This is a genomic window from Streptomyces sp. NBC_00122 (assembly GCF_045160845.1).
Taxonomy (GTDB): Bacteria; Actinomycetota; Actinomycetes; order Streptomycetales; family Streptomycetaceae; genus Streptomyces.
The window spans coordinates 6,995,373-7,219,939 of the sequence record NZ_CP108191.1; the positions used below are offsets into that span (position 1 = coordinate 6,995,373).

General features: G+C 70.8%; 217 protein-coding genes, 1 tRNA gene, 14 pseudogenes and 1 riboswitch (1 of these 233 only partly in view). Of the genes and pseudogenes, 122 read left to right on the forward strand and 110 right to left on the reverse strand.

Annotated features, from left to right (window positions below; translation table 11 throughout):
- Positions 1-445, forward strand: partial view of a MurR/RpiR family transcriptional regulator gene (locus OG737_RS31890; RefSeq protein ID WP_405676715.1) — the 3' portion only. Its footprint begins 74 nt before the window's first position; 445 of the gene's 519 nt are visible here — the last part of the coding sequence; the start codon falls outside the window, past its left edge; the stop codon is at positions 443-445.
- 70 nt (positions 446-515) lie between these two features.
- Here the strand turns inward: OG737_RS31890 and OG737_RS31895 are convergent, their stop codons facing one another.
- Complete coding sequence (locus OG737_RS31895) at positions 516-1,451, reverse strand: LysR family transcriptional regulator (protein ID WP_328929672.1); 936 nt, start codon at positions 1,449-1,451, stop codon at positions 516-518.
- A 138-nt stretch (positions 1,452-1,589) separates the two neighbouring features.
- Here OG737_RS31895 and OG737_RS31900 point away from each other — a divergent pair, with 138 nt between their 5' ends.
- On the forward strand, positions 1,590-2,888 hold the full coding sequence (locus OG737_RS31900; RefSeq protein ID WP_328929673.1) for an MFS transporter: 1,299 nt from the start codon (positions 1,590-1,592) through the stop codon (positions 2,886-2,888).
- On the opposite strand, the gene OG737_RS31905 is transcribed toward OG737_RS31900, so the two are convergent.
- The 3 genes from OG737_RS31905 to OG737_RS31915 form a co-directional block, all read right to left on the reverse strand.
- A complete protein-coding gene (locus OG737_RS31905) occupies positions 2,842-3,396 on the reverse strand; it encodes a YbaK/EbsC family protein (protein ID WP_328929674.1) in 555 nt (184 codons plus the stop codon). The two genes, OG737_RS31900 and OG737_RS31905, sit on opposite strands and share 47 nt — an antisense overlap.
- 63 nt (positions 3,397-3,459) lie before the next feature.
- Positions 3,460-4,872: an alpha/beta fold hydrolase gene (locus OG737_RS31910; protein ID WP_328929675.1), complete on the reverse strand. Its 1,413-nt coding sequence runs from the start codon at positions 4,870-4,872 to the stop codon at positions 3,460-3,462.
- Between the two features lie 416 nt (positions 4,873-5,288).
- Positions 5,289-6,140 (reverse strand): GNAT family N-acetyltransferase, encoded by an 852-nt coding sequence (locus OG737_RS31915; protein ID WP_328929676.1) that lies wholly within the window; start codon positions 6,138-6,140, stop codon positions 5,289-5,291.
- Between the two features lie 171 nt (positions 6,141-6,311).
- Between OG737_RS31915 and OG737_RS31920 the strand changes: the two genes are divergently transcribed.
- Positions 6,312-6,905 (forward strand): GNAT family protein, encoded by a 594-nt coding sequence (locus OG737_RS31920; protein WP_328929677.1) that lies wholly within the window; start codon positions 6,312-6,314, stop codon positions 6,903-6,905.
- 281 nt (positions 6,906-7,186) lie between these two features.
- Positions 7,187-8,242 (forward strand): CorA family divalent cation transporter, encoded by a 1,056-nt coding sequence (locus tag OG737_RS31925; RefSeq protein ID WP_328929678.1) that lies wholly within the window; start codon positions 7,187-7,189, stop codon positions 8,240-8,242.
- Between the two features lie 30 nt (positions 8,243-8,272).
- Here OG737_RS31925 and OG737_RS31930 read toward each other — a convergent pair whose 3' ends face one another.
- The 4 genes and pseudogenes from OG737_RS31930 to OG737_RS31945 form a co-directional block, all read right to left on the reverse strand.
- On the reverse strand, positions 8,273-9,475 hold the full coding sequence (locus OG737_RS31930) for an FAD-dependent monooxygenase (protein WP_328929679.1): 1,203 nt from the start codon (positions 9,473-9,475) through the stop codon (positions 8,273-8,275).
- Between the two features lie 140 nt (positions 9,476-9,615).
- The gene (locus tag OG737_RS31935) at positions 9,616-10,047 is read right to left on the reverse strand and encodes a VOC family protein (protein WP_328929680.1); all 432 of its coding nucleotides are present in this window, start codon (positions 10,045-10,047) and stop codon (positions 9,616-9,618) included.
- A 722-nt stretch (positions 10,048-10,769) separates the two neighbouring features.
- A pseudogene (locus tag OG737_RS31940) lies at positions 10,770-11,018 on the reverse strand (glycosyltransferase); the annotation flags it as partial.
- Positions 11,015-11,230, reverse strand: a complete 216-nt coding sequence (locus tag OG737_RS31945; protein ID WP_405922287.1) for a glycosyltransferase — start codon at positions 11,228-11,230, stop codon at positions 11,015-11,017. The gene OG737_RS31945 and the pseudogene OG737_RS31940, both read right to left, overlap by 4 nt.
- A gap of 315 nt (positions 11,231-11,545) precedes the next feature.
- Here OG737_RS31945 and OG737_RS31950 point away from each other — a divergent pair, with 315 nt between their 5' ends.
- The gene (locus OG737_RS31950; RefSeq protein WP_405922288.1) at positions 11,546-11,983 is read left to right on the forward strand and encodes a hypothetical protein; all 438 of its coding nucleotides are present in this window, start codon (positions 11,546-11,548) and stop codon (positions 11,981-11,983) included.
- Between the two features lie 179 nt (positions 11,984-12,162).
- Here OG737_RS31950 and OG737_RS31955 read toward each other — a convergent pair whose 3' ends face one another.
- Both OG737_RS31955 and OG737_RS31960 read right to left on the reverse strand, forming a co-directional pair.
- Positions 12,163-12,930 carry a CAP domain-containing protein gene (locus OG737_RS31955; protein ID WP_405922289.1) on the reverse strand — a complete coding sequence of 256 codons (768 nt, stop codon included), beginning with the start codon at positions 12,928-12,930 and terminating at the stop codon, positions 12,163-12,165.
- A gap of 541 nt (positions 12,931-13,471) precedes the next feature.
- Positions 13,472-14,533 (reverse strand): Lrp/AsnC family transcriptional regulator, encoded by a 1,062-nt coding sequence (locus OG737_RS31960; protein ID WP_405922290.1) that lies wholly within the window; start codon positions 14,531-14,533, stop codon positions 13,472-13,474.
- Positions 14,534-14,637: 104 nt separating this feature from the next.
- Between OG737_RS31960 and OG737_RS31965 the strand changes: the two genes are divergently transcribed.
- A complete protein-coding gene (locus OG737_RS31965; protein ID WP_328930539.1) occupies positions 14,638-15,027 on the forward strand; it encodes a VOC family protein in 390 nt (129 codons plus the stop codon).
- Positions 15,028-15,056: 29 nt separating this feature from the next.
- Positions 15,057-15,530, forward strand: a complete 474-nt coding sequence (locus tag OG737_RS31970) for a DoxX family membrane protein (protein ID WP_328929686.1) — start codon at positions 15,057-15,059, stop codon at positions 15,528-15,530.
- 74 nt (positions 15,531-15,604) lie between these two features.
- On the opposite strand, the gene polX is transcribed toward OG737_RS31970, so the two are convergent.
- Complete coding sequence (polX, locus tag OG737_RS31975) at positions 15,605-17,320, reverse strand: DNA polymerase/3'-5' exonuclease PolX (protein ID WP_328929687.1); 1,716 nt, start codon at positions 17,318-17,320, stop codon at positions 15,605-15,607.
- A 118-nt stretch (positions 17,321-17,438) separates the two neighbouring features.
- Here polX and OG737_RS31980 point away from each other — a divergent pair, with 118 nt between their 5' ends.
- A complete protein-coding gene (locus OG737_RS31980) occupies positions 17,439-17,798 on the forward strand; it encodes a hypothetical protein (protein ID WP_405676702.1) in 360 nt (119 codons plus the stop codon).
- A 62-nt stretch (positions 17,799-17,860) separates the two neighbouring features.
- Positions 17,861-17,937, forward strand: a tRNA-Met gene (locus tag OG737_RS31985).
- A gap of 127 nt (positions 17,938-18,064) precedes the next feature.
- Here the strand turns inward: OG737_RS31985 and OG737_RS31990 are convergent.
- Positions 18,065-18,340, reverse strand: coding sequence for a hypothetical protein (locus tag OG737_RS31990; RefSeq protein ID WP_328929689.1), 276 nt, complete (start codon positions 18,338-18,340; stop codon positions 18,065-18,067).
- 537 nt (positions 18,341-18,877) lie between these two features.
- Positions 18,878-19,180 (reverse strand): antibiotic biosynthesis monooxygenase, encoded by a 303-nt coding sequence (locus tag OG737_RS31995; protein ID WP_328929690.1) that lies wholly within the window; start codon positions 19,178-19,180, stop codon positions 18,878-18,880.
- 377 nt (positions 19,181-19,557) lie between these two features.
- Between OG737_RS31995 and OG737_RS32000 the strand changes: the two genes are divergently transcribed.
- Positions 19,558-20,190, forward strand: coding sequence for a hypothetical protein (locus OG737_RS32000; protein ID WP_405676700.1), 633 nt, complete (start codon positions 19,558-19,560; stop codon positions 20,188-20,190).
- A 16-nt stretch (positions 20,191-20,206) separates the two neighbouring features.
- Here OG737_RS32000 and OG737_RS32005 read toward each other — a convergent pair whose 3' ends face one another.
- Positions 20,207-21,115, reverse strand: a complete 909-nt coding sequence (locus OG737_RS32005) for a LysR family transcriptional regulator (protein ID WP_405676698.1) — start codon at positions 21,113-21,115, stop codon at positions 20,207-20,209.
- A 49-nt stretch (positions 21,116-21,164) separates the two neighbouring features.
- On the opposite strand from OG737_RS32005, the gene OG737_RS32010 reads away from it, so the two are divergent.
- Positions 21,165-22,046 (forward strand): NAD(P)-dependent oxidoreductase, encoded by an 882-nt coding sequence (locus OG737_RS32010; protein ID WP_328929693.1) that lies wholly within the window; start codon positions 21,165-21,167, stop codon positions 22,044-22,046.
- Here the strand turns inward: OG737_RS32010 and OG737_RS32015 are convergent.
- A complete protein-coding gene (locus tag OG737_RS32015) occupies positions 21,972-22,358 on the reverse strand; it encodes a hypothetical protein (protein ID WP_405922291.1) in 387 nt (128 codons plus the stop codon). The genes OG737_RS32010 and OG737_RS32015 overlap by 75 nt on opposite strands.
- Before the next feature lie 132 nt (positions 22,359-22,490).
- Complete coding sequence (locus tag OG737_RS32020) at positions 22,491-23,282, reverse strand: SDR family NAD(P)-dependent oxidoreductase (RefSeq protein WP_405922292.1); 792 nt, start codon at positions 23,280-23,282, stop codon at positions 22,491-22,493.
- 141 nt (positions 23,283-23,423) lie between these two features.
- Here OG737_RS32020 and OG737_RS32025 point away from each other — a divergent pair, with 141 nt between their 5' ends.
- Positions 23,424-23,996 carry a TetR family transcriptional regulator gene (locus OG737_RS32025; protein WP_328929696.1) on the forward strand — a complete coding sequence of 191 codons (573 nt, stop codon included), beginning with the start codon at positions 23,424-23,426 and terminating at the stop codon, positions 23,994-23,996.
- Between the two features lie 213 nt (positions 23,997-24,209).
- Entirely contained in the window at positions 24,210-24,785 is a 576-nt protein-coding gene (locus tag OG737_RS32030) for a hypothetical protein (RefSeq protein ID WP_405922293.1), read from the forward strand.
- A 58-nt stretch (positions 24,786-24,843) separates the two neighbouring features.
- Here the strand turns inward: OG737_RS32030 and OG737_RS32035 are convergent, their stop codons facing one another.
- Entirely contained in the window at positions 24,844-25,035 is a 192-nt protein-coding gene (locus OG737_RS32035; protein WP_405922294.1) for a hypothetical protein, read from the reverse strand.
- A 105-nt stretch (positions 25,036-25,140) separates the two neighbouring features.
- Here OG737_RS32035 and OG737_RS32040 point away from each other — a divergent pair, with 105 nt between their 5' ends.
- The 3 genes from OG737_RS32040 to OG737_RS32050 all read left to right on the forward strand — a co-directional run bounded on the left by OG737_RS32040 (position 25,141) and on the right by OG737_RS32050 (position 27,357).
- Positions 25,141-26,091: a DUF4344 domain-containing metallopeptidase gene (locus tag OG737_RS32040; RefSeq protein WP_405922295.1), complete on the forward strand. Its 951-nt coding sequence runs from the start codon at positions 25,141-25,143 to the stop codon at positions 26,089-26,091.
- A gap of 218 nt (positions 26,092-26,309) precedes the next feature.
- Complete coding sequence (locus tag OG737_RS32045; RefSeq protein WP_405922296.1) at positions 26,310-26,861, forward strand: potassium channel family protein; 552 nt, start codon at positions 26,310-26,312, stop codon at positions 26,859-26,861.
- Between the two features lie 52 nt (positions 26,862-26,913).
- Positions 26,914-27,357, forward strand: coding sequence for a DUF1398 family protein (locus OG737_RS32050; RefSeq protein WP_328929700.1), 444 nt, complete (start codon positions 26,914-26,916; stop codon positions 27,355-27,357).
- Between the two features lie 307 nt (positions 27,358-27,664).
- Here the strand turns inward: OG737_RS32050 and OG737_RS32055 are convergent, their stop codons facing one another.
- The 3 genes and pseudogenes from OG737_RS32055 to OG737_RS32065 form a co-directional block, all read right to left on the reverse strand.
- Positions 27,665-28,396 carry a hypothetical protein gene (locus tag OG737_RS32055; protein WP_405922297.1) on the reverse strand — a complete coding sequence of 244 codons (732 nt, stop codon included), beginning with the start codon at positions 28,394-28,396 and terminating at the stop codon, positions 27,665-27,667.
- A 147-nt stretch (positions 28,397-28,543) separates the two neighbouring features.
- Positions 28,544-29,345: pseudogene (locus OG737_RS32060) on the reverse strand (M20/M25/M40 family metallo-hydrolase); the annotation flags it as partial.
- Positions 29,346-29,456: 111 nt separating this feature from the next.
- Positions 29,457-30,053: a hypothetical protein gene (locus tag OG737_RS32065; RefSeq protein WP_405676685.1), complete on the reverse strand. Its 597-nt coding sequence runs from the start codon at positions 30,051-30,053 to the stop codon at positions 29,457-29,459.
- A gap of 336 nt (positions 30,054-30,389) precedes the next feature.
- On the opposite strand from OG737_RS32065, the gene OG737_RS32070 reads away from it, so the two are divergent.
- The gene (locus OG737_RS32070) at positions 30,390-31,742 is read left to right on the forward strand and encodes an erythromycin esterase family protein (protein WP_405676683.1); all 1,353 of its coding nucleotides are present in this window, start codon (positions 30,390-30,392) and stop codon (positions 31,740-31,742) included.
- Positions 31,743-31,796: 54 nt separating this feature from the next.
- Here OG737_RS32070 and OG737_RS32075 read toward each other — a convergent pair whose 3' ends face one another.
- Complete coding sequence (locus OG737_RS32075; RefSeq protein ID WP_405676681.1) at positions 31,797-32,489, reverse strand: AAA family ATPase; 693 nt, start codon at positions 32,487-32,489, stop codon at positions 31,797-31,799.
- Positions 32,490-32,704: 215 nt separating this feature from the next.
- On the opposite strand from OG737_RS32075, the gene OG737_RS32080 reads away from it, so the two are divergent.
- The 3 genes from OG737_RS32080 (at position 32,705) to OG737_RS32090 (ending at position 38,177) form a co-directional block, all read left to right on the forward strand.
- Entirely contained in the window at positions 32,705-36,436 is a 3,732-nt protein-coding gene (locus OG737_RS32080) for a S8 family peptidase (RefSeq protein ID WP_405676679.1), read from the forward strand.
- 137 nt (positions 36,437-36,573) lie between these two features.
- On the forward strand, positions 36,574-37,566 hold the full coding sequence (locus OG737_RS32085) for a helix-turn-helix domain-containing protein (protein WP_328929706.1): 993 nt from the start codon (positions 36,574-36,576) through the stop codon (positions 37,564-37,566).
- Between the two features lie 122 nt (positions 37,567-37,688).
- Positions 37,689-38,177, forward strand: coding sequence for a carboxymuconolactone decarboxylase family protein (locus OG737_RS32090; RefSeq protein WP_328929707.1), 489 nt, complete (start codon positions 37,689-37,691; stop codon positions 38,175-38,177).
- Between the two features lie 74 nt (positions 38,178-38,251).
- Here the strand turns inward: OG737_RS32090 and OG737_RS32095 are convergent, their stop codons facing one another.
- The 5 genes from OG737_RS32095 to OG737_RS32115 form a co-directional block, all read right to left on the reverse strand.
- Positions 38,252-38,461, reverse strand: coding sequence for a hypothetical protein (locus OG737_RS32095; protein WP_405676676.1), 210 nt, complete (start codon positions 38,459-38,461; stop codon positions 38,252-38,254).
- Positions 38,461-38,871 (reverse strand): hypothetical protein, encoded by a 411-nt coding sequence (locus tag OG737_RS32100; RefSeq protein ID WP_328929709.1) that lies wholly within the window; start codon positions 38,869-38,871, stop codon positions 38,461-38,463. Before OG737_RS32100 ends, OG737_RS32095 begins: the two co-directional genes overlap by 1 nt.
- Before the next feature lie 198 nt (positions 38,872-39,069).
- Positions 39,070-40,515 (reverse strand): sensor histidine kinase, encoded by a 1,446-nt coding sequence (locus tag OG737_RS32105; RefSeq protein WP_405676674.1) that lies wholly within the window; start codon positions 40,513-40,515, stop codon positions 39,070-39,072.
- Positions 40,512-41,222 (reverse strand): response regulator transcription factor, encoded by a 711-nt coding sequence (locus tag OG737_RS32110; protein WP_328929710.1) that lies wholly within the window; start codon positions 41,220-41,222, stop codon positions 40,512-40,514. Before OG737_RS32110 ends, OG737_RS32105 begins: the two co-directional genes overlap by 4 nt.
- Positions 41,223-41,401: 179 nt before the next feature.
- On the reverse strand, positions 41,402-42,025 hold the full coding sequence (locus OG737_RS32115; RefSeq protein ID WP_328929711.1) for a TetR family transcriptional regulator: 624 nt from the start codon (positions 42,023-42,025) through the stop codon (positions 41,402-41,404).
- A gap of 212 nt (positions 42,026-42,237) precedes the next feature.
- Between OG737_RS32115 and OG737_RS32120 the strand changes: the two genes are divergently transcribed.
- The 3 genes from OG737_RS32120 (at position 42,238) to OG737_RS32130 (ending at position 44,064) form a co-directional block, all read left to right on the forward strand.
- Entirely contained in the window at positions 42,238-43,371 is a 1,134-nt protein-coding gene (locus OG737_RS32120; protein ID WP_405922298.1) for an FAD-dependent oxidoreductase, read from the forward strand.
- A gap of 64 nt (positions 43,372-43,435) precedes the next feature.
- Positions 43,436-43,681 (forward strand): antitoxin MazE7, encoded by a 246-nt coding sequence (locus OG737_RS32125; protein WP_405676668.1) that lies wholly within the window; start codon positions 43,436-43,438, stop codon positions 43,679-43,681.
- A gap of 2 nt (positions 43,682-43,683) precedes the next feature.
- Positions 43,684-44,064: a toxin Doc gene (locus OG737_RS32130; protein ID WP_405922299.1), complete on the forward strand. Its 381-nt coding sequence runs from the start codon at positions 43,684-43,686 to the stop codon at positions 44,062-44,064.
- A gap of 55 nt (positions 44,065-44,119) precedes the next feature.
- Here OG737_RS32130 and OG737_RS32135 read toward each other — a convergent pair whose 3' ends face one another.
- Both OG737_RS32135 and OG737_RS32140 read right to left on the reverse strand, forming a co-directional pair.
- On the reverse strand, positions 44,120-44,644 hold the full coding sequence (locus OG737_RS32135) for a hypothetical protein (RefSeq protein WP_328929715.1): 525 nt from the start codon (positions 44,642-44,644) through the stop codon (positions 44,120-44,122).
- A 274-nt stretch (positions 44,645-44,918) separates the two neighbouring features.
- Positions 44,919-45,248: pseudogene (locus OG737_RS32140) on the reverse strand (DUF2809 domain-containing protein); the annotation flags it as partial.
- A 476-nt stretch (positions 45,249-45,724) separates the two neighbouring features.
- On the opposite strand from OG737_RS32140, the gene OG737_RS32145 reads away from it, so the two are divergent.
- The 4 genes and pseudogenes from OG737_RS32145 to OG737_RS32160 all read left to right on the forward strand — a co-directional run.
- Positions 45,725-46,273, forward strand: coding sequence for a hypothetical protein (locus OG737_RS32145; RefSeq protein ID WP_405676662.1), 549 nt, complete (start codon positions 45,725-45,727; stop codon positions 46,271-46,273).
- A gap of 241 nt (positions 46,274-46,514) precedes the next feature.
- Complete coding sequence (locus OG737_RS32150) at positions 46,515-47,216, forward strand: hypothetical protein (protein ID WP_405922300.1); 702 nt, start codon at positions 46,515-46,517, stop codon at positions 47,214-47,216.
- Between the two features lie 268 nt (positions 47,217-47,484).
- On the forward strand, positions 47,485-48,129 hold the full coding sequence (locus OG737_RS32155) for a DNA alkylation repair protein (protein WP_328930541.1): 645 nt from the start codon (positions 47,485-47,487) through the stop codon (positions 48,127-48,129).
- A gap of 21 nt (positions 48,130-48,150) precedes the next feature.
- Positions 48,151-48,356: pseudogene (locus tag OG737_RS32160) on the forward strand (hypothetical protein); the annotation flags it as partial.
- A gap of 672 nt (positions 48,357-49,028) precedes the next feature.
- On the opposite strand, the gene OG737_RS32165 reads toward OG737_RS32160, so the two are convergent.
- Positions 49,029-49,571, reverse strand: coding sequence for a GNAT family N-acetyltransferase (locus OG737_RS32165; protein ID WP_328929718.1), 543 nt, complete (start codon positions 49,569-49,571; stop codon positions 49,029-49,031).
- 251 nt (positions 49,572-49,822) lie between these two features.
- On the opposite strand from OG737_RS32165, the gene OG737_RS32170 reads away from it, so the two are divergent.
- Together OG737_RS32170 and OG737_RS32175 are read left to right on the forward strand one after the other, a co-directional pair.
- The gene (locus OG737_RS32170; RefSeq protein WP_405922301.1) at positions 49,823-50,983 is read left to right on the forward strand and encodes an alpha/beta hydrolase; all 1,161 of its coding nucleotides are present in this window, start codon (positions 49,823-49,825) and stop codon (positions 50,981-50,983) included.
- A gap of 142 nt (positions 50,984-51,125) precedes the next feature.
- Positions 51,126-52,193, forward strand: a complete 1,068-nt coding sequence (locus tag OG737_RS32175; RefSeq protein WP_405922302.1) for a serine hydrolase domain-containing protein — start codon at positions 51,126-51,128, stop codon at positions 52,191-52,193.
- Positions 52,194-52,287: 94 nt separating this feature from the next.
- On the opposite strand, the gene OG737_RS32180 is transcribed toward OG737_RS32175, so the two are convergent.
- Positions 52,288-53,433, reverse strand: coding sequence for an RNA polymerase sigma factor (locus OG737_RS32180; protein WP_405922464.1), 1,146 nt, complete (start codon positions 53,431-53,433; stop codon positions 52,288-52,290).
- A gap of 8 nt (positions 53,434-53,441) precedes the next feature.
- Positions 53,442-53,849: a YciI family protein gene (locus tag OG737_RS32185; RefSeq protein ID WP_328929721.1), complete on the reverse strand. Its 408-nt coding sequence runs from the start codon at positions 53,847-53,849 to the stop codon at positions 53,442-53,444.
- A gap of 782 nt (positions 53,850-54,631) precedes the next feature.
- Here OG737_RS32185 and OG737_RS32190 point away from each other — a divergent pair.
- Together OG737_RS32190 and OG737_RS32195 are read left to right on the forward strand one after the other, a co-directional pair.
- Positions 54,632-55,846 carry a glycosyltransferase gene (locus OG737_RS32190; RefSeq protein WP_328929722.1) on the forward strand — a complete coding sequence of 405 codons (1,215 nt, stop codon included), beginning with the start codon at positions 54,632-54,634 and terminating at the stop codon, positions 55,844-55,846.
- A 94-nt stretch (positions 55,847-55,940) separates the two neighbouring features.
- A complete protein-coding gene (locus tag OG737_RS32195) occupies positions 55,941-56,837 on the forward strand; it encodes a patatin-like phospholipase family protein (protein WP_405922303.1) in 897 nt (298 codons plus the stop codon).
- A 176-nt stretch (positions 56,838-57,013) separates the two neighbouring features.
- Here OG737_RS32195 and OG737_RS32200 read toward each other — a convergent pair whose 3' ends face one another.
- A complete protein-coding gene (locus OG737_RS32200; protein WP_405922304.1) occupies positions 57,014-58,267 on the reverse strand; it encodes a DUF6923 family protein in 1,254 nt (417 codons plus the stop codon).
- Between the two features lie 303 nt (positions 58,268-58,570).
- Between OG737_RS32200 and OG737_RS32205 the strand changes: the two genes are divergently transcribed.
- Positions 58,571-58,897 (forward strand): hypothetical protein, encoded by a 327-nt coding sequence (locus OG737_RS32205; RefSeq protein ID WP_405922305.1) that lies wholly within the window; start codon positions 58,571-58,573, stop codon positions 58,895-58,897.
- Positions 58,898-58,959: 62 nt separating this feature from the next.
- Positions 58,960-59,745, forward strand: a complete 786-nt coding sequence (locus OG737_RS32210; protein ID WP_405922306.1) for a maleylpyruvate isomerase family mycothiol-dependent enzyme — start codon at positions 58,960-58,962, stop codon at positions 59,743-59,745.
- 55 nt (positions 59,746-59,800) lie between these two features.
- Here OG737_RS32210 and OG737_RS32215 read toward each other — a convergent pair whose 3' ends face one another.
- Positions 59,801-61,003, reverse strand: a complete 1,203-nt coding sequence (locus OG737_RS32215; protein ID WP_405922307.1) for a histidine phosphatase family protein — start codon at positions 61,001-61,003, stop codon at positions 59,801-59,803.
- Between the two features lie 336 nt (positions 61,004-61,339).
- On the opposite strand from OG737_RS32215, the gene OG737_RS32220 reads away from it, so the two are divergent.
- The 3 genes from OG737_RS32220 to OG737_RS32230 are packed head-to-tail and all read left to right on the forward strand — an operon-like array spanning position 61,340 to position 66,253.
- Entirely contained in the window at positions 61,340-62,104 is a 765-nt protein-coding gene (locus OG737_RS32220; RefSeq protein WP_328929728.1) for an SDR family oxidoreductase, read from the forward strand.
- A gap of 25 nt (positions 62,105-62,129) precedes the next feature.
- Entirely contained in the window at positions 62,130-65,021 is a 2,892-nt protein-coding gene (locus tag OG737_RS32225) for a BTAD domain-containing putative transcriptional regulator (RefSeq protein WP_405922308.1), read from the forward strand.
- A 35-nt stretch (positions 65,022-65,056) separates the two neighbouring features.
- On the forward strand, positions 65,057-66,253 hold the full coding sequence (locus OG737_RS32230) for an FAD-dependent monooxygenase (RefSeq protein WP_405922309.1): 1,197 nt from the start codon (positions 65,057-65,059) through the stop codon (positions 66,251-66,253).
- 19 nt (positions 66,254-66,272) lie between these two features.
- Here OG737_RS32230 and OG737_RS32235 read toward each other — a convergent pair whose 3' ends face one another.
- Positions 66,273-66,590 carry a helix-turn-helix domain-containing protein gene (locus tag OG737_RS32235; RefSeq protein WP_328929731.1) on the reverse strand — a complete coding sequence of 106 codons (318 nt, stop codon included), beginning with the start codon at positions 66,588-66,590 and terminating at the stop codon, positions 66,273-66,275.
- Between the two features lie 100 nt (positions 66,591-66,690).
- On the opposite strand from OG737_RS32235, the gene OG737_RS32240 reads away from it, so the two are divergent.
- Positions 66,691-67,020, forward strand: coding sequence for a putative quinol monooxygenase (locus tag OG737_RS32240; protein WP_328929732.1), 330 nt, complete (start codon positions 66,691-66,693; stop codon positions 67,018-67,020).
- 29 nt (positions 67,021-67,049) lie between these two features.
- Here the strand turns inward: OG737_RS32240 and puuE are convergent, their stop codons facing one another.
- From puuE to OG737_RS32255, 3 genes are all read right to left on the reverse strand, one after another.
- Complete coding sequence (puuE, locus tag OG737_RS32245) at positions 67,050-67,958, reverse strand: allantoinase PuuE (RefSeq protein WP_328929733.1); 909 nt, start codon at positions 67,956-67,958, stop codon at positions 67,050-67,052.
- Positions 67,959-68,092: 134 nt separating this feature from the next.
- On the reverse strand, positions 68,093-68,629 hold the full coding sequence (locus tag OG737_RS32250; RefSeq protein ID WP_328929734.1) for an NUDIX hydrolase family protein: 537 nt from the start codon (positions 68,627-68,629) through the stop codon (positions 68,093-68,095).
- A gap of 237 nt (positions 68,630-68,866) precedes the next feature.
- Positions 68,867-69,283 (reverse strand): hypothetical protein, encoded by a 417-nt coding sequence (locus OG737_RS32255; RefSeq protein ID WP_405676652.1) that lies wholly within the window; start codon positions 69,281-69,283, stop codon positions 68,867-68,869.
- Positions 69,284-69,299: 16 nt separating this feature from the next.
- On the opposite strand from OG737_RS32255, the gene OG737_RS32260 reads away from it, so the two are divergent.
- From OG737_RS32260 to OG737_RS32300, 9 genes are all read left to right on the forward strand, one after another.
- Positions 69,300-71,732 (forward strand): LuxR C-terminal-related transcriptional regulator, encoded by a 2,433-nt coding sequence (locus tag OG737_RS32260; protein WP_405676650.1) that lies wholly within the window; start codon positions 69,300-69,302, stop codon positions 71,730-71,732.
- A 363-nt stretch (positions 71,733-72,095) separates the two neighbouring features.
- Positions 72,096-72,539, forward strand: coding sequence for a transglycosylase SLT domain-containing protein (locus OG737_RS32265; RefSeq protein ID WP_405676627.1), 444 nt, complete (start codon positions 72,096-72,098; stop codon positions 72,537-72,539).
- A 272-nt stretch (positions 72,540-72,811) separates the two neighbouring features.
- A complete protein-coding gene (locus OG737_RS32270) occupies positions 72,812-73,201 on the forward strand; it encodes a hypothetical protein (protein ID WP_328929738.1) in 390 nt (129 codons plus the stop codon).
- A 223-nt stretch (positions 73,202-73,424) separates the two neighbouring features.
- Positions 73,425-73,730, forward strand: coding sequence for a metalloregulator ArsR/SmtB family transcription factor (locus OG737_RS32275; RefSeq protein WP_328929739.1), 306 nt, complete (start codon positions 73,425-73,427; stop codon positions 73,728-73,730).
- Positions 73,727-74,119 (forward strand): VOC family protein, encoded by a 393-nt coding sequence (locus OG737_RS32280; RefSeq protein WP_328929740.1) that lies wholly within the window; start codon positions 73,727-73,729, stop codon positions 74,117-74,119. The genes OG737_RS32275 and OG737_RS32280 overlap by 4 nt, the downstream gene beginning before the upstream one ends.
- A gap of 57 nt (positions 74,120-74,176) precedes the next feature.
- Positions 74,177-74,491, forward strand: a complete 315-nt coding sequence (locus OG737_RS32285; RefSeq protein WP_328929741.1) for a hypothetical protein — start codon at positions 74,177-74,179, stop codon at positions 74,489-74,491.
- Between the two features lie 339 nt (positions 74,492-74,830).
- The gene (locus OG737_RS32290; RefSeq protein WP_328929742.1) at positions 74,831-75,496 is read left to right on the forward strand and encodes a ribosome-inactivating family protein; all 666 of its coding nucleotides are present in this window, start codon (positions 74,831-74,833) and stop codon (positions 75,494-75,496) included.
- A 129-nt stretch (positions 75,497-75,625) separates the two neighbouring features.
- Positions 75,626-76,450 (forward strand): hypothetical protein, encoded by an 825-nt coding sequence (locus OG737_RS32295; protein WP_328929743.1) that lies wholly within the window; start codon positions 75,626-75,628, stop codon positions 76,448-76,450.
- Positions 76,447-77,190 (forward strand): class F sortase, encoded by a 744-nt coding sequence (locus OG737_RS32300; protein WP_328929744.1) that lies wholly within the window; start codon positions 76,447-76,449, stop codon positions 77,188-77,190. Before OG737_RS32295 ends, OG737_RS32300 begins: the two co-directional genes overlap by 4 nt.
- 78 nt (positions 77,191-77,268) lie before the next feature.
- On the opposite strand, the gene OG737_RS32305 is transcribed toward OG737_RS32300, so the two are convergent.
- The 3 genes from OG737_RS32305 to OG737_RS32315 form a co-directional block, all read right to left on the reverse strand.
- Positions 77,269-78,495 (reverse strand): cytochrome P450, encoded by a 1,227-nt coding sequence (locus tag OG737_RS32305; protein ID WP_405922310.1) that lies wholly within the window; start codon positions 78,493-78,495, stop codon positions 77,269-77,271.
- Between the two features lie 134 nt (positions 78,496-78,629).
- Positions 78,630-79,571, reverse strand: a complete 942-nt coding sequence (locus tag OG737_RS32310) for a DMT family transporter (RefSeq protein WP_328929746.1) — start codon at positions 79,569-79,571, stop codon at positions 78,630-78,632.
- Positions 79,572-79,695: 124 nt separating this feature from the next.
- Positions 79,696-80,430 carry a metalloregulator ArsR/SmtB family transcription factor gene (locus OG737_RS32315; RefSeq protein ID WP_328929747.1) on the reverse strand — a complete coding sequence of 245 codons (735 nt, stop codon included), beginning with the start codon at positions 80,428-80,430 and terminating at the stop codon, positions 79,696-79,698.
- A gap of 291 nt (positions 80,431-80,721) precedes the next feature.
- Between OG737_RS32315 and OG737_RS32320 the strand changes: the two genes are divergently transcribed.
- Both OG737_RS32320 and OG737_RS32325 read left to right on the forward strand, forming a co-directional pair.
- Complete coding sequence (locus OG737_RS32320; RefSeq protein ID WP_328929748.1) at positions 80,722-81,438, forward strand: transcriptional regulator; 717 nt, start codon at positions 80,722-80,724, stop codon at positions 81,436-81,438.
- Between the two features lie 32 nt (positions 81,439-81,470).
- Positions 81,471-82,037 (forward strand): DUF3291 domain-containing protein, encoded by a 567-nt coding sequence (locus OG737_RS32325; protein WP_328929749.1) that lies wholly within the window; start codon positions 81,471-81,473, stop codon positions 82,035-82,037.
- Positions 82,038-82,128: 91 nt separating this feature from the next.
- Here the strand turns inward: OG737_RS32325 and OG737_RS32330 are convergent, their stop codons facing one another.
- Positions 82,129-82,572: a hypothetical protein gene (locus OG737_RS32330; protein WP_405922311.1), complete on the reverse strand. Its 444-nt coding sequence runs from the start codon at positions 82,570-82,572 to the stop codon at positions 82,129-82,131.
- Between the two features lie 285 nt (positions 82,573-82,857).
- On the opposite strand from OG737_RS32330, the pseudogene OG737_RS32335 reads away from it, so the two are divergent.
- Positions 82,858-83,235 (forward strand): annotated as a pseudogene (locus OG737_RS32335) (amidohydrolase family protein); the annotation flags it as partial.
- Positions 83,236-83,249: 14 nt separating this feature from the next.
- On the opposite strand, the gene OG737_RS32340 reads toward OG737_RS32335, so the two are convergent.
- The gene (locus OG737_RS32340) at positions 83,250-83,432 is read right to left on the reverse strand and encodes a hypothetical protein (RefSeq protein ID WP_328929751.1); all 183 of its coding nucleotides are present in this window, start codon (positions 83,430-83,432) and stop codon (positions 83,250-83,252) included.
- 62 nt (positions 83,433-83,494) lie between these two features.
- On the opposite strand from OG737_RS32340, the gene OG737_RS32345 reads away from it, so the two are divergent.
- The gene (locus OG737_RS32345) at positions 83,495-83,626 is read left to right on the forward strand and encodes a hypothetical protein (RefSeq protein WP_328929752.1); all 132 of its coding nucleotides are present in this window, start codon (positions 83,495-83,497) and stop codon (positions 83,624-83,626) included.
- A gap of 62 nt (positions 83,627-83,688) precedes the next feature.
- Here OG737_RS32345 and OG737_RS32350 read toward each other — a convergent pair whose 3' ends face one another.
- A complete protein-coding gene (locus OG737_RS32350) occupies positions 83,689-84,102 on the reverse strand; it encodes a VOC family protein (RefSeq protein ID WP_405922312.1) in 414 nt (137 codons plus the stop codon).
- A gap of 634 nt (positions 84,103-84,736) precedes the next feature.
- Positions 84,737-85,855: a nucleotide disphospho-sugar-binding domain-containing protein gene (locus tag OG737_RS32355; RefSeq protein WP_328929754.1), complete on the reverse strand. Its 1,119-nt coding sequence runs from the start codon at positions 85,853-85,855 to the stop codon at positions 84,737-84,739.
- Between the two features lie 394 nt (positions 85,856-86,249).
- Positions 86,250-86,311, forward strand: a riboswitch (guanidine-III (ykkC-III) riboswitch).
- Between the two features lie 73 nt (positions 86,312-86,384).
- Here OG737_RS32355 and OG737_RS32360 point away from each other — a divergent pair.
- Together OG737_RS32360 and OG737_RS32365 are read left to right on the forward strand one after the other, a co-directional pair.
- Positions 86,385-86,786 (forward strand): annotated as a pseudogene (locus OG737_RS32360) (Ohr family peroxiredoxin); the annotation flags it as partial.
- A gap of 37 nt (positions 86,787-86,823) precedes the next feature.
- Positions 86,824-87,279, forward strand: a complete 456-nt coding sequence (locus OG737_RS32365) for a hypothetical protein (protein ID WP_328929756.1) — start codon at positions 86,824-86,826, stop codon at positions 87,277-87,279.
- A 122-nt stretch (positions 87,280-87,401) separates the two neighbouring features.
- Here the strand turns inward: OG737_RS32365 and lepB are convergent, their stop codons facing one another.
- Both lepB and OG737_RS32375 read right to left on the reverse strand, forming a co-directional pair.
- Complete coding sequence (gene lepB, locus OG737_RS32370; protein WP_405922313.1) at positions 87,402-88,067, reverse strand: signal peptidase I; 666 nt, start codon at positions 88,065-88,067, stop codon at positions 87,402-87,404.
- Between the two features lie 82 nt (positions 88,068-88,149).
- Entirely contained in the window at positions 88,150-89,196 is a 1,047-nt protein-coding gene (locus OG737_RS32375; protein WP_328929758.1) for a glycosyl hydrolase, read from the reverse strand.
- A 520-nt stretch (positions 89,197-89,716) separates the two neighbouring features.
- Between OG737_RS32375 and OG737_RS32380 the strand changes: the two genes are divergently transcribed.
- On the forward strand, positions 89,717-90,829 hold the full coding sequence (locus OG737_RS32380) for an ABC transporter substrate-binding protein (protein WP_328929759.1): 1,113 nt from the start codon (positions 89,717-89,719) through the stop codon (positions 90,827-90,829).
- 77 nt (positions 90,830-90,906) lie between these two features.
- Here OG737_RS32380 and OG737_RS32385 read toward each other — a convergent pair whose 3' ends face one another.
- The 3 genes from OG737_RS32385 to OG737_RS32395 form a co-directional block, all read right to left on the reverse strand.
- Positions 90,907-91,488 (reverse strand): hypothetical protein, encoded by a 582-nt coding sequence (locus OG737_RS32385; RefSeq protein WP_328929760.1) that lies wholly within the window; start codon positions 91,486-91,488, stop codon positions 90,907-90,909.
- A gap of 219 nt (positions 91,489-91,707) precedes the next feature.
- Entirely contained in the window at positions 91,708-92,091 is a 384-nt protein-coding gene (locus OG737_RS32390) for a hypothetical protein (RefSeq protein WP_328929761.1), read from the reverse strand.
- 338 nt (positions 92,092-92,429) lie between these two features.
- Complete coding sequence (locus OG737_RS32395; protein ID WP_328929762.1) at positions 92,430-92,705, reverse strand: SH3 domain-containing protein; 276 nt, start codon at positions 92,703-92,705, stop codon at positions 92,430-92,432.
- Positions 92,706-93,054: 349 nt separating this feature from the next.
- Here OG737_RS32395 and OG737_RS32400 point away from each other — a divergent pair, with 349 nt between their 5' ends.
- Entirely contained in the window at positions 93,055-93,321 is a 267-nt protein-coding gene (locus tag OG737_RS32400; RefSeq protein WP_328929763.1) for a hypothetical protein, read from the forward strand.
- A 214-nt stretch (positions 93,322-93,535) separates the two neighbouring features.
- On the opposite strand, the gene OG737_RS32405 is transcribed toward OG737_RS32400, so the two are convergent.
- Positions 93,536-93,808 (reverse strand): hypothetical protein, encoded by a 273-nt coding sequence (locus tag OG737_RS32405; RefSeq protein ID WP_328929764.1) that lies wholly within the window; start codon positions 93,806-93,808, stop codon positions 93,536-93,538.
- Positions 93,809-94,134: 326 nt separating this feature from the next.
- On the opposite strand from OG737_RS32405, the gene OG737_RS32410 reads away from it, so the two are divergent.
- Positions 94,135-95,022 carry a DUF4436 family protein gene (locus tag OG737_RS32410; RefSeq protein WP_328929765.1) on the forward strand — a complete coding sequence of 296 codons (888 nt, stop codon included), beginning with the start codon at positions 94,135-94,137 and terminating at the stop codon, positions 95,020-95,022.
- Between the two features lie 29 nt (positions 95,023-95,051).
- Here OG737_RS32410 and OG737_RS32415 read toward each other — a convergent pair whose 3' ends face one another.
- Together OG737_RS32415 and OG737_RS32420 are read right to left on the reverse strand one after the other, a co-directional pair.
- Positions 95,052-95,525 (reverse strand): hypothetical protein, encoded by a 474-nt coding sequence (locus OG737_RS32415; RefSeq protein ID WP_405922314.1) that lies wholly within the window; start codon positions 95,523-95,525, stop codon positions 95,052-95,054.
- Between the two features lie 365 nt (positions 95,526-95,890).
- Positions 95,891-97,135, reverse strand: coding sequence for an ROK family transcriptional regulator (locus OG737_RS32420; protein ID WP_328929768.1), 1,245 nt, complete (start codon positions 97,133-97,135; stop codon positions 95,891-95,893).
- Between the two features lie 214 nt (positions 97,136-97,349).
- Here OG737_RS32420 and mmsA point away from each other — a divergent pair, with 214 nt between their 5' ends.
- The 6 genes from mmsA (at position 97,350) to OG737_RS32450 (ending at position 104,818) form a co-directional block, all read left to right on the forward strand.
- Entirely contained in the window at positions 97,350-98,897 is a 1,548-nt protein-coding gene (gene mmsA / locus OG737_RS32425) for a multiple monosaccharide ABC transporter ATP-binding protein (RefSeq protein WP_328929769.1), read from the forward strand.
- Entirely contained in the window at positions 98,894-100,180 is a 1,287-nt protein-coding gene (gene mmsB, locus OG737_RS32430; RefSeq protein WP_405922315.1) for a multiple monosaccharide ABC transporter permease, read from the forward strand. The genes mmsA and mmsB overlap by 4 nt, the downstream gene beginning before the upstream one ends.
- 80 nt (positions 100,181-100,260) lie before the next feature.
- A complete protein-coding gene (locus tag OG737_RS32435) occupies positions 100,261-101,370 on the forward strand; it encodes a sugar-binding protein (protein ID WP_328929771.1) in 1,110 nt (369 codons plus the stop codon).
- A gap of 138 nt (positions 101,371-101,508) precedes the next feature.
- Complete coding sequence (locus OG737_RS32440) at positions 101,509-102,489, forward strand: ROK family protein (protein WP_328929772.1); 981 nt, start codon at positions 101,509-101,511, stop codon at positions 102,487-102,489.
- Between the two features lie 20 nt (positions 102,490-102,509).
- Positions 102,510-103,730, forward strand: coding sequence for a mannose-6-phosphate isomerase, class I (gene manA, locus OG737_RS32445; protein ID WP_328929773.1), 1,221 nt, complete (start codon positions 102,510-102,512; stop codon positions 103,728-103,730).
- Positions 103,727-104,818, forward strand: coding sequence for a substrate-binding domain-containing protein (locus OG737_RS32450; protein WP_328929774.1), 1,092 nt, complete (start codon positions 103,727-103,729; stop codon positions 104,816-104,818). Before manA ends, OG737_RS32450 begins: the two co-directional genes overlap by 4 nt.
- An 81-nt stretch (positions 104,819-104,899) precedes the next feature.
- Here the strand turns inward: OG737_RS32450 and OG737_RS32455 are convergent, their stop codons facing one another.
- Both OG737_RS32455 and OG737_RS32460 read right to left on the reverse strand, forming a co-directional pair.
- Positions 104,900-106,468, reverse strand: coding sequence for an alpha/beta fold hydrolase (locus tag OG737_RS32455; protein WP_328929775.1), 1,569 nt, complete (start codon positions 106,466-106,468; stop codon positions 104,900-104,902).
- 151 nt (positions 106,469-106,619) lie between these two features.
- Positions 106,620-107,273 carry a TetR/AcrR family transcriptional regulator gene (locus OG737_RS32460; protein ID WP_328929776.1) on the reverse strand — a complete coding sequence of 218 codons (654 nt, stop codon included), beginning with the start codon at positions 107,271-107,273 and terminating at the stop codon, positions 106,620-106,622.
- Positions 107,274-107,384: 111 nt separating this feature from the next.
- Between OG737_RS32460 and abc-f the strand changes: the two genes are divergently transcribed.
- Positions 107,385-109,031, forward strand: a complete 1,647-nt coding sequence (abc-f, locus tag OG737_RS32465) for a ribosomal protection-like ABC-F family protein (protein WP_405922316.1) — start codon at positions 107,385-107,387, stop codon at positions 109,029-109,031.
- A gap of 31 nt (positions 109,032-109,062) precedes the next feature.
- A complete protein-coding gene (locus tag OG737_RS32470) occupies positions 109,063-109,983 on the forward strand; it encodes a virginiamycin B lyase (RefSeq protein ID WP_405922317.1) in 921 nt (306 codons plus the stop codon).
- Between the two features lie 167 nt (positions 109,984-110,150).
- Here OG737_RS32470 and OG737_RS32475 read toward each other — a convergent pair whose 3' ends face one another.
- Both OG737_RS32475 and OG737_RS32480 read right to left on the reverse strand, forming a co-directional pair.
- Complete coding sequence (locus tag OG737_RS32475) at positions 110,151-110,750, reverse strand: maleylpyruvate isomerase N-terminal domain-containing protein (protein WP_405922318.1); 600 nt, start codon at positions 110,748-110,750, stop codon at positions 110,151-110,153.
- A gap of 43 nt (positions 110,751-110,793) precedes the next feature.
- On the reverse strand, positions 110,794-111,462 hold the full coding sequence (locus tag OG737_RS32480; RefSeq protein WP_405922319.1) for a WHG domain-containing protein: 669 nt from the start codon (positions 111,460-111,462) through the stop codon (positions 110,794-110,796).
- A 67-nt stretch (positions 111,463-111,529) separates the two neighbouring features.
- Between OG737_RS32480 and OG737_RS32485 the strand changes: the two genes are divergently transcribed.
- Entirely contained in the window at positions 111,530-112,864 is a 1,335-nt protein-coding gene (locus tag OG737_RS32485) for an alpha/beta hydrolase (protein WP_405922320.1), read from the forward strand.
- A 73-nt stretch (positions 112,865-112,937) separates the two neighbouring features.
- On the opposite strand, the gene OG737_RS32490 is transcribed toward OG737_RS32485, so the two are convergent.
- Entirely contained in the window at positions 112,938-113,372 is a 435-nt protein-coding gene (locus OG737_RS32490; RefSeq protein ID WP_405922321.1) for a hypothetical protein, read from the reverse strand.
- 140 nt (positions 113,373-113,512) lie between these two features.
- Positions 113,513-114,037: a PadR family transcriptional regulator gene (locus OG737_RS32495; RefSeq protein WP_405922322.1), complete on the reverse strand. Its 525-nt coding sequence runs from the start codon at positions 114,035-114,037 to the stop codon at positions 113,513-113,515.
- Between the two features lie 110 nt (positions 114,038-114,147).
- Between OG737_RS32495 and OG737_RS32500 the strand changes: the two genes are divergently transcribed.
- The 3 genes from OG737_RS32500 (at position 114,148) to OG737_RS32510 (ending at position 117,072) form a co-directional block, all read left to right on the forward strand.
- Positions 114,148-115,539 carry an MATE family efflux transporter gene (locus OG737_RS32500; RefSeq protein ID WP_328929783.1) on the forward strand — a complete coding sequence of 464 codons (1,392 nt, stop codon included), beginning with the start codon at positions 114,148-114,150 and terminating at the stop codon, positions 115,537-115,539.
- Between the two features lie 262 nt (positions 115,540-115,801).
- Positions 115,802-116,167 (forward strand): hypothetical protein, encoded by a 366-nt coding sequence (locus tag OG737_RS32505; RefSeq protein WP_405922323.1) that lies wholly within the window; start codon positions 115,802-115,804, stop codon positions 116,165-116,167.
- Positions 116,168-116,667: 500 nt separating this feature from the next.
- A complete protein-coding gene (locus OG737_RS32510) occupies positions 116,668-117,072 on the forward strand; it encodes a transglycosylase SLT domain-containing protein (RefSeq protein WP_328923745.1) in 405 nt (134 codons plus the stop codon).
- Positions 117,073-117,268: 196 nt separating this feature from the next.
- Here the strand turns inward: OG737_RS32510 and OG737_RS32515 are convergent.
- A pseudogene (locus tag OG737_RS32515) lies at positions 117,269-117,744 on the reverse strand (transcriptional regulator); the annotation flags it as partial.
- A gap of 119 nt (positions 117,745-117,863) precedes the next feature.
- On the opposite strand from OG737_RS32515, the gene OG737_RS32520 reads away from it, so the two are divergent.
- Positions 117,864-118,244, forward strand: coding sequence for a hypothetical protein (locus OG737_RS32520; protein ID WP_328930544.1), 381 nt, complete (start codon positions 117,864-117,866; stop codon positions 118,242-118,244).
- A 61-nt stretch (positions 118,245-118,305) separates the two neighbouring features.
- Here the strand turns inward: OG737_RS32520 and OG737_RS32525 are convergent, their stop codons facing one another.
- Together OG737_RS32525 and OG737_RS32530 are read right to left on the reverse strand one after the other, a co-directional pair.
- The gene (locus OG737_RS32525) at positions 118,306-120,486 is read right to left on the reverse strand and encodes a SpoIIE family protein phosphatase (protein WP_405922324.1); all 2,181 of its coding nucleotides are present in this window, start codon (positions 120,484-120,486) and stop codon (positions 118,306-118,308) included.
- Between the two features lie 203 nt (positions 120,487-120,689).
- Positions 120,690-121,427, reverse strand: coding sequence for an SDR family oxidoreductase (locus OG737_RS32530; protein WP_328930545.1), 738 nt, complete (start codon positions 121,425-121,427; stop codon positions 120,690-120,692).
- Positions 121,428-121,520: 93 nt separating this feature from the next.
- On the opposite strand from OG737_RS32530, the gene OG737_RS32535 reads away from it, so the two are divergent.
- On the forward strand, positions 121,521-122,372 hold the full coding sequence (locus OG737_RS32535) for a LysR family transcriptional regulator (protein WP_405676623.1): 852 nt from the start codon (positions 121,521-121,523) through the stop codon (positions 122,370-122,372).
- Positions 122,373-122,503: 131 nt separating this feature from the next.
- Positions 122,504-123,226: a GNAT family N-acetyltransferase gene (locus OG737_RS32540; RefSeq protein ID WP_405676621.1), complete on the forward strand. Its 723-nt coding sequence runs from the start codon at positions 122,504-122,506 to the stop codon at positions 123,224-123,226.
- A 118-nt stretch (positions 123,227-123,344) separates the two neighbouring features.
- Here OG737_RS32540 and OG737_RS32545 read toward each other — a convergent pair whose 3' ends face one another.
- Positions 123,345-123,956: a CAP domain-containing protein gene (locus tag OG737_RS32545; RefSeq protein ID WP_328929788.1), complete on the reverse strand. Its 612-nt coding sequence runs from the start codon at positions 123,954-123,956 to the stop codon at positions 123,345-123,347.
- A gap of 327 nt (positions 123,957-124,283) precedes the next feature.
- On the opposite strand from OG737_RS32545, the gene OG737_RS32550 reads away from it, so the two are divergent.
- Complete coding sequence (locus OG737_RS32550) at positions 124,284-124,712, forward strand: hypothetical protein (RefSeq protein ID WP_405676619.1); 429 nt, start codon at positions 124,284-124,286, stop codon at positions 124,710-124,712.
- A 255-nt stretch (positions 124,713-124,967) separates the two neighbouring features.
- Here the strand turns inward: OG737_RS32550 and OG737_RS32555 are convergent, their stop codons facing one another.
- Positions 124,968-125,573 (reverse strand): hypothetical protein, encoded by a 606-nt coding sequence (locus OG737_RS32555; protein ID WP_328929790.1) that lies wholly within the window; start codon positions 125,571-125,573, stop codon positions 124,968-124,970.
- A gap of 358 nt (positions 125,574-125,931) precedes the next feature.
- Between OG737_RS32555 and OG737_RS32560 the strand changes: the two genes are divergently transcribed.
- On the forward strand, positions 125,932-126,522 hold the full coding sequence (locus OG737_RS32560; protein ID WP_405676617.1) for a DUF3887 domain-containing protein: 591 nt from the start codon (positions 125,932-125,934) through the stop codon (positions 126,520-126,522).
- Between the two features lie 40 nt (positions 126,523-126,562).
- On the opposite strand, the gene OG737_RS32565 is transcribed toward OG737_RS32560, so the two are convergent.
- Positions 126,563-126,874 carry a hypothetical protein gene (locus OG737_RS32565; RefSeq protein ID WP_328929791.1) on the reverse strand — a complete coding sequence of 104 codons (312 nt, stop codon included), beginning with the start codon at positions 126,872-126,874 and terminating at the stop codon, positions 126,563-126,565.
- A gap of 394 nt (positions 126,875-127,268) precedes the next feature.
- Here OG737_RS32565 and OG737_RS32570 point away from each other — a divergent pair, with 394 nt between their 5' ends.
- Positions 127,269-129,101, forward strand: a complete 1,833-nt coding sequence (locus OG737_RS32570; protein WP_328929792.1) for a glycoside hydrolase family 15 protein — start codon at positions 127,269-127,271, stop codon at positions 129,099-129,101.
- 55 nt (positions 129,102-129,156) lie between these two features.
- On the opposite strand, the gene OG737_RS32575 is transcribed toward OG737_RS32570, so the two are convergent.
- Positions 129,157-130,623: a membrane-associated oxidoreductase gene (locus OG737_RS32575; protein ID WP_328929793.1), complete on the reverse strand. Its 1,467-nt coding sequence runs from the start codon at positions 130,621-130,623 to the stop codon at positions 129,157-129,159.
- A gap of 103 nt (positions 130,624-130,726) precedes the next feature.
- Positions 130,727-131,020: an Atu4866 domain-containing protein gene (locus OG737_RS32580; protein WP_328929794.1), complete on the reverse strand. Its 294-nt coding sequence runs from the start codon at positions 131,018-131,020 to the stop codon at positions 130,727-130,729.
- 127 nt (positions 131,021-131,147) lie between these two features.
- On the opposite strand from OG737_RS32580, the gene OG737_RS32585 reads away from it, so the two are divergent.
- Positions 131,148-131,990: a helix-turn-helix transcriptional regulator gene (locus tag OG737_RS32585; RefSeq protein WP_328929795.1), complete on the forward strand. Its 843-nt coding sequence runs from the start codon at positions 131,148-131,150 to the stop codon at positions 131,988-131,990.
- Between the two features lie 331 nt (positions 131,991-132,321).
- Positions 132,322-132,945: a 2'-5' RNA ligase family protein gene (locus OG737_RS32590; protein WP_405676613.1), complete on the forward strand. Its 624-nt coding sequence runs from the start codon at positions 132,322-132,324 to the stop codon at positions 132,943-132,945.
- 105 nt (positions 132,946-133,050) lie between these two features.
- Here the strand turns inward: OG737_RS32590 and OG737_RS32595 are convergent, their stop codons facing one another.
- On the reverse strand, positions 133,051-134,445 hold the full coding sequence (locus OG737_RS32595; protein WP_328929797.1) for an amidohydrolase family protein: 1,395 nt from the start codon (positions 134,443-134,445) through the stop codon (positions 133,051-133,053).
- 492 nt (positions 134,446-134,937) lie between these two features.
- On the opposite strand from OG737_RS32595, the gene OG737_RS32600 reads away from it, so the two are divergent.
- The 4 genes from OG737_RS32600 (at position 134,938) to OG737_RS32615 (ending at position 140,412) form a co-directional block, all read left to right on the forward strand.
- Positions 134,938-137,847, forward strand: coding sequence for an AAA family ATPase (locus tag OG737_RS32600; RefSeq protein WP_405922325.1), 2,910 nt, complete (start codon positions 134,938-134,940; stop codon positions 137,845-137,847).
- Between the two features lie 168 nt (positions 137,848-138,015).
- Positions 138,016-138,606 carry an RICIN domain-containing protein gene (locus tag OG737_RS32605; RefSeq protein WP_405676609.1) on the forward strand — a complete coding sequence of 197 codons (591 nt, stop codon included), beginning with the start codon at positions 138,016-138,018 and terminating at the stop codon, positions 138,604-138,606.
- A gap of 247 nt (positions 138,607-138,853) precedes the next feature.
- Entirely contained in the window at positions 138,854-139,498 is a 645-nt protein-coding gene (locus OG737_RS32610; protein WP_328929800.1) for a dihydrofolate reductase family protein, read from the forward strand.
- A 179-nt stretch (positions 139,499-139,677) separates the two neighbouring features.
- Positions 139,678-140,412, forward strand: a complete 735-nt coding sequence (locus tag OG737_RS32615; RefSeq protein WP_405676607.1) for a prealbumin-like fold domain-containing protein — start codon at positions 139,678-139,680, stop codon at positions 140,410-140,412.
- 121 nt (positions 140,413-140,533) lie between these two features.
- Here OG737_RS32615 and OG737_RS32620 read toward each other — a convergent pair whose 3' ends face one another.
- From OG737_RS32620 to OG737_RS32630, 3 genes are all read right to left on the reverse strand, one after another.
- On the reverse strand, positions 140,534-141,040 hold the full coding sequence (locus OG737_RS32620) for a DUF4232 domain-containing protein (RefSeq protein ID WP_405676605.1): 507 nt from the start codon (positions 141,038-141,040) through the stop codon (positions 140,534-140,536).
- A 169-nt stretch (positions 141,041-141,209) separates the two neighbouring features.
- Positions 141,210-141,893 carry a hypothetical protein gene (locus OG737_RS32625; protein WP_405676603.1) on the reverse strand — a complete coding sequence of 228 codons (684 nt, stop codon included), beginning with the start codon at positions 141,891-141,893 and terminating at the stop codon, positions 141,210-141,212.
- A 144-nt stretch (positions 141,894-142,037) separates the two neighbouring features.
- On the reverse strand, positions 142,038-142,640 hold the full coding sequence (locus OG737_RS32630; RefSeq protein ID WP_328929804.1) for a TetR/AcrR family transcriptional regulator: 603 nt from the start codon (positions 142,638-142,640) through the stop codon (positions 142,038-142,040).
- A 90-nt stretch (positions 142,641-142,730) separates the two neighbouring features.
- On the opposite strand from OG737_RS32630, the gene OG737_RS32635 reads away from it, so the two are divergent.
- The gene (locus OG737_RS32635) at positions 142,731-143,951 is read left to right on the forward strand and encodes an alpha/beta hydrolase family protein (protein WP_405922326.1); all 1,221 of its coding nucleotides are present in this window, start codon (positions 142,731-142,733) and stop codon (positions 143,949-143,951) included.
- A gap of 78 nt (positions 143,952-144,029) precedes the next feature.
- Positions 144,030-144,422: a nuclear transport factor 2 family protein gene (locus OG737_RS32640; protein WP_328929806.1), complete on the forward strand. Its 393-nt coding sequence runs from the start codon at positions 144,030-144,032 to the stop codon at positions 144,420-144,422.
- Positions 144,423-144,505: 83 nt separating this feature from the next.
- On the opposite strand, the gene OG737_RS32645 is transcribed toward OG737_RS32640, so the two are convergent.
- On the reverse strand, positions 144,506-144,778 hold the full coding sequence (locus OG737_RS32645) for a hypothetical protein (protein WP_405922327.1): 273 nt from the start codon (positions 144,776-144,778) through the stop codon (positions 144,506-144,508).
- 107 nt (positions 144,779-144,885) lie between these two features.
- Between OG737_RS32645 and OG737_RS32650 the strand changes: the two genes are divergently transcribed.
- Positions 144,886-145,287 carry a DUF2255 family protein gene (locus OG737_RS32650; RefSeq protein WP_405676597.1) on the forward strand — a complete coding sequence of 134 codons (402 nt, stop codon included), beginning with the start codon at positions 144,886-144,888 and terminating at the stop codon, positions 145,285-145,287.
- Here the strand turns inward: OG737_RS32650 and OG737_RS32655 are convergent.
- Entirely contained in the window at positions 145,249-147,927 is a 2,679-nt protein-coding gene (locus OG737_RS32655) for an AAA family ATPase (RefSeq protein ID WP_405676595.1), read from the reverse strand. The genes OG737_RS32650 and OG737_RS32655 overlap by 39 nt on opposite strands.
- A gap of 135 nt (positions 147,928-148,062) precedes the next feature.
- Here OG737_RS32655 and OG737_RS32660 point away from each other — a divergent pair, with 135 nt between their 5' ends.
- Together OG737_RS32660 and OG737_RS32665 are read left to right on the forward strand one after the other, a co-directional pair.
- The gene (locus tag OG737_RS32660) at positions 148,063-149,352 is read left to right on the forward strand and encodes an MFS transporter (protein WP_328929810.1); all 1,290 of its coding nucleotides are present in this window, start codon (positions 148,063-148,065) and stop codon (positions 149,350-149,352) included.
- A 2-nt stretch (positions 149,353-149,354) separates the two neighbouring features.
- Positions 149,355-150,692 (forward strand): carotenoid oxygenase family protein, encoded by a 1,338-nt coding sequence (locus OG737_RS32665; protein WP_405676593.1) that lies wholly within the window; start codon positions 149,355-149,357, stop codon positions 150,690-150,692.
- A 90-nt stretch (positions 150,693-150,782) separates the two neighbouring features.
- On the opposite strand, the gene OG737_RS32670 is transcribed toward OG737_RS32665, so the two are convergent.
- From OG737_RS32670 to OG737_RS32680, 3 genes and pseudogenes are all read right to left on the reverse strand, one after another.
- The gene (locus OG737_RS32670; protein ID WP_405676591.1) at positions 150,783-151,376 is read right to left on the reverse strand and encodes a hypothetical protein; all 594 of its coding nucleotides are present in this window, start codon (positions 151,374-151,376) and stop codon (positions 150,783-150,785) included.
- A 23-nt stretch (positions 151,377-151,399) separates the two neighbouring features.
- A pseudogene (locus tag OG737_RS32675) lies at positions 151,400-151,538 on the reverse strand (ATP-binding protein); the annotation flags it as partial.
- A 187-nt stretch (positions 151,539-151,725) separates the two neighbouring features.
- A complete protein-coding gene (locus OG737_RS32680; RefSeq protein ID WP_405676589.1) occupies positions 151,726-154,038 on the reverse strand; it encodes a collagenase in 2,313 nt (770 codons plus the stop codon).
- A gap of 354 nt (positions 154,039-154,392) precedes the next feature.
- Here OG737_RS32680 and OG737_RS32685 point away from each other — a divergent pair, with 354 nt between their 5' ends.
- The 12 genes from OG737_RS32685 (at position 154,393) to OG737_RS32740 (ending at position 165,835) form a co-directional block, all read left to right on the forward strand.
- Complete coding sequence (locus tag OG737_RS32685; RefSeq protein ID WP_405676587.1) at positions 154,393-155,529, forward strand: zinc-binding dehydrogenase; 1,137 nt, start codon at positions 154,393-154,395, stop codon at positions 155,527-155,529.
- Positions 155,526-156,470: an ROK family protein gene (locus OG737_RS32690; protein WP_405676585.1), complete on the forward strand. Its 945-nt coding sequence runs from the start codon at positions 155,526-155,528 to the stop codon at positions 156,468-156,470. Before OG737_RS32685 ends, OG737_RS32690 begins: the two co-directional genes overlap by 4 nt.
- A gap of 31 nt (positions 156,471-156,501) precedes the next feature.
- Positions 156,502-157,503, forward strand: a complete 1,002-nt coding sequence (locus OG737_RS32695) for a phosphotransferase family protein (protein WP_405676583.1) — start codon at positions 156,502-156,504, stop codon at positions 157,501-157,503.
- A gap of 226 nt (positions 157,504-157,729) precedes the next feature.
- Positions 157,730-158,257 carry a hypothetical protein gene (locus OG737_RS32700; RefSeq protein WP_328929818.1) on the forward strand — a complete coding sequence of 176 codons (528 nt, stop codon included), beginning with the start codon at positions 157,730-157,732 and terminating at the stop codon, positions 158,255-158,257.
- 103 nt (positions 158,258-158,360) lie between these two features.
- Complete coding sequence (locus OG737_RS32705; RefSeq protein WP_328929819.1) at positions 158,361-159,695, forward strand: aspartate aminotransferase family protein; 1,335 nt, start codon at positions 158,361-158,363, stop codon at positions 159,693-159,695.
- Entirely contained in the window at positions 159,692-160,648 is a 957-nt protein-coding gene (locus tag OG737_RS32710) for an inositol monophosphatase family protein (RefSeq protein ID WP_405676580.1), read from the forward strand. Before OG737_RS32705 ends, OG737_RS32710 begins: the two co-directional genes overlap by 4 nt.
- 5 nt (positions 160,649-160,653) lie before the next feature.
- A complete protein-coding gene (locus tag OG737_RS32715) occupies positions 160,654-161,568 on the forward strand; it encodes a diiron oxygenase (RefSeq protein ID WP_328929821.1) in 915 nt (304 codons plus the stop codon).
- Positions 161,555-162,430 carry a hypothetical protein gene (locus OG737_RS32720; protein WP_405676578.1) on the forward strand — a complete coding sequence of 292 codons (876 nt, stop codon included), beginning with the start codon at positions 161,555-161,557 and terminating at the stop codon, positions 162,428-162,430. The genes OG737_RS32715 and OG737_RS32720 overlap by 14 nt, the downstream gene beginning before the upstream one ends.
- A complete protein-coding gene (locus tag OG737_RS32725) occupies positions 162,427-163,470 on the forward strand; it encodes an NAD(P)H-dependent flavin oxidoreductase (RefSeq protein ID WP_405676576.1) in 1,044 nt (347 codons plus the stop codon). The genes OG737_RS32720 and OG737_RS32725 overlap by 4 nt, the downstream gene beginning before the upstream one ends.
- Positions 163,471-163,472: 2 nt before the next feature.
- A complete protein-coding gene (locus OG737_RS32730; RefSeq protein WP_328929824.1) occupies positions 163,473-163,706 on the forward strand; it encodes an acyl carrier protein in 234 nt (77 codons plus the stop codon).
- Positions 163,707-163,713: 7 nt separating this feature from the next.
- Positions 163,714-164,280 (forward strand): MOSC domain-containing protein, encoded by a 567-nt coding sequence (locus OG737_RS32735; RefSeq protein ID WP_405676573.1) that lies wholly within the window; start codon positions 163,714-163,716, stop codon positions 164,278-164,280.
- 187 nt (positions 164,281-164,467) lie between these two features.
- Positions 164,468-165,835, forward strand: a complete 1,368-nt coding sequence (locus OG737_RS32740) for a hypothetical protein (protein WP_405922328.1) — start codon at positions 164,468-164,470, stop codon at positions 165,833-165,835.
- A 198-nt stretch (positions 165,836-166,033) separates the two neighbouring features.
- Here the strand turns inward: OG737_RS32740 and zapE are convergent.
- A pseudogene (gene zapE, locus OG737_RS32745) lies at positions 166,034-166,390 on the reverse strand (AFG1/ZapE family ATPase); the annotation flags it as partial.
- Positions 166,391-166,497: 107 nt separating this feature from the next.
- Positions 166,498-166,863, reverse strand: a pseudogene (locus tag OG737_RS32750) (PEP-utilizing enzyme); the annotation flags it as partial.
- 40 nt (positions 166,864-166,903) lie between these two features.
- Between OG737_RS32750 and OG737_RS32755 the strand changes: the two are divergent.
- A pseudogene (locus OG737_RS32755) lies at positions 166,904-167,353 on the forward strand (acetylxylan esterase); the annotation flags it as partial.
- Between the two features lie 71 nt (positions 167,354-167,424).
- Positions 167,425-168,906: a N,N-dimethylformamidase beta subunit family domain-containing protein gene (locus OG737_RS32760; RefSeq protein WP_405922329.1), complete on the forward strand. Its 1,482-nt coding sequence runs from the start codon at positions 167,425-167,427 to the stop codon at positions 168,904-168,906.
- A gap of 361 nt (positions 168,907-169,267) precedes the next feature.
- Here OG737_RS32760 and OG737_RS32765 read toward each other — a convergent pair whose 3' ends face one another.
- A complete protein-coding gene (locus OG737_RS32765; RefSeq protein WP_328929828.1) occupies positions 169,268-169,885 on the reverse strand; it encodes a TOPRIM nucleotidyl transferase/hydrolase domain-containing protein in 618 nt (205 codons plus the stop codon).
- 740 nt (positions 169,886-170,625) lie between these two features.
- Positions 170,626-171,852, reverse strand: coding sequence for a serine hydrolase domain-containing protein (locus OG737_RS32770; protein ID WP_405676564.1), 1,227 nt, complete (start codon positions 171,850-171,852; stop codon positions 170,626-170,628).
- A gap of 131 nt (positions 171,853-171,983) precedes the next feature.
- Between OG737_RS32770 and OG737_RS32775 the strand changes: the two genes are divergently transcribed.
- Together OG737_RS32775 and OG737_RS32780 are read left to right on the forward strand one after the other, a co-directional pair.
- Positions 171,984-172,208: a hypothetical protein gene (locus OG737_RS32775; protein ID WP_405676562.1), complete on the forward strand. Its 225-nt coding sequence runs from the start codon at positions 171,984-171,986 to the stop codon at positions 172,206-172,208.
- 136 nt (positions 172,209-172,344) lie between these two features.
- Entirely contained in the window at positions 172,345-173,121 is a 777-nt protein-coding gene (locus OG737_RS32780; protein ID WP_328929831.1) for a MerR family transcriptional regulator, read from the forward strand.
- 228 nt (positions 173,122-173,349) lie between these two features.
- Here the strand turns inward: OG737_RS32780 and OG737_RS32785 are convergent, their stop codons facing one another.
- The 11 genes from OG737_RS32785 to OG737_RS32835 form a co-directional block, all read right to left on the reverse strand.
- Complete coding sequence (locus OG737_RS32785) at positions 173,350-173,694, reverse strand: hypothetical protein (protein WP_405676560.1); 345 nt, start codon at positions 173,692-173,694, stop codon at positions 173,350-173,352.
- Between the two features lie 79 nt (positions 173,695-173,773).
- Positions 173,774-174,361 carry a rhodanese-like domain-containing protein gene (locus OG737_RS32790; RefSeq protein ID WP_405676558.1) on the reverse strand — a complete coding sequence of 196 codons (588 nt, stop codon included), beginning with the start codon at positions 174,359-174,361 and terminating at the stop codon, positions 173,774-173,776.
- Between the two features lie 70 nt (positions 174,362-174,431).
- Complete coding sequence (locus OG737_RS32795; protein ID WP_405676556.1) at positions 174,432-175,358, reverse strand: formylglycine-generating enzyme family protein; 927 nt, start codon at positions 175,356-175,358, stop codon at positions 174,432-174,434.
- Positions 175,359-175,432: 74 nt separating this feature from the next.
- On the reverse strand, positions 175,433-176,836 hold the full coding sequence (locus OG737_RS32800; protein WP_405676554.1) for a sulfatase: 1,404 nt from the start codon (positions 176,834-176,836) through the stop codon (positions 175,433-175,435).
- Between the two features lie 163 nt (positions 176,837-176,999).
- Positions 177,000-177,092: a putative leader peptide gene (locus OG737_RS32805; protein WP_328929836.1), complete on the reverse strand. Its 93-nt coding sequence runs from the start codon at positions 177,090-177,092 to the stop codon at positions 177,000-177,002.
- Positions 177,093-177,225: 133 nt separating this feature from the next.
- Entirely contained in the window at positions 177,226-178,110 is an 885-nt protein-coding gene (locus tag OG737_RS32810; RefSeq protein WP_405676551.1) for an ABC transporter permease, read from the reverse strand.
- On the reverse strand, positions 178,097-178,891 hold the full coding sequence (locus OG737_RS32815; RefSeq protein WP_328928294.1) for an ABC transporter ATP-binding protein: 795 nt from the start codon (positions 178,889-178,891) through the stop codon (positions 178,097-178,099). Before OG737_RS32815 ends, OG737_RS32810 begins: the two co-directional genes overlap by 14 nt.
- Positions 178,892-178,925: 34 nt before the next feature.
- Positions 178,926-180,038: an aliphatic sulfonate ABC transporter substrate-binding protein gene (locus tag OG737_RS32820; protein ID WP_405676549.1), complete on the reverse strand. Its 1,113-nt coding sequence runs from the start codon at positions 180,036-180,038 to the stop codon at positions 178,926-178,928.
- 257 nt (positions 180,039-180,295) lie between these two features.
- Complete coding sequence (locus OG737_RS32825; protein WP_405922330.1) at positions 180,296-180,604, reverse strand: putative leader peptide; 309 nt, start codon at positions 180,602-180,604, stop codon at positions 180,296-180,298.
- Positions 180,531-180,989 (reverse strand): Rrf2 family transcriptional regulator, encoded by a 459-nt coding sequence (locus OG737_RS32830; RefSeq protein ID WP_328929839.1) that lies wholly within the window; start codon positions 180,987-180,989, stop codon positions 180,531-180,533. Before OG737_RS32830 ends, OG737_RS32825 begins: the two co-directional genes overlap by 74 nt.
- Before the next feature lie 128 nt (positions 180,990-181,117).
- Complete coding sequence (locus tag OG737_RS32835; protein WP_405676546.1) at positions 181,118-182,320, reverse strand: acyl-CoA dehydrogenase; 1,203 nt, start codon at positions 182,318-182,320, stop codon at positions 181,118-181,120.
- 767 nt (positions 182,321-183,087) lie between these two features.
- Here OG737_RS32835 and OG737_RS32840 point away from each other — a divergent pair.
- On the forward strand, positions 183,088-183,636 hold the full coding sequence (locus OG737_RS32840) for a winged helix-turn-helix domain-containing protein (protein ID WP_328929841.1): 549 nt from the start codon (positions 183,088-183,090) through the stop codon (positions 183,634-183,636).
- A gap of 47 nt (positions 183,637-183,683) precedes the next feature.
- Here the strand turns inward: OG737_RS32840 and OG737_RS32845 are convergent, their stop codons facing one another.
- On the reverse strand, positions 183,684-184,253 hold the full coding sequence (locus OG737_RS32845; protein ID WP_405922331.1) for a helix-turn-helix domain-containing protein: 570 nt from the start codon (positions 184,251-184,253) through the stop codon (positions 183,684-183,686).
- Between the two features lie 139 nt (positions 184,254-184,392).
- Here OG737_RS32845 and OG737_RS32850 point away from each other — a divergent pair, with 139 nt between their 5' ends.
- The 13 genes and pseudogenes from OG737_RS32850 (at position 184,393) to OG737_RS32910 (ending at position 199,170) form a co-directional block, all read left to right on the forward strand.
- On the forward strand, positions 184,393-185,172 hold the full coding sequence (locus OG737_RS32850; protein ID WP_405922332.1) for an ABC transporter permease: 780 nt from the start codon (positions 184,393-184,395) through the stop codon (positions 185,170-185,172).
- A complete protein-coding gene (locus OG737_RS32855; protein ID WP_405922333.1) occupies positions 185,169-185,885 on the forward strand; it encodes an ABC transporter ATP-binding protein in 717 nt (238 codons plus the stop codon). Before OG737_RS32850 ends, OG737_RS32855 begins: the two co-directional genes overlap by 4 nt.
- 54 nt (positions 185,886-185,939) lie before the next feature.
- Positions 185,940-186,926, forward strand: a complete 987-nt coding sequence (locus tag OG737_RS32860) for an ABC transporter substrate-binding protein (protein ID WP_405922334.1) — start codon at positions 185,940-185,942, stop codon at positions 186,924-186,926.
- Between the two features lie 26 nt (positions 186,927-186,952).
- Positions 186,953-188,062, forward strand: coding sequence for an aryl-sulfate sulfotransferase (locus OG737_RS32865; RefSeq protein ID WP_405922335.1), 1,110 nt, complete (start codon positions 186,953-186,955; stop codon positions 188,060-188,062).
- A gap of 159 nt (positions 188,063-188,221) precedes the next feature.
- Complete coding sequence (locus tag OG737_RS32870; RefSeq protein ID WP_405676534.1) at positions 188,222-189,226, forward strand: amino acid ABC transporter permease; 1,005 nt, start codon at positions 188,222-188,224, stop codon at positions 189,224-189,226.
- On the forward strand, positions 189,223-189,999 hold the full coding sequence (locus OG737_RS32875; RefSeq protein ID WP_405676532.1) for an amino acid ABC transporter ATP-binding protein: 777 nt from the start codon (positions 189,223-189,225) through the stop codon (positions 189,997-189,999). Before OG737_RS32870 ends, OG737_RS32875 begins: the two co-directional genes overlap by 4 nt.
- 54 nt (positions 190,000-190,053) lie before the next feature.
- On the forward strand, positions 190,054-191,070 hold the full coding sequence (locus OG737_RS32880; protein WP_405922336.1) for an ABC transporter substrate-binding protein: 1,017 nt from the start codon (positions 190,054-190,056) through the stop codon (positions 191,068-191,070).
- A 43-nt stretch (positions 191,071-191,113) separates the two neighbouring features.
- A pseudogene (locus OG737_RS32885) lies at positions 191,114-191,916 on the forward strand (GNAT family N-acetyltransferase).
- Between the two features lie 149 nt (positions 191,917-192,065).
- The gene (locus OG737_RS32890; protein WP_405922337.1) at positions 192,066-193,289 is read left to right on the forward strand and encodes an LLM class flavin-dependent oxidoreductase; all 1,224 of its coding nucleotides are present in this window, start codon (positions 192,066-192,068) and stop codon (positions 193,287-193,289) included.
- A 23-nt stretch (positions 193,290-193,312) separates the two neighbouring features.
- Positions 193,313-194,695 carry an NtaA/DmoA family FMN-dependent monooxygenase gene (locus OG737_RS32895; RefSeq protein ID WP_405922338.1) on the forward strand — a complete coding sequence of 461 codons (1,383 nt, stop codon included), beginning with the start codon at positions 193,313-193,315 and terminating at the stop codon, positions 194,693-194,695.
- Entirely contained in the window at positions 194,692-195,738 is a 1,047-nt protein-coding gene (locus OG737_RS32900) for an LLM class flavin-dependent oxidoreductase (protein WP_405676528.1), read from the forward strand. Before OG737_RS32895 ends, OG737_RS32900 begins: the two co-directional genes overlap by 4 nt.
- A 10-nt stretch (positions 195,739-195,748) precedes the next feature.
- Positions 195,749-196,891, forward strand: a complete 1,143-nt coding sequence (locus tag OG737_RS32905; protein WP_405676525.1) for an LLM class flavin-dependent oxidoreductase — start codon at positions 195,749-195,751, stop codon at positions 196,889-196,891.
- Positions 196,892-196,965: 74 nt separating this feature from the next.
- Positions 196,966-199,170 (forward strand): sulfatase-like hydrolase/transferase, encoded by a 2,205-nt coding sequence (locus OG737_RS32910; RefSeq protein ID WP_405922339.1) that lies wholly within the window; start codon positions 196,966-196,968, stop codon positions 199,168-199,170.
- 12 nt (positions 199,171-199,182) lie between these two features.
- Here the strand turns inward: OG737_RS32910 and OG737_RS32915 are convergent, their stop codons facing one another.
- From OG737_RS32915 to OG737_RS32945, 7 genes are all read right to left on the reverse strand, one after another.
- A complete protein-coding gene (locus tag OG737_RS32915; protein WP_328929856.1) occupies positions 199,183-199,761 on the reverse strand; it encodes a PspA-associated protein PspAB in 579 nt (192 codons plus the stop codon).
- A gap of 17 nt (positions 199,762-199,778) precedes the next feature.
- Positions 199,779-200,693: a zinc metalloprotease HtpX gene (htpX, locus tag OG737_RS32920; protein WP_328929857.1), complete on the reverse strand. Its 915-nt coding sequence runs from the start codon at positions 200,691-200,693 to the stop codon at positions 199,779-199,781.
- A 5-nt stretch (positions 200,694-200,698) separates the two neighbouring features.
- Entirely contained in the window at positions 200,699-200,977 is a 279-nt protein-coding gene (locus tag OG737_RS32925; protein ID WP_328929858.1) for a PspA-associated protein PspAA, read from the reverse strand.
- The gene (locus OG737_RS32930; protein WP_328929859.1) at positions 200,974-201,750 is read right to left on the reverse strand and encodes a PspA/IM30 family protein; all 777 of its coding nucleotides are present in this window, start codon (positions 201,748-201,750) and stop codon (positions 200,974-200,976) included. The genes OG737_RS32925 and OG737_RS32930 overlap by 4 nt, the downstream gene beginning before the upstream one ends.
- Positions 201,751-202,095: 345 nt before the next feature.
- Positions 202,096-202,947 (reverse strand): sulfurtransferase, encoded by an 852-nt coding sequence (locus tag OG737_RS32935; RefSeq protein ID WP_328930547.1) that lies wholly within the window; start codon positions 202,945-202,947, stop codon positions 202,096-202,098.
- Positions 202,948-202,979: 32 nt separating this feature from the next.
- The gene (locus tag OG737_RS32940; protein WP_405922340.1) at positions 202,980-203,843 is read right to left on the reverse strand and encodes an MBL fold metallo-hydrolase; all 864 of its coding nucleotides are present in this window, start codon (positions 203,841-203,843) and stop codon (positions 202,980-202,982) included.
- Positions 203,840-204,955 (reverse strand): sulfite oxidase, encoded by a 1,116-nt coding sequence (locus OG737_RS32945; RefSeq protein ID WP_405922341.1) that lies wholly within the window; start codon positions 204,953-204,955, stop codon positions 203,840-203,842. Before OG737_RS32945 ends, OG737_RS32940 begins: the two co-directional genes overlap by 4 nt.
- A 406-nt stretch (positions 204,956-205,361) precedes the next feature.
- Between OG737_RS32945 and OG737_RS32950 the strand changes: the two genes are divergently transcribed.
- Positions 205,362-206,366 (forward strand): BtrH N-terminal domain-containing protein, encoded by a 1,005-nt coding sequence (locus tag OG737_RS32950; RefSeq protein WP_328929861.1) that lies wholly within the window; start codon positions 205,362-205,364, stop codon positions 206,364-206,366.
- Positions 206,367-206,653: 287 nt separating this feature from the next.
- Here OG737_RS32950 and OG737_RS32955 read toward each other — a convergent pair whose 3' ends face one another.
- The gene (locus tag OG737_RS32955) at positions 206,654-207,127 is read right to left on the reverse strand and encodes a hypothetical protein (protein WP_328929862.1); all 474 of its coding nucleotides are present in this window, start codon (positions 207,125-207,127) and stop codon (positions 206,654-206,656) included.
- 5 nt (positions 207,128-207,132) lie between these two features.
- On the reverse strand, positions 207,133-207,618 hold the full coding sequence (locus OG737_RS32960; protein ID WP_328929863.1) for a cupredoxin domain-containing protein: 486 nt from the start codon (positions 207,616-207,618) through the stop codon (positions 207,133-207,135).
- A 210-nt stretch (positions 207,619-207,828) separates the two neighbouring features.
- On the opposite strand from OG737_RS32960, the gene OG737_RS32965 reads away from it, so the two are divergent.
- The 3 genes from OG737_RS32965 to OG737_RS32975 are packed head-to-tail and all read left to right on the forward strand — an operon-like array spanning position 207,829 to position 210,204.
- The gene (locus OG737_RS32965; RefSeq protein WP_405922342.1) at positions 207,829-208,440 is read left to right on the forward strand and encodes an RNA polymerase sigma factor; all 612 of its coding nucleotides are present in this window, start codon (positions 207,829-207,831) and stop codon (positions 208,438-208,440) included.
- Positions 208,437-209,150 carry a zf-HC2 domain-containing protein gene (locus OG737_RS32970; protein WP_405922343.1) on the forward strand — a complete coding sequence of 238 codons (714 nt, stop codon included), beginning with the start codon at positions 208,437-208,439 and terminating at the stop codon, positions 209,148-209,150. The genes OG737_RS32965 and OG737_RS32970 overlap by 4 nt, the downstream gene beginning before the upstream one ends.
- A 22-nt stretch (positions 209,151-209,172) precedes the next feature.
- Entirely contained in the window at positions 209,173-210,204 is a 1,032-nt protein-coding gene (locus tag OG737_RS32975) for a DUF3048 domain-containing protein (RefSeq protein WP_328929866.1), read from the forward strand.
- On the opposite strand, the pseudogene OG737_RS32980 reads toward OG737_RS32975, so the two are convergent.
- Positions 210,191-210,444: pseudogene (locus OG737_RS32980) on the reverse strand (oxidoreductase); the annotation flags it as partial. The gene OG737_RS32975 and the pseudogene OG737_RS32980 overlap by 14 nt on opposite strands.
- Before the next feature lie 510 nt (positions 210,445-210,954).
- Here OG737_RS32980 and OG737_RS32985 point away from each other — a divergent pair.
- Both OG737_RS32985 and OG737_RS32990 read left to right on the forward strand, forming a co-directional pair.
- Complete coding sequence (locus OG737_RS32985; protein WP_405676518.1) at positions 210,955-212,934, forward strand: M28 family metallopeptidase; 1,980 nt, start codon at positions 210,955-210,957, stop codon at positions 212,932-212,934.
- Between the two features lie 24 nt (positions 212,935-212,958).
- Complete coding sequence (locus tag OG737_RS32990) at positions 212,959-213,177, forward strand: hypothetical protein (protein WP_405676516.1); 219 nt, start codon at positions 212,959-212,961, stop codon at positions 213,175-213,177.
- Positions 213,178-213,181: 4 nt separating this feature from the next.
- On the opposite strand, the gene OG737_RS32995 is transcribed toward OG737_RS32990, so the two are convergent.
- Positions 213,182-214,321 carry a hypothetical protein gene (locus OG737_RS32995; protein ID WP_328929869.1) on the reverse strand — a complete coding sequence of 380 codons (1,140 nt, stop codon included), beginning with the start codon at positions 214,319-214,321 and terminating at the stop codon, positions 213,182-213,184.
- Between the two features lie 331 nt (positions 214,322-214,652).
- Between OG737_RS32995 and OG737_RS33000 the strand changes: the two genes are divergently transcribed.
- The gene (locus OG737_RS33000) at positions 214,653-215,588 is read left to right on the forward strand and encodes a CHAT domain-containing protein (protein ID WP_405922344.1); all 936 of its coding nucleotides are present in this window, start codon (positions 214,653-214,655) and stop codon (positions 215,586-215,588) included.
- A gap of 112 nt (positions 215,589-215,700) precedes the next feature.
- Positions 215,701-216,738, forward strand: a complete 1,038-nt coding sequence (locus OG737_RS33005; RefSeq protein ID WP_328929871.1) for a PP2C family protein-serine/threonine phosphatase — start codon at positions 215,701-215,703, stop codon at positions 216,736-216,738.
- A gap of 102 nt (positions 216,739-216,840) precedes the next feature.
- On the opposite strand, the gene OG737_RS33010 is transcribed toward OG737_RS33005, so the two are convergent.
- The 8 genes and pseudogenes from OG737_RS33010 to OG737_RS33045 all read right to left on the reverse strand — a co-directional run bounded on the left by OG737_RS33010 (position 216,841) and on the right by OG737_RS33045 (position 224,418).
- The gene (locus OG737_RS33010; RefSeq protein ID WP_405676511.1) at positions 216,841-217,761 is read right to left on the reverse strand and encodes an endonuclease/exonuclease/phosphatase family protein; all 921 of its coding nucleotides are present in this window, start codon (positions 217,759-217,761) and stop codon (positions 216,841-216,843) included.
- A gap of 227 nt (positions 217,762-217,988) precedes the next feature.
- The gene (locus OG737_RS33015) at positions 217,989-218,591 is read right to left on the reverse strand and encodes a GNAT family N-acetyltransferase (protein ID WP_328929873.1); all 603 of its coding nucleotides are present in this window, start codon (positions 218,589-218,591) and stop codon (positions 217,989-217,991) included.
- Positions 218,592-219,002: 411 nt separating this feature from the next.
- Positions 219,003-220,001 (reverse strand): annotated as a pseudogene (gene galE / locus OG737_RS33020) (UDP-glucose 4-epimerase GalE).
- A gap of 399 nt (positions 220,002-220,400) precedes the next feature.
- Entirely contained in the window at positions 220,401-221,609 is a 1,209-nt protein-coding gene (locus OG737_RS33025) for an aromatic ring-hydroxylating dioxygenase subunit alpha (RefSeq protein WP_405922345.1), read from the reverse strand.
- Positions 221,606-222,301, reverse strand: a complete 696-nt coding sequence (locus tag OG737_RS33030; protein ID WP_328929876.1) for a VC0807 family protein — start codon at positions 222,299-222,301, stop codon at positions 221,606-221,608. The genes OG737_RS33025 and OG737_RS33030 overlap by 4 nt, the downstream gene beginning before the upstream one ends.
- Before the next feature lie 482 nt (positions 222,302-222,783).
- Entirely contained in the window at positions 222,784-223,284 is a 501-nt protein-coding gene (locus OG737_RS33035; protein ID WP_405922346.1) for an alpha/beta fold hydrolase, read from the reverse strand.
- Between the two features lie 2 nt (positions 223,285-223,286).
- The gene (locus OG737_RS33040; protein WP_328929878.1) at positions 223,287-223,466 is read right to left on the reverse strand and encodes an alpha/beta fold hydrolase; all 180 of its coding nucleotides are present in this window, start codon (positions 223,464-223,466) and stop codon (positions 223,287-223,289) included.
- A gap of 358 nt (positions 223,467-223,824) precedes the next feature.
- Positions 223,825-224,418, reverse strand: coding sequence for an isochorismatase family protein (locus OG737_RS33045; RefSeq protein ID WP_328929879.1), 594 nt, complete (start codon positions 224,416-224,418; stop codon positions 223,825-223,827).
- Between the last annotated feature and the right edge of the window lie 149 nt (positions 224,419-224,567).

Here is a 224,567-nt window from a genome sequence, read left to right on the forward strand (position 1 = left end):
GCTCAGCGAACTGGCGGCCGACTACCTGGTCCGTCAGCTGGCGGCCCTTCGGCCAGGCGTGGCCCGCGTTCCGGACACCCCGGCGGCCCGAGCCCGGGTGCTCGTCGATCTGGGCCCATCGGACCTGATCGTGGCCTACGACTTCCGCCGCTACGCGGACAGCACGGCCAGGTTCGTCCACGCGGCCCGCTCACGTGGTGCCCGGCTGATCCTCGTCACCGATGCCTGGGAGTCCCCACTCGCCGAACAGGCCGAGGTCCTGGTCCGGTTGCCCCGCGAGGCGGCCGGCCCCATCGCGCCGCTCACCCACGAAGTCGCCGTCACGGAACTCATCCTCGTCGCGGCGGCCGCGCTCATGGCCGACTCGGCTCGACGACTTGAAGCACTGGATGAACTCACTGCGGAACTGACACCGGAGCCGCGGGGCAGCAGCACGGGCTCCTGAGTCGAAGGTGCCGTCTGCGCGTCATTTCCCGGCAGTTACCCGGGTGTGAGCCTTCCGGGCACGAACCTGCTCACCGCTGTGTCCACGTGGGTGCCCACGTCTCGCCGTCGGGGCGGTGGCCGGGCTGTGCGGAGCCGAGATAGCTGCGGAGCGCGGCGAGCGCGGGGTGGGGGTTGTCGCGGCGCCAGATCAGTGAGTGCGGGTAGACGGGCGTCGGGTCGGTCACCGGGATGCGGCGCAGGCCGTGGCCGGCGGGCCAGACGAGTCGGGTCTGTTCACCCATGAAGGTGGCCAGGGCCGGAGTGTCGGCGATGGTGTCGAGGAGTGCGTCGGAGCCGAAGTTGGGGCCGGTCGCCTCGATGGTGAGGCCGAACTCGTCGACGAGGTCGTCGTAGTAGGCGGCCCACTCGGTACCGGGGACGATCCCGGGCATCCAGATCCGGTGCCCGGCGAGCTGGGCGACGGTCACCGACCGGGCGCCCGCCAGCGCGTGGGCGGGGCCGGTGAGGAGCTGGAGCGGCTCGTCGAGCACCCGGACGGACTCGATGTCCTCCGGAAGGGGCCGGCCGGGCACGGCGACGGCGCGGAAGGACGCGTCGATGGCACCGGACAGGACGGCGGCGACGGCCGTCTCGATGTCGAACAGCATCACCACGTCGAGGTCGATCTCGGGGTGGGCGCGGTGGAAGCCGCGCATCAGGCCCGACGGCGCGACGCGCGAGGCGATGACGTCGACGCGCAGCGGACGGCGGCCGGGGCGTACGGACGCGACCGCGCGCTCGGCGACGCGCAGCAGCTCGCGCGCGTGGGGCAGGAACGCCTGCCCGTCGATGGTGAGCTCGGCGCCGCGCGCGGTGCGCGTGAACAGCCGCACGCCGAGGCCGCGCTCCAGCGCGGCGATGCGCTTGGAGACGGCCTGCTGGGTGACCGCCAGCTCGGCGGCGGCCTCCTGGAACTGCCCCGCGTCGGCGGCGGCGACGAAGGTCCGGACGGTGTCGAGGTCCATGCCGATCCACCCTAGAGCACAACGCTTGGTTGTGGATCGCTGGCAGATTGGTTGTTTGACCTGCTGTTGTGCTGGTGGCTTTGCTCCTACCTGTCAACGTCGGTTTGTTCAGGTGGGACATCAAGGGGTGGGCTGAGCATGGTGGACAGGAGACCGCCCGGCCGGCAGTTCGGGTGGCTGTGGGCGGCCTACGCGGTCAGCACGTTCGGCACGTGGCTCGCGTTCGACGCGTTCTCCCTGATCGCGATCCTCGTGCTGGACGCGGGGCCGGCCCAGGTGTCGCTGCTGGCCGCAACGGGGCTGGCGGTCGGGGCGGCGGTCGCGGTGCCACTCGGCCCGTGGGTGGAGTTCCGCCGCAAGCGGCCGGTGATGGTCGCGATGGACCTGACCCGGTTCGTGACGCTGATGAGCGTCCCCGCCGCCTACGCGCTGGGTCTGCTCGGCTTCGTCCAGCTCCTCGTCGTGTCCGTCGTCGTCGGTGCGGCCGGCATCGCGTTCAGCGCGGCCAGTGGCGCGTACCTGAAGGCGCTCGTGCGGCCGGAGGACCTGCTCGTCGCGAACGGCCGGTTCGAGTCCACGACCTGGACCGCAACCGTGCTCGGACCACCGGTCGGCACGGCCGCGATCGGGCTGTTCGGCCCGGTGATGACCGTATTTGCCGATGCGGTCAGCTATCTGCTCTCAGCCGCGGGGATCCGGGCGATCAGCGGCAGCGAGACGCGCCCCGTGCGCACCGGTGCGCACGGGGCGCGTCTCCGGCCCGGCGACCTGCTCGAAGGGTGGCGGTACATCCTGACCCACCCGACCCTGCGCCCCCTGTTCTTCAACACGGTCCTGGTCAACGGCCTGATCCTGGCAACCTCGCCGCTGCTCGCCGTCCTCATGCTCGGCGACCTCGGGTTCGCCCCCTGGCAGTACGGCCTCGCGTTCGGCCTGCCCTGTGTCGGCGGCATCATCGGCTCGCGGCTGGCCCGCCGACTCGTCGCACGGTTCGGACGGCACAAGGTCATGCTCACCGCCGGGACACTGCGCGCGTGCTGGCCGCTCGGGCTGGCCTTCATCCGGCCCGGCGTGGGCGGACTCGTGCTCGTCGTGGCCGTCGAGCTCGGACTGATCACCTGCATGGGCGTGTTCAATCCGGTGTTCGCGACCTACCGGCTCGAACAGACGACTACGGACCGGATCGCCCGCACCCTGTCCGCGTGGTCGGTCACCAGCAAGGCAACTGTCGCCGCCATGACCGGGCTGTGGGGCCTGCTGGCCGGCACCACCGGCCTCCGCACCGCGATCGCCATCGCCGGCCTTCTCATCCTGACCACCCCCTTCCTGCTTCCCCGGCACGACAGCCCGAGTACGGCAGTTCCCGCCCTGCGGAGCGCCGGCCGGCGCGTCAGAGGGCGAGGCCTTCGATCAGTTCGACGCCGGGGATCTCCGTGAGCAGCTTCCCGGGCGCGATGAGCTTCCCGCGGCGGCGCCCGCTGCCGATCAGTACGTACGGCATGTCACGGACTGCCGCGTCCACGAGCAGCGGCCAGTCGTCGGGCAGCCCCAGCGGGGTGATGCCGCCGTACTCCATGCCCGTCAGCTCCACGGCCGCCTCGATCGGGGCGAAGGATGCCTTGCGCGCCCCCAGGTGACGCCGGACGGCGCCGTTCACGTCGACCCGGCCCGCGGAGGGCACGAGGCAGGCCGCGAGGGTGGTCTGGCCACCGCGCTTGGCGGCCACCACCACGCAGTTCGCGGACTGATCCATCAGCTCCTGCCCGAAGTGCGCCACGAAGGCGGCGGTGTCGGCGATGGCCGGGTCGGTGTCGACGTAGAGGATCTGCCCGGCGGGTACGTCTCCCCGCCAGCCGGCGACCGCTCGCGCCACGGGTGGGGTGAGCTCGGCGAGACAGTCGGGGGCGGGTACGGCGTTGTCGAATGGCCCGATGGGAGCGCGCATGCCCGCACGCTAACACCGTCGGCGGAGCCGTCCGCACGCCCTCGTTGCCATCAGGCCTCCCGGTCACTTCGGGACGATCGTGAACGGCTTCGGCTTGACGTCGGCCGCGCAGCTGGTGTCGGGCGCGGTGGGACGGGCGAGGAACGAGGCCAGCACGCGTTGCGCGCACGGCGACTGGGGAACGACGAAGTGACCGGTCCCGGGGATCTGCACGACGGTCGAGCGGGACAGGTCACGCGCCGTACGGGTCCCCCAACTCGCCCCGGTCTTCCCGTCGAAGGTCCCCGAGACGATGAGCGTCGGCACCGAGCTGACGGCCGCCACCCGTTGGGTGGCGGTCCGGTCGGGAACGTTCCAGACACGGCACACCTCGTGCTGGAAGGGGAGCTGCGGTGCCTGTGCGAGGACCGTGTCCGGCCAGCCGGGGAAGGCCATGCGGCCGGCCTCCAACAGGTCGGACTTCCCGTGCCCCGGCACCCATTCGCTGCATGCCACCGACTCCGTCAGGCCGAACGCGGTCTCGCCGACGACGGGGTTCGCCCCGGCGGCGCGTGCCCGCGCGAAGCGCTCCGGATGTCCGCGGGCGAGCTCGTCGAGGGCCGCCGGGACGTCGGCGGCCGGGACGGCGTTGCCGACCAGCAGGTTCACCAGCGCCCCGCCGTCGAGGACGACCTTCACCGGCTTCCCGCCACGCGGTGGAGCGGCGTTGATCGTCAGGGGCCGCGCCTCCAGTCGGCGCACCTGCTCCGTGAGCGTACGGGCGACTTCGGGATAGCGGCTCTTGCAGCCGGGCTGTGCCTGGCACGCCCGCAGGATGGTGCCGATGCCTTCCCGGGCGCTGATCCACGTCCACGGCAGGCTCACGTTCTGCGGTGGCGTGACCGAGTCGAGTGCCATCGAACGGATTCCCTGAGGGTGCTGACGCAGGTAGGTGAGGGCGAGGTCGGTGCCGTAGGAGTACGCATAGACGTTCCACCCGCCGATACCGAGCGCGGTGCGCAGGTCGGCGAAGTCCGCGGCGTTCTCGGCGGTGTTGTAGGCGCTCAGGTCGGTGCCGTCGGCCGTGAGGCGGTCCCGGCACTCCTTCGTCGCGCGCAGCAGGATCCGCTGCGCGGACGGATCGTCGTAGCGGAGGCCGACAGCCTGCGCGGAGGACCGGTCGATCTCCGGGCAGGCGAGGTTCGGCTGTGAGTGGAGGTTCCCGCGCTGGGCCATGATGATCAGCTCGCGGTCGTGGTTCAGACCGGCGTCGACGAGCAAGGGGATGTCGCCGAACGCGTCGCCTCCGGGACCGCCTGCCATGAACACGACCGGGTCCTCGGCCGGTTTCGCCGACGTGCCGGGAATGGCCGCGACGGCCAGCCGGATGGTGCGTCCGGCTGGGCGAGCGCGGTTCTCGGGGACCTCCAGGAAGCCGCACCGTGCGTCGTCCAGTGCGGCGACCGGCTCGGACGTCTTGGGGCAGGGACCGGGCACGAACCGCGCCGCGGAGGTCGCGTCGCTCCGCGCCGCGGCTCCGCGGGCATCCTGTGCCGCTGCGTTGCTCGGTACCGGGCCGACCCCTGCCAGGAGGACCAAGGCAGCTGCTGCTGCGGCCCTGTTGATTCCGGAGAACGTGCCGACGGACCGCCGCCCGGGGTCCCCCGACTGCGCTGCGGATGACCGGCCGTCGTCCGGGCTTCGGCCCTTCGGGCTGATGCTGTGGTGTGCCATGTGATCGCGTCCCTCTGCCGGCATCCACGGCTGCCCGACCGGCCGGGCTGTATTTCGGGCGGATCGCACTTACTGGACGATACCGGGAGCCTCGAACGCGCGCACACGGGCAGACGGAACGCCTGGTGGGGGCGGGTGCAGTGCGGGGCCGGGCGGTCCCGCACTGCAGAGAGCCGGAGCTAGAGCTCGATCGAGCGGAACTCGTCCAGCACGGCGAAGCCGGTGCTGTCGTACAGGCTCATCGCGACCTCGTTGCCGCCGAAGACGTTGAACATCATCGCCTCGTCGCCGCCCTGCCGGGTGGCCCACTCGCCGACGGCCATCGCGGCGCGGCCGTAGCCCTTGCCGCGGTGCTCCTCGTACACCTCCAGCGAGAAGCCGAAGGTCGCGCCCGGCAGGAAGCCGTGGTTCACCCAGCCGGTGCCGACCACCCCGCCGTCGGCCTCCAGCGCGTAGAACGCGTGCCCCGGGGTCAGGTATCCCTGCGGGAGGTAGCGCGCGAAGTCCCGGTCGGACTTCTCCTTGGCCTGCTCCGGGGTCAGGGCTCCGGCCCGGACGATGTCCGCGACGTACGCGGCCTCCTCACCGGCATACCAGCCCGGGTACTCATCCTCGGTGAGCCGGCGAACCGTCAGGCCCGGCGGCAGCTCGGGCCGCTCGGCCGCGGCACGCATCCGGATCTGTCCCCGTACCGGGTAGTCGGCGAACGCTCCCGCTGCGCCGCTGAGCCGGACCTCCACCCGCTGGGCGCCGTGCTCGGCGCACCACCGCTCGGCCCACTCGCGCCCCTGGGGAACCGTCAGGTCGTGGATCCGGCCCACGGTCGCCCCGTTGTCCTCCGCCACCTCGACCGCGATCCACCCGGTGCCGTCCGTGGCCACCGTCCAGTCGTCGATTCCCTTCAGCGCCCGCTCCAGCAGGGCCTGGGCCAGTGGTTCCGAGCACCCCGCAGCCCGGTACCCGGCCAGTACCCGCTCCTCGAACCCACCTCGCCAGGCACCGTGGCCGGACACGATCTGTATCTCGTTCATCCGCCCACCCTAGGCAGCGGCACCGACAGAGCCGCCCGATTTACGACGGTCAACGCTCCCTGCACTCGGCATGATGTGCCCGATCCCGGCTTCAGCTGGGTCCTTGGCCGTCGACGGGCGAACGCTTCAATTCGCTGGTTCTCCCGCTCCGTCGGCCCGTAGCATCCGCCCGTGACTGAGAACGAGTTGGAAGACGCGGCCGTGGCATCGGACCGAGTGACGTGCTGGCGCGGACGGACGGTCAGCCTCGCACCACTCGACGCCGAAGACGCCGATCTGGTCCACGGCTGGAGGTCCGACCCGGTCGCTGCCCATGAGATCGGCTTCTGGCCGCGCTCCCTGTCCTCGCTCCGCGAGCGCATGGAGCGAGACAGGGATGATCACGAGCGGGACGACTTCATGGTCCTGCTGCCCGACGGTACGCCGATCGGCCACACCGCCCTGATCAACCAGGACATCGTCGACGGTACGGCAGAGGTCTTCCTGGTGATGGATCCGCAGTACCGGGGGAAGAGTCACGGCACCGACGCCGTGGACGCCCTGACCGACCTCGCCTTCGGTGAACTGCCCATGCAGCGCCTCCAGGCCGTCACCCACACCAGCAACACAGCCGCGCTCAACGTCCTGGGCAAGGCGGGATTCGTCCACGAGGGAGTGCGCCGCTCAGCCTGCCTGCACCGGGGGCGCCGCCACGACGTCGCCGTCCTGTCCCTGCTCCGTGCCGAGTGGGAGGCATTGGAACGCCCGAAGTCCTGGGACCTCTGACCGGCGCCGTCGGCGGTGGATGACGGCGTGCCCGCTCGTACGAGGACGGCCGGACGACGGATGTCGCCTCCATCCTGCCGAAGCGGCGTGACTCTCCGGTGGTCTGTCGAGGCCGACGGTGACGCCGTCCCGCTCTCGGTGGGCCGGAGGGGGACGGCTCCGGCACGCGAGGACATTCCGTATGAGTCGGAGGAGCATCTATTGATGTGAGGCCTGTACGGCGCGCTACGCCGCCGGTGGGCAAGAGTGGCGCACCCCGGCCGACCGTGAGGAGGATGGCCATGATCGTCGACTGCGCACACTACCGGGACGGGCGTCGGCAGCACGAGGGCGCGATGCCCCTGGAGCAGGCCGCCGCCCAGTGCAGGCAGGGCGGATTCGTGTGGCTGGGCATCTTCGAACCGGGGCCGGAGGAGCTGGCCCGGGTCCGGGAAATCTTCGGGCTGCACGAGCTCGCCGTCGAGGACGCCCGTACCTTCCACCTGCGGCCGAAGGCCGAGCAGTACGAGGACGGCACCGAACTGATCATCCTGCGCACGGCACGTTACGACGACGAGCGCGAGGAGATCGACACCGGCGAGATCAGCATCTTCCTCGCCGAGCACTTCGTGATCACCGTCCGCCAGGGCATCGCGAGCGAGCTGCACGGTGCCCGAAGCCGACTCGAAGGTCGCCCCGAACTGCTCAAGACCGGCAGTGCCGCCACGCTGTGGGCGATCCTCGACCAGGTCGTCGACAGCTACGCCCCAGTCGTCGGGGAACTCGAACGCGACATCGAGCAGATCGAGGCCACGGTGTTCTCCGGGGCGATCGCCCCGACCGAACGGATCTACTTCCTGCGCCGTGAGGCCACGGACTTCTACCGTGCCGTACACCCGCTGCTCGCCGTGCTCGCCCGGCGGCTGCAGTCCGGCAAGTCACCGCCCGCGCTCCTGCCGTACTTCCGAGACGTGCACGACCACCTGCTGCTGGTCAATGAGGAGGTCGCTGCCCAACGCGACCTTCTGACCACCGTCCTGGAAGCGAACATCGCGGTGATCTCCGTCGAGCAGAACAAGATCAACCTTCGGCAGAGCGCCACGATGGAGAGACTCACGATCCTCGCGAGCGTGTTCCTCCCGCTGTCCTTCGTGGTCGGCTTCTTCGGGCAGAACTTCGCGTGGCTCATCAGCCACATCAGCAGCTTCACGGCGTTCCTCACGCTCACCGTCGTCGGACTGCTGCTGCCGTGCCTGATGCTCTACGTCTGGCTGCGCCGACGGCGCAGCCACCCGACACCGCCGATGCCGGAAGTGGGTGACGCCGTCCCGAGAGCCCCGGCAGCCTTCACGAGGTGACGACGACACCCCGACCTCAGCGGGTCCCGGCTACCCGGGGAGCCGGAAGCCGTTGAAGAGGTCGTCCATGCCGCGCAGGGCAAGGCGGGCGGGTGTGGCGCGGACCGCGAGGTCGCGCGCCGCCACCGCGAGCGGGTTGCGGAGGGCGCCCAGGCGGCCGACCCGGCGGGCACGGACGCGCACGGCGTCGGTGCGGTCGCGGCGGGCGGCGGTGTACGCGTCGAGGGCGGCCGGCACGAGGTCTGTGCTGTCCCCGTCGCCCCCGTCGCTTCCTCCGCCGTCTCCGGCGGGGAGCAGGTGGGCGAGGATCACCGCGTCCTCGATGGCCTGGCAGCCGCCCTGGCCGAGGTTGGGGGCCATGGCGTGGGCGGCATCGCCGAGCCAGGCGATCCGGCCGTGGTGCAGGCGTGGGAGCGGGGCAGCCAGGTCGTAGAGGTCGTTCCGGAGCACATCGGCGAGGTCGAGGCGGCCGACACGGTCCAGCAGGGCCGGAATCGGGTCGTGCCACGAGCCGAAGCGGCGTAGGAGTTCGGCGCGAGGGTCGGCCGACCGGGTGCCGGCCGGGACCATCGCGGTGGCGTAGAGGTACAACCGGCCGTCGGAGAGCGGTGTCACGCCGAACCGGTCGCCCCGCCCCCAGGTCTCACTCATGGCCGGTATCCGCAGGTCCGGGGCATCCACGATGGTCCGCCAGGCCGTCTCGCCGATGTAGTGCAGGCCGGGGTGGGCGGGGAAGTACGCGCGGCGCAGCGGGCTGTGGATGCCGTCGGCGGCGACGACCAGATCGGCGGGAAGGTCCGGGCCGGCCGTCGTACGGACGGTCGGGCGGCCCGCGGCGTCGTCGACGGCGGTCACCTCGGTGCCGTAGCGAAGGGCCTCCGGCGGAAGGGAGGCGGCCAGAGCGGCGGTGAGCGCCGGGCGTGGGACGGCGATCGGGGCCATGCCGTAGCGGGCCGCCATGTCCGCGGTGTCGGTCCGGGTGAGCCACTGGCCGTTGGAGCGCCGTACGCCCATCGTTGTGGGCACGGCGCTGCCTGCGGCGCGGGCGGCGTCGACGCCTATGGCGTCGAGTGCGCGCAGGGCGTTGGGGGCGAGGCCGATGCCGGCGCCGGTGATCGGGGGTTCGGAGGCGCGCTCGCAGACGGTGACGTGCCAGCCGCGCCGGTGCAGTGCGATGGCGGCCGTGAGGCCGCCGATTCCGGCCCCGACCACCACCGCGTGACGTTGTGTCATGAAACGCCTCTCCGTCCGGTTCGGGCCGTCCCTACAGCTGACGCGCCCTCACTCCACAACTGTAGAGATGGCCCCCTGTGTCCGGCCCCGCACCCCCTCGGCGACCGGTTCACAAAGGGAGCGGCGGGCGTCGCTGTCCGCTAGCGGCCGAAGTCGGGCAGGATCAGGGAGCCGTCCTCGGCCAGGGTGAAGCCGGGGTTGTGGGCGATCTCCCAGGCGTGGCCGTCGGGGTCGGTGAAGACACCCGAGTAGAAACCGATCGCGTTGACGGCGGCGGGCCGGGTGACGGTGCCGCCGGCCCGGGCGGCGGCGTCGAGGAGGGCGTCGACCTCGGCGTCCGTACGCACGTTGTGAGCCAGGGCGATGCCGCCGAAGCCGGTCGCCGGGGCGTCGGCGAGACCGCAGTCGGCAGCCAGTTTCCGGCGGTCCCAGAGAACCAGGGCCAGACCGCCCGCCTGGTGGAAGACCGTCTCTTCGACTTCGGTGCCGCGCCAGTCCAGCGCCGAGTAGAAGCCCTTGGCGCGGGTGAGGTCCGCGACGCCCAGGGTGACCAAACTGATCCGCTGTTCCATCCTGCCACCGTAAGGGCCGGGTACGTCAGCGGGCCCCGCAGCCCGGCCGGAGGAGCACCTCCAGATGCAGCTCCCCGAGGCGTTCGCCAGAGTGATCGTGAAGCTGGGCACCGTACCGGAGGTCGTCGGCAAGCCCGCAGCCGTCGGGACCCTGCCGTCGGCTGTGGTCCGGGAGACGAGCGCGGAGCTGGAGATGAGCGAATTCCCATGTCCGTGCGCTCCTGTATCGAAAGCGAGGCCGGGTCGGCGAGCGCTGCTGGTGACAAGCGGTGATCGGCATGGTGGCTGATGCCTGACGCCGCAACCCTCGCCGGCTGCGGCGTGCTCTGGGCGAAATGGCTGATGTGGCAGGCGACGGGCCGCTGGGACGCGTACGAGACGCCGGGCGGGGTGCTGCCCGTGGCGTAGACGGTGAGGGTCCAGGCGAGGAACGCGAGGCAGACGAGGATGCTGAGGGCGCCGACTGCCGTGGCCAGGCGCAGTGGGGCTGCCGAGAAGCTGGTGATGCTGTCCAACGCCAAGAGGGTCATTTTGTGCAGCGGGTATTTGGTGGTGCCGGCCACTCGCTCTCCGCGCTCGTACGTGACCTGGCCGGAGGGGAAGCCGAGCGAAGGGATGAGCAGACGATAGATCTGCTGCTGGTCGGGAAGGGTCTTCAGGGTTTCCACGACAGGGCGGGACAGCAGGCGGAAGTCGCCGGCCTTGGCGGGGACGAAGGAGCCGGCCAGACGGCGCATGAGCCAGTAGTACGCGGCGGCTGTCAGGCGTTTGAATCCGGTGTCGGCGGAGCGGTCGACACGGACGGCGTAGACGATGTCCAGACCGTCTGCCCGGGCCAGGGCGAGCATTTCGGGGATGACGTCCGGCGGATCCTGGAGGTCCGCGTCGATGCTGATCACGTAGGCGCCGCGGGCGCGGCGCAATCCGGCGGTAAGGGCGGCTTGGTGGCCGCTGTTTCGCCGGAGGGTCACGATGCGCAGCTGGGGCCAGACGGTGCGCAGATCTTCCAGCAGGCGGGGGGCTTGTCGGTCGAGCCGTCATCGACGGCGAGGACCTCGTACGGTTCGCCGGACCCGTCCAGGACCGGCCGGAGCCGGGCCGTCAGAACAGGCAGGACCTCTTCCTCGTTGAAGATGGGAACCACGATCGACAGAGCGATCGATCTCCTGTGTGCGTCATACACAGCACTCATGATGTGGGAAGCGTCTGAAGCCGGCATTTTGGGAGACCGGCGGGAATCGCCCGCATCGAGGCCGCGAAGGCCGGCGGGACCTTCCTTGCCGGGTCCTCCGCCGGCGCTGCGGCAGCTTATACCAAGATCGGTTCTGGACGTCCAGTCACGTGTTCGAGTGGCGTGACGCACGTCCCCCGGCAGGGTTTATTTGAAGTACGCCCTTACCGGGGAATCCCCGGAGGAAATGAGGTCGAAATATCATCCCGGCCCGTTTCCCCGGGGCGGTACAGAACCCCTCTTTTTTATACCGAATGGAGAATTCCCATGTTCGAGCTCTTCTCGACCCGTCGTGTCGTTCTGGCCGGAGCTTCCCTGGCGCTGGTGGGTGGCGGTATCGCCCTTCCGGCGACCGCGATGGCCGCCCCGGCCGCCGCCCCGCAGCAGGCCGTCACCCTCGCGCATAGCGACGACAGCGCCGACGGCATCGGTACAGGCGGCGACGCCAACGCCGAGAACACCACGGTCGGCGGTGAGGCCACCGGCGGCGCCGCGAACTCCGGTGTCGGCAACTGCAAGGGCAAGTGCGAAATCACCACTGGTAACGCCACAGGCGGCAACGCCAGCGCCGACGCCACCAACCTCGGCGACGCCACGGCCGTCGGCGGTGACGGCACCGGCAAGGGCGGCACCGTGAACAAGGTCAACAAGCAGGTCATCAAGAACCAGCTCAAGCAGGACCTGAAGCAGAAGCTCGGTAAGTGACGACACCGACAGCCCCGCGGCCCCCGGGATTCCGTCCCGGCGAGCCGCCCGTACAGCAGATGCCGGAGAGGCCCACAGCCTCTCCGGTATCTGCTGTACGGGGCCCCGTCATCCGTGAACCGGCGTCCCCTCCGTGTCGCTGCCGGCGCCCGGGTCTCACTCGGGCCGGGTCGTCGATGTCAGCGGGCCGCGCCGAAGTCCTGGGTCCAGTAGGAGTTCGGCTGTGCGAGGCCGACGCCGATCTCCTTGAACGCGCAGTTGAGGATGTTCTCCCTGTGCCCAGGGCTGTTCATCCAGCCGATCATGACCTGCTCGGGCGTGCTGTAGCCGTACGCGACGTTCTCGCCGTAGGTCATCCAGGCGTAGCCGGCGCGGGTGATGCGCGCGCCCGGGTCCGAGCCGTCGGATCCGGTGTGCGACATGTTGGAGTGCGCGGCCATGTCCTTGCTGTGGTTCAGCGCGGCAGCCGTCAGCTTGTCATTGACGGTGAGGGCCGAGCACCCGGCCTTGGCGCGCTCCTTGTTCACGAGGGCCACCACCTCGGCGGCAGGGCCGGAGGGCGCGGCGGTCGGGGGGCTCGGGGGCTTCGAGGTGACCGGAGGCTTCGGCCGGGCCGGGGCCGGGGCCGGCTTGGCGGACTGTGTCTCCCGGGGCGGCTGGGTCGCCGCGGTGGAGGGCTGCGCCGTCTGCGGATCCTGCGTCGGCTGCCCGGTCGGCTCGGGCGTCCCGGTCGGGGTGGCCACGGGTGCCGCCTGGTTCTGGATCGACGCGACGGGCGAAGGTGCGCTGGGCGAGGCGGGTGCGCTCTGCCTCTCGGAGGCCCTCGTCGTACCCGTCTCCTGGGTGTCCCAGCATGCGATCGCGGCGGTGGGTATGCCCACGATGCCCAGGGTGACGGCGGCGATCGATATCTTCTTGTATTGCTTCCTCTTGCGGTGCTTCTGCATACGGGCCTCACTTGGTTTCTGCGAAGCGTCCTGCGCCTGAGCTGTCTGAACGCCGGGCGGGCCGCCATTCTTAAAAGCCCTGGAACGGGCTGGCAAGTCTCGCCGCCGGCACACGCGGCGGCGCCGTGCGGCGGACTTGAAATGGGCGGACAGTCGTGCTCGACGTGCGCTCGGCGGCCTGCGTGAAGCAGGTGACGGCCATCAGAAACACCTGTGACGTGGCAAGTTGGAGCGGGTCGTCCCATAACCTGAGGTGCTCATTACGGTGGACAGGGGGAATGTCGACCCCGGTTGGACAAATCTCGACATGTCGGTGAGCCCGTGGTGGACGTAATGGTTCCGTGACCCTTCAAGCCGCTGTGATGCATGTCACTGTTTCGCGTGGAACCGGAGGTGCAGCCGAAGGGCGCGCGCTGCACCCCGGGCCAAGGGGTGCAGCCCGGCCCGGCGCTGCCCGCGACCGGGTGGCGTAGCGGCCCCGCGGCCAGGGTCCTGCAGCCTTCGTCGGGGATGCCCGAGGCGTCCGTTAGGGGTCGGCCGGTCAGCGCCGCTGTTCCCGTCCCGGACCGTACCGTCCCGCACCGCGCCGTTCCGGCCGTTCCGCCATCGCCGGCACGAGGAGCGGGCCCGCCCGTTTTGCGCGGCGCTGGACCAGCGCGGTCTCCATCCGGCCGATGCCCGGCAGCGCGGCCAACTCGTCGGCCAGGTAGTCGTAGAGGGCATCGGTGTCACGGCACTGCACCATGGCGAAGACCGCCGCCCGGCCCGTGGTGACGGCGGCGAAGGCGACCGCGTCGTGCCGTGACAGCGCCTGCGTCACCTCGACCAGCGAGGCCGGCGCCACCTCCAGCCACAGCAGCGCCTCCAGGGGGAAGCCGAAGTGGGACGGGTCCACGTTCACCTCGAAGTGGAGCACCCCGGCGGCCCGCAGTCCGGCGACGCGGCGGCGCACGGTCGAGGCCGACCAGCCGGTGACGGCGGCCAGCCGTGCCACGTCCGCCCGGCCGTCCCGGGCCAGTTCGCCGGCGAGCCGTGCCTCCGCCTCGCCCCAGCCGGACGCTTCATCGGGCGCTTCCCCGTCGCCCGGTGGCTCCGGCGCGGGACCGAGCAGAGCCGCCTGCTCGAACGCCTCCAGCGCGCTCGTCCGCCCTGCCCAGCCGCCGACACCGGCAACCTGGCGCAGCACGCAGCCTGCCTCTACATCCCGTACCCCCGGGGTTCGCAGCAGATGGTCGAAGAGCGCGCGCCCGCTGTCCGTACCCGAGGCCGGAGTGCGGACCATGCAGGTCAGCCGCGTTCCGCCGACGAGCGGAGCGATCCACGAGGTGTCGTCCCGCTGCGCGAGGGCGGCGGTGAGCGCGTCGGCGGCGTCAGGTGTGCAGTCGATGCGGACGAACCAGTCGAGCATGCCGATCCGCCGGCTGTCGACGAGCCCGACGACTCGGACCACGAGGGCCGACCGCAGCCGGTGGTAGCGGCGTGCGACGGTGCGCTCCGCGACCCCGAGCACGGTGGCGATCCTGCTGAACGAGACGCGTCCGTCGATCTGCAGAGCATGGATCAAACGGCGGTCCAGCGCGTCGAGCGTGACGGATTGCGTCATGACATCGCACCGATGCGTCTGATTGCGTCCATTGCGGCGACTGTACAGCGCCCACGGGAGTACCGGACAGGACGCTGGGGATGACCGAACGAGAGAGGCAGATCATGTTGACCGTCCTTCCCATCAGGTACGTGGCCGACGTCGAGGCGTCCCGGGACTTCTACGCCGGGCTGGGGCTCACTGTCCGGCAGGAGCCCGGTGCGGCCGTCTGGGTCCGGCTGACCGCAGCCGCGGGCGCCGTCGGCGTCCATGCCGCCGCCGTCTCGCAGGGGCGGCCGCCCGGCGCCACCGAACTGGGCTTTGCGACGGATGAGCCGCTGGAGGAGGTCGCGCAGCGGCTCCGACGGAGCGGCTACCCGTACGAGCTCGTCGAGGAGAACTTCGGCCGCAGCATCCGGGTCACCGACCCGGACGGGGTCGTCGTGCAGATCCAGCAGATCGACCCGGACACCGTCCGTAGGTCGGCCGAGGCTATGACCGGCGACCACGCCTGACCCGGGCGTCACGCAAGGGAGGTCCTGACGTGGAACCGCTCATCACACTCGTCACCGTCGCAGGCCTGCTGCTGCTCGCCGGGGCGCTCGGCGCCGTCCGGTTCCGGCGGCCGACCGCCGCCCTGAGGGGCGGCCTGGCGGCCATGTTCGCGCTCACCGGGGCCGCGCATTTCGTCGGGATGCGCGAGGAGATGGTCGCCATGGTGCCACCGGCCCTGCCGGCCCCCGAGCTGCTCGTCACGCTGACCGGCCTCGCCGAACTCGCCTGCGCGCTGGGGCTGCTGTGGTCGCGGACCGCCCGGGCCTCGGCCGCCGTACTCACCGCACTGCTGGTCGCGATGTTCCCCGCGAACGTCTACGCCTCCGGCGGCGACGTGCCCTGGTGGGACCGGCTCGGCCCCCGGACGGCCATGCAGGCCCTCTTCCTCGCGGCCACCGTGACCGTGCTGGTCCGCCACGGCCGGGCGGTCGCGGGGACCGGGCCCGAGCCCCCGCGGGGGTGAGCGCCGGCTCCGCGCTGTCGACCGACGGCGCGGGCGACTCACCGAGAGGGGGTCGGCGCCGACCGGTTCCCCGCTCAGGGGCGCAGGAACCGGCGCAGCCGGGCCAGCGGCCACGCGTTGATGACGTCGTCCTTCGTCAGCCAGCCCCGCTGGGCGGTGCCCACCCCGTAGCGCACGTACGGCAGGTGGGTGGGGGAGTGCGCGTCGGAGTCCACCGCGAAACGCACCCCGAAGCGCTTGGCCCGCAGGATGTCCTCGTCGCACAGATCGAGCCGCTCCGGGTGCGAGTTGACCTCCAGGGCGGTGCCGGTCCGCGCGCAGGCCCGGAACACCTCGTCGAAGTCGGCCTCGATGCCCGGCCTGCGGCCGATCCGGCGCGTGGTGGGGTGCCCGATGACCTGCACGTACGGGTTCTCGCAGGCCCGCACCAGGCGACGGGTCTGCGCGCGCGGGTCCAGCCCGAAATGCGAATGCACCGAGGCCACGCACAGGTCGAACCCGGCCAGGAACGCATCGGGCCAGTCCAGCTCCCCGTCGGGCCCGATGTTGAGCTCCGTGCCGTGCAGCAACCGCATCCCGTGGTGCGCCCCTTCCAGCGCGCGCACCTGCTCCCGCTGGGCGAGGACCTTCTCGTCGGTCATTCGCTGCATGAAGAGGTTCGGGGCGTGGTCGGTGACGGCGTAGTACGCGTATCCACGCGCGGCCGCGGCCGCCACCATCTCCTCGAGCGGTGCCAGCCCGTCGGTGAGGTCGGTGTGCGTGTGCAGGTCACCCCGCAGGTCGCCCTCCTCCAGTACTACGGGCAGCTCGTCGCGCAGCCCGGCCGCGACCTCCCCGCGGTCCTCGCGCAGCGTCGGCGCGATCCACGGCAGGCCGAGCCGGGCGTAGATCTCCTCCTCCGTCCCGGAGGCCAGCCGTTCACCGCTGTCGGCGTCGAAGAGCCCGTACTCGGAGAGCTTGAGCCCGTGCCGTACGGCCAGCTCCCGGGTGCGTACGTTGTGCGCCTTCGACCCTGTGAAGTACTGCATGCCCGCTCCCCAGGACTCGGGCGGCAGCACCCGCAGGTCCACCTGGAGTCCGCTCGTCGTGCGGACGGAGGTCTTCTTCGCGCCGTGCGCCAGGACCTCCGCCGTACCGGGCAGCCGCACGAGGGCTTCCATCACCGGGACGGGCCGCTCCGACGCCACCAGCACGTCGATGTCGCCGATGGTTTCGCGCATCCGCCGCAGCGACCCGGCGTACGCGCACCGTACGACGCCCGGCACCGACGAGAGCTCACCGGTGATCTGCTCGGCGATCTCGGTCGCGGCGCCGATGAGGATGCGGCTGCCCGCCTTCTGCATCAGCGAGATGCCGGCGAGTATGTTCTCCTCGCTCTTCTCCCCGAAGCCCCGCAGGTCGCGCAGCCGCTCCGCGTGGATCGCGTCGAGCAGCTGGTCCACCGTGGAAACCCCGAGCCGCTCGTGGAGCAGCATGGCGCGCTTCGGGCCGAGCCCCGGGATCCGGGTCAGCTCCCGCACCCCCGCCGGGACGGCCGCCCTGACCTCGTCGATGGCCGGGACGCGGCCGGTGCGAAGGTAGTCCAGTACCTTCTCGGCGATCGACGCGCCGACGTTCGGGATCTCCTTGAGCCCCTTCGCGTCGAGTTTCGCGACATCCAGTGGACTGCCCCCGATGGAACGGGCGGCCTTCTCGTAGGCGCGCGCCTTGAAGGCGTCCCCGCCGCTGATCGCGATCAGGTCGGCGTACTCCTGGAGCAACGCCTCGACCTTGTCGTTGACCCGGGTCATGTCTCCAGGGTCCCTCCGGCCGCGGAGAGCCGCACGCAACCATGGCCCTGAGCGGCCTGCAAGCCTGGGCCGCTCGGGATCCCGGCGATGACCACGGTCGGTGCGCGACCATGGGGACATGAGGATCGAGCTTCTCGTCGTCCCGGACTGCCCTCACACGGAGCCTGCGGTCGACCTGCTGCGGCAGGCCCTCGATGAGGTCGGACCGTATGGCGCTCCGGTGGTCACGCGAGTGATCCCTGGTCAAGCCGAGGCCGAGCGGTCCGGTTTCACAGGCTCACCGACCTTCCTGATCGACGGCCTTGACCCGTTCACCGAGCCCGGCCGTCCGCCAGGGATGTCGTGCCGGCTGTACCGGACACCGGCCGGGCTCTCTGGCCTGCCCACTCTCGACCAATTGCGGCAGGCACTGACGAGCGCCCTTGCGGCGGGCGGTCCCCGCACCCGGGGCGGCACCGAGCCGCCGACCGGAGGCTGAGGCGCAACGCAGCGCAGCCCGGAGGTCCGCCTCCGCGCGCCGCAGCGTCCTACGGTGGAGGTCGCCGGGCGGAGCGGGGCGGCAGCTCGCTGGGCTCATATCCCAGAGGTTGCGGGTTCACATCCCGCCCCGGCCACCAGAAGGACGGGCCCGCCGCATACGTGCGGCGGGCCCGTCCGCGTTCTGCCTCCGGGCGGCCCGCCACCAGGCGGCCGCGGCCGGACCGATGGCCCCGACGCCAACCGTCCCCGGAGCCCTCGTGGTTGCTACTTCGGAGCCACCCGACAGGCCTGGTCCGCGACGTCCTTGGAGATGCCGGCCTCGTCGAGGCTGGCGGTGCAGCTGGTCTGGTTACCGATCTGACCCTCGTAGCACGCCTGCCGGACGTCGTTCGTGACCTGCGAGTTGTGTTGCGCGACGTATTGCTCGCACTGCTGGGAGTTCGCGTGGGCGGCTGTGGCGGCCGGGGCGGCGAGGGCGATGCCGCCGACGGCGAGGGCCAGGCCGGCGAGGATGCTGGGGACACGAGCCGACGGACGCATGCGGATGCACCTGCTCTCTCGGTCGGTCACGCGATCCGCGAGTGCGCCGGACCACGGGCGGGGGCGGCGCGGAGCAGGCAGTCCGAGAGGCGACCGGCTCGACGCATCCGCCACCCTCGCCCTTCCGACGCTAGAGCACGGCACCGGTGCACGCACTTCAGGCCGGCCGGGGCCATCCGGAAGGGCGCCCGGACTCCCGCACGCTGGACCACGTACCTCCCGTATGCCGGAAACGGTCGAACGTTCCGGTCCGTGCCCGTCCGCCGGGCACGATCGGACTTTCTGCATCACCTGGCACCTGCGGACTGCCTCATAGTGCGGACAGTGGCCGAATCGGCACTGACGGTGGTGTGTTCCCCCTCCGTGTCCGCGAGCTCGGGCCGGCTCGGGGCACGGGGCCGGGGGAGCGTCAGCCGTGTCTGGCCGGACACGGCGATGCGGCCACCAGTCGCGTGTCCGGTTCGATGACGACCTGCACGTTCGCCGAGAACCGGCGGGGCCGGGCTGGTTGCCCGACACGACGCTCTGCAGCGCCCTTCAGAGGCCGGTCGGCTCCGCGAGCATGTCGTCGACGATGTGCAGCCGCGTTTCCGGGAGGCGCTCCGCGATCGCCTCGGTCATCATCGCCGCTCCCTGCGGATCCGGCATCGCGCACTGTTCGCGGGCTTCCGCATCGGGCCACCGTGCGTAGGCCACCCACGTGCCGTCGTCCGCCTGATGCAGGCGGGAGCCGTAACTGCCGCACTGGGAGTGGATCGCCGCCGTCACCCGGTGCCAACCATCGACGAACAGTTGCTCCTTGCCCTCCTGGAGGCGCCATCGATAGATCACTGCGAACATTCCGGGATCCCCCTCGTCTCGGCACTGCTCGTCAGACGATAGGCGATCGCCTCAAGTGGCGTGATCTTCAGGCCACTTGCGGCGGGGCCGAGCCGATCGTCGTCGTCGGCAAGCGGAGCCGGATGTTCGCCACCGCGTACTGCACGGGCCGGGGCTACCGCATCGACGTGCCGGGCAGCGCCCGCATCCTGATCGCCGGGAACCGTCGGCGCCTACCGCCGGCGCCGAACCGTCGGCCCGACAGGCAACCGGACGGCCAAACGGAACCGGAACCCCTCCCGCCGGACCGCCGCCCCCGGTGATCATGAAGGTCGGCACGTGAGGGAGAATCCGGATGGCCGGACAGGCCGGCCCGACGACGAACAGGAGCAGATCCGTTGACCGACGAGGGGCGCGAACAGGCCCAGGAGTTCCTGCAACCGGGGGAGCGGCTCATGGCCTGGTGCTCCTTCGAACTCGGTCCGGGAGTGCCGGCTCCTCCCGAGTCTCTGCTCGCCCCGCCGGAGCCGTCTGCGCTCCAGCGGCGGATCGAGGAGAGGCTGCCCGGGCCGCTGAGGCAGCTGGCCAAGTCCCGCGTGCTCGACCCCCGCAGGTCGAGGCCGGCTGCCGCGGCGGGCGCGATCGACCGGATGCCGGACGCGGTGGACAACCTCGGCACCCGGTTGATGCACGGCAAGAGCATGGAGGGCGGCTGGCAGAGTGCGGCCGGGCACTTCGTCATCGGCCGGGCCAACGCGCGCGGCTCGGTCGCGGGGGTACTGGCCGTCACGGACAGGCGCTGGTTCGGCCTGAGCGACGTCTCACAGCTGTGGCAGATGACACCGGTGATGAAGCAGTGCTGGGAAGCGCCCCGATCGGCCGTCTCCGCCGTGCGCGCCAACCCGACGGGCGTGCTCCAGAAGGGGCGCATGGACATCGAGTTCACGGACGGCTCCTGGGTCGCCCTCGTCGCCTCGGTACCCCGAAACGCCGCGGGTTTCGTCGAGGCCGCTGCCCGCTACCCGCGCTAGGCGGTCCGCACCCGGCTCAGGATGCCAGCCCGTGCGCGGCCTCCTTCAGGAGGGCCAGGAAGGCCAGGGCCGCGGGGGAGGGGACGCCCCCGCGCGCGGTGGCCGCGTAGACCTGGCGGCGCGGGGTGTCGTCCGGGTGCAGAGGGACGAGCGCGAGGTCGGGTCGCGCGGAGGAGGCGGCGAGCGCCGGGATCAGGGTGACGCCGAGCCCGGCCGCGACGAAGCCCTGCTTGGCGATCCAGTCGGCTGCGACGAAGCCCGTCCGCGGGTGGAAACCCCCCTCCAGTGCGGAGCGCATCAGCGTGTCCTCGGGGCGGGTGCCGCCCGCGATCCACTCCTCGTCGGCCAGTTCGGCCAGCCTCACGTCGGCGCGCCCGGCGAGCCGGTGGCCGCGCGGCAGGGCCACGTACATCCGCTCGTCGAGCAGGTGGTGGGGGGTGCAGCCCTGCGGGGGCCGCCCGGAGGTGTCGGCGACGACGGCGAGGTCGAGGTCCCCGGCGGCGAGGAGGGCCAGGTGCTTGGCGGAGGGGCCCTCGGTGCGGGTGACGGCGACGGCGGGGTGGCGGGTCCGGAAAGCCGCGAGCGCGCGAGGCAGCAGCGCGGCGTCGGCGGTGGAGAAGGCACCGATCCGCAGCCGCCCGGCGCCGACGGTGCGCAGGGCGTCGAGTTCGGCTCGGGCGGTACGCAGCCGTTCGCCGACGGCCTCGGCGTGCGGGAGCAGGATCCGGCCGGCCTCGGTGAGGCGGACCCCACGCGGAAGGCGGTCGAAAAGCGGGGTGCCCCACTCGTCCTCCAGGACCTGTATCTGCCGGGAGACCGCGGACTGGGTGTAGCCGAGGGAGCGGGCGGCGGCGGTGAAGGAGGCCAGGCGGGCCACGCGGAGGAAGACCTCGTACAACTCATGCGGTGTGGGCATGGCAGCCATGCTAGACATTCGCTTGTCGCATGCCAGGGGGCGGGCCTAGCGTCGTCGCATGGACACGGCGAAGAAGATCGCATTCCTCGGCCTCGGCCACATGGGTGCACCTATGGCCCGTCACCTGCTCGCCCAGGGGCACGCATTGACGGTGTGGAACCGGACGCCGGACAAGGCGGAAGCACTGGCGGCGGCCGGTGCGACGGTCGCCGCCACACCCGCCGGTGCGGTCCGCGACGCGGACCTCGTCGTCACGATGCTGGCCGATCAGGCGGCCCTGCGGGCCGTCTCCGACGCCCTCCTGTCGGACTCGGCGGCCCTGCGGCCCGGCGTCCACTGGATCGATACCTCGACGGTCGGGCCGGACACGGTGAGGGCGCTCGCGGCGCGGCTGCCGGAGGGCGTGACGCTGACCGACGCGCCGGTGATGGGAAGCGTGGACCGGGCCGCCACGGGAAAGCTGTGGGTGCTGGCGGGCGGCGACCCGCTGCCCGGCCCGGTCCGCGAGCTGCTGAACACCCTCGGCGAGGTCACCGTGTGCGGCCCTGCGGGCTCCGGCGCCGCCCTCAAGCTGGTGCTGATCAACGCGGTGGTCGGCGGAGTCGGACTGGTGGCGGAGGCCCTGAGGCTGGGCCAGGTCCTGGGCCTGCCGCAGGAGCTGGTCCGCGCCGAACTGGCCCGCGGACCGCTGGCCGGCGCGGTGGCCCGTACGTACGCCGACGCCTCCCACTTCCCGGTGGCCTTGGCCGCGAAGGACGTGGCCCTGGCCACCGGCCACGCCCCGCTCCCGATCCTGGAGGCGGTGCACGCCACGCTCACCGCCCGACCGGACCTCGCGGACCAGGACCTCTCCCACATCAGGCCCTCAGCGGCCTCGGACGTGACACGGTGCTCGAAGGTGCAGCGCCAGGGTGGCGAGGTAGTCCGTGACTCGGCGTAGTGCCGCGGTTCGTAGGCCCCGTCCAGGACCATGGCGCGGGACGGTGCCGACGTAGCTGCCGAAGGAACGGCCGTAGAAGGTGAGCGCCTCCTCGCCGGGGGCCTGCCGGAGCAGGTCGATGTCCTTGGCGTTCGAGCCGGTGCCGATGAACGGCACGAGGTCTGTCGACCGTTGCTGACAGGCGGTGGCGAAGTCGAGGCCCTGCCGGATGGCGCCCCGCAGGGCTCCCGGGCCGGGTACGCCGCGTGCGGCGTCGGCGGCGGCGGAGTACTCCTTGTCGTTCCAGCACTGCACCTGACCGCTGCGCGCCACGCCGCGCATGTCGTACCCGACGACGTCGAAGGCGTCACGGAGGGAGGCAGGGAGCGCGGCGTAGCTGTTACGGGCGACGGGCGAAACCAGCGCGAGCGGTGGTCCCGACCGGGGGTGCGGGACCGCCGCCCCCTAACGGCGTGAGCGCTGGGACTCGACGATCTGTCGCACGGAGCCGTCGACGTCCGCCCGAGCCTGGACCCGCTCGGCGAATCCGGGGAACTGCCCGGCGATGGCACTCAGCAGCCGCAGCTCCAGCGGCGCCACGTTGACCTCGCACCGGTCGCGGCGGACGGCTCGTACGACGCCGTCGGCGACTTGGCCGGGCGTGACGGTCCTGATGCCGTTCGGCGTGGCGGCACCGGTGGCCGCGAACATCCCGGCGTCGCGGACGAAGCCGGGCTGGACCAGGGACACCCCCACCCCCGTGCCCCTGAGTTCCTGGCGCAGGGCGAGGGCGAATCCGCGCAGCCCGAACTTCGTCGCGTTGTACAGGGAGGTCGACTTGGTCGCCGCCTTGCCGGAAATGGAACCGACCAGCACGATGTGGCCGCGGCCGCGGGCGACCATGTGCGCCGCGAGCAGTCGGGAGAGAAAGACGGGTGCCCGCAGGTTGACGTCGAGGGCGCGGTCGAGCTGCTCCTCGGTGTAGTCCAGGAGGTCGCCGCTGGCGGGCAGGGCTGCGTTCGCGACGAGGATGTCGGCCTCGGCGCAGGTCTCGGCGAGGCGGACGACGTCGGCCCGGGCGGCCAGATCGGCGACCACGGCGCGGGCGCCGCACGCGTCCGCGGTGACCTTGAGGGCTTCCTCCCGCCGCCCGGTGACGGTGAGGCGGGCTCCCTCCGCGGTCAGGCGCGCGGCCAGGGCGGAACCGATACCTCCGGTAGCCCCGGTGAGCACAACGGTTGATCCGGATATGTCCACTACGACTCCCCTGTGGCGTCCCTCTACTGTTCGTTCGAACGAACAGTAGAGATCGCTCCGCCCCCTGTCCACACCTCCGTTGCCCCCAACTCCCCAGCCCTGCCTGGGCGACCACGTAGGACGATGGGGCAGAATATCGACATGCCCCATGCTTCCGACACCCGCCAGAGCATCATCGACGCCGTACTGCGGATCATCGGGCAGGACGGCATCGCCGCCGTCACCAACCGGCGGATCGCCAAGGAGGCCGGAGTCTCCCTCGGCTCCGTCACCTACCACTTCGCCACCCAGCACGAGCTGCTGCGCGAGAGCCTGCTGCACTTCGTGGCGGAGGAGACCCGGCACTTCACGGAGCTCGCCGACGCGTGCACCGACGAGCGCTTCGACATCGGGCAGGCGGCCGAGGTGGTGGCGCAGGTCGCGGGCGGCAACGCCTTCGACAGCCGCCACATCGCGCCCTTCGAGCTCTACGTCCAGGCCGGCCGCGACGAACGGCTGCGTGCCGCCGCGGCCGAGTGCTTCGCCGCGTACGACCTGCTGGCCACCCGGATCCTGACCCACCTCGGCGTGCCGGACCCCGAACGCCTGGCCGGCGTGGCCGTCGCCCTGGTTTTCGGGCAGCAGCTGCGTCGGCTGGCGACCGGCGCCCCGGCCGAGGACCTCGTCGACACCCTGCTGATCCTCACGAAGTTCACCCCGACGCAGACGCCGTAGGCTTCGCGGGGTGGCGGGCCGTACGGCGCCCGGCCGTCACCTCCCGGCGCCATCTTGTACCGACCGGTAATTCCAGCCAATTGTTGCCATGCCCCTGACAGGCTCCTGACACTTCAGGGCGGCTGTGGGACGCTCCCGGCACGCACTCCGCACCCCCTGAGAGGCCCAGCGCCTCGCCCACCCCCACCAGTACGTGGCATGGAGGAGCGAATCATGAGGCACATCGCGCCCATCACGCACGGAATTCACGCGGGGCACAGCACCCGCAGGACCCGCAGCACCCGCGTCACACGCATCGTCGGGATCGCGACGCTGGTCGTCGCCGCGGCCTTCACCGGTACCGGCACCGCCCTCGCGCAGGGCTCCGGCGCCTCGGCCGCCGAACAGAAGGTCGACGGCGTGATGGTGGTCGCCGGCAACAGCTGCAGCTGGACCAACGCGAGTACCAGCGCCGCTGCCCCGGACGCCCTCACCGTCGACCGCACCACGATCAACGCCCCCGGCGGCAACCTGGCCTGTGGTGGCGGCATAGCCGCCACCCTCAACAACAACCCCGCCTTCACCTTCGACGACGCCGCCGGGACGGCGCGGACGGATCTGATCGACATCACCGGCAGGCAGAGCTTCATCTCCTGCCGCTACAAGGCGACGAACATCGTGTGGGACCGCGACGGCGTGAGCCGGAAGTACATCAACCGGGCCTTCACCGCCGCCAAGACCTCGGGCAGCTTCCTGTGTCCGGGCTCGGTCACCACCCCGGCCGGGGACGGGTCCATGCTGTTCCACTGAGCCGGCCGCCCCTCACGACGGCCGCCTCCCGGGCCGGTTCCGGCGGCACGCGCCCCCGTCAGCGACTCCCGAAATCTGGGTGATGCGCAGGGTGCAGGGTGAGCCGGAGTTTCCCGTACCAGGAGGCGGCCGACGCGGTGCAGCGGTGCACGTCGCCCCAGGCGCCGTGATGCACGAGCGCGACCGGCCTGAAGTAGCGGGGAGGAATCACCAAAAAAGGGTTCTTGTAGACAAAGGGCTCGTCGATCATAATCCGCGTGTCAGGTTCGAGTTCCGCTCCGGCATCGGGAAACGGCTCCGGCGGCCGCCGGTGCAACCGCCCGCCGCAACGCCTTGACCGAGGAAAGGAGCCGGGGTGCTGAGTAGTAGTGGGTACTCGGCCAAGCGGAAGGCGGCTTTCGCGGTGGCGCTGTTCCTTGCCGGCTTCGCCGTCGTCTCGTGCGGCGGCGACGCGGTCGGCGCGAGTGGCGAGGTCACGGTCGTCTACGAGGACGACGCGATCAAGCCGAAGAACCGGCATGCCGTAGAGGTGATCCGGAAGTCCGGCGTGCTCGAGCAGGCCGCCGACTGGGTGAACAAGTCGGTCGACCTCCCGCACGACATGGTCGTGAAAGTCACCGACAAGGTCCCACCGGGTGTCACGGATGCGGTCACCCAGCCCGACGGCAGGACGATCTACGTGCCTCCGGCGTTCCTGACCCAGATCGAAGAGACCCTCAGTGGCGTGGTCAAGACCGTCAAACGGCCCGCCCTGTTGCCCGAGGCCAAGTTCAACGTTGACGACCTGACCGCGCTGTCGACCCAGTTCATCTTCGGCCACGAGCTGGGCCATGCTCTGCAGCGCCAGCTTCAGCTCGCGAACCTCGGCCTCGAGGAGGACGCCGCAGACGGGTTCGCGTCGTTCTACACCATCAACGAGGTAGGGCCGGGCCCGACGCTGGCGACCGCGATCCTTTTCGACGAGCTCGCCCGCGCGGAGGGCAAGCTGACGCTGGAGGGGTTCGCGAGCGATCACCCCGTCACCCAGCAAAGGGTCTTCAACTACCTTTGCTACCTCGAGGGAAGCGACCCGAAGAAGTTCTACGGGCCCCTGGTCGATGCGGGATACCTGCCGAAGTCCCGCGCCCCACTGTGTCCGCAGGCCTGGGCGATGCTGGACTACGGCTGGTGGACCCAACTCCAGCCGCATTTCACCGAGGCGTTCAAGGCGCAGGGCGACACGTCGCAGGAGAACGCGCACGACCAACTGATCGCGGAGACGGAAGCCCTGGGGAAGCAGATCGACAAGCTCCGCAGCGAGCAATGAGCATCCCGGGTCATCTGTCACGGCCTGTTATGGACTGCATGGCCCATATGGCCGAGTTGGGCCCCGGCATGTCCGGTTGCGCCGCGCGGCCCGGCCGGACCGGGAAGGCACGACCCACGCGTGGGGCCATGCCGGTGATTTCCTGGTGCGCCTGCCGCGCAGCGCCCGTTTCACCGGAGAGGTTGGGGTCAGGGCATGCGCTGAGTCGGGGTGGAGTCGTGAACGGGAATGTGGGTGGTCACCGTCGGCAAGTACTGCTTGCCTCCGTGCGTTCGCTGATGACGGCGACGCTCCTTGTGGCCGCCTACTACCTGCTGCCCATGGACTCGGCCTTCACGGTCACGACCGTCATCGTGCTCGTCGGTGGCGTCGTGGCCGTGGCCGTGCTCCTGTCCTGGCAGATCTACACGATCACACTGTCTCCGCGGCCCGGGTTGAAGGCCATGGAGGCCATGGCGGTCACCGCGCCGCTCTTCGTCCTGCTGTACGCCACGGCATGCTTCCTGTTGGAGCACAGCGCGTCGGGCAGCTTCAGTGAACCTCTGTCGCGCACGGACGCGTTGTACTTCGCGATGACCGTGTTCAGTACGGTCGGATTCGGGGACATTACTGCGCGCAGCGAGTCGGCCCGCCTGCTGACAACGGGGCAGATCACGCTGAATCTGCTGCTGCTCAGTGTGGCGGCCCGACTCCTGGCCAGCGCAGTTCAGCGGGGCCGGCAACGCCAAGGTCTGTCTGCGGGCCCGGGCGAGAGCGACAGCACGTCCTGATCGACGGCAGCCCGCAGCCGGTTCACCCGGGTGGAGTCTGCCCGTCGGCCTCATGGCGGTGCACCTGATCGATGAGGCGGCGCAGCAGGGCGCGCGCTGCGGCGATCTCGTCGCCGGGGATGCCGGTGGTCAGCGCGCGGTGGGCATCTGTGGCCCGGGCCGTGAGGCCGAGGCCCTGCGCCGGGCCGGAGTCACCCGCTGCCGGATGGCCGTGCCGTCGAACGCCATGCTCTACCTCACCGACGCAGGACCCGTCGCCGTCCAGGGCGAACCGCTGGCCACCGGCATGCTCGACGTCATGCCGTTCGACCGCCAGGCACTCGTCACAGCGCTGCGTGCCGACCAGGCCGGCCAGACCACCTTCGCCGAGTTCGTCCAGGGCTGCTGGAACGCCGGCATCGTCTGGTACGACGTCGACCTCAACGCGCGGAACTGCACCTACTACGGCGCCCACGGCGAGAGCTACGTCGAGACCTACCCTGCCGTCGAAATCTGACGATCCGGTTTTCGTCGCGGTCCGTCCGCCGTACGCCGAGGCTCAGCGTGGCCTGGCCTGGCCTGGCCTGGCCTGGCCTGGCCTGGCTTGGCCCGGCCGCGGCGCAGGCCGGTCGAATGCGTCGGCGGTGCCTTCGAAGTGCACGTAGGCCGGCCCGAGTGCGGCCGGTTCGATCAGTAACGCCGTGCAGAACTCGGGGCCACCCGCCCCCTCCATGAGGCCCGGCCGGGCCATCCACGGGGCAGGTGGCCGCGGACAGGGCCGGAGCAGGCGGGGGTTGGGTGGCCTACGGAGTGGGGGTGACGGGTCAGGCCACTACCGCTTCCCTCTCGTCCGTCGTGTCGGTGGCCGGAGCCGCCGTGGACAGCTGCTCGCCCACCGCGGGCTGGACGGGCGCGGAGTACATGACCGAGCCCTGCTTGTGTTCCTTTTCGATGAGGTTCTTCCTGGCCAGTGCTTCGAGGGCGTTACGGACGACCTGGCCGGATGCGGGCCGACCGGGGTGTGCCTGGGCCAGTTCGGTGGTGACCTCGCTGACCATGCGGGGTTCGGCGGCGCTGACGAGGAGGGCCAGGACGAGTTCGCGCAGCGGGGGCTCCGCCGTCTTGCCCGTCTTCGCCTCGGTGGTCTTCTTCGCGGTGGCTGCGGTGGCTGCGGTGGCTGCGGTGGTCTTGGCCTTCGCGCTGGATGCGACCCCCGAGGTCTTCCTGGGCTGTGCTGCCTTCCTTCCTGCTGCGCGGCCGGTGGCCTTCCTCGCCTTCCGGGGCGGGGGAACGGTCGCGGTGTCATGTGCGGGGGACTGGCCGGGCTGCGGCGCCACCTGGCCGCCGGAGGCCACAGCCCCGTCCGCGGCCGGGGGCAGTGAACCCTGCATGCCGTGAAGCCAGCTTTCGTCGGCCTTCAACTGCTTCAGGCGTTCTTCGAGTTCCGTGATCTGCGCGGAGACCTGATCCTGTTCCTTGCGGTTGGTCTCGAGATCTGCGGCGAACCGCTGCGCGTACACGTTGTGGATGGGCGTGGTGTCCGGGTCGTTGGCCACTTGCGGCTCACTCTCCTCATACCTCACGGTGTTGCTGCCGGATGTTACCCACCAACACCCGCCCGTAGTTCCCTCCTGGCGAGATCCGCTGTATTCCACCGGCGCGGCGAAGAGCAATGCTCAGGGCATCAACCCGCCTGGGCAGCGTCAGCCGCCCTTCTGCGCGTTCTGGATCGTGTTCACGAGGCCGGCGACGAGATGTGCTCGCTCGGCCATGGCGTCAATCACCAGGTACTCGTGGTCGGCGTGCGCACCGCCGCCGACTGCTCCCAGGCCGTCGAGTGTCGGCACGCCGAGAGCGGCCGTGAAGTTGCCGTCGCTTCCGCCACCGACTGCCTTTCCTTCGAAATCGGGAAGCAGCCGCCGCGCCACCGCGAAGAGTTCGGCCGAGGCGGACTCGGGCATCGGGGGCCGGCTGATGGCTCCTCGGACCGAAATCTGCGCCCCGTCGAGGTGCGGGGATAGAGACGCGAATGCCGATTCGATGCGGTCCTTCTCGTCGGACGTCGCGACACGGACGTCGACGAGAACCGTCGCCCCGGCGGGCACGACGGTGTCCATGGTGCCCGCCGACGCGACGGTAGGGATGACGGTCGTGCCGAGGTCGGGTCGCCCGAGCGCCGCGATGTCCAACACCTGGTGGGAGGCCTCGATCAGGGCGTTGACGCCGGCTTCGGGCTCAAGGCCCGCGTGCCACGAGACCACCGAGCATGTCGTAGACCCCGGGGCCGGTGGCGTGCCCGTCCTCGACCGTGAACGGGCGGCGTTCGAGGGTGCCGAGCGAAAACGCCGTGTCGTGGTGTCCGAGGATCAGTACCTTGGGGTCGCCACCGGCGGACCAGTGGACGTGCGGCCCAGTATCGCTCTCGATGAAGACGGCCTGCCCGCCCAGGCGGTCCTCGATAACACCGGCGACAGACTTGGCCGATGCCGTCAAGGCATCGATGTCAGTAGGCGAGGCCAGGTAACCGAAACGGAGCGCCCCTGGTTGTGCCGGAGCGGAAGGCGGGACTGCTGGTCAGAGCCCCCAGTGGCCGCTGCCGGCCGCCCGGATGGCCGCTCAGCCCACCTTCCAGACGACCTCGGGCGCGGTGCCGGTCTCGTTGCTCGGGGAGCTGGTGTCGCGCTCGCCCTGGAAGCCGACGAACAGGGGCTGCACGTTTTCCGGAACCAGGTAGATCTCGCAGGTGGTGACGGACTTGCCTTCGGCCAGCTTCAGGTCATTGTCGGAAGCCTCCTGGCATGGCTCGAACTTGGCTCCCCAGGAGGGGGCGAAGGAGTACGCGCGCTGCGGGTCGGTGCCGTGCAGCAGCAGCTTGTGGTTGAAGCTGACGACGCCGTCCTGCGCACCACCCTTGTGGGTGTAGGTGGTCGTGACGTAGTAGGGCGTCTTGCCGTCCAGCAGCCCGACGCCGAGCTTGTCCACCGCGGCCTTGTCGCCCTTGACGACCGAGGCCGGGGTGACGCTCAGCTGGGTCTTCGCGTTGTCCGGGAAGTGCGTCTCGGACACGTCCGCCGACGTCTTCAGGGCGAGGGGCTCGGCGAACGTCCCCTTCGCCGCGGCGGCCGGGGCGCTGTTCTCCGGCCCGCAGGCGGTGAGCGCGAAGGCGGCCAGCGCTATCGGCGCGGCAGTTCGGAGCAGGCGGTTGGTCGGCATGATGTGAATCCCCCGAGGTTCTTGATGTCCGGTCCGCGCCCCTGCGCCGACCGGTACGGCGACCCTATCCCGCCGGATGATCATGGTTTGCCACGTCCCCGTCACAGTCCTGTTGCAGCGGCGCCGACCCGGTAACTCGTCCCGAGGCCAGGGCTATTGGCAGCAATCGGGACGCTCCTGGGTGCTCGGAGATGGTTGGCTCCCGGTGGCCGGCCACCGTGTGGGGCAGGGGGATATCCCCCGGTCAAGTCGGAGGCGGACCGCAGCGCGACCCGCGCACACCCCGGGTCATGATCGTTTCACCCCAGTGGAACACCGAACCGAGGAGTGATCAGCATGACCGCGCACAAGCGGGTGATCGGCCGACGTGGGCTGCTCGCCGCGACGGCCGGCATCGTGGCCACCGTCCTGCTGGCCCCGGCAGCCTCTGCCACACCCGCCACCACGGCGACGGACGGCCGACAGGCCGACGCGCTCCGCGCGCTGGAGCGCGCCGCCCACCCGCTGCGGTCGACGGAACCCGGCGGCAACACCGGCGACCTGCGGGCCCTGGGAGCCATGGTCGGCGACGCCAAGGTGGTCGGACTGGGAGAGGCCACCCACGGTTCGCACGAGTTCTTCGCCATGAAGCAACGCGTATTCCGCCACCTCGTCGAGGACGAGGGCTTCACCACCTTCGCCCTGGAGATGAGCTGGACGGCCGGCCTGCGGATCGATGAGTACCTCCAGGGCGGCGCCGGCGACGCCCGGCAGATCGCCAAGGAGACGTTGACCGGATCCCCCTGGGAACGCGAGGAGTTCGTCAGCCTCATCGACTGGATGCGGCGGTACAACGACCGTCACCCCGGCCGGAAGGTCCACTTCATGGGCAACGACGTGGGAGCGCCCAAGCTCGGCGACGCCGTCTTCGACCGGGTCACCTCCCACGTCCGGGCGAGCCACCCCCAGGACCTCGCGCGCCTCGAAGAGCTGTATGCGGGCCTGCGCCCCCTCGACGATGTCTTCGCCTATCTGCGCAAGCCCCTCGCGGAACGACGCCACAACGCCACCACCGCCCAGCAGGCACTCGACCTGGTCACCGCGAACAAGGGCACCGGCGGTGACGCCTACGAATGGGCCGAACAGCACGCCCGCAACATCGCCCAGACCTTCGCCTTCACCTCCCTCGACCTGGCCGATCCGCAGTCGGTGTCCGCCGCGGAGCTCCTTCGCGACCAGGCCATGGCCGACAACACCGCCTGGTGGCACCGCCGCACCGGCGACAAGATGCTGCTGTCGGCGCACAACGGCCACGTCGGCTACCTGTCCACCGACCCCGTGATGTACCCCACCACGCAAGGCGTCTTCCTGCGCAACGCCCTCGGCCGCGACTACGCAGCCATCGGATTCACCTTTGCCCAGGGGTCATTCCTCACGGCGACCACCTTCGGCGGGGCCTGGGACAAGGTCACCGTCCCCGCGGCCGCCCCCGACATGCACGAGTACACCCTCGACCTGGTCCGCCACCGCGACTACTACCTCGACCTGCGCACGCTGCCGGTCGCGGGCCGCAACTGGCTGAACACCCCCCGCCCCGTCTACAACGCCGGTTCGTCCTTCAAGAACGACCCGCTCCCCACCCTCGCAATCGGCCAGGCCTACGACATCCTCATCCACCTGAACCAGGTGCACGAAGCCGCCAAACTCTGACCACCCGCGCCTGGGCCCCGCCCGCCACCTGGGTTCCCGGCCGGGGTGATGCCATCAGTCCTGGGGGAGGCCGAACCGTACCGACGTGACACGGTCTCGGAGGCCGCGGTCGAGGAGAACCAGGGAGCGGATGCCCGTACGGGCGGTGAGGCCGTCGTCCTCGATGTGCGAGAGCAGTTCGGCAAGGCCCCGCCGGTGGGTTTCGAAGGCCAGACGCGAAGCCAGCCGACGGCGGGCGTGTTGGCCGGACAGTGCCTCCTGGGGGCCGACATCGAGCACCACCATGTGCAGGGGGCGTCCGGCTCGGCGGGCCGTGTGCGCAAGCCATCGACGCATCCATGCCCGGCCGCCGCAGTCGTGGATGAGCAGGGGCCGACCGCGCCGGATCTCGGAACGCGTCCACTGCATGTGTCTCAGCCGCGCCCACGGCCGGTAGACCGCGTAGGGAAGCCACACGGGCATCCACGCCTCGTACGCGGTGCGGGTGGCGCGGGGATCCACGACGGTGGCGGCCGGGGACCAGGCACGCAGGAGCGTGCTCTTCCCGCTGCCGGGAAGGCCGGCGACGATGACCGCTGCGTGGGACGGATAGGACAGCTCGATGTCCTGGTCGCTCCGCCCCCGCAGATCGACGATTCCCCGTGGCGCGATGCGGCGGCGGGCGCCTTGCATGTCGACCTGGTCCGTGACGGCCCCAGTGCCCTGCGGCCGTTCCGTTCCGTACTCGGTGCTGAGGGGTGCGCTCACAACTGTTGGGCCGTCCGGATCTGAAGGGGTGGGAGGATCAGGAGGCTACGTGAGCCACCGCGCGCGACGGCAGGCGGGTGCCGCCTGCCGCGTTCGCCGCCCGCCGTCGGACGCCACGGTGTCCGGCGGTTCACGGCTGACAAATGCTTGCCATGGCGAGGACTTGCCGCCCCCTGGCCTTCACGTCGGCGCTACTCGGCCGATAGACCCATGGCATGTCCTCCTCCTCTCAGTCCTCCGCCTTCCGGCGCAGGCGCTGGCAGCTGCTCTCGGCCGCTACCGCGGTGCCGCTGCTGGCGTCGGGGCTCGCAGTTCTGCAAGCGCCCGCACAAGCCGCTCCGAGCAAGCCCACCGCTACCGCCAAGCCCTCGGCGACCCACAAGGTCACCCTGGTCACCGGCGACGTCGTCACGGTCACCACGACGGCCGACGGCAAGCAGATCGCCGACGTCGACCGGCCGGACAGTGCCGTCGGCGGTGTGAAGATCCAGCAGATCAAGGGCGACCTGTTCGTCGTCCCGGACGAGGCCGTGCCGTTGCTGGGCACGGACAGACTGGACCGACGGCTGTTCAACGTCACCGACCTGATCGAGATGGGCTACGACGACGCGAAGTCGGCCGCGGTCCCGCTGATCGCGACGTACACCCAGCCGAGGTCCGGCGCGGCGGTCGAGCCGACAGCTCCCCAGGGCAGCCGGCTGACCCGCAAGCTCAAGGACATCCACGGCGCCGTGCTCAGCACCGAGAAGAAGCAGGCCCGTACCTTCTGGAGTTCCGTCGCGCCGCAGGGCAGCGCGACGTTGGGCGCCGGTGTGGCGAAGCTGTGGCTCGACGGTCGGGTGAAGGCCAACCTGAAGGAGAGCGTGCCGTTGATCGGCGCCACCGAGGCATGGGCGGCCGGCTACACCGGCAAGGGCGTCAAGGTCGCGGTGCTCGACACCGGCATCGACGTCAACCACCCCGACTTCGCCGGCCTGATCGACGGCACGGCCAGCTTCGTACCGGATGAGGCCGTCACCGACGTCAACGGACACGGTACCCACGTGGCCGGCACGATCGTCGGCTCCGGCGCAGCCTCCGGAGGCGACAACAAGGGCGTCGCCCCCGGCGCCGACCTGTTCGTCGGCAAGGTGCTCGGCGGCGCGGAGGGCTACGGCCAGGACTCCTGGGTCATGGCCGGCATGCAGTGGGCCGCCGAGTCCGGTGCGGACGTCGTCAACATGAGTCTCGGCGACTCCTACCCGACGGACGGCAGCGACCCGATGTCGCAGACGGTCGACGCGCTGTCCGCGCGGTACGGCACGCTGTTCGTCATAGCCGCCGGCAACGCGGGCCCGGAGAGCATCTCCGCTCCGGGCGCGGCCGCCTCGGCGCTGACCGTGGCCGCCACGGACAAGCAGGACCGGCTCGCCGGTTTCTCCAGCACCGGTCCGCTGGCGCACTCCGGCGGCATGAAGCCGGACATCGCCGCTCCCGGCGTGGACATCACCGCGCCCCGCTCGTCGCAGATGACCGGCGGTGGAGAGGGCTCCTACCGCACCCTCAGCGGCACCTCGATGGCCACCCCGCACGTGGCAGGCGCTGCGGCGATCCTGGCCCAGCAGCACCCGGACTGGACCGGCGCGCAGCTCAAGGAACACCTGATGAGCACTGCGAAGGGTCTGGACGGCGGGTACTCGCCCTACGAGGTCGGTACCGGCCGTCTCGACGTGGCCGCCGCCGTGCACACCACCATCCGCGGTACCGGATCGCTCTTCTTCGGCAACCACACGTGGCCGCACGAGCCGAGCGACGCCGCCGTCACGAAGAACCTGACCTTCACCAACCCCGGCCCCGCCGCCGTCACGCTGAACCTGGCGCTGACCGGCGGCGGCCCGTTCACGCTGGGAGCCACCACGGTGAGCGTCCCGGCGGGCGGCACCGCCGCCGTCCCCGTGACCGGTGACCCCCGAACCGCCCCGGCAGGCCGGCACGCCGACTACGTGACAGCCACCGACGCGGCCACCGGACAGCCGGTGACCCGCACCTCCGTGGCGCTCCTCAAGGAGGAGGAGCGCTACGACCTGAACATCAAGCTGGTCGGCAGGGACGGCAAGCCCGCCGCCGGCTGGGTCGGAATCAACCTCGCCGGCGACGTCTCACCGTGGTCGGTCTACGTCGACGGATCGACCACCATGCGCATGGCGCCGGGCACGTACACCGTCGCGGGGTACCTCGACGTGGCCGGCGAGAAGGCGGACCGCTCGGGTCTGGCCGTGCTGGTCGACCCGGAGACCGTACTCAAGGACGGCTCCGCCGACGTGGTGCTGGACGCGAGCCGCGCACACCTGCTGCAGACCGAGGCGCCGGAGCGCACCGAGGACCGCCAGCGCAAGGTCGACTTCAACGTCCACTACAAGGGCCGCGACCCGTACACGGACTACCGCGGCGCGTACGTGCTGCCGCCGACGTACGACGACGTCTACGTCGCACCCACGGAGCCGATGGAGCAGGGCGAGTTCATGCTGACCACCCGTTGGCGCAAGGGTGAGCCGCAGCTCGGCCTGAGCACCTCGGACGGTCGGCTCCAGCTCGACACGCTGGTGCAGGCGGGCAGCTCCCTGGGCACGGCCACGGACAGGCTGGACGCCGTCTACGCGGGCAACGGCGCGGCGGCCGCGTACAAGAAGGTCAAGGCCAAGGGCAGGGCGGTCGTCATCGAACGCAGCGACGAGGTTCCGCCGCAGGAGCGCACCGAGGCCGCGGTCGCGGCCGGTGCGAAGGCGCTGATCGTGGTCAATGACGGGGTCGGAGCCCTGATGGAGTACGTCGGAGAGTCGGCCATCCCGGTCGCCACCGTGCACCGCGACGCCGGCAAGGCCCTTGTCGCGATGGCCAGAGCCGCCACCCACAAGCTGACCGTCAAGCAGACCCGGTACACGCCGTTCGTCTACGACCTCACCCGGGACTACCCCGGTCAGGTGCCGGACCGGGCTCTGGTCTACAAGCCGGCCAAGGGTGACCTCGCCCGGATCGACGCCCGCTACTACTCCGCCGCGGGAGGCCGGTCCGCGGAAGGCTACCGGTCCGACTTCACGCTCAGCCCGTCCTTCAACCTTCCCGAGCGCGAATGGCACCCGGGCACCCGCACCGAGTGGGTGACTCCGGGCCAGGTCTGGCGGGAGTTCCACACGCAGGGCGTCGACGGAGTCCTGCCGTGGTCGATGGTGTCGGGCGACAACACGTACGCCAAGGGCAGCGCCACCCGGCTGGACTGGTTCGCCCCGGCGACCAGGCCCGGCCAGAGCGAGTCCTTCGGCGTGTACAACTCCCGCTGGCAGAACCACATGACCTGGAACGTGCAGGCGTGGGCCTCGGCCAGCGACACCATGCGGCTGGGCGGCTACCTGCCGTGGGGTGAGACTCCGTCCCACCTGCAGGTGTTCCAGGGTGACAGGCTGATCCACGACAACCCGGTCGGCGGAGACATGCAGTGGCAGGAGGTACCGGCGGGCAACCTGCCCTACCGCGCCGTCCTCGACGTGGAGCGGCCCGGTGACGTCTTCCGGCTGTCGACGCGCACCCACACCGCGTGGACCTTCATGTCCGACACAGTCGACTCGGACTCCTTCGAGCCGTTCTCGGTGCTCAACCTGGACTACAAGCTCGAGTCGGACCTGCACGGCGACCTCAAGGCCGGTGCGAGGCAGCAGATCGCGCTCAAGCCGGTGTCCATGGACCTCGGCACCGTGCCGGGCACCGTCACCACGGTGGCGCTGGACGTCTCCTACGACGACGGCGCCACCTGGCAGAAGGTGACCCTGGCCAAGGGCACCGACGGCTCCTGGACGGGCTCGTTCACGACGGCCGCGAAGCCCGGCGGCTTCGTCTCCGTGCGCGCGAGCGCCGAGACGGACAGCGGCTTCAGCGTCAAGAACGAGATCATCCGGGCGTACGGACTGCGATGAACCGCAGCGTCGGGCCCCGGGGAGGCGACTCCCCGGGGCCTTTCCCGTCATACGTGCTCCCAGCAGGCACTATTCAGGGTCTCCCGCCATGGCGCATACTCTCCCCGCCGCGGCAAGGGAAGGAGGATCGGTCGCCGATGCTGGATGTGCTGGGCCTCGAACCCGATGACGAGCGCGTCTACCGGGCGCTGCTCGGACGGCCGCACTCCACAGCGACCCTGCTCGCGGACGTGCTCGCCCTGCCGCAGGCCCACGTCGACAAGACGTTGTCCCGCCTGGTCGGGTGGGGCCTCGTGACCAGGTCGGCGGACGAACAGTTCACCGCCGCACCGCCGGCCGTGGCCCTCGGCGCTCTCATCACCCAGCGCCGGGACGGGCTGCGCATGGCGGAGCAGGCACTGGTGACCTTCGCCGAGGAACACCGGGCGGCGATGACCGGGAGCAGCATCAGCGATCTGATCGAGGTCGTCACGGGTGTCGACGCCATCCGTCATCGCTTCCTCCAGGTGCAGCAGGCGGCCCGCACACAGGTCCGAAGCTTCATCACCGCACCGTTCGTCGCCCTGGCGCCCGACGAGAACACGGCCGAGCCCGTGGCCATCGGCCGCGGTGTGCAATTCCGGGCGGTACTGGACCGGGCCGTGCTGGGAGAGCCGGGCATCATCGACGATGCGATCGATTCGCTGCGCAAGGGCGTGCAACTGCGTGTCGCCGACCAGCTGCCGATGAAACTCGTACTGGCCGACGCCGACCTCGGCCTCGTCCCGCTCGCGGTCACTCCGGACGGCGAGCCCGGCGCCGTGCTGCTGCACCGCAGCGGCCTGCTGGACGCGCTGGACGCGCTGTTCGAGACGGTATGGCGAACCGCCCACCCGCTCGAACTGGCGGGCCTCGGCGGAGGGGCCGAACCTGCCGTCGAGCTCGGTACGAACGGCCCGACCGACCTCGACCGGAGGATCCTCGCGCTCCTCCTGGCCGGCCTGACCGACCTTTCGGCCGCGACACAACTCGGTCTGTCACCACGGACGCTGCACCGGCGCCTGCGCCACCTCATGGACCTGGCCGGGGTCCGAACCCGTATGCAGCTCGGCGGTTACGCCGTCCGGCACGGCTGGACGGAGCCGCACTGACGGTCCTGCGCCGTTCCCGGAGAGCGCCGGAGGAAATTCTTCCCGGTTCCTGTCACATCTTCGTGAGCCCATCCGTCAGTGCTGTGAAGACGCCGATCTGGCCGATGTGAAGGAGTGCAGTCATGACGAACCCCTCGATCTCCCGGATGTCCGACCCGGGCGAGTTCGTGCCCGAGTTGAGGGACATCAGTGCCGCCCTGTTCCGGGCCACGGGCAACCGTTCGGTGCCGCGTACCACGATGAGCCTCGTCCACCTGCGTGCGGGGCAGATCGTCGGCAACACCTATCTGACCATTCTGAACACGGGCTTCCTGCGCAAGGCGGGGGAGTCCGAGGAGCGCATCACCGCTGTCTCTTCCTGGCAGGACGCCCCGTACTTCACCGGTGCCGAGCGTGCCGCGCTCGCCCTGGTGGAGGCCACCCTCCAGCCCGCCCCGCGCGGCGAGGAGCGGGTCTCGGACGCGCTGTACGCCGAGGTGGCGAAGCACTATGACGAGAAGGCGCTGGCCACCCTCACCATCGCGATCGGCCAGATCAACTTCTTCATCGCCCTGGCCGTCATCGGCAAGCCGCAGCCGGTCAGCTCCCTCGCGGACCAGCAGTGGGACTGACCTGAGCCGCTGACGCGCACGCGGCGACGGCCCGCCCCGGCATGCCGGGGCGGGCCGTCGGGACAACGGGCCGGTCAGTTGTTCTGCGAGGCGTCCGCGTCCGCCTGCGAGGCCGCGTTGTCAGCGGCGTCCAGCTTCGCCTGCATCTCCGCGGCCTGGCCGTCGGCGCCCGCCGACTGCTCCGCCTTGGGGTGGGCGTCCGCGCCGCCCCCACATCCGGTCAGCAGCAGGACCGCTCCCGCGGCCACGGCGGCGAGCACGGTGGCGCTGCGGCGGGTGGACATCACTTGGACCCCTGCGCGGAGCACCAGGTGGAGACGGCCTTCAGGTCCGTCTGGCGCTGCTGCAGGGTCGGCACCAGGTTCTTGCGGAAGGCCAGGCGGTCATTGAGGTACGCGTGGATCTCGGTGTGGCCGGCGCTCTTGGCTTCGGCGACGCGCTGCTCGAGCCGGGCGACCGAGCCCGCGACGGTGGCGTCGCCGTTCAGCCGGGTGAGGGCGGTGCTGATCCTGGTCTCGGTCTTCGGCAGGCGCTTGCAGATCGCCTTCGCGCCGTCGCCCTTCGGCGCTGACTTGGCCGGTGCGGTGGTGGGGCTCGGCGAAGAGCTGTCGGCCTGCGCGGGGCCGGCGGACAGCAGTGCGCCGGCCAGGGCGACGGCGCCGATCGCAGCGGCGGTCCTGCGGTTGCGGAACATGGTGGTATCCCCTTCGGTGCGACGGGCCGGTGCGTCGGCGTACCGGCCGGACAGGACGCTAGGGAGCGATTTTGTGGATTCCTTGTGACCGTGGGACCCGCCGCACCCCGCCCCGCCGCCCGGCCGCCGCACTCCGCCGCCCGGTCGCCGCACCCCCGCCGCCCGGCCGCCGGTCCCGATCCCGGCTCCGGGCCCCGCTCAGTCGCCCCGGGAGATCCAGTCGCGCCGTGCGGGCAGGCGCAGCGTCGGCTCGTCCGCCGAGGCCAGCGGCAGGCGCACCTCGAAACGCGCACCCGCCCCGCCGGGGGCGTCGCCGAGCGTGACCGTGCCCCGGTGCAGTGCCGCCTGCTGGGCCACCAGCGTGAGCCCGAGGCCGGAGCCCGGGCTGCCGGCCCGGTGGTGGAACCGCCGGAAGACGGCCGCGCGTTCGGCGGGCGGCACGCCGGGCCCCTCGTCGTCCACGGTGAGCACCGCGAAAGCGCCCTGCGTGCGCAGCCGGACCGCGATCCGAGGCGGCGCTCCCGGCAGGTGGCCGTGCACCACGGCATTGCGCAGCAGATTGGCGAGCATGATCTTCAGCCCGGAGTCCCAGCCGAACACCCGCAGTTCCGCCGGCAGCTCCACGTCCAGCTCCGCCTCGCCGTGCCGGCGCGCCGCCTCCCCGACGGCCGCGTCCACCAGCTCGCAGAGGTCGAGCGGCGCGAACGCGGACACCTCCACCAGGTCACCGAGCCCGAGCATCCGCAGCGCCGTCAGCAGTTCGAGCAGCCGGGCGTGGTCGCTGCGCAGGTCCCGCACCACCTCGGCCCTTTCAGCGGGGGAGAGGTCGGGGTGGGCGGCGAGTACGTCCAGGTCGGTCTGCATGCTCATCAGCGGCGTACGCAGCTCGTGCGAGGCGGCGGAGGAGAAGGAGCGGGCGGTGTCCAGCGCCTGCGCGGTCCGGGCGGCCTGCTCGTCGTAGCGGGCGAGGAGCTGGCCGATCGCCGCGGACAGTTCGTCCACCTCGGCGATGTTCACCGGCGTGCCGACGAAGGCCGCGGCCCCGGCTGCCGGGTCGAGTTCGGCGGCCCGGCGGCTCAGCCGCCGCACGGAAGCGGTGGCGCGCCCCGCCAGCCCGTACGCGAGGAGCCCGGAGACCGGGGCGGCCAGCAGGGCCACCAGCAGCACCCGGCGCCGCACGGCGGCGAGCTGCGGGTCGGTGGCCGAGGCCGGGGTGTGGATCCACAGGTTCCCGGGCGCGGGGCCGGTCACGGGCACGCTCAGCACCCGCCAGGCATGGCCCTTCACGTGGACCGTGACCGGGCCGTCCGGGGTCCGTTCGGGCAGCTGCGTCCCTTCGGCCGGCTGCGGCCCGCCCTGCAGGACGGTCGCCCCGTCCGCGCTCTGTACGCGGATCCCGGCGTCGAGGACGTCGCCGAGCACCTTGCGCTGCTGGTTCTGCTCCGCTTTCGGCCGGCCGTTGCGGTCGGCGGTGAGCAGGGCCCTTACGTCGGGCAGGACGGCCGAGGCCCGGTCGTTCAGCCGTACGTCCTGCTGCTGGCGCAGGTCGCGGCCGACGAGCCCGAGCACCAGCAGGCCCGCGGCCAGCACCAGCAGGGGCGTGACCACCGTGACCGAGAGCGCGATCCGGGTGGCGAGCTTCACGCAGCGCTCCCGTCGGGCACGCGCAGTACGAAGCCGACCCCGCGCACCGTGTGGATCAGCCGGGGGCGCCCGCCCTCCTCCAGCTTGCGGCGCAGGTAGCTGACGAAGGTGTCGACGGCGTCGGTGCGCACCTCGAAGTCATAGCCCCACACCCGGTCCAGCAGCTGGTCCCGGGTCAGGACGATGCCCGCGTTGCGCACCAGCGTGGCCAGCAGCTCGAACTCCCGCCGGGTGAGATGGACCTCCGTCCCGCCGTGGCGCACCTGGCGGGTCGCCTGATCCACCTCCAGCGGTCCGGCGCGCAGCACGTCCTGCGCGCTGCGCGCCGGGCTGCGCCGCAGCAGGGCGTGCAGGCGCAGCACCAGCTCCTCCAGCGCGAAGGGTTTCACGAGGTAGTCGTCTGCGCCGGCCTGGAGCCCGGCGACCCTGTCGGCCACTTCGTCCAGGGCCGACAGCATCAGGACGGGGGTCTCGTCCCCGCGTTCCCGCAGGCGCCGGCACACTTCCGTACCCGTCAGCCCCGGCATGGACACGTCCAGGACGAGAACGTCGGGTATGCGTGCGGCGAGCGCGGCGAGAGCGCCGGGTCCGTCCTCGGCGAGGACCACGGTGAAACCGCTCAGCCGCAGCCCGCGCTCCAGCGAGCGCCGGATGGCGGCGTCGTCGTCCGCGACCAGCACCACTGCCGTGGTCGTGCTGCCTCCCACACTGCCCTCCTCGTGGCCCCGGTCCCGGCCGGACGCCCTGAACCGCGCCCGACCCTCTCACAACGGCGGGCCCGGGAGTATGCCGGGCCCTGGCGGCGTACTTCCCGCGGGCCGGGCACCTGGCGCTCCGGCGGCCGGAGTGCAGCAGGTGGGCGAGCTGCCCGGGGCCGGCCACTACCTCATCGACCGGCCTGGGTGAGTGCGCTCCAGCCGTGCTCCAGCAGGTCGAAGGCGCGGGTGATGGCCCCCCGGCGGTCGTCGTGGGAGTGCACCGCGCGGGGGGCTTCGAGGGCGAAGTGCGCGAAGGCGGTGCAGGCGGGATCGTCCGGGGCGAGGCCGCTCTCCTCGGCGATGACCTGGGCGAGTGCGGCGGTGTGGCGCAGCCACATGCTCTGGACGTAGTCGCGCAGGGCGGGGGTGCTGTTCACCAGGTTGGTGAAGGCGGTGAAACCGGCGTCGTCGTCGACGGAGGCCAGCCGGGTGCGCAGGGCGTGTTCCCGCAGGGCCGCGGGGACGGACTGGTCCTCGGGCCGCTCGCGGACGGCCGCGAGGAGGCGGGCTTCCTGGTCGGCGTCCTCGTCGAAGACGAGGGCTTCCTTGACCGGGAAGTGCTTGAAGAGCGTGGTGGTGGACACGTCGGCGGCGTCGGCGATCTCGCGGATGCCGACGTTGTCGTATCCGCGCTCCAAGAACAGGCGCAGGGCCGCGTCGGCGATGGCCTGACGGGTGGCGGCCTTCTTCCGCTCACGGCGTCCTTGCGGAGCCGCCGAGTGGACCGAGGCGTCGGTCGTGGTGTCGGGCATGCCCCAACCCTATCGCCATGGTTGCCCAGATTCAAAAGTGCAGTCGTTGCACTTATTCATCCGGTGTGCTTTTCTGAAATGGCGGCCCTGAGGCGCTGCGGTCCCTTCGTCATCCCTTTCCCTCTGCCCCGAGAAGGGTGATCAGGCATGCCCGCGCACGGATTTCTCCCCTCAGCCGCACCACCGCTGTGCGACATGAACGGAGCCTCACCTTGAAGACCAATCCCGCACCCCGCATCGCCATCATCGGAGCCGGGCCCGGCGGCCTGACCTGCGCCCGTATCCTCCAGCAGTACGGCATCACCGCCACCGTCCACGACCGTGACGCCGGCCCCGACGCCCGTGACCAGGGCGGAACCCTCGACCTGCACGCCGACAACGGCCAGATCGCCCTACGCGAAGCAGGCCTGCTCGACGAGTTCTTCCGGCTGGCACGCCCCGAGGGGCAGGAGATGCGCCAGATGGACTCGACCGGAGCCATGCTCTTCCACCACGTCCCGGACAAGGCCGAGCGGTTCAAGCCGGAGATCGACCGCAGCCAGCTGCGCGACCTGCTGCTCAACTCCCTCAACCCGGGTACCCTGCGCTGGGGCCACGCCCTGCAGGCGATCAGCGGCCCGACCGATGGTCCCCGGCGACTGCACTTCGCCGACGGCGCCACCATCGAAGCCGACCTCGTCATCGGCGCCGACGGCGCCTGGTCCAAGGTCCGCCGCGCCCTCTCCCCGGCCGCCCCCCGGTACAGCGGCGTGAGCTTCCTGGAAGCCCGGTTCCACGACGTCGACCGCCGGCACCCCGACATCGCCGCACTCGTCGGACAGGGCGGCGCGGCCGCAGCTGACGGGGAGCGCGGCCTGTTCGCCCAGCGCAACAGCGGCGACCGCATCCGCGTCTACGCCATCCAGCGCGTCCCGGCCGACTGGATCACCGCGAGCGGCCTCACGCTCCACGACACCGACGGCATCCGTGCCCTCCTCCTGGACCGCTACCGCGACTGGTCACCCCGCCTGCGCCGGCTGATCGCCGACAACGACGGCCTCTACGTCGACCGCCCGATCTACGCCCTGCCCGTCCCGCACACCTGGGAGCGCAACCCCAGGGTGACGCTGCTCGGCGACGCCGCCCACCTCATGCCCCCGCTCGGCGTCGGCGTGAACCTGGCCATGCTGGATGCCTGCGAGCTCGCCCTCGCCATCGCCCACCGGGACACCGTCGAAGACGCGATCCACGCCTATGAGAAGACGATGCTGCCCCGCTCGGCGGAGATGGCACGGCTTCTCGACGGTGGAGCCGAGCAGCTGTTGTCCACCGAGCTGCCCGACTTCGCCCACGACGACAGCCACTGAGGTCCCGATCGGCGGATTCCCGAAAGGTATTCGTGAAGGTATTCATGAGTGCATACTCGGAGGCATGGCAGATACGACTGTGAAGATCGACTCGGAGACCCGGGACCGGTTCGCCGCGGTGGCCCGGGCCCGGGGCAAGAGCGTGCGCGCCTATCTGGCGGAGCTGGCCATCGAAGAAGAGAACCAGCTCGCCCTGGGCAGGGCGACCGCCGCGTTCCGTGAGGTCGTCGCCCAGCCGGGTATCGCGGAGGCCTTCGACCGTGAGTTCGGCGGGCTGCCGACGTCTGCGAGCACGAACCGGGCGGCCTGACCTTGGAGCTGCACATCGACATCCGGTGGCTCCTGGACCGCCAGGAGGAACTGCTCGGCAAAGAGCTGGGGGTCCTGGACTACTCGGGTCTGGTCGCCGCGGTCGCCCGCCACCGCGTCAACACCTCGGCGCTGGCGACCGGCGAACCCGATGCGTACTGGCGGGCAGCGGCGCTGCTGGAACAGATCGTCCTGCTGCGCCCACTGCCCGCCAGGAACGAGTACTTCGGCTACGGCGTAGCCGTGGCCTACATCAAGGCCTCCGGCAAGGACGTGGACACGGCGTTCGAGCCGTGGCGCGACCTGATCACCGACATCCGCGCCCTGCGCCTGACCGTCTATGACGTGGCCGACCGGCTGCGCTCGATGCGCCCGCGTTCCTGATCGGGGTCGTGTGCCGCAGGCCGCCCCAGCCGGCCGTCATGCCGTCGTGGCCGGGTCACCAGCTGGGTCCGAGTGGTGGAGATGATGTCAGGGCGAGTGCGGCGACCCGCAGCTGTGGTGCCCAGGTCCGCTGGTCGAACCCCAACGTGTACTCGATGCAGCACTCGCATTGCGGGATCAGCGACACGAAGGATCGCTCCTCCTCGGTTTCGACCTCCGTCTCCCACCAGTCGCCCGCAGCCAGTTCGGCGAGAGCGATTTCCCCGTCAATGAACTTCGCCGCCAGCCGGCGCAGAGCGTGGCGCCGCGCCAGGACGGGATCGGGCAACTCCATTCCTGACTCGGCGAGAGCCTCCTCGAACGCCTCGTGGATATCGCGGGCATCCGCGTTGCGCGGCAGACCGGCGAGCTCGCACAGCACCGGGGTGTCCAGCCCGGCGGCGAGCGCCTCAGCGGCGATCATCGGCAGGTCTTCCGGGTAGATCTCATCCGCCTGATAGCGCCAGGCCGCCTCACGCAGGGACATGCCGCCGCTCTGCGTCGCGGTTTCCCGTTCCGGTGTCGTTCCTGCCTCTCCCATGACCCGTACGATGCCAGCACCGTTCGCAAGGAGAATGCCCGGGGTGCGGCCCCGCTCGGAATCTGCCCCGTGTGTTCGCCTCGAACCGGAATGCATCTCGCAGGGCGGTGATGTCAGGTCAGCTGAGGTTCTGGTGCTGTTCGTCGTGCGGTGCGCGGGCCGGATCGGCTGTGCCTCGCCGACGGGCGGAGGTGGCACTCGGCGTAGGGTGCCCGGTCGCGTGTCGGCTGGAGGACCCGCTTCCTCGGCCATGTCGGGTCGTGACCGTGGCGTGGATGAGCCATCCGGCGGCCGCGCCGACTGCGTACCAGAACAGGTCGGGTGGGTTGAAGGTGGAACCGAGTACGAGGCGGGCGACGGTACTGCGCTGGGCGAGCTCCGCCGGGACTCCGCTGACCTGGAAGAACTCGATCACCCAGCTCATGGTCAGTGCACTTGCGGCGGCTCTCAGGGGTGTCACCCGTGGCGCGGCGACAACGACAAGAGCGAGGAGCAGTGCGGTGTACAGCGCGTCTCCGCCGTACTTGGCCACGCTCCCCGCCGCCACGGCCCTGAGACCCAGCCCCACGCCGACGATCACCGCAGCGGCACCCGCTGCCGCCAGACGGGTCCGTACCGGATCGGCGGCTGCGGCACGGTCAGAGGTTCCGGGTATCAGGGCCACGGGGTCATACTGCCGGACTCCCGCCGCTCGCCCCGCCCACGCCTGCCGATTCCGGGCGTGGCATCGCCTCTACACGCGGCAGCCATCCCGGAAAGTCCGCTTTCAACCCGAAACGCGTAAAGGGTGGATGGCGCGCGTCGCAGTCCATCCGCAGTGGGGCGTATGGGCCCGGGATTGTTTCGACGGCCTGGGTGTGGCGCCATGTCGTTGACACTTGCCGAACGGCGTGCGAAAAAGAGCTACAGGGCGTGTTCGGCCACTGTCGCCTCGTCTGAGGTGCGGTTCTCCTCGTGACCGGCCGTCCAGCGCGTGCCCGCGCCGGCGCTTGGCCGCGTGAAATTCACTGTCGCCACACGTGAGACTGTCGAACAGTAGGCACATCACCGCACACGCGAACGGACAACTCTCCTTTGACCATGATTCCCGGATCCCGTGTTCCGGGGCGGACCTGGACGGTCCGTCTGACCGGCCACGGCGACCACACCGTCTCCGTCACCTGCAGCACCGAGGCGTGCCGCATGCCGCCCCGGTCCAAGGACACAGCCGCCATGCGGCGGTTCGCAGCCGAGCACGCCCGCGCACACGCCCGGCTCGCCACTGTCCGCCCCCACGCCGCGTGCGCCTGCCGCGCCGCCGAATGCGGATTCCACGAGGACACGAGAGCCTCCTGCACCGGTGCTCCGCTGCTGGTCCTCATCCACAACCCGGCCATCGGCCAGGTCTGGACCCTCGCCGAGATCTGCCAGGCCTGCGCACCCCTCATCTCCCACACCGCCGTCCTCGGTCGCGCCGAGCGGCCGACGGCTCCTCGTACCGCTGAGGCATCGGGTCCCGCTTCGCAGGTCCCCGCTTCACCGGTCCCGGCGCGTGCGGCCGTGGCCGGCGGCTTTTCGTCCCCCGAGGCCGCTCCCGAAGCTGTCTCCCGGCGCCGCCCGCACCGCGGCGGCCCCAGGCGTGCCCGCTGAAAGCCTCCACATGCCCGGGCGCCCCGGCCCGAACCGCCCTTTGACCGACAGAGTAATAAGGCTGTGACCTGCGGCTATTCAGTTGACCCGCGTTGATCACTAGGGTTCGGTCGTGCCGAACAACAATGAGATACCCGCGGGTCGGAGCGGCCCGGACGACGATGAGTGGAATGACTTCGTCCGGCGTTTCGAAGCGGAAGGATCCGGTCTGCAGTCCGCGCCACGGCCACGGCCCCGGCGGGTGCGGCCGCTGAACCTGGGGCTGGCGCTGGTGGCGGCGGGCGCGGCCTTCGCCGTGCTGAAGTACACCGGAGTGTCAGCCGACGACAGCACCGCCGCGCCTGCTCCGGCCGCGTCCGTGCCCGCCAGGGCTACCTCCGCCGCGCCGTCGACCGCGCCGTCGCGGGGCACGGTGGCCGCGGCCGGCGGCACGCGGCCGATGGCGCCGCTCGCCGAACTCTTCCCGGCCGAGGTCAAGGGTGCCTCCGGCGCCGCCTTCACCCGGCTGGGCTCGACCGTGATGGAGTCCTGCACGGAGCCGGACGGGGTCGGACCCCGGCTGGCTGCCATGATCGAGGACAGCGCGGGCTGCGTCGGCGAGCAGATCGCCCTCTACGAGGATGACCGGAACAACCAGTTCAACGTGGCCGTCTTCACGATGAAGGACCCGCAGGACACGGTGAGGCTGGTGACCGAGCTGGCGATGGCCTTCAACGACTACCAGGTCGCTGTGCAGGCCCCGCCTGCCGGATCCGGCCTGCCGCGTCTGCCCGCGGACAGCGGGTTGGTGCAGGCTTTCACGGGCCACGGCCGGGTCATGGTGGTCGCCATGGGCCAGTGGTCCGATGGCCGGACCGCCGACTTCCAGCAGCTCGTGGACCGCATGAAACCGCTCCAGGACGCGGTCTCCCAGAAGGTCGGCGCCCACGAGGGCAGGGGCTGAGCAGTTCCAGGGGGCATGGCCGGGTGATGAGTTGGAGCCGCACCACCACGAGTGAGTGGACATCGCGCTGGAACGTATGTGGTGCGGCCCCGATCTCCCGGACGAACTGGCGGTACGCGGCTGAGCCAATGCGTGGAGACGCGGGATTTCGTATCGGCGGCTGCCGTCGAACCGGCGTGTGCGGCGGGAGGCTGACGCCCGTCGTAGGCTGAATCCCGCACGTGATGGACAGGAGGCTGAGGTGGCCGAGACGACGGTGGCCGAGGTGATGGCCGAGCTCGCCGAACTCGAGGACCCGAAGGCACGCGAGGTGAACGAGAAGCACGGTGACGATCACGGTGTGAACCTCGGCAAGCTGCGCGCCCTCGCGAAGCGGCTGAAGACGCAGCAGGAACTCGCGTGCCGGCTCTGGGAGACGGACGACACCGCGGCGAGACTCCTGGCGATCCTGATCTGCCGCCCCAAGGCGTTCGAGCGTGACGAGTTGGACTCCATGGTGCGCGAGGCACGCACGCCCAAGGTGCACGACTGGCTCGTGAACTACGTGGTGAAGAAGAGCCCGCACTCCGAAGAGCTGCGCGTGGCCTGGTCCGCGGATCCGGATCCAGTGGTCGCAGGCGCCGGCTGGGCGCTGACCACCGAACGCGTGACGAAGAAGCCCGAGGGCCTCGACCTCGCGGGGCTGCTCGACGTCATCGAGGCGGAGATGAAAGACGCCCCGGACCGCCTGCAGTGGGCGATGAACCACTGCCTGGCTCAGATCGGCATCGAGCACGCCGAGTTCCGCGCCCGTGCGATCGAGATCGGTGAGCGCCTGGAGGTGCTCAAGGACTACCCGACCTCCCCGGGCTGCACGTCTCCCTACGCGCCCATCTGGATCACCGAGATGGTGCGCCGACAGCACGATCGCTGAGTTTGTGGGCAGGTCCGGGGCGTGCGGTTCGAGCTTGGTGAACCGGTTCGCGGTTTTCGCTGGGGACAAGACAGCGTCAGCTTCGCGGGCTGGTACTGCGCCGATACCTCGGGCGGCCACGTCGGTTACGAGTCGTGGCTTGAGCGGGACCGGCTGAATCTGCTGGACCGGGATCCGGTGTTGTGGGGATCGCTTCGCAGCCGTTCTGGCTGCATTGGCATGACGGCAGGGGTAGCGGCGGAGCGGGCCTGCCCGGCGGCGGGGTGGGAGTTCAGTTGGTAATTGGCGCTCCTGCGTGAAGTGCTACGGCATGTTCTTCTACGGCTTCCAAGACAGCGGCCGCTGTCCCGTCGGCGGCGCCCACAGCCGCCAGGCCAGGGCTGACTACGACTTCGTCCTCCCGCACTTCTAGACCCGTCTTCCGCGCATGCCCCGTCCGGTTGGATCCAGGCATGTGCGGTGTCTGGTTGTCGGTTCTCCGGACGAGTTCTGGGAGCTGTTTCGGTGCGTAGTGGTGGCGTCAGCGTCAGTTGGATCCGTACCAGCCCGTCTCCTTCCTGGAGGAGTACGGAGGTGTCCGCATCGGAGTCGGGCAGGACACTGTGGGTCTCGAACCGCGGCCTGAATCCGTCAGCTTCGTGCATCAGGACCTCGTGTACGAACGGAGGTGAGGCGAACGGCAGGGGGAAAGCGACGGGGGCCGCGTTGCGGCGGGAGGATTCAAGCCCGCTACGGACTGTTTGGTCCAAGACGTGCGAACCCGCTGCATCACTCTTTCCACGATGCTGATCCTCCGGCACCACGGGGACCCGCCGCTACTTTCTTTCCGCTCTCCAGGCGGTGCTGGGTCTGGCGGTCCCGTGGCTGCGCGTACGGCGCAGATGGTCACTCTCCCGTCGTCAGAGCGGAGCCAGGATCATCAGGACTTCGTCGCGATCGTCTCCGGGGGCGAGGCGAAGGGCGCCCGGCCAGCGGCCGATTTCCTTCCAGCCGAGGCGTCGGTAGAAGTCCTCCAGCCCCACGCCGCCGCGTGCGGCCAAGCGGAGTTGCTCCAGCCCCATCTCGTCTCGGGCGATCTCACGAACGTGATGCATGAGCGCAGCCCCGATGCCCCGGCCGCGCAGGCCGGTCCGCGTTTGGACATGGTGGAGCGTTCCCCAGTGCGCGATGAGCTCGAAGGGGTCACGCCGAACATTCAGCCACCCGACGAGGTGGCCGTCGATCGATGCGACCACGAGGCGACTCGTCTCGGGAGCAAGGCCCGAGACGAGGGAGTCGACCGCAGGGGTGGCCTGGCTCGCGTCGATGGGAGGGAAGGGGAATCCCGCTGCCCCGCCGGCATTGGTGATCTCGATCCAGCATTCGATGAGTGCTTGCCTCAGCTCCGGAGTGACGTGACCTGGGGCTGTGACCTGTCGTAGGTCGAGGGGTCCGCTGTTCATACGGGAGATCGTTGCACCCGGCACTGACACTTCCGGGTCCCGGCCTGGGCCAAACGCGCTGCGGCGGACCAGGACGGTGTGTGCGCGTCCCGGACGGCCTGGGATGCGGCGGATACGCCGCGAATGCCTTGGGTCCCCGCTCGCGTTGCCCGTGATACCCCATCCGTGGTACCACAGTTGGGGTACCACGGATGGGGTGCCGCTGCCGCGGGCGTGAGGCCGTGGCGGCTGTGATGCGGAGGAGGAGCCCTGTGCCTCTCGGCTACCTGTGGACCGTGGTGTTCGTTGCCGCGGGAACGCTGTTCGCCCTCGCCCCGGTGCGCCGGCCGCGGCCGCTCACCGACCTGAGCTTCCGCATCGGCCTGGTGATCGGCGAGCTGCCGTTCGTCGCCCTGGCCTGGCTCCTGCTCTGGACAGCGGTGGCCTTCGCCCAGGGAGACGTTGACGGGCCCGGCAGCTGGGCGGCTGTCGCGCTGGCCGTGATCACCGCGGCAGGGCTCGTGCTCGTCGTACGGCGCGGGTTGCGGGCTCGGACCGAGGTCGAGCGTGCCTTGGCCGAGGGCTTGGGCATCGACTGGCGGGCCGCGATCGCCCCCGACGCGACTGTCGGGCTACGCGGTCACAGGACGCTGGCCCGCATCCTGTTCCGGCCGTTCGCCGGCCGCCCGCGCGCCGTGGTTCGGGTGGCGGACCTGCGGTACGGTCCCGGCGGCCGGCGTCACCAACTGGACGTCTACCACCACCGCGCGCGGCCGTCGGGTGCCCCCGTCCTGATCCACCTGCACGGCGGCAGTTACCGCGGGGGCCGCAAGAGCACCCAGTCCCTGCCGCTGCTGCACCGGCTCGCGAGCCGCGGCTGGGTGTGCGTCAGCGCCAACTACCGCCTACGGCCGGAGGTCCGGCACCCCGAGCACCTGATCGACGCCAAGCGCGTGATCGCCTGGGTTCGCGAGCACGGCCACGCTTACGGAGCCGACCCCGCGACACTCTTCATGGCGGGCAGTTCGGCCGGTGGCCACATGGCGGCGCTGGCCGCCCTCACCCCCGGCGACCCGGCTCTCCAGCCGGGCTTCGAGACCGCCGACACCTCGGTCACCGCGGTGATCGGACTGAACGGCTACTACGGCCCCTACTACGGCCAGGGACCGGAGTCCTCGCCTTCGGCGCACATCACCGCGGACGCGCCGCCCTTCTTCCTGGTGCACGGCGATCGGGACACCATGGTGCACGTCGACATCGCCCGACGCTTCGTCGCAGACCTGCGGGAAGCCTCCGTCGGCACCGTGGTGTACGCGGAACTCCCCGGCGCCCAGCACGCCTTCGACCTCTTCCACTCGCTGCGCTTCGAGGCGGTCGTGGATGGGGTCGAGGCCTTCGCGGGCTGGGTGATCTCACGCGAGTGGGCGCCCTGACCCCCGGCGACCCGGGCACCTCGGCTGCGCGTACCCGCCGAAGGGCGGAACCTGCCGCCCTCCCTCCCTGTTCCGCCGCGCCGTTCGAATGCGCAGGGTGGAGTGGCAGTTAGCGTGGGCGATCCGCCGGAAGGGAGCCCGCATGGATCTTCAGAAGGCGGTCGACGCGCTCGTCGCGTCCGGCGCCGAGAGCGGGCTCCAGGTCGCCGCGTACCTGCACGGCGAGCCGCTCGCCGAGGCGTACGCGGGCGTGCCAGGGCCCGGGACGCTGATCCACAGCTTCTCCACCGGCAAGGGCTGCACGGCGACCCTGGTGCACGTGCTCGCGGAGCGCGGTCTGATCGACTACGACACCCCGGTCGCGCGCTACTGGCCGGAGTTCGGGGCGCACGGAAAGACGGGGATCACCGTCCGCCACGCCCTGACCCACACCGCCGGGATCCCCCAGCTCCCGCGCTCGCTCACCGTCACCGAGCTGTGCGACTGGGACACCATGTGCGGGATCGTTGCCGGGGCGCGTCCTCTGTGGGAGCCGGGCTCCGGCAGCGGCTACCACGGCTGGACCTTCGGGTGGATCCTCGGGGAGACCATCCGCCGTGTCACAGGCCTGACCCCCGGGCGAGCACTGCGCCAGTACATCGCCGAGCCCCTCGGGATCGCCGACGAGGTGTACTTCGGCCTCCCGGAGTCCGAACTGCCCCGCGTCGCACCGCTGGTGGAGGGCGGCTGGGAGGTGCATCTGGCCCGCCTCCCGCTGGGCGCGCCCTTCACCCGGCTCGTGGCACCGAACCGGGGAGTGTGGACCACCGCCGCCCTCGCCAACCGCCCCGCCTACCTGCGGGCCGACCTCCTCGCCTGCGGGACCATGACCGCCCGGGCCGCCGCCCGCATGTACGCGGCGCTGCTGGGCGAGGTCGACGGGGTCCGGTTGCTGTCGCCGGAGCGGCTGGCGCAAGCCGCGGCGATCGCGGTGGATGGCAAGGACCGGATGCTGGTCAGGCACCACATGAAGGGGCTCGGCTACTTCCTGGGGATGCCGGCGATGGCCGGCCTGCCGACCTCCTTCGGCCACCACGGCAGCGGCGGCAGCATCGCGTTCGCCGACCGCGAGCGCGGCCTGTCCTTCGCCCTCACCCGCACCCGCCTGGTCGACCCCGCGAACGCCACGGCCACAGTCCTGGCCGACGACCTTCGCGCGGCCATCGGCTGAAGGGTGCCCCCGAGCCCGAGCCCGAGCGGCGCGGCGCGGCGCGCAGCAGGGAACAGCGGCGGAGCATCGGCGGGGAGAATCCGAGCGGGACCCGTCAGGGACGCCGGCGGGCGTTGAGCCGGGCGGCCTGGCGCGTCAGGTGGTCGCGCTCGGCGAGGTTGGGCGCCTGTCGGGCAGCCTCCGCATAGAGCCGCGCCGCCGTCGCCAGGTCGCCGTCGCGTTCGTGGAGGTATGCGGCCACCGCGGCGTGGCGGGGCAGTGAGTCGTCCAGCTCCGCGAGCGCCGCCAGGCCCGCGCGCGGTCCGTCGGCCTCGCCGACGGCCACCGCGCGGTTGAGCCGGACGACCGGGCTGTCGGTCAGGCGCGCGAGCTCGTCGTACCACTCGACGATCTGCACCCAGTCGGTCTCCTCGGCGGTGGGCGCGTCGGCGTGGAGTGCCGCGATGGCGGCCTGGGCCTGGAACTCGCCCAGCCGGTCGCGGGCGAGGGCGGTCCGCAGGATGTCGACACCCCCGGTGATCGATTCGGTGTCCCACCGGGTGCGGTCCTGCTCGGCGAGCGGCACCAGGCTGCCGTCGGGCGCGATCCGGGTGGCGCGCCGGGCGTTGTGGAGCAGCATGAGGGCGAGCAGCCCCGACACCTCGGGGTGGTCGATCGCGGTCGCGAGCTGCCGGGTGAGCCGGATGGCCTCGGCGGCGAGGTCGACGTCGCCGGAGTAGCCCTCGTTGAAGACCAGGTAGAGGACGCGCAGCACGGTGGCGACGTCGCCGGGCCGGTCGAACCGCACGCCGGAGACGGTGCGCTTGGCCCGGCTGATGCGCTGCGCCATGGTCGTCTCGGGCACCAGGTAGGCCTGGGCGATCTGGCGGGTGGTCAGCCCGCCGACGGCGCGCAGCGTGAGCGCCACGGCGGACGACGGTGTCAGCGACGGGTGGGCGCACAGGAAGTAGAGCTGGAGCGTGTCGTCCACTGCGGGCGCGAGCCCGGGCGCCGGCTCCTCGTCGACGAGATCCTCCCGGCGGCGGCGCGCCGTGTCCGCCCGGCTCGCGTCGAGGAACCGGCGCCAGGCCACGGTCACCAGCCAGCCCTTCGGGTCCCGCGGCGGATCGGCGGGCCAGACGCGGACCGCCTCGACCAGCGCGTCCTGTACGGCGTCCTCGGCCGCCGCGAAGTCGGCTCCGCGGCGGACGAGGATCCCGAGCACGCTCGGCGTGAGGCTCCGGAGCAGGGCCTCGTTCATCGGAGAGGTCACTCCGTGATGGTGGGCGGCTCGGCGAGGAAGGGGCGCAACTCGAGCCACTCGTGGATCGGCTTCCCGCCCGCCCCGGGGGCGGCCGACAGCTCCCCGGCCAGCTCGACGGCGCGCTCGTAGCCGTCGACGTCGATCACCATCCAGCCGGCGATGAGGTCCTTCGTCTCGGCGAACGGGCCGTCGGTGACCGGCGGGCGGCCCTCACCGTCGTACCGGACCCAGCGCCCCTCAGGAGCGAGCGCCTGGCCGTCGACGAACTCGCCGGTCCCCTCGAGCCGTGCCGCGAAGTCGTTCATGTACTGCACGTGCGCCGAGATCTCCTCAGGCGTCCACTGGTCCATGGGCACGTCGTTGACCGGAGCCGGGGCGCCGCGGTAGTGCTTGAGCAGCAAGTACTTGGCCATGGTGGTTCTCCTCGGTGCTGGTGCGACCCATTGTGGTCGCGTTCACTGCTGGGACGGAGCCAGCCACGGTTTCTCGACATGGTCGGCCGCATCTTTTTTGGCGCTCGTCGACGATCCTGGGGGAGCCGTCTCGCGGGCCGGGGCATCTGCCCGGATGTCCCTTCGGGGGAGCAGTGGGACGTATCAGTGACATACAACTTGCTTACCGTCGCGGCCGTCAGCCCCGAGACCATGGCCATCGCCATCGCCATCGCCATTGCCGGCAGCCTCGGTGTCGCGGTCGGTGATGTGGACGTGGCCGATTCTGACGGCGCCCCCGGCCTCCGTAACCCGACCTCTATCGAGAACGGCTGGAAGCCCGCGACGAACTCGCCGCCATCGGTGCCCGCCTGCCAGGCAACGTCACCGAGCTGCTCGACGGAGCACTGGAGGAATTGGACAGGCGGTTCGCCGCAGCAACAGGGGAAGACCCGTCGGGGAGCCTGCGCAGGGAACTGACCGGCGCGCCCGCGGATACGACCCCAGCCGGCTGGTGGTGGCATCGCCGCCCGGATCCCACACCCACAGCGGACACGGCTCCGGCCCGGGCACGCAGCGACGGGCCGTCGTCGCTGCGCGAGGAGGTTGTCAGTCCACAGAGGACGACAAAAACAAAAGGCAAGGAGCTCCAACTCCTCGCCACTATCAACCTATAGCGCACAGGGGGGCTTGCGGCAAGACCCGGGTCGTACCGCAGAATCGTCGGCCCAGAGCCGGAATCTGCAGAAATGGGGAGATGTGCAGTGCGTGTGCTGTTGTCGACGTGGGGGTCGCGCGGGGACGTCGAACCGCTGGCGGGACTGGCCGTGGCGTTGCGGGAGTTCGGTGCGGATGCGCTGGTGTGCGCGCCGCCGGACGAGGAGTTCGCGGAGCTGCTGGCGCGGGTCGGCGTGCCGCTGGTGCCGCTCGGCCCGACGGTGCGCTCGGTGGTCGCCGGTACGAAGCCGCCGACTGCGGAAGACGCGTTCCGGCTCGCTCCCGAGCTGGTCGCCGCGCGGTTCAACACGCTCACCGGGGCGGCGGAAGGGTGTGACGCGGTGCTGGCGACCGGCCTGATGCCGGCTGGCGCACGGGACGTGGCCGAGAAGCTGGGCATCCCCTACGTGTTCGCGTGCTTCCACATCTTCGGACTGCCGTCGCGGCACTTCCGTCCGGGGGCACGACCGGGCATGCAGTCCCCGCAGGACGAGACCGACAACCGCGTGCTGTGGGAGCAGGACGCCCAGAGGGTGAACGCGTTGTACGGCGAGGCGCTGGGCAGTCATCGGGCGGCGATCGGCCTGCCGCCGGTGGACAGCGTCCGCGACCACGTCTTCACCGGCCGGCCGTGGCTGGCGGCCGACGCGAGGCTGTGCCCGTCGCAGGGCATGACCGACCTCGACATCGTGCAGACCGGGGCGTGGATCCTGCCCGACGGCCGTCCGCTCCCGGAGGGGCTGGAGGCGTTCCTGGGCGCGGGCGCACCACCGGTGTACGTGGGTTTCGGCAGCATGGCCGCACATGCCCCGAAGGGCATCGCCCGGGTGGCCATCGAAGCGAGCCGCGCGCAAGGCCGCCGCGTACTCCTCGCCCGCGGCTGGGCGGACCTGGCCCCGATCGACGACGCCGACGACTGCTTCGTCGTCGGCGAGGTCAACCAGCAGGAACTGTTCCGCCGGGTGGCCGCCGTGGTGCACCACGGCGGCGCGGGCACCACGACGACGGCGGCCCGGGCCGGCGCGCCTCAGCTGGTCGTCCCCCGGATCGCGGACCAGCCCTACTGGGCCGCCCGGGTGGCCGAGCTGGGCATCGGTGCGGCGCACGAAGGCCCGACGCCGACCTTCGAGTCCCTGTCCGCCGCGCTCACCACGGCCCTGGCCCCCGAGACCCGAGTACGGGCGAGGGGCGTGGCCGGCATGATCCGCGCCGACGGCGCGACGGTGGCCGCGAAACTGCTGCTCGACGCAGTCAGCCGGTAAAGGCGGTGTCCCCGCCGCCTGCTTGACCTGAAGTCGGGTTGAGGTCCTACCGTCGACGACGTTGATCACCGTCTGATGACAGGGGGACGAGCTCGTGCATCTCGGTACTGGAGCCACTTTCGGCCGGGCACTCGTACTGGGCCCAGGAGGCCTGGTCGGTACGGCATGGATGGCCGGGCTGGCCGCCGGACTGCGCCGCGGTGGGGTGGATCTCGGCGAAGCCGACCTGACCATCGGCACGTCGGCCGGTGCGATTGTCGGCGCGCTGCTGGCCACCGGTCAGGACCTCGACCGGCTTGCCGCCCCGGCGCGCCGGCCGGGTCCGGCGGCGCCACGGCGTGAGGTGGATGCCGCCGTGATGGGTTCCGTGTTCGCCGTGCTCGGTGAAGAGGGGCTGGATCCCGGGGAGGCCCGGCGCCGGGTCGGCCGGATCGCGCTCGACCACGCCGGTTCCGACGACGAACGGGCGCTGCTCGCGGCGCGGGGCGCCCTGATCGGCTCGACCACCTGGCCGGACCGGCAGCTGATGCTCACCGCGGTGGACGCGGCCACGGGTGAGCCCGTTGTGTGGGACCGCACGAGCGGCGTGCCGCTGGTGCACGCGGTGGCCGCGAGCAGCGCCTTTCCCGGGGCCGAGCCGCCTGTCGCCGTCCAGGGGCGGCGGTACATGGACGGCGCCCTGCGCGCGGGGACGAACGCGGATCTCGCGGCCGGTGCCCACACGTTGGTCGTCGTAGAGCCGTTGGCACACGTATTTCCCCGGGAGCAGCTTGAGCAGCAGCTGGCAGCCGTCGGGGCGCGGGCTGTTGTGACCGTCGGTCCGGATCCGGATGCGGTGCGGGCTTTCGGTTCCGACCTGCAGGACAGGGCGAACTGGGAACCGGCGTACCGGGCGGGTCTTGGCCAAGCGACCGCCACCGTCGAACGGCTGCGCCCCGTGTGGAAGGCCGAAGCGGAAGCCGCCGCTGAAGCCCACTGGCCAACCCGCTGATCAGCAGCGGCACGTGCAGCAGGTGGCACTGCGCACCTACGTACTGCTGCCTCGGAGGTACGACGACCGGAAGGTCCTGCCGCCGGGGTGGCAGGCGAGGCGGATGGTGCGGTCTGGCCGTCGGCTACGACTGGACCGCCACCATCTTCATCCGGTCAGCGAGGTGAACCGAAAGCCTAGGCGTCGTCCTTCGGCGTGATGCGGGTGGCCGTCGTGTCCTTGTTGTTCTCCTTGTTTGGGTCCGCGTCGTCGCCGAACACCCTGGCGGTGTTCTTCACGGTGGTGGGCTTCGAGACGTTGGCCGCGGTGCCGGTCACCTCGACCTCCACACGGTCGCCCTTCGGCAGCGGACCACCCGTGCAGGAGAGGATGCCGTCGGTGATCTCGCACCCTTCGGTCGGCGTGGTGGGCGTCAGGATCTTCGCGGGGATGTCGTCGATCAGCGACCAGCCGGAGGAGTCGTGCTTCCCCAGGTTCTTCACGGTGATGCGGTAGCTGACTTCGCTGCCCGCCTCGACGCTCTTGGGGCCGTGCTTGTGCACAGCCAGGTCGGCGGACGAGTCGAGGAAGCAGGAGGTGGCGTCGAGGTTCGTCGCCGGGGTCGTGGTCTGCGTCGACAGCACGGTGAACCAGGGGTTGGAACCGGTCGCATTCTTCACGTGGACTCGGATGAGCTGTCCGGAATTGCGGAAGAATCCGAGGTCGCCGTTGCCGTACGTGAAGACGCCGCCGAAGTCCTCGCCGCCCGGAAGAACACCCGGGAAGAAGTCCACGCTCTCATTGGCGATGTCGATCCGCGTGATGGCACCGTCGTCGGTTGAGCCCCACAGGAATCCGTCACGGAACGCGATGTCGAAGACGTCGAGTTCCGGGTCGGCCAGCTCCGGGACATCGATGACACCCGTGACGGAGCGGGAGGTGACGTCGATCCGGTAGATCTGGCCCGTGTTGTCGGCCAGGACGTAGTAGTTGCCCTCGTCGTCGAACGTTCCCGAGATGTAGAGGGCGGGCGGCAGGCCGGCAATGGCACCGAGGTTGGTGAAGTCTCCATTGCGGTCGAAGCGGACCAGGTCGTTGTTCGCGTTGCCGAACGTGGTCCCGTAGAGGTACCGATCGTGCGGGTTCACGCCGATGGCGTTGTAGAGGAACGGTGTCGGGTCGCCCAGCGGCGTGAACTGGACGGTTCCGGGCCCTCTGTCGGCGGTGTAGAGCTGGTCCGGGTCACCGAACGAGACGTAGACCTGTCCGTCGCACGCAACGCCGTCTCGATCGGGACGCTGCTGCGCGACAGCCGCCGCAGGAGCCGGGACGGCACCGGCCGGTGACGCCGGCAGGCTGGAAGCGAGCCCGGCGACGATCCCCACTGCGCCCAGCGCGGAAAGCGTACGCAGCCGCCGCTTTCCGCCGTTCGCGTTTGTTCCTCGAATCACGAAGATGCACCTTTCGCTGCTCATGGCAGACAGGGCCCCAAGACGGAGGACCCGTGTGTGCCGGATGTGACGGACATAGACCAGCACAAGGGATGTCGGGTCGGATATCGTGGCTCCGGCTTCGGTAATGATTTCGCTCGAATGCGCCATGACAATGCGTGGGCGAAATCTTTCAGATCATCAGAACGTCGGCCCAGCGGCGCCGTTGACCGACGCGCAGGGTGGAATCGTGCCGCGCGGTGATCCGTTTGAGAGGACCTGGCCGGCTCCGGACCGTGATGACCCCGGCTGGGGTTGCCGGTGGTGCGGCGTCCGCTGTCGGGGTACACGGTCTCGTCCCTGGTCGACGGCATGGCCGTGGTCGACGTCGGCCGGCTGGCGGTGGAGCCGGCACCCGCTGACGACCGCGGTATGTGGGTGGCGCTCGCGGCAGCTGCCTACGCCCTCCCCGGCGCGGCCGGTGCGGTACTGCTCAACCGCCTCCTGCGCGGACTCCGTCGAGCTCGGCTCGCCACTTGGGACGCGCTGCTGCGCGCCCGCGCGCTCGGCGTGATCCCGCTCGCCCAATCGCCCGGGAAGTTGACATCCTCGGCGCTCGCGAATTACCTTCGCCATTACTTAAGGATGTAAACCATCTATTTGCTTAAGTATTCTCGCCGCCTGGGGCAGACCATCAGAGGAAGGGCACCGACATGAACCCCGCCCAGCACGGAGCTGCCGTCGCAGCCGAGACCGCCGCATTCGTCGCCACGGTCACGGCAGCCGACCTCACCACCCCGGTGCCGACCTGCCCCGGCTGGACTCTCGGGGACCTCACGCAGCACGTCGGCAGCGTGCACCGGTGGTTCACCGAGCTGCTTCGCCGGGGCATCCAGCAACCGCCGACCAGCCGTGAGGTCGACCTGCGCCTGCCGGAGCACCCCGGAGGGCTCCCGGACTGGCTTTCCGCGAGCGCAGCGCAGGCCGCCGAGGTGTTCGCCGGCACCGACCTGGACGCGCCCATGTGGGCCTGGGGAGTCGACCAGCACGCCCGGTTCTGGGTCCGGCGCATGCTCTTCGAGACCCTCGTCCACCGGGTCGACGCCCAACTCGCACTCGGGGTCTCACCGCACGTCGACCGCGTACTGGCGGTCGACGGCATCGACGAGTTCCTCACCAACCTGCCGTTCGCATCCTCCTTCGCGCCGCTGACCGCCCAACTGCGCGCCCCTGACCGGACCATTCGCTTCACTTGCACCGACGGCGACAGTGACGGCGACGGCGTGGTTGACGGCGACTGGAAGGTCGGCTTGCGCCCCGACGGCTTCGGCCTGCTGGCTGACGGCGCCGAAGCCCGCGCGGCGGACGCCACGGTCCGGGGAACGCCCGCCGACCTCCTGCTGCTCCTCTACGGCCGCCTGGACCACCGGAGCGACGCCTTCCACCTGCTCGGCGACCAGGACCTGCTCGACCACTGGTTCGCGCACTCGGCCTTCTAGGCTCGGACCACCGCGACGCGGGACCAGTCCGCACCGGCCACCACCACACCGTCAGTCAGCCAGGCCCGCGCAGGTGCGCCGTGTCGTTGAGGACAGCGAGGATCCAGCGGGTATCGCCGAAATCGTCGCGACGCAGTTCGAAGCGGGTGAGACCGGCGTGGGTGGCGCCGAAGCCCATGACCGGGCTCCGGCTGACAGGGATCCCGAGGAGGAGACGGCAGACCGCGTGGAGGGTTTCGCCGTGCGCGGCCAGGAGGACGTGCCCGCCGTCGTGGCGTTCGAGGAGACCGGCCAGGTGGCGGGTGACTCGGGTCAGATAGCTGTTCCAGGGTTCGGCGTCCGGGGCGCACGGCCGGTTCGGGTGGGCGTACGGGGCTCCCCGGAACGAGGCTTCGACCTCACGCCAGAGCATCCCGTCCGCCTGGCCGTGCCGGGGGCCGTCGAGGCCGGGATCGGTGAGGAGGGGCAGGCCGAGGCCGTCCGCCAGGAGGCGGCCGCTCTCCTGGAGGCGTCGGCGGGGCCCCGCGTACACGGCGCCGACAGGGTTCCCGGCGTCCTGCTCGGCGGCGAGCCGGGCGGCCAGTCGTTCGATCTGGAAGCGCCCGGCATCGGTGAGTCCGGTGCAGGTCTTCGGGCCGCCGACGCGCCCGGCGGTGTTGCACCGGGCCTCGCCGTGCCGGGCGATGACCAGCCGGGTGGTGACGGTCACGGTGCGGCTCAGAGCACTGCGGCCAGTCTGTCGGCCGTACGCAGGGCGACCGCGGCCGCCGTTGAACTTCAGCGTCGGCTGCAGCGGTTCGACTTCCGTGGCACCGGCGGTGTCCTCCAGATGCTGCCAGATGCGGCGGGCAAGGGCATGGCGGTACGCCAGGGCCCGCTTGGAGTGGTCGTCGATCTTGTGCGCGATCTTGGGCCGCGGTACGTCGAGACCGTCGCGCTGGTCGGAGAGCGTGACCCGGTTGGCGGGGTCGGGGAGCTGCACGTCGGTGAAGCCGAGCCACCGCGTCAACTCGTCCCGGGCGGCGTGGGCGTGGAGCAACGGCTGGTGGACCTCGGGGCCGGTGCGCGAGGAGTGGGTCTCCAGCGCGTCGATGGCGTCCAGCCGCAGCTTGGCCTGACCGGAGCCGTTGTGTTGAACGTTGTGGGGGCCGGGGACGAGCTGCCACTCCTCCTTCTTGTCCGGCTGGAAGTGGACGGTGTCCCCGTCCAAGCGGCCTCCGATGAGAGGGTACGAACCCTTGATCAGCAGCGTGGGCATGACGAGCGGCTCCCTCGTGACGGGCACAGGCGCGGACATTGGATACATGCTCACTCAACGTGGCGGAATGGGTGCGCTTTGCGCACAGAGGGTGAAACCGCGCGAGACCTTCGCTCGTTGAGCCCCTTTCGGGCCGAGGACTCCCCGGTCGGCCCCCGGCGCTTGACGCGTCGCCGACTCGTGGTTTCAGCTGCCGCCCTCGCGGCGAACCCCGGCCGTCGTACGGGAGGCCGCGTGCGCGGTGAGGGCGTGGTGAGCGTGCGGTGAGCGGTCGGCGTGATGGTGGGGTCTGTCACCGGGTCGGTCGAGACCCGGTCAGGGGACGAGGAGCAGGCGATGGGCATGCTGAGCGGTAAGACGGCGCTGGTCACGGGTGGTTCGCGGGGGATCGGGCGGGCGACCGCTTTGCGACTGGCAGCCGAGGGGGCCCTGGTCGCCGTCCACTACGGCGGTGACGACGGGGCTGCGCGGGAGACCCTCGCGCTGATCGAGAAGGCGGGCGGGCAGGGGTTCGCCGTACGTGCACGGTTCGGGGAAGACGGAGCCGTGGACCGGCTGTTCGAGCAGCTGACAGAGGGGCTGGCCGGCCGGGGTCTGGACATCCTGGTCAACAACGCGGGAATCAGCTCGGGCAGCTCGATCTCACAGGTCACTCCGGAAGAGTTCACCAGGCTGCTCACGGTCAACGTCGTCACGCCGTTCTTCGTGATCCAGCGTGCACTGCCCCTGCTCAACGACGGCGGACGCGTCATCAACATGGGGTCGACGGCCAGCCGGTTCGCGGTGGCCACGCAGATCGGCTACACCGTCAGCAAGGCGGCGCTGGAGGCGATGGCCCCGTCGCTGGCCAACGAGCTCGGCAGGCGCGGTATCACGGTGAACACCGTCGCGCCCGGCGCGATCCGGACCGACATGACCGCCGGCTACACCTCGATCCCCGAAGTGGTCGCGGGGCTGGAGGCGATGACCGCACTCGGGCGGATCGGTGAGCCGGAGGACGTCGCCGACGTCATCGGCTTCCTGGCGGAGCCGGCGGGTCGGTGGGTGACCGGCCAGACCGTCGACGTCTCCGGTGGGACCTACCTCGGCCCCCTCGCGTGATCATTTCCGGTGGATAATCACCGGCATGCAGTTCTTCATCCTGGGCGAGACCCGGGCACGGCACGACGACGGGGCCGAGATCGCGCTGGGCGGTCCGGCCCGCCGAGCGCTGCTGGCCCTGTTGCTGTTGCGTCCCGGCGACGTGGTGTCGGCCGACCGGCTGGCGGACGAGATCGCCCCGGACACGGCGACGTCGGCGTCACACGCACTGCAGTCCCAGGTGTCCCGGCTGCGCGCGGTGCTGGGTCCGGCAACGATCGAGCGGGCCGGGACGGGGTACCGGGTCGTGGTGGATCCGGAAGACGTGGACGCCTGCCGGTTCGAGCGGCTGGCGCAGGAAGGCAGGTCCGCGCTGGCCGACGGCGACGTCGAACGGTCGGTGGCACTCCTGCGGGAGGCACTGGCGCTGTGGCGAGGGCCGGCGTTGGCCGATCTCGCGGACAGCCGGACGGCTCAGGCTGCCGCCGCCCGGCTGGAGGAGTGCCGGCTCGGAGCGCTGGAGGACCGGATCGAGGGCGAGCTGCGGCTGCGAAGGCACCGGGCGGCCGTGCCCGAGTTGCGCGAGCTGGTGGACAGCCATCCCCTGCGGGAACGGCCGGCGGGGCTGTTGATGCGCGCGCTGTTCGCCGAGGGCGGGCAGGCCGAAGCGCTGGTGGTGTTCGAGGAGACGAGGCGGCGCCTGGCCGATGAGCTGGGCGCTGATCCCTCGGCCGAGCTGGTCTCGCTCCACCGGGAGTTGCTGAGCGCCGATCCGTCGCCCTCCCACGCGGTGCCTCCCGCTCAGCTGACCTCATTCGTCGGCCGCGCCGCGGAGATGGGCGAGGTCGCCGATCTGCTGCGCGTGGCCCGACTGGTCACCCTGGTCGGCCCCGGAGGCGTCGGTAAGACCCGGCTGTCGGTCGAGGTCGCCGGAAGGGTCGGCGGCGACGTGTGTTTCGTGGAGCTCGCCCCTCTGAGCGACGGTGACGGCCTGCCGCACTTGTTGCTGGGAGCACTGGGGCTGCGCGAGAACGGGCTCCAGCTCGGGAGCAGCGCCCAGACGCCCACCGAGCGCCTCGTCGCGGCATTGTCCGACCGGGTGATCCTCCTCGTCCTGGACAACTGCGAGCACGTCGTCGAACAGGTCGCGGCCCTGTCGGCGCGGCTGCTGGCGGCCTGCCCGCGGCTGCGCGTCCTGGCCACCAGCCGGGAGCCGCTGGCCGTCATGGGGGAGAACCTCTGGCAGGTCCGACCGCTCGGCGACGAGGCGGCCGCACGGTTGCTCACCGACCGGGCGGGCGCGGTCCGGCGCGGTTCGGCCGACGACCCCGAGACGGTGCGGCGGATCTGCTCGGCGCTGGACAACCTGCCGCTGGCCATCGAGCTGGCTTCGGCGCGGTTGCGCACGCTGGACATCGAAGACCTGGCGGGACGGCTGGACGACCGGCTCGGCGTGGCCGCCGCCCGCGGCAGCCGTACGGCCGATGAGCGGCACCGCACCCTGCGCGCGGTGGTCGCCTGGAGCTGGGGGCTGCTCTCCGAATCCGAGCAGCGGGCCGCGCGACGGTTCAGCGTCTTCGCGGCAGGCGCGACGACCGATTCGGCCATATCGGTATGCGGGGCCGACGGGGAGACCCTGGAGTCACTGATCGACAAGTCGCTCCTCGAGATGTCGGGTGGCCGCCTCCGGATGCTGGAGACGATCCGCGCCTACGCCGCCGAACGGCTGGAAGCGGCTGACGAAGGCGAGACGGTACGGCGCGCGCACGCCCAGCATTTCCTCGAACTGGTGCGTACCGCCGATCCGTACCTGCGGCGGGCCGAGCAGCTGCGATGGCTGGAAATCCTGGCCGCCGAGCACGGCAACCTCCTGGCAGCCGTGCGATGGGCGGTCGAGGCCGCGCAGGTGGAGACCTCCCTGAAGCTGCTCGCGTCGGCCGCGACCTATCTGTGGATCCGCGGCGTGTCCCACTCGGCCTCGCCACACGCGACGGCGCTGCTCGATGCCCTCGGCGACGCGCCTCCGGCCGGCCTCGGCGAGGAGTACGTGGCGTGCCTCCTGCTGGCGGCGGCCGGTGCCGCCGGGCCCGCCGTCTGGCGGCGACACCGTACCCGGGCCGAGCAGGAGCTGGCTGACGCGTGGTCGGACGCCCGGCAGGGCCGCTACCCGGCCGTCCTGCTGCTGTGGATGATGCGGAACGCGACCGAGGCGGACCCCCGGCGCGCGTTCGCGCTCGTGTCCCGCCGGCGTGACTGCTCCGAGCCGTGGGTTCGGGCGGCCGCCCAGTACGTGTCGGGGTTCGGCCCCCTCGCCGAAGGGGATACGACAGGCGCCGAACAGGCCTTCGCCGAGGCCATCGAGGAGTTCCGCTCGGCCGGTGACCGCTGGGGCAGCGCGTTGGCGCTGGACGCACTCGCCACCCTGGCGGGGGCACGAGGCGACCGCACCAGGGCGATCACACTGACCGATGAGGCCCATGCACTCACCGAGCAGCTCGGAGCCCTGGAAGACAGCGCCGACCAGCTGACCAACCGGGGCGATCACGTCTTCGCCGACGACCCCGGGACCGCCGCCGCCGATTACGCCCGGGCCGCCGCCCTCGCCCGCCGCGCCGGAAGCCCCACCTGCCTCGCGTCGGCCCTGCGCGGGCTCGGCGACATAGCCCTGCTGAAACAGGACCTGAACGAGGCGGAACGCCTGTACACCGAGGCCCTGGAACGGATCGATCCGCACTGGATCAAGAGCGCCGGCAACCGCGTACGCACCCTCGCCGGGCTCGGCCGCGTCGCCGAGGCACGCGGCCGCCACGCCGCGGCCGTGGTCCGATACCGGGAAGCCGCCGAGTACGCGGCGTCCGTGATGGGCAACGCCACCGCGGGCGCGCTGCGCATGATGGGGCTGCCCGAGACCGTCATCGACGTGGTGAGCCGGCCGTGAGTGCGTGGTGAGCGCTTCCCACGATGCTCTCACCCATGAAGAACAACACGGTCTTGATCTCCGGCGCTTCCGTCGCCGGCCCCGCGCTCGCCTTCTGGCTCCACCGTCACGGCTTCACCGCGACGATCGTGGAACGCGCTCCCGCCCTGCGCGAAGGCGGCTACGCCGTCGACTTCAGGGGCGACGCACACCTGTCGGTGCTCCGCCGCATGGGCATCCTGGACGATCTCGAACGCGTCCGCACCGGAATGGGCTCCATGTCGTACGTGAACAGTGCGGGCAAGCCGCAGGCCAAGCTCCCCGCCGACCTGTTCGCGGGAGACATCGAGATCCTCCGGGGCGACCTGGCCCGGGTCCTCTACGACGCGACGAAGGAACACACCGAGTACGTCTTCGGAGACTCCATCACCTCCCTCACCGAGGACGCCGACGGCGTGAGCGTCACCTTCGAACGCGGTGCGCCGCGCAGGTTCGACCTGGTGATCGGCGCGGACGGGCTGCACTCCCGCACCCGGAGCCTGGCGTTCGGGCCGGAGGAACAGTACGTGAAGCACCTCGGCGTCTACTGCGCGATCTTCACCACGGCCAACCATCTCGGGCTCGACCACACCGGGCACGCGTACCGCACGGCGGGCAAGCTCGTCGCGATGTACAGCGCTCGTCACAACACCCAGGCCAAGGCGGTCTTCTACTTCGGCTCGCCGCAGCTGGACCTCAACCGCCGCGACGTGACGCGGCAGCAGGACGTGCTCACCGAGCACTTCGGCGGGAGCGGCTGGCAGAGCGACCGCCTGCTCCACGACATGCGCTACGCCCCCGACTTCTACTTCGATTCGGTCGGCCAGGTCCACATGGACACCTGGTCGCACGGCCGCGTCACCCTGGTCGGCGACGCCGCCTACTGCCCTTCGTCCCTCTCGGGCATGGGCTCGGGACTCGCTCTGGTGGGTGCGTACGTCCTCGCCGGAGAACTCGCCGCCGCGCGCGGCGACCACCGGGTCGCCTTCGCCCGATACGAGCAGGAGATGCGTGAGTACGCGGAAGGCTGCCAGAAGATGGGCGACGGCATCGCCACGCTCATGGTCCCCGGGAACCGCTTCCTCGCTGCGCTCCTCAACCGCTACTACAAGGTCATGCCCTACCTGCCGGGAAGGAACATGGCCGCCAACATCGCCCGCAAGGCCGCCGAGAACATCACTCTGCGCGACTACCAGAACCTCACCCGGCGTTGAGCGGGTGCCAGGCTGTTCGTCACGTTTCCGGCTCGGCTGCCACGATGCCCAGCAGTCCAGGAAATCGCTGCTCGATGTCAGCCCGGCGCAGGCTGGCCATCCGGCTGTTGCCCCGGTCGACCTGCCTGATCAGCCCGGCCTCGCGGAGTGCACGGAAGTGGTGCGTGACGGTCGCCTTGGAGACCGGCAGCCCGAAGGAGCTGCACGTCCGCGCTGTGCCGTCGGGTTCGGCGGCCAGCTCACGCACCACTCGGCGGCGCAGCGGATCTGCCAGCGCGGAGAGTACCGGGCCGAGCTCGATCTCCTCGACCTCCGGGTGGCCTTCGCCGTCGGGCATACGGGACACCTTCCTGTAGGTATGGATTGCATCGTACCTACGAGTTCGGTAGCGTCCGGCAGGTACGAGATTGATTGTACCTATCGGGGAGAGAACCTGTATGACCCAGCCATTCGCACTCGTCGGCACCGCTCGACCCAAGCCCGAACGAGCCGAGGAGCTGAAGCAGCTTCTGCTCTCCTTCGTCGAGCCGACCCGGCGGGAGTCCGGCTGCCTGGAGTACCACTTCCATGAGGATCGCAACGACCCCGGTGTCTTCGTCTTCTACGAGGCCTGGCGCTCCCAGGCCGATCTCGACGCCCACCTTGCCCTGCCCCACATGCGAGCCTTCTGGGAGCAGCGCATGGACTACCTGGAAACCGACCTCGACGTCCGCTTTCTCACCATGCACAGCCCCTATCGGCCGGACGGACCGGAACGCGGCCTCTGACAGCCCGGTGACGTGAGTACGGCCAGGGCTCAGCGCAGCGGCGGGTGCGTGGCGAGCCAGTGACGCGCGATCTGTTCGCGCGTGGCGACCCACGCCCCGCCGCGCTGCGCCACGTGCCTCAAGAAACCGTCGAGCGCGCGGATGCGGCCGGGCCGTCCGATGATCCGGCAGTGCATGCCGAGGCTCATCATGCGGGGCCGGTCGGCGCCCTCGGCGTGGAGCGCGTCGAACGTGTCCACGAGGTAGGCGAGCATGTCGTCGGCGGTCGTGAAGCCGTGGACGATCAGGAACTTGAAGTCGTTCGCGTCGAGGCTGTACGGCAGCACCAGGTGCGGCCGGCCGACTGCTTGGACGTAGAACGGCAGGTCGTCCGAGTAGTCGTCGGAGTCGTAGAGGAAGCCGCCTTCCTCGGCGACGAGGCGCCGCGTGTTGGGACTCGTCCGACCGGTGTACCAGCCGACGGGCCGACGTCCGACGAGCCGCTGGATCGTCGTGATCGAGCGCGTGATGTCGGCACGCTCGGCCTCCTCGGGTACGTGGCGGTAGTCGATCCAGCGCCAGCCGTGGCTCGCCACCTCCCAGTCGGCGGCGGCCATCGCTCGCGCCGCGTCCGGGTTGCGCTCGAGCGCCTGCCCCACGGCGTAGACGGTGAGCGGCGCTCCGTGCGCCGCGAGCGTGCGATGGATGCGCCAGAACCCGGCGCGCGAGCCGTAGGCGAACATCGATTCGACGTTCAGGTCGCGGCCCCCCACCACGGGAGGCGCGCCGACGAGTTCGTGCAGGAAGCCCTCGGAGGCCGGGTCGCCCTGGAGGACGTTCTGCTCGCCGCCTTCCTCGTAGTTGAGGACGAGGCTGACGGCGACGCGGGCGCCGCCGGGCCAGGCGGCATGCGGCGGCTGGGCGCCGTAGCCGACGAGGTCGCGCTGATGCTCGGACACGGCGGCACCCTACCGTCGCCCCACGTCACAACGGCGGGGCCACGCGCCAAGTGCCCGCGACCCGCCGACGCCGCCCAGGTGGTCGCCGACCCGCTGTCCGGGGACTCCGGAAGAGCCCCCGGACCGTCGATTCCTCAGTACGTATGTCCCACGTGCCCGAGTGCCTGCTTCAGCAGCACCCCGTGCCCGCCGGGCATTTCGCTCTGCACGGCTTGGGAGGCCGCCTCCTGCGGGCTGAACCAGACCAGGTCGAGCGCGTCCTGCCGGGGCTGGCAGTCGCCGGCCACGGGCACGATGTAGGCGAGGGACACGGCGTGCTGGCGCGGATCGTGGTACGAGCTGACACCCACTGTGGGGAAGTACTCGGCGACGGTGAACGGCTGGAGGGAGGGGGGAACGCGGGGCAGGGCGACCGGACCGAGATCCTTCTCCAGGTGCCGCAGCAACGCGTCACGGATCCGCTCGTGATGCAGGACGCGGCCGGACACCAGGGTCCGGCTGACCGTTCCGTCCGGACCGATGCGCAGCAGCAGTCCGATGCTGATGACTTGGCCGCTGTCATCCACGCGTACGGGCACGGCCTCCACGTACAGGATCGGCATCCGGGCCCGGGCCGTCTCCAACTCATCCGTGGATAGCCAGCCGGGCGTGGTCTCGGTCGTGTCAGACATTGCTGGATCATACTTTCCGGACATGGTGCTACGCAGGATCTGCGAGGACTCGGTTTCGGGACATGGCCGCGAGAGGCAGCTGACCGTACCTCACATCCCGCCCTCGACAGCCGGACTGCGCATGACGGGCACTGCGGAAGTACGGTCAGCGCCCCGTGGGCCTGCCGGATGCCGGTACCTGCCGCCCGCCCGGACGGACGGGCGGCAGGGCCCCGCCCGCCCGCTGCCTGCCGGGGCTCAGCCCCACAGGCCCGGGGTGATTCGGACCGTGGTGCTGGCCTGCCGGTTGGACTGCTGGCCCAGGGCGACGTACGTGTAGGTGCCCGAGTGGGTGTTGGAGACCAGGTTGCTGCTGAACTCGCCGTCCTCGTCGGCGGTGAAGACGTTACCTCCGACGTTTCCGGAACCCCGGGTGAGGCGGACCTTCTCGCCGGGCTTGAAGTTGTACCCGTGGAACGAGCACTGGTAGCCCGAGGCGTGGGTGCCGCACCCGATGAGGGTGGCCGGCCCCTTCGGGACCCACGGCCGCGGGGACGGCGGCTTGGTGGTGGGGACTTTGGGGACGGGGTTCTTCGGGACTTCGGGGCGAGGGACGGAGGGGGCCGGGTCCTTCGGGGCCTTGTCGTCCTCGACCGTGATCTGACATCCGGCCACGGCCAGGACGAGGGCCGTGACGGCTGCCGCGACGATGGCGGTGCGGTTCCTGGAGCTGGCCCGGATGAGTGAGGCGCTGACCGCGGCAGCCGCCGAACGCTGCCTGGCCGTCCTGCTGGAGGACCTGCACTGGGCCGACGCCGCCAGCCTCGACCTGCTGCGACAGCTGACCGGCGAGATCGCCGAGTCGGGACTGTTCGTACTCGGCACCTTCCGGGAACCGGTGCCCGGGGGAAACGCCGGGGCACTAGCGGACCTGGGCCGCTACGGGGCGGCCACACTGCGCCTGGCGCCCTTCACACGAGAGGAAGTCGCACGGTGCGTCGGCGAGGCGGACGCGGCGGAGTCATACCGGCGGACCGGTGGGCTGCCCCTGCTCGTCACCGCGCTGCGCACACACGCGAGCAACCTCGGCACGGTCGTCAGCGGCCTGCTGGCCGGGCTCACCGCCGAGCAGCGCGACGTCATACGGGCCGTGGCCGTGCTCGGCGCGCGACTGGACGCCGCGCAGCTCGCCGCCGTCCTGCCGGAACCCGGCGAGACAGCGGTCGCGCAGGCACTGGAAGCGGCATGGCACGCCGGCGTCCTCACCGCGGCGAGGGCCACCGACGCCGGACGCACCTACCGCTTCACCCATGATCTGGTACGCGATGAGGTGCTGGGCCGGACCACCCCCGCGACGGCCCGTGCCCTGCACCGGGCCGCCGCGCGGGCGCTGGAGCAGGCTGGGAACCCCGCCGAGGCGGCCCGTATCGCGGCACACTGGCGACGGGCCGGCACGGAGCCCGGGCACCGAGCCGCCGCCGCGCACTGGTCCCGGATCGCCGCGGACCTGGCCCGCGAACGGCACGCCTACGCGGATGCCGCCCGCCACCTGGCGGACGCCGCCGCCGTACTCGATGCGGCGGACCCGCAGCGCGCCCCGGCGCTCATCGACCTGGCCCGCGCCGAGTACCTTGCCGGGCGCTACGACGCCAGCCTGCGCCACTGCGACGAGGCGTCCGACGCGGCGAGGGCGAACGGCCGGCCGGCCCTGCTCGCCGAGGTCGCCCTGGTACTGCAGGGGGTCACGTTCCCCCAGGCCGCACAAGCCATCACCCGGCTGTGCAGGGCGGCCCTGGCAGTCAAGGACCTGCCGGACGCGATGCGCGCGCGGCTCCTCGCCCAGCTCGCCACCGCCTCCGCCGAACTCGACGCACCCGAGGATGCGGCCGAGCAGGCCCGCGCCGCCCTCGAACTGGCCGAGGCCGCTGGTGACCTGCGGTCCGAACTCGACGCCGCCCGGGCGGTGCAGATGACCCTGGCGCATCCCGACGACACCGCCGAACGCCTGCGCCTGGGCGAACTGACCGTGTCCCACGCCGAGCGACTCGGCGACCCGCTCGCCAGCGTTCTGGGCCACCAGTGGCGCGTCCAGGCCGGATACCTGCTGGGCCGGCTGGACCTGGTGGATGACGCGATCCGCGGCATCGAGGCCGTCGTGGCCCGTTCCCCGCTGCCACTGACCCGCTGGCACCTGCTGCGCGTCAGCGCGGCCCGGGCCGTACAGGAAGGACGGTTCGCCGAGGCCCGCCGCTGGAACGAGGAGGCCACCGAGCTCGCCCGGGCCGGCGGAGACCAGTCCGCGACCGCCCTGAGCTACGTACTGCAGCAACAGCTGGCCGTGGTGCGCGGCGACGCGGCAGAAATGTCCGAGGACATGTGGCGTGACCTCGACCGGGCGCCGAGGCACCCGCTGCGGGCACGGGCGTTGTTCCTCGCCGGGCGGCGGGACGAGGCGCTGGAGGCCTATGACCGGCTGCGCCCGCTGTTTCCCTTCCCGATGACGAGCCCGCCGTGGCCTGCGGTGCTGCTGAACCTGGTCGACCTGATCGGCCTGACCGGCGATGCGGAGGCCGCGCGGCTGGCGTACGGCCAGCTCGCGGTGTTCCAGCCGTACCCGGGAGCGCTCGGCACACCCACGGCGTACTTCTCCGGTACGGTCAGCCGCGACCTCGGCCGTCTCGCCCTGGCAGCCGGCCGGCTGCCACAGGCCGAGGAACGGCTCCGCGAGGCGCTGATCCGTAACCGGGCCCTCGGCGCGCGACCGTACGTGGCGCTGACCTGCCTGGACCTCGCCGCAGTCGAACGCGACAAGGGAGCCCTCGTGGACGCGGCCGCACTCGCCGGGGAGGCCCTGTCGACCGCCGACCAGCTCGACCTGCCCGGAACCTCCGCCGCCGCGGTGCGCCTCATCGGTGAAATCGCCGCCCAGCGAGACAGCACCGACCCGCTCACGCCGCGCGAACGCCAGATCGCCGAGCTCGCGGCCCGGGCCCGTACGAACCGGCAGATCGCCGCCGATTTGTTCATTTCCGAACGAACGGTGGAAAGCCACGTCCGCAACATCCTCGCCAAGCTCGGCTACGCGAACCGAACCGAACTGGCTGCGCGATGGGCCAACCACTGAACCTCAGGGGTTTGGGCCGGGTTCGGCCACTCCGCAGAAGGGGGTATGTGTGGTCACGCGGCGTGAGATTCGGGGTCCCCGGTGGTGACCCGCCCCATAGGGCCCACGTCACATACGAACCGGGCTAGTAGCCTTCACACGGCGCGATTCCGCTTCCTCGTACCGTCTCTCACCTGCACGGATCCCTTCCGGTGCGCTTAGGCGGCGCCGGTCCCGGACTCCGGGGGTGCCTAGTAGGTGGGGTCGTTGCCAGGGGGCGGGGGCGTCTGTAGAACTGGATGAGTCGCCGGGCGGCACGGGTGCTTACCCCCGCCGCTGGTGAATCCCTCTCCTTTGCGTGAGTGGCTCACGCATGTCTTCGGCATGCCGCGACTGTCCTTGTTGCCTTCGGAAGGTCTGTCTGTGTCCAAGTCCGTCATCCGCCGCATCGCCGCTTCGAAGAAGACCCTCGCGGGTGCCGTCGTCGCCGTGGGTGTCGCCGGTTCCATGCTCGCCACGGTTCCCGCTCAGGCGGCCCCGACGAGCGCCAAGGCGATCGCCCAGCAGATGATCAAGGACCCGGCGCAGTTCGCGGCGTTCAACAACATCGTTTCCCGTGAGAGCGGCTGGAACCACACCGCCACGAACGCCTCCTCGGGCGCGTACGGCCTGGTGCAGGCCCTGCCGGCCTCGAAGATGGCCTCCGCGGGCGCCGACTGGAAGACCAACCCGGCCACCCAGATCAAGTGGGGCCTGGACTACATGAACTCCCGTTACGGCAGCCCCGTCGGTGCCTGGAACTTCTGGCAGACCCACCACTGGTACTAAGCCACCAGCGGACAGCAGACGCAACGAAAACGCCCGGCCGGGACCATCCCGGCCGGGCGTCTTCGCGTACGCGGCCACCGAACTGCCGATGAGACCCGCAAGGCCGTCTCGCGGAGGCGCAGGATGAGGCTCCCTGTCGCCGCGCGTCAAGTCCCGAGAAGCAGGGTCATGACGCGCCCCGGCACCGGAGGGCTTACTGGAATCGCCCCCTCACCGCCTCTGAACTGGAGAAAGCCCTCATGGCCCGCACGTCCCGGAAGCAGCGTTTTGCGATGATCGCCGTTTCGGCCGCGTTTCTCGGAGGAGGCGCGCTGCTGCCCACCAGTGCAATCGCCGCTCCGGCCGCGCCGCAGAGCGTTGAGGCGGCCACGCTGGAAGCCGGTCACTTCGGCCATGCGAAGAGCGGTCACGAGGACGCCGCCAGGAAGCACAGGAACAACGAGGACAAGGAGCACGGCAAGATCAAGGACGTGGAGAACATGCCGGGCTGCAAGTCCTACCAGGGCAAGGTCTACTGCGAGCACAAGTCCGACAAGCCGGCCCCCGCCCCGGCCCCGGACGCGGCGGACTCCGCAGCTTCGGACCGGGAGAACCCGGACCGGGTTCCCACTCCGGAGACCGGCCGGGCTCCCGCGGAGAATTCCTCGGCCGCCTCGGACTGAGACTGAGGCTCGGTGATGCGGCTCCCCGTACCGTGCCGGGAGCCCGTGAAGCCTTTGAACAGCTGATCAGCCCCTGTCCGGCCCGGTCGGGTCACGCAGGGGCTTCTGTCTGCACGGCCGGGACGCCGGCTGGGCAGCCGGATACGGCCGGCTGCTTCAGTGCCACCCGGTTCGCGCCCACCTCGACTTGATAGGCAAGTGAGCGTTTGCCTATCCTGTGGTCGTGGCCGCCGACGACGTTTTCAAGGCCTTGGCCGACTCCACCCGCCGGATCATCCTCGACGAGCTCGCGGACAAGTCCGGACAGACACTGTTCGAGCTGTGCGCGCGACTGAGCATGAAGCATCAGCTCGGCATCTCGCGACAGGCGGTGTCTCATCACCTCGCCGTACTGGAGGCCGCCGGGCTCGTCGAGACCAGGCGGGAGGGCCGCTGCAAGTTCCACGACCTGAACACAGCCCCGCTGCGGCAGATCGCCGAGCGATGGCTCGTGCCCGACACATCCGGATCGCAGGAGAGCACCCCATGAAGATCCACCTGACCAGCGTCTTCGTCGACGACCAGGCCAAGGCCCTGCGCTTCTACACCGAGATCCTCGGTTTCGTGAAGAAGCACGACGTCCCGCTGGGTGAGAAAGACCGGTGGCTGACCGTCGTCTCGCCCGATGAGCCCGGCGGCACCGAACTCCTCCTGGAGCCCGCCGGCCACCCAGCCGCCAAAACGTACCGGGACACGCTCGTATCGGACGGTATCCCGCTCGCCCAGTTCGCCGTCGACGACGTGGAGGCGGAGTACGACCGCCTGCGCGACCTCGGCGTCCGCTTCACCCAGGAGCCCCTGGCGATGGGACCAGTGACCACCGCCGTCTTCGACGACACCTGCGGCAACTTGATCCAGATCGCGACAAAGCCGCAGTAGGCGCCGGGGCGCTTGCGGGCGTCGGTGCCTCCGCGGCCTTTCCCTTAGCGTCCTGCCATGACAACCGAGAACTGCCGCCGTGATCTCACCGCCGTCTGCAAGTCCGCGGACAGCGGCTATCTCCTTCAAGTGGTCCGCGAAGGCAGCTGCGAGCCCCTTGCCGAGAAGGACCTCTCCCACTGGCCCGACTGGCCGATATTTCCCTTCGACGCCGCCCACGCGGCGGGGTGCGAACTCGTCTTGCTCGGCTACATGATCTGGCCTGACAGCGTCACTCCCGACTCGTTGATCGGCTGGCGTCCGGTACCGGGCCAGCAGGCATGGTCGGCGACGGTCGGCACCTTCGCCCAACTGCAGGACGCCGGAATCTGACGCCGGACGGCTTCGAGGCCCTGCGGCGGCGGACGAGACGTCGCACCGCCCTGACCTTGCATCTGACCGGTCGGGCCGGCCTGCCGTCGGCGGTGTCGCAGGACCTGGACACGGAGCAGGGGGCGCCAATCCGCAACGCCTCCAAGGCCGTTGACGCCTACCGGCAGCCGTCCGGCCGCCGGGACCACGCGCTGATTTCTTAGCATCAGAGGCCAACTATTCACCCGGTCGCTCTCAGGACGACTACAAAGGACCGCACCGAACCGAATCCGGCGGCGAGGATGATGTCATCCGTCGACGCTCGGGACGATGTCGAAGGCGGTGGATGCGCGTGTGTGAGTGCAGAAGCAGGACCGAATCGATTGCGGCCAGATTACTTCTGAGGGGTCCGAGTTCCGGCTCCTTCAGCTGATGCGGGCGGCCATGCTGAAACCCGTGGCGTTCTCTTCGGCGTACGCATCGGTGGACGAGTACCGGCTCCTGACGTCGGCCATCCGGTCGAGAGCGGGAGAGGCTCAGGGAGATTTCAGCAGGGCCGGGCGCGGGGAGGGAGGAACGCCCTACCTCCCCGTGCGCATTCAACTTCGGGGTTTGTTCATCGAGCTTTACATCGAGCTCCGGCCGCAGAATGCGGACCTTCGTATCGTCGGGTTCCGAAACACCTTCGAGAACGGTCAGGCTCCGCCGGAGGCGTATGTCCGCCACGTGCGGGACTCGGCCGCGCCACCGGGGATTCGCCGAGCGGAGGCCCTGCCCTTCGGCGGAGGCCGCTCCGACCTGGAGGCGGCTGCCGACGTGCGGCGTTCGGGGATCTTCCTGGGGCGCCGCCCCCTGGGCAACGCGGTCATCTGGCTGCATCGGAACCGCGATCCGAAGTGCACCGCGCACGGAATTCTCGTGCTCTCGGAAATGCTCTGCGAGGCTGCTCGATACCCCGCCCTGGCCGATGCGATATCACGCATCTGGATGACCGGTGGTCGGCTGTCGACCATGGCAGCCGCCTGAAATTTCTTGTATAGGCACCCATCCGCAGGCGTTGGGGCACCGAAGAAGGGGCGAGACCTCTCCATGAGCTCATCTCAACCCCGTACGAAGTGCGATTCCCGTCCTGGGATCCACGGAACAGGAGCGAATGTGATAGTCAAGCGCGCCGGTCGCCTCGTGGTACTTGCCGCCGTACCCGCCGCTGCGTTCCTGACCCTCGGCCTTTCCGGACCAGCTCTCGCGGAGGGCGGAAAGGCGTACCAGATCGATCTGGCGCAGCTGAACGAATCAGGCTCCAGCGGTACGGTCATGCTCAGCCTCAAGGGAAACCAACTCACCGTGCAAATCGCGTCCGAGGGCATGGTGCCCGGGTCACCGTCGGCGCAGCATCTGCACGGATCGACGAAGGGGCACGACTTCCACTGCCCGGACGCCAGCGATGACACCGACGGCGACGGGGTCCTCAGCAACACCGAGGCCACGCACGACTACGGCGACATCAACATCTCACTCACCACGTCCGGGGACACCAAGGCCACGAGCGGTCTCGCCGTGGACCGCATGCCCGTCGCCGACAAGCAGGGCAAGGTCTCCTACAAGCGGACGATCGCCGTCGGCCAGGACGTGGTCGACCACATCAAGGACCTGCACGTCGTGCAGCACGGCATCGACCGCAACAAGAACGGCAAATACGACTTCGAGGGGGCCGGCAAGAGCGAGCTCGACCCCAAGCTGCCCCAGGAGGCCACGGCTCCGACCAACTGCGGGGAGGTCAAGGGCGCGGCCGTGGGGTCCGTTCCGGTCGGTGGTATCGAGACCGGCGGCGGTTCTCCGCAGCGTGCGACGGTGCCGGTGACGGTCCGTGACGGTGCGGCGATCACCGTACTGGCGGTGGTGGCCGGTGCGGTGGCCATCGGGCGGAAGCGGGCCGCTGCCGTACCCACCGGCAGGCAGACCACCGGGGGCGGCGCGTGAAGCCGGCCCCCGCGCACTCCGCAGCCGTCGCGACCGCCATGCGGCTCCGCCGCCGGACGGCAGGCTCCCTGGCGGCCGCCGCCCTCGCCGGGCTGCTCCTCGCGGGATGCGGAGGCCAGAACGCGGTGCACCCCGCCCCACAGGGGCAAGCACTTCAGGGCGAGGCGCCGGCCGCAGCCGGCGCCGCACCCACCGGAAAGACGCCGGCCGGCGGTGGCTCCGCGTCACCCACGCACGGATCGCACAGCGGTACGGGTGCGGGGGAGAGCCGGGCCGAGCCCGCCCTCGCCCGGTCGGAACCGCAGAAGATCACGATCCCCTCCCTCGGTGTGTCCAGCTCCCTGGAGACGCTGCGGCAGAACGCGGACGGCACCATGCAGACCCCCAAGGACCCCGCGCTCGCGGGCTGGTACGAGCCGGGGCCGACCCCCGGCTCCCAGGGACCAGCCGTGATCGCCGGGCATGTCACGTGGAACGGAGCATCCGCAGTGTTCGAGAAGCTGAAGACGATGAAGACCGGTGACACCATCAAGGTGACCCGACAGGACAACAAGACGGTCACGTTCACGGTGGACCGTGTCGCCGAGTACCCGAAGGCCGAGTTCCCCACGCTGGAGGTCTACAAGAACCTCGACCACGCGGGTCTTCGACTGGTCACCTGCGGCGGTGACTTCGACGCGAAGAAGCACTACTACGACAGCAACGTCGTGGTGTTCGCCCGCATGACGGGTGCCGCGTAGCCAGGCCCGTGGGCCGGGAAGACGTCCGTCAGCCGCAGAGCCCCACAGCGGCTGAACGGACTCCTTTCCCGGACCGCCTCACCAGGTGACGTGCAGGGCCTGCGGCGAGCGGTGGATCAGCGTGGGCCGGATCCGCGGTCGTGGACGGCCCTCGTCGAGTCGCAGCTCCGGCAGGCGGCGCGTGAACAGGTCCAGTGTCAGGCGGAGTTGCTCGCGCGCCAGTTGGGAACCGGGGCAGCCGTGGAGTCCGTGCCCGAAGGCGAGGTGGTGAGGGTTCCCGGGCCGGGCGATGTCGAACTCCCCGGCCCGCTCGTACCGCTCCTCGTCGCGGTTGGCCGAACCGTACGCGACCAGCACGGTGGCTCCCGCCGGCAGTTTCGTCCCGGCGAGGGTCACCGGGCGGGTGGTGGTCCGCCGGAAGGCCTGGATGGCGGTGTCATGGCGGGCGGCCTCCTCCACCGCAGCCGGGACGAGTGACGGATCGGCGAGGAGCATCCGCCACTGCCGCCGGTCGCTGAGCAGATGCAGCAGCGTGGTGCTGATGAGGGCGCTCGTTGTGAGGAATCCGGCGATCAGGAGGTTCTGCAGGCTCGTCACCGATTCGTGGCGCTGTTCGAGGGTGAGCTCGGCGTCGCCGGGGGCGAGGGCGGCCACCGTGATCGAGCACATGTCGTCCCGGGGCTCGGCGCGCCGGTCGCGGACGTACCCGTCCAGCAGGTGCTGGAGTGCCACCACGTCCTCGGCGGCAGCCGCTTGTTCCTCCGGCGACAGTGGCCGGAACAGCAGTTCCTCGGCCCGGTAGCCGCCGTACACGGCCGCGGGCACGTCGGCGGGGTCCAGCCCGATCAGCCGCCCGACCACCATCCCGGGTAACCGCCGGGCGTAGGCCTCCACCAACTCCGCGGACCCGTCCGCGGCGAAGTCGTCCACCAGCTCCCGCGCGCACGCGCGGGCGTACGGAACCAGCGCCGCCACCCGGGCGGCGGACAGCCCCCGGTTCAGCGGGGCCCGGTGCCGACGGTGGGCCGCGCCGTCCGTGGACACGACGGTCGGCCGGGGGCCGAACCCCCGTGGCAGGACGCCGAGCGCCGCCTCCGACAGCGCGACGTCCGGCAGAAGGGCGTTGACCGAGGAGAAGTCCTCCGCGCGCAGCAGAACCTCCCGTACGTCCCGGTCGCGCGCCACCAGCCAGGCGTCGAACTCGGGCACGTACGTCAGCCCCTCGGCCCGGCGGGCGCGGTCGTAGAGCGGGTACGGGTCGCGGTACAGCTCGTCCCGCCGTGCCTGGTCGTCGTGCGACGTCACTGGGACCTCCGGATCACGGTCGGGGCCGGGCAGGTGCCACCGCCGCGGGTGACCTCCGGTGCGCCGGATCATCCTGCCCGAACCCCGCCCGGGCCGGTAGGGCGCCGACAGCCCAGCGGGTGGTCCGCAGCCGGTCAGGTCCGGACGGCAGGAAGTCGACTGTCCCGGTCGGGAGTTCGCGGGGAGCGCGGTGTGTACCGGGACACCGCGACTCCGGCCAGGCAGAGCACGCCGCCGAGCAGGGCCAGCCATGCGGGTACCTCGCCCAGGAGGGCCCAGCTCAGCAGGACGACGATGGCCGGGACGGCGTAGGTCGTCGCGCCCAGCTTCCCGGCGGGCATGCGTGCCAGGGCGTAGGTCCACGTGGTGAAGGCGAGGGCGGTCGGCACCACGCCCAGGTAGACCATGTTCAGGGTCGCGGACGCCGGCGCCTTCGGGAGTTCCGCGAAAAGCTGCCCCGTGAAGGGCAGGCAGGCCACGGCTCCCGTCAGGCAGCTGTAAGCGGTGATCTGCAGGGGCGTTCCGTAGGAGAGCGCGGGCTTCTGCGCGACGACGCCGGTCGCGTAAGCCACCGCCGCGAGCAGGCAGAGCGCGACCCCGAGTACCGAGGTGGAGCCGCCGTCGCCGGACGACATGGACAGGCCCACGACCACCGCTCCGGCGAAGGAGACGGCCATGCCCACCAGCAGCCGCGGTGGCAGGGACTCGCCGAGGAGGCGGGCCGCGAGAAGTGCCATGAGGATCGGCCCGGTGTTCACGAGCAGGGACGCCGTGCCCGCGTCGACCAGACGTTCACCCCAGTTCAGCGCGATCGTGTAGCCGCAGAACCACACCACACCGGACAGCAGGATTCCGCGCCAGGCCTCGCGGGGCGGCAGCCCCTGGCGGCGTATCAGGAGCAGGACGGCGAGCACCAGCGAGCCGGCCAGCAGCCTGCCGAGAGCCAGGGCTCCGGGTGAGTAGGCGGCGCCCGCGCTGCGGATGGAGACGAAGGCGGAGGCCCAGGCGAACACCGTGAAGGAGACGGCGCCGACCGTGAGTACGTGGGGCGGGATTCGACCCGTGCGGAACGTCATGGGCTCACCCTACGACGGCAACATTTCGGCGTCTACCGAAATATTAACTCCAGAACGGTGGGCGGCGGGCGGTGCGCGGCGGATGGCGGATGGCGGATCGCGGGCCGGTCCCGGAGCTCAGGGCTCAGCTCCATGCCTCCGGCGTGATGCCCAGCAGGTCGCCGAAGGCCCGCTCCCCGGCCCCGGTCACCTCCAGCGCCCGCCCGCCGCCTGCCGGGCGTACCACCCATTCCTCGTGCAACGCGTGCGCGCACAGCCGCGCCCCGGTGACGCCGCCCAGGTGGCGGCGCCGCTCGGTCCAGTCCAGGCAGGAGCTCGCCAGCGGCCTGCGCCCCTCGTGGGCGAGGCTGATGCCGGCCTCGGCGCACCAGGCCCGGCCGTCCTCCGTCAGCTCGAAGACGCCCTCCGTGCGCAGCAGCCCCCGCCGCTCCATCGCGTCGGTCACCGCCATGCCGAACCGCCCTGCGAAGTGGTCGTAACAGGTCCGGGCACGAGCCAGCGGGTCCGGTGCGGCGACCACGGGTACCGCGTGCGCCGCGTCCCGGTCCGGAATCGCGTACGAGGCGAGCTCGTCGATCAGGCGGGCGGTCGCGGCGTCGGCGATGCGCACGTAACTGTGGCGGCCCTGCCGCTCGGTCACGCAGATGCCCGCATCGAGCAGCCGGGTCAGGTGGCCGCTGACGGTGGAGGGCGCCACCGCAGTGATCCGGGCCAGCTCGCCCGCGGTCCAGGCGCGTCCCTCCAGCAGCGTCATGCAGATGGCGGCCCGCGTCTCGTCAGCCAGGGCGGCAGCGAAGGCCGCCAGGCGGGCGGCGGGGGCGGGGCCGTCCGCGGGGGGCTCGGGATACAACTCGTTCATGGCCCCAGGATGCCCCATGATTTCGGTAAACAGCGAACAATTGCCTGCCAGCCAGAGCCGCCGCCACCCGGCCCCGCGCTGGACGCCGGCACCCAGGTCTGGACGTGCGGGGCCGGCACGGTGGCCGGGATGATGAGAGGAGCGGTACACGGCTGCGAAAGGCTGCTGGGATGGCCGGCTGGCACGTCCGGGATTCCGCGCTCGACGCCGCCTTCCTGCGTCACGGCCACTTCGACGGGCAGGACAGCCCGCCAATCTATCTCCAACCTGTGTTGTTTCTAGAATGGCCAGGTGGAGGACATCGAAGCGATCGCAATGTTGCAGGATTCCGTGCGGCGCCGCCTGTACGAGTACGTGGTGGCACAGGGCCGCGAGGTCGGCCGCAACGAGGCCGCCGAGGCGGCCGGGGTGGCGCGCACGCTCGCCGCGCACCATCTGGACAGGCTGACCGAGGCCGGGCTGCTGGAGAGCGGCAGCCGCCGCCTGACGGGCCGCTCGGGGCCGGGGGCGGGCCGTCCCGCCAAGGTGTACACGCGGGCGCCGGCCGAGCGCTCGGTGTCGCTGCCCGCCCGCGACTACCGCACCGCCGCCGAGCTGCTCGCCGAGGCCGCCGAGGAGGCCGGGCTCGACGCCGGGCTCTGTGCGGCCGCGCGCCGCCGGGGTGAGGCCCTGCGTGGGTCGGCGGCGCCCTGCGGCGGCCTCGAAGAAGCCATGGAGATGCTGGCCGCCCGCGGCTACGAACCGCACCTGGAAGGCATCGAGAGCGCAGAGGGCGTCCAGGGCGCCGAAGGTGCCGAGGGGACGGCGGGGGCGGCCGCACGCGTCGTCCGTATGCGCAACTGCCCCTTCCATGCCGTCGCCGAACGCTTCCCGCCGCTCGTCTGCGGCATGAATTTCGCGCTGCTGGAGGGGCTGCTCGGCGCGGACGGTCCCGTTCGCGCCCGCATGGACGCCCGGCCGGGGGAGTGCTGCGTGGTGATCGAAGCTTCTAAAGACAATGATGATTGACATAGAAAAGCCCGCCGTGCTGGGATGAGGCCATGCCCGCATCCACGCATGCCGCCCACCTCGCCCAGCTCAACGTCGCCACGCTCCGCCACTCCCTCGACGACCCGCGCGTGGCGCCGTTCGTCGAGATGCTCGATCCGGTCAACGCCGCCGCCGACGGCGCGCCCGGCTTCGTGTGGCGGCTCGTGGAGGACGGGGAGGCGGATGCCACCGGCCTGCGCCCGGCAGGCGAGAACGTCATCGTCAACCTGTCGGTGTGGGAGACCCAGGAGGCTCTGTGGGACTTCGCCTACCGCAGCGGGCACTTGGAGGTGATGCGGCGGCGCCGCGAATGGTTCGAGCGGAACGTCGAGGCCCACCTCGTGCTCTGGTGGGTCCCGGCCGGGCACCTCCCGACCGTCGGCGAGGCCCTGGAGCGACTGGCGGATCTGCGGGCGCACGGGCCGTCCCCACGCGCGTTCACCTTCGCCTCCTCCTACACCGCGGCCGAGGCCGTAGTCGAGGCCGCCCAGCACCTTCAGGCCGGGCCGTCGGCGCAAACTGAGCTGTCCGCCCGGAGCGCGCGGCCGGCGCCGGCCGGGAACTCGGCGGCGGTCTGAAGCGCAGCGCCCGACTGCTCCGGCGGACAGGGCCGCGCCTTGGGGGCGGTGCCCGGGCCGACCGTCGGCCCGGGCACTCAGCTCCGGACTTCTACTCCATGAACTGGAAGGTCCATGCCTGGCGTTGGTCGCCGACCTCCAGCGGCCTCAGGGCGATGCGGGGAGGGAAGATCCGCAGCAGGCTGAGGTCCAGGGCCAGCTCCACGCCCTCGACGGGGCCTCCAGGGACGACGACGTGGAAGGTCTGCGGCCTAGCGCTCTGGTAGAGCGCCCACTCGCGCGGCTCGGGGAACCCGACGACCGGCTTGTTCATCTCCGGGTCGCCGTCGTAGGAGAGATAGGTCTCGCTCCGGAGATTGCGGATCGTGCAGTTGCCGTTGCTGAGTACCTCCACCTGCCATTCCTGCTCGCCCGGGTTGCCGGTGGGTGGTAGCAGGACAACGGGGGTCTTGGGTTCCGACGCCCCTCCCTCCATCGTGAGCAACTGCTCGGGAGGACGGGTGATCATGTAAGTGCCGTTCGGTACGGACGCCAAGGCCGACTCCACTTCTGACACGCGGCACCCGCGCGGGTCGCCGCTGATCTTCTGGGCCGACGGATGCCTTCCCCGCCAACGCGCGGCAAAAGGTCGGAAACGCTCTGCGTCACCCTGCAGACGCGGGATGCGTGGGCCGGACGGGTGGACCGGCTGTGGCGGCGTACGCCTGTGCTGGCGTCGGTCGGCGTCCGTGGAGTGTCATGGACGGCGGTCGGCCCGCCGCGTTCCCGTCCACCACGCACCGGCCGCCCCTGAGACCGGCGGGCGGAGACGAGGACCGGCATGAACGAACACGCACGCATCGACGTCCACCACCATGTGATCCCGCCCGACCGCCGCCGCGCGATCGCCGACCGGGCCGCTGCCCTCGGCTGGCCGGTACCGGCCTGGGACCGGCGGAGCGCGATCGCGATGATGGACCGCCGCTCGATCGCCACCGGCATCCTCTCGTACGCCGCTCCGCTCGGGGCTCCTGACGACCTGGAGGGAGCCCGCGCCACGGCCCGGAACGTGAACGAGTTCACCGCAGAGCTGGTGAAGGACCGGCCCGACTGGTTCGGCAACTTCGCCGTCCTCCCCCTGCCGGACGTGGACGGAGCGCTCGCCGAAGCCGCCCACGCCCTGGACGAGCTGGGTGCCGACGGCGTGATGGTCTTGTCCAACGCCCACGGGCGCTACCTCGGAGACGCGGAGTTCGAGCCGCTCTGGGCCGAGCTGGACGCGCGGGCGGCTTCCTGCCGTACGCCGCGCACCGCTTCGCGGCCGCCGCCCGGCTGCGTCCGGGCACCGCTCCCGAGGACCTCCTGGCCGAGCTGCGGCGCTTCTACTTCGACACCGCGTTCTGCGCGGCCCCGCATCGCTGCCCTCGCTCCTGGCCTTCGCCGCGCCCGGACACGTCCTGTACGGCAGCGACTTCCCCATGGTGCCCGAGGAGTGGTGCAGCGGCTTCGACGACGGGCTGGACCGCTACCCGCACTGGGAGGACGGGCAGCTCCAGTCGATCAACCGAGGCAACGCCGAGCTCCTCTTCCCCCGTCTCGTACGTGCCTGACCGCCACTGGTCAGGCACGTACCCGTGATCGCGTCGAGCACCGCTCGGCGCGGACGGACCGCCTACGCCGGTGCGTTGCCGGCCTGCTCGCGGAGCGTCAGCCACTCCTGCAGCTCGATCAGATTCCCCTCGGGATCCTCCAGGTAGGCGACCCGCATCCGCTCGCCCATCGGGCCCGGGTCCCTGGTGAACTCCGCCCCCCGCGAGATGAGCTCGGCGTGGGCGGTGTCCAGGTCCTCCACCCGGAGCACGACCAGCGCGCGGTACCCCCCGGGCTCCGCCCCCAACTGCCCCAGCACGCCCGCCATCTGCGCGCGGTCCTGCAGCGCGATCGAGGCGTGCCCGGTGTCGGGGCTGAGTTTGGCGTACGGGCCGCTCTCGGCCTCGAACTGCGGCTTGAGCCCGAGCACGTCCCGGTAGAAGCGGTAGACGGCGGGGAAGTCGGATACCAACAGGCGTATCTGTGCGAGTTCCATACCGACCTTTCTAGCCCAGTTCCGCCTCGGATTCCGGCTCGATCGCGATCTTCGAGAGAGTCGCGCCGGAGCTGAGCTCGGCCGCGGGCGGGCAGAGGACCGTGGACGCCGAGGGAACGCATGAAGTACGCCGTAGCCGACGAGGACGACTGAGGCGTACCTGCCTGAGCACCGTGATGTGACATGGGAGACGGGAACTGCCTCGGGACCGGCAGACAAGAACCCGACGTGGACCATTCAATGCACGCCCGGATCCGAGCCGGGGAGACGAGGGAGACAGCCCGCGCCCCTGGCTGATGGGCATCGCCGTGAACGTACTGCGCAACACCACGCGCGCCGCACCGCGGCATCAGCGCGCGCTGGGCCGGCTGCCCGTCAGGGACACGGTGCCCGACTTCGCCGACGAGCTCGTCGCCCGCCTTTCCCGCGCCCGGAACGGTGATCGAGCGGACGGCCGTCCTGGAGCGGGGTGTGGTGAACGGCCAGAAGCAGCGCCCGGCCACCCAGCACGCCGCCTGACCCGGCCCCGGAACCGCCGCTACCCCGCGGCGGCGGTTCCGGGCCATGCTCGGGATGGCGCAGAAGTGACGCTCAGGGCTGGTCGACACCCCGCCACCAGCGCCTGTGTCGAGCCCTAGGCGGCCAGGGCTTCCAGGGCGGGGACCGTTTCGGCCGGGGTCGGTAGTGCGGCGTTCTCCGCGCGGAGGCGGGTAGCTGCCTCGCGCAGGGCCGGGTCGGTGATGAGGCGGGTGAGGAGCGGGGCGTCGACGTCGTCGGAGGCGGAGCGCAGGGCGGCGCCGGTCGCGGTCAGGGCATCGGCGTTGGTGAAGTGATCGGCGCCCTGGGGGAGCAGGAGCTGGGGCAGGCCGGCCTGCAGGGCGGTGAGCAGGGTGCCGGAGCCGCCGTGGTGGATCAGCGCATCGGAGGCGGTCAGCAGCTCGGCGAGCGGGATCCAGGGCAGCGGGCGGACGTTGTCCGGGAGGGTGCCGAGCGGAGTGAGGTCGGCGTCGCCGACGGCGAGCAGGAACTCGGCGTCCACCGAGGCGGCGGCCTCGATCAGGCGGACGATGGCGCGGACGCCGTCCAGCTCGGTGAGCACGGTGCCCAGGGTGACGGCGACCCGCGGGCGGGTGCCGCGGCGCAGCAGCTCGGCGGGGACGGTGCCGCCGCCGTTGTAGGAGAGGTAGCGCATCCGCAAGCCGCCCGGGTCGCCGCCGAGCGAGGCGGGGACGATGTTCAGCGCGGTGGGCTCGGCGGGGCCGGCCACCTTGTACGTCTCGTACGCTTCGGTGAAGTTGGCGGCGAGCCGGCCGACCATGTCGAGGCCGGAGGTGACGCCGAAGTTCTGGATCACCGACGGGATCTTGAGCTTGGCCGCGACCAGCGGGGCGGAGGCCTGGAAGGAGTCGTAGACGAGCAAGTCGGCGCCCCAGTTGTCGGCGGCCTCCAGCAAGCCGTCCACGGTGGGTCGGGAGACGAGCGCGAAGGCGCGGGCCGCCATGTCGAGGATCTGGTCCTGAGTCATGTCGGGGTTGACGTAGCGCACCTCCTCGCCGGTGGACTGCTCGAACACGTCCCGGATGGTGCGGCCGTCGCCGATCTCGACTATCGGAAAACCGGCCTCGCGGAGCCGGTCCAGCGGCTGCGAGCTCGCGAACAGCACCTCGTGGCCGGCGGCGCGCAGGGCCTGCGCGGTCGGGATCATCGGGAAGAGGTGGCCGGCCGCGGCCGGTCCGGTGAAGAGTATGCGCACGGGTTCTCCTTGCCGTTGTTCTGCCGGTCGAGGCCGAGTCGTGCGGGCTCGCCCCGGTTCCCTCCTGTGAACTGACGGGAAGGCGCGCTGTGTTCCGCCCCGAGGATCGATAATCGGACGTTCTGGGACGCATCTTTCCGGGCAGGGCGCGATGTGCCCTGAGCTCCCCGGGCCCGCGCGGACGCGCGGTGCGCGAGCCGGTGACCTGCCGGTCGAGGACCGAGAGAGCGGCGAGAGCGCCCTGGTCCGTGCCGTCACCCGGTGGGAGGGCATGCGCCGGGCGTACGGCAGCCGACACCGGCCCGCGTCCCCGGATCGCGGCGGGACCGGCAGCGGGTGAGGAACTTCACCGCGGGCGGGGCCCCGGCCCGCCGCCTCCGTTGCTAGATTGTCCGGCGGCCGGATCCAAGGCCCCGGACGAGATGCGCCGTACCCGGTTACGCACGACGACGCGAGGTGCTGCACCAGCAGCGCCGTCCGCTGTCCGCACCCGGGCAGCGTCCTCGTCGAGCAAGATGGGCCGAACGCCATGACCGTGCCACTCACCCGCAGCCTGTACCGGACGACCGCGCATGCCGCCGGGGGCCGTACCGGGTCCGTCCGCACGGACGACGGGCGCCTGGACGTCCGCCTCGCCCCGCCGCGCAAGAAGGTGCCCGGCACCACCAACCCCGAGCAGCTGTTCGCGGCCGGTTTCGCCGCCTGCTTCACCTCCGCGCTCGCGGAGGTCGCCGCCGAGTTCGGAGCGGATGCCTCCGCCGCGCGCGTGGCCTGCGAAGTGCAGCTCGGCACCACGGACACGCCCGCGGGCTACGGCCTCGCGGTGGCCCTCACCGTCAGCCTGCCGGGGTGGCGGGCGGCGGACCTCCAGCCCCTGCTGCACCGGGCGGACGCGGTGTGCCCGTACTCCCAGGCGGTACGCGGCAACGTACCGCTGACGCTCCTGGCCGTGGACGAGCCCGCCACCGATGACCGGGCCGGAGCCGGAGCCGGAGCCGGCGGGCGACTTCCCGGGCGGCCCCGGCGTCCCGGTACCCGAGCACGGCGCCTGGCTGCGGCGCGGCATCAGCCGCAACGGCGGACCCCTGATCGAGGACCGCGAAGTGGTGTGGCTGCAGGCCGGCCCGTACTACGCCGACAGCCGCGGCTTCGCCGGTACGACGTCCTTCGACGGCTCCCAGGTGCGCTTCCACCACCTCACGGGCGAGCCCGGCGAAGACGCCGGCGCCTTCCGGTGGGAGGGTGCGCATCTCGTCGAGCGGGGCACCAACCCGGACGGCAGCACCTTCCTGGAGATCTGGACCCCACTGCCCGGCGCCGACGGTGCCACCGGCTCCTGGTCCGGTCCGGACCACCACGTGGTGCGCGTCGGGCGACACGTGGTGCACGTCGATTCCCGTGCGGGTACGTACTGGCGGCTGTGACCCCCCTGCGGTGGGGGACCCGGTCAGGGGAGACGGGATCCGGTCCGAGTCCGAGGGGGCGGAGCGCCGTCCTCACGGCCGTTCGCGGGCGAAGCCCCGGACGTCAGGTCCGGGGCCTGACGTCACCGGAAGACGTAGGGCGCCGCGGGCGTCGGTTCCGTCCGCGGGGCCCGTCGCATGGTCAGATGTCCGGCGAGACCGCAGCCGAACCCGATGAGCACGAGGACGAACCCGCCGATCAGGAGGCCGACCATCGTGAGGGCGACGCCCGCACCGTCGAGCGCCTGCTCGCGGACCGCGTCCGCGGGGATCGTGCCGCTCTGTCCGTCCGACAGGAAGTAGCGGGAGTCCCGGGAGTTGACCCGGTTGTCGCCCATCACGAACAGCCGGCCTTCCGGCACCTTCACGTCATAGCTCTTGCCGTCACCTACGGGGTCGCCCCCGGCGACGTACGTCTCGCGCAACGGCTCGCCGTTCACCAGCACCTGGTGCCCGTCGCAGCTCACCCGGTCGCCGCCGACCCCGATGACGCGCTGGAAGACGAGAGCGGTGTCCGTGTAGCGACCGGGCAGGTAGTAGAAGACCGCGTCGCCGCGATGGACCTCGGTGCCGCCGATCTTCTTCGTGAAGACGGTATCGCCCTGCTCGTACGTCGGCCGCATGGCATCGGAACCGACGCTGTGGCCGCCGAAGGCGGAGTCGCCGAGCCGCCACGTCCCCGTCATCAGCAGCATTCCCAGGGGCACCAGCACCAGCCCCGTGATCCACAGTCTTCGCCCTGGTCTCATCCTCAGCCCCTCCCGGCCGTCCGGCTCGCACCCTATCGGTGCAGGCCGGCGCGCCTACCGGTGGGCCGCAGCCCGGTGGGGCTCAGTCCCTCGGCCGGGACCTGCGATCCTCACGGTCGAATCCGGGAGGCCGGCCGCCGCCCTGCTCGGTGGACAGGAACTCCCGGAACACCTGTGCGGAGCGCGGGTTCTGGCTGCACTGCCACACACCGTGCGGGCAGTAGTCGGTGATGCTGTGGTAGAGCGGCTTGTGCTCGGCGATCCATGCCAGCATGCCCCGCATGTACTCGGGGTTGTCGCCGTTCCGGAACAGCCCCCATTCGGGGTACGAGATCGGCTTGCCGTGCGCCTCCGCGAAGTCGACCTGCGCCTGGAGTCCGTACGGCTGGGTGACCTGCTCGTCGAAGGTGTGGCCGGGCGGCTGGTCGTAGGTGTCCATGCCGACGATGTCGACCACGTCGTCGCCTGGGTAGCACTGGGTCCAGGCGATCGCGTCACTGCCGCGGTTGGGGGCGAAGTCGAAGAGGAACCGCTGTCCCTCCACAGAGCGCATGGCAGCCACGATGCGCCGCCAGTACCTCTTCCAGCTCTCGGGGTCGGGCCGGCATCGGTGGGTGTAGTCGAAGCCGTTCATCTCCCAGCCGAGCACGATGACCGTGTCCGGCACTCCGAGCCCGACCAGACGCTCGGCCAGGCGCTGGAAGTGGTGGTCGTACTCACCCTGCGCGCCGGAGCGGAGCAGCTCGGCGACCGGGCCGTCGGGGACGTCGGCCTCGTTGCGTGCCAGCATGGGCACGTTCAGGACGAACAGCCGATCGGCTCTCGCCTTGCGCCACCGTGCCCAGCTGGGCAGGAAATCGGGTGCCCCCTCGATGTTCGACCAGGTGTCGCCGGGGAGGTAGGTGTGCCCGGCGCGCACCTCGGTACCGCCGAGCCAGCGCGAGAGGTCCTTCATCTTCTCGACGCCGGGCGTGTCGTAGTGGAGATAGGCGCCCACTGCGACCTCGCTCTCGACCTCTCTGCCTGACCTGTCTCGTGGCGGCGTGGCGAGGGCGCCCCCGGTGACGAGCAGGCCGACAGCGACCGTACTTGTGCAGGCGCCCGCCAGCCAGCGGCGTCGATGGGACATGCTGCCTCCACAAGCCTCGTGAACCGATCTGCTGTCAGCGACGTTAGGCATCTCATCCGACTCATGGCCTGTCCGAGGTCCCGACGCTGGGCCATTCGCACCAGCCGACCGCCTTCGCTTGGCCCGGCCGGGTGAAAGCCCCGCCCCCATCGGCATGTCGGCGGCCGACCGACCGAAGAAGGGGTCCTCGGTGCCCGCCGGGCACCCCACCGACCAGACCGGCGCCGGGCGGGCTCCGGCGTAGCCGCGAGATCATCGACGAGGAGCTGCCGGGTCCACAGCCACGTGATCATCCGCGTGTGGTGCGTTGATCCCTTGAGCCCGCCAAGGTTCTTGAAGCCCGGCAGCCCGGCGAACAAATAATCGGTTGCCTGTCGGCGATGGCGGTGGATGCAATGTCCGGCACGGTCACCGAGGTACGCCCGCCACGGCGAGATGGGATGAACGCCTACCGCCGGGCCTTGCCACTCTGCGATCCGGGCGAACTGCAAGCGAATCGTCACACGGGAGACGCCGACGGATGAATACGCCACCATCGCCACCTGGAGCGAAGCGGACTGACGGACCGTCCGTCCAGATCGGCGCCCTTGTTCCGCTGACTCGGCCTGGCTGGGTGGAGGCAGGCCGACACCTGCTCGCCGGACTCGAGCTGGCCGTTCGCGAAATCAATGACGCCGGCGGGATCGCGGGAAGACCACTCGAGCTGGTGGTCCGAGACACCGCGGCTGATCCCGAGAGGGCCGCGGCGGCCGTAGACGAACTGGCTCGTCTGGGCGTGGCCGCCTTGGCGGGGGAGTACCACAGCGTCGTCGCCCGCGCCGCTGCCGCCAGGGCCGATGCCCTCGGCCTGCCGTTCCTCTGCTCGTCAGCCGTTCTCGACGCGCTCACCGAACTGCCGACGCAATGGGTCGCACGCCTCTCCCCGCCGCAGTCCCGCGGCTGGCAGACGTACGCGGACTTCCTCCTCGGCGCGGGCCACAGCCGCATCGCCGTAGCGACCCAGCCGAGCGTCTACTGGGCATCCGGTGCCCGCATTCTGCGGGACCACCTCGCTCCACGCGGCGGCAGCGTCATCGAACTCGACATGCGCGCGCTCACGCCCGACGCCGTGTGCGACGAACTCGTCGACCATCGCGCGACAGCCCTCCTCCTTCTGGTCGGCCACCCGGAGCCGGCAGTGCCGATCGTCAAGTCTGTCCGCCGCGACCAACGCCTCGCCGAGATCACGATCGGTGCTCCGGCCGGGCAACCGGAGTTCGCCGAATGGGCGACGTTGCTGGGCGACGACAGCGCCGCGATCCCGTTCCTGCGCTACCTGCCCGAGCACCTCACCCCACTCGGTGCACGAGTCGAGACGGCCCTGCGCGAGCGGCTGGCGGAAGCTCCCTCCTTCGTCGCCTTCGAGGGCTACGACACGGTCGCCGTCCTCGCCGATGTGCTGCGTTCTCACGGGGCGGACCGGGCGGGCATTGCCGCATCCTGGCCGCGCGTTGCCGTCGAAGGCACCCGCGGGCAGATCCAGTTCTCCCGCACGCCAGGCATCAGCGTGTGGCAATGGGCTCGGACGCCGATCCAAGTCGTTGATCGAGATCCGGCGGAACCCGATCGCTTTCGGATCCTTCACTCCAGCTGAGAGAGGACGCGTTCCGGCCTTCCGCGTCTGGATCAGCACGCGAACAGTCGAGCCTCGTGGGCCGAACGGTAGTGCCGTCACAGCGATTCGTCGGCGGCTCGGTCCATGAACGTCTGGAGCGCAGCCTGCTGGCGCCGTACCGTCTCGTCGAATTCGGCTCCGGTCTTCTTCAGGTCGGCGCCTTCCGGGCCCCGCACGTACCTGGCAGTCGCCAGCTCCCCCAGGCGAGCGGAGAGGACGCCGATCTTCTCCAGGTCGCGCCTGCGTTCCGGTGTCGTAACGAGCCGCGCGGTCGTGACGGCTCGCGCGAGGTCCGTGTTGGCCGGGGCGTATCTGTCGTCGAACTGACGCTGCCTCTGCTCGGCGCTCTTCGCGGGGTCGAGGCTCACCGCCAGTAGTTGGGTGGCCTGCTGCACGTACTTGTTCGTACTCGCCGCGAGCTCGACATAGGCGGCACGCCGGATGTCCGCCCGTCGGGCGTCGGCTTCCTGGCTGTGCGTGTCCTTCGCCTCGAAGTAGGCGAGCGTGCTCCCCGTCAGCCCGGCCAGGGCACCGATCAGCGCTCCCGCGAGCACGGCGACGGTGGTACCCCGCTGCCCGCGCTGCCCCCGCCGCTCGTTGCCCGCCCCGTCGCCCGTCGTGTCCTTGTCCTTCGTCATGAAGTACTCGTACCGCGACCGGGAGGCCCCGGCACCTGCAACCACCTGGAGGCACGAACGGGGAGGCCGCTCTGACGTCCCGGCGCCTACTCGCGCGCGAGCATGGCCTCGGCTTCGCGTTCGAGGTCCACGTAGGGATCCCCGCTCACGTCGACGGCGACCCGGTGGAGGGTGCAGCCGCCGAAAGCGAAGACGGCTGCCGGGAGATCGCGGTCGGCGTCAGCGGGTGAAGCCGGCGACGGCGGTGTGGACCGTGACGTTGCCGCCGCCGAGGAGGACGGCTTTGGCGCGGAGGCGGTCCATGACCGCGGGTCCCGGGTCGCCGTACACGTCGATGGAGCGCATGCGGATCAGGGGGACGAAGGCGCGGAACTTGGGCCCGCCGAGTTCGAGGTGGAGCTCCAGCGAGGCCGTGTCGGGGTGGACCGCCACCAGCGTCATGGTGGATCCGGCGTCGTCGACGCAGAAGTGGTAGGCGAGCAGCTGCGGTTCCATCATCTCGACGAAGGCCACCCGCTCGCGCATGGCGGCCTTCGCCTCGTCGAGCCGGCCCGGCAGGATGTCCGAGCGGTCGACGTAGTAGATCTTGTCGAGCAGCGCCATGCCCCGACGCTAGCGGGGGAGGCGGGTGCGGCCCCGCGCGACGCGCCCCGGGTTTCGGCTCCGCGTGAAGCGGCCGCTCGCCTCGCCCCGGAGCCGGCCGGGCGGAGCCTGCGGCCGAAGGCCACCAGACGGACAGCGAACAGGGATTCGCCTTCGATACCCACGACCACAAGTGGCACGAAACGCTCCTGGGCGCGGGACAGGGCTGGACGTACCCATCCGGCCTGAAGACGCCCGTCCGACCGGCCCGCCGGTCACCGCCGCGCACCGGGCCCGGGGACAGCCACGGGGCTGCCCCCGGGACGGCTCTGGACGGCCCTGAAGGGGCGGTTCCGCCGTTAGCCCTGCGGAGATGCCGGTTCGACGTCCTTGGACAGCGGTACATCTCCGGTGTTGTCGACGTGCCGGGCGGCGACCCACGCGGCCTCGTCGCGCAGCAGGTACCACATGCTGTTGCCGTCGATGGTCTGGGCGTGCACCTTGCTGCCCAGACCGACCTCGGCGCCGTGGCTCAGGTTGCCGATGATGGAGGAGTCAGTACTCGGATACTTCCGCAGGTTGACGCCGATGGTGCTGACAACGGTGCCGAACGGCCGGGGTGGACTGGGCATCATGCCTCCAAGGGAACGCCGGAGTGGCGGGACGTCGTCCGGTAATCCGGACGGGTTGCTCGCACGGTAAGGCCGATTCCCGCCAGGGAGCCGAAGGCGTGCGGGGCCCGCCACGACCGGCGCCCGGGCGTCATTCCGATGGGTTCCGTCCCTTGGCCCGGCCCATTCCCCAGGGCCTCCACCAGCACGGCGGACGGCTCCCTGGCGGCCGCCCCGCGCCAAGGCCTCCTCGTACGCGGCGCCCCCGATAGCCCTCGGGCGGCGCGCAACCTCGGCGTGCCGTGCCGCAGCTTCTCAGCGGCCCTGTCTGATGGGGACCGTCGTTCCGGCCGTCCAAGGAGAGAGCACCATCATGACCACCACAGAGCAGATTGCCCGTGACGCCGTACGCCGCGTCCTGGGGGACACCGCCCATGCCGACGTGACCACCCTCCCCGGCGGAAACCTGTCCATCAGCGTGCACAGCGGTGACCACACGGCCACCATCGACGGCGACGACAGCAGCGGATGGGGTTGGACCGTCGACCCCGGAACCGACGACGGATTCACCGGGCACGAGGACATCGCGGAAACCCTCGACGACGCCCTGATCGGTGTACGCCGAGGAATCGGCGCCTGAAACCACGCCCAACCTGACGCGGGCCTGTAGGCCCGGGAAGATGCTGCGGACCTCGCCCGTCGCCCGCCCCGCGCCCCTACAACGGCGGCGCCCGCCTCGAAGATCAGGGGCGGGCGCCGATTGCGGTGCCGCACAGAACCCGGCGACAGTCGCTGTGCTTGCGCGGGCACCAGAGGACGTGGAGCAGGATCTCGCCGGCCGGCGCCCGGAGCTGTCAGGAGCTGCTGGAACCGATCTTCCCGCGTACGCCCCGGAGGGCTTCCTCGATTCCTTCCGCGGTGTGGTCGTGCCCGGTGAACCCCTCGGCGGGGCCTGGGTCCAGGCTCCAGCCCCAACCCGTCGCGTCCTCTCCGTCGATCATCGCGGCGCGTCTTCCGACAGTGATGGTGATCGACATGTTGCCGCCGGGGTGGACCCGTACGTCGGTCTGCGCGGCGTCCCCGAGGATGCGGCGCACGGCTTCGCGCGCGGTCAGTTCGTCGGTCATGCTGCTTCGCTCCGGGATCGTCAGGACGACGGTCCGGCCGTCCGGGTCGGTCAGACTCCGATGCCCGAACCGTCGGTCCCTGAGGAAGGGCGAGCGGCTTGAGCCGGAGCAGCGGTGGCTCACGCCGACACGCCTGCCCGGATGCGGTGGATCACCGGCCCGGTGGACGAGGATCGCACCGCGGCCACCGCCCCGCGCCTCGGAGAAGACGGCCGCCCGCGACGATCGCGCCCGGCTTCGGCAGACCGCGCCGCGTGGGCGGCGAGGTCTGCTCCCGGTGTCGGGCCGGACGGGCCCGTGGCCCTTCCCACCCCGTCGGAGTCCCCATGGCCCCACCCTCGGAATCACCTCGCCCACGCCGCTTCGGGGCGTCGATGCTGCCCGTCCTGCTCCTCGTCGCGGTCCTGATCGTGGTGGCGGTGTCCGTGGGGTCGTGGCTGCAGTTCACCGAGCAGCAGGCGATCGACACGGTCCACCCGGTCGGATCCGCAGCCCCCGACCGGGTGGACGTGGAGGCCACCGTCCAACGCGTCGCCCCCGCGGCCAGAGAGCTCGTACTGAGGGTCCGGGTCACCCCGCGAGGGGCCCTCGGCGAACAGGAGGGAATCGCCTCGGTGGCCGATCTCAGCCTCCAGACCTCCACGGCGACACTCGGCGACCTGGAATTCACGGCGCACGAGCGGATCACAACCAGGGACATGAAGGTCGCGATCGCAGGTGGATCGGTCAGCGACTACCCGTTCGACACCTACGAGACCGACATCGGGTTCTGGGCATCGGTGGGTGGCAAGCAGGTGCCGGTGCGGATGCAGTTCTCCAACAACGACACGCTCTTCTCGATCTCCCCGACACCCATCCCGTCCGGGCAGGCGGCCGTCGTGTGGCTGGAGCTGTCCCGATCGGGCAGCCTGCTCGTCTTCGCGGTCTTCATGATGCTCGTGATGTGGGCGCTGGCGTCGTCCGTGCTCATCGGGACCTGGTACCTGACGACCCGCCGCGAGGGCCTGGTCTGGCCCGCCCTCGCCTGGATGGCCGCCACCCTGTTCGCCCTCTCGGCCTTCCGCAACACCGCCCCCGGCACACCCCCGATCGGCTGCGTGCTGGACTGGTTCGCCTTCCTGTGGGCCGAGACCATCATCGCTCTCTGCCTGATCGCCGTGGTCATCACCGGCGTCCGCACCGCCCTCCGCCCAGGCGACACCCACCACACCTAGCGGTCGATCACAGTCCATGTGGTCGTCGCTCACGAAGACCCGCGCGCGCCCGCCACCTCCAGGTCCTCCAGCAGCGCCACGGCGGACGCCGACACGCTCAGCGGCTCGCCCTGCCGCTTGAGTTCACCGGTTGCCGGCGGGACCTCGCCCTCCCGGGCAGGCTCCGACGGGGAGATGGCCTGAAGATTGACGACGCTGGGGACGAACAGCAGGATCACATTCGTCAGAAGGATTCCCAAGGCGCAGGTCCACATGACGGTGGATGCGCCCAGCCGGTCGGCGACGCTGCCCGCCAGGACGTACCCGAGTGGAACGAGGGCGTTCTCGCCGAGCATGGTCAGCGAGGTGACTCGGCCGATGAGGTGTTCGGGAACCTGCTGCTGCTTCGCGGTCTCGAAGAAGACGACCGCCAGTTCCAGGCTCATGCCGCTGAGCAGCATCGAGACGAGCAGCCAGGGGAGCTGCGGTGCAGTGGCCAGAACGGCGAGACCGCCCAGCCCCAATGGGACGCCCCGCCGGACGTGCCGGAGAGGATGAGCGGCCCGAGGCGCTGGTCGCCCGCGAGCCAGAGGGGCACGGCGAAGGTTCCGGCGAGCGCGTACCCCCACATCCACGGGCGGGCCGAGAAGGCCTGCCAGCCTTCGCGCCAGCTGTTGCGGGCGGCCGCGCGGGGGCGGTCCTTCACCTTCGGCCGCAGGCCCCTGAGGATCAGGGAACAGGCGGCGATGGGGTCGTGGCCTGTTGCAACGGCCACGATCCGGCCAGCCGACGACGTCCTCGTCCCGGCCGGGGCCAGGGCGTCCGACGCCGTCCCCGGCGCCGCCCTGCACGACGCCGCGTCCCGTCAGGCCGGGCGTTCCGGGTGTGCTCAGTCAGCGAGAAGAGCGGACAGCTGGGGCGAGTACGTCGAGTGCAGTACGAGGGAGGCGCCACCCACCACGGCGGCGTCCGTGCCGAGGGGGGACGCCTTGACCTCGACGACCCGGATGCTGCGGGACAGCGCTCTGGTTGCCAGTGCCGAGGCGACGACGTCGACGTAGCGCGATTCCACGTGCTGGATGCCGTGACCGCCGAGAACGATGAGATCCACGTCGATGAAGTTGGCGATGCTGACGGCGACCGACGCGACGTGTTCGGCGGTCTCGTCGATGACAGCGGCGGCGACGGGGTCGCCGGCCGCGGCGGCGAGCCGGATCGAGGCATGGTCGACCGAAGCCGGATCCCGGTCGAAGGCACGCGACAGTTCACTGTCGCCCCGAGGCCGGTCGGCGAGCCGACGGTGTACCTCGGCCACGATTGCCGAGGGATTCGCCAGCCGCTCCAGACAGCCCCGGTTGCCGCAGTAGCATTCCGGCCCGTCGGGGAGCACGGACGAGTGCCCGAACTCTCCCGCGTTGAGCGAACCGCCTCTGTACACCTGGTGGTTGAGGATCAGGCCACCACCGATGCCGGTGCCGAAGAGGAAGTACGCGAAGTTCGCCACGCCCTTGCCCGCGCCGGACCAGCGTTCACCGACCGCGGCGGCGGTGGCGTCGTTGTCCAGCGTCACCGGCAGTCCGGTGGCCTCGCTCAGCATTCTCTTCATCGGCACCCGGGTCCAGCGCGCGAGCTGAGGCGGAGTGACGATCATGCCGAGCTCCTGGTCGATCGGCCCCGGGGCGGCGAGGCCCAGACCCAGCACCTTGTCGCGCGGGACATCCGCTTCGTCCAGTACTTCCGAGACCAGCTCGGCCATGGCCGTCACCACATGGGACGGGTCGATGCTGGGCGGGGTGGGGCGCCTCTTGACGACCAGAGGACGTCCGCGCAGGTCGACCACGGAGCAGGTCAGTTCGATCGGGTCGAAGTGCAGTCCGACCGCACTGCCCGACTCCGCGTTGAGCCGCAGCGTGGTGCGGGGCTTCCCGCCGCTGGCGACCCTGCTGGCCCCGTCCTCCCGGACGATGCCCTCGTCCAGCAGGCGGCGCACGATGCCGGAGACCGTCTGCGGCGTGAGGCCCGTCTGCTGGGCGATCTCCACCCGGCTGATGCCGTCGGCCAGCTGGATCTGGTCCAACACCACCGCTTGGTTGTACCGCCCCACCTTGGGGAGGTTGGTTCCTGCCTGCCGCACGCGCCGGTCCTCTCTGTGGCTCCGTATCAACATTCTCCGGGGCATTGACTTAATAAAACAAATGGATTTACTGTCTCGCCACGCAGTCGTCGCAACCCCGACTCGAGGCACCACGGAGTGCCATCGGAGGCAAGCTGATGTCCACGAAACCCCGCATCCGTCGAGGCTCGGCCCCGAGCACTCTGCGCGGCCCGAGCAGTGCGGAGGCCTGCCCATGACCACGGTTCCGACCGTGCTGGAGATGCGGTCGATCACCAAGACCTTCCCCGGCGTCACGGCGCTCGCCGACGTCAACCTGATCGTCCGAGAGGGCGAGATCCACGCGATCTGCGGGGAGAACGGCGCCGGCAAGTCCACCCTCATGAAGGTGCTGAGCGCCGTTCACCCGCACGGCAGCTACTCGGGCGAGATCGTCTACCGCGGCGAGCAGATGCGGTTCCATGACATCCGGGCCAGTGAGCAGGCCGGGATCGTGATCATCCACCAGGAGCTCGCGCTGGTGCCGGGCATGTCGATCGCCGAGAACATCTTCCTCGGCAACGAGCCGCGCAGGCGGGGCGCGATCGACTGGAAGGCCTCCCGGCGCCGGGCGCTGGAGCTGATGGAGCAGGTCGGGCTCCGGGAGGATCCCGACACGCTGATCAAGGACATCGGCGTCGGCAAGCAGCAGCTCGTGGAGATCGCCAAGGCGTTCGCGAAGGACGTGAAGCTGCTCATCCTCGACGAGCCGACCGCGGCTCTCAACGAGGACGACTCCCGGCACCTGCTCGACCTGCTGCGCGGCTTCCGGCAGCAGGGCATCACCTCGATCATCATTTCGCACAAGCTGGGCGAGATCGAGGCGATCGCCGACAGCATCACGATCCTGCGCGACGGCCGCACCATCGAGACGCTCGACGTCAAGGCGGACGGCGTCAACGAGGACCGCATCGTGCGCGGCATGGTCGGCCGTGAGCTCAGCAGTCGGTTCCCCGACCACACGCCCGACATCGGCGAGGTCTTCTTCGAGGTCCGTGACTGGACGGTGCAGCACCCGAGCTCCGGCGAACGGCTCGTGTGCAAGGGGTCGACCTTCCACGTCCGGCGCGGCGAGGTCGTCGGTTTCGCCGGCCTCATGGGCGCCGGGCGCACCGAACTCGCGATGAGCCTGTTCGGGCGCTCGTACGGCACCTACCTGTCCGGCCGGATCTTCAAGGACGGCGAGGAGATCCAGCTGAAGTCGGTGTCGGACGCCATCCGCCACGGACTCGCGTACGTCAGCGAGGACCGCAAGTCCATCGGCCTCAACCTGCTGGACGACATCAAGACCTCGGTGGTGGCAGCCAAACCATCGAAGATCGCCAAGCGCGGTGTCGTCGATCCGGTGCGTGAGTACCGCGTCGCCGAGGACTACCGCACGAGCTTGAGGATCAAGGCGCCCGGCGTCGACGAGGGCGTCGTCAAGCTCTCCGGCGGCAACCAGCAGAAGGTCGTCCTGGCGAAGTGGATGTTCACCGACCCGGACCTGCTGATCCTCGACGAGCCGACCCGCGGCATCGACGTGGGTGCCAAGTACGAGATCTACGGGATCATCCAGCGGCTCGTGGGCCAGGGCAAGGGCGTCATCGTCATCTCCTCGGAGCTGCCCGAACTCATCGGACTGTGCGACCGCATCTACACGGCGTTCGAAGGCACCATCACCGGCGAGGTCCCACGCCGCGACGCCGACCCCGAAGTGCTGATGAAGCAGATGACCGCGATGAAGAAGAGCCCGACCTCATGAACCGAATCAAAATCAAAGACCTGCACAAGAACCTCTTCGGAGGCACGACCTCCAACGCCCGCCAGTTCGGGATGATCTTCACCCTCGTGGCGATCGTCCTGCTGTTCCAGATCTGGACCGGGGGACTGACCCTGACCTCCGGCAACCTCATCGCGGTCGTCAGCCAGTACTCCTACATCCTGATTCTCGCCATCGGCATGCTCATGGTGATCGTCGCCGGGCACATCGACCTCTCGGTCGGCTCGGTCGCGGCGTTCACCGGCATCGTGGTCGCCAAGGCGATGGAGGCGTACTCGCTCCCGTGGCCCCTCGGCATCGCACTCGGCCTTCTCGTCGGCGCGTTGATCGGCGCTTGGCAGGGCTTCTGGGTCGCCTACGTGGGAGTGCCCGCGTTCATCGTCACCCTGGCCGGGATGATGCTGTTCCGCGGCGGCAACCAGTACATCGGCAACGCCGACACCGTGCCGGTCCCCGAGGACTTCCGCGAGATCGGAGCGGGCTTCCTGCCCGAGGTCGGGCCGGACACCGGATACAACAACCTGACCCTGCTGCTGGGCCTTGCGGCCTGCGCGGGCATGGTGTGGCGCGAGTGGAAGGCGAGGCAGACCCGCCGCGAGATGAACGCCGACGTGGCTCCCCTGTGGATCACGGGCATCCGCCTCGCGGTGATGCTGGGGGTCATCGTCTTCGCGACGCTGCGCTTCGCGGGCGGCCGCGTCGGCACCAGCCTCCCGATCTCCGGCATCATCCTGATCGTCCTGGTGCTCGCGTACTCGTACTACACCCGCAACACCATCGGCGGCCGGCACATCTACGCCGTCGGCGGCAACGCCCGCGCGGCTGAGCTGTCCGGTGTGAAGCTCAGGCGGGTCAACTTCGTCGTCATGATGAACATGTCCGTACTGGCCGCCCTGGCCGGCATGATCTTCGTGGCGCGGTCCGCCGCATCCGGCCCGCAGGACGGCCTGAGCTGGGAGCTCGACGCCATCGCGGCCGTCTTCATCGGTGGCGCGGCGGTCTCCGGCGGCCTCGGCACCATCAGCGGCTCGATCGTCGGCGGCCTGGTCATGGCACTGCTCAACAACGGCCTCCAACTGGAGGGCGTCGGCTCCGACATGGTCCAGATCATCAAGGGGCTGGTCCTCCTCTTCGCCGTCGCGCTCGACGTCTACAACAAGCGCCAGGGCCGCTTCTCGATCATCGGCTCGCTCATGCGCCCCTTCCGCCGGGAGAAAACGGCCGCCCCGGCTTCCGAAGCCGACAAAACGCTGGTCACAGGCTGACCGCCACTCACTCGCGGGCCACCGCCCGTGGCACGTCACCCCGGCAACACAACAACACTGCACGAAGGGCTCGACTCACCATGCGCAGAATCATCACCAGAGGCATCGCCGCGGTCGGCGCCGTCGCCCTGCTCACCATGGGCACGGCTTGCTCCAACGAACGCGAAGGGTCCACCGGCACCGGGAGCGCCGACGCCAAGGGCTTCGCGAAGGACTCCCTCGTCGGTGTCGCGCTGCCGTCCAAGACCTCGGAGAACTGGGTGCTCGCCGGTGACCTGTTCACCGACGGCCTGAAGGCGGCGGGCTTCAAGGTCGACGTGCAGTACGCGGGTGCCTCCACCACCGTCGCGGACCAGCAGTCGCAGATCTCCGCCATGGTCACCAAGGGCGCCAAGGTGATCGTCGTCGGCGCCACCGACGCCTCGCAGCTCGCCACGCAGGTGGCACAGGCCAAGCAGGCCGGCGCGGCCGTCATCGCCTACGACCGCCTCATCACCAACACACGCGACGTCGACTACTACATCGCCTTCGACAACTTCAAGGTCGGCCAGCTGCAGGGGCAGGCCCTCGTCGACGGCATGAAGGCCAAGAAGGCGCAGGGCCCGTGGACGATCGAGCTGTTCTCCGGCTCGCCGGACGACAACAACTCGAAGGTCTTCTTCGACGGCGCGCTGTCTGTCCTCAAGCCCTTGATCGACAAGGGTGACATCGTTGTCGGATCCGATCAGAAGGACATCAAGCAGACCGCGATCCAGGGCTGGAAGGCCGAGAACGCCCAGCAGCGCATGGACTCGCTGCTGACCTCGACCTACAACGGCGGCAAGGAGCTCGACGGCGTCCTGTCGCCGAACGACACCCTCGCCCGCGCGATCCTCACCTCCGTGAAGGGCGCCGGCAAGCCGGTCCCGGTCGTCACCGGTCAGGACTCCGAGGTCGAGTCGGTGAAGTCGATCATGGCTGGCGCGCAGTACTCCACCATCAACAAGGACACGCGCAAGCTCGTCGCCGAGACGATCAGCATGGTCACAGCCCTGCAGAAGGGCGACCAGCCGCAGATCAACGACACCAAGTCGTACGACAACGGCTCCAAGGTCGTCCCGGCCTACCTCCTCCAGCCGGTCATCGTGACCAAGCAGAACGCGGCCGAGGCCTACGCCAACGACCCCAAGCTGTCCCCGCTCACCAAGTAACACACCACCCTGCGACGTCGCGCCCCGGCAGTGCTCCGGGGCGCGACGACCCGGCAGGCCATGCGGACAGGCGTGAGACAACGCGATCGACCCCGGCGACGCGGTGACGCCTGCCCGCGAGAAGTCCCGAGAGAAAGAATGGATGCGCTCGTGTACGGAGCACTCGACATCGGTGGTACCAAGATCGCCGGAGGGCTCGTCGACGCCGACGGCCACCTGGTGGCCCGGTCGCAGTGCGCCACCCCGGCCCACGGCACGGCCGAGGAGATGATGGCCGCGGTCGCGGCGGTCCTGGACGACATAGCCGTCCACCCGGAGTGGAACGCGATCTCCCACCTGGGCATCGGCAGCGCGGGCCCGGTCGACACCGTGGCCGGGACGGTCAGCCCGGTCAACATCCCGGCCTGGCGCGCCTTTCCACTGGCCGAGCGGATACGGGCGCTTCCCCGCGTCCCGCGCGGCGTCGAGCCCGTTGTGGTGGGGGACGCGGTCGCGATGACCGCCGCCGAGCACTGGGCGGGCGCCGCCAGAGGAGTGGACAACGTCCTGGGCATGGTGGTCTCCACCGGCATCGGCGGCGGCCTGATCCTGGGCGGGGCGCTGTATGCCGGCCCGTCGGGCAACGCCGGGCACATCGGCCATCTCACCGTCGACCACGCCGGGGGGCCCGAGTGCCCGTGCGGAGCGCGCGGCTGTGTGGAGCGGCTCGCCAGCGGCACCGCCATCGCCGCCCACGCCGTGGAATCCGGCTGGGTGCCGCCCGCCGGTGTCCAGCCGACGGCCGCAGCGGTCGCGGACGCCGCCCGCGCAGGTGATCCGCGAGCCGCTGCGGCATATGACCGTGCAGGACGGGCCCTCGCCGCCGCGATCGCCGCGACGGCGGCACTCGTCGAACTCGACCTGGTCGTCATCGGCGGCGGTGTCGCCCAGGCCGGCGCGACACTGCTCGCGCCCCTCCGGCGCCACCTCGCCGATTACGCCGTCCTCGACTTCACCCGCGACCTGCCCGTCGTGCCCGCCAAGTTCGCGACGGACGCCGGACTCATCGGAGCCGCCGCCGTAGCCGGGCTGTCGCACTCGGGGCGCGGAACGTATCAGCTACCCACCGCCCACCCGTAACCGACGGGAGCCAAGCGACCGTGGACCTGCTCACCACCACCATCCAGCCCTATGACTGGGGCTCCACCACCGCCCTCGCCGAGTTGATGGGCATACCGCCCACCGGCGAACCCCAGGCCGAACTGTGGCTGGGCGCCCACCCCGCCGCCCCGTCCCACGTCGACCGGGGACAAGGGCCGATCGCCCTCGATGAGCTGCTCGCCGCCAGCCCGATGGCCGAACTGGGACCCGCCCTCGCGCGCCGGTTCGGCCCGCGACTGCCGTTCCTGCTGAAGGTGCTGGCCGTCGACACCCCCCTGTCGGTCCAGGTCCATCCCGACCTCGCCCAGGCCGCCGCCGGTTTCGCGCGGGAGAACGCCCTGGGGATCCCGCTCGACGCTCCGCACCGTACGTACCGCGACGACCAGCACAAGCCCGAGATGATCGTCGCCCTGACCCGGTTCCAGGCCCTGTGCGGCTTCCGCGCTCCCGAGCGGTGCGCCGGCCTCCTGGAACTCCTCGACGTCCCTGACCTCACGCCGTATGCCGCGGCGCTTCGCGCCCGCCCGGGCGACGCCGCCCTCCGGGAGGTCTTCACCGCCTTCCTGACAGCGCCGACCGCTCTCCTCACCGCCGTCACCGAGGCCGTCCGGCGCACCTCCGCGGACGGTGGACCGTACGAGGCGGACCTCGCCGCGTATGCAGCCATCACCTACGCCCATCCCGACGATCCCGGCCTGCTGCCCGCCCTGATGCTGAATCACGTGGAGCTGGAACCGGGGCAGGCGCTGTTCCTCGGCGCGGGCATCGCGCACGCGTATCTGTCCGGCCTCGGCGTGGAAATCATGGCCAGTTCCGACAACGTCCTGCGCTGCGGCCTGACGTCGAAACACGTGGATGCGGCCGAACTGCTGGAGATCGTCCGTTTCACCGCGTTCCCGGTCCGAGCCCTCGCCGCGCGGTGGGACGCGGCGACCGGGGAGCACGTCTACCCGGCCCCTGTCGACGACTTCAGCCTCTCGCGGTTCGACCTCGTACGAACGGACGCGCCGCGCACGCTCATGGCCGACGCACCCCAGATCGTGCTGTGTGTCCGCGGTGAAGCGACCGTCGCCTCGGAAGGACGCTCGGTGCCGCTCGGTCCCGGCCGCGCCGTCTACGCACCCGCCGGCGACACGCTCCGGCTCAGCGGAGAGGGAAAGGTGTTCCGCGCCACCTCGGCCGTACGGACACGGCCCCGTCAGGGAGGTCCCACCCCGTGAACCCGTATCCGCGTGCTTCTGCTGCTCTGGCCGCTCTGGCGCTCACCGTCACCCTCGCCGCCTGCGGCAGTATCGACGAGGGCGACGGGCGCGGCGGTGACAAGGTCAGGATCGGCCTGCTGCTCCCCGAGAACGTGACTGCGCGTTACGAGAAGTTCGACAAGCCGCTGATGGAGAAGAAGGTCGCCCTCCTGACCTTCGGCAAGGGCAAGGTGATCTACGCAAACGCCATGGGGGACGCGGCCAAGCAGAACGCCCAGGCCGACACGATGATCGAGAACAAGGTCGACGTCCTGGTCATCGACGCGGTGGACTCCAAGGCGATCGCGGGGGCGGTGGCGAAGGCCAAGGCCGCGGGCATCGCGGTCGTCGCCTACGACCGCCTGGCCGAAGGCCCGATCGACGCGTACACCTCCTTCGACAACGAGGACATCGGCCGGATCCAGGGAAAGTCCCTGCTGGAGGCGCTGGGCAGCAATGCCAGGAACGGGAAGATCGTCATGATGCACGGAGCGCTCACCGACCCCAACGCCGCCCGCTACAAGGCCGGCGCCCACTCCGTCCTCGACGGCAAGGTGAACATCGGCAAGGAGTACGACACCGCCGAGTGGAAGCCGGAGAACGCGAGCACCAACATGACGGCCGCGCTCTCGGCACTCGGCAAGGACAAGATCGTCGGCGTCTACTCCGCCAACGACGGCATGGCGGGCGGCGTCATCGCCGCCCTCAAGGCCGCAGGCTTCTTCCCGCTGCCCCCGGTCACCGGCCAGGACATCGAACTCGCCGCCGTGCGGCGCATCGTGGCGGGCGAGCAGTTCACGAGCATCTACAAGTCCTACGCCCGCGAGGCCGAGGCCGCAGCCGAACTCGCCGTCATCCTCGCCCACGGCGAGAAGACCGACGGGGTCATCAACGACGTGGTCAGCAGCCCCACCGTCAAGCGCGTGCCCGCCGTCCTCATTCCCAGCGTGCCCGTGACCCGCGACAACATCAGGACCACCGTGGTCCTCGACGGCGTCTACACCGCCGAGGAGATCTGCACCGACGCGCTCAAGGCCGCATGCGCGGAAATCGGTCTGAAACAGTAGCCGGCCCCGTGGTGGACCGCCCGTGCCCGGCCGGACGTGCCGGGGACGCCGAGGGCGTCGGTCAGGCCCGGGCCCGAGCGTTCAGGAGAAGGGCTGCTTGTCCGGTCGGCAGGTGGTCCCGGGGGGTGGCAGCGTGCCGTCGACGAAGTAGCGGCTCTCGTACGTCTTCACGCAGCTGCTGGCGTTGTTGAACAGGGCGGTATGGCCGTACCCGTCATGGGTGAGCAGGCGGGCGTCGGCCAGTTCCTTCGCCATGACCTCGGAGTCCGCGTACGGCGTGGAGGGGTCGTACCTGGTGCCGACCACGAGGACGGGGTGCGCGGTGGGCTTGTTCCACGGTCCGGTGTAGAGGTCTGCGGCCTGGGCCGGCCAGGTGGCGCACGGCTCTCCGGACCAGGTCCAGTAGCGGCCGGCGTCGCCCGCCCGCTGGGCGCTGTCCTCCGCCAGACGGTGGTAGGCGGCGGGATCGCGGAGGTTGGGGCTGTCGCCGCACCACACGGCCGCCGCCTGTTCTTCGCCGAGGTACGGGGCGGGGTGCGCGACGGGGGGCGGGGGCGGGAACACGGGCGGCTTCGGGACCCGGCCCTGCCACAGGTCCTGGAGGCGCCGGGCGAGGTCCGCCCAGCCCGGGTCGACGATGTAGAGGCTGCTCACCGTGTCGGCGACCGTCCGGGCGTACGTCCACGTGTCCACCGGGCGTTCCCTGAGGCGCTGCATCAGCTGGTCGAACTTCGCGCGGGTCGCCTTCGGGCTGCCGGCCGAGAAGGCGCAGCGGTCCGTGGTGGCGGATCCGCACAGGTCGAGGAACCGGTCCAGGGTGGCCGCGGCGGTGCGGTCGGAACCCATGCGCAGGAGCGTGGTGGTCCGGGCGTCCGGTCGGCCGCCGTTCGTCCATGCGGAGGGCGCGATGTTGCTGTCCAGGACCATGGCGCGGACCTTGTCGGGGAACAGGTTTGCGTAGGTGGCGCCGAGGATCGTGCCGTAGGAGACGCCGAAGTAGTTGAGCTGCGGTTCGCCCACGGCCTGCCGGAGCAGGTCGAGGTCTCGGGCGGTGTCGGCGGTCGACACGTGGCGCAGGAGCTCGGAGTCATGCTTCTCGCAGCGCCGGCCGAGGTCCTCGTAGGCGTCGATCCAGGTCTTGCGCTCCTTGTCTCCCACGGGGAACCCGACCGGCTTGGCCCGCCCCCACGCCTCGGCGTCGTCGGTGCTGTCGAAGCAGTTCACCGCCGTGCTGTTGCCGATGCCGCGGGGATCCCAGCTGACGATGTCGAACCGCTCCCGCAGCTCCTTCGGGAAGGAGTCGTAGTTCTGCGGGACCTGCACCGTCCCGGGGCCGCCGGGCCCGCCGGGGTTCACGAAGACGGTTCCCATGCGCCGCGCGCCGTCGGTCGCCTTCCTGCGGACCACGGCCAGGTCGATGCTCCGGCCGGCGGGGTCGGCGTGGTCGAGGGGGACACGGGCGGTGGCACAGTCGTACGGGCTGCCGGGCGTGCAGGGGCTCCAGTCCAGGCGGGGGACGCCTGGCGAGGGCGACGGCGCGTCCTGGGCGGCGGCGGGTCCGGGGCAGCTGAGTACGGTCGAGCAGACCGCCGCGGCGACGAGCGCCGCCGCGCGGTGGCGACGGCCGCCTGCCGGTCCGGGTAGGGGCATCGTCCGCCCTCCTCCGTCGCGTCGGGGGCCTGCACGGCCGCGACGCCGCGGCCGTGGTGGGACGAGCAGCCCCTGTAACCACGAAACCGCGGTTCACCGGCCCGCGCGAGCCGAGGGCGCGGGCCGCGCCCCCGGACTCTGCTGCCGGTGTTCACCGGGTCGTGTCGAAGGCGCCCGCTCGCCCCGCGGCCGCGGCACCCGCCGCGGCCCGGCGGGGGAGGTCCGGGTCCGGGGCGGCCCGCAGGAGCAGCAGCTCGTGGTAGAGCGGAGCGGTCGCCGCCACCAGTAGCGTGCGCGCGTCGACCGGGCCGGGCAGTTCGCCCCGTGCGGTGGCGCGGGTGACGACCACCGCGCAGCGTGCGTAACGGTCCTCCCAGAAGCGGGCCAGGGCGCCGGCCGCCTCGGCCGAGCGGAAGCCCGCGGCGATCAGTGCCGTGGTCAGGCTGGGCCCGCTGCCCGCCAGGGCCTCGTAGACCTCCCGGTTGAGCGAGGTGAGGTCCCCCTCCAGCGATCCGGTGTCGGGCGGGCTCCACGTGTCGTCGGACGCGGCGTCGAGCACGTCCGCCAGCAGGCCGCCGACGTCGCGCCAGCGCCGGTAGACCGTGGTGCGGTGCACGCCCGCGCGTTCGGCGACCGTGTCGACGGTCAGCCCGTCGTACCCGCCCGCCACCAGCAGGTCGCCCACCGCCGCCAGGACCTGCGCGCGGACCCGGGCGCTGCGGCCGCCCGTCCGCCGCCGCGGCGTGGCCGGATCCGAGTTGTGCGCATGGCCGGATTCTTCGCTTGCGTGCTCAGTGGCATCCATGGAACGATCTTAAAGCAACATTCGTCGCTATAGGGAGTCCTCCGATGGTTCTCACCCACTTCTCCACCTCCGCCACCCTCCTGCTCGCGTCCGAACCCCTGGAGCCGCTCCGTGACCGCACAACTGACCGCGCTTGACCTCTGCAAGTCCTACGACGGCCGCACCGTCCTCGACTCCGTCGACTGCTCCGTCCCCGCCGGCACCCGCCTCGGCATCGTCGGTGAGAACGGATCGGGCAAGTCCACCCTGCTCCGGCTGCTCGCCGGGACCGAGCGCCCCGACCGCGGTACGGTCACCGTCCGCGCGGACGGCGGCATCGGGTACCTCGCCCAGGAAGAGACCCTGCCCGCCCACCTGACCGTCCAGCAGGTCGTCGACCGCTCCCTCGCCGCACTCCGCGCCATGGAAGGCGGGATGCGCCGACTGGAGGCCCGTATGGCGGACGGCGACACCACGGCCGAGGTCCTCACCTCCTACGCCGACCTGCTCACCGCCTTCGAACTGCGCGGCGGCTACGACGCCGACGCCCGGGTCGAGCGCGCCCTGCACGGCCTGGGACTGCTCGGACTGCCCCGCGACCGCACCGTCGGCGACCTCTCCGGCGGCGAACAGGTCCGGCTCCGGCTGGCCGCGCTCCTGGCCTCCGCCCCCGAGGTGCTGCTCCTCGACGAGCCCACGAACCACCTCGACCACGCGGCCCTGAGCTGGCTGGAGGACCATCTCCGCGCCCGCCGCGGCATCACCGTCGCCGTCTCCCACGACCGGCAGTTCCTCGAACGCGTAGCCACGTCCTTGCTGGAGGTAGACGGCGACCTGCACCGCGCGGTCCGCTACGGCAACGGCTACGCCGGCTACCTCGCCGGGCGCGCCGCCGAACGGCAGCGCCGCGCCCAGGCCCACGCCGCGTGGTGCGCGGAGGTGGACAGGCTGCGGGAGTCCGCCGCCGTCACTGCCCGCCGGGTGGCTCCCGGCCGGGCGATGAAGGACGGCAACAAGATGGCCTACGACCGTGCGGCAGGCCGGGTACAGCAGTCCCTGGCGAGCAGGGTGCGCAACGCCGAGGAACGGCTGGGCCGGCTGGTGGCCCGGCCGGTGCCCGCGCCGGCCGAGCCGCTGCGGTTCACCGCCGTGCCGCGCACCGCCGGCACCGCCGGCACCGACGGCCCGCGCGGCGTGGTCCTCGCGGCGGACGGCGTGGCGGTCGCGGGGCGGCTCGCGCCGCTGGACCTGGCCGTGCCGGCCGACGGTCGGCTCCTGGTCACCGGCCCGAACGGAGCCGGCAAGAGCACCCTGCTGGGCGTCCTCGCCGGCACCGTCGCGCCCGACCGGGGCCACGTCGTACGGCGCGCCCGAACCGGACTGCTGGCCCAGCACACCGACACGGAAGAGCCCCGCCGATCGCTCCTCGAGGCCTTTGCCGCAGGCCGCCCCGGAACGCCCGAAGAACACACCGAGCAACTGCTGTCGCTCGGCTTGTTCGTCCCCGAACGGCTCACCGCTGCGGTCGCCACCCTGTCGGCCGGCCAGCGGCAGCGGCTGGCACTGGCCCGGCTGGTCACCGAACCGGCCGACGTACTCCTGCTCGACGAGCCGACCAACCACCTCTCGCCCGCACTGGCCGAGGAACTGGAGGAGGCGCTCGCCTCGTTCCCGGGTGCCGTGGTCGTGGTCAGCCACGACCGCCGGCTGTGCGCCCGCTGGCAGGGTGACCGCCTGGTCCTGCGCGCCCCCGAACCGGCCGCCGCAACAGCGGCGTAAGCCATCCCCAATCCCTCCGGAAAGGCCCCACTTGACCCCCCACACCCCCGCACGCCTGATCCACACCTACACCCTCCCCACCACAGGTTCCGGCCCCTACGCACTGACCACCGGCCCCGACGGCAACATCTGGTGCACCTTGGTGCACGCCGGACGCATCGCCCGCCTCACCCCGCACGGGCAGATCGACGAGTTCCCGCTCGACTCATCCGACTGCGGCCCGACCCTGATCACCTCCGGCCCCGACGGGGCCCTGTGGTTCACCCGGAACCGAGACCACCGCATCGGCCACATCACCACCGACGGCCAAGCCCGCTCCTACGCCCTGCCGGGCTCTGACCCCGGACCATTCGGCATCACCCCCGGGCCGGACGGCGCCCTCTGGTTCGCCACGCTGCACACCGCAACAGTCGGCCGCATCACCCGTGACGGCGAAATCACCGAGTACCCGCTGCCCAGCAGGGACTCCTACCCGTCCTTTCTCACCACCGCCCCCGACGGCGCGCTGTGGTGCACGCTCAACCAGGCGCACACCCTGGCGCGGATCACCGTGACCGGCGAGGTCAGCCTGTACCCGCTGCCCACGGTCGGCGCCGCGCCGGTCGGACTGGCGGCGGCGCCGGACGGAGCCCTGTGGTTCGCCCAGATCGGGAGCGGCAGCATCGGCCGACTGGACCCGCACGGCATCGAGTTCGCCGAGTACCCACTGCCGGACGCGCAGTGCCGGCCGCACGCGGTGGCGGTGGCACCGGACGGCTCGTGCTGGTTCACCGAATGGGCTACCGGCCGCATCGGCCGCGTCACCACGGACGGCCGGATCACCGAAATCCCCCTGCCGGACCCCGCCTGCGAACCGCACGGCCTCGCCTTCGGAGCCGACGGCACGCTCTACGTCGCCCAGGAGAGCGGCGACGTCACCCGCTGGGACGTCACGGCGGCCACGAACTGCTGAGCCACGACGACAACTTCGGGAATGACCACCGTGTGGGGCGCGGCGGGTGGCGCCCCGTTACGTCCTACTCCTCCGGGTCCCAGGCGCGGAGCAGGTCGATCAGCCCTGCGTCTCCGTCGATCTGCACGGAGTCCGCCGGGATGCGGTCGTAGATGAAGAGGACCGGCTCACTGGCCGTGCCCCGGACAGAGGCGCCGGCCGTGTCCGGGCCCTCGCCCGTAGCGGTTGTGGGCAGACGGGTGGGCCGTGCGCCATTGCCGTCGACCGTGACGCACCAGGAGTGGCCCTCGGCGGCGTGGAAGTCGAAGGCGGCGGGCTTGTGCGGCCAGGCGCTGGTCGTCGTAGGTGTGCACCGCGGTCTCCTGGACCCGGTGCCGGGCGACGCCACCGGAGTCCTGCGGCGACTGCGACCTACCCCACCACGTCCAGCAGCCGTGATCCGGGCCCGCCTCCCGCAGCGCGCTCAGCAGCAGCTGCGTCGATTCGGCCGACCAGGCCACCAGGGCCTCGCGCTCCCGCGGCGCAGCCACGGCGGCGCGCGCGGCAGCGGCCTCGGCCGGGGGAGCGTCGGCGGGCCCCGGGCCGACGATGGCGGCCCAGAAGCGGTCCCCTCCACCCAGGTGCTGGACCAGATCGAGCAGCGTCCACTCGGGGCAGGTCGGCACCTGCACGTCGAGGCTGGGCGCGGAGGCGACCGCGGCGCGGAAGGCGGTCGACCGTTCGTCGATCAGCCGCAGCAGGTCGGGGAATTCCCGATTGTTTTCCACTCCGGTTGTCCAGCACTGTGCTCCGGCGATCGGAGAGGGATTTTCATCGCCGACGAGGCGGGCCCGCGGCCGGGCCGCGGGCCTCGGATGACGTGGTGTCTTCACATTCGGCTTGGCGAAGGCCGGCGAACACCGCGGGGGTCGCCCAGCCGCGCAGGGCAGCGGGAATCGCCGATCGGAAGGCGGCCTCGGCCGTGTGGGCGTCGAGGGCCCCAGCCAGTTCGAGCGTCACCAGTCCGTGCAGGGTGACCCACAGCGAGAGGGCGATCGGCGTCGCTTCACCGGCGAGGACGGAACCCGTCACAGCCCGGTCGATCGCCGCGATGAGCGGCCGGATGGGGTCACGGGTGCCGACTGCGCCCGATGGATCGAAGGATTGCGTCCTTCCGAACAGCACCGTGTACAGGTGGCTGTGTCCGCATCCCCATAGCCGGTATGCGATGGCCAGGGCATAGAGGTCGGCGAGGGGATCCTCAGTGGTCGGCACCGCCGACAAGTCCTGGAACAGGCCGGCGACAGCCCCGTCGCGTACCGCTCCGATCAGTCCATCCTTGCCGCCGAACAGGGAGTACACCGCCGTCGTCGACGTGCCGGCGGCAGCCGCGACGGCGCGGACCGTCACCGACTCCCGCGAACCCGTCGCCAGCAACTCGGTCGCACATGCCACGAGGCGGTCTTTGACCACCTCGTCGTTCGTCCTCGGTCTGCCCATGACGAGAAGCCTACTCCTTCTGATAACGTCGTTTTGAAACAATGTTCTGAAACTTGGGGGGCTCGCCATGGCCACATCCGCCATACGTCTTGTCCGCTTCACCGGACGCTTACTGCTGGCGCTGACTGCCGTCGCGGCGCTGGTTGTTGTCTTTCTCGTGTTGATCGTCCTCACGGACGGGGCCGGCTCGGGACTCGCCGCTTGGCTGACGGCCCTCGGAGTTGCTTCTGTCGCCGCACTGTGGCGGAGCCGGCGTCGTGTCCGGGCGGGGCGACTCGTGCCGTTCGTGCCGGTGGTTCTCGCGGCGGCGTTGACGGCGACGGTCTGCGTTCCGACCGTTCCCACGACCCGTCAGTACCCGCCCGCCCTGCCCTTCGTGGCCACCGAGCACTGGAGCCTGGACACCGGCAGCAGGGTCGCCGTGTACCACTACCCGCCCGCAGACCCCGGCACCCGGCACCCGATCCCGCTCGTGTACCTCAACGGGGGACCGGTCCGCGGCATATCGGTACTCGACCACCGGTTCCTGCGACTCCTGGCAGGCCAGGGCTACGACGTCTACACCTACGAACAGGCCGGCGGCGGGCGCAGCGACCTGCTCCCCATGGACCAGTACGCGATCTCCAGATCGGTCCGTGATCTCAACGCCTTCATTCACCGTCTGGGCAAGGGCGAGGCTGACGTCCTCGGCTTCTCGTCAGGCGCGGTTGTGCTCACCCGCGCCCTGGCTGATCCTTCCGTCGCCGCACAGCTGCACCGGGCGATCATCGCCGAGCCCGGTCCGATGGACGCCCCCACATCGGGAATCACCGGGCACAAGGGACGCCCGTCCGCACGCGATCTCGCACCGAGCATGACCGGACCGCGATCAACGCGCACCCCCCGGTACGCCGTGGCATTCGGCCTCATGCGACTCGGACTCCTCGCCCCTGACACCGGACTGATCGGACAGGCCGAAGGCGACAACGCATTCACCGCCGCCGACCTCGGCAGCGACACCGCATCTGCCTACTGCGCGCGCGACGCGCATCGCATCCCGTCCGAAGACACGCCGCAGAACTTCTCCTTCAGCCCCGCTGCCAGCCTCCGCATCCAGCAGACGGTGAAGGACTCCTCCTCCATTGCCCCGCAGCTGAGCCGCTCGGAGACGCCCGCCATGCTGATGATCGCCGAGTGTTCTTCGCAGGTTCGCCAATGGGCGACCACCATCCTCGCCAACGACCCCGCCATTCAGCGCACGCAGTACATGCCCGGAGTCGGGCACCACATGTGGAACGGCCTGGACGACAACAACGACCGAGCCGCCGCCGTTGTCACCGCGTTCCTCCGAGGTGAACCGGAACCTCTGCCGAACTTCCCCACTCGCGAGGGGATCCCCACCTTCCTGCGTGATCGCAAGTGACGCCCGTGCAGCCCGCCACCGGCATGAGCCGGCGAAGCTCGGAGCTCGGCGTGCCGTTTTGGGCAGGGGCGGGTCAGCCGAGAGCAGGGCTCGCAAGATCAAGCACCAGCCGGTTCCCCCAGTCGTTGGTCAAGACGGCACGCATGCCTACGTAGCGCACCCTGACGAACGGGTTGGAGCGGAACATGACGGCGACCCACTGCAAAGAACGGCTGGCGTCGAGGCGGGCGAGGTAGCCGATGTTGCCCATCCCGCCGCCCCCGCCGGACATCCACCCGGATCCGTCCGGTAGCGGGCTCTCGAAACAGGTGTCCACCTCGTCGATGCCGTGCTCCTCAATGGCCTCGGCCACGTCGAACGGCCCTCCGATACGGAAAGGAATCGGCTGCCCGGCATCCGGGTGGTAAGCCCCCGGACCGTCGACATGCAATTCCAAGCCGGTGTCGTCCGGACGGTACAGCCCGTCGCGGAGCGGCATCTCCCCCGCCCGCCACAGCTCCTCGACCATCCCCATAGCCCATCCCACCGTCGATTGCTGAACGAGTTGGATCCGAAGTCTGGCCGCGCGCAAGGACAGAGAGCGCTCGGATGCGACGCCGAGGCCCGCTGGCTACCCCTGGCGGGATCGGCGCCGCCACCGGCCTGTGCTCAGCTCTCCAGGCTGCCGATTGCCTCGGCCAGCCACTTCTTCTCCTCGGTGCTGGTGGCGCGAGCGATGCGCAGCATGCCCTGCCGGAAGAGATCCGGCGCCTCCTCGGCCCGTACGGGCTCGCCGTCGCGGTAGAAGAAGCTCGCCGGGATGTCGAGGAAGGTCTGCCTGCGGCGCAGGACCGCGGCCTGCTCGGCACGGTCCGGGAGATGGTGCAGGAACGCGAGCAGGGTGAAGAAGCGCTGCCCATCGGTGATTTCGGCTTCCTTGGGGTGCCGCAACCGGGCCAGCAGTTCGGTGCGGCCCGCCTCGGTGAGGGACAGGATCCGGCGGGGCGCGGCACCGCTTCCAGGCTCGGTGCGCTGCTCGGCCAGACCCGCTTTCACCAGCCGGGAGATGGCCGGATAGAGCGCCCCGTCACTGACCGGGCGGATGTGGCCACTGAGGCCCTGGATACGGGCTTTCACCTCGTATCCGTGCAGGGACTCCTCGAAGAGGAAACCCAGAATCGACAGCTCCAGCATGCCCCGTGCCCCTTCCTGCGTCTGTCGGCGCGCTTGCCCGTCCCGCGCCGTCATGCTACCTCTTCTCGCTGTACCTCGATTAGAGGTACAGCGAAAAGAGGGGTGCAGTCATGGGGGCAGCAGAACACCGGCGCACGCTGGTGTCGCTCGCGTATCCGGTCTACTTCGAGCTTCTCGCGGGGGTCACGGCCGCGATCATCAACATGGTCTGGGTGGCACGGCTCGGCGCGGACGCCGTCGCCGCGGTGGCTGTCGCCACGAATGTCGAGAACCTGCTGCTCGGCGTCATCCTCGTCGCCGGCTCGGGCACGACGGTGCTCGTCGCGCGAGCCAGAGGAGCGGAGGATCCGGCAGCGATGCGCTCCGCCGTGCGCGGCGGGTGGGTCCTGTGGGCGCTCGTCACACCCTTGGTCGCCATCGGCGGATACCTGTGCCGTGAACCGCTCGCCCACCTCGTGCTCGGCGGCAGCGGCGGCGACTCGCTGCCCCTCACCACCGGCTATTTCTCGATCGCATTGCCGGGAATCGCGGTGTTCTTCGCCACCAACGTCGTCGACGGCATTCTCAAGGGCGCGGGCGACACCCGCACCCCGATGAAGCTCGCGATCCTCGCGAACGGACTGATCCTCGGGCTGGATCCCTTGTTCATCCTGGGGTTCGGCCTCGGGGTGCGTGGGGCGGCGATCGCCACCGTGCTGGGCCGGACGGTCGCGCTCATTTGCGGTTTCGTGGCGCTGCACCGCAACGGCGTACTGCGGCAGGCAGCCCACGCGGCCCCGAACCGGGCCGGTTCGCTGGGCGCCGATGCGCGCAGAACGGCGGCGACCGGGCTTCCCATGTCGGCCGACTTCGTCGCACGGATGGCGGGGGCGCTCGCACTCGTCGCCATCGTCGCCCGGATCGGCGTCAGCGAGGTCGCCGCATACGGGGTCGCGACGAAGGCGACGTACGTCGCGACGATGGCCTTCTACGCGGTACGCCAGGCTGCCGCCATTCGCACCGCCCACCTGCTCGGTACCGGACATGACGAGCGTCGGGCCATCGGACGACAGGTACTGCTCCTTGCCGGAACACTCGGACTCACGGCCATGCTCACGCTGCTCGCCGCCGGACCGTGGATCATGCTTGCCTTCGGCGGCGAGGGAGAGGTGGCCGAGGCGGGGGCACTCTATCTGCGCTGCCTGGGTCCGTACTTGGTGCTTCTCGCTTGCTTCATCGCGCTGGGCGGGGTGTTCGAGGGCAGCGGCGGCAGCCCGGCCCTCGCGCGGATCACCTCATGCGGCGTGGCACTCCAACTCGCGCTTGCGTACGGCCTGTCGGGTTCGGGGCTGCCCGGCATCTGCCTGGCCATGGCGCTGTCCATGGCGCTTCAGTGCGCAGCCATCGCCAGGATGTACCGGCGCACGGAACATCCCACAGCCACTGACCGCGACAGCAGTCGGCTGAAGACCTCCGTCACAGAGCCCGACAGAGGCCCTTCCCCCGACAAGCGACTTGCCTGATGGACTCTGGTTCGTCGGGCATGCCCTGTGGCCGGATTGCGACGTCGACCGGCATGCCCTCCAGTACGCCGCCGGGGTTCGTGCCGTGGTCGCCAAACCGGTGGGAACCGCGCCAATCATCGGCAACGGCTTTAAACCGCCGCAGAGTTATGCCCAAAAGGTGACTTTCTGTAGCTTGATCTTGTCGGATAGCAATGACACGGCGCCTGGCACGGCCTGCCGACCGTCGGCGGCGATCCCAGCGCGCTGAAAGGAACGTCTCGTGATCCGCACCCGTTACGCCGCCGCTCTGGCCACCTTGGCCCTTACCGCCCTCGCGATCACCGCGAGCCCCGCCTCGGCGGCACCCGGCGACACACTCAACATGTGCTCCAGCACGCTCACCCCGGACGGCTGGGTGGACGTCCAGTGGTGGAACAGCGGCGGCTGCGGCTCCGGCTTCACGCCCAACACCAAGCAGATCAAGGACCTCAGAGGCTACCCGGTCGGCACCCAGGTCAACGCCTGCGCGTCCACGTGGCCGCCCGCCGGCTGGACCATCACCAGCACCTACTACTCGAGCGGCTGCAGCTACTCAGCGGTCCCCAGCTTCAACCCCAACACCTGGACCCTGAAGCGCACCTCCTGACCTCGCGCCGGGCGCCGTAGTCGACCTCCGCGGGCGGCTGCGGCGCTCGGTGCTGTCGCGGGCCTCCTGGCTCCGGGCGGTGCGGGCCAGTTTCCTTTGATTCAGGGGTTTGGGCCGGGTTCGGCCACTCCGCAGAAGGGGGTATGTGTGGTCACGCGGCGTGAGATTCGGGGTCCCCGGTGGTGACCCGCCCCATAGGGCCCACGTCACATACGAACCGGGCTAGTAGCCTTCACACGGCGCGATTCCGCTTCCTCGTACCGTCTCTCACCTGCACGGATCCCTTCCGGTGTGCTTAGGCGGCGCCGGTCCCGGACTCCGGGGGTGCGTAGTAGGTGGGGTCGTTGCCAGGGGGCGGGGGCGTCTGTAGAACTGGATGAGTCGCCGGGCGGCACGGGTGCTTACCTCCGCCGCTGGTGAATCCCTCTCCTTTGCGTGAGTGGCTCACGCATGTCTTCGGCATGCCGCGACTGTCCTTGTTGTCTTCGGAAGGTCTGTCTGTGTCCAAGTCCGTCATCCGCCGTATCGCCGCTTCGAAGAAGACCCTCGCGGGTGCCGTCGTCGCCGTGGGTGTCGCCGGTTCCATGCTCGCCACGGTTCCCGCTCAGGCGGCCCCGACGAGCGCCAAGGCGATCGCCCAGCAGATGATCAAGGACCCGGCGCAGTTCGCGGCGTTCAACAACATCGTTTCCCGTGAGAGCGGCTGGAACCACACCGCCACGAACGCCTCCTCGGGCGCGTACGGCCTGGTGCAGGCCCTGCCGGCCTCGAAGATGGCCTCCGCGGGCGCCGACTGGAAGACCAACCCGGCCACCCAGATCAAGTGGGGCCTGGACTACATGAACTCCCGTTACGGCAGCCCCGTCGGTGCCTGGAACTTCTGGCAGACCCACCACTGGTACTAAGCCACCAGCGGACAGCAGCAGACGCAACGAAGACGCCCGGCCGGGACCATCCCGGCCGGGCGTCTTCGCGTACGCGGCCACCGAACCCAGCGTGAAGCGGCCCCTCCGGCACCGAACCCCGCCGCACCGGTCCCCTGAACGGGGCGGCGTTGCCCGTTGTCGACGTGGCGGGGCCCGACCGTGGATCGGTGAGGGTTCAGGCGGCCGGTTCCAATCGGACGCAGCACCGACCGGGCTCCGCTGTCAGGATCGCCTCGAGGCGATCCTCGCCGAGTCCGGCGAGGATGCCGTGCAGCAGGTGGAGGTTCATGCCGCAGACGGTCTGAGTGTGCTGCCGGGCCGAGCTTGGAAGGGGCAGTTGGCCAGGTCTATGGCGTCGCCCTCGCGCCGCGGCTCGAAGCCGTGCTGCTCCAGCGTCTCGACGATTCCCTCCGACGCGTCTCGGCCCAGTTGTTCGCCCAGTTCCTCGGCCTTGTGGTGGAGAACGGCCCGAACCGGATCCCCGGTGGCCTCCGATTCCTCCATCGCCTGCGCGAGCAGTCTCCCGGCCAGCTCGTACCGCCGGTCGGGCAGGCTGACGGCGATGTGCCGGTCCGAGCGCAGGTAGAGCTTGGCCGGCCTGCCTGCGCCGGGTCCCGTGCGTCCGGTGCGCCGCTCGTAGACGACGTCGAGCTTTCTATCGTTAATGAAGCTTGTTGATAGAAGGAGGGTGTCATGACAGCCTCGAACATCACGCCCGTCTCCCGCCGACGCACCGAGCTCTCCGAGCCGGACGCCAAGCGTTCTGGATCCTGCGCACCGGCTTCACGGCGGCCCCGTTCCTCTTCGGACTCGACAAGTTCACGAACCTGCTCGTCGACTGGCCGTCCTACCTCGCGCCCTGGATCGACGATGTCGTCCCCGGCAGCGCGCAGGCCGCCATGTATGCCGTCGGCGTGGTCGAGATCGTCGCGGGCATCGTCGTGGCCATCGCCCCGCGCTTCGGAGGCTGGCTGGTGGCCGGCTGGCTGGCAGGCATCATCGTCAACCTGCTGACCATCCCCGGCTACTACGACATCGCGCTGCGCGACTTCGGCCTGATGCTCGGTGCCGTCGCCCTGGCCCGCCTCGCTGAGCACTACCACCGCGAAGACCGCCGAAGCGCCCGACCTGTAGCGGCCCGGAGCAGGTGAACGCCGGAACGGCCAGAGGGGCGGCGAGCTCCACCGACTCGCGCGCCCGTTGGGGAGCCATTCATGCCTCGGGCTGCCGGGCCGCCCGCATGAGGAGCAGGGCGATGTCGTCCGTGCGGGGCGCGGTGTGTTGGGCGTGCCGCAGCAGGGTGTCGGCCACATCGTCCAGGTTCTGCATTCCGGACCCGTCGAGGTGCCGGGCAAGGCTCACGGTGGCCGCTTCGATGTCGGCGCCGGGTGTTTCGACCAGCCCGTCGGTGTAGAGGACCATGAGCGCGCCCGGCGGGAAGGAGATCTCACGCGTGGGGTACTCGGCGGATGGCTCGATGCCGAGCAGCAGTCCGGGTGGCACCTCCAGTACGTCGGTGGATCCGCCCGGGTACCGCAGCAGGGGCGGCGGATGGCCGGCGCTGGCGAGCCGGGCCCGTCCGTGCGCGAGGTCGATCTGGGCGATCAGGCAGCTGGTGAACAGGCCCGGGTCGAGGTCGGTCAGCAGACGGTTGGTCCGGGCGAGGAGTTCCGAGGGCGGTGCGCCGGCGGTGCCGTGGGCGTGGACGGCGGTGCGGACCTGACCCATCAGCGCGGCGGCGTTGACGTTGTGGCCCTGGACGTCGCCGATGGCAGCGAGGACTGTCGACGGGGTGGGTCGGATCAGGTCGTAGAAGTCGCCTCCGATGTCCATGCCGTGCCCGGCCGGCCGGTAGCGAGCGGTGACCTCCAGATTCGGGACGCCCGGCAGGGTGTGGGGGAGCAGGCCGGTCTGCAGGGTGTGGGCCAGGGCGTGCTTGGCGTCGTAGAGCCGGGCCCGGTCCAGTGCCTGGGCGATCAGCCCGGCCAGCGAGGTCAGCAGGGCCCGTTCCGCCGCCGGGAAGGGCCGGGGCCGGTCGTACGAGAGGACCAGCGAGCCCACCGGGTGGCCGGAGGCGGTCAGCGGCAGGAACGCCCAGGCGTTGCGTCCCTCTTGGCGCGGCGCGGTGGGGTGGGCGCGGCGGAACTCCTCGTAGCTGGGGAAGAAGACCGGGGCACCGGTGGCGAGCACCTGTGCGTTGGTGACGCTCGACGTCAGCGGCGCGCCGTCGAACCGTTCGATGAACCCGGGCTCGTAGCCGCGGTGGCCGATGATCCGCAGCCGTCCTTCCTCGACCGCCATGAGTACCAGGCCCTGCGGGCCGAGTGCCGGAACGATCTGATCGGCCAGCCGTTCCATCACGTCGCGGACACCGATGGCCTCGGCAAGGGCGGCGGCCAGGTGCGTCAGGTGGTAGAGACCCAGGGCGCCCACCGGCTCCTGCGCCACGTGCGACACCCGCGCCGCAGCCGGGGCGGGGGCGAGAGCGGCGGGGTCGGCCTTGCCGGAGGTGACCGATCTGGCGGGGGAGATGTGCAGGCTGATGCCGTGCTCGTCCGGATAGAGCTGGAAGAACAAGCGTACGTCAGGTGGGCGGACCGCGGTGAAGGCCGTCGGCTGGCGGGCCACCACGGCGGCCCGGTAGCGGTCCTCCACGAGGGGATCGCGCAGCCACGGCAGCACCTCCCAGGGGCGCCTGCCCAGGAGCTGGGACGCTTCGCTGCCGACCAGGTCGGCGCCTGCCGCGTTGATGAAGGTGATCTGGCCGTCGAGGTCCAGTGCGCAGCAGCCCAGGGGCATCCGTTCGGCGAAGTCGAGGGCGGCCGCCGCCCGGGCGGGATCCTCCTGCCGCCGCACCGGTGCCGGGAGGAGGCGCGGCTCACCTTCGGGCGGCCATTCCGCGCCACCCTCCACCGCGGCCTCCCGCAGACGCTGCCCCGCGTGGCGGGCGAAGGTGTCGATCGCCTCCCGCTCCCGCTCGCTGAGCCGCGGCGGGTGCCAGACCGGCCACAGGAGGACGATGCCGCCCCGCACCTCGTCGTCGCGGTCGGCGAGCGCAGTCGCGGCGAGGAGGAACTCGTACGGGAGTACCAGCCCCAGCCGCGGGTACCGGCGGGCGATCTCCTCCTGGCCGCCGCCCAGCCAGACGAGCCGCCGCTCGCGGATCGCGTCGGACACGGGAATGGCCTCGTCGAGGGAGACGCGTGCCCACGGAGCGGTGATGGGCGGGGGTACCCCCGCCACGAACCCGAGCCGCAGGACCCGCTCGCCCGACCCCAGCAGGTACACCATGCCCACAGAGGCGCCCGTCTCCTCCATGAGGGCGGCCAAGGGCCCGTCCAGCCGGTCTCGACCCCGGTCGGCCGTCCAGTCCGTCCCGCCCGTGTGCCGCACGATCGCTCACCCGACCTTTGGGCGAATATCGCCCATAAGAGGACGATAGGCCCGGGCCTCTGCAGTGGCATCACCCGGGCGGTCCGTATGGGGTGCCGGTGAAGACGGTGCGGAATGCTGTCGCGGGGCGGGGCGGGGCGGGGCGGCACCGGCAGCGGTCCCGCGGCCGGGCCAGGCGCTGATGGCAGGAACGGATCAGAAGATCACCATGGCACGACCCCGTTGTCGTCGAACATCTGGCCGGTAGGGCCGTCGTCCGGCAGAGCAGCCAACCGGATGGCGATCACCGCGCCCTGCTCAGGGGTCCGGGTACCGCTGAATCCATTGAGGTCGGTGGCCACGTAGCCGGGGCAGGCGTTGTTGATCAAGATGTTGGTGCCGCTCAGCTCCTTGGCGTACTGGATGGTCACGGCGTTGAGGTAGGTCTTCGTCGGCGCGTACGCCCCGCTGATCCCTCCCAGGTCGACACCGGGCGTGGTCTGCAGGGCCAGAGAGCCGACATGGCTGGACTGGTTGACGATCCGCGGGTGCGCCGAGCGGCGCAGCAGCGGCAGCATCGCGTTGGTGACCCGGATGACGCCGATGACGTTGGTCTCCACCAGCCGCCGCACGGTCGCGAGGTCGAGGGTCGTAGGCTCTTCGGGCCAATCACCCGCAGTGCCTGCGTTGTTGACCAGTACGTCGAGGCGTCCCGCCCGCTCCTCGATCAGCTGCGCCGCCGCCGTGACGCTCTCGTCATCGGTCACGTCCAAGGGCACGCCGAACGCGTCGGCACCTGCCGCGCGCAGTTTCGCCACGGCGTTCTTCCTGCGCTGCTCGTCTCGGGCGCCGACACCGACGCTCCAGCCCAATGCGCCGAGCCCGGCAGCGATCTCGTAGCCGATTCCCTTGTTCGCGCCGGTGACCAGCGCGATCTTCTTCTCACTCATGACAGCGAGCATGGCTGTGCTTCGACCAGGCACCAACACCATCTCGGTCATGCAGCAATGCCTGAGCGACATCGATCGACCGTCCGCCGAAGTTACTGTGCACGCATGGAAATACGCGAGCTGCGCTACTTCGTCGCCATCGCCGAGGAGCTGCACTTCGGCAGGGCCGCCCAGCGCCTGGAGATGGCCCAGCCGCCGCTGTCCCGCGCGATCGCCCGACTCGAACGACAGCTCGGGGTCACGCTGCTGGAGCGCACCAGCCGCAAGGTCACGCTCACCGAGGCCGGAGCCGTGCTGCTGTCCGAGGGGCGCGCGATCGTCGGCGCGGTAGCCGCAGCTGAGCGGCGTACCCAGCAGGCTGCGCAAAGGAGCCCCCGCCTCGCCCTCGCCGTCAAATCCGGCACGGCAGGGGAGTTGTTGGCCGCACTGCTCGATGCCTACCGTGCGGAGCCCGGCGCGGCCACCGTCGATCTGTTGCTCTGTGAGGCGCATCAGCAGCAGAAATTGCTGCAGGACGGGCAAGCCGACGTGGCCCTGCTGCACTTGCCGTTCGATTCGACGGTCGGGCTCGACACCGAAACCCTGTACACCGAGGGCCAGGTGGCGGTCCTGCCCGCCTCTCACCCACTTGCCGCCCGCTCTCAGCTCCGGGTGGCCGAGGTCACCGCATTGGCGGAACTCCCGATGGCTCGCTGGCCCGGTCCTGACGGCAGCTACCCGAAGGGACCAGGGCCAGAGGTACGGAACCTGACGCAGCTCTTCCAGCTGATCGCGCTCGGCCGTACCACCGTGATCATCCCCGAGTCCGCCGGCACCGACCTGCGCCGCGATCTCGCCGCCGCGCCGGTCCTGGATGCTCCGCCCGTGACAACGGTGCTCGCCTGGCCTTCGCAGAGCCGACTTCGCGCCGTCGCCGACCTGATCCGCGTAGCAACGCGTTCTGATCCCATGGTTTGACCGAATGCCGGCCACATCTGAGGTTTCGATGCTCAGGATCTGTGCTCTCGGCGGTTTGGTGGTCCCCGATGGTGAACTCGTCGGCCCGTTCCGCATGTCGGTAGCGTGCTCGGACCGGCAGGGTTACGACCATGTCGAGAGATCCGTTGCTGGTCAGAACCCGGGGGATGTGGGAAGGGCTGGCCCGGGTGCCGGTGTCCTTCGCCCCGGTAGGTGGGGTGAGCGTCGTCGTCTCGCCGGAATCAGGGTTGAGCCCGGCGGGCTGGGTCGGCGTGGTGACTCTGGGAGGGTCGGCGATCGTGACCGCGCCGAGCGCGATTACGGCTGCGATCATTCGGGACGCGCTGGCGATGCTGCCGGTGGAGGCGGTCGCGGATCCCGACGCGCTCCGCGAGGTCCTGCCGGTGGCTCGGGTCCTCGGTCCGGCGGCACTGTCGTACGTGTCCCCAGCGGGCTTCCGCCCTGCAGGGCCTGGTGCGCCGGCGGTGGAACAACTACCGAGTGGTCATCCGGACCTTCGCAAGCTGGAGAAGCTGGCAAGCCGTGAAGACGCGGGCGAGGCCGCTCTGGACGAGATCACCTCTCCCGCCTTCGTGGTCCGCGAGCGCGGTCAGGTAGTTGCCGTTGCCGGATACCGGGCTTGGCCGGGCTGGACCGCCCACATCAGTGTGCTGACCGCGCCGGAGTCGCGGGGGCAAGGACTGGCCCGGTTGACGGGCTCGGCGGCGGTGGCACACGCGCTCGCGGCAGAACGGCTGCCGCAGTGGCGTGCCCGCGTGGCGGCCTCCCGGCGTGTCGCGGCATCACTGGGGTTCGAGGAACTGGGTTCGCAACTCAGCATCGAGATCGCCTAGGAGAAGGACTTGGCCGAGACGTCGGTTCGTCCACGAGCCGACAGCGAACAGAAGGCAATCCGCCCGAGTGGGGGCGGGGCCCGTACCGCCACGACGGGCGGCGGAAGGGCCGTGGTGTTCACTGCTGGCAGCGCCCGAAGGTCACTACGTAGGTTCCGGCCTGGCTCGCGCCGGCCCCGGCCGGGTCCGCCGCGCCCGGCTGTGCCCAGGCACCGATCTCTCGCATCGACGGGTCGAGGATGATCTGGCGGTGGCCCCACGTGCTGACGTTCATCCACCAGTTGACCGCGGCGTTCGGGGTCCCCGAGCCGCCCCAGCCGGTGTACGTGATCTCGGCGACGGCCCATGACCTGGGGTTCGGGCAGTAGCCCGCGGCCTTGATCCGGCTCAGCGGTGTCGAACCGGTCTGCGGGTTGCGGTGCGAATCCTTGCCCGGGCCCCACCACTTCAGCTGCACGGCGGCGGCGGAGTGCTGCTGCGCCGCAGTCGTCAGGGCCTGGTTCGTGGTGAGGGCCGGCAGCCCCCTCTGCGTGCGCTGGGCGTTGATGAGGCAGATCAACGCATTTCGGACGGCACTGTCGTTGCTGCTGCTCGGGGCTCGGGCAGCGGCCGCCATGTCGCACGCGACGGCCGTCGCCGGTGCTGCCGAGACCGGGATCAGTGCGGCCGACAGGACTCCGGCGACAGCGAGGCTCCGTGCGGTTTTGGTGAGCGAAGCGTGCCTGCTCAAGGAGGTCCACCTCCCGTGAATACGAACAGTGGTTTCCAGCAGTGGAGGCGCCACGTCGCTCACGTCGCGGCACGTGGCATGGCCCGCCGCTACGGCTTCTCCTCCAGGCTGCCAGCCGCCGCGCCGACTCGCCATCCGGGCCCCGGGCCCCGGGCGGGAACGTGGGGATCTGACGAACAGCCAGTCGGCCCCGGCCTGAGCCGTTGCCGCAGCAGCCCCCGGACGAGCAGCTCAGGTTGAGGCTGCCGGGCCGGACGGCGGCCAGGTTGTCAGTCCCCCTTGTTAGGGTCACGCACTCCGTGATCCAAAAGGGAGAGGGAGCCCCTGATGAGCGACAATGACGTGCGGAAGCTCGGCGTCCGTATCTACGACCAATGGACGGCGATGTGGAACGGCGATGTGCACCTCGCCGAAGAGATCATGGCTCCGGAGTTCACCCTGCGCTATGCACAGGCGGGTACGGAGGCATTTGACGATGCCCGCACTCCGGCGCAGCTCGCCGACATCATCGCGGCCTGGCGCCAGAGCCGCCGCGAGCTCCGCTTCGCGGCCGAGGGCGTGGCGGTAGTGGACCTGGCACTGGTCGGCGGCGTACCGGCCGGATTGGTGGCCCGCCCCTATCTCGCGAGCTACACGACCGAGGAGGGCCAGACCGTCGCCAGGAGCGGGACCGACACCCTCAGGGTCTCCAACGGCTTCATAAGCGAGGTCTGGTCGGTTTCCTCCGGTGTCGGCGGTCGAACCTTCTACCGCTAGACCTCTCCGTTTGACCAGTTGCGGGACCAGATGAGGGCCGCGACGAGCTGGGGTGCGGCCTGGCAGGCGAGGGGAGAGTTCCTCGGTTCGTGTGGCCAGGCCGCGCCACTGGTCGGGCTTGAGGCGGTTGATGCAGCGTTCGACGTTGTTCCGCACTTTGCACTGGCCGGATACGAAGAACGCCCGGCCCGCTGTCCACGACGATCACGACCCGCCGCCTGCTCCGGAAGCCGACGCGGGCATCAAAGGCGGTCATCAGGGGCGCAGACCGGCTTGCCTGAGCGCCACCCGGGACAGGTCACCGATGACCTGTTCGTCTGCTCGGCGCCAGGCATCGGCGAGCCCACCTGGCGGAACGGGGACCGCGGCGAGGTCTCGTACCGGCCCGGTCAGGGCACGCAGGGCGAGGAGATCAGCACTGCCGGGAGTGTCGAGAAGGCCTCGGACCAGAGCACTGCGCCGGATCCAGCGCACGCGCGGGGGAAGCCAGAGTGCCAGCACGAACGCCACCGAGGTGACGATCAGAGCGAATGCGGTGAGGTTGGCCACACGGCCCACCACGTCCTGCATCGACTGCCCGGCATCGGAGAGCCCGTTGCTGGCCTCGGCGGCGGATTGCAGCGGCTTCTTCAGGATGCCCCCGACCAGCGGCACGTTCGAGGCGGCATCCCCCGCATCGCCGAGGCCGGAGGCAAGACTGCCGCCCGCGTCCTCTACCTTCCGCCCCGGCTCGGCCAGCAGCATGATCCCATCGTGGACGGCCAGCGCGAACCTCACCGAGGCAATCACCAGGACCACGGCGATCAAGTCGGCGAGCACCTGTCGGCAACGACGTGCTCGGGTCTGGGCGTAAAGGCGCATCGGCGTGCTCCTGTTCCGGCGACATCAACGGACAAGACCGGTCTCCAACCGGGTGAGGCACGACAGCCGTGACAGCAGGCCACGGCCCACCGCTCGACCGTACGCGGCACCCGCCTGGTCCAGGCGTCTTCACATGCCGACGGCACCGGCACGTTCACACCGGCCCGGGCCGTGCCTCCACGGCCGGCGGCACACGGGGTTCGTCGGATGGTCGGATCATGGCGGCGTGGACAGGTCCGCTCGTAGGACACGGTCGAAGCGGATGGCTGGAGGTCCCGCTCCTCGGCAGGCGAGGGGAGAGCGAGCAGAGCAAGATGGACGTGTCCGGACCTGTCAAGCCGAGAAAGCCGTGGTCCTGATGCCCGATGAAGGCACAGCGCTCAGCGGCAAGCGGCAACTGGTGCAGGCGGCAGCCACTGTCGCGCTCACCGCTTGCGCGCTGTTGCCGGCCAACGATTTCGCGCTGGCCGCGATGCGGGCCCACGCCACCACGACGGTTGCGGGCCCGGCCGCGGCAGCATCCCCGGCTCAGACCAAGTACGACCGGATCTCCACTCAGACGCTCGACGACATCGTGAACGGCAACTTCACCGCGGCCACGGCCCACTTTGATACGACGGTACGTAAACTGCTGCCCCCAGACGCCCTCGCGTCGGCCTGGGAGACCTACCAGGACGGGTTCGGACGCTACAAGTCACACGGGGATCCCAAGGACCTCGCATTCGGCGAGTTCACCGTGGTCAACGTGCCGTTGCGCATGGAACGCCAGCCCGGGGAGTTCCGTCTGACCTTCCACAAGGACGGCAGCATCGCCGGCCTGTTCTTCCTCGGGACAGGAACGCCGATCGTAGGCCAGCCTGCAAGCGTGCCGGCTCCGCCCCGGGGCGCCACGACAACGGCCAGCGCCAGAACATCCGGCAGCTCCGGCCACACGAAACCGGTCAGGTGATACCCGCCGGCCCCGGCGGCCGGTACCCTTCGTGCGCCGCCTACGAGGCCGGGCACCGCGCGGCTGCGGCGGCCCGGGGTGCGATTCGCATCCGCAGGCCGTCCCACAGCACGGTCTCCGCGGGCAGGACCAGCAGCCCTGCCTCCCCGTCGGCCCAAGCCGCGTCGATCCGCCGTACCTGGACGGCGGCGCCACCCGCGCCGGCCATGTAGACGGTGGGGTCGACCTCCCAGCCGTGCTCGGCGAGCCACGCCTCCAGCCGGATCATGTCCGACTGTGTCGCCCCGCGCGGCCACTCGTACCGGTTCTCGCTGTCCATGTCCGTCCCCCCGTTGTGGTCGATACCCGACACGCCGCCGATCCTGCCATCCGGCACCGACAGCGGCCGTGCAATTTCGGTGCGGCCGCCCCCCGCCCCCCGCGCCTCCGCGACGCAACGGGGCCGGAGCCCGCCTGGGACGGGAAGACCTGGACCAGTCGGCCGGCCACGTGGCGGCCCTCGCCGCATCCGCCGTGGCTCCCAGGGCGAGGCCGGTCGTTCGGGACCCGGAGGCGGTCGAACCGGGCGGCGCAGGGGCGCCGGCGAGCGAACCGGTGGTCACGCGGAGTACGAGGTCGAGTGCAGACAGCTGTCGGTCCGGGCCGACCCCGGCTCGCTGCGCCGACATCCGGGGGCGATCTACCATGAAAGACAAGGTCTTCTTGATCTCCGCACCTGCCCACGGCGAAACGGTAGGGAGGCCGGCATGGAATTCGGGATCGGACCCGGGGGAGTGGACGGCTCACGCTATCTGCCGATCTCCGAGCACGGCCTGATCGGTGATCTTCGCACCGCCGCGCTCGTCGGGACCAATGGCACGATCGACTGGTACTGCTGCCCGCGCTTCGACGCACCGAGCGTGTTCGCGTCCATCCTCGACGCCGACCGGGGCGGATCGTGGGAGCTGGCCGCCGAGGTGCCGACGCGTACGCGGCAGTTCTACTTCCCCGACACCAACGTGCTGATCACGCGGTTCTACGCCGCCGACGGGGTGGCGGAGATCCAGGACTTCATGCCGGTCGTCGACGAGTCGCGCGAGGCGGCCCGGCACCGGCTGATCCGGCGGGTGATATGCGTGCGGGGAACCCTCCCGTTCGGAGCGCGGATAGCTCCCCGCTTCGGCTACGGCGCCGAAGCGCACACCGTACGCGTGCAGGCCCACGAGGCCGTCTTCGAGTCCCCGTCGATCTCACTGGCGCTGTCCTCCACCGCGCCGCTCGAAACCGACGGCACCGACGTGTGGTCGCACTTCAAGCTCCTCGAAGGCGAGTCCGTGGTGTTCGCCCTCGACCAGATCGGCGACGACATCCGCCCGCGGGCCTGTCCGCACGCCGAGGCGGAGGTGCAGTTCGAGGCGACGGTCCGGTTCTGGCGCCACTGGCTGGGCCGCTCGCGCTACCGCGGCCGGTGGCGGGAGATGGTGCACCGCTCCGCGCTGGTGCTGAAGCTGCTCACCTACGTACCGACCGGTGCGATCGTGGCCGCGCCCACGACCAGCCTGCCCGAACGGATCGGTGGTGAGCGCAACTGGGACTACCGCTACGTGTGGGTCCGCGACGCCGCCTTCTGCATCTACGCCATGCTCCGTCTGGGCTTCACCTCCGAGGCCGAGGCGTTCATGGGCTTCCTGTCCGACAGGGGCATCCTGCGCGGCGTCGGCCCCACCGGTCCGCTGCAGATCATGTACGGCATCGACGGGCGCACTGACCTGCCCGAATCCGAGCTGTCCCACCTGGAGGGGCACCTTGGATCCGCCCCGGTGCGGGTGGGGAACGCCGCCACCAAGCAGCTCCAACTGGACATCTACGGAGCGCTGATCGATTCCATCTACCTGTACGACAAGTGGGGGCAGCCCATCAGCAGCGATCACTGGGACGAGGTCGGCGCCGTGGTGGAGTGGCTCTGCGACCACTGGGACCAGCCCGACGAGGGAGTCTGGGAGACGCGGGGCGGCCGGAAGAACTTCGTCTACTCGCGGCTGATGTGCTGGGTGGCGATCGAACGGGCCATCCGGATGGCCAACCGGCGCGGCCTGCCGGCCGATCTTCCCCGCTGGCAGCAGAGCCGGGACGCGATCTACCGGCAGATCATGCGGGAGGGCTGGTCGGCCGAGCGCGGGGCGTTCGCCCAAGGGTTGGGCGACGACGTACTCGACGCGTCCGTGCTGATGATGCCGATGGCCAAGTTCATCTCGCCCACCGACCCCAAGTGGCTGTCGACCTTGGACGCGCTCACCACGGATCTGGTCTCCGACTCGCTGGTCTACCGCTACGACCCGGAGGCCAGCCCGGACGGCGTGCGGGGTTCCGAGGGCACGTTCTCGATCTGCTCCTTCTGGTACGTCGAGGCGCTCGCCCGCGCCGGACGGCTGGAGGAGGCCCGGCTGGCCTTCGAGAAGATGCTCACCTATGGCAACCACCTCGGCCTCTACGCCGAGGAGATCGGCCGGACCGGAGAACAACTCGGCAACTTCCCGCAGGCGTTCACCCACCTCTCACTGATCAGCGCCGCCTTCAACCTCGACCGCGCCCTCGGCTGAGCCCCACGGCCGACCTTGCCGCCCGTGCTGAGTCGTGCGCGAGTGCTGGAGGGGGTCATTGGCGGCTGACCGTACGGGTCACCCCCGCGACGATCGTCGTCGCCAGGATCCAGCCGGTGATGATCAAGACGTACGACAGCCACTGGTGCCAGCCGTCAGGGGCGAACGCCGACTCCTGGCCGAAGTTGATGACCGGGAGGAGCAGGTCGAGGGTGTAGAAGACGGGGTTGAAGCCAGGGGCCTCGTCCGCCTTGACGGGGCGTGGGTGGTGCAGGCCGTACGCGATCGATCCGATGGCCATCAGGGACAGCAGCCAGGCAGCGGCGCGCACCGGGCGGAAGCCGTAGCCGACGGTGGCGTCCTGGACGTACCCCCACAGCCGTCCGTACCAGGTGAGCGTGGTGCGTCGGCGGCGCTGCTTGGCGAGTTGGACGAGCCGGGCCGCGTCGTCGTCGCCGACGTGGCGGTAGGCCGCCATCAACTGCTCGTATCCGTGTGGTTCGTACCGGTCGCCGTCCCGCTCCAGCATCGGCAGGCGGCGCTCGGCCGGCTCGTGCGGGGTGAGTACGGTGTACGTGAGATTGGTGAGATACACTTGGTCCGGCAGCATCTCCGGTTCAAGGGCCAGGATCTCTATCTGAGAGCGCCGGAGATTCAGGGCTCCCTCGATACGATCGCCACCGCGCAGCCATAGTTCACCGAGTACACAACTGCTCGCCCGCAGTGCCGTGTCTCCCGGATGCGACAAGTGGGCGTGGAGCAGGTCGAGACGGCCCGATATGCGCGAGCCTCGGAGCTCGATCCGGCCCCGTGCACGTATGCGCCGCGCCCGTACGTGGGCGCCCACGTTGAGGTTCTGCGCGTCCAGCGCGGTGCCATCGGGCTGGTGGAACTCGGCCTCCTGGACGTTGATCCGCCCGGCGACGGAGGCGCCGGTGAGCCGTACCTGCCCGTGCGCGCGCATCTCCGGCGCCCACAGGTCGCCCCCGATCACCGCCTGGTTGAGCTGCAGTACCGGCTCGGAGTCGTCCGGCGCCGTGAACTCCGCCCGCTCCATGAACAGCGCCCCGGAGATCTGTGCCCCGCCGAGCCGTACCGGCCCCCGCGTACGGCAGTCCGTCATCCGCAGCACCCCCTCGACGCGCAAGGTCTCCGAGGTCAGGCCCGGCAGTACGGACCAGCTCAGATCGAGCTGGCGCAGCTGGGCACCGTACAGGTCCGGGACGCCGTCGAACCGGCAGTGGCTCAGCCGGATGGCGGCGTCGACGGTGGCGTGCTTCAGGTCCAGTACGCCGGTGATCCGCGCCCCCGTGATCTCGAGCGCGGCGATCTCCCCCTCCTCCTGTGGAGCCTTGAGCAGTAGCGCCCGCAGTACACGCGCCCGTACGGTCCGCTCGGCGCCCCAGGTGTTGCCGCGCGCCGGATTCTCGTTCTCGGCGGCACCGAAGTCCACGGACTCGCCTCGCGGAAAGGCCCGCCATATACGTAACTCGGCCGGTGTCAGATCGTTGGTCTCGCTCACGCAGGGACTCTGACGTGCTGCGTTGGGCCTGTCAACTGCCGCACGGAGCAAGCCGTCATGGTGTCCGACATCCGTCCGCGTCCGTAAGGTCTTGGCCTGTGAGTCACGCCTGCTCCTCCTTGTAGAGGACGAGGTGCTCGTGGAAGAGCACACCGTCGCGGATGTCGCCGGTTGCGGTGAAGCCGGTGTCGTCGACGTAGTCGATGTGGCTGCCGGTGACCGTGTAGCGGCCGGTGTAGGCACTGCTGCGGTTGCCGCGTGCCTCGTCGTAGCGGCCGTCGGCACGGAGCTCCTGCCGGATCTGACCGTCTCCGGTCACCCACATCCCGACCACGTTCGCGTCACCAGCCCTTCGCCCGGCGGTTTCCTCCGGCGGGCTCGATTGGTTCCTCACCATGTGTTCCTCCTCGTTCGCGGGTACTGATCACCAGCCTGGGCGGCCCCGGGGGAAGGGAGCCAGGACGGGTCGTGCCTGGGTATGGGGCACCCAGGTACGCGGGTGTGGAGCGCCATAGTCTGAAGGGGTGACCAGCAACGATCTCGGAGATTTCCTACGCGCCCACCGCGCACGCCTGAGACCCGACGACGTCGGGCTCGCCTCATACGGCGCCCGCCGGGTGGCGGGGCTGCGACGCGAGGAGGTCGCCGTCCTGGCCGGCATGAACAGCGACTACTACGCCCGCCTGGAACAGGGCCGCGAGCGCAGTCCTTCCCCGCAGATCCTCGAGGCCATCAGCAGCGCGCTGCGGATGGATGACGAAGCGCGGGAGCACATGTTCCGGCTGGCAGGCACCGCCCCTGACGGTGAGCGGCCGCAGCCTAGGGAGACGGTCAATCCTGCGCTGCGGCAGCTGCTGGACGGATACCCGAACGCCGCGGCGTTCGTCCTGAACCCGGCCACCGACTTCCTGGCCTCGAACGCTCTGGCCGACGCACTGTTCGCGCCGTTCGAGAACGTGGGCAACCTGGCCCGCATGACCTTCCTCGACCCGGCCGCCCGGAGCTTCTTCACGCAGTGGGGGCGGGCGGCCGAGGCAGTGGTCGCCGGACTGCGTCACGCCACGGGCCTCGACCCGCACTATCGGCGGCTGCACGACCTCGTCGACTCCCTGACCGGGGCGAGCGAGGAGTTCGCAGCCCTGTGGTCCTCGCACACCGTGTACGGGAAGACCCGTGACGGCAAGGAACTCCTCCACCCCGACGTCGGGCCTCTCGCGCTCACCTTCCAGACCTTTGACGTCCGCGGAGCGACGGGCCAGCAGTTGGTGATCTACCACGCCGAACCGGGAAGCCCCAGCGATCAGGCGCTGTCCCTGCTCGGCAGCCTCCACGCCACACACCACCAGGAGTCCGCCGCGGAGCAGTAGGGCAAGCCCGGCGGCGCCGCGCAGGATGGTGCTGCCGAAGCGCTGGCCGGTGAGGGCGCCGACCAGTTGCGGGCCTGCACGCGTAGAGGACGACGGCCGTGTCGCGCGTGTGCGGGGCAGTGGCCGTGTAGACGGCGACGAATCCGGGCGTCAAGGTCACGGTGGCCGCGTACAGGGCTACCAGCTGGCCCCACTCTGGACATTCATGGGAAACAGCGGCAGCGTCACCCTCTCGCCCATCCCGCTCGTCGACCTGCTGCGCAGATCGACGTGATCGTTCCGCGGAAAGGGAGCCGTGCTGTCTGCGGCAGGGCTGACACCATGCGGTGTCATGACAGATGACAGCACCCATGCGTTTCAGGCGGGCCAGACGGGACTGATCGTCCGGATCCCGGAGGCGGAGCCGGCCGTCCGCGGGTGGCGTGAACGGCTCGACCCCTCAGCCCGGGCCGGGGTCCCAGCCCACGTCACCGTGCTCTTCCCGTTCCTCGACGAGAGCCGAATAGACGCGCTCGTCTACTCCGCTCTCGCGGACGTGCTGGGCAGCCATCCGGCCTTTGACCTGCGGTTCGAGAGATGCGGACGGTTTCCGGAAGTGCTCCATCTCGTCCCCGGGCCTGACACGCAGTTGCGGCAGCTCACCGAGGCGATCGCTGATCGTTGGCCTGAGGCTCCGCCGTATGGCGGCCGATTCGCCGAGATCGTGCCGCACCTGACCATCGCTCAAGGTCAGGAAGACGCCGTCTTGGAGGAGATCGAGGCCGAGCTCGCCGTCAGGCTCCCGTTTACGTCTCACGTCTCGTCGGTTGAACTCATGGTGTACGACGGCACGAAGTGGCAGGAACGGGCGTCGTTCGCGCTTGGAGAACGTCTTGGTCCAGCCGCCGAACGATCCGTTCGAGGCGATGGCCACGTCGGCTTCCTGCCAAGTAGCCCAGCAGCGGATTGCCGGTGATCACGGCGAGATGGGTGAAGGGCAGCGCCCCCTGCGGGCCGACGGCAAGATGAGCCGTGCCGCAGGAGGAGCGCGCCGTCGAGGCCAAGAAGGGGCCGGCGGGGGTCAGGCCGCGGGAGTGTTGAGCACGTACTCGCGGGAGGCGTGGACCTGCTCGCGCAGGGCGGCCAGGTCCACATCGAGGACCTGGCCGTTCCACTTGCGGGGCTCGCCGTTGATGAGGACAGCGCTGATGTTGCGGGCGTCCGAGCCCAACACGACGGTGCCGATCGGGTCGTTGAGCGGCATGTTGTTGAGGTCCTCGGCCTGGATCACCAGCAGGTCGGCCTTCTTGCCCGGGGTGAGCGAGCCGGTAACGCCTGCCAGCCCGTTGGTGCGGGCGCCCTGGAGGGTGGCGAAGTCCAGTACGTCGTGGGTGGTGATGCGAACCGGCTGCTGGTCGGTGCGGTAGACGGCGTTGACCGCCCGCATCCGCTGGATGGCGTGCAGGGCCCGCATCTGCGTGAACATGTCGCTGACCAGCGCCACCTCGACGTCGATGCTCAGACCGGGCCGGACCCCGACCGCCAGGGCCTCGTCGATCGCGGGGATCGCGGTCTCCAGCCCGATCTGGGCGTCCGAGGTCGGGGCCAGGGCGATGGTCGTGCCGCTCTCCGCGATCGCCTTCCACGCCGCCTCGGTCAGACCGGTGGCGTGGATGAGGGTGAGGTCCGCGCCGAGAAGGCCGTCCTTCTCCCACCCCCCTATGGCCTGGGAGGAGGAGGTGCCGAAGACGGCGTCGACGCTCACACCGATGCCCAGGTCCTTGGCTGTGCGGGCGAGTTCGGTGCCGTAGGCGAGGGTGGGTCCGGCGATCTCGTCGGTGGCCAGGGCGGCCAGGCGCAGGCTCAGCAGCTGGTCGTCGCTGGCGAAGTACTTCTCCTTGAGGCGGGCCAGGTCGCCGGGCCACTGCTTGTCCCAGTCACCGAAGTGCGGGCCCATGGAGGCGTGCACGCCGCGAACGCCGGCGTCGATGAGGCCCAGGACGGCGGCGTCGGAATGCTCGGGAGTACGGGAGTTGTGGGAGAAATCGAGCATGCACGTGATGCCGCTGTCGATCGCCGTCAGGGCGGCCAGCTTGGTGCCGACGTACATGTCTTCGGGCCGGTAGACGGTGGCGTAGCCGGCGAGGGTGGACATCACATAAGCGCCGAGGTCATCGACGTCCGGCATGATCCGGCGGAGCTGGGTCTCCCAGGCGTGCCGGTGCGTGTCGACGAAGCCCGGCGTGAGGACGGTGCCGGAGGCCTCGACGACCACAGCGCCGTCCCGGTTCAGGTCAGAACCGATCGCGGCGATGATCTCGCCCTCGACGAGCAGATCGGCGCCGTGAAGGACACCGAGGCCGGGGTCCATGGTGACGATGGTCGCGCCGGTGAACAGGATGCGCCGCTTCGGGTCGGCGGACCGGCGCTGAAGCCGTTCGAGTACGGCAGGGCTGGTGGTGTCGGTGGGAAGCAAGGGGAGGTCCTGTCCTTCATGCCAGCGCGGTGGGCCGGTACGGGGTGGGTGACGACCCCAGCCTCGGCCCATCCGACAGCGGCAACCAGGCCGCCGTTAGCCCCGGTACAGCGCACCCAGGCTCACCGCTCGATCCGAAGTCTGTGGAGGTGGAGGACACGGGAACGGTCAGAGACTCGCGCCCCGACATCAGCCCGTGTCAGGAGCAGCGCCAGTGCTCCTGATACCCCCATCGGCAGCGCGCTGCAGTCGATCGAGAGCCCCAGCCACCGGCCCGGACAGGGGTTCGGCTCGGCTTTCCCGGATTCGGATTCGGATTCGGTCAATCTGCTGCTGCTTTGGCTGGTATGGCCCGACTGATGCCCTTTCAGGGAAATCTGACCGAAGATCATCCCACTTCCCGCGCTCCGTCCCTTCATGATTCCTTACGGGCGCCCACCCGGGCCGCCACGGGCGGCACGCAGCCGTCGGCAGCAGTGTGGGAGGGCGGAAATGACACACGTACTGGTCGAACGCGACGACGTACTCCAGGCCACGGCTGCCGCCCTGGCCCAGGCACGCACCGGGAGGGGCAGCTGGCTGATGCTGGCCGCGCCGCCCGGCCGGGGCCGCACCGCCACGCTCGACGCCGTCGTCCGCCGGGCAAGCGCCGACGACGGCATACGGGTGCTGTCGGCGCGCTGCGCACCCGAGGAGACGGCCTTCCCCTTCGCCCTCGTACGCCAGGTCTTCCCGACCGCCGACGGCATACCCTTCAGCGACCTCGCCGCCGAGCAGGAGCAACAGGTCTTCCACCAGCTGCTGGACCTGCTTTCCCGGACCGCCGAGGCCCGTCCCGTGCTGCTGGCCGTCGACGACCTGCACTGCGCGGACCCGGTGTCACGCCGCTGGACCGGGTACCTGGCGCGCCGGATCGCCCGGCTTCCGGTCCTCCTGCTGGCCACCGAATGCCGTGAGCACGCCGACGTCACCTGGCTGCCCCGGACCACGGGCGCGTGCCACCCGCTTCCCCCGCTCGGGCCGGACGCCGTCACGCAGCTCGCGCGCGATCGCGGGCTGGCCCCCGAGCGGCATGCGATGTGCCGGGACGCGACCGGAGGCAACCCGGCCCTCGTACAGGCGCTCCTCGCCGACCTCGCCGACCTCGCCGACCTCGCCGACCTCGCCGACCTCGCCGACTCCACCGGCCCCACTGCCCTCGCTTCTCCGTCCGACCCCACCGATCCCGGAGCCGGCCGGCCCCCGCACCACCCGGACGGCGCCCCGCTCACCCGCTACCGCGACGCGCTCGCGCGCTGGATCCGACACCGTGCCGACGACGAAACCCGTCACACGGGCCTTGCCCTCGCCGCCACCGCCCAGTGTTCTCCCGCCACAGGGTCCGCCCTGCTCCAGGAGGCACTGGCGTTGTGCCCCGCCCGTCACGCGGCCGCGCCGAGCGCTCCGCGGCTGGCCCGGCTGCTCTCCCATCCGCTCGCCCTGGAAGCCGTACTGGAGGCCGCCGACCCCGCCGAACTGGCCGTCCTGCACACCCACGCCGCCCGGCTGCTCCACGACCGCGGCGCTCCCGCCGCGACCGTCGCCGCCCGGCTGCTGCACCTGGACCGCCCGTGCGAGGCATGGATGGCCCGCTGCCTCGAGGATGCGGCCGACGAGGCCGTGCGGGCCGGGCGTATCGGAGAAGCCGCGGGTCTGCTGCGCCACGCCCTGCGCGCGCAGCCGCCACTGGCCCGGCACCGGCACGCCGACCTCACCCTGCGCTTGGGATCACTCGAGTTCCCGCACAGCGCGGAGGCCGGCATCCGCAGGCTCCGCGCGGGCCTCGACCTGCACCCCGACGGCCACGAGCGCGCCGCCGCCGCACCCGCCCTCGGCGCGGCCCTCGCCGCCAGCGGCCGTACGGACAGCGCGCTGAGCGTCCTGCACCGGGCGAGCAGCGGCACGGACGACGGCGAGCTCGTGCACATCCTGCGGACCGTCGCCGCCCTCATCTCCTCGCACGACGCGGTCGCCTGGCGCAATGCCGTGGCAGGCCTGCGCGCCCTCGGACCCGCCGCCCCGGCCACCGTCGAACCGCTGGTCTGCGGTCTGATCACCGAGTACGAGACCGGTGCCGGGCTCCTCTCCGCAGCCGAGGTCCTCGCCCGGATCCGGCCCCGGCTCGCCGCGGCACCGGTCCACCCGCTGCTGCGCACCGCCTGGATGGGCAGCGCTGCCACCCTGCTGCAGTGGGCGGACCAGCTGCAGGACGCCCGGACCCTTGCCGAGCAGGGACTGCCCATGCCGCCCGCATCGCCGGACCTGACCGACGCGGGCCTGCAATGCCTGCTGAGCGCCCGGGCGGAAGCCACGCTCTGGGCCGGCGACTTCCGGCGTGTCATCGCGGAGAACACACTCCTGGCGCACACCTGCACCGGACGCGGCATCCGCGCGCCCCACCTGGTCTCGATGGTGGCGCTCGCCCGGTACGAACTCGGGCAGCGCGACCAGGCCTGGCAGCTCCTCTCCGCACCCGACGCGACCACCGCGGACAGTTCCTGGGAGTGGAACGAACTGCGCTACGCACGCGCCCTGCTCCACGGCTACGAAGGACGCTGGCAGGCCGCCCTCGACGACTACCTCGCCTGCGGTACCGGCCAGAGCGCTCGCGACTTCGTCAGCCCCGTGGCCACACCGTGGCGCTCCGGCGCGGCCCTCGTTCTGGCCCGCCTCGGCCGGGCGGCCCGGGCCCGAGAGCTGGCGGAAGAGGAACTGCACCACGCGCGCCGCTGGGGAACCCCTCGTACGGTCGGCAGGGCACTCCGGGCCCACGCCGCGGCCGTCGGCGGCCGACGGGGCCTGGACTCGCTCGTCGAGGCGGCCGCCCTACTGGATGAAGCACCCGCCCCGGTGGAACGCATCGAGACCCTGATCGACCTCGGCCGAGCACGCATCGAGGCGGGTCTCGGCCGCAGGGGCCGCGACGATCTGCGCGCCGCCGAGGCCGAGGCGGTCCGCCTGCTGTCCCCGACGGGTGCCGACGACGGCCCGGAGGACCACGTCGGGCAAGGCCCGGACGACCGCCTCGGGCAAGGCTCGGGCAACGGCGGCCCCGACCCGGCAGCACCACCGACGGGCCGGCTCTTGCGGGCTGCTCGGGCGGCGCTGCGCTCCGCGAACGCCCGTACCACGACGCGGGCCCGGTCCGGCCCGAGCGCACTGACCGGAGCGGAACGACGGGTCGTCGACCTCGCCGCCCTGGGCCACACGAACGCACAGATCGGCGAGGCGCTCCACCTGACCCGGCGCACGGTGGAGTCTCACCTCACCAGCAGCTACCGGAAATTGAACGTGACCCGCCGCACCCAGCTCGCGGTCGGCCTGGCCGAAACGGACATCACCGGGGGAGGGCCACCGGGCTGACCACGAGAACGAGGGGAGCGTCGTGTTCGTGGTCTTCCACGATGTGTGCGGACACCGCCGCCGGACAGAGTGGGCACCGCGCCGGTCCGGCCCCCACGGACCGGCGCCACCTCCATCCGACCGGCGCCGTCGCACCCTCAACGGGGCCGCGTACGAAAGGCACTGAGCATGATCTCCACGATGCGCACGTCCGCCCGTTCGGCCCTGGTCGCCCTGATCGCGGTCGCGGGGACGACCCTCCCCGCGACCGCCGCCGAGGCCCGCCCCGCCACCGTTCCCACTGCGCAGACCGCCTCGGATCTGGGGGCCCTGCTGGCCCCCAACGAGCTGTGGCAGCTGCGCAAGCGGGGCAGCCGCTACGAGATCGCCAACGCCCACAGCGGCATGTGTCTGAAGGTGAAGGGCGCCTCGAACGACAACGGGGCCCCGGTGGTTCAGGCCGAATGCGGCACCGCGAGCGAGCAGTTGTGGAAGTCGGAGGTCACCGACGGCGGTACGTTCATCCAGCTGCGCAACGCCAACTCCGGCAAGTGCCTCGACATCTCCGGGGGTTCGGCGCGCAAGGGCGCCAAGATCATCCAGTGGGACTGCAGCGGCGGCCTGAACCAGAAGTGGTGGGACACGGACGGCATCGACGGCAACCCCGGCTACTGGATCAGTGGTACCACCCCGAGCGGTGCCCCCGCCTGGATGTGCCTGGACATGCCCGGTGCCAGCACCTCCTCCGGCACGCAGGCAGCCGTATGGGAGTGCGTCTAGGCTCCCGACGCCCCCGCCTGCCCGGCCGGGGAGGGCAGGACGTGGGCAAGTGGCGCCGAGGGCTGCGAGCCTGTGAAATCCGCGCTCCGGCGAACGGCGCGACCCTGTGACCGAGCACCAGGCCTGTCCCATGAGTACGGGACTTGTCGTGCTGTGTGGTGAAGCCGGGTTCCGGCGCGCCGATGAGTCTGCGGGCACCCGCAGGTCTATCTCTTGACGGAGACAACCGACTCATCGGGAGTAAGCCATGGGCCTCATCCACATCGAGCTGTTCGCGACCCTCGACCTCGTCGGGCAGGCGCCCGGCGGCCCCGACGAGGACCCGGTGGGGTTCCCGTTCGGCGGCTGGCAGGCGCCCCTGCTGGACGAGGTCGCCGGGGCACAGGTCGGTGCCGCGTACGAAGGCACGGACGCCCTCCTGCTCGGCCGACGGACGTACGACATCTTCGCCGCCTACTGGCCTCACCAGGAGGGAGGCGAGGACAACGAGATCGCCACGCTCTTCAACCGCGTCCCGAAGTACGTGGCCTCTCGCGGCAGGCCCGACCTCTCGTGGGCCGGGTCCACGCAGCTCGGCCCGGACCTGGCCGACGCGGTGCGCGAGATCCGTGACCGCCACGAGCACGTGAAGGTCGTCGGGAGCCTGAACCTCGTGCAGACCCTCCTGCGCGAGAAGCTCTTCGACCGTCTCGACCTCTGGCTGCACCCGATCGTGCTCGGTGTCGGGAAGAAGGTGTTCGACGATGGCGCGGTGCCTACGAACGTCACCCTCCTCGCACCCCCGGCAGCCAGCCCGAAGGGCACCGTGTACCTGCGCTACGGGCTCGCCGACGGCACGCCCGCGACGGGGGACATGAGCGCACCCGATCGCGGTGTCGGAAGCGACGACTGAAGCCGCCCCGCGCCTGGCGGGTGCGTGTACGGCGATGGCCGGGACCGGTCTCCCCGGTACCGGCCGTTGCATTCCATCGCGTTCGCCCCGGACCCGTACGAGTGGTCGTACGGACGGAATGCCGTGGTAAGGGAGTGTCGTCGTCCCGCCCCACCCACCCGGCTCGATCATGTCGTGCCATGGCACCTCGTGAACTGCGCTGGACATGGGCTTCGTGGCGCCCCTGGATCTTCGGGATGGCGACGGCTGCGCTGCTGGCGTCGACCCCTTCGTACGCTGCGGCGACAGAGCCGTTCCCGAACAAGGCTCCGGTCAGCGGCGGCGGCGCGGGCGCCGTGTGCCCACCGGGTTACGGCGGCTGGGTGACCCCCCACAGCGATCTGGCCTTCCGTAGCGGCCCTTGCCGCCCCCCGCACCACTGCCCCGACGGTTCGCCCGGCTGCGACGGTCCCGGCCTGCCCGTCACCGGTGCGGTCACCGTGATCAAGGAGGACCAGAACACGGGCAACCCGCTGGCCGGCGCCGTCTTCCAGATGTGGGAGGAGACCAACCGCATCCCGGGTCTCCAGACCACCGGCGCCGAGCCGGACACCGACATCGGCGGCCCCTGCACCACCGGGGCCAACGGTGTGTGCTCCCGTACCGTGGAACTCGGCACGTACTACTGGGTGGAGACTCAGGCTCCGCCCGGGTACGAACTGCCGATCAATCCGGTGTTCGGCCCGCTGTCGCTGTGGGAAGAGAACGTCGAGGAGGGCGTGACGGTCATTGCCGAGAACACGCCGGAATCCGATGCGCTCAAAGCCCGTCACGTCGTCCGGACCGGCCCACCGACCCTCGGTGCAAGCCACACCACGCACGAGGCAATTGCCTTCCCGTCCTCGCCGGACGAGAAGCGCACCGCGGCGGCGTAGCCGGGCACTTTCACGGGCCCGGGGGCAGCACCCAGGGAGCGAAGCGTTGGCCAGGTGCCACGTCCTCGCGCCAGTAGCGGCCTGATCCCGATCTGCAACAACAGCAACACACGAGGCCGTGTCAGGCTCCCGGTTGGACCGGGCCGATGACGGTGCCGGAGGCCACCTCGAAGCGGCCTGCGGCGACGGAGGTGCCCGGGATCTCGCCGCCCGGGGCACGGAGGGTGAACGACGCCTCGTCCGCCGGAGTGCCGTGACCCTGGTTGGGGACCTGGATGTCGAAGTGGACGGGTCGGCCCGGCCCGAACGTCACGACGGCGGTCTGGTCGCCGTACCGGCCGGCCGTGACACCGAGCGTCGCTCCGTGGTGCGCGAAGGCCACGCCGGTCGGGGAACCGGCCAGCCTGCACGCCGCGAACCCCTTCGGCGCGGTCAGTGTGACGCGGAAGTGGATGTGCCCGGAACTGGCCTGGTCCTGTGCGATCTTCGCGAGATGGTTGGCCGGCCGACAGGCCGACGGGGCGCCGCCGCCTGGTGTCGCTGCCCGCGCGGTGCCCGCGCTCGCGACGGCCGTCAGAGCGACGGCGGCGACGACGGCGACGATGGCGGACGTGCGGTTCGTTCGCATGCTGGACTCTCCCTGCCTTGCCCGACCGGTTCCGCGAGCCATTCCCACGGAACCACGGGTCGGCAGGATTCCTGCCCGACACTCCTCAGTCGTAATGTCCCGAAACGTCAAAGGAGCATCGGCTTTGTCAGGGGGTGCGCCGGGCGCGGACCATGGACTGCGGGTCCGTTCACTTGACGGGGACGGCGTCCTTCGCGGAGGTGTGCCAGTTGGTGACGATCGGGCGGTCGACCGTGATGGTGCCGACCGGCAGGGAAACCGGGTCGGGGTCGTTGTTGCCGACGGCGACGATGATGCTGTCCAGTTCCTTGCCGCCGTTCTCCCCGGTGGTCTTCGGGTTCACCCCGGCGTAGGCGGCGGTGCTCCCGCTCAGCTTGATCTGCTTGCCGACGGACTGCTCCGCGGGGCCCGCCTCGGTGCCGTCGGAGCCGAACGCCACGGTCGGCAGCGCGGCGGGCAGATAGCAGGTGATCCCGGGCTTCGCCTTCGCGGTGATCAGGATGTATCCGCCGGCCTGGCTCTCGGACTTGGTGCTCCAGGCGATGTCGCCTGCGCCGCAGGTCTGCCCCACCGGCTTCCGCTCGCCGTCGCCGGTGTCGGCGCCGGAACCGGATCCGTCCGCGGTTCCCTTGCCCGTCGCCTCGGCGCCCTTGCCATTGCCCTGGTTGCCGCCCGCCGTCGCCGAGCCGGACGGAGTACCCGTACCCGTCTTGTCGGCCGGAGCGGCGGAGGGAGAGCTCTGCGCGGCGCCGGTGTCCTTGGCCGCGTCCGAGTCCTGGCACGCCGTCAGCAGCACTGCACCGCCGATGAGGGCTGCGGAGACGAGAAAGGCCTTGCGACGGTTGCCTAACATGACAGAGCCCCTTGGTGTTCAGTGGTCGTGGCCGAAGCGGTTTCGGCTCCTTGGTGCTTACTTGATCACTATGAGGGAGCGGTGGGCCGAGGGGATGCCGACGTCTTCGTTCCAGGACACCGCTGTGGCAGAGCGGTGACATGATCACGAAACGCCGGCGCCCGGCGACGGTCCACTGCCGCCGAGCAGGCGGTCCACGAGGAGTTCGGGGTAGCCGGAGGCCGGCGGGTCGATGCCGAAGATCGCCCGTAGGTAGAGCGGAGCGATGAGCTGGTCGAGGATCTGGTCGAGGGGCGGTGGGTTCTCGCCGCGGGCTGCGGCCCGGTCGCGGATGCGCTCGATGGAGTGGATGCGGCGCTCGAAGTGCTGCGTGCGTTCCCCCTGGGCCTTGGCGCTGCCCGGCATGGACAGGGCAACGGCTCGCACGAGGAGCCGGCCTTCGGGCTTGCGGATGGAGGCGACCCCCGCTTCGGCCCACGCCGTCAGGTCGCCGCGCAGGGTGCCGGTGTCCGCCAGCGGCCAGTCCCGTTCGAGCCGGGTGACGACCACGTCGGCCAGGAGCGCCTCACGGCTGCCCCACCGCCGGTAGACGCTGGTGTGGTTCACCCCGGCACGCTGGGCGATCGCGGGGATGGTGAGGTCGCTGCCCTCGGGGTCGGACAGCAGGTCGACGACCGCCTGGTGGACGGCGGAGCGGACCTGTTCGGGGCTCTTGCGGATGCGCGGGGTCGGTTGTTTCGAAGTCACGCCAACATCGTAAGCACATTTATTTGCTTTGCGGCGCATGGAGGTCTACAGTCCTGCCGTACGCACAGATCTGTGCTTAAGGAGGGTGTGATGAAGCAGCTGCTGTTCCCCGACAACCCCCAGTTCTGGTACGAGACCCTGCGCTCGATGAGCCACATCGCCTACGGCGGAGCGGACTTCGGCGAGGTCGTGGCCACCAGCGAGCGCATCAAGGAAGGCGACTACGACAGCTGGCACCAGGAGTGGCTCGCCACCGCAGACCGCGTCTCCGCCGAGGCCCAGAGGGCCCTGGCCGCCGGCCACACGATCAGCGCCCGGGACGGGTTCCTGCGCGCCTCGAACTACTACCGGTCGGCCGAGTTCTTCCTGCACGGCCACCCGTGCGACCCCCGCCACGACCACGCCTACGACCGCAGCGTGGCCTGCTTCCGAGCGGCGGCGGCACTGTTCACCCCCGTCATCGAGCCGGTCCGCATCCCCTACGAGGACACCACCCTGCCCGGCTACCTCTACCGGGCCGACGACTCCGGCACTCCCCGCCCGACCCTGATCATGCACGGCGGCTTCGACGGCACCGCCGAGGAACTCCACTTCAGCGGCGCACTGGCCGCCGTCGAACGCGGCTACACCGTCCTGACCTTCGACGGCCCCGGACAGCCCGGCCCCCGCCACCACCAGGGCCTGGTCTTCCGCCCCGACTGGGAGAACGTCATCACCCCCGTCGTCGACTTCGCCGAAACCCTGCCCGAGGTCGACAACAGCCGCATCGCACTCCTCGGGAGCAGCATGGGCGGCGTACTCGCCCCCAGAGCCGCCGCCTTCGAGCACCGCCTCGCCGCCCTGATCGCCGTCGACGGCGTCTACGACCTCGGCCAGATATCCACCCGCAACATCCCCGGCGACCGGGGCCAGGCCGAACGGCTCCTGCGCTCGGACTCCGCCCCCGAACTCGACGCGAACTTCGAAGAGATCATGTCCAAGGACGCCACCGCCCGGTGGGCCATCAACCACGGCATGTACGTCATGGGCGTGGACACCCCCCGGGGCTTCAGCGCCTCCTACCTCGACTACACCCTCGACGGCGGCATCGCCGAACGGATCCAGTGCCCCACCCTCGTGTGCGACGCCGCCGAGGACGAGTTCTTCAAGGGCCAGCCCGAGCAGCTCTACGAGCACCTCACCTGCCCCAAGACCCTCATGGTGTTCACAGCCGAAGAGGGCGCCGGCGCGCACTGCCACCCCGGCGCCATGCGCCTCGCCCTCGCCCGCATCTACGACTGGCTCGACACCACCCTCACCACCGCAGTCTGAACGGCCGGCCACCGTCGGCACACCACGACCAGCCACTCCCGGTCCGTACGGACCGCCTCACACCCTCAAGGAACCCCGATGAACCGCACCGGTATCGCAGCTGCTCTGGGCGACCTGCTCTTCAACCGCGACATATCCCTGGAGGAGGCCGCCGACCGCCACTTCACCCCCGCGTACCGCCAGCGCACCGACGGCGAGTGGGCCGACCGCGCCGAGTTCCTCGACCACATCAGCCACCTGCGCACCATCGTCGCCGGCGGCACGGTCGAGGTCCACGACGAGCTCTACGACGGCACCAAGTACGCCGATCGCCACACCTGCCACATCACCAAGAAGGACGGCACCACCGTCACCATGGAGGTCTACGTCTTCGCCGACCTCGCCCCCGACGGCCGCTTCGACCGCATCGAGGAAACCACCCTCATGCTCAGCGGCACCGACGCCGACCGCAACATCGGAAGCGCCCGCTGACGACCCGCTCTCGTGGAGGACCTTCAGGACCTGCTGAGGTGCTGGAGCGGCGTTCGGGTCGGGCCGCTCCGGCCTCACGGACATCAGTCCCAGAGGGAGACCGCCAGGACCAGGGCGATGACCGGGATCAGCAGCCACGGCTCGGCCAGGACCAGGAGCCCGCTGAAGACCAGGGAGAAGTACGCCAGTGCTTTGGCGACGCGGCGCCGGGCCTTGCTCTTCCGGCCCTTGTTCTTCTTCGAGCCCTTGTGGTGCGGCGCCTCCGCCTCCGCGCCGGAGACCACCTCAAAGGTCTGCGTGTCGATGTCGATGTCGGTGTCGATTGCGGTTTCGGGCTTCATGTCGATGTTCGTCATGACGCTCAGCTTCGTCGCGGGTACACCGCTGTCGCGTCGGTGAAGCCCACCTATCTAGGTGAAGACCACCGACGCGTACGTAGAGCCGCCACGGTGAAGGTTGGTCCATGAACGCTTACACGGATCGCGCGGAGATCGTTTTGTGGGTACGGCATGAGGACGGCCGGTGGTCGGCCAGGACGGTCTGGGTGGTGGTGCTCAACGGACTCAACGGACTCAACGGGCGCTACGGGCAGGCGTATGTCCGCTCGGCCTTCGGCCGGCGCAGTGCCTGGTACCTCCGGGTACTGCGGGGTGCGGACACAGCGGTGGAGGTGGCCGGGGTCCGGATGCCCGTCACCCTCCGGCCGGTGGACGACCTCGAACTCGTCGAGCGCGTCTCCGGTGCCTACCGGGCCAAGTACGGTTCGAGCTGGCCCGGCCCGGTGGAGTCGATGAACGGGCCCGAGGCCGCGGCCACCACCATGTGGCTAACGGATATCGGGCAGGTCACGCAGCTGTCTGCGTGAGGTGAGCCCGAGCTTGCGGAAGATGTTGCGCAGGTGCGCGTCGACCGTCCGCGGACTGAGGAACAGCTTCGCCGCCACCTCCTTGGAAGTGGCGCCGTCCGCGACCAGGCGCGCGATGTGCACCTCCTGCATCGTCAGCTGGTCCGATGCCTTCGACGTGCGGCTGCGGGCCTGCTCGCCCGTGGCACGGAGTTCGCCCGCGGCGCGCTCGGCGAACGCCTCCAGGCCGAGATCGGACAGCACCTCGTGCGCCGCCCGCAGCTCGGACCGGGCGTCACGCCGTCGGCCCTGGCGGCGCAGCCACTCCCCGTACAGCAGCTGTGCGCGGGCGCGGTAGACGATCAGCGCGCTGTCGTCGAGCAGGCCGATCGCCTCCTCGTACGCGGATTCGTCCTCGGTCACCAGAGCCCGCGCATAGGCCTCGACGCCAAGGCCCCACGCATGCCGGCCCGCCTGCGTGCGCTCCTGGAGGGACGCGAAGGCCGCGGCGGCGACCTCGCTCTCACCGCATCGCACCGCCGCCTCGACCAGCTCGGGCAGGGCGAGGCTCGACGTGCCGACGGCGCCGTACTCGACCGCTTGCTTCGCCGCCTTCAGTGCGGCCGGGTAGTCGGCAAGGCCGTTGCCGAGCACGGCCGTCGCCCACTGCACGCTCAGGGTCATCCGATGATCCACCGACGCGAACAGTTCGGCGGCCTCCTCGCGCCGCCCGCGCAACGCGGCCAGGTGGAGGCGCGGGTAGACCAGCGGTGCCGCGCCGGTGGCGTCGGCGATCGCCTCCTCCTCGGAGATCAGCTCCATCGCGGTGCCGAAGTCGCCGGCGTGCGCGGTCGCGGCGGCCTGCATGGCCAGTCCGATGGGCAGGGCGTGGAAGGAACCCGACTCCCGGCCGGCCGCGACGGCACGGGTGGCGATGCCGTACATGGTGTCGCGGTTCCACAGTTCGGTGGCCACCATGAACCCCAGTGACGGCCGTCTGGCCCACACCTCGTGGCCGGCGTCGCCGACGACCGGCCTCAGGATCTCCCCGGCCGCCCGGTGCCCGTCGCCGACCAGGCTGGTGAGGCCGGCCAGGACCGCCGCCGCGCCGGCCACCGGCCCGCCCGCCACCGGCCCGCCCGTCGGCGGAGCCTGCCTGACGGCGTCCACCACGTGGTCGAGGCCGCCGAGCAGGACGCCCATCTCGATGGCGTCCAGATAGCACTCCCGTGACCAGGCGGGGTTGGTGGCCGCCAGCCGGGCGGCGGCCCGCAGGAGGTACTTCGTGGGGCCTTCGTCTCCGCGGCGACGGACGAACGACAGCCTGCCGCGGAGCAGGTCGGCCCTGGCGTCCTGGCCCGGATCGTCGGTCGCCACGGTGGTGAGCAGTTCGGCCGCCGTGTCGAAGTCGCCCACCGAGAGCTTGGCCTCTACCGCGGCGAGGACCCGCTCGGTGCGTTGGACCGGACCGATCGTGAGCGCGGCCGAGCGTTCGAGGAAGGCCGCCGCCGCCGCGACGCCGCCCCGTTCGCGGGCGCGTGTGGCGGAGGCTTCGAGCTCGGCGGCGACCTGCTCGTCCGGACCGGCACTGGCCTGGGCGCGATGCCAGGCCCGCCGGTCGGGGTCGGTGACCGGGTCGGTCACGGCGGCCAGCGCCTCGTGCGCCCTGCGCCGCTCCTCCGGCGCCGCGGCGCGGTAGGCGGCCGAGCGGGCGAGGGGGTGGCTGAACCGGATCCGGGTGCCGAACTCGACCAGCGGCGCGGACTCCGCGGCGGCGGCCGCGTCGATGCCCAGGAGTTCGGCCGCGCGCCACAGCAGGCCGGGGTCGCCGATCGGGTCGGCGGCGGCGACCGTCACCAGCAGCCGGGCCGCCGGCGGCAGGAGTTCCAGCCGGGAACGGAAGCTCTGCTCGATCACTGCGGGTACCGAGTCGGGCTGGGCGAATCCGCCCGCCATCCCGGCAAGTCCGGCGGTCCTGGGAAGTTCCACCAGCGCGAGCGGATTGCCGCGCGCCTCGGCCAGGATGCGGTCCCGCACCCGCTCGTCCAGCGGGGCGCGGATCGCCGCGGCCAGCAGCGCGCGCGCATCCTTTTCGCCGAGCCCCTGAAGCGAACGGCTGGGCAGCTCGTCCAGCTCGGGCAGGCGGCTCGGCTCGCGCACCGCGAACACGAGGGCGATCGACTCGGCCGAGACCCGGCGGGCCAGGAAGGCCAGCGCCTTGGCCGACGCCTGATCCAGCCACTGTGCGTCGTCGACGACGCACAGGAGCGGGCGTTCCCGCACGGTCTCCACCAGGAGTCCCAGCGACGCGACGCCGACCAGGAACGGATCGGGTGTGCCGGTGTCGAGGCCGAAAGCGATCTCCAGCGCCTTGCGGTGCGGCGCGGGCAACGCCGTCAGCCCGTCGGTGACGGGCGCGAGCAACTGGTGCAGCGCGGCGAACGGCAGCTCCGTCTCGAATTCCGCGCCGGACGCCCGCATGACGAGGAACCCGGCCGCGGCCTCGTCCAGGTGGCGCAGCAGCACGCTCTTGCCGATGCCCGCCTCACCGCGCAGGACCAGGGCGCCGCCCCGGCTCTCCCGCGCCGCTTGAAGCAGGGCATCGAGCCGTCGTATCTCGTCCTGACGGCCGACCAGCGCATCCGTGTGTGTCTCGGGCATGGTCGAAAACCTATGCGGTCATGGGCCTTAGGGGAATCCGAGGCCGACCGGCGTCACCTAAGTGCCTACCGCGGGCGGTCGTATAGGCGATGACTACCGACGCGAGCGGGAGGCTCCCGCTGCGAGTGTCGAGACATGACCCGCACCGCACCGCAACGGACGACAACCGGCTGGACACCGCTGGTGGTTCTGGCCACGGCCCAGTTCCTGGTCGTACTGAGCACGTCGATCGTGAACGTCGCCCTGCCGCAGATCCGGGCCGGGCTCGAACTGTCGGACACGGGCCAGGCATGGACGGTCAACGCCTATGTACTGGCCTTCGGCGCCCTGTTGCTGCCGGGCGGGCGGGCCGGCGACGTATACGGCCTCCGTCGCGTGTTCCTGCTCGGCACCGGCCTGTTCGCCCTCTCCTCCCTGGGCGCCGCTCTGGCGCCCACGGCGATCGCGCTGATCGCCTGCAGGGCGGTGATGGGAATCGGGGCCGCGCTGCTGGCGCCCACGGCGCTCGCCCTGGTGCTGACGCTCTACTCCGGCAAGGAGCACCGTGGCACCGCACTCGGTGTGTGGGGCGCGGTCTCCGGGGCCGGCGGGGCGGCGGGCGTGCTGCTGAGCGGGCTGCTCACCAGCGTGTTCGGCTGGCGCGCGGTGTTCGTCGTGATGGTGCCCTTCGCCCTGGCGGTGTTGGTGGCCACCGTGTGGCTGGTCGGCGCGGACCGCCCACGCGGCGGAAGCCTGGACGTCCCGGGCACGGTGACGGTGACGGCGGGGCTGGTCGCGCTCACCTACGGCCTGTCAGGGTCTTGGCCGCTGGCCGTGCTCGGTCTGGCGCTGCTCGCCCTGTTCGTCGTGCTCCAGCGCCGGGGCGCCGAGCCGCTGCTGCCGGCGCGGATGAGGGTGGTGGCGGTGCCCAACGTGCTGATGGCCCTGCTGGGCGCGGTCTGGCTCGGACTGTTCTACTTCCTGCCCCTCTACCAGCAGCACGCCCTCGGCTACTCGCCCCTGGAGGCCGGGCTGACCCAGCTTCCCCTCGCCCTCATGATCACCCTCGCTTCGTGGGTCACGGGCAAGGTCTCCGGCCGTCACGTGCTCCCCGTGGGCCTGCTGGTCCTCGCGGCCGGACTGGCCTGGCTGTCCAGGACTCCGGCCGACGGCACCTTCCCCGTGGACCTGATCGGTCCGATGCTCCTCATCGGCACCGGGCTGGGGGTGGCCTTCGTACGGCTCACCGCGATGTCTTCCACGGGCGTCCCGGCCGCCGACAACGGCCTGGCCGGCGGGCTGGTCAACGCCGCCCGGCAGATCGGCGGAGCCGTCGGCCTGTCCTTCCTGACCCTGCTCCCCTCCACCGGCGCGGCATTCCTGGCCTGCGCCGCCCTGACTCTGCTCATCTCCGCTCTCTCGACTCTCTCCACCCGAAAGGCCTGATCATGACCCTGGACAAGCCGTACGTCACCGGCCACTTCACCCCCGTCACCGACGAGATCACCGGCCGCGAACTGAAGGTGCGCGGCACCCTCCCGCCCGAGCTGAACGGCCGCTACTTCCGCAACGGCCACAACCCCAAGCCGGGCATCACCCCCACCCACTGGTTCCGCGGCGAAGGAATGATCCACGGCATCCGCCTCAAGGACGGCCGGGCCGAGTGGTACCGCAACCGCTGGGTGCGCACCCCCTTCCTCGACGGCGTGCCGTTCACCGGAACCGAGCTCGAAGTCAGCGCCGCCGCAACCAACATCATCTTCCACGGGGGCCGCTACCTGGCCCTGCAGGAAGCCAACCTGCCCTGGGAGGTCAGCGCCGACCTCGACACCATCGGCGTCCACGACTTCGGCGGCAAACTCACCAGCGCGATGACCGCCCACCCCAAGGAAGACCCGGAGACCGGCGAGCTGCACTTCTTCAGCTACAGCCCCTTCCCGCCGCACCTGACCTACTACGTGGCCGACGCCTCCGGCGACATCGTCAGGTCGCAGATCGTCGACGGCGCCGGCCCGTCGCTCATGCACGACTTCGCCATCACCCGCGAGCACGTCGTCTTCATCGACTCGCCGGTGGTCTTCGATCACGCCGAGCAGTCCGGCATTCCCTACCGCTGGCACGACGACGTCCCGCTGCGCATCGGCGTGATGCCCCGCGCCGGGGGCAAGACCACCTGGTTCGAGGTGCCCGACCAGGCCGTGCTGCTGCACGTGACCAACGCCTACACCGACGCGCGGGGCCGGATCGTCCTCGAAGCACCGCGTTTCGACCGTTCCGCCTGGGAGAGCTCGTGGAAGTGGTGGGTCGGCTCGCCCGGCTACGGCACCAGCCCCGCCACCGGCTCGACCCTCTACCGGTGGATCATGGACCCGGCCACGGGCAAGGTCACCACCGAGCCCCTGGGCGACCTGGTCACCGAGTTCCCGTCGATCAACGACGCCTACACCGGCTCGGACTACCGCTACAGCTACGCGATCGCGTTCCCCGGCGCGGGCCTGTCCGGCTTCCACACCGTCAAGTTCGACACCCGCACCGGCGGGCAGAAGCTCCGGGCCCACGGCGAGGGCCGGATGCCCGGCGAGGCCGTCTTCGCACCCGCCGAGGGCGGCACCGCCGAGGACGACGGCTACCTGCTCACCATCGTCAGCGACCTCAAGGCCGACGCCTCGGAGCTGCTCGTCCTGGACGCGGGCGACCTGAGCACCGTGGCCGCCGTCGAACTGCCCCGCAGGGTCCCCGCCGGCATCCACGGCCACTGGATCCCCGACGCCGAACTGCCTGCCTGACCCACCCCAGCCGCCCGGGCCGCCGTGTTCCCCCACACGGCGGCCCGGGCTTCCCACACCGGGAAACCGTGCGGACGACCTGGGAGCTCATCATCGCGCGGGCATGGCGGTGGCAGGGCGATGAACCTCCAGGATGACTGCGGTACCGGCCACGGTTCTGTCCTCGTGCATGGTGATCTGCTGGCCGGGCTGGACGTGCGTCCAGTGGGAGGGGGTGAGGGGCACGAGGCGAACCGTGGCTTGCCCGCCGGGCTCCAGCAAGGTCATGTTCTCAATCCAGAGCCGGGCGATGCTGACCGCACGTCCGCCGGTGGGTGAGAGGTGTCCGATGTCCCACATGGGTCGCAGAACACCGGAGCCGATCGGTGTCGTGCGTCGCGCCTCGGTGGCAGGGCGGAGCGTCAGATCCGCCCGGATCACGCCGTTGCGGATCTCGGAGCATCGCCAATGGCACCAAGTCGCGCTCCGCTCCAGCCGGAGCTGCTCAGCCGCTTCGGCGAGCTGCTCCCAGAACGCCAGAGGGAGCGAGTGAGCGTCCCCGAGCTCCTCCAGCAGGCCCAGGGCGATCTCCCACTCGTCGTGGACGAGGTAGTCCCAGATGTCTCGCACCGTGATGTCGTTCTCGGTGGCGGTATCTTCCGGAACCAGCAAGGAAGCTGATTCGAGCAGCTCAGGTACGCCCATGCTCTCATTGTCGACCACGTGAGCTACCAGGCTGCGCATCCCTGGTCTCGCTCGATGGCAGCGAGCCGGTTCTTGAGCCGGTAGCTGGGGGCCGTTGCTGGAGATCACATCGCAGTGGTGCAGGAGGCGGTCGAGGGTGGCGGTGGCCAGGACCCGGCGGCCGGCGCGGCGGGCCGTCTGTGTCCACCCCGTCGCCTGCATACGAAAGGCGGTCCTTGCCCTCCGCGATCGGAGGGCAAGGACCGCCGTTACGTTCAGGCCCCGGTGGCCGGCAGTGCCGGCGAGGCGGGGTCCTCCTTGCCGAGCGGATGCCTGTTCAGTGGGACCCAGTCGGCCCCGGCGGACCGGCTCACTTGGACTGCGTGGAGACGCTCACACCGCTGAAGTCCTGCGCGGCGGCGAGGCTGAAGTAGACCCAGCCGGAGGGCGGGTTGTCGATCGTCAGGGTCTCGCCGTTGCCGGCGTTGGTGGACTTCGCCTGGTAGCCGCTGGTGGTGGCCCAGCTGCTGCCGCCGTAGTACAGGTCGGCGTTGCCGGTGCCGCCGCTGCTCGTGATGGTCAGCTGCTTGACGCCGGCCGGCAGGTAGACGAAGTGGTAGCTGTAGTTGCCGGTGGAGGCCGCGAGGTTGTCCCGGCGGCAGTTCGCGTCGAACTGACGGGGGTCGCTGGCGGTGCAGAGCGTGGACGGGGCCTCCGGCAGCGGGCCGCAGTCGTTGGTCGCGCAGGTGGTCGTCAGCCAGGTGGCGAACCCCGCGTCGTAGCTCGTGCCGATGGTCTGCTTCAGGAAGGTGCGGGCACCGTTCCAGTCACCGGTGCGGTACTTGCCCAGCACGGTCTGGACGTCGGCGGGGTGCGCCTGGAGCATGTAGCGGACCGCGAGGAAGCCCCAACGGTAGACCCGGTTCGAGTTGACCTGGGGGTCCTCGTCCTGGCCGTAGACGGTGTCGAACAGGTCGCTGAGCTTGTACGTGTTCTTGCGGGCCTCGGCGATCGCGTCGGCGTTGCGCTCACCCCGGTAGCCGAACGAGATGTTCTCGGCGATGCCCTCGACCCACCAGATGGTCGGCGTGGTGATGCCGGCCTCGAAGTCGCCGGCCATGTTGTAGCGGCCGTCGAGGTAGTGGGTGTACTCGTGGTTGAGGTTCCAGATCTGGAAGTCCGGGCGCAGCCAATGGGCCTCGTGGGCGATGAAGCGGGCCTGGTTGCCGGCGGCGGCCGGGTTGCCCTCCTCGTACATGCCGCCGTTGTCGACGTCGATGTTGTAGATGGCCCAGGCGTACAGCGAGTACTGGGTGTAGTCGTCGAAGACGACGACCTCGAGGTTGGTGTTCAGGTCACCGGGGATCGCGCCCTTGTCGCCGATGATCCGGTGGAAGTAGGCGTCCTGGTTGACCAGGCTGGTGCAGGTGCTCTCCAGCTGGCCGGGGGACATGTCCTGGGCGCGGATCTTCAGGCCCGGGGTGCACGTGTGCTGGATCGGCAGGACCGCCGGGAGCACGCGGTCGCCCAGGTCGCAGATGGCGTAGGCCGCGCAGCTGCCCCTGTCGTACTGGCGCGTGTACCAGCCCAGGTTCATGGTGATCGGCGCGGTGGGGCCGACGTTCGGGTAGCGGTTGATCAGGTCCTTCAGCAGCGGCCGGAGCCGGTCCTTGAGCTCGGGGACGTCGAGGGCGAAGCCGAGGTAGCGGCCGACGTTGCTGACGACGTCCAGGCGGTTCAGCTGCGCGCCGTTGCGCGTGATGAAGCCGGCCCAGGTGTTGAGGATGGCGGGGTCGGCCTTGAGGGCGGAGCGCCAGCCGCGGGCGTCGTTCTTGGCCTTGAAGCCGTTCTCGACGACCCACTCGACGTGCTGCATGGCGAGGTTCATCTGGCCGGGCCACGTGGCGTCGTAGCTGCCGAGCATCCACTTGACGACGCCGGCGTACCGGCCGGCCGCGTGGGTGCTGTCGATCAGCGTGACGACCTCGTTGAAGATCTCGCCGTTGGCGTCGGTGACGTCCTTGCTGCGCGGGGAGGCGAAGAAGGCGTCCAGCGCGCCGAGCGCCGCGCTGTCCAGCGCCGTGCCGTAGTCGCCGACGACGTCCGCGTGGTTGTCCTGCACGTAGTAGCCGGCGCGCAGGAACAGCACCAACTGCCCGACGGCGGCGCTGTTGTTGCCCGAGTAGGTGGCGGAGGCGTCGCGCAGCGCGTTGGCGACGGTCACCATCTGGGGTTCACGGAAGGCCTTCCGCGCGTCCTCCCCGGTGAGGCTGAACAGGGGGTACGTACAGTTGACCCGGGGGAGGGCCTTGAGCTGCTGGACCAACGCGCTGCCCGTGGCCTTGATCACGCCGGAGAGGTCGCCGCACTCGTCCCCGGCGGCGGCCGAGGACTGCTTGCCGGCCTTGACGGTGGGGGCGGGGGCCGGGGTGGACTCCAGGGGACTGTCCTGCGAGGAGATCCGGAAGCGCGAGCTGTTGGTCATCGCATCGGGCGACTTGGGGACCGGGATCGACCGCGGTGCCGAGGCCGCGGTTCTGCTCGCGTTCGTACCGGCCTGGGCCGTGGCGCGGGCGGTGGCGGCCTGGCTCTGTGGCGTGAGCAGGCCGAGCGCAATGAAGACGGCTGCGCCGAGCGCAGGAAGTCTGCGCGCGCCGGCCTTCGTTATGCGGAAGGGAAGCATCTGTGGGGGCCTCCGGGGCCGTTGTGGCCGCGCGCTGGGGACACGGGCCGCTGATGTGTGACATGTAAAATTTCACATGTCGTATCGCGCTGGAAGGCTTCTGGCCAGATTTCCGGCCACCGCAACTGAAACGTTGTCAACTGCCGACTGCGGGGCCGCCAACCAACCTCAGCGGCCTCCGAGTTGGGAACGCCCCGGGGGCCGCCGGAGCGTCTTCCTCTCCCATTTCGGCCAGCCCGGAAGTTGTGGGGCCCAGGCCAGGCCGGGCGCGGCCGCGAAGTGGCTCAGAGGCGTCGTGTCCGGCCGCGTTCGGCTGAGTTAGCGTCGCCCGCAGGAAACCGATGGGGAGGTCTCGTGCGCGCTCTCGTCTATCTGGGTCCAAGCTCCGCCGAACTGCAGGACCGGCCCGCCGCACAGCTCGTGAACCACGATGACGTCGTGGTGGAGATCGTCGGTACGGGGGTCTGCGGAACGGACCGCAAGATCCTGCTCGGGCGGTTCCCCGCCCGGCCGGGCGTGGTGCTCGGGCACGAGTCGGTAGGTGTGGTGCGAGAGGCGGGGCCGCAGGTTCGTTCGGTCGGGGTGGGGGACCGGGTGGTGGTCAACCCCACGCTGTACTGCGGCTGGTGCGTCCCGTGCCGCCGGGGAGCGACCAACTTCTGCCGTCACAAGGCCGGGACCGAGGTCGGTGTCGACCGCGACGGCACGTACGCGGAGGCCGTGACTCTGCCGGAACGTTTCGTCGAACGGGTTCCCGCCGGTCTGCCCTTCCGCAGCGCGGTCCTGATCGAGCCGCTCGCCTGCGTCCTGAACAACGTCAAGGCCGCGTCCGTAACCTTCGACGACACCGTGGTGGTGCTCGGCGCAGGCCCGATCGGGATGCTGACCGCACTCGTCGCCGCCCGCCGGGCGCGCCGGGTCACCGTCGCCGAACCGGACGGCTACCGGCTGGAGCGGGCCCGCGAACGGTGCGCGCACGTGGTGGACGTGGCCGGAACGGACCCGGCCGAAGCCGTGGTGAAGGCCACGGGCGGCGAGCGTCCCTCCGTCGTCTTCGACACCACGGGCACCGGCCTGGACGCGGCGCTGCGGCTGATCGACGACGGCGGCCGGGTGGTGGTGATGGGCTTCGACGACACCTACACTGTGCCGTTGCGCCCGCTCCAGCTCACCAACCGGGGCATCCAGCTGATCGGCGCCGGGGACTACCGGGCCGACATCTTCCCGGTCGCCGTGGACCTGGCCGCAGAGCTCGACGGCCTCCGACGACCTGGCTCCGGCACCGGACCGGTCCTGGAGCGGCTGGTGACGCACGAGTTCCCGCTCGAACGGTACGCGGAAGCCTTCACCGCGCTCGGCGGGCTCACCCGGGGCGACGGGGCAGGCGGCACCGGCGGCACCGGGCGGCCACCGCGCTACGACGCGCTCAAGGTCGTCATCCGCTCGCACCCCGGCCCGGTCGGCGCCGACGGCTGGCCGGTGGGCGCGTGAGCGCGCCGCGCCTCGGGTCGATCGAGTCGGGCGGGACCAAATTCGTCTGCCTGGTCGGCTCGGCCCCCGACCGGATCGAGGCCGAGACCCGGTTCCCGACCGGCGAACCGGGCCCCACCCTGGCCCGGGCCATCGCCTTCTTCCAGGAGACGGCCGCCGAGACCGGTCCGCTGGACGCGATCGGCATCGCCTCCTTCGGGCCCCTCGAACTGCGCCCGGGCCATGCCCGGTTCGGCCGCCTCGCCGCCACCCCCAAACCCGGCTGGTCCGGGGTGGACGTCGCCGGTCCGGTCGCCGCAGCGCTCGGCGTACCGGTGGGCATCGACACCGACGTCAACGGCGCGGCCCTCGGCGAGGGCCGCTGGGGCGCGGCCCGGGGCCTGGACACCTACGTCTACCTCACCGTCGGCACCGGGATCGGCGGCGGCGCGGTGATCGGCGGCAGGGTGGTCAGCGGGCTGGTCCACACCGAGATGGGCCACCTCGCGGTGCCCCGGGTCGCGGACGACGCCTTCCCCGGCTCCTGCCCCTTCCACGGCGACTGCTGGGAGGGGCTGGCGGGCGGCGAGGCGATGGGCGCCCGATGGGGGACCCCGGCCGAAGAACTGACCGGCGACGCACTGCGCGAGGCGCTGCGACTGGAGGCGTCCTACCTTGCCGCGGGGCTGCGCAACATCGTCTACACGGCCGCGCCCCAGCGGATCGTGATCGGCGGCGGCGTCGCGGAACTCCCCGGGCTGTTCCCGCTGCTCCGCGCCGAACTGACCTCGGCACTGGGCGGATACCCCGGGCTGCCCGAGCACACGGCCGAGGACTTCGTGGTCCCGGCACGGCTCGGCCGGCTCGCCGGACCGGCCGGCGGACTGGTCCTGGCGGCCGGGGCGGCCGCCGCCGCACGGGCGCGGCCCGGCGCTGGGCCATCGGGGGGACCGGACGCATGAGGACGGCCCCGGACCGGGCAGGCTGGCCGGTGTGACGCGCCCCGACCCGGTGGGCCTCCTGGACCCGGCCACCCGCGCCTGGCTGACCCGGCACGCCCTGCCCGGCGCCCGGCTGCACGAGGTGGACCCGCTGCCCGGCGGGTTCACCAACGACATGGCCCTGCTCACGACCCGGTCCGCCGACGCGCCGGGCGTGGAGCGCTACGTGCTGCGCCGCTACCGGCCCAGCGGCAGCCGGGTCCCGCGCAACACCTGTGCGGTCGAGGTCGCCGTCCTCGGCCGGGCGGCGGCCCGTACCGTCCCGGTGACCGCGGTGGTCGCGGCCGATCCGCACGGCCGGGCCACCGGCCGCCCCACCCTGCTCTACCGGTTCGTGGACGGGACCCCGCTCAGCCAGGTGCTCGCGGACGGCCCGGTGAGCGGCGAGGCGCGGGCCCTGGGCCGGGCCGTCGGCGGGGTGCTGGCGCGGATCGGCCGGGTCAGGCTGCCCCGCCCGGGCGTCTTCGGCGACTCTTCGCTGGTCCCGGCCCCGGACGGCGCAGCCCCGCTGGGTGACCTGCCCGGTTTCGTCGAGCGCTGTCTGGCCACCGCGGCCGCGGACGGTCCGCTGAGCGGGACGGACGCGGCCGTACTGCGCGCCCTGGCCCGCCGAGGGCCGCGGGCACTCGCCGCCGTGGCGGGTGAACGCAGCCTGGTGCACTGCGACTTCAACCCGAAGAACGTCCTGGTCCAACGACGCGCCGGACAGTGGACGGTGGCCGCCGTGCTCGACTGGGAGCTGGCGTTCAGCGGCTCCCCGCTCTTCGACGTCGGGAACATGCTGCGCTTCGCCCACGAATACCCGCCCGCCTTCACGGCGGGCTTCCTCAAGGGCTTCCGGGGCGGGAACGGCCGACTGCCCGGGGACTGGCTGGGGCTCAGCCGGACGCTCGACCTCTTCGCGCTCGCGGACATCCTCACCGCACCGCCCGCCCCGGCCTACTTCGCCCGCGCCCGTACCGTGCTGCGCCGGTCCACCGCCCACCGGTACTGATCGCGGCCGGACGAGTGCACGCCACCGGTCGTCACCTTCCCATCCGGCCCGTGCGCCGCTCCATTCCCAGGAGACAACTGCTGTCCGTGCGGTTCGCGGAAGTCCTGGCAATAAGTGTCGAATAAATGGCGGAGAGGTGACGCATGGCCTTCTTCTCAACATCGAGAACGCCGGTTAGTCTGCCTGGACCGAAGCGAAAGATACTTGACCGAGGGGGAATTCCGCCGTGGAGAACGGAAGTCCGCAGAATGTCCTGAAGACGCTCACGCCGACCGTTCGCTGCAACGGGACGCCTCCCACGCCCGCCCTGCGCGAAGGGCCGTACTACAAGCCCGACACCCCCTTCAGGACCAGCTTCCGGGGCGATGTGGAAGACGGCGTCCCGATGCTGCTGCACGGCGGCGTGCGCACCCCCGAAGGCGAGCCGATAGCAGGCGCCCTGCTCGACTTCTGGCAGGTCGGGGACTCCGGGGTCTACGACGACGACGGTTTTCGGCTGCGCGGCCACCAGTTCGCGGACGCCGAGGGGCAGTGGCGGCTGGAAACGGTGCTGCCCGCCGTGTACCCCGGGCGGACGCGGCATGTGCACGTGAAGGTGCAGCCGCCCGGCGGATCCGTACTGACCACGATGCTGTATTTTCCCGGCGAACGCCGAAACCACCTTGACAAGTATTTCCGGCCAGAATGTCTGATGGATGTGCGGGAGACCCCCGAGGGTTGGGACGCCGCGTTCACCTTCATTCTGGACGTGTGAACTCCCGCTGTCCGTAATCCCGGGGAGTCTTTTATTTCGCTGCCCGGAGATATTGATATCCGTCGACCGTCGTGTCCGCGGGACGGAAGCCGACAGGAGATTCATGGCCGACCTCATGCGCGACCAGCGCGATACGAAGAGCGGTGCCCGGAGTGACGTCCGCGGTGATGCCCTGAGCTACGCCCAGAACCATCTGTACTACCCGGTCAGCGCGTACGAGATGGACCACGGCGAGGGCATCCACCTGTACGACACCGACGGCAACGAGTACCTCGACTGCGCGTCCGGCACCTTCAACCTGAGCCTCGGCTACGGGCACCCCGAAGTGGTCAAGGCCATGCGCGACCAGGCCGAACGGCTGGTGCACACCACCTCGACCTTCCAGACCGCCCCCGTCAACGAGCTGGTCCGGCGGCTGGTCGAGGTCACCCCGCCGAACCTGACGAAGGTGCACCTCAAGGTGTCGGGCGGTTCCACCGCCAACGAGGGTGCCGTCAAGATGGCGCAGCTCGCCACCGGCCGCCGCGACGTCATCACCCTGTTCCGCAGCCACCACGGCCAGACCATGATGACGACCACCATGTCGGGCGAGTCGTTCCGCAAGGCACCCTTCCCGCACCTGATGCCGGGCGTCCTCCAGGTGCCCGACCCCTACTGCCTGCGCTGCTTCTACCGCCAGGCGGGGCCCGACAGCTGCGGCATGCTGTGCGTCGAACGCATCAACGACTTCCTCGACCACGCCAGTTCCGGCAGCGTCGCCTGCGTGGTCGTCGAACCGGTCTCCGGCAGCGGCGGCAACATCGTGCCCCCCGAGGGCTACCTGCCCGCGCTGCGCGCCCTGTGCGACGAACGGGGCATCGTCCTCGTCTTCGACGAGATCCAGACCGGCATAGGCCGGGTCGGCCGGATGTTCGCCGCAGAGCACTACGGGGTCCGGCCCGACATCCTGACGACCGCCAAGGGCCTCGGCGGCTCCGGCGCCCAGATCGCGGCCATCGTCGCCGACGAGCGGATGTCCGGGCTCAGCAGCGACCACCACTCCTTCACCTACGGCGGCAACGTCCTCGCCGCCGCCGCGGCGGCCACCACCCTCGACGTGATCGGCCGCCCCGGCTTCCTGGAGAACGTCCGGGAGGTCGGCGCCCACGTCATGGAACGGCTGCGCGTGCTGGCCGCCCTGCACCCCGCCGTCGTGGACGTGCGAGGCCTCGGCCTGATGATCGGGATCGAGATCGGTGACGACCAGGGCCGCCCGCACAGCGAACGGGCCCAGGCCCTCGCCCGGCGCGGCATGGACCACGGCCTGATCCTGCGCACCTCCCGCTACGGCCGGGGCAACGTGATCAAGATTCGCCCGCCACTGATCCTCACCCGTGCGCAGGCCGATCTGCTCTGCGACCGGCTCGAAGCCCTCTTCGCCGCCGAGGCCGCCGCGTGACCGCCTCCGCGTACGGCGGCCCTCCACCCGCCGCGGCCGTGCGGCTGTACGTGACCGGCCTCGCCGGCGCCGTCCGCGAGGCCGTACTGGCCGCCCAGCACCAGCGCGGCAGCCGGCCGGTACGCGGCCACTCGCCGGGCGGGGACGCCCAGTTCGGCCTCGACGAGGTCGCGGAGGCCGCTGTCTGGGAGTACGTCGTCGGACACGACCTGCCCGTCGCGGTCTACTCCGAGGACCGGGGCCTGAAGTACCACGGCACGGACCCGGCCCACCTGCTGGTCGTCGACCCGATCGACGGCACCCGGCCCGCCGTCGCCGGCCTGGAGTCGGCCACCGTCTCGGTGGCCGTCGCCCGCATGTCGCACCGCCCGCGCATCGCCGACGTCGAGCACGCGCTGCTGATGGAGCTGCGCACGGGCGCCTACCTCTACGGGGACCTGGCGACGCCCGGCATCACCGCGCACGGCTACGACCACCCCGTCCCGGCGCTGACCCGCACCACCGACCCCGCGCGGATGTTCTGGTCGCTGGAGTTCAACGGCCACCCGGCCCGCCTGATGGCCGAGGCCTACGGCCACCTCATCGACCGCTCGGCCAACACCGGCGGGGTCTTCGTCTTCAACAGCGCCACCTGGTCCATCTCCCGGCTGCTCACCGGCCAGCTCGACGCCTACGTGGACATCGGCAACCGGCTGCTGCGCGACGACCCGGCACTGCTGCCCGAGTTCGAACGCGTCGGCAACGGCCGGGTCCTGCACCTGTTCCCGTACGACATCGCCGCGGCCGTCTTCCTCGCAGAGCGGGCCGGGGCGGTCATCACCGACGGCTACGGACAGCCGCTCGGCGAGACGGTCCTGACCGATCTGACCATCACCAACCAGCGGTCCTGTGTAGCCGCATCCACCCCCGAGCTCCACCGGGCCCTGCTGTCGGCCGTCCGATGGAAGGAGTGACGACCATGCGCCCCCAGAACACCCAGCCCACCGGATCAGCCGGCACCGCGACAGCGGACGACACCGAGTTCCGGGCCCTGCTCGACCGGCTCTCCGACAAGGCCACCGCGGACTACTACAACCCGTTCACCACCTTCGACTGGCCGCCCGCGATCCCCACCGACGGGCTCTGGATGTCCCCCGAACTGCTCTCCGTCCACGGCACCGAGCTGATCGACGAACTGAGCCCGGCCCAGCTCCAGGCCCTGAGCCGGTGGGAGAGCGTCAACTTCTACAGCCTCAACGTGCACGGCATCCGCGAACTGCTCATCGAGGTCACCCGCCGCATCCACACGCCCGGTTTCGAGCTCCCCTCCGAGTTCTTCCACCACTTCATCGGTGAGGAGAACGACCACATGTGGTTCTTCGCCACCTTCTGCCTCAAGTACGCCGACAAGATCTACCCCGACAAGTCGGTCAAGCTGCCCGAGGCTCCGCGCGACCCGGACGTCGAGAGTTTCCTGGTCTTCGCCCGGATCCTGATCTTCGAGCAGATCGTGGACCATTACAACGTCCAGCTGGCCGCTGACCAGCGCCTGCACCCGACCGTCCGGCACATCAACCGGCTGCACCATCAGGACGAGTCCCGCCACATCGCCTTCGGCCGCCGCCTGGTGCAACTGATGTGGAAGCGGCTCCTCGACAGCGGCCTGGACGAGGTGGCGCGGCTCGAACTGCGCAGCTACCTCGGCCGCTACCTCACCACCAGCATGGAGTCCTTCTACAACCCGGCCGTCTACCGGGACGCGGGCCTCGCGGACGGCTTCGCGCTGCGCCGGCGGCTGCTCGCCCACCCCGCCCGGCAGGCCGCCCACGCCAAGGTCCTGCACAAGACCACCGATTTCCTCCACCGGATCGGGGTGTTCGATGCCCGTCACTGACCCCACGGCCACCGGGAACACCGCGGCCACCTGGTCGGTCCGGGACGGACTGGCCACCCTCGACGAACCCGCCGTCCTGCTGAAGGGCGCACTCGACGCGGTGTTCACCCGCTGGGGCGCCGACGCCGGAGCCCGGCAGCAGAGCTACCCGCCGCTGCTGAGGGCCGAGGACCTGCGCACCCTCGACTACTTCCGCAACTTCCCGCACCTGGGCAGCCCGGTCGCCCGGATCCGCCCCGACCGGCTGGCCGCCGTCGCCGCGGACCCGCCCGGAGCCACCGCGCTGCCCGCGGCCGACCTGGCCGACGCCACCCACCTGCTGCCCTCCGCGGCCTGCTACGGCTGCTTCCTGCACCTCACCGGCAGCAGTGCCGACACCCCCGTCCTGATCACCACCGTCGCGCAGTGCTTCCGTAACGAGGACCACCACGACGGGCTGCGCAGGCTCTGGGGGTTCACCATGCGGGAGATCGTGTGTGTCGGCTCCGCCGAAGCGGTACGGGCCCACCTCGACCGGCACCAGGAGCGGATCGCCGCCTTCGGCGCGGCCCTCGGCCTCTCCCTGGACCGGCAGCCCGCCACCGACCCCTTCTTCGAGAAGGACGGCGCCCGCACCGTCATGCAACTGCTCGCCCCGGTCAAGGACGAGTACCTGCACACCGACGGCACCGCCGTCGCCTCCACCAACAACCACCGCAACTTCTTCGGCGAACGCCGCGCCATCCGCCACGCGGGCCGCCCGGCCTTCACCGGCTGCGTCGCCTTCGGCCTGGAGCGCTGGGTGCACGCCCTCGGCGACCGCTTCGAGGGGGACCTGGCCGCCGCGCACCGCGCGGTACGGCAGGCGGGGGAGGGCTCGTGACCCGGCTGGCCGCTCGGCTGGGTCTCGAACTGCCGCTGCTTCAAGCGGGGATGGGCGCCGTAGCCGGGGCCGCGCTGTGCGCCGAGGTGTCCCGGGCCGGAGCGGGCGGCACCCTCGCGCTGTTCAAGGAACCGCCCGCGCGGGCCGCCCGGCTGGTTCAGGAGGTGGCGGCCGCGACGTCCCGCCCGTTCGGGGTGAACGTGGTTCCCGAGGTCGCCGGCCCGGCCGCCTGCCTGAACCAGCTTCGGGCCGTCCTGCCCGAACTGCCCCGGGGCGGCTTCGTCACCTCCTTCGGGCTGCCCGACGCCGACGCGGCCCGGGCCGTGCAGGGCGCCGGACACCCGCTGGTGGTCCAGGTCGGCACCCTCGAGGACGCCGACACCGCCCTCGGACTGGGTGCGGCCGTCCTCGTCCTCCAGGGCACCGAAGCCGGCGGCCACCTGCTCGGCGGGCTGCCCGTGGACGCCCTGCTGGCCGGCGTCCGGTCCCGCCACCCGCACGCCGTCCTGGCCGTCGCGGGCGGGATCGCGACGGGGAGGGACATCGCGGGCGCCCTGGCGCGCGGCGCGGACGGGGCCATGGCCGGAACCCTGTTCGTTCCTGCCGCAGAATCCACCGCGCACCCGGAGTTCAAACGGCGAGTGGTCGAAGCCGTGGCCGAGGACACCCTCATCACCTCCCTCTTCGACATCGGCTGGCCGCACCGCCCGCACCGCGTCCTGCGCAACCCCCTCACCGACACCGCGGACCGCGCCCCGGCCACCTTCATCGCCACCACCCGGGTGGACGGGCGGGAGTACCCGGTACCGCGCTACAGCACGGCGGCTCCGGGGGACGGGACCACCGGCCGCATCGAGGAGATGGCCATGTACTGCGGCCGGTCCTGCACCCGCGTCACCGCCCTGCACCCGGCCGCCGCGACCGTCGCCCGGGTCCGCCAGGAGTACGAGAGCGCGCTGCGGACCGGCGGGGGCCCCCGAATGCCATCAGGGTCGCGCACGAGCAAGACCGAAGAACTGCACCGGATCCAGAAGAGGTGACCATGGACGACACCATCAAGCCGGTCGTGGACTGGCTGCGCGAACGCAACCCCACCGTCGATGAGATCCCGGAGGACCTCGACCTGATCGAGAACCGGCTGATCGACTCGCTCGGCTTCATGGAGTTCATCCTGCTGCTGGAGGACCTGATCGGCCGGGAACTGCAGCTCGACCAGATCGACGTGAACCAGTTCCGCACCCTGCGCTCCCTCACGGACAACTTCCTGAAGGGGTGAGCAGCCCATGGCGCAGGATCCGCCGCCGCCCGGACCCGGCCGGGTCACCTCCCTGCACCTCGCCGTGCGCACCGGCGAACCCACCTTCCGCGTCGCGCAGGCCCGCGCGGTGACCGGCCGCGGCCTGGCGGGGGACCGCAACTACTGGGCGGGCGAGGGCCCCCGGCCCCGGCGCCGGGGGACCGGCCGGGCATCCGGGGTCTGCGACGTCACCCTCATCGAGGCCGAGGCCCTCGACGCCCTGGCCCGCGAACACGGCATCTCGCTCACTCCCGCCGAATGCCGCCGCAACCTCGTCTGCCGCGACATCCGGCTCAACCCGCTGGTGGACCAAGAATTCCAGATCGGCGCGGTGATCCTGCGCGGCCTCAAACTCAGCGAGCCCTGCGCCCGCCTAGAACAGCTGGTCCGCCCCGGCCTGATCCGCGGTCTGCTGCACCGCGGCGGGCTGCGGGCCGAGGTAGTCCGCGGCGGGACGATCCGGGCTGGCGACCGGATCCTCCCGCTGCCGCACGACGCGCGGCCACTCCCGCGTTCGCAGCGCGCGCCCGCGACCCAGTGGCGCGTTCGCTGACGGCGGCCGGCCGAACGGCTACTTGTCCGCACCGGCGCTCCCGATGAATCGTGGGGAGCCCGCAAGCCCGGCACGCACCCGCGGGACCGGGCCGCAAGCGTCCATGTCCGCGGGTCCGGACGGTTCGCCCGCGCACCGCGCGGAGGGCACGCTGTCCGGCCCGTGGCCCTGCAGGCAGGAAGACAGCATGGCGATCGAAGGCACCGCCCCCTGGCGGGCGAGCGGCACGGCACCGGAGTTCGGCACGGACACCCCGTCAGCCAAAGCCGTGGAGCGGGCGGAACGGGCGGGCGAGGAGCTCGCCACGGAGGGGGCGGCCGTTTCGGTCCGCCTGCTGGGATGGGGCTTCGCCCTCCGCCTCGACCAGCGGGCCGCTGACCGCCTAGCCCCCTCGGACGGCGGGCCCGTCAGCGGCTTCCGCAGCCTGGTGTCGGAGGTGCTCGCGGGATCCCTGCCCGAAGCCATGGCCGAAGCCGTCGGCGCGGAGCTTGCCGGACGCGCCGACCGGATCCGGTCGGCCGCCCGGGGCGCCGGGTGCGATCTGCTCTCTCCGTGGGCCGCGCCCACTCTCCTCGCCCCCATGGCCCTCGACGCGCCGCCGCGCGAGACCGGCCTGTGGTTCAGCGTGTTCGAAGCGGGCGCGGGCTGGGGACCCGACGTGCAGTTCACGGCCCGCTACGCCTCCGAAACCCCCGCCCTGGCCGTCTTCCGCGATGACCTGTACTGCGTCTACCAGGGCCGGGGCGACGACCCCGACCTGTGGTGGACCGCGCACCGCGCGGACGGCAGCTGGTCCGAGGACCTGCCGTTCCCCGCCCACCACACCCTGGGCAGCCCGGCCCTGGCCGTGTTCCAGGACCGGCTGTACTGCGCGCACCGCGGCGGCTCGGGCGACTGGAGCATCGCGCTGAGCTCGTACGACGGCGGTACCTGGAGGCCGGACAGGCCGGTCCCGAACGCCGAGAGCGTCTACGGCCCGGCACTGGCCGTCTTCCGCGACGCACTCCACCTCGCCTACGCCGACGCCGCCCAGCGGATCATGGTCACCACCAGCCGGGACGGCCGCAGCTGGACAGCCCCCGAACCCGTCCCCGGCTGCGCCACCACGAGGTCACCGGCGCTCGCCGTGTACGACGGCGCCCTGCACCTGCTGCACGGCAACCCCAAGGACGGGGCGATCCACTGGAGCCGGCTGCGCGGCACCACCTGGACCCTCGAGGGCGCGCTACCCGGACACCGTACTCGGAGCAACATCGGCCTCGCCGTCTTCGACGGCAAGCTGATGTGCGTCCACCGCGACCCCGCCCGCCAGCAGCTGTGGTGGTCCGCCTTCGACGGCACCGCGTGGAGCACGGACACCGAGATGTCGGGGCACAGCAGCAAGTACGGTCCGGCACTGGCCGTGCACCGGAACCGGACCGGCACCCGCGACCAACTCCTGTGCGTCCACCGGGGCCACGCCCAGCGGTTCGTCACCGCGACCGGGGAGGTGCTGACCGACGAGGACCCGGCGGGGCTGCACGAACTCGACGACCCGGCCTCCGCCACCGACTGAGACCAGGCCCTGCCCGACCCATTCCGTGACGTCCTGCTCCACGGCGACACCCACAACCGTCCCGACCCAACCACCAGGGTCGGCCCGTACATCGAGCGGGCCCGACCCGGCGACGCCCACGACACAACGCTGCCCGCGCGGGTCCACTCCGTCATGCAGCCGCCGGAAGAAGTCGTGGAAGTGCGGGCGCCGCTTTCGGCCCGGAGCGAGACCCTCGTAGACGGTGTCCACGAGCCGGCTCTTGCCACGGCCCACCGGCCCCCACACGTACAGGTCACGCGGCGGCTTGGGGAAGGTCCAGGCAGGCCGGGCGAGTTCACCCGCCAGCCGGGACAGCCGTTCCACAGCCGGCCTCTGGGCGGGAGGGCGATGGCGAATCTGAGCCGGGCCGCCGCCTCGTGGAAATGGGCGCGCATGACCTCCTCTTGCTTGTGCACTGTGCATCTCACCCGTTCGTACGTCGGTAGGCATAAGGTCGTCGGCCCCGGGTGCGGTACGCCGTCCCCGGCGCGCCCGCACCGCCTGGAGGTCAGGAGGGGGCGGGGGACGATGCATCGGCCGGTTCGAGGACGTCCACCGTCCCCCGGCCGCCGTCCACCCATGTCGCCCGTCCGGATCCGCGTCGTGGCGTTGCCGCAGCCGACGACCGCCGGAATGCCGAGCTCCCGTGCCACGATCGACGCGTGCGAGAGGTTCGGGACGTCCGTCACGATCGCGGAGATCCGTGTGAACAGCGGTGTCCAGCCGATGTTCGTCACCGTGGTCACCAGGATCTCGCCCGGCCGGATCACCTCGCCCTCCTCGACGGTGGCGACGATCCGGGCGATGCCCTCCACCACGCCTCCGGAAGCAGGCGAGCCCACGACCGTGTCCGCGGCGGGCGCCGTCCGGTGCGCGTCGAACAGGTCGGCCCGGCGGTTAGGGTCGGCGGCCCAGGCAGCCGGATCGAACTCGCCCCGGATCAGGGTCGGGTAGACCGGGAGTGCCCGGTAGCCCTCGTACGCGGCACGGCGGGCCGGTACCACCACGAGCGGGGCCCAGTCACCGCCGAGCAGCTACAACGCGGGCCGCGGACTGCCCCACGAATGGCTGCTGTGGGCCGCCGCCGGATACGCCCACTTCGTGATGGACAACCGGGGCCAGGGGTCCGGGTGGCGCACGGGGGACACCCCCGACAACGGCGCAGGCGGCGAACCCTCCCACCCCGGATTCATGACACAGGGCGTCCTCGACCCCAAGGACTACGGCTGCGGCGTCAGTCAGGGGCATCTGCCGAGACCGAGCGGGCGGCGAACCGGGCCTGCGGACCCAGTGGAGACCGTTTGCTTTCGTGGCGCGCAGGGGAGTGGCGGCCGCCATGGGCTAGAACAGGATTCCCATGCGGTGCGCGGATCCGGAGTGATGTGGTGGAGCAAACGGGGGTGCCGGGCGGGGCGGTGGAATCCCGAAAGGGGCCCGGGCGTCGGCTGCTTTTGGGCTTTGCCGCTGCCGCGCTCGCTTCGTGGCCTGCCGGTATGACGACATCCGCGAGTGCGGCCGTCGGTCTCGAGGACACCGCGGACCGCGTCCAGAGGGGGCGTGGACTCGATGTGAAGGCTGAGAACGCGCTGCCCGGCTCCCCTGAATGGCGGATCACCCGGGCCGGGCCGGCGCGTGCTGTCGAGGGTTTCGCCGACCGGGTCAGTGTCTGCCCGGGAGAGTCGTTCGGATTGCGGGTTTCGACGACGTCCGCGTTCTACACCGTCTCCGCGTACCGGATGGGCTGGTACGGCGGCGCCAGGGCCCGTCTGGTCTGGAAGTCGGCCGCTCTGCCGGGTGTCCTCCAGCCGCCGGCCAGGACCGATCCCGGCACGCGGATGGCGCGCACCGAGTGGGAGCCGACGGCGCAAGTGGACACCTCGGCGTGGCCGGAGGGCTGTTACCTCCTGCGGCTGGACACCCAGGACGGGCGGGCCCAGCGCTACGTGCCACTCACCGTCCGGTCCTCCTCGACCGCCGGCCGTACGGTCGTGGTCAACGCGGTGGCCACCTGGCAGGCGTACAACCGGTGGGGCGGCGCGGACCTCTACAGGGGCCCGACGGGCAAGGGCGGGTCGCGGTCCCTCCAGGTCTCCTTCGACCGCCCGTACGCCAACAGACAAGGCGCCGGCCAGTTCCTCGTGTTCGAGGCGCCAGTGATCGCGCTCGCCGAGCGCCTGGGAATTCCCCTGGCGTACGCGACGGGCCTGGACGTGGCCCGCGATCTGCATCTGCTCCACGGGGCGGCCGCCATGGTCTCGCCGGGCCACGACGAATACTGGAGTCCCGAGCAGCGCCGCCACGTGACCCGGGCGCGCGATGCGGGGATGAACCTGGCCGTGCTCGGTGCCAACTGCTGCTACCGAAGGATCCGCTTCGCGGCCTCCCCGGCCGGGCAGGACCGCATCGTGGTCTGCTACAAGAACGACTACGCCCAGGACCCCGGCTTCCAGCAGGGCTCCGCGCCCACGAACGAATTCCGGCGCGAGCCCGCCTCCGACCCCGAGAGCTCGCTGCTCGGCGTGATCTACGACGGCTATCCGGTCGACGCCCCCTACGTCGTCTCCCACCCGGACCACTGGCTCCTGGAGGGTACCGGGGCGCGGGCCGGCGACTCCTTCCCCCACCTGGTAGGGGTCGAGTACGACCGGGTGAACCCGGCCTTCCCGACGCCGCGGCCGATCGAGGTGCTCGCGCACTCGCCGGTGGTGTGCAAGGGCCGGCCCTCGTACGCGGATACGGCCTACCTGTCCCTGCCTGGGGGTGCCGCGGTGTTCGCGACGGGCACCATGCGCTGGGTCGAGGCCCTCGACGCGAGCGGGCCCGGTGGCGGCAGGGGCAACCACGGCCTGGACGCACGCGCTGGGCACTTCACGCGCACGGTCACCGCCAATGTCCTACGGGCGTTCGCGCGCGGGGCAACGGGGCGGGCCAAGCCCGCCCAGGACAATCTGGCCGCCCACCACGGGGACACAAACGCCGCGATCGCCACCCGCTGGCCGCTACTCCCGGTCCGAGCCCAAAGCCTCGGGCCATTGCCGAGGCCGTCCTGACGCCCGAGCAGTTCAGCGTCATCACCGATCGCCTCCTACCCGCGTCCTGGCCGGCGGTCGGCCACCGGCTGCGGAGTGGAGGACCCACCGGTTCTCTTTCACGACTCGGTGCCGCTGGCCCCGGGGGCCGGCTGCCCCTGGCAACGGAGGCGGCAGGTGCTCCTGGACCTGGTCGGGTTGGTCCGGTATCCGTTACCAAGCGGTGTCGGCGAAGTCCGGCGCCGGTCCGGTCCGATCCCTCACCGCACGTATCAGCCACTCTTCCCCACGGATCGTGGGGGCGAAGCCCCGACGATCCGTTTCTCGCGGAACTTCGGCTGGCCCGCTTGGCCCCGGCGTGCCTGCCTGCGGGGACCGACCATCACAGGCCGGCGAAGAGGTCGTCCAGCGGGGCGGGCACCTGGTCAGGGGCCAGGGCTTCGACCAGGAGGCGGCCGTAGCGGATCTTGCGGCCCTTCTTCGTGCCGATGAAGCGCCGCAACTGCTGGTGGCGGGGCCGACCGTGCTGGGCGGGCTGCTGTACGAAGGTCTGCCAGGCGCGCAATTCGTCCTCGGTCTGGACGATCTGCTCGACCCGCGCCGGGCCCAGCGCACGGATGAGCTCGTCCTCCAGGTCCGCCGTACAGACGAAGACGTCCGGGCGCGGTGCCCAGGCCGGGTTGAGGCCCCGGTCGAAGAAGGGTTTCTCGTGCTCGTCGCACAGACCGATCAGGCGCAGACCGAGACCGGACGGCCCGAGGAGCCCTGCGTAGCGGCCGACGCTCATCGCCCCGCCCATCGGCACCACGCACACCCCCTCGGCCGCCAGGTCACGGCCTCGCCCTGCGGCCAGCGCCTCGACGGCCGCCAGGTCGCTCGGTCCTTCCAGCAGGACCGCCGTGTGCACCCCCAGGAGCTCCACCAGCTCCCTCGCCGCCCCGCCGGACCCACCGCCCGCCCAGCCTGTGACCTCGTCCCGGAACATGCTCATGTCGACCATGCCGGGGAGTCTGCTACGTCCACCGACGGCAGCGCACGCGATATTCGGCCCCGCGACCGCGCAGGCTCGGGCGCCGGGCGCGCCCTGAGCAGGAGCAGCTCTGGCGGCGTCCGGTGGATCAGCGGCGGGATCATCCGTACCCGCTGATCCGGATCGGGCCGTCCGTGTGCTCGGCGAGCACATCGGAGAGCTCGTTCGGCGGCCGGGCCGGCGTGGCCAGGCAGCGGGACAAGCGCGACGCTGCCCGGTACCGAGGCGGGTGGCCGGCTGCTGGTGCAGACCCGATGTGCCGCCGGGCAGGATCAGGGACGGCCAGTGCTCAGGGGAAGGGTCGCTCCGGCACGTACGGAATGGATGACCGCGTCATGCAGGGCCCGGCTCGCCTCTTCGCTGGGGCACGGGACGGGGCTTCCGGCGAGGGGGAGCCAGTCGGACCCCCCGCTGTTACTGCACCTGGCCTCCCAGTCGGCGCCGTCCAACGGCCGGTTCTCCCATCTGGAGCGCCCGTTGTGGCAATTCCAGCGCTACCTCGCGGAGCGACTGCTGTGACTGCCGCAACGTTGGTCAAGGGGGAGGGGGAGTCGATGCGCACCACTGACATCGGCCTCGCTCCTTTCCTGTCCTGAACCGAGTGGGGAGCGGAAGTGAGCGCCTCTCAGGTTGGCATGCCGGGCCGCCACCTTGGGCGAGCCGTTTTCTGCGCATGTGGACCGGGCAGGCCGAGCCCAGCAAGCTCGATGTCAGTCGATGGCCTGGTAGAGCGTGGTCCAGAAGTCGTGGATGAGGCGCGCCGAGTCCGGGGTGGACATCCCGACCTGGGTGAGCAGGATTCCGGTGAGCCGGTTGTCCGGGTCGGCGTAGGCCGTGGTGCCGGTACCGCCGTCCCAGCCGAACTGGCCGATGGGCGCGTAGTCGCCACGATAGGTGCGCACCGCCATTCCCAAACCCCAGCCTCCGTGCTGCCCTTGGCCGACCGTGATGTGGGCGATGTTCCTGTACGTGGCGTCACGGGCGGCTTGTTGCCCGGGCGTGAGGCGGTTGGTGGTCATCAGCTCGACGGCAGGCCGGGACAGGATCCGTTCGCTGCCGTGCATGCCGTGGTTCAGCAGCATCTGGAAGTAGGCGTGGTAGTCGTCGGCGGTGGAGACCAGCCCGCCGCCGGCGCCCTGGAACGCCGGAGGCCGGCTGGACCTTCCGCCGGCTGCCTCGTCCCACACGAGGAACTCTCCCGTCTGCGGGTCGGGCCCGTACAGGGGCGGCAGCCGGTCGATCTTGTCGGCGGGCACGTGGAACCCGGTGTCCTTCATCCCCAGCGGAGCGAGGATGCGTTCGCGCAGGAACGTTTCCAACGGCTGGCCCGTGACCCTGGCGACCAGCACGCCGAGTACTTCGTTGCTGAGGTCGTACTGCCACCGCTCGCCGGGCTGGTAGGACAGCGGCAGCTCGCCGAGGCGGCGCATCCACTCGCCCGGGTCGGGTGCCGGGCCGGATGCCACGCTGTAGTCGAGACGCTCGAAGGTCGCGGCCCTGATCGGGGAGTCCAGCAACTCGAAATCCATTCCCAGCCCGAACGTGGAGGTCAGCAGGTCCCGTACGGTGATCGGCCGTCGCGCCGGCACAGTGTCCTCCAGCGGGCCGTCGGGCCGCTTCAGCACCCGGCGGCCGCCGAGTTCGGGCAGCCACGGATCCACCGGGTCATCCAGCCGCAGCCTGCACTCATCAAGCAGAACCATTGCCGCTGCCATCGTGACCGGCTTGGACGTGGACGCCATCCGGAAGATCGTGTCCCGGCGTATCGGCGCGCCACCGTCGTGACGCATCGTCCCGATCGCTTCGACGTGGGTCCGGCCGCCGCGGCTGACCAGGGCAACGAGCCCGGGAATCTTCTTGGACTCGACATGCTGTGCCAGCACCTTGCGCAGTTTGCGCAGTCCTGCTTCGGAGAAGCCGCCGTTGCTTGTTCCCATCATGAATCTCCTTGTCCACAGTGTTGGAGCTCACGGCCGGCCCTGGTGGGTACCTGGCCCCTTCGGGTGGCCATGCGAAGAGCCTGCACCCTTGACCTAGGGTCAAGGTCAACCTGCATCGAGACGATGGGGTGACGGCAACGATCGCAAGCACCCTGGTTCTGGACCAGGTGTCGGCCGCGGTCCGCGCCGGCCGGCACGCCGAGATCGCCATCGAGGCCCACGTGATCCACGCCGCGCTCGGCCCGGTCCTCGACCCGTTGACCGTCCCGGTGAGGCACGTGGTCGCCTCAGCTGCCGGTCCCGGCAGCAGGGGGATGGGCTGGAGCAGATGCGCGCTATCCTCGCCCGTGTGATCGTCCGCAACCCCTACCTCAAGGTGAGCGCGAAGGTCGCCGGCGCTCGCGGCTCGATCCTGCGCAAGGACTCCGAACGTCGCCGACGCGGTTCGCGAGACTGCGGCCGCCCACGATCCGGAGGTGCGCTGAGCCGATGACAGACGGGCTCACGATCGGTCAGGCGGCCGCGTTCGTCGGCGTCACGATCAAGACGGTGCGGCACTATCACCGACTCGGCTTGGTCGCCGAGCCGGAACGCGACGGTTCCGGCTACCGTCGTTACCGATCGGCCGACCTGTTCCGGCTGGTCCGGGTCCGGACCTTGGCCGGGGCCGGCGTGCCGCTGGCCGAGATCGGTGACCTGCTCGATGCCGATCCCGAACAGTTCGCCGCCACCCTGGACGACGTTCATCGTCGGCTCACCGAACAGATCGAGGACCTGATCGCGCGCCGCGACAGGCTGCACCGTCTCGACCATGGTGACCGGGCCCTGCTGCCCGACCAGGCCTGCGCGGTCTTGGACCGGCTCCCCGGTCTCGGCTTCAGTCCCGACTACGTGGCCGGCCAACGCGAGGCTCTGGTGCTGGCCCGGGCGCTGGTTCCGGAGATCTTCGACAGCTTCTTGGCACGGCTCGGACATTTGCTGGACGATCCCGAGCACGTTGAGCTGACCAAGCGCGGCTTGGATGCGATGTCCTGGGATCCGGACGACCCGCGGATCGAGGAGCTGGCGCAGACGCTGGCCGACAAGCTGCTGGCCAACCGCGCGCTGCTGGCGATGCCGACCGGGTTCCAGAACCAGTCCGACGCCGCCTCCCGGTACGGACTGGTCAACCACCACCGCGAAGACCAGGCACCATCCATCGCCCGCTTGAACACGTTGGTCGAGGCGAACCTGCGCGCAGCCGGCATCGACATCCCACATCAGTGACGGCCGCCCAGCAGAACCGGTGCTGCGGCGGGACGCCCGCCCTTTCCCACCGCGTCGGGACCGGGCCGCCTGACGGGCGGCCCCCACGCTGTGGCATCCGACCGAAAGCCAGCGCGCCGTCGATCGGGGGCCAAGGCGAGCAGGTCTGGCCCTCGTCCCACGTATGCCCCTCTTGACCTCGACCGCTATCCGAGGAGGCGTTCGGATTGGCTGCATGGGCAGATCAGGTCAGGCAAAGCCGACAACAGCATCGAGAACTTGCACGCGGCTCTTCGGAAGCTTGCTGAGACGTGCCGGGAAGCCTCGGTGGTTGCCCCGGTCCTGGACCTTCCCGACGTTCATCCACCCCGGCATCGCAAGCTTCCCGACGGTGTGATCGCCCGGGTCCTTGCGAAGGACATCACTGCGGCCATCGCCCAAGGCCGGGCACTTGACGCGAACCTTGCCACAGGCTTGACGCCGGGAGGAGCTGTAGCGCTCCGGCTCGGGTGTGCCCGCCAGCAGGGTGAGGGGCCAGACGCCGTTGCGCCAGGCCGTCGACTCCCGGGCCGCAGCCTGCTCCTTGAGGACCACGACGACGTTCGGGGTGCGGCCGTCCGGTGTGCGCAGCGGTGGCCAGGCGGGCTTCTACTCGGCGAAGGAGCGGGAGTGGTCACGCGCGAGGTTCCCTGGGGGAAACCGAGGGGAACGAGGTGTCCAGGGGCGCTTCCCTCCGCCGGTTGAAGGGAAGTCCGCCGAGCACGACCGCCATGCCGCAGGTGTTGCTGAGGGCGGAGAAGACCAGGCCGGCCGCGATCCCCGCGGACAGCCACCGGAAGGCCGGGTGGACGAGGAAGCCGAGGGCCAGGCCGAGAAGCACGACGGAGCCCGCCGTGAAACGGACTTGGCGCTCCATGGACCAGACGTTCCGCGTACGGCCTTCGGGGCGGTCGAGCCCGTGCCCCGCGGCCGCCCAGGCGGCGGTGCCGCCGGTGAGGTTCGACGCGTCGATGCCGTGGGAGGCCAGGGTGGCAACGGCGTTCTCCGCCCGGGCGCCGGAGGCGCACACCACCAGCAGGGTCCTGTGCTCGGCGGCCTGCCGGAGATCCGGCAGCGCCCGCCCGATGCGGTCGAGGGGGACGTTGACGGCGTTCGGCAGGTGGCCGGACGCGAACTCGCCCGGAGTACGGACATCGACGACGGTCAGCTCGTGGCGGCGGGAGAACGCCTCGCTCACGCTCAGGGCGGATGAAACACTCATGGCGGATCGTGGTCCTTGGCAGAAGGGGGAGGGCCTGGGCGGAGGTGTCTCGACGGGTGTGCGGGCGCCGTCAGGACGGCCGTATTGTGCCGGCGGCCGCGCCGCTGTCCGCGGCCACTCGGAAGCCGATGTTGCCGGTGGAGCTGTCGGGCGTGTTGGAGCTGCGGGCCGCGACGCGGTAGCGGTTGCAGTACGAGTCGTGGCAGAGGTAGGAGCCGCCGCGCATCACGCGGCCGGCTCCGGGTGCGAACCAGTCGGCGCACCATTCCCATACGTTGCCGACGACGTTGTAGAGCCCGAAGCCGTTGGGGCGGAAGGACTTCGCCGGTGCCGTGCCCTCGTAGCCGTCCTCCGCGGTGTTCAGGGTGGGGAAGTCGCCCTGCCAGATGTTGCACATGTGCCGGCCGCCGGGGGTGAGGTCGTCACCCCACGGGTAGCGCCGCTGCTCGAGCCCGCCGCGGGCCGCGTACTCCCATTCGGCCTCGGTGGGCAGGCGGGTGCCGGACCAGGCGCAGTACGCCTGGGCGTCGTTCCAGGAGACGTGGATGACGGGGTGGTTCTGGCGTGCGGTGACGGACGATCCGGCGCCCTCGGGGTGCCGCCAGCTCGCGCCCGGGACGGCCCGCCACCAGGGGACGGCCGCCACGGGTTGGGAGACGGCGGCGACGTCCTCGGCCAGGAAGCCGCCGAAGACGAAGGAGAAACCGAAGTGTTCGGCTTCGGTGACGTGGCCGGCGGCTTTGACGAAGGTGGCGAACTGGGCGTTGGTCACCGTCGTGGGCGCGATGCGGAACGGGTCGACGGCGACCTCGCGTACCGGCCCTTCGCCGTCGGCCGGGAAGGAGTCCGGGTCGTCGGTGCCCATGAGGAAGTGCCCGCCCGGCAGGTCGACGAGCCGCCGGGCGGCCCGCTGGCCGGCCGCGGCAGGTGGCCGCGGCGCGAGGGAGAGCGCGACGGGGGCGGCGTCGCCCTGTCCGGGGGTGCAGCAGGAAAGCATGGCGGCTCCGTCGGTGTGAGTTGCGGGGGCGGGTGCCCCGCGGGTGATGCCGCGGGGCACCCGGCCGGGTACCGCTACGCGGCGCGGTCAGCCGCGAGTTGTGCTGCCAGGGCGGGGATGCCCAGGTTCTGCTCTTCCGCCGGGGTGGCCTGGTACAGCTTGTTCGTCAGCTGGTAGGGGTCGCCCGCCAGGTCGTAGTACTCGCGGAACTTCACCTGCCCCGTCCCGGACACGGTGCCGTTGCCGTCGGTGGTGAGGTCGTAGTACTCCGTGTACTGCTTGTTCTGGCCTACGTACGACGCCCAGGTGGGCGGGCCGCCCGCGTTCGTGCCCTGCTGCCACCACTCGACGAGCAGGTGGTCGCGGCTGTACGAGGAGAGCAGGGACCTGCCGTCCACCGAGTGGGTGGGCGTGATGCCGGCCGCGTCGAGGACCGTGGGGGCGATGTCGATGTTCGCGGTGATGCGGCTGTCGGTGGTCCCCGAGCTCAGGCCGCCCGCCGGCCAGGAGAGGTAGCACGGCACCTCGTGCGCCGGGCGGTAGGGGACCGACTTCTTGGTCCATCCGTGGTCGGCCCAGGTGAAGCCGTTGTCGGCGATGTAGATGACCAGGGTGTTGTCGAGCTGTCCGAGCGCCTGGAGCTTGTTCTTGAACGCCTGGACCGTGTCGTCGACGGTGAGCAGGGTGCGCAGCTGTTCCGCTCGGATCTGCTGCCCGTCGGCCAGGGTCCCGGTCGCGTTCCGGATGTAGGCCGGTTTGTCGCTGCGGTCGTTCTCCGGGACGGAGGGTCGGCCGTCCCAGTCCGGGACGGCCGTGCCGGCGTACTTCGCCTCGGGGGTGCGCGGACCGTGGGAGGCGTACGGGGTGACGTACGCGAACCAGGGCCGGGAGTCGGCCGCCGCCTTGTCGAGGAAGCTCAGCGTGCGGTTCTTGATGATGTTGGTGGTGTAGCCGTTGATCGTCTGGACCGTGCCGTTGACGTTCCACTGCGCGTCCACGTAGCCGGGCTGGAGGAGGGCGAAGTCCTCGAAGTGCGGCGGGTTGTCCGACAGGGTCCAGGAGTTGAGCCACTTGCCGAACAGGCCCGTGCGGTAGTCGGCTTGCTTCAGGTACCGGGGCAGGGTGGTGCTCTGGTCGAGCTGGTACGAGGCCTTGTTGTTGCGGACGCCGTGGTGGTGGGCGTAGCGGCCGGTGAGGACCGACGAACGGGAGGGCGAGCAGAGCGGGGTGGTGACGTGCCCGTTGGTGAACTTGACGCCCTGGTCGGCCAGCCAGGCCGTGGTCTTCGGCAGTGCCCATTCGGTGTGCTTGGGCTGGTCGTCCATGACGATGAGCAGGATGTTGGGACGGGTCGCGGCAGCGGCGGGACTGGCGGCCGCCACCTGGGCGATCGCGGGAACCGCCGCGGCGGCCGCGGCAGCCGCCGTGCCGGCGAGGAATCCGCGGCGGCTCACCCGGGGTCTGCTGTTGTCGCTCATGGGATGTCTTCTCCTGGTTCCGCAGCTCGTACGGGTACGGCAGATCAACTGCCGTGGAGGGGTGGAAGAGAGACGAGGATCAGGCATCGACCGGTCGGCCCCTTCGGGGGCGGACAGGGGTGAGATGCCAGGTGGGGATCCCGTGCGAAGAGGCGATGCGTGATTACCGTCGCGCCCAGGCGATCGGACACAGAGCGCTCGCCAGCCTGCCCAGATCGACGTGGCGGCGTGCAGTGAGAGGGCTTCCAGCTGCCATGCGGATGAGGTTAGGGGCGGGGGTGAGGCCGGTCCATGTACGGCATGTGAAAAGTGGAACTCTGCTCGGCGCGGCAGGTCCGGCGCCTGCCGGACCGGTGTCGCGGCTGGTCAGTGTCGAGCGTGACCGCTGATCAGCTCTTGACCAGCAGGCCGCGGCTGCGCAGCACCCAGCGCTCGACTGGGCTGAAGATCAGCAGGTCGATGGCGATGCCGACGACGAGGATGAGGATGATCGCGAGGAAGACGCCGGGCAGGTCGATGTTGTTGCGGCCGTTCTCCAGCAGCTGGCCCAGGCCCAGGCCGAGGTCGGGGGAGCTGGCGATGATCTCGGCGGCCATGAGGGAGCGCCAGGAGAAGGCCCAGCCCTGCTTGAGGCCGGCCAGGTAGCCGGGCAGTGCGGCCGGCATGACCACGTGCCGGGCACCGCTCAGCCCGGTGGCGCCCAGGGTGCGGCCGGCCCGCAGGTAGAGGGGCGGGATCTGGTCGATGCCGGAGACGAGGCCGTTGGCGATGGACGGGACGGCGCCCAGCAGGATCACCGTGTACATCATGGCGTCGTTGAGGCCGAACCAGAGTACCGCCGGTGGCACCCAGGCGACCGAGGGCAGGGACTGCAGGCCCTGCAGGATCGGGCCGATCGCGGCGCGGACGAACTTCACCCGGGCGACGAGGAGGCCGAGCGGGGTGCCGATGGCCAGGGCGAGGAGGAAGCCGAGCAGGCCGCGGGAGACGCTGGTCCAGATGATGTCCAGGAGCGTGCCCTTGAGCCACATGCCGGACAGGCTGTCCCATACGGCGGACAGGGCGGGGAGTTTGGTCTCCTCGGTGACCTTGGCCGCGACGAGGATCTGCCAGACCAGCAGGACGAGGCCGACGGCCAGGAACGGCGGCAGGACCTTCTTGACGAGGAGTTCGCGGACGGGGGTGCGGTGGGTCTGGACCGCGTCCAGGGCGTCGAGGCCGGCCTCCAGGCCCGCCAGGTCGTCCGTCTTCGCCTTCGTGTCAGTGCTGGCCATGGCGGCGGATCTCCCCACGCAGGTGTTCAGTGATCTCAAGGGACAGTTCCGCGACGTCCGCGTCCTCGATGCGGCGCGGCTGGGCGATGTCCACGGTCCATTCCTTGGCGACCCGGCCGGGCCGCGAGGAGAGCAGGACCACCCGCTGGGCGAGGCGCACGGCCTCGCGGACGTTGTGGGTGACGAACAGGACGGACAGCGAGGTCTCGGCCCAGATGCGGGTGAGTTCGCCGTGCAGTACGTCCCGGGTGATGGCGTCGAGCGCGGCGAACGGCTCGTCCATCAGCAGGAGCTGGCTGTCCTGGGCGAGCGCGCGGGCCAGGGCGACGCGCTGGCGCATGCCGCCGGACAGTTCGTGGACGCGCTTGCCGTAGGCGCCGCCGAGGCGGACCAGCTCCAGGAGGCGTTCGGCTTCGGGCTTGCGGTCGGTCTTGGGCAGCCCGCGCAGGCGCAGGGCGAGTTCGATGTTCTTGCCCGCGGTCAGCCACGGGAACAGGGCGTGCTCCTGGAACATCAGGGCGGGACGGCCGCCGGGGGTTTCGATGGTGCCCGCGCTGGGCTTGTCGAGACCGGCGACCAGGTTCAGCAGGGTGGACTTGCCGCATCCGGAGGCCCCCAGGATGGTGACGAACTCGCCGGGAGCGACATCGAGGCTGATGTCGTCCAGGACGAGCTGCGATCCGGCCGGGCCGGAGAAGGACTTCGAGACGTGCTCGATGCGCGCGGCGTGCGTGTGCTCCGCTGCGATGCCCTCGGCAGCCTTGGCGAGCGTGGTGGCCATGGTCGTCACCTCCTGGGGTTGCTGGATTTCGGGGTTACTTGGCGCCGAGACCGGCGTCGGAGACCTCGGGCTTGCCGGCGGCCTTGAGGACCTTGTTCAGCAGCGTCAGGTCGTAGATCCCGGCCAGGTCGGGCTGCTCGATGAGCTTGGCCTTGACGGCCCACTCGGACTCGGTCTTCAGCGTCGTCGCCAGCGGGTCGTCGGTGACCAGGATGGACGGCCACGCCGGGTCGATGACCTTGGCGTCGAGTGCCTTGCCGCTCTCCGCCTGCAGCTTCGCGTTGGCGGAGGCCTTCGCCTTGTCCGGGTTCGCGTTGATCCACTCGTTGGTCTTCACCGTGCCCGCCAGGACGGCCTCGACGACGTCCGGGTGCTCCTTGAGGAACTTCTGCGACACGATGACGTTCGTGATCACGAACTTCTTGTCGGGCCACAGGGCGGTCTCGTCGAGGAGTACGGAGCCGCCGTCGGAGACGAGCTTGGAGGCCGTGGGCTCGGGCACCCAGGCGCCGTCGATCGAGCCCTGCTTGAAGGCGTCCGGGGTGACCTTGTTGTCCGTGCGGACGACGGAGACGTCACCCTTGCCGGACTCCGGGTCGACCGACCAGCCCTTCTCGGAGATCCAGTTGAGGAACGCGACGTCCTGGGTGTTCCCCTTCTGCGGGGTGGCGATCTTCTTGCCCCTGAGGTCGTCCAGGGTCTTGATCTTGTCCGGGTTCACGACCAGCTTGACGCCGCCGGAGGCGGAGCCGGAGATGATCCGCAGGTTGGTGCCCCTGGACTTCACGTAGGCGTTGATCGACGGCGAGGGGCCGATGAAGCCGATGTCGAGAGAGCCGCCGTTGAGGGCCTCGATCTCGGACGGACCGGCGTTGAAGGACTGCGGCTTGATCGCGGTGCCGCCCAGCTCCTTCTGGATCAGGCCCTCCTGGAGGCCGACCAGCGCGGTGGCGTGCGTCAGATTCGGGAAGTACCCGATACGCACCTCGGCAGCCGACAGCTTCTTGCCGCCGGTCGCGGCGGCGTTGGCCGTCTTGTCCTCCGTCTTCTGCGCCTCGGAACCGTAGCCGCAGGCGGTGAGCAGCAGGGGGAGCGCCGCTGTGACGGCGATGGCGCGCAGGGTGGTGAGCGGTCTTGCGGCAGACACGGGGGTGTCCTTTCACGGGATGGTGTTCAGGGAGGTGCGGAGATGGGCGACGCGAAGCCTTCGGCACACACGGCACCCGCTCCCGGCCGTCGGCGGCGGGATCGCGGGCGCAGGCTGAGGAACGGAGAGGTGTCGGACGCCCGCGCTCGAAGGCGCGCGGTCGGTGAGGTCGGCCGAGGGGCCCGCACGGCCGCCGGTGAGCGGACTGGGGCAGCGCCCGATGTCGTACTACGCGGAGCCCGGCCCGGCGAAGGGTGTCAACAGGGCTGACAGATGGCGCTGGACGTACGGACCAGGTCAATGTGTCGGCGGGAGGTCAGAGGCAGCATCCGGCCTGCGTGGTGCAGTGTTCGCATGGCCACCTCCCTGATTCCTAGTTTTCCCACCTGGTTGGTAGGCATCTTGGCAGAGGCGGGCACCCGTCCCAAGAGGGTGACCGCATGGTGGACGCCTAGATCTCGCGATGCGAGACGGTGCAGGTGGGGCGGGGGGTCAGGGATTGGACCAGGCCCCGGGGGTATCGGCCAGCGCCGATACGCCAGAGGGCAGGGCGGACGATGCGACATCGGCCAGTGACACGCCGTCGAGGATCTCGCGCACGTTGGCCCGCAGTGCGATCCACAGGGGGAGCAGCGACTCGGCGGGGCCGGTGTAGGACAGGTCCGGTGGGCGGACCCCGCGCACCGAGACGAGCGGTCCGTCCACGATGCGGATGACATCCGCGATGCTGATGGACTGGGCGGGCTTGGCCAGCCGGTAGCCGCCGTTGCCGCCGCGCTGGCTGAGCACGAGACCGCCTCGGCGCATGTCGTTCAGGATGCCCTCGAGGAACTTGTGCGGGATGTCCTGGGCGTCGGCGATGGCTTCGGCCTTCACTGGCCCGTCACCCTGTGACGCGGCAAGCTGCAGCGCGGCACGTACCGCATAGTCCGCCCTGGCTGAGATCCGCATAGGGACATTATCCGGCATGGACTCGGCCGGCGTCGGTCGAGGGTGGCCGCAGGCTGCCGGGCAGGTGGTCATGCCCGGCAGCCGAGGGGATCAGGTCCGGATCCGCGTCCTGAGCGGTGCCCTGCGGGTCAATGGAAGGCTGCCGTCACCGCGCGGTGGGAGCCGTTGAGATAGTGCTCGCCGATGGAGCGCAGGCGGTGCGCGACCGGGCGATGGGCTGTCAGGACCCGGGCGTTGCGCCAGAACCGGTCCAGGCCGGGGGCGTCGGCGAGTTCCAGCACCCGGGCGGTGATGTGCAGGGTGGCCTTCGACGTCACGGCCTCGGCGGTGGCGACCAGGGCGGCGACGCCCGCGGGTACCTCGGCATCGAGCTGCGCACCCGCGGCGAGGGCCTGCGCCATCACCTCCGTCGCCCGGTCGACCACGGCGGTGGCCGTCTGAGCGGCAGAGGCGAGTTCCCCGTACGTCAGGAAGAGGTCCGGGTCCTCGCCGGGCAGCCGGTGTGCGCGGCCGCCCCTGCTGAGGTCGCGCGCTTCGGTGAGAGCGCCCTCGGCGATGCCGAGGCCGACGTGGCACAGGGCGAGCCGGAGCGCCGGCTCCGCGAGCGCGGTGAAGGGCGCGGTCGACTCCTCGTCGTGCGGCCGGCGGCCCAGCACCTGCCCGGGCGTGACGGTGACCCGGTCCAGGACGACCTCGCCCGCGCCGGCGACCCGCTGACCGAGGCGGTCGTGGGCGGGTTCGACGGTCACGCCCTGTGCGCCGGATGGGATCCGTACGACCAGGACGTCACCGGTCGCGGCGCAGACGGCGTCCACCACGATCTGGTCGGCCGCGGCCACCGCCGTGTCCACGGACCGGCGCCCGTTCAACAGGTAGCCGGTGACGCGCGGCCTCAGTGTGAGGTCCGGTCCCTCGGTGTCGCCGTTGGGCGCGGGAGTGCGGACCGCCCCGGTCCACAGCCACCGCTCGCGCACCGACTCCTCTTCGAGGGCGGTCGCGTGCTCGTGACTCGCGTAGAAGCGTCCGCTCCAAGCGTGTACGTAGTGGCGGGCGAGTACGTCGCCGACAGAGCTGTCCGCTGCGGCGATCTCCCGTATGACGGCGCATCCGGTACGCCAGTCCGCCCCGCGGCCGGGCCCGGGCGGGGTGAGGGCCGCCGGCAGGCCGGCCTCGCGCAGCCGGGCCGCCTCGTCGGTCGGCGGCCTGCCCGCCTGATCGCGGACGATGGCGTCCGCGGCGAGGTCGTCCGCCACGTCACGGGCGGTACGCAGCAGCGCGCGGCGCCGCTCGTCGGCGGACCGGAGGCCGGCGGGGCCGGGTGTCGTCCGCATGGGCGTCACCGGCAGGCCCCGGTGCCGCTGTGTGGCGCGGCGGGGGCTGGGCGGACAGCGGTGCCATGGGGGATGGCGGTGGTCATGTCGGCTACTCCGGAACGTTGTTGGGTGGCGTCGGCCGGCTGCCGGATCCCCACCTTTCCCATCGGATTGATAGGGATACTCGCCCTGGAGCGGCCTTCCCGGCAAGGCGTGACCGAATGGTGGACACTTCGATCTCGGGATGAAGGACGGCGCAGGTCAGCGGCCGGCTTGCGGGCTGGGTCGTCGCCGGATCCTCCGTCAGGGAGTGTGTGAACCCATGGAGTTCGCCCGATGGGATACCTGCCGGTGAGCCTTCGCCCAGGCGGAGATCCGCTGCGGCGACAGGGGTAGCCAGGCCCCCTTCGCCCACACATTTCCTATGCAATCAGTAGGGAAGTATTGACGCGTGCCCGCCACGCACTTCACGATGTGGTCATGTCCCCGTCGCAGCCGTTGCTCGTACGCCGCAGGCACGTTGACTTCCGTCTCGTCGCCAGCGCCATCTGCCGACCCTTTTAGGGCTTTCGACAGGGCATTTGCTCGAAGCGCGCCGGTGTTCCGGCTGCCGCTTCTCGCTGTGCTCCGCGCCTTTCGTGACCCCGGCCCTTTGGGTCGTACGGATCCGCCCGGCGTGCGACGCGACGGCTCTCCCGGTCGACTCCGTCGCGGAGACCCCACGCCCTGTCGTGCCCGAACACCCGGCATCCGTACCTCGATCCGCGCAGCCGAAGGGGCTCATCGTGACCACCGCAATTCCCGCACCCGCCGTCCGCCGTTACCCGGCCCCGCGCCTCCAGCTGGTCGGCGACCGTCCGCCCGCCGTCTTCGCCGACGGTACCTATGGCGGCCGTGTCGGATACCTCGTGTTCCTGCCGGCGGACGTCGACCCGGTGGCGCTGATGAAAGCGCACGGTATACGCCCGGAGATCCGCTCCCTGGAGCCCGGGACGCTTCCGGTTCCCGAGCCGGAACCGGCCCCGTACCCCGACCCCGTCGAGCACGACGCCATCCGGGTCGACCGCGCACGTCGGCTGGTCGAGGTCGACGGACGCGAACTGGAGCTCACCTACCTGGAGTTCGACCTCCTGGCCCACCTCGTGTCCCATCCGTACACGGTCCACACGCGTGATGCCCTCATCTCGGGCATCTGGGGTTACGGGCACATCGGTGACGGCCGTACGGTCGATGTCCACATAGCCCGGCTGCGCCGCAAGCTCGGCCCCGCCTACCGGGACCGCATCTCCACCGTGCGCCGCGTCGGCTACAAGTACGCCCCCGACCACCAGTAGCCCCACGCCGGTCAGGCGGAACTTCTGTCGCCACCGCCGCCGGTTTCTCAGGCGCTCGCGATGACCAGCAGAGTTCGGGCGGCGGCGGGGCCCGCCAGGCGGCAGCGGTGCGGGACTTCGCCCCGGTGGTGGGCGCTCTGTCCGGCGCGCAGGGTCAGCGGTTCCTCGCCCTCGACTTCGAGGATGATCTCGCCCTCCAGTACGTAGAGGAAGTCCTCGCCGGGGTGCTCGAACCAGCCGCGCTCGCCCTGGCCGGGCTCGAAGTGGTGCTCGTAGGCCTCCATCAGCGCGCTGCGCCCGCCGGGGATGAGGACCTGGGCGATCTGCCCGGCCGCCTCGCTGACGCGGATCACCTGCGGGTCGCTCTCGTGGCTGACCGCACCCGGTCGGGCGGGCGGTCGCAGGAAGGTTCCCGGGGTGACGTCCAGCGCCTCCGCGATCCGGTAGATCGAGCTGAGGCTGGGCGTGGCGAGGCCGCGTTCGAGCTGGCTGAGGAACGGCTGGGAGAGGCCCGAGCGGGTGGCGAGGACGGCCATGGAGACGCCGCGCTGTTTGCGGCAGCTCCGGATCACCCGTCCGACCTCGATCGCCTCGGGCGTGGGTTCAGGTCGAGACACGCAGGTGAACGTACCTCATCACCGATCAAGCACCGGGGGTCCCGACGAGGTTTCGTACTGCCGCAACACTCCCGTCATAAGCGTGGTCAATTATTGACCTCACTTATTGACGACGAGGAACCGAACGAGGAGCCGCCCCGTGCACGCCACCCCCTCACCGCCCGGCCGGAGCCTCAGCCGGCTCGGGCCGGCCCTGGGCGCGGCAGGTGCCCTGCTCGCGCTGTGGTCCCTGCTCGCCTGGTCCGGTGCGGTGGCCCAGGGGCTGCTGCCCACCCCCGGCGAGACCGCGGCCGCGCTCGCGGACAGCGCCCGCAGCGGCATCCTGGCCGCTGATCTCGGCGCCAGCCTGGCCCGCGCCGGGCAGGGTTTCGTGCTCGGTGCCCTCGTGGGCAGCGCGCTGGGCTTCGCCACCGGCCATCTGCCGAGGCTGTCCGCCGCCGTCACCCCGCTCGTCTCCTTCCTGCGCCCGATCCCGGCCATCGCGCTGGTGCCGCTCGCGACCGCCTGGTTCGGCATCGGGGAGACCGCCAAGCGCCTGCTCATCGCGTACGCCGTGCTGCTCGCCGTCTGGCTGTACGTACACGACGGGGTCTCCCGGGTGCCGGCGTCCCATCTGAGGGCGGCTCGGTCGCTGGGCGCGCCGCTGCACCGGCGGTTCACCGAGGTGCTGCTGCCCGCCGCCGCGCCCGCACTGCTCGCCGCGTTGCGGTACGGGGCCTCGGTGGCGCTGCTCGCCCTGGTGGCGGCGGAACTGGGCGGCGCGGACAGCGGGTTGGCGTACCGGCTCCAGGTGGACGGCCAGTTCCTGCGCGTGGACCGGATGTTCGCCGGGCTGTTCGTGCTCGGGCTGCTCGGCGTGGCCGTCGACCTCGTACTGGCCGCGGTCGGCCGCCGGTTCGTGCACTGGAGCGCCTCATGAGCCTGGGAGTACGACTGGAGGGGCTATCGGTCCACTACGGGGCCGCCCCGGTGCTGGAGCGCACCGATCTGGAGCTCCCGGCGGGCTCGTTCACGGCGCTGCTGGGGCCCAGCGGGTGCGGCAAGTCCACGGTTCTCAACCTGGTGGCCGGGTTCGTGCGGCCCGCCGAAGGGCGGGTGACGGTGGGTTCCGCCCCCATGCGCGGGCCGGGCCCGGAGCGGGGCGTGGTCTTCCAGCACTACGCGCTGTTCCCCTGGCGCACCGCCCGCGGCAACGTCGAATTCGCCCTCAAGCGGCTCGGCCTGCCGCGTCCGGAGCGCCGCCGGCGCGCCCTCGCGGCACTGGCCGAGGTAGGGCTGGCGGACGGCGCCGAGAAGTACCCGGCGCAGCTGTCCGGCGGCATGCAGCAGCGTGTGGCACTGGCCCGCGCCCTGGCCGCCGAGCCCGAAGTGCTGCTGATGGACGAGCCGTTCGGAGCGCTGGACGCACTGACCCGGACCCGGATGCAGACCCTGCTGCGGGAGCTGTGGCAGCGCCGCGGAACCACCGTCCTGTTCGTCACGCACGACATTGACGAGGCACTGGCCCTCGCCGAACGGGTCGTCGTCCTCGGCGGAACCCCTGGGCGGGTGCTGGCCGACCACACCGTGCCCGCCGGGCCGCCCGACCTGGACCTGCGCTCACTGATCGCCCGTCATCTCGGCTCCGATTGAAGTTCCCTCGGCTCCCTCCCCTGCTCCCACCTCCGTCCCCGGAAGGACTTCCCCATGCTCAGACCCCGTGCAGTGGCCGCACTGTTGACGGCGGCCGTGCTCACCTCGGCCTGCGCCGGCGGCACCGGCCCCGCGGCCGGCGGCCGCCCCGCCGTCTCCCTCGCCGGGAGCGACCACCTCGGCGGGGCGCCCGTCTACGTCGCCCAGGAGCACGGGCTGTGGTCCGCCGAGGGCATCGACGCCACCGTGACCGCCCAGCCCAGCGGGCGGGACGCCCTGAACGCCGTGCTCGGCGGTCAGGCGCAGCTCGGCGTCGTGGGTGATCTGCCCGCGGTGACGGCCGCGCTGAGTGGGCGCGAGCTGCGGATCGTCGCCGACCTGTCCCGGTTCTCCGACTGGCGCCTGCTGACCCGGACCGACCGGCAGATCACCGGGTTCGCCGCGCTGAAGGGCCGCACGGTCGGAGTCCCGCAGGGTACGAACGTCGAGTACGCCCTGTCACGGATGCTCGCCTCCGCGCAGCTGACGGCCGCTGACGTGACCGTGGTCAACCTCGCCCCGAACCAGGTCACTTCGGCGCTGGCCCGAGGCGACATCGACGCCGGGGTCACCTTCCCCAGCTTCTACGACGCCGCCCGCACCACCCTCGGTGACCGCTACGCCGAGCTCCCCTTCACCGGCTACACGGCCCGGACCCTGCTCGTCGCGGGTCCGGCGGCGACCGAGGGGACCACCACGGCCGTGCTTCGGGCGCTGCTGAAGGCCCAGGGCGAGATCGCCGCCGACCCGGCCGCCGCGCGAAAGGCCGTACTCGCCCAGTCCAAGGGCGCGCTCCAGGCCGGCTATGTGGACGCCTTCCAGCCCCGCTACGGCTACGGCGCGACCCTCTCGCCCGAGCTGCTGGCCCAGTTGGAGCAGGAGGCCGGCTGGGCGAAGGCCGCCCAGAGCCTGCCGGGCTCCGCCGACCGCGCCGCGCTGCTGAAGCATCTGCACCCCGCGCCCCTGACGGCCGTCGACCCGGCCGCCGTCACCGTCCGCTGAACCCGCCCCCGAGACAGGAGATCCCCATGACCGTCGACCAGAACACCCTGCGCCGCCGCGGCGTCGGCCTGATCGCCCATGACCCCGCCCGCAGTTACGGCGGCTACACCCTCTACACGCCCATCACCAGCACCGGCGAGATCCACCTCGTCGACATCGAGGGCCGGCCCGTCCACACCTGGAACTCCCCGCACCCGCCCGGCCGCCAGGCGCAGCTCCTCCCGGGCGGCAACCTCTTCTACGCGGCCAAGGACACCAGCAGCCCCACCCTCTTCCCCATCTGGGACGTCTACCACGGCGGCATCTTCCAGGAACTGGCCCCCGACTCCACGGTCCTGCGCGAGGTCCGCCACCCCTTCCACCACCACGACGCCTCGATCCTGCGCAACGGCAACCTCATCGTCACCGTCGTCGAACCCCTGGACCCGGCCGACGCGGCCCGCATCCGGGGCGGCATCCCCGGCTCCGAAGCCGCGGGCGGGGTGATCTACGGGGACGTGGTGTACGAGCTGACCTGGGGCGGGGAAGAGGTGTGGCGCTGGGCCGCCATCGAGCACCTCGACCCCGAGGAGTTCCCGCTGGACACGCACTTCGCCCGTGAGCACTGGCCCATGGCCAACACCGTCAACGAACGCGCCGACGGCTCGATCGTCCTGGGCTTCCGCAGCGCGTCCTCCACCGTGGCCGTCGACCGCGCCGACGGGTCCGTGCTGTGGCACATCGGCCCCGACGTCCTGGCGCAGCAGCACCACCCGCACGAGCTGGCGGGCGGCAACATCCTGGTCTTCGACAACGGCACCTACCGCGACACCACGTCCGTTCCGTACTCGCGGGTGCTGGAGCTCGACCCGCGGACGGGCAAGGAGGTGTGGTCGTACGAGGACAACCCGCCGCAGAACTTCTACAGCCCGTACATGTCCAGCGCGCAGCGCCTGCCGAACGGGAACACCTTCATCGCGGAGGGCTCCTTCGGCCGGCTCTTCGAGGTGACGCCCGCCGGTGACGTGGTGTGGGAGTTCGTGGTCCCGCAGTTCCGGTCCTTCGGCGAGGGCGTGGGCCTGGAGTCCTCGGCCGGCGCCCAGAACTCCGTCTTCCGCGCCTACCGGTACTCCGCCGACCAGTTCCCCTGGCTGTGAACGACAGTCCGGTTCATTTCACCGGAAGGCGTTGTGTGTACGGCGGATGAAATTGCCGCACGCTTCCGCCAATACCGATATCAGGACCGTTGACAGCCCTTCTCCAGGCTGCCTAACTTACGCCGCAGATAACGACATCAGCGGCCTCTTCTGTCCGGCATGACGGCTGCTTTTCGATTCTTCGATTTATCGAATGCTGCTGGAGTGCCCTTGACTGAATCTCTCGTCCTCACCGCGCCCCCGGGACCGCCGGCGCCGGCCGAGCGGGTCCTCCCGCTCCGCCGGCCCGGGCGGTGGGTCGCCACCGCCCTCGTGCTGGTGCTGGTCTCCCAGGCCGCCCACGGGCTGCTGACCAATCCCTTCTACCAATGGGACCGGTTCGGGTACTGGTCCGTCCGGCCGGTCATCCTGGAGGGCCTGTTCATCACCCTCCAGGTGGCCGCGTACAGCGCGGTCCTGGGCCTCGCGGGCGGCATCCTGCTCGCCCTCGGCAGGCTCTCGACGAACCCCGTACTGCGGTCGGTGAGCTGGACGTACATCTGGCTGCTGCGCTCGGTGCCGCTGATCGTGGTCCTGCTCTTTCTCTACAACCTGAGCGCCCTCTACCCCACCCTGAGCATCGGGGTGCCCTTCGGGCCCGCCTTCTTCACCTTCGACGAGTCGCGGCTGGCCACCGACATCGTCGTGGCGGTCGTGGGACTGAGCCTGAGCGAAGCGGCGTACGCGGCCGAGGTGGTACGGGCCGGTGTGCTCTCCGTCGACCAGGGCCAGCACGAGGCGGCGGCCGCGCTGGGACTGCCCAGGCGGTACCAGTTCGCCCGGATCGTCTTCCCCCAGGCGCTGCGCTCCATCGTCCCCGCCTACGTCAACCAGCTGATCGGGCTGGTCAAGGCCACCTCGCTGGTCTTCTACGTATCGCTGCTCGACCTGTTCGGCACGGTGCAGAGCCTCGGCAGCACCTACTCCGGCGACGTCGTGCCGCTACTGCTGGTGGCCACCTCCTGGTACGTGGTGCTCACCAGCGTCCTCTCGGTCGTCCAGTTCTACGTCGAGCGGTACTACGCGCGCGGCGCGCTGCGCACCGTCCCGCCCACCCCCCTGCAGCGGGCCCGGACGGGCCTGCGCGATCTCCGGGACCGCTTCCGTAAGGGGACGGCGCGATGACCGCCATCGCGCGGGCCGCCGCGATCGAGGTCCACGACGTGCACAAGTGGTACGGCCGACAGCAGGTACTGGACGGGGTGAGCCTGACGCTGCGGCCGGGCACGGTCACCGCGATCCTGGGCCGCTCCGGCTCCGGCAAGTCCACCCTGCTGCGGGTCATCAACCACCTGGAGAAGCCCGAGGCCGGATACGTAAGCGTCGGCGGCGAGCTGATCGGGGTGCAGCGGAACGGCGGGAGGCTGAAGGAGCGGAGCGAGCGGGCGATCCTCGCCCAGCGCGGGCGGATCGGCTTCGTCTTCCAGAACTTCAACCTCTTCCCGCACCTGACCGTGCTGGACAACGTCGCCGCGGCCCCGGTGGCCACCGGCAGGCTGCCGCGTCCGAAGGCCCGGGCCCTGGCGCGCGAACTCCTGGAGCGCGTCGGGCTCGGCGACCGGACCGGAGCCTACCCGCGGCAGTTGTCCGGCGGCCAGCAGCAGCGCGTGGCCATCGCCCGCGCCCTCGCGCTCCGGCCCGGCGTCATCCTCTTCGATGAACCCACCTCCGCGCTCGACCCCGAACTCGTCGGCGAGGTGCTCTCCGTGATCAAGGACCTGGCCACCGGCGGAACCACGCTGGTCATCGTCACGCACGAGATCGGCTTCGCCCGCGAGGTGGCCGACGAGGTCGTCTTCCTCGATGGTGGCCGCATCGTCGAACAGGGCCCGCCCGAGCAAGTACTGGACCGGCCCGTCCATCCCCGTACGCGGGAGTTCCTGAGCAAGGTGCTCTGACTCCGCCGCGCCCCACCCCGCCCCACCAACCCTTCCGAACCGAAAAGGAACACCATGCAACGCCGACGCTCCCTGCGCACCAGATTCGTCCGCGGCCTCGGCGCCGCCACCGCCACCGTGGCGCTCGCCTCCGGCCTCACCGCGTGCGGGGGCGACGCCGAGGCCACCGGACCGGGCTCCGGCAAGGTCACCGTCGGCGCTGTGTCCAACGGCGCCGCCCAGCAGGCCGAGCTGTCCGTCCCGGTGGTCGAGTCCCTGCGCGCTCAGCTGCCCGCTGAGGTCCGCGAGCGCGGCGAACTCGTCATCGGGGTCGGCGCGCTGCCCGCCGGCTTCCCGCCACTGGCGTACGTCGGCACCGACCAGAAGACCCTGACCGGGGCGGAACCGGACCTCGGCCGTCTGGTGGCCGCCGTGCTCGGGCTCAAACCGGTGGTGAAGAACTCCACCTGGGAGAACCTCTTCGTCGGCATCGACAGCGGCAAGGTGGACGTGGCCTTCACGAACGTCACGGTCACGGAGGAGCGCAAGAAGAAATACGAGTTCGCCTCCTACCGGCAGGACAACCTGGCCTTCGAGACGCTGAAGGACAACCCCTGGAACTTCGGCGGCGACTACCGCGATCTCGCGGGAAAGACGGTCGCGGTCAGCTCGGGCACCAACCAGGAGAAGATCCTGCTGGAGTGGCAGAAGAAGCTCCAGGCGGAGGGCAAGGACATCACCGTCAAGTACTTCCCCGACGCCAACAGCACCTACCTGGCCCTGAGCGGCAGGAAGATCGACCTCAGTTTCGGCCCGAACCCGTCCATCGCCTACCACATCACCCAGACGGCGAGCGGCAACGCTCCCACGCGCAGTGCGGGTTCGTTCTCCGGGGCCGGTGAGTCGCTCCAGGGCCTGATCGCCGCGACCGCGAAGAAGGACAGCGGGCTCGCCAAGCCGGTGGCAGAGGCGATCAACCACCTGATCAAGAACGGCCAGTACGCGCAGCTGCTCACCGCCTGGAACCTGGCCAACGAGGCCGTCACCACCTCGGAGGTCAACCCTCCGGGCCTGCCGGTGACCAACTCCTGAACCCCCGGCCCCCGGGCCGCGCCACGGAGGGAGAGCCCGCCCCATGAGCACGAACGCAGGTCCCAGCACCAGTACGGGTACGCGTGCGAGTGCGAGTGCGAGTGCGAGCCTGGGCACCGTGGTGTCCCCGCATGTCCTGGACAACCCCGCCTGGGCCTCGTTGTCCGGCGCGCACGCCGCCTTCGCGGAGCGGGCGACCGGCCCGGGGCCGACCCCTCTACCTCCCGCGCCGCCCGCTATCCGTCGGACGTCTGGCCGTTCGCCGCCCTTGCGGACCCGGCCGACCCGGACTCCTGGGCCGACTTGCGCAGGCTGGTCGGCGACGGCGGGATCGCCGCGCTCGCAGGCGTGCTGACCCCGCCCGACGGCTGGGAGACCGTCGGCTCGGTCCCCGGCGTCCAGCTGGTCGACACCTCGCTGCGCGCAGAACCCGCCCCGGAGGCGGTTCGGCTCGGCCCCTGTGACGTACCGGAGATCCTCGGTCTGATCGGGCTCACGAGGCCGGGTCCGTTCCTGCCCCGCACCGTCGAGCTGGGCACGTACCTCGGGGTCCGGCACCGAGGCCGGCTGATCGCGATGGCCGGAGAGCGGCTGCGGCCGCCCGGCTGGACCGAGATCAGCGCGGTGTGCACCCATCCCGACCACCGGGGCGGGGGGCTGGCGACCCGGCCGGTCTGTGCCGTCGCCGCGGGCATCCGGGAGCGTGGCGACGTCCCGTTCCTCCACACCGCCGCGAGCAACACGACGGCGATCCGACTGTACGAGTCGATCGGCTTCACCGTGCGTCGCCGCCCCTCCTTCGTGGCGGTCCGCGCGCCCGGCAATACCGCTGCCAACTTCTCTTAATATTCCGGTCATTGTATGGCACCGCTATCGGGGGTAGTTTCCAAGGGATATGGGTGACGGGCCTTTTCTCCGCCCCCTCGTACGCCCTCAAATCCGCGACGCGCATCGGCCTTCTTTTCGCACGGCCGATCAGGAAGGCGTAATTCGACGTGTCCGCATTCCCGCCGGAATCCGCATCGACATCAGCATTCTCCGAACCGCTGCACCTCGCCGTCGCGCTCGACGGCGCGGGCTGGCACCCTGCCGCCTGGCGCGAGCCGGGTGCCCGGCCCGGCGAACTCTTCACGGCCCGCTACTGGGCCGATGCCGTGGCCGAGGCCGAAGCCGGACTGCTCGACTTCGTCACCTTCGAGGACGCCCTCGCCCTCCAGTCGTCCTCGGCGGACGGGCCCGACGGGCGCACGGACCAGGTCCGCGGGCGGCTGGACGCGGTACTCACCGCAGCCCGCGTCGCGCCGCTGACCCGGCACATCGGACTGGTCCCGACCGTGACCGCCACCCACACCGAGCCCTTCCACATATCCAAGGCGATCGCCACCCTGGACCACGTCAGCCGCGGACGTGCGGGCCTGCGCGTCCAGGTGTCACAACTGGCCTACGAGGACCAACACTTCGGACGCCGGGCGGTCCCGCTCCCCGATGCGGAGTCCTACGAGGAGGCTGCCGACCACATCGAGGTGATCCGGCGGCTGTGGGACAGCTGGGACGACGACGCCGAGATCCGGGACGTGGCCACCGGCCGGTTCGTCGACCGCGACAGGCTGCACTACATCGACTTCGAGGGCCGTCACTTCAGCGTCCGCGGGCCGTCGATCACCCCGCGCCCGCCGCAGGGGCAGCCCGTTGTCACCGCGGCGGGCGTTGCCGGCGCCCTCGGTGACGGCAATGCCGCGTACGGCCTCATCGCCCGGTCCACCGATGTCGGATACGTCGCCGTGCGCGACGCCGACGGGGCGCGCGCGGCGGTCACGGAGATCCGGCAGGCCCGGGGATCCGCCGGGCTCCCGGCGCAGCCGTTGCACCTCTTCGCGGACATCACCGTGTTCCTGGACGAGGACGCTCCGGCGGCCGAGGCCCGCCGCAGCCGCCTCGACGCGCTCGCGGGCGCCGCGTACACCAGTGACACGGCGATCTTCACCGGCACGTCCGCGCAGCTGGCGGACCTGCTCCAGGACTGGCGGACGGTCGGCCTGTCGGGTTTCCGGCTGCGGCCGGGCGTACTCGCCCACGACCTGCCCGCGATCACCCGGGGGCTGGTGCCGGAGCTCCAGCGGCGCGGGGTCTTCCGCCGCGCGTATGAGGCGGACACCCTGCGCGGACTGCTGGGCCTGGAGCGCCCGGTCGGCCGTTATGCCGCCCACCCCGCCGCCTGATCCCGGACCCGGAAGGCCCCATCATGAGCAGCAAGCGGCTCAAGCAGATCCATCTCGCGGCCCACTTTCCCGGCGTCAACAACACCACCGTGTGGAGCGACCCGGTGGCCGGCAGCCACATCGACTTCGCCTCGTTCGTCCACTTCGCGCAGACCGCCGAACGCGCCAAGTTCGACTTCCTCTTCCTCGCCGAGGGGCTGCGGCTGCGCGAACAGGGCGGAAAGATCTATGACTTGGACGTGGTCGGACGGCCCGACACCTTCACGGTGCTCGCCGCCCTGGCGGCCGTCACCGAGCGCCTCGGCCTGACCGGGACGATCAACTCCACCTTCAACGAGCCCTACGAGGTGGCCCGCCAGTTCGCCTCGCTCGACCACCTTTCCGGGGGCCGGGCCGCGTGGAACGTCGTCACCTCCTGGGACGCCTTCACCGGCGAGAACTTCCGGCGCGGCGGGTTCCTGCCGCGCGAGGAGCGCTACTCCCGCGCGAAGGAGTTCCTGGCCACCGCGACCGAGCTGTTCGACTCCTGGGACGGCTCCGAGGTCGTCGCCGACCCCGCGTCGGGCGCCTTCCTGTGGGACGCGCGGGCCGGGGCCTTCGCCCACCACGGGCGGCATTTCGACATCGAAGGCCACTTCAACGTGCCGCGCAGCCCGCAAGGCCGGCCGGTGGTCTTCCAGGCGGGCGACTCCGACGAGGGCCGCGAGTTCGCAGCCTCCTCCGCCGACGCGATCTTCGGCCGCTACGGGACGCTCGACGAGGGCCGGGAGTTCTACGCCGACGTCAAGGGCCGCCTTCCCCGGTACGGGCGCTCCCCGGACCAGTTGAAGATCCTGCCCGCGGCCACCTTCGTACTCGGCGACACCGACGCCGAGGCACACGAGGCCGCGCACGAGGTCCGCCGCCTCCAGGTCAGCGGGCAGACCGCGATCAAGTACCTGGAGCACGTCTGGAACCGCGACCTGTCCGCCTATGACCCGGACGGCCCGCTGCCTGCCGTCGACCCCGAGGCCGGTGAGAACACGATCGCCCTCGGCCGGGCGAGCGTCCGCCAGTTCCACGACCCGCTCGAAACCGCCCGGCAGTGGCGCGAGCTCGCCGGGGCCAAGAAGCTGTCGATCCGCGAACTCGTCATCGCCACCACGTCCCGCCAGACCTTCGTAGGCTCCGCCGCCACGGTCGCCGAGCAGATCAACGACCTGGTGCAGGCGGACGCGGCCGACGGGTTCATCCTCGTCCCCCACATCACGCCGGGCGGCCTGGACGCATTCGCGGACACCGTCGTCCCGCTGCTCCAGGAGCGCGGCGTCTTCCGCACCGAGTACGAGGGCGCCACCCTGCGCGAGCACCTCGGGCTCGCCGTGCCCGGCGCCGAAGCGGTTGCCCGGCAGGCCGCGACCTCGTGAAGTTCCTGGCCATCACCCTGATCACGGACTCCGCGGATCCGGTGACGGGTGCCCTCACACCCACCCGTGAGCGGTTCCGCGAGGTGGTTGCCGCCGCGCTTTTCGCGGAGGAGCTCGGCTTCGACGGCTTCGGGGTCGGCGAGCGCCACGAGCGGCCGTTCCTGTCGTCCTCGCCGCCCGTGGTGCTCAGCCACATCGCCGCACTGACCCGCAGGATCCGGCTGTTCACTGCCGTGACCACGCTGAGCCTGCTGGACCCGGTGCGGGCGTACGAGGACTACGCGACGCTCGACCACCTCTGCGACGGCCGCCTGGAGCTGATGATCGGCAAGGGCAACGGCACGGCCCAGCGCGAGCTGTTCCACGTGACTCCGGAAGACCAGTGGGAGCGCAACGCCGAGGGCTACGAGCTGTTCCGGCGGATCTGGCGCGAGGACAAGGTGAGCGCCGAGCCGCGCTTCCGCCCCGCGCTGGCCGGCGCCGAGGTGCTGCCGAGGCCCTTCCAGCCGGCCCTGCGCGTCTGGCACGGCAGTGCGACCAGCCGGGACTCAGTCGATCTCGCGGCGCACTACGGAGACCCGCTCTTCTCGGCGAACGTCACCCACCCGATCGGCCCGTACGCCGAACTGATCCGCCACTACCGCGAGCGCTGGGAGCACTACGGACACGATCCGGCGCACGCTGTCGTCGGCGCGGGCACGGCCGGCTACCACGCGGCCCCCACCTCGCAGCAGGCGGTGGCGGCGTACCGGCCCGCGTTCGCCCGGTACCTCGCTTCCCACAAGCAGCAGGGTGTGGATCCCGTCTTCCCGACACTGGAGGACTTCGTCGAGCGGAGCTCGGCGCTGATCGGCAGCCCCCAGCAGGTGATCGAAAAGGTCCACCGCTACCACGAGGCGTTCGGCCACACGGCCCTGCACCTCCAGGCGGAGCCGGGCGGGCTCGCCCCTGCGGAGCACCGCGCCTCCCTCGAACTCTTCCAGTCACAGATCGCCCCGGTGTTGCGCCGCGAGATCCCCGACCCCGCCTTCCCCGACCTGTAAGGAGCCCTGCATGTCCGGCATCCCCCTCGGGGTCCTCGACCTCGTCCCCGTCTCCTCCGGCTCCACCGCCGCCGAGGCCCTGCACCACAGCATCGACCTCGCCCGGCAGACGGAGGCGTTCGGCTACGCCCGTTACTGGTTCGCCGAGCACCACCTCAATCCGGGGGTCGCCGGGACCTCGCCGGCGGTCGTCCTCGCGCTCACCGCCTCCGCGACCTCGACCATCCGGCTCGGCTCCGGCGCCGTCCAGCTCGGACACCGCACCGCGCTGTCCACGGTCGAGGAGTTCGGCCTGATCGACGCGCTGCACCCCGGGCGCCTGGACCTGGGCCTGGGCCGCTCGGCCGGCCGTCCGCAACAGCGGACCTCGCACGACCCTCCGTTCGAGGGGTACACCCCGAACGGACTGCGCATCCCGGCCCGGTTCTCCTTCGCCCATCTGCTGGGCCATCCGCGGGTCGCCCTCCAGCAGAGGCTCCTGAACCTGCCCGGTGCCCAGCCGCAGGACTACGCCGAGCAGGTCGACGACGTACTCGCGCTACTGCGCGGCGACTACCGCTCACCGGAGGGGGTGGAGGCGCACGCCGTCCCGGGGGAGGGGGCCGACGTACAGGTATGGATCCTGGGCAGCAGCGGCGGAGTCAGCGCGGAGACCGCGGGCCGCAACGGGCTGCGGTTCGCGGCCAATTACCACGTCAGCCCCGCTTCGGTGCTGGAGGCGGCCGAGGGCTACCGGGCCGCCTTCAAGCCGTCCGCCGAGCTGGACCGGCCGTACGTGACGGTGTCCGCCGATGTCGTCGTCGCCGAGGACGACGCGACCGCCCGCGAACTGGCCACCGGATACGCATCCTGGGTGCGCAGCATCCGTACCGCCGAGGGCGCCATCCCCTTCCCCACGCCCGCCGAGGCGCGCGCCCTGCCCTGGACGGAGGCGGACCGGGAACTCGTCGCCGATCGGGTGGACACCCAGTTCGTCGGCTCGGCACGGACCGTCGCCGATCACCTGGAGCGGCTCCAAGGAGCCACGGGGGCGGACGAGTTGCTGATCACCACCATCACGCACGACCATGCGGACCGGGTCCGCTCCTACCGTCTGCTGGCCGAGGAGTGGCGGCGCCGCTCAGGCGCCGGCCGAGCTGTCACACGCTCTTAATGCCATGTGCATAGCCATCAGACCGGCGTTCTCCGCATGATCGAATTCCGTCCGCGAGAGCCAAGGAGCCCCCGATGCCCACCCGCCGCCACTTCCTCGCCGGGTCCGCGGCCGCCCTCGGCCTCGCCTCCCTCCCCGCCGCACCGGAGGCCCAGGCCGCAACGACCGCCGGCACGGCGACTCCCAACCTCGTCGTGATCCTCGCCGACGACCTCGGCTACGGCGACCTCGGCGCGTACGGCCAGAAGCTGATCACCACACCGCGGATAGACCAGCTCGCCGCCGAGGGCCTGAGGTTCACCGACGCCTACTCGACGGCCGCGGTCTGCGCGCCGTCCCGCTGCTCGCTGCTGACCGGCCTGCACACCGGCCACTCCACCGTCCGGGCCAACCCCAGCGGCGCCCAGGGCGCGCTGAAGGCCGGTGACACCACCTTCGCCGAAGTGCTGCGCGCCCGTGGCTACCGGACCGCGGTCATCGGGAAATGGGGCTTCGGGCCGGAGGAAGGCGACCAGCCCAGCCACCCCAACTCCCGCGGATTCGAGGAGTTCTACGGCTACATCGACCACGGGCACGCGCACGAATACTACCCGCAGTACCTGTGGCACAACGGCGCGAAGGAGACGATCGCCGCCAACGCGGGCGGCGCGAAGGGGGCCTACGCCCCCCAGCTCATCGAGCAGCGCGCGCTGGACTTCATCGGCGACCACGCCGCCGAGCCCTTCCTGCTCTTCCTCACGCCGACCGTGCCGCACGCACCGAGCGACATCCCCGACGTCGGCGCGTACGCCTCCCGTACCTGGACCCAGCAGAACAAGGGCCACGCCGCCCAGATCACCTACTTCGACACGCTCGTCGGGAAGGTCACCGACCGGCTGCGCGCGCTCGGCATCGCCGACGACACTGTCCTCCTCGTCACCAGCGACAACGGCCCGCACGAGGAAGGCGGGGTCAACCCCGACCTGTTCGACGCGAACGGCCCGCTGCGCGGCTACAAGCGCAACCTCTACGAGGGCGGCATCCGCGTCCCGCTGATCGCATGGTCCCCGGGCCGGATCGGCGCGGGGACCAGCGACCGCCCCACCTCGCTCACCGATGTGCTGCCCACCCTGGCGGAACTCGGCGGCGCACCCGCACCCACGGACATCGACGGACTGTCGGCCGCCCCGCTGCTCGCCGGAAGCCCGGACGCCGCACGTCACAATCACCTGTACTGGTACCGGGACGAACGCGGCGTCACCAGCCGGGCCAACACCGAGGACGACGGCCGCGCCACCTGGCTCGCCGAGGCGGTACGCAAGGGCCACTGGAAGGCGGTGCGGTTCGCGCCCGTCAGGGACCACGCACTGCCCGATGCACAGTGGCAGGTCGAGCTGTACGACCTCGCCTCCGACCTCGGTGAGCAACGCAATGTCGCCGACGTCAACCCGTCCGTGGTGACCGGCCTGGTCGCCCTCATGCGTTCCTCGTGGGTGGACACGTACCTCCGCAAGCCCTTCGGAGTCCGCGCGGAGATCCAGGGGCCGGCCGTTCCCGGTGAGGCCTTCACGGTCACCGCGACCCTGGGCAACGGGTCGGGCAAGCCCTGGACCCGCGCACTCCTCACGCTGCACGCCCCGGCGGGCTGGCAGGTCCAGGCCACCACCGCGACCGGCAAGGACCAGCTGACCGCCGGCGCCACGCTGACCACGACCTGGCGGGTCACCCCGCCCGCGAAGGCCACCGCCGGCACGCAGTGGCCGCTGACCGTCGACGGCACCGCGGAGTCACCGACAGGGCCCCTGCGCTACTCCGCCACGGAACGGGTCTCCACGGTGCCGGCGGCGCCGGTCGCCGACTCCTATCTGAGCGATCTCGAATGGGTGTCGGCCACCAACGGCTGGGGTCCGGTGGAACGCGACCGGTCCAACGGGCGACAGGCGGCCGGGGACGTCACGCCGATCTCGTTCGGCGGCGTGACGTACGCGAAGGGCCTCGGCGTGCATGCTCCCTCCGAGATCGTCTACCACCTCGGCGGCGCGGCGGACCGCTTCACCGCGCTCGTCGGCATCGACGACTTCTCGACCAACCAGGCCGCCACCGGCGCGACGAAGGCCTCGGTGCGGGGCGACGGGAAAGTGCTGTTCACCAGCGGCAAGCTGACCGGCGCGGGCGGTCCCGTACAGGTGGATCTCGACGTACGAGGGGTGAAGCTGCTGCACCTGGTCGTCGAGGACGCCAACGCCAGCACGGCGTTCGACCACACCTCCTGGGCCCTCGCCCGGGTGACCGTGCTCTGAGCGTCGGCCTTCTCACAGGCCGGGGGCTCCCCAGAGGGGGAACCATCGGCTCAACTCCGGTTCGATGCGCAGATCGTCCTTGATCACCGCCTTGACCTGGAGTTCCAGGGGGTTGTCGCGCTTGTGACCGGGCAGCGGAGCGAAGGGGTAGAAGGTGCCGCGCTTGTACAGGTAGACCAGGGCGAGGGAGCGCAGCTCGGCGTCGCGGAAGGAGACGAGGGAACACAGGAGCTGCGGGCCGAAGCCGCTGTCCTGCAACGCGGTGTTGACCGCGTGCAGGTCCCCCACCAGCGCGGGCAGGTCGTCGGGGGCGCGGTGGGAGAGCAGCCACGAGTAGCCGTAACTGTCACGGCTGAACTCCACCGGTGCGCCGCCGCGCTCGGAGTCCGCGTCCAGCAGGGCCCGTACCTCTTGCTGTACCTGGGTGAAGGCGCCGCCCTCGATGGAGGCGAAGCAGACCGAGCCCGCTCCGGTCGGGGTGAAGCCGATGGCCGCCTGGAGGGTGATGGCCGCCGAGGGCAGGCCGAAGAGCTGGTCCAGGTCGGGTCTGACCGGCTTGGACCGCCCGAGCAGCGTGTCCCAGAAACCCACGGGGCCTCAGCTCCCTCTCACGGTGTTCCGCCGCCCGGTCCGCCCAGCTCGGCGGCAAGCTCCGCGAGGGCCGCGAGCCGGCGTTCGAGGCTGGGGTGGGTGGAGAACAGGTTGGCCACCGCCGTGCCGGGGCCGAGGGCGGGGGTGAAGAAGAACGCGTTGAACGCCTGCGCGGTACGCAGGTCCTCCGTCGGGATGCGGGCGATGTCCCCGGTGACCTTGGTCAGGGCCGAGGCGAGGGCGGACGGCTTGCCCGTGAGCATGGCTCCGGCGCGGTCGGCGGCCAGTTCGCGGTAGCGGGAAAGCGCCCGGATCAGCAGGAAGCTGAGCGCGTAGACGAGGGCGGAGACCACCATCACGGCCATGAAGACGACGGCGGTGTTCTGGTCGCGTCCGCGTCCGCCGAACAGCTGGGAGTAGAACGCGAAGCGGACGATGAGTCCGGCGATCACGCCCAGGAACGAGGCGATGGTGATCACCGCGACGTCCCGGTGCGCGATGTGGGAGAGTTCGTGCGCGAGGACGCCTTCGAGTTCTTCCACGGTCAGGCGGCGCTGGAGCCCGGTGGTGACGCACACCACGGCGTGGTTGGCGTTGCGTCCGGTCGCGAACGCGTTGGGCAGGTCCATGCGCGAGACCGCGACCCGCGGCTTGGGCATGTCGGCCGTCGCGCACAACCGGTCGATGATCCCGTGCAGCTCGGGCTGCTCCTCGGACGTGACGATCTGCCCGCGCATGGCGTACAGGGCGATCCGGTCCGAGTACCAGTACTGCGCGCCGAGCAGTGCGGCGGCGATGACGACGACCAGGACGGTGGACTTGAGCAGCACGATCAGCGCGGCGATGAACGCCACGTACACCAGCCCCAGCAGGAACATCGTGACCGCCATTCGGGCGGTAAGCTGCCGGTCGGGCTCGAAACGGCTGCGCATCGCCATCACCCCGGGATCAGGCCCTCGTCGGACAGCGGTTCGCGCACTTGGGCGAGGCTGGTGTCCGCATCGGGAAGTACCAGGTCGGACGGCGTGATCGCCTCGTCCGGCAGCGGTGTGCCCAGCGTGCGCACGGCGTCCAGCAGGGCCGACAGCGCGGCCGTGAACGCCGCTTCGTTGCCCGCGTCGGCAGCCGACTGCAGGGCGGTGTCCAGCTCGTCGAGTCGGACCAGGTGCCCTTCGGCGATCTCGTACTGGCCCTCGCCGAGAATCCGCATGATCATGACGTCGCCTCCGGGTCCGACGGCCCCTTCGACCGTTCCGGCGCCTCCACCGCCGCCGGGCCGGAGGCGGCAGGCAGCTCGGCCTTCATCCGGGCCAGCTCCCTGTCCACGTCCTGGCCTGCGGACATGCGCTCGAGCTCGGCAAGGATGTCGTCGTGCCCGGCCGGCACGGTGGCGTCCTCCAACGCCCCGGAGGCCATCAGCTCATCGAGTGCGCCGGCGCGGGCCTGCATCTGCTCGGTCTTGTCCTGGGCCCGCTGCATGGCCAGCCCGACATCGCCCAGCTCCTCGCCGATGCCGGTGACCGCCTCGGTGATCCGCGTCTGGGCCTCGGCCGCGGTGTAGGCGGCTTTGATCGTCTCCTTGCGGGTACGGAAGGCGTCCACCTTCGCCTGAAGGCGCTGTGCGGCCAGGGCCAGCTTCTCCTCCTGCTGCCGCAGTGACAGCAGCTGCCCCTCCAGGTCGGTGATCTGCGAGGCGACGGCCGTACGGCGGGTCAGGGCCTCGCGGGCCGGGTCCTCCCGGCCGGCCGCCAGAGCCTGCTGGGCCTGAGCCTGGAGCTTGTCTCCGGACTGCTGGAGCTGGTTGACCTGGAGCTCGACGCGTTTGCGGCTGGTCGCGACATCGGCCACCCCGCGCCGTACCCGTTGCAGCATCTCCCGCTGCTGTTCGTAGGAGTGGTCCAGGACTTCACGCGGATCCTCGGCCCGGTCCAGGGCCTTGTTCGCCTTGACCCGGAACAAGGCGGTGATGCGGGCGGTGATGCTGGTCATGACGACCGCCTCCTCGGGCCTGACGCATCCTGCGTGACCGGCGGCCCACCCCCCGTGCCTTCGGCGTGTGGGAGCGGTTCCGTCGCAGGTCACGACCATCGCGCTGGTTCCATTCTCCGGGCACATCCCCTGACCGGCAGCCCGTAACCATCACCCTTGGCGCGGCAAGCGCCCGGAGCCGGGAGGGAGCATCTGGTCGGTCGCGGTGTCCTTTCGGCCGGGGCGGAGCCTCTGGCTCGGCAGTAGATGTCCGCGCCCTGCTCGACCAGGATCCAGGGCACCTCGGCCAGGTGGTCCGCGCAGGCCGGCTCCCCGGACCTCTCCTTGCGGCCGCGGGCCTTCACGTCAGCCCATCTCGACGGGGGCACGCACCAGGGAGCCGTACTCGGTCCAGGAGCCGTCGTAGTTCTTGACGTCCGGGTAGCCGAGCAGTTCGTGGAGTGCGAACCAGGTGTGCGAGGAGCGCTCACCGATACGGCAGTAGGCGATCACTTCGCGGTCGGGGGTGATGCCCTTCCCCGTGTAGAGCGCCTTCAGCTCGCCGGCCGACTTGAACGTCCCGTCGTCGTTGGCCGCCTGCGCCCAGGGGATGTTGGCCGCGCCCGGGATGTGGCCGGGCACCTGGGCCTGCTCCTGCGGCAGGTGAGGTGGTGCCAGCTTCTCGCCGCGGTACTCCTCCGGGGACCGGACGTCGACCATGCGGACGCCGGACCCCAGGCTTTCCAGCACTTCACTGCGCATTGCGCGGAACTGCGGGTTCTCCTGACCCGTCACAGTGAAGTCGGTGCGCGGGCGCGTCTTGACCTCCGCAGTCATCTCGCGGCCTTCCAGCTCCCACTTCTTGCGGCCGCCGTCGAGCAGCTTCACCTTGTTGAAGCCGCGCAGCCGCAGGATCCAGTAGGCGTACGCGGCGAACCAGTTGTTGTTGCCTCCGTACAGGATGAGGGTGCTGTCGTACTCGACGCCGCCCTCGGCCAGCAGCTGCCCGAGCGCGTCGCGGTCCAGATAGTCGCGCCCCACGGCGGTGTGCAGGTCCTTGGTCCAGTTCCATCCCACGGAGCCCCGGATGTGGCCCTGCTCGTATGCGGTGGTGTCCTCGTCGACGTCGATGATGCGGACGGTCGGGTCGTCGAGGTGGGCGGCGAGCCAGTCGGTGTCCACCAGTGTCTCCGGATGGGCGTAGCCGTTGCTGCCCATGGTCCTCCACTCCTCTCCTCCTCTTCCCGCTGTCATGCGTGTGCCATCAGGTCCTGTACGCCTCCCCTCGTCACCGCCGTGACGGGGATGCCCGCCCGGTCGAGCGGGCTCGCCGCGATGGCCGCCCGGCGGCCGCTCCCGCACACCGTCCAGATTTCCCGGCCCCGGGGTGTCTCGGCGAGCGGTACGGCGAGCGTGCCCGGGATTCCGCCCTCCGGGCGCTCCGGCCGTACGTCGAGTACCCGCTTCCCGGCGCGATGTGCCCGGCCAGCTCGGACGCGTCCGCGGTGCGGAAGGCGCGCAGCGGGCGGCCGGCTGCGACCCAGATGTTGATGCCGCCGGCCAGATACCCAGGGACGTTCTCGTAGCCGATCCGCAGCAATTGCAGCATCGCCACGTCGGGCAGCCGCGCCAGTCGCCGGAGCGTGCGGAACTGCGCCCGTCCTCGCCGGACAGGTCGGTGCGGCCGACGCCGCCGACGAGGAGGCTGCCCCCGGTGAAGACGGCCGTCGGCGCCTCTCCCGCAGGTCGTCGAAGACGAGGTACGAGGTGTGTTCGGCGGTATGACCGGGGGTCTCCATCGCCCGTACGGTCAGATCGCCGACGGTGATCTCGTCGTCCTCCGCCAGGGGCAGGTGGTCGAACGCGTACGGCGCGCGGGCCGGGCCTGCCACCGTGGCTCCGGTCGCGGCGCGGACCTCCAGAGCGCCGGAGACGTAGTCGTTGTGCACGTGCGTCTCCAGGACGTAGCGGATGCGCACCCCCTTGGCGGGACACGACTCCATCAGGCCCCAGCTGTCCCGCTGGGGGTCGACCAGCGCGGCCTCGTCACCGCTCACCAGGAGATGGCTGGTGTCACCGAGCGAAGCCGTGGTCATGATCTCGGTCTCGTTCATACGACGACCACCTCCACGGATGCCACAGGGTTGCAGCCGTAGCCATGGGCGTTCCACGGTGCCCGCGGCGGCTGGGTGTCGCCGAGCGCGTCGGTCGCGCGGGACAGCAGCCGGTACGGGCCGGGCCGCTGCGGCGTCCACCGGTACGACCAGCCGGTCCAGCCGTACGGCCCGGCCGACGGCTCGAGCACGGCGTCGTGCCACTCCCGGCCGCAGTCTTCGCCTTCGCCTTCGCCGTTTCCTTCGCCTTCCTCGTTCTCGGCCCGGACTTCCACCCGCCGCACGGGCACCCCGCCGCCCGACCAGGCGTGGCCGCGTACGACGGCCTCGTGACCTCGGCGGATGGCGGCGTCGGGCTCGGGTTCGGTGATGTGCGACTTGATCCGCACGGTCGTCACGGGGCCCTCGGGAATGCCGCGCGAGGCGGCGTAGACGTACTCCTCGGCCTGGAAGACACCGGTGAACGGCTCTGTCACGGCCCGTGCCTCGACCAGCCATTTCACGTCGGCTACCGCGTACCGGCCAGGAACCACCAGGCGTACCGGCGCCCCGTGCTCGGGGGCGAGCGGCTCGCCGTTCATATGAGTGGCGAGGAGGGTGTCGGGGTGCAGGGCCGCCTCCAGCGGCAGGCTGCGCTCGAAGGCCGTCGGGAGCCCGTGCACCGTGCCGGAGTCGGCCCCGGCGAAGACGACCTCCACTGCTCCCGGCTCGATCCCGGCCCGGGCGGCGAGGGCGCGGAACGGCACTCCCGCGAAATGTGCACAGCCGACCGCCCGCTGGCCCCAGGGCAGGCCCGGTGGACGGGGTGTCATCAGACTGCGGCCGTTTCCGGCGCACTCCAGCACCACGTCGAGCTCCCGGCGCTGCAGAGCGGCCAGCTCCTCGTAGCCGATGTCCAACGGGGCCGCCACGGCCCCGCCGACACGCAGCCGCCACCGGCTGGGGGTTGTTCGCGGGGTGCCGAAGTGATCGCGTACGAAGAAGGCACCCACGGGCGTGACCGGCTCGGCGAGGGCGGCCGCCGGCGTCTGGGCGTTGTACGGGTCGGCCGTGACCTGCTCCGGTGTCCAGGCCGTCGCACCGGGCCCGCTTGGAATTGGCCATGGGGTCATGCCCGCGCCTTCCGTCGGGCTCGTGACGAGCACGACGCGATTTCTTCCAGTCTAGGTCTCTTGACTACGGGGAAATGGGGACGAATCGACGGTTCGTCCAGGATCTGGCCAAGCCCTGGGCCGTCGTTGCGGGGGGTCTGGGCGATGTGCCTGGTGGCCGGTCAGTGAGACTGCGTAGTCGTGACGCTTGTGACCTGGGGTTGTAGGGTTCGCCGAGCGAGGAGTGATGAGCGACGTGTGATGTGCAGTGGCTGGCGACTGTCGTCCGCACTGGATTCGAATGGCGTTCCTGGTCGGAAGGGCCGTTTCCCAGCGATGTTCTGGTGTCGCTCGTGCAAGTGGGGACGGCGGAGCGGCTGACGGGGGGCCGTGCGGTTCCCGCTGTTTGCGTGGTTAGGCTGATCGCATGACTGTGCTCGTGTACGAAGACTTCGGTAACGGACGCCACCGCGAGGCCTCCCTGATCCGGCACGCTCTGGGCAGTGTCCACGACGAGGAGCTCGTTGCCGGCCTGGCCGGGGGGATCGGCTTCATGTACTTCGTCTTCGAATACGAGGGCCGGCTGCCCATCGTCACGATTGTGGCCCAGGCCCATCCGGAGCCGTGGGTCCAGGTCGCCCTCGGCCGCCTGGGAATTCCGTACGACGCCACGCGCGCGATGAAGCCCCGCTGGGGCCGGGTCCGTGCCGCGCTCGACGAGGGGCAGCCCGCCTTCTGCGTGGTCGACCGCTCCTCTCTGCCCTGGCATGGGGCCGATCCGGACGCCGAGATGACCGGCACCGACCCGTACACCGTCGTCATCGCCGGGTACGACGGCGACGACCTGCTGATCGAGGACGGTGCCGATACTCCGTACCGGATCGACCGCGAAGAGTTCGGTGCTGCCTGGACCGCGCACCGCAACGGCCGCCACCAGCTGATCGTGCCCACTGGGCCGGCCGAGGGGGAGCCGGACGTGGCAGGGGCGATCGCCTCCACCGTCATGCACCTCACCGGGCCGGTTCTGGGGAACAAGTTCGACGTGAACTTCGGCTTCACCGGGATGGAGAAGCTCGCCGCACAGCTGCGCGACAGCACCACCAAGACGGGTTGGGAGCGCCGGTTCGGCAGCTCACCCGAGGCCTTCCGTGCCGGCACAGGGCGGCTGCACGCCTGCTTGGAGGAGGAGTGGACCGCGCCGGGCGCGACCCGGCCGCTGTACGCGGACTTCCTCGACCTCGTCGGGCGCCCAGAGGCCGCCGGACTGTTCAGAGAGTCCGCCCGGCACTGGTCGGAGCTGGCCGTGCTCGCCCGGGACGCCGCCCCGGATGCCGGTGCCCAGGGGCTGCGAGCGCTGTTCGACGCGTGTGCGGAGCGTGTGGACCGCTGCCTGGACCTGGAGCGGCAGGCGGTACGGGCGCTGCAGAATTAGTGCCCGCCGCGTGGTCCTGCCGGGCGTCGTCTCCGAACGTGCGGTGAGTGAGGCCTTCTCAGCGAATGGGCAGCTGGTCGACCTGATCGGCGAACCGGCAGGTCGTCAGAGGTCGTTGCGTTGGCGTGACACCATCTGTGCATGCGATTGGAGGAGCCGTTCACGCCCGCCGGGGTCTGCGCGTTCCGAATCACGGAGTTCACGGCTACCAAGACGGACCCGGAGCTGCCCTCGGTGCGCGAGCAGCTGCTGGCCTGAACCGGGGGAGGGGGTTCGCGGGGCGTCCTTCAGCGGGCGCGGCGGCGCGATCGGCGGCTCAGTCGAAGACGCGGGCCCAGGGCGAGCGGGGCCAGCAGGGTCAGGGTCAGGGTCCCCACCGACTCGACGACGAGGGTGGCCCCGACCAGTTCGGCATCAAGGGTCTCGTGGAAACCGAACACCCCCGAGGGCGTCAGGCTGAGCACCAGCGCGCCCAGGGTCCCCGCCGTGAACAGCGCGCCGAGCGCGGCCACGGCACCCAGGTATCGCCGGGGGGCGGCCAGCAGCGCCAGCGCGAGCAGGCCGCCCCCGATGGCGTTGAGCAGGAAGAGCACGCCGATGGTGGCCAGGTCCTGGTAGCCGCCCGCCCAGAGGTGCAGGTGGATGGCGGCCATCGCCGCCGTCAGCCCCGCGCCGACCAGGCGCAGGGCGAGCAGGGCCGCGGTCATGGACCGGCCGGCGGGCGGGGCCTCGGGCCGGGCTGCGGGGTGGCGGACGGTCATGGCGGTCAGTAGCCATCGCTCGACGACGGGGTCTGGTTCACCGGCGCCTCGCTACCGCCAGCCACGGTGATCTCCGTCTTCATGCCCTTGTCCTTGTGCCCGTCGACGGGGCAGTAGATCTCGTACGTGCCGGACGCGAGGGTGACCTTGAGCGTCTCGGACGCGCCGGGCTCCAGCGTCTTGGTGGCCTTCTCGTCCGTCGGCCCCTCGATCTCCAGGGCGTGGTCGTGCTGTCCGCTGTTCTTCACGGCGAAGCTGTAGTCGCCGGCCTTGAAGGTCTGCTGTGACAGCGCGATGCGGAAGTCGGTCAGATCCGCCGTGACCTGGGTGACGCCCGCCTCCTTGGCCGGCTCGGGGGGTTTGGCGGTCGATGTACCGCCCCCGCCGCCGTTCCCGTCTCCGCAGGCGGCGAGTACGCTCGCCAACGCGCCGGCTGCCAGGCCCAGCGCCACGCGGCGGCGTGCTCGCGGTCGGGTGAGTGTGGTTGTCATGGCTCGGCCCTCCGTAAGGCCTCCGCGGGACCGGTCGTCCCCGATCGGTCGTCCCGGACCGGTCGTTCCGCAAGTGATACGGACGAACCGCCTCCAGGGATGGGAGGACCCAGGAACGGGGCGCAGACTGGGACGGTGACCTCCGGCGCGGGGCATGAGCCGAGGGCAATCCCTTGGCGTGGGCCGGCCGTATGAACTGGTGTGCACACAATGGGCCTCCCCCTCGGACAGGTGCCGGACGAGGCATTGCTGTCCGGTCTGACGACCGGCGATCCCGAGATCGCCGTGGCCTTCGTGCGCCGCTTCCAGCGCACCGTTTTCGGTGTGGCCGTCGCGGTCGTCGGCGATCCGCAGCTGGCCGAGGACATCGCGCAGCAGACCTTCGAGCGGGCCTGGCGGCACGCGCAGGTCTACGACTCGCGGCGCGGTTCGGTGCGGACCTGGCTCACGACCATCGCGCACAACCTGGCCATCGACGCGGTGCGCGCCCGCCGGGCCCGGCCGGTCGCGCCCGAGGACCTGGAGGCGCTGCTCGACGTCGTGACCGAGACCCCTGAGCTGCGGGCGCTGGCGGACGACACCTCGGCGCGGGTGCGGGCGGAAGTGGCGGCGCTGCCCCGGGAGCAGGGCCGGGCCCTGGTGATGGCGGGGATCTACGGGATGACGGCCCAGCAGGTCTCCGAGTTCGAGGGGATCCCGCTGGGCACGGCCAAGACCCGGATCAGGACTGCGATGGGCAAGCTGCGGACGGCCCTGGGGGCTGGAGAACGGCGTCTGATGGCCGGGGAGCGGCGTACGGAGACCGAGGAGCGGCGGCGATGAACGGGATGAGCTGCGAACGGCTGCGGGAGCTCGGTGCCGAGCTTGCGCTGGGCGTCCTGCCCGCCCGCGAGCGGGCGCAGGCGGAGGCCCACCTGGACCGCTGCCCCGGCTGCCGGGAGCACGTCGAGCAGCTGACGCTGGCCGGGGACGGCCTGCTCGGGCTGATCCCGGCCGGCGAGCCGCCGGTCGGCTTCGAGACCCGGGTACTGGACCGGCTGCTGCCGACCGCGCCGCCGACCCGGCGCCGCAACCGGCTGCGCCTGGCCGCCGCTGCCGCCGCTCTGGCCGTCGCGTGCGGCTTCGGCGGCTGGGCCGTGGGTACGGCCGTCGACGACAGTGCCGGATCCGGATCACAGACGCAGGACGGGACCCCGCGGCCGGCTCTGCTCCAGGCGGCGCTGGTGTCGGGCGGCCAGGAGGTAGGCCGGATCTTCGCGTACCCCGGTGGGCCGGGCTGGGTGTACATGTCCGTGGACCTCGACGCGGCCGGCGCCCCGGGCGGCGGGGCGGGCGCCGGAGCGGTCCGATGCCTGCTCGAACGCTCCGACGGCGGCACCGTTGCGGTGGGCGCGTTCTCCCTCAAGGACGGCTACGGCTCCTGGGGCGCCCCCGCCCCCGTGGACCCCTCGACGCTGACCGGAGCCCGGGTCCTCGCCGCCGACGGATCCGTCCTAGCCACAGCGCGGTTCCCGGCCGCCGACCGCTCATGACGTGGAAACCGGAGTCGGACCGATGACATGGGATTCGCGCAGGTGGGGAAGGGTCGTCGGGCCGGTGGCCGTGGTGGCGGGGGCGGCCACGGCGGTCGCACTGTTCGTCCTGCCGTCGTGCGGGCGCGAGCCGGAGTCAGCGAAGCCACCGACGGCTACGCCGACGCCGCAGCCGACCCCGACCCCGACCCCGACGACGGCGCCGGCCGCCGTCTCTCCGTTCACCGGGCGCCCGGGCCGGACGGCCCCCGTGCTCGCCGTGAAGATCGACAATGTGGGACCCGCCCGCCCCCACACGGGTCTGGCCGCGGCGGACCTCGTCTACGTCGAGCAGGTCGAGGGCGGCCAGAGCCGGATCCTGGCCGTGTTCTCCTCCCGGGAGCCGCCCGAGGTCGGCCCGGTGCGCAGTGCGCGCCAGTCCGACCTGGAGCTGCTGCGGCAGTTCGGTCGGCCCGCGCTCGCCTACTCCGGTGCGCAGACGGCGCTCAAGCCGCTGATCCGCGCGGCCCCGCTGTACCCGCTGCCGCCGGAAACAGCACCTCGGGCGTATACGCGCGCCCCCTCCCGGCCGGCCCCGCACAACCTGTACCTGAATCCGCGCGCGGCACTGGCCGCGGCCCCGCGGGCGAGCATCGCCAAGGACATCGGCTTCCGCTTCGGCCCGGCCCCGGCGGGCGGCCGGCAGGTGAACGAGCAGACGGTCCGCTACCCCGCCGCCCGCTTCACCTTCACCTGGTCCGGCACCGGTCACCACTGGCTCGTGTCGATGGACGGCGCCTCGGCCCGGAGCACCGACGCCGGGCGCCTGACCGCGTCCACCGTGGTGGTCCAACACGTGATGGTGCATCCCTCGCGGTTCAAGGACCGGCTGGGCGCCGTCTCGCCGTACACCGAGACCGTCGGCAGCGGCTCGGCGCTGGTCCTGCGGGACGGCAAGGGGTACGACGCCCGCTGGTCCCGCCCCACTGCCGAGTCCGGCACCTCCTTCACCACCGCTGCCGGCCGACTGAACTTCGCCCCCGGTCAGACCTGGATCGTGTTCACCGGCAGCTGAGGCGCCACCTCTCCAGCTGGGCCAAGAGGCCGTTCACCCCCGCGGCCCAGCAGGCGCCCGGGCCCGCGCAGTCCACGGTGCCGAAGGAGCCGGCGTCCAGCGCCCGCCACGTGCGGCCGGCGTCGTACGTGATGTCCGTGCCGGTCGGCCCGCTGCCGGCGCGGTGCGCGCGTACGAGAGCCAGGCCACGCCCGACCGGTAGGCGGGCGGCGGTGTCGTGGCGGGTGCCCAGCTGCCGCCGCCGAGAATTTGGGCTCCTGACGTGAGCAGAGGGCCCAACACCGCCTTTCGGACCTGTTCGGCCTGGCTGGCTGGTCGAAGGGAGAGCTCGCGAGGCTGGTCAACCGGCAGGCGGCGGCCGTGGGCCACCGCCAGCCGGCGACCCGACACCTCGCGGGTGGGGTCCGTAAAGTTAACGGCCCTGCCTCATACCCGGTGGTGACGCAGTGTCGTCAGGAGTCGCTGGCGTTCGCGCCCCGAGACGACCCAACTGGCTCCCAGGATCGTGGACTTCGCTGAACTCCTGACGCCTCGTGCAGGAAACTCCGACGGACTCTCCCACTGGATCGTTCAGGTCCGCGGAGCCGGTCTGCCCCATCTGCACGCCTTCACCAGGGGCCTGGACCGAGCTCTCGACCGGAGAAAGTCACTTACGCCAATCGGGTACAGGCGGAGGGTCTCGCGCAGTGGACGGACGAGTCACGGGCAGAGGACGGGGGAGGGAACCCCCACACTTCGGAGGCGCTTCACATGTCCGTGCTCTTCTTCGACATCGGGGCCACTCTGGCGGATGCCCGCGTGGAGCCCGACGGCTCACTGACGCTGAGGCCCCGGCCCCGGGTGGTCGCCGTCCTCGATGCCTTCCGTGACGTACGCAAGGGCATCATTTCCAACCCGGGGCCGGGCGACGGTGCGGACGAACGGGCGGCGGCGGCCCTCGAGGAGGCGTTCCCCGGCCGGTTCACGGACGCGAGTCTTGTGCACTGGGGTGTGAAGGACAGCCGCAGGCTCTTCGATCTGGCGGTCGCGAGCACCGGGGGTGCGCCGGCCGACGACTGTGTGTTCGTGGGCGAGGATGCCCAGGAGAGGGCGTTCGCGCGGGAGGCGGGAATGCGTACGGCTCCGCATCCGGTGTTCGCCCTCGCCGCGGTGGAGAACCGTCCCGTGCTCTTCGCGCGGATCGGGCTGCCGGACGGCCGGGGCCTGCCGGAGCTGGCCGCGGCGGCGGAGACGACCGAGGTCGTTCCCGTGCATGTGGCCTCGGACCGGCTCGTGCTCGTCATGGCGAGCGCACTCGGTGCCGAAGCGCTCGAACGCGCCGGGTTCACCGTGGACCGGCGCGAACCGGTGGAGGACAGGGCGGCCTTCCTGATCCGCGACGACCGTCCGGTCACGGAGTCCGAGTCGCTCGCGGACTCCGCCGACACCGCGGGGTCGGCGACCGTAGCGGCGCGGCGCGCCACGGCCGCATACGGCTTCATCGCCGACGCCCTGGCCGGGAGGGGTGCCCCGCCGGCCGCCCTGCTCGGGCCCGCACCGGGTGGTGTGTATCTCGCCGTGCCCGCCGGAGCGCCGGTCGAGGAGGTGCACCGGCCGGGTGCCAAGCCCGGACACACGGAACGCCTGCTGCCGGACCCGACGCTCCTCTCGCGGCCCGGCGAGGCTCAGTCGGACGTGCTCACCGGCGCAGCGGCCGGAAACCCGCGCCCGGGCCGGCTCGGCGCGGCGTCCGGCAACGGCCTCCCGTCCCCCGAGACGATCGCCGCGGTGCGGGCGACGGTGACCTCCGAGGCCCTGCTGGGCCATGTGGCGCGTATCTCCGGCGTGAAGCCACTGGTCGAGGGCGAGTCACTGACGGTCCGCAGCAGGGACGCGGCGGCCGAGGACAACGCGCGGGTCGTCGAGGCGCTGGCCCGCCGGTTCCGGGAACTCGGGCTGCACGTCCGGCGGCACCCGTTCCGGTGGCGGGGACGACAGCTGTTCAACCTGGAAGCCGAGCACCGGGTCGCCGGGGCGGACTCCACCGTCCTCATCACGGCCCACCTGGATTCGACCGCGTCCAGCGGTGACTTCGAGGACGCGAACGGCGAACCCCGCCCCTACGACCCGGCGGTGGACCCCGCACCGGGAGCCGATGACGACGGAAGCGGGACGGCGGGGGTCATGGCCGCGGCCGAATGTCTGGCCGCCCTGCTCGCGGACGGCAGGCAGCCGACCCGCAACGTGCGCTTCGTGCTCTTCAACGCCGAGGAACAGGGCCTCGTCGGCAGCAAGTTCTACGCACGGGCCGCCGCCGCGGAGGGCGACCGTATCGCCGGGGTCTTCCAGATGGACATGATCGCGGGACTGCAGCGGGGCAGCACGCCCAAGGTCGAGATCCACGCGGGATCCTCCGTACCGGGCCCGGTCGTGGGGGCTTCCGACGCGCTCGGCCACCTCGTCGCACGCACCGTACCCGCCTTCGATCCCGCGGTGACCGTCCAGCACCTCACGGGCCCCGACGACCCGGCAGTGGGACGCAGCGACCACGCGAGCTTCCATGAGCGGGGATGGGCGGCCGTCGCCGTGTCCGAGGACCTCTTCTCCACCCCCGACGGCGCGCCGGGGACCGGCACCCGGCAGTACCACACCCCGGGGGACACGCTCCTCGACCAGGACCACGACACCGATTTCGCCGCCACGATCGCCGGCTCGGTCACCGCGACCGCTCTGACATTCGCCGGGCTGTAGACACCGACGGAATGGAGGTCACATATGGGCACGGACAATGACACGAACCCGGCCTCGGGCGAGGACGGGCACGAGCAGAACGACGAGGCCGAGCGCCCGGCGACCGAGAAGTACGTCAGCGATCTGCTGGCACGGGGCCAGGCGGTGTTCGAGGGCGATGAGCCGACGTCCCGGACGACCCACGTCATCAAGCGCGAGGACGACGGACGGCTCACCGTCCGCCGTCTGCGCTTTTTCAGCTGACCTCTCAGTCGAAGCAGCGCCGGACCAGAGCGAGGCCCTCGGTGGTCTCGCTCCGGGCGATCTCGTGGGTCTTGAGCCGGGTGGGGCTGTCGTCCACGACCGCCACGTCGGTACGGTGCTCGGCGGGGATCTCGACCCGGCCGCGGCGGAGGAGGTCCTCCAGGTACGACGTGGCGACCTGCTCGGGGTCTGCGGGCCGCACCGAGCCGCCCGCGGGGTCGGAGCTGGCGATGCCGAACCGGCGAGTCTCCCCGGGGGCGTAGAGGGTGAGCGGTCCCTTGATGCCGTACGCCATCCCTTGGACCGTGACCGTCGTCAGGCCTTCCTCGTCACGACCGCCCGGCGTCGCCTCGGCCACGGCGGCGCCTCGGCGTGTCAACTCCGTTGCGGTGAGGGACGTGGCAGCGCCCAAGGAGAGAATTCCGTGGCGGGTGAACGCCGAGCGCAGGGACGGACCGTACTTGCCGCCGTTGCGACGCTGGTCCGCAGCGATCATGTGGCCCGCGACCTGCGCGTAGTAGCCGGACACCACCGGCGCGGCCACGACGGCGTCCACCAGCAGCTGGCCGGCGATCCGGGCCGCCTCGGCCAGAGCGGCCTGGTCCTGGCTGTCCTGCTGACGGAAGATCCCCGCGACGATCTTCAGGAACGCGCCGCTGAACACCCGGGAGAACGAGTGGGTCTCGCTGGTGAGCATGTTCCCGGGTCCGAGCGGTGGCAGGTGCACCGGGTCGCGGTAGAAGAAGTGGTTGGACATGTTGCGCAGGCAGTCCGGTTCGGCCGCGTCCGGTTGGACCTTGCGTACCGCCCAGCCCAGTTGCTCGGCCAGCCGCGACACGCGAGAGGACTGCTCGAGGCTGCCCTGCGTCTGGGTCAGGACGGTGATCCGCAGCGACTCCAGCTGGAGTGCGGTCAGCAGCGCGCTGATGTCACCGAACGCCTCGTGGAGGGCGTCGGACTCGTGCATCGCCGCGTTGAACAGTTGGGGGCGCAGGGCGTCCAGGACCGCGTGGCCCAACTCGTGCCGGACGATCTCGGGGCTCTGGCCCGAGAAGACGTCCACTCCTTCCACCCTCTGGTGAAAGAACTTCAGGCCTCGCCGGTCGTAGAAGGCGTTGAGGTCGACTCCCTCGTCGAGATGCACGGTCAGGACACGTCCGACCGACGGGACCCACTGAGTTCCCGTGGGAACCAGCGGACCCCAGGTTTGGCAACCCGTGCTCAACGCGTGGGCCGCCACCCAGTAGCGGAAGGCCGGCGTGCCCGGCCCGGCACTGTCCGGGTGCGGCGCGGCCTCGGCGATGGCCGTCGGAAAGGGCTGTGTGTCGAGCTGGGGCACCGGGTGTCGCACCGGCACATTTTCCTGCAGAGGAGCTCCGGGATCGTCCTCGTACACCAGAACTGTCTGGGTCGTCGCGTGCTGCTGCACGGTCATTGCCGCTCCAGGGGAGAAGGGGGGAGCCGAGAGGCGGTGGATGCACCACCGACCGGGCTCCGGGGGGAATAGTCCCTTATGCCCAGTACGCGGCGTATGCCCCTGTGTGTCAACCCGAACACGGCGGGTGACCGTGGAGCGTGCGAGCACGTCGAGCCGCCTCACCTCCGCATCCGCGAGCCGGTCCGCCCCCGCCGCCACGTTCTCGACGAGGTGGTCGGGGTTTCCCGTGCCGGGATCGGTCGACCTGGCGGCCCGTGATCGCCGCCACCCCGTTCGACCACCCCGGCCGTACCGTGCTCCTGTCCGACCATGCAATCGGCCTGCGGATGCTGTCCGCGCGCGTCGGCGGGGCCGGCCGGGCGAAGAGGCCGCGACCCTGGAGGCACTGATTCCGGCCGCCCACGTGCTGCCCCGCCCCATACGGGAGACCGCGCTCGCCGCGCTGCCCCACCACCAGGTGGCGCACTTTGCCTGCCACGGCTGGGCACTGCGGACCGACCAGGCCCGCAGCCGCCTGGCCCTCCACGACCACCTGATGGCTCTGCTGACCGTTATCGACATCGGCGCCGTGCGCCTGAAGGGCGGCCTGGCCTTCCTGTCGGCCTGTGACACCGCCGTCGGCAGCCCTTGGCTCGCGGACGAAGCCGTCCACATCACCGGCGCCTTCCACCTCGCAGGCCACCCCTACCTGATCGGCGCCCTGTGGCGCGTCGTCGAGGACGCCACCCGGGGCATCGCCGAGAGCTTCTACAGCCACCTGACCGACGACGGTGCCAACCCGCCCGACGCCAGCGGCTCTGCCGAGGCCCTGCGCCACCGGAGGGCGTCGGGCCGTGACTGCGGCTTCCTCCTGTTCCAAGCGCTCGATCGCCTTGCGGACCTGGGAAAGCTGCCAGTCGAGCCGACTTTCGACCGCCCGATACCGGGACGGCCGCACTCGCACGTTTTGGTCTATATGTTCGATTACGGGTAGGCGGCCACTCTGATTCGCCAGAGCGCCATGCCCTCGTTGCGTAGATATTCTGTGAAGTGTGATCCAGTCTGGACGGCCGCGGCTCCGTCGGCGCCCCGGCCCGGGAAGACTTGTGCGGCTGTCGCCGGTCATCCTGACCGTCGTCATCGCCAGCCTGGCATACTCCACTCCGCCGGAACTGGCCTTCAGTCGCCTCCTGCCCGCGGCGCCGGCCCTCGCCGCTGCCATGTGGCCGGTACTCCCCACCGTCCTGCTCGGGACGGTCTGCCTCATGCTGATGATCGGCCTCAGCCTCGTCTTCCCCGATCTGGGGACGTGGTGGACGGCGGCGGGGATCATCGCGGTCACCGTGGCCGCCGCGTACGGAAGCCATGTCCGGCTCCAGCGCGAGCGCACCCTCTTTCAGGTGCGGCTCGTCGCCGACGCGGCGCAGCAGGTGGTGCTGAGCCCCATGCCACGCCGCTTCGGCAGCATCGAGATCGAGTCCCTGTATCTCGCGGCCGCGGCGGAGGCCCGCATCGGCGGGGACTTCTACGAGGTGGTCGACACGCCATACGGGGTCAGGCTGCTCATCGGTGACGTGCGGGGCAAGGGCCTGCCGGCAGTGGGGGCGGCCGCGGCGATCGTCAACGCCTTCAGGGAGGCGGCCTACGGCGAGGCCGACATGGTCAACGTCGCACGCCGGCTGGACGCCAGCAGCACCCGTTACAACGCCGCGTTTCCCCCCGAGGGGCCGATGGAGCGCTTCGCCACCGCTCTTCTCGTCGAGATCCCGCACGAGGGCAGACGTATCAACATCCTCAACTGCGGACACCCCCCGCCGCTGCTCCTGAACCGCAGGAAACTCCGTGTCCTCGGGTCAGCCACCCCATCGCCACTCCTCAGCCTCGCGGAGCTGATCGGCGATCACTACAACGTCGACACCTTCGACTTCGCTCCCGGCGACCTGCTGCTCCTCTATACCGATGGGATCGCCGAGGCCCGCGACCGCGACGGCGAGTTCTTCCCGCTGGCAGCTTGGATGCGCCGCCAGCCCCCGACACCGCCCCGCGAACTGCTCACGGCTCTTCACCGCGATCTCCTCCACTACAGCAGAGGACGCCTTGACGACGACATCGCCGCCCTCGCCGTACGCCTGCGCGAGCCCTGAGGCACGGAGTCCCGGTGAGCGGCCCGCACCACTCGAACTCGGTCCACGCCAGGCGTAGGTGAAGAGCATGTGTACCTGCTCCGCGCCCGTCAGCTGGTGGGGTCAGGTGGTGGCCGAGACGCGCAGCAGGTTGTGGTCGGAGACTGCCGTGTCGAGGGGGAGGGCGTCGGCGCTCGGCGCTTGGAAGTGGGGGGTGCTGAGGAAGAGGTAGTCGAGCTTCTTCGTGCCGAAGGTCGCCTCGCCCGACCGGCATGCGGACGTGGTGGCGGGTGGGCAGACCGCGCGCTCGAAGTACTCCGGGTCGCTCTCGTCGGCCTCTGTGAAGGACCCGTCGGCGCCGTCCCCTCGCTCCGGCCGGTAGAAGCGCGACAGGGTGGCGGTGCGTGGGGAGTGGTTGAAGTCCCCGCCCAGAACGACGGTGAATCCTTCGTCGAGCCACTGGCGGGTCTGCGCCGCGAGCCGGTCTGCTTCGGGCACCGCGAGGGTGCCGTCGTCCCAGTAGAGGTGTACGGAGCAGGACCAGGTGGGCCGGTTGGCCAGGAAGTTCAGGGCGCAGGGCACCGTGATCGGCTCGCGTTCGCCTCCTACCGTCAGGTCGAGATCGGCCGTCTCCGAGACCGGTCCGCGTACGAGCACCGCGTTCCCGTAGGCGTGGCCCTCGCAGATGGCCGGGTTCCCGGCCGGGAGGGTGGCGGAGTGGAACCCGGTGTAGCCGAGCGGGCCCAGCCGGTCGAGGAGGGCAAGGTACTGGTGTTCGCACACCTCCTGGAGGAAGAGCTGGTCGGCACCCCAGCCTCCGGGATCGGCCTCGGCGACCACGGCGGCGATCCGGCGTGCCGGGTCGTACGGGGGAAGGCTGCACATGTTGCCGCAGATGTTGTAGCTGGTCAGCCGGATCGTCCCGGCAGCGGTGACGGCTTCGGTGGCAGGGGCCGCGGCAGCGGACGGTCCAGGCGGGACGAGGGCACAGAACGCGGCGGCGGAGACGGCGAGGACGGCCAGGGAGGCAGGGGTTCGACGCACACCCGTGATGCTTCCCGCAGCCGCAGCGGCTACCCCAACACCGGCTGCCTGTACGGCAGAAGGAAGCCGCCCCCAGCGCCTGAGGGGGTGGTTCTTCCTGCTCAGCCCGGCTGCCTGCAGGCCCAGCCTGAGGTGGGGCGGGAAGTTGAGTACGCCCGCTCATGATCCGTGTGCCGGCTGCTCAATTCTTGAAAGGCCCGCTCGTCATCACCAAGACCGTTTCGCGATCAACGAGGGGTCGGGGTCGTAAGCCCGTGGAGTGTCCGGGTCGTGCCCCGCCGCGTGGTGTGGGCCGTGAGCATCTCTGCGCGGGTCCGGTACAGCACACACCGGCGGAGCGGCCCTTCGGGCATGCTCGGATCCTCGAAGTCGTCGGCCGGGTCGCGGGTCATGCCGATCCGGCGCATCACTGCCTGGGAACGAAGGTTGCTGACGGTCGTCGACGCGACCACTTCCCGCAGCCCGAGGGCCTCGAAGCCGAAGGCCAGACAGGCCAGGGCGGCCTCGGTAGCGTAACCGTGACCCCACGCCGACCGCACCAACCGCCAACCGATATCCACCCCCGTGAACGGCATGTCCTTCCCCACCTCGTCCAATCCGGCGCGGCCGATGAACTCACCGGTCTCCCGTGCTTCCAGCGCCCACCACCCAAAACCGCGCTCGTCGAACTCGGCCCGCATGACTGCCACCGCGGCATCGCTCTGCTCCCGCGTCAGCAGTTCCCCCAGGTGTTCTCTGACTTCGGGATCGGCGTTCATGGCCGCCCACGGTACGAGGTCGGACTCCCGCCACCGGCGGAGCAGGAGACGATCGGTTCGCAGCTCTGGCATCCCCCCACCCAACCCGATCAAGTTCAGGGTGTCGATCGGTTATGCCGTGCCCCGCGGTGCTCGCCCATGCCAGGCCACTGTCCCCGGCTCGTGGATCATGTACACGCTCTGGCTGCTGATGACGGCCGCACTCCTCCATCGGCCGCTTCAAGAGACACAGCATCAGCCGCTCGACGTGCCAGCCCGGGACCAGGGGTCCACCGTCCTCGGCGTTGTCCATCCCGGCCGCGGTGAGGAACACGGTGATGCCGCCCGGCCGGTGGGCCGCTCCGATGGCGGCGCCATCGGAGCGGATGCGGCCCCTGCCGTTCCCGTCGGGGGAGGCGGTGGCCAGCGCTGCGGCGCCGTCAAGGACGAGGGTGTCGAACCTCGCGGCGAGCGCCAGACAGGCGGGAAGGCGGGAAGGAAGGATCAGTCCTTCAGCAGCTCGTCGCGCACCGGAATCCAGTCCAGGGCGGACCGGATGCCCTCTTCCACGGACAGCTTCGGCGTCCACCCCAGCAGTTCGGCCGCCCGGTCGCTCTTGGTGTAGCCGCCAGCGACGTCGCCGGGGCGCGGGTCGGTGTCGACGGTGGCCAGGGGCGTGCTGACGACGTTGTTGAACGCCGCGCACAGCTCCCGGACGGTGGTGCCGGAGCCGGTGCCCAGGTTGATCGCGATCGAGGGCTTCGACTTCGTGAGGATGGAGTCGAACCGGTCGATCGCCGCTACGTGGGCTGCGGCGAGGTCCCAGACGTGCACGTAGTCGCGGATGCCCGTGCCGTCGCGCGTCGGGTAGTTCGTGCCGGTGATCGGGAACGGGCGGCCTTCCTGGTGTGCCTGGATGAGCACGCCCAGGGCGTGGCTGGGCCGCGTGAGCTGAAGGCCGGTCCGCAGTTCGGGGTCGGCACCGATCGGATTGAAGTACCGCAGCGACAGCACGCGCATCTGCCCGGCCGCGGCAATGTCGGCGAACATCTCCTCGCACACGGCCTTCGTACGCGCGTAGGGGCTCTGCGGCGCCAGCGGCGAGTTCTCGTTGACGGGGGAGCCGTCCTCGGCCTGCTAGATGGAAGCCGAGGAGCTGAAGACGATGCGGTCGCAGCCATTGCGGTGCAGGTGACGGACGAAGGCCAGGCTCTTGGCCACGTTCGCCTCGTAGTAGCCGATCGGGTCCGCGACGGACTCCGGCACCACGATCAGCGCCGCACAGTGCACCACGGCGGAGATGTCCGGGTGCTCAGAAAAAATCCGGTCGATCAGCGCGCCGTCCGAGATGTCGCCGTCGTAGAAGGTGCGGCCTTTGGTGAACTCGCGGCGGCCTCGGACGAGGTTGTCGAGGATCACGGGGGTGATGCCCGCGTCCAGACAGGCCGAGGCGACAGTGCTGCCGATGTAGCCGGCTCCTCCGGCGATGAGGACGGTTGTCACGATGTTCTCTTCCCAGTCGTTCAAGCTCTAGTAGGCAACTGGCACTTAAGCTAGCGGAGTCGGATTAGTCCCTCGGAACAGCAACCTCTCGCTCACAGGTACGCGCCCAGGCACAGTTGCGTGTTCGCTCACGACGCGCAGGCCGTGGGCCGGTGCTCGGCATGTCTCCTCGCCCCGGCGCTGGGGGCGTGTTGTGGCCGGCGAGGAGCCGAGGGCACCGACGGGCGGGCTTTTCTCCCCGAGGCCTGGCCGTCGAAATCGCGACTGGTGAGCGGGCCCGCTTGGGCTTGACCGGCGAGGGCCCCGGCGTTCCACCCGCCCGCCGGGGCCCGACCTGTTGCAGATAGTCAACTTCTCTGGCTTGAATCCTCAACCTCTGACGTCGATGACTGACGGCGGTCACAGCAGTCGCTCCGCGAGGTAGCGCTGGAATTGCCACAACGGGCGCTCCAGATGTGAGAACCGGCCGTTGGACGGCTCCGGGTGGGAGGCCAGGCCCCGCTGGACGCCGCGGACGGCCACGAGATCCTCTTCCTGGATCTGCGAGATCTGGGCGCGCATGGCGGCCAGCGTCTCCGCGAAGCCGGGCGCGCTGTGCGCTCCGGGTGGGACCATGGCCGTGATCTGTGTGTCGTGGGTGGTGGGACCGGTGGGCAGCCAGCGGATGCTGACTGCGCTGTTGGGCAGGACCGCCAGGACGAACTGCGGGAAGATGCCGGCGATGAGCATGCCCGGCTGCGATTCCCCACGGGACCGAGAAGAAGGCTTCCCGAGGCCGGTGCCGCCCTGCTCGGGGTCGGCGAGCGGCGTGAACATGGTGAACCAGCGGCCGTCGCATTCGTCGACTTCCGTGTGCCGGCCCGGCAGTACCGGATCCAGGGTCGCCGCATGCGTGCCCATGTGGTGGTAGTTCTCCGAACCGTTCTCCACCGCCACTTTCCAGTTGGCGGGTACGCCTTCCCAGGTCTGGGAGTGGACACTCACCCAGTCCGCGATGCCGTGGCTGTTCAGCCGCAGGTCCAGCCCGCGCAATGCGGCTGCTGCCGGTGCCGCGTCGGGGTCGAGGTTGAGCATGACGAAGCCGTTCCAGACCTCGACGCGATGGGCCGGGAGCCGGCAGGTGGCCCGGTCGAAGTCGACACGCTGCATCAATGGAGCACCGGCGAGCTGTCCCGCGTAGTGGCCGTTCAGCCGGTACGTCCAGGTGTGGTAAGGGCAGGTCAGCCGTGGCAGGCAGCCGCGCTCAGGCGTGTTCTCCGGTGGCAGGAGGTCCATGAACCGGTGGCGGCACACCCGGGACAGGGCATGCAGCTCGCCCTCCTCGTCCCGGGTGATCACCAGTGGCGTGCCGAGGAGGTCCAGCCGCAGATAGCTTCCCGGCTCCGGAATGTCCTCGGCTCGTGCCACGCAGAGCCACTCGCGCCGGAAGATCCGTTCGACCTCCCATTCGTACATCTCGGGGGAGGTGTAAGCGTGGGGTGGCAACGTCTGGCCGCGTTCGAGCGGGAGCGCGGCCAGACGCCGCAGCTCCGCGAGCGTCTCACGCAGGGCCCCGGGGGCGGACGCGGGGGTGGCAGGCTCCTTGGCCGTGGTGCGGTGGATGGTCATGGTGATCGGCCTTCCTTTCTGGTGATCAGGGGTGTTGACCCGAAGAGGGACAGGGCGTGTCGGCGCCGGTAGCGGCGGCTGCAGGAGACGGTGGCGAGGAGGACAGCGCCCAGCATCGCCAGCCCCTTGGCCCGGTTGAGTGCCGGAACCGTCTCGACCGGCAGCAGCAGGGCGAGGAGCGCTCCGGCAGCGCCGTCCAGGAGCTGGGCGCAGCCCCACAGCACCGTCAGCCGGGTCAGTCCGCTGCGCAGCGCGGGCGAGGCGTGCCAGGCTGCTTCCCTGGCGGCTGCGCTGGTGGGCGCGTGCCAGGACTGGCCGGCCTGGAAGGCGAAGGGCTTCGCCACGAGAAGCGAGCCCAGGATCCAGAACCCGGCGGCCGCCCCGAGTCCGGCGTCCTTGACGAGGATGACCCGTGGACTGCCGGTGAGCAGCGACGTCACGATGCGTACCGCCAGCATGCCGATCATGAACGCCTCGAAGCTGTTCACACGACGCTGCGTGGCGGCCTGGACAGCCATGTGCACCGCGGGGACCGCCCCGCTGAGCGTCAGTGCCAGCCATTGGCTGATCCCCTGTGCCCGCAGAACGTAGAACACGGCCAGCGGGAGAACCACGGCGACCAGCATCGCAGTGGCCGCTGCCCGCCACGTCGGGATGTTGTGTGTTCCGGTCTGACCGTTCAGTGATGCCATACGAAAAACCGTAGGCACCGGCCAAGATCACCGAATCGACATGGCAGGTGATATGCGCGTACATCCTTCGATGTACCGTTTCGTCCTGGTTGTCTACGGCAGGCTGTGTGTGACTGGGTGGTGTGGTGGCTTCGGCTGGTTGTCGGCGGGTGCCCCGGTATGTGGCTGCGGTGTGGGGTGCGTGTAGGTCGGGGCCTCCTCGCATGGCCCCGGAGCCAGGGCTCCGGGCGGTGACTGGCCCTGACCGGAGCGGAAACCCCAACGGGCCGCAGGCCCGGGCCCCGTGAAACATTGCCGCGGGCGCCTCGGCGTGCGTTCGGGGTGCCTTGGTCGCTTCGGCGGCGAGACGGACCTGGCAGCCGGCCGTGGGCTGTGCTGCGCCGCACCTCTGGGCGTTTACTCCCCGTGACGGCCGGGGAGGCGTGGTCCGCGCGGTCGGGAGAAGTTGTCCATCGTTGTGTTCGGTCGTGGGCGGGCCGCTGTCAGGGAAGGTGCGTCAGTAGTAGTTCGGCCAGACGTGCGGGTGTACGGAGTGGCAGGTAGTGGTCGGCGTCCGGGATCATCTCGCCGCACGCGCCGGGGATGTCGGCGACAAGTCGTCCGGCGATCACCGCGATCTCTGGGTGGTCGCGGTCGCCGTGGATGACCAGCGTCGGCGCGGCGATTTCACCGAGGTGTGGTTCGGCATCGCGGCCCGTGGAGACGACACAGTGCTGTTCGCTCACAACTCGCCGCATGGCGTTCGAGGTGACCATCGTCTCGATGAGTTCTCCTCCAGGGGCCGTGCGGCCCATGGCTGCCCAGATCGTCAGTTCCAGCTCGGCCAGGGTGGCCGTGTCACGCTTGCGCCGGGCTGCGGCATAGGCGGACAATTCGGGACTTTGCGGCCAGGTATGGCCGCTGACCGAGGCACCGACCAGGGCCAGTGCGGTGACGCGCTCCGGCTGGGCGAGGGCGAAGTCCAGCGCGGTCTCCCCGCCCATGCTCAACCCGACCAGCGCGGCTTGACGGAGACGAAGTGGTCAAGGATGGCGCGCAGATCGTCGACGTCGCTGAACGGCTTGCCTGGTGCTGTGGAGCGTCCCAGCCCGCGGGCGTCGTAGCGGATCACGGCGTGGCGGCGGGCCAGCTCGGGAATGATGGCGTCCCACAGGCTTGCTCGCACAACAGATCGCCCACGCGCAAGAGCAGCGCCACGCCCTGGCCGCAGTGGCGGCCGCGACGGCGTCCGGATCCTTAGCGAGGTAGCGCGCACCAGGTCCACGGCGGCCGTCTCGTCGGGGGTTGCTCCGCACCGGCTCCGTTCTGGTCGTCACGCCCTGCCCACCGACCGACCGGAGCTGTGGGACGGCTACGGCGAGGGACTCGGCGGGTGCCGACTCGACCCCCACGGCCGGAGGAGACTTCACACGCCGGCGAGAGGCAAAGGGCTCCAGGCCTCGGTCACCGAGATGCCAGTGACCAGCGGAGATCGGCGTCGAAATCCGCGCCGATTCCCCAATGGGGCGGGGGAGATGGCCCCGTCAGGTCAGCACAACGGGTTCGCCGGTGAGGTCGACCCCGGCGGCGCGGAGGTCGTCCATGGCGGCGCGGGTGGTGTCGGCGGCGACGCCGGCGGTGTAGTCGAGCAGGACGCGGGTCCCGAAGCCTTCCCGGACCGCGTCGAGCGCGGTGGCACGCACGCAGTGGTCGGTTGCGATGCCGACGATGTCGACTTCGGTGACATTCCGTGCGCGGAGCCAGTCCGCCAGGCGTACTCCGTCCTTGGTGCTGCCTTCAAATCCGCTCTTGGACGCCGAATGGGCACCTTTGTAGACGACTTCGTTGACGGCGGGGGTGTCGGCGACGGACGCGAAGGCCGGGTGGAATTCGCTGCCCTCGCTCCCGGCCAGGCAGTGCACGGGGAAGCTGTGGTTGAAGTCGGGGGTGTCGGAAAAGTGGGAGCCGGGGTCGATGTGGTGGTCCCGCGTGGCCACGACACAGTCGTAGCCCCCTTCTGGGGGTTGGCGCACCAGTTCGGCGATGGCGCCGGCCCGGTCTGCGCCGCCCCGCACCGGGACACTGCCTCCCTCGCAGAAGTCCTTCTGCACATCGACGACCACCAGCGCACGGTTCACGGCTAGCACCCTTTCGCAGGAATCCGGATCACCTGACCTTTGCCCGTCACTGTCTGGCACATAGCCTGTGCGGCACGGTATCCATCCGACCGGGGGACAAGCCCGGCACCCATGTGCTGAAACAGGAGCGCCGTCTCGCGCAGGGCCCG

Excerpts from the sequence above, each read along its gene's own strand:
- OG737_RS31895 (WP_328929672.1), bottom strand. The coding sequence starts at position 1,451 with ATGGACCTCGACACCGTCCGGACCTTCGTCGCCGCCGCCGACGCGGGG.
- OG737_RS31900 (WP_328929673.1), top strand. The coding sequence starts at position 1,590 with ATGGTGGACAGGAGACCGCCCGGCCGGCAGTTCGGGTGGCTGTGGGCG.
- OG737_RS31905 (WP_328929674.1), bottom strand. The coding sequence starts at position 3,396 with ATGCGCGCTCCCATCGGGCCATTCGACAACGCCGTACCCGCCCCCGAC.
- OG737_RS31915 (WP_328929676.1), bottom strand. The coding sequence starts at position 6,140 with ATGAACGAGATACAGATCGTGTCCGGCCACGGTGCCTGGCGAGGTGGG.
- OG737_RS31925 (WP_328929678.1), top strand. The coding sequence starts at position 7,187 with ATGATCGTCGACTGCGCACACTACCGGGACGGGCGTCGGCAGCACGAG.
- OG737_RS31930 (WP_328929679.1), bottom strand. The coding sequence starts at position 9,475 with ATGACACAACGTCACGCGGTGGTGGTCGGGGCCGGAATCGGCGGCCTC.
- OG737_RS31935 (WP_328929680.1), bottom strand. The coding sequence starts at position 10,047 with ATGGAACAGCGGATCAGTTTGGTCACCCTGGGCGTCGCGGACCTCACC.
- OG737_RS31950 (WP_405922288.1), top strand. The coding sequence starts at position 11,546 with ATGTTCGAGCTCTTCTCGACCCGTCGTGTCGTTCTGGCCGGAGCTTCC.
- OG737_RS31955 (WP_405922289.1), bottom strand. The coding sequence starts at position 12,930 with ATGCAGAAGCACCGCAAGAGGAAGCAATACAAGAAGATATCGATCGCC.
- OG737_RS31960 (WP_405922290.1), bottom strand. The coding sequence starts at position 14,533 with ATGACGCAATCCGTCACGCTCGACGCGCTGGACCGCCGTTTGATCCAT.
- OG737_RS31965 (WP_328930539.1), top strand. The coding sequence starts at position 14,638 with ATGTTGACCGTCCTTCCCATCAGGTACGTGGCCGACGTCGAGGCGTCC.
- polX (WP_328929687.1), bottom strand. The coding sequence starts at position 17,320 with ATGACCCGGGTCAACGACAAGGTCGAGGCGTTGCTCCAGGAGTACGCC.
- OG737_RS31980 (WP_405676702.1), top strand. The coding sequence starts at position 17,439 with ATGAGGATCGAGCTTCTCGTCGTCCCGGACTGCCCTCACACGGAGCCT.
- OG737_RS31990 (WP_328929689.1), bottom strand. The coding sequence starts at position 18,340 with ATGCGTCCGTCGGCTCGTGTCCCCAGCATCCTCGCCGGCCTGGCCCTC.
- OG737_RS31995 (WP_328929690.1), bottom strand. The coding sequence starts at position 19,180 with ATGTTCGCAGTGATCTATCGATGGCGCCTCCAGGAGGGCAAGGAGCAA.
- OG737_RS32005 (WP_405676698.1), bottom strand. The coding sequence starts at position 21,115 with ATGGCTGCCATGCCCACACCGCATGAGTTGTACGAGGTCTTCCTCCGC.
- OG737_RS32010 (WP_328929693.1), top strand. The coding sequence starts at position 21,165 with ATGGACACGGCGAAGAAGATCGCATTCCTCGGCCTCGGCCACATGGGT.
- OG737_RS32025 (WP_328929696.1), top strand. The coding sequence starts at position 23,424 with ATGCCCCATGCTTCCGACACCCGCCAGAGCATCATCGACGCCGTACTG.
- OG737_RS32030 (WP_405922293.1), top strand. The coding sequence starts at position 24,210 with ATGAGGCACATCGCGCCCATCACGCACGGAATTCACGCGGGGCACAGC.
- OG737_RS32035 (WP_405922294.1), bottom strand. The coding sequence starts at position 25,035 with ATGATCGACGAGCCCTTTGTCTACAAGAACCCTTTTTTGGTGATTCCT.
- OG737_RS32050 (WP_328929700.1), top strand. The coding sequence starts at position 26,914 with ATGGCGGTGCACCTGATCGATGAGGCGGCGCAGCAGGGCGCGCGCTGC.
- OG737_RS32065 (WP_405676685.1), bottom strand. The coding sequence starts at position 30,053 with ATGCCGACCAACCGCCTGCTCCGAACTGCCGCGCCGATAGCGCTGGCC.
- OG737_RS32070 (WP_405676683.1), top strand. The coding sequence starts at position 30,390 with ATGACCGCGCACAAGCGGGTGATCGGCCGACGTGGGCTGCTCGCCGCG.
- OG737_RS32080 (WP_405676679.1), top strand. The coding sequence starts at position 32,705 with ATGTCCTCCTCCTCTCAGTCCTCCGCCTTCCGGCGCAGGCGCTGGCAG.
- OG737_RS32085 (WP_328929706.1), top strand. The coding sequence starts at position 36,574 with ATGCTGGATGTGCTGGGCCTCGAACCCGATGACGAGCGCGTCTACCGG.
- OG737_RS32090 (WP_328929707.1), top strand. The coding sequence starts at position 37,689 with ATGACGAACCCCTCGATCTCCCGGATGTCCGACCCGGGCGAGTTCGTG.
- OG737_RS32095 (WP_405676676.1), bottom strand. The coding sequence starts at position 38,461 with ATGTCCACCCGCCGCAGCGCCACCGTGCTCGCCGCCGTGGCCGCGGGA.
- OG737_RS32100 (WP_328929709.1), bottom strand. The coding sequence starts at position 38,871 with ATGTTCCGCAACCGCAGGACCGCCGCTGCGATCGGCGCCGTCGCCCTG.
- OG737_RS32115 (WP_328929711.1), bottom strand. The coding sequence starts at position 42,025 with ATGCCCGACACCACGACCGACGCCTCGGTCCACTCGGCGGCTCCGCAA.
- OG737_RS32125 (WP_405676668.1), top strand. The coding sequence starts at position 43,436 with ATGGCAGATACGACTGTGAAGATCGACTCGGAGACCCGGGACCGGTTC.
- OG737_RS32135 (WP_328929715.1), bottom strand. The coding sequence starts at position 44,644 with ATGGGAGAGGCAGGAACGACACCGGAACGGGAAACCGCGACGCAGAGC.
- OG737_RS32145 (WP_405676662.1), top strand. The coding sequence starts at position 45,725 with ATGATTCCCGGATCCCGTGTTCCGGGGCGGACCTGGACGGTCCGTCTG.
- OG737_RS32155 (WP_328930541.1), top strand. The coding sequence starts at position 47,485 with ATGGCCGAGCTCGCCGAACTCGAGGACCCGAAGGCACGCGAGGTGAAC.
- OG737_RS32165 (WP_328929718.1), bottom strand. The coding sequence starts at position 49,571 with ATGAACAGCGGACCCCTCGACCTACGACAGGTCACAGCCCCAGGTCAC.
- OG737_RS32175 (WP_405922302.1), top strand. The coding sequence starts at position 51,126 with ATGGATCTTCAGAAGGCGGTCGACGCGCTCGTCGCGTCCGGCGCCGAG.
- OG737_RS32180 (WP_405922464.1), bottom strand. The coding sequence starts at position 53,433 with ATGAACGAGGCCCTGCTCCGGAGCCTCACGCCGAGCGTGCTCGGGATC.
- OG737_RS32185 (WP_328929721.1), bottom strand. The coding sequence starts at position 53,849 with ATGGCCAAGTACTTGCTGCTCAAGCACTACCGCGGCGCCCCGGCTCCG.
- OG737_RS32210 (WP_405922306.1), top strand. The coding sequence starts at position 58,960 with ATGAACCCCGCCCAGCACGGAGCTGCCGTCGCAGCCGAGACCGCCGCA.
- OG737_RS32215 (WP_405922307.1), bottom strand. The coding sequence starts at position 61,003 with ATGCCCACGCTGCTGATCAAGGGTTCGTACCCTCTCATCGGAGGCCGC.
- OG737_RS32220 (WP_328929728.1), top strand. The coding sequence starts at position 61,340 with ATGGGCATGCTGAGCGGTAAGACGGCGCTGGTCACGGGTGGTTCGCGG.
- OG737_RS32225 (WP_405922308.1), top strand. The coding sequence starts at position 62,130 with ATGCAGTTCTTCATCCTGGGCGAGACCCGGGCACGGCACGACGACGGG.
- OG737_RS32230 (WP_405922309.1), top strand. The coding sequence starts at position 65,057 with ATGAAGAACAACACGGTCTTGATCTCCGGCGCTTCCGTCGCCGGCCCC.
- OG737_RS32235 (WP_328929731.1), bottom strand. The coding sequence starts at position 66,590 with ATGCCCGACGGCGAAGGCCACCCGGAGGTCGAGGAGATCGAGCTCGGC.
- OG737_RS32240 (WP_328929732.1), top strand. The coding sequence starts at position 66,691 with ATGACCCAGCCATTCGCACTCGTCGGCACCGCTCGACCCAAGCCCGAA.
- OG737_RS32250 (WP_328929734.1), bottom strand. The coding sequence starts at position 68,629 with ATGTCTGACACGACCGAGACCACGCCCGGCTGGCTATCCACGGATGAG.
- OG737_RS32265 (WP_405676627.1), top strand. The coding sequence starts at position 72,096 with ATGCCGCGACTGTCCTTGTTGCCTTCGGAAGGTCTGTCTGTGTCCAAG.
- OG737_RS32270 (WP_328929738.1), top strand. The coding sequence starts at position 72,812 with ATGATCGCCGTTTCGGCCGCGTTTCTCGGAGGAGGCGCGCTGCTGCCC.
- OG737_RS32280 (WP_328929740.1), top strand. The coding sequence starts at position 73,727 with ATGAAGATCCACCTGACCAGCGTCTTCGTCGACGACCAGGCCAAGGCC.
- OG737_RS32285 (WP_328929741.1), top strand. The coding sequence starts at position 74,177 with ATGACAACCGAGAACTGCCGCCGTGATCTCACCGCCGTCTGCAAGTCC.
- OG737_RS32310 (WP_328929746.1), bottom strand. The coding sequence starts at position 79,571 with ATGACGTTCCGCACGGGTCGAATCCCGCCCCACGTACTCACGGTCGGC.
- OG737_RS32315 (WP_328929747.1), bottom strand. The coding sequence starts at position 80,430 with ATGAACGAGTTGTATCCCGAGCCCCCCGCGGACGGCCCCGCCCCCGCC.
- OG737_RS32325 (WP_328929749.1), top strand. The coding sequence starts at position 81,471 with ATGCCCGCATCCACGCATGCCGCCCACCTCGCCCAGCTCAACGTCGCC.
- OG737_RS32340 (WP_328929751.1), bottom strand. The coding sequence starts at position 83,432 with ATGCGGGGCCGCGCAGAACGCGGTGTCGAAGTAGAAGCGCCGCAGCTC.
- OG737_RS32345 (WP_328929752.1), top strand. The coding sequence starts at position 83,495 with ATGGTGCCCGAGGAGTGGTGCAGCGGCTTCGACGACGGGCTGGACCGC.
- OG737_RS32350 (WP_405922312.1), bottom strand. The coding sequence starts at position 84,102 with ATGGAACTCGCACAGATACGCCTGTTGGTATCCGACTTCCCCGCCGTC.
- OG737_RS32365 (WP_328929756.1), top strand. The coding sequence starts at position 86,824 with ATGACCGGGCCGGAGCCGGAGCCGGAGCCGGCGGGCGACTTCCCGGGC.
- lepB (WP_405922313.1), bottom strand. The coding sequence starts at position 88,067 with ATGAGACCAGGGCGAAGACTGTGGATCACGGGGCTGGTGCTGGTGCCC.
- OG737_RS32375 (WP_328929758.1), bottom strand. The coding sequence starts at position 89,196 with ATGTCCCATCGACGCCGCTGGCTGGCGGGCGCCTGCACAAGTACGGTC.
- OG737_RS32380 (WP_328929759.1), top strand. The coding sequence starts at position 89,717 with ATGAATACGCCACCATCGCCACCTGGAGCGAAGCGGACTGACGGACCG.
- OG737_RS32385 (WP_328929760.1), bottom strand. The coding sequence starts at position 91,488 with ATGACGAAGGACAAGGACACGACGGGCGACGGGGCGGGCAACGAGCGG.
- OG737_RS32390 (WP_328929761.1), bottom strand. The coding sequence starts at position 92,091 with ATGGCGCTGCTCGACAAGATCTACTACGTCGACCGCTCGGACATCCTG.
- OG737_RS32395 (WP_328929762.1), bottom strand. The coding sequence starts at position 92,705 with ATGATGCCCAGTCCACCCCGGCCGTTCGGCACCGTTGTCAGCACCATC.
- OG737_RS32400 (WP_328929763.1), top strand. The coding sequence starts at position 93,055 with ATGACCACCACAGAGCAGATTGCCCGTGACGCCGTACGCCGCGTCCTG.
- OG737_RS32405 (WP_328929764.1), bottom strand. The coding sequence starts at position 93,808 with ATGACCGACGAACTGACCGCGCGCGAAGCCGTGCGCCGCATCCTCGGG.
- OG737_RS32410 (WP_328929765.1), top strand. The coding sequence starts at position 94,135 with ATGGCCCCACCCTCGGAATCACCTCGCCCACGCCGCTTCGGGGCGTCG.
- mmsA (WP_328929769.1), top strand. The coding sequence starts at position 97,350 with ATGACCACGGTTCCGACCGTGCTGGAGATGCGGTCGATCACCAAGACC.
- mmsB (WP_405922315.1), top strand. The coding sequence starts at position 98,894 with ATGAACCGAATCAAAATCAAAGACCTGCACAAGAACCTCTTCGGAGGC.
- OG737_RS32435 (WP_328929771.1), top strand. The coding sequence starts at position 100,261 with ATGCGCAGAATCATCACCAGAGGCATCGCCGCGGTCGGCGCCGTCGCC.
- OG737_RS32440 (WP_328929772.1), top strand. The coding sequence starts at position 101,509 with ATGGATGCGCTCGTGTACGGAGCACTCGACATCGGTGGTACCAAGATC.
- OG737_RS32455 (WP_328929775.1), bottom strand. The coding sequence starts at position 106,468 with ATGCCCCTACCCGGACCGGCAGGCGGCCGTCGCCACCGCGCGGCGGCG.
- OG737_RS32460 (WP_328929776.1), bottom strand. The coding sequence starts at position 107,273 with ATGGATGCCACTGAGCACGCAAGCGAAGAATCCGGCCATGCGCACAAC.
- OG737_RS32480 (WP_405922319.1), bottom strand. The coding sequence starts at position 111,462 with ATGGGCAGACCGAGGACGAACGACGAGGTGGTCAAAGACCGCCTCGTG.
- OG737_RS32485 (WP_405922320.1), top strand. The coding sequence starts at position 111,530 with ATGGCCACATCCGCCATACGTCTTGTCCGCTTCACCGGACGCTTACTG.
- OG737_RS32490 (WP_405922321.1), bottom strand. The coding sequence starts at position 113,372 with ATGGTCGAGGAGCTGTGGCGGGCGGGGGAGATGCCGCTCCGCGACGGG.
- OG737_RS32495 (WP_405922322.1), bottom strand. The coding sequence starts at position 114,037 with ATGCTGGAGCTGTCGATTCTGGGTTTCCTCTTCGAGGAGTCCCTGCAC.
- OG737_RS32500 (WP_328929783.1), top strand. The coding sequence starts at position 114,148 with ATGGGGGCAGCAGAACACCGGCGCACGCTGGTGTCGCTCGCGTATCCG.
- OG737_RS32530 (WP_328930545.1), bottom strand. The coding sequence starts at position 121,427 with ATGCTCGCTGTCATGAGTGAGAAGAAGATCGCGCTGGTCACCGGCGCG.
- OG737_RS32535 (WP_405676623.1), top strand. The coding sequence starts at position 121,521 with ATGGAAATACGCGAGCTGCGCTACTTCGTCGCCATCGCCGAGGAGCTG.
- OG737_RS32540 (WP_405676621.1), top strand. The coding sequence starts at position 122,504 with ATGTCGAGAGATCCGTTGCTGGTCAGAACCCGGGGGATGTGGGAAGGG.
- OG737_RS32550 (WP_405676619.1), top strand. The coding sequence starts at position 124,284 with ATGAGCGACAATGACGTGCGGAAGCTCGGCGTCCGTATCTACGACCAA.
- OG737_RS32555 (WP_328929790.1), bottom strand. The coding sequence starts at position 125,573 with ATGCGCCTTTACGCCCAGACCCGAGCACGTCGTTGCCGACAGGTGCTC.
- OG737_RS32560 (WP_405676617.1), top strand. The coding sequence starts at position 125,932 with ATGCCCGATGAAGGCACAGCGCTCAGCGGCAAGCGGCAACTGGTGCAG.
- OG737_RS32570 (WP_328929792.1), top strand. The coding sequence starts at position 127,269 with ATGGAATTCGGGATCGGACCCGGGGGAGTGGACGGCTCACGCTATCTG.
- OG737_RS32580 (WP_328929794.1), bottom strand. The coding sequence starts at position 131,020 with ATGGTGAGGAACCAATCGAGCCCGCCGGAGGAAACCGCCGGGCGAAGG.
- OG737_RS32590 (WP_405676613.1), top strand. The coding sequence starts at position 132,322 with ATGACAGATGACAGCACCCATGCGTTTCAGGCGGGCCAGACGGGACTG.
- OG737_RS32600 (WP_405922325.1), top strand. The coding sequence starts at position 134,938 with ATGACACACGTACTGGTCGAACGCGACGACGTACTCCAGGCCACGGCT.
- OG737_RS32605 (WP_405676609.1), top strand. The coding sequence starts at position 138,016 with ATGATCTCCACGATGCGCACGTCCGCCCGTTCGGCCCTGGTCGCCCTG.
- OG737_RS32610 (WP_328929800.1), top strand. The coding sequence starts at position 138,854 with ATGGGCCTCATCCACATCGAGCTGTTCGCGACCCTCGACCTCGTCGGG.
- OG737_RS32615 (WP_405676607.1), top strand. The coding sequence starts at position 139,678 with ATGGCACCTCGTGAACTGCGCTGGACATGGGCTTCGTGGCGCCCCTGG.
- OG737_RS32620 (WP_405676605.1), bottom strand. The coding sequence starts at position 141,040 with ATGCGAACGAACCGCACGTCCGCCATCGTCGCCGTCGTCGCCGCCGTC.
- OG737_RS32625 (WP_405676603.1), bottom strand. The coding sequence starts at position 141,893 with ATGTTAGGCAACCGTCGCAAGGCCTTTCTCGTCTCCGCAGCCCTCATC.
- OG737_RS32635 (WP_405922326.1), top strand. The coding sequence starts at position 142,731 with ATGAAGCAGCTGCTGTTCCCCGACAACCCCCAGTTCTGGTACGAGACC.
- OG737_RS32640 (WP_328929806.1), top strand. The coding sequence starts at position 144,030 with ATGAACCGCACCGGTATCGCAGCTGCTCTGGGCGACCTGCTCTTCAAC.
- OG737_RS32645 (WP_405922327.1), bottom strand. The coding sequence starts at position 144,778 with ATGACGAACATCGACATGAAGCCCGAAACCGCAATCGACACCGACATC.
- OG737_RS32650 (WP_405676597.1), top strand. The coding sequence starts at position 144,886 with ATGAACGCTTACACGGATCGCGCGGAGATCGTTTTGTGGGTACGGCAT.
- OG737_RS32655 (WP_405676595.1), bottom strand. The coding sequence starts at position 147,927 with ATGCCCGAGACACACACGGATGCGCTGGTCGGCCGTCAGGACGAGATA.
- OG737_RS32660 (WP_328929810.1), top strand. The coding sequence starts at position 148,063 with ATGACCCGCACCGCACCGCAACGGACGACAACCGGCTGGACACCGCTG.
- OG737_RS32665 (WP_405676593.1), top strand. The coding sequence starts at position 149,355 with ATGACCCTGGACAAGCCGTACGTCACCGGCCACTTCACCCCCGTCACC.
- OG737_RS32670 (WP_405676591.1), bottom strand. The coding sequence starts at position 151,376 with ATGGGCGTACCTGAGCTGCTCGAATCAGCTTCCTTGCTGGTTCCGGAA.
- OG737_RS32680 (WP_405676589.1), bottom strand. The coding sequence starts at position 154,038 with ATGCTTCCCTTCCGCATAACGAAGGCCGGCGCGCGCAGACTTCCTGCG.
- OG737_RS32705 (WP_328929819.1), top strand. The coding sequence starts at position 158,361 with ATGGCCGACCTCATGCGCGACCAGCGCGATACGAAGAGCGGTGCCCGG.
- OG737_RS32715 (WP_328929821.1), top strand. The coding sequence starts at position 160,654 with ATGCGCCCCCAGAACACCCAGCCCACCGGATCAGCCGGCACCGCGACA.
- OG737_RS32720 (WP_405676578.1), top strand. The coding sequence starts at position 161,555 with ATGCCCGTCACTGACCCCACGGCCACCGGGAACACCGCGGCCACCTGG.
- OG737_RS32730 (WP_328929824.1), top strand. The coding sequence starts at position 163,473 with ATGGACGACACCATCAAGCCGGTCGTGGACTGGCTGCGCGAACGCAAC.
- OG737_RS32735 (WP_405676573.1), top strand. The coding sequence starts at position 163,714 with ATGGCGCAGGATCCGCCGCCGCCCGGACCCGGCCGGGTCACCTCCCTG.
- OG737_RS32740 (WP_405922328.1), top strand. The coding sequence starts at position 164,468 with ATGGCGATCGAAGGCACCGCCCCCTGGCGGGCGAGCGGCACGGCACCG.
- OG737_RS32765 (WP_328929828.1), bottom strand. The coding sequence starts at position 169,885 with ATGGTCGACATGAGCATGTTCCGGGACGAGGTCACAGGCTGGGCGGGC.
- OG737_RS32770 (WP_405676564.1), bottom strand. The coding sequence starts at position 171,852 with ATGGGAACAAGCAACGGCGGCTTCTCCGAAGCAGGACTGCGCAAACTG.
- OG737_RS32780 (WP_328929831.1), top strand. The coding sequence starts at position 172,345 with ATGACAGACGGGCTCACGATCGGTCAGGCGGCCGCGTTCGTCGGCGTC.
- OG737_RS32790 (WP_405676558.1), bottom strand. The coding sequence starts at position 174,361 with ATGAGTGTTTCATCCGCCCTGAGCGTGAGCGAGGCGTTCTCCCGCCGC.
- OG737_RS32795 (WP_405676556.1), bottom strand. The coding sequence starts at position 175,358 with ATGCTTTCCTGCTGCACCCCCGGACAGGGCGACGCCGCCCCCGTCGCG.
- OG737_RS32800 (WP_405676554.1), bottom strand. The coding sequence starts at position 176,836 with ATGAGCGACAACAGCAGACCCCGGGTGAGCCGCCGCGGATTCCTCGCC.
- OG737_RS32805 (WP_328929836.1), bottom strand. The coding sequence starts at position 177,092 with ATGGCAGCTGGAAGCCCTCTCACTGCACGCCGCCACGTCGATCTGGGC.
- OG737_RS32810 (WP_405676551.1), bottom strand. The coding sequence starts at position 178,110 with ATGGCCAGCACTGACACGAAGGCGAAGACGGACGACCTGGCGGGCCTG.
- OG737_RS32815 (WP_328928294.1), bottom strand. The coding sequence starts at position 178,891 with ATGGCCACCACGCTCGCCAAGGCTGCCGAGGGCATCGCAGCGGAGCAC.
- OG737_RS32825 (WP_405922330.1), bottom strand. The coding sequence starts at position 180,604 with ATGTCGCATCGTCCGCCCTGCCCTCTGGCGTATCGGCGCTGGCCGATA.
- OG737_RS32830 (WP_328929839.1), bottom strand. The coding sequence starts at position 180,989 with ATGCGGATCTCAGCCAGGGCGGACTATGCGGTACGTGCCGCGCTGCAG.
- OG737_RS32835 (WP_405676546.1), bottom strand. The coding sequence starts at position 182,320 with ATGCGGACGACACCCGGCCCCGCCGGCCTCCGGTCCGCCGACGAGCGG.
- OG737_RS32855 (WP_405922333.1), top strand. The coding sequence starts at position 185,169 with ATGAGCCTGGGAGTACGACTGGAGGGGCTATCGGTCCACTACGGGGCC.
- OG737_RS32860 (WP_405922334.1), top strand. The coding sequence starts at position 185,940 with ATGCTCAGACCCCGTGCAGTGGCCGCACTGTTGACGGCGGCCGTGCTC.
- OG737_RS32865 (WP_405922335.1), top strand. The coding sequence starts at position 186,953 with ATGACCGTCGACCAGAACACCCTGCGCCGCCGCGGCGTCGGCCTGATC.
- OG737_RS32870 (WP_405676534.1), top strand. The coding sequence starts at position 188,222 with ATGACGGCTGCTTTTCGATTCTTCGATTTATCGAATGCTGCTGGAGTG.
- OG737_RS32875 (WP_405676532.1), top strand. The coding sequence starts at position 189,223 with ATGACCGCCATCGCGCGGGCCGCCGCGATCGAGGTCCACGACGTGCAC.
- OG737_RS32880 (WP_405922336.1), top strand. The coding sequence starts at position 190,054 with ATGCAACGCCGACGCTCCCTGCGCACCAGATTCGTCCGCGGCCTCGGC.
- OG737_RS32895 (WP_405922338.1), top strand. The coding sequence starts at position 193,313 with ATGAGCAGCAAGCGGCTCAAGCAGATCCATCTCGCGGCCCACTTTCCC.
- OG737_RS32905 (WP_405676525.1), top strand. The coding sequence starts at position 195,749 with ATGTCCGGCATCCCCCTCGGGGTCCTCGACCTCGTCCCCGTCTCCTCC.
- OG737_RS32910 (WP_405922339.1), top strand. The coding sequence starts at position 196,966 with ATGCCCACCCGCCGCCACTTCCTCGCCGGGTCCGCGGCCGCCCTCGGC.
- htpX (WP_328929857.1), bottom strand. The coding sequence starts at position 200,693 with ATGCGCAGCCGTTTCGAGCCCGACCGGCAGCTTACCGCCCGAATGGCG.
- OG737_RS32925 (WP_328929858.1), bottom strand. The coding sequence starts at position 200,977 with ATGATCATGCGGATTCTCGGCGAGGGCCAGTACGAGATCGCCGAAGGG.
- OG737_RS32930 (WP_328929859.1), bottom strand. The coding sequence starts at position 201,750 with ATGACCAGCATCACCGCCCGCATCACCGCCTTGTTCCGGGTCAAGGCG.
- OG737_RS32935 (WP_328930547.1), bottom strand. The coding sequence starts at position 202,947 with ATGGGCAGCAACGGCTACGCCCATCCGGAGACACTGGTGGACACCGAC.
- OG737_RS32940 (WP_405922340.1), bottom strand. The coding sequence starts at position 203,843 with ATGAACGAGACCGAGATCATGACCACGGCTTCGCTCGGTGACACCAGC.
- OG737_RS32945 (WP_405922341.1), bottom strand. The coding sequence starts at position 204,955 with ATGACCCCATGGCCAATTCCAAGCGGGCCCGGTGCGACGGCCTGGACA.
- OG737_RS32950 (WP_328929861.1), top strand. The coding sequence starts at position 205,362 with ATGACTGTGCTCGTGTACGAAGACTTCGGTAACGGACGCCACCGCGAG.
- OG737_RS32955 (WP_328929862.1), bottom strand. The coding sequence starts at position 207,127 with ATGACCGTCCGCCACCCCGCAGCCCGGCCCGAGGCCCCGCCCGCCGGC.
- OG737_RS32960 (WP_328929863.1), bottom strand. The coding sequence starts at position 207,618 with ATGACAACCACACTCACCCGACCGCGAGCACGCCGCCGCGTGGCGCTG.
- OG737_RS32965 (WP_405922342.1), top strand. The coding sequence starts at position 207,829 with ATGGGCCTCCCCCTCGGACAGGTGCCGGACGAGGCATTGCTGTCCGGT.
- OG737_RS32970 (WP_405922343.1), top strand. The coding sequence starts at position 208,437 with ATGAACGGGATGAGCTGCGAACGGCTGCGGGAGCTCGGTGCCGAGCTT.
- OG737_RS32975 (WP_328929866.1), top strand. The coding sequence starts at position 209,173 with ATGACATGGGATTCGCGCAGGTGGGGAAGGGTCGTCGGGCCGGTGGCC.
- OG737_RS32985 (WP_405676518.1), top strand. The coding sequence starts at position 210,955 with ATGTCCGTGCTCTTCTTCGACATCGGGGCCACTCTGGCGGATGCCCGC.
- OG737_RS32990 (WP_405676516.1), top strand. The coding sequence starts at position 212,959 with ATGGGCACGGACAATGACACGAACCCGGCCTCGGGCGAGGACGGGCAC.
- OG737_RS33000 (WP_405922344.1), top strand. The coding sequence starts at position 214,653 with ATGCACCACCGACCGGGCTCCGGGGGGAATAGTCCCTTATGCCCAGTA.
- OG737_RS33015 (WP_328929873.1), bottom strand. The coding sequence starts at position 218,591 with ATGCCAGAGCTGCGAACCGATCGTCTCCTGCTCCGCCGGTGGCGGGAG.
- OG737_RS33025 (WP_405922345.1), bottom strand. The coding sequence starts at position 221,609 with ATGACCATCCACCGCACCACGGCCAAGGAGCCTGCCACCCCCGCGTCC.
- OG737_RS33030 (WP_328929876.1), bottom strand. The coding sequence starts at position 222,301 with ATGGCATCACTGAACGGTCAGACCGGAACACACAACATCCCGACGTGG.
- OG737_RS33035 (WP_405922346.1), bottom strand. The coding sequence starts at position 223,284 with ATGGGCGGGGAGACCGCGCTGGACTTCGCCCTCGCCCAGCCGGAGCGC.